Raw genomic sequence first — 230,686 nt, forward strand, 5'->3', positions numbered from 1 at the left:
TGGGTGGCGTTTCTACAAAATTAATTGAGCGTAATACAACTATTCCAACAAGTGCACAGCAAGTGTTCTCTACTGCTGCAGATAACCAAACTGCTGTAGACATTCATGTACTTCAAGGTGAGCGTGAAATGGCTCAAGATAATAAAACACTTGGTCGTTTCCAGTTAGCGGATATTCCAGCAGCACCACGTGGAGTACCACAAATTGAAGTATCATTTGACATTGATGCGAATGGTATTGTAAATGTTCGTGCCAAAGATTTAGGTACAAATAAAGAACAGTCTATTACTATTAAATCTTCTTCAGGTCTTTCTGATGAAGAAGTAGAAAAAATGGTTCACGAAGCAGAAGAAAATGCGGATGCTGATAAGAAACGTCGTGAAGCAGTAGAACTTCGTAATGAAGCTGACCAATTAGTATTCCAAACAGATAAAACATTGAAAGACCTTGCTGACAATGTTTCTGAAGAGGAAAAACAAAAAGCTGAAGCGGCAAAAGAAGAATTGAAAAAAGCGCTTGAAGGTGAAGATCTAGACGACATTAAAGCGAAGAAAGAAGCGCTAGAGCAAGAAGTTCAAACACTTACAATGAAACTGTATGAACAAGCGCAACAACAAGCACAAGCTAATGGTGCAGAAGGTGAAGATGCACAACAGACAAACGATGATGTTGTAGATGCAGACTACGAAGAAGTAGACGACGAAGATAAAAAATAAACTGCATATAAAATAATGTCTAGAAAAAGTCAAAGTCAGTATTACATGACTTTGACTTTTTCCATGAATAAGACAGAAATGAACGTTCTGTCGTTGAAATGAATAGTAGTAATATTAGTTGCTTATCGTTAACAATCAATGTTATGATAATGTTTATGCAATAATTGAGCGGGAGTGTGATCAGTCAGTGAGTAAACGAGATTATTATGAGGTATTAGGTGTATCGAAAAGTGCTTCAAAAGAAGAAATAAAGAAAGCATACCGTAAGCTTGCGAGAAAATATCACCCAGACGTTAATCAAGAAGAGGGAACCGACCAAAAGTTTAAAGAAGTAAAAGAAGCGTACGAAGTGTTAGGAAATGAACAAAAACGTGCTCAATATGATCAGTTTGGTCATGCAGGTCCACAAAGCCAAGGTGGATTTGGAGGAGCTGAAGACTTCGGTGGCTTTGGTGATATATTTGATATGTTCTTTGGTGGTGGCGGTCGTAGAAGAGATCCAAATGCCCCACGTCAAGGAAATGACTTGCAATATACAATGACTTTAGACTTTGAGGAAGCTATTTTCGGTAAAGAAACAGATATTACGATTCCAAAAGAAGAAGATTGTTCAACATGTAATGGTTCTGGGGCTAAGCCTGGAACAAAACCAGAAACATGTAGTCATTGTAATGGATCAGGTCAAATTAATGTAGAGCAAAATACGCCATTTGGTCGAGTGGTGAATCGCCGCGTATGTAACCATTGTCAAGGTACAGGGAAACATGTAAAAGAAAAATGTACAACTTGTCATGGTCAAGGAAAAGTAAAAACAAACAAGAAAATCCATGTTAGTATCCCTGCTGGTATTGATAATGGTCAACAAATCCGTGTAGCTGGTCACGGTGAGCCAGGTGTAAATGGTGGTCCTGCTGGAGATTTATATGTTATTATCCAAGTGAAAGAGCACGAATTCTATGAGCGTGAAGGGGATCATATTTATTGTGAAATGCCAGTTACGTTTGCTCAAGCAGCACTTGGGGATGAGATAGAAGTCCCTACATTACATGGAAAAGTGAAATTGAAGGTTCCTGCTGGTACGCAAACAGGTAAAACATTCCGTCTGAAAGGAAAAGGCGCACCAAATGTAAGAGGCTATGGACAAGGTGATCAACATATTAAGATTCGTGTGATAACACCAACTAATCTTTCAGACCGTCAAAAAGAATTGTTACGAGAATTTAATGAAATTAGTGGTAACCAGCCTACTGATGAACATGAGGACTCGTTCTTCCAACGTGTAAAACGTGCATTCAAAGGTGAGTAATAAACTTTATATGCAAAAAAGCAAAAAGTTATGTACAAAGTATAAAGTGAGACTTCAATCGGTGGGAGTTTTTAACTTCCACTGATTGTTAGCGAAACTTATCAGGGAGTTAGCGTCCGTTTATCCCCCATCTTCGCTTCCTCGTTTTCACTCGAACCTTGAAGTGGGGGTTTTACGGACGTTTGCACCGTGATAAGCGAAACGACGACACTTACCTTAAAGTAGTAAAGGTGGAGTGGAGTTTTTCTCATGAGGATAGTAAGTGCATTAGGGTTAGATAGCGATCTAGCCCTAAGCACTTTTCGCTTTTTATAAAAAATATCTTGCAAAGTGAGTTGATCTGTGTGAAGTGGACAGAGCTGAGTATCTATACGACTAATGAGGCGATTGAACCTATCTCAAACATTATTCATGAAGCGGGTGCTAGTGGTGTTGTTATTGAAGATCGTGAGGATTTAGAAAGAGATTGGCAAGGCTTATATGGGGAGATTTTCGACTTGAATCCTGATGACTATCCTGAAGAAGGGGTTCGTTTAAAGGCCTATCTTCCTGTAAATAGTTTTTTAGGAGAAACAGTTTCAGAAATCAAACAAGCCATTAACAATTTGCTTTTATATGACATTGATATCGGGCTAAATAAAATTACATTAAGTGAAGTGAATGAAGAAGAGTGGGCTACTGCTTGGAAAAAGTATTATAAACCTGCTAAAATTTCGGAACGTGTAACCATTACACCTACATGGGAAGATTACCAGCCAGTCTCCACAGATGAACTTATCATTGAACTTGATCCTGGTATGGCTTTTGGAACAGGGACACACCCTACAACCGTTTTAAGTATTCAAGCACTAGAGCGTTTTATTCAAGACGGTGATACAGTGTTAGATGTAGGCTGTGGTTCAGGTGTTTTAAGTATTGCTTCTGTATTATTAGGTGCGGATCGTGTTTTTGCCTATGATTTAGATGAAGTAGCCACTCAAAGCACAAAATTAAATGTGAAAGTGAACAAGGTTGATAGTAAGGTAGAAGTGAAGCAAAATAATTTACTAGAAAATGTGGAGCATGAAGCAGATATCATTGTTGCTAATATTCTAGCAGAGATTATTCTACGCTTTGAAAAAGCTGCCTTTGACAAAATGAAGCCTGGTGGATACTTTATTACTTCAGGTATTATTCAAAAGAAAAAACAAGATGTTAAAGATGGCCTCGAAGAAGCTGGATTCAACATAGTAGAAATAAATCAAATGGAAGATTGGATTTCTATCATAGCCCAAAAGCCTGAAGAAAGTAGGTAATGGGATGCAGCGATATTTTATTGAAAAAGACAACTGGTCTGATATAGACATAAAAATTGTCGGTGACGATGTTCATCATATTGTACGTGTGATGCGGATGGAACAAGGTGATGCATTTATCGCAAATCGATATGATGGAAAATCTGCGCTAGCCATTATTGATTCGCTAGATGATGACTTAGTAACAGCTAAAGTAGATAGTTGGCTTGATGAAGAGTCTGAATCACCAGTCGATATTACGATTGTTCAAGGTTTGCCTAAAGGCGATAAATGGGAATATATTTTACAAAAAGGAACAGAACTAGGAGCATCCCATTTTGTCCCTTTTCAAGCAACAAGATCTGTAACAAAGTGGGATAGCAAAAAATTAAAGAAAAAGCTACCTAGATGGCAAAAAATCGTAAAAGAAGCTAGTGAACAGTCTCATCGTACGAAAATTCCGACAGTTGAGTCAGTCATATCCGTTAAAACATTACTGGATAATAGTTATTTATATGATTGGAAGTTTTTCGCTTATGAAGAAGAGGCGAAAGAACACCAATCAGTTAAGTTACACCATTATTTCTCCAAAATAAAAGAAGGTGATTCTGTCCTAATTTGTATTGGCCCAGAGGGTGGATTTAGTGAAGAAGAAGCACGTCAATTACGTGAGGCGGACTTCCAAGCCATTCGCCTCGGGCCACGTATATTACGAACAGAAACAGCTCCTTTATATGTGTTAACAGGTCTATCTTATTGTTTGGAAGAGATGTGATAGAAATCTAGGGATTGTAACTAGTTTTTTCTATTTAAAACAGTTGACCTATTATGAATGGTATATTATAATTGCAAAGAGACATATGTATGCTTACATATGTTTGATTAATTTTGTTGTATGCTTCGGAGGGAGGGAAATTAGCATGTCTAACACAACTCGCGTTCGTAAAAACGAGTCACTTGAAGATGCTCTTCGTCGCTTTAAACGTAGTGTATCAAAATCTGGTACATTATCTGAATATCGTAAGCGTGAATTTTATGAGAAACCTAGTGTTCGCCGTAAGAAAAAATCGGAGGCAGCTAGAAAGCGTAAATTTTAAAGAGGGTGTAATGAAATAATGGCAATCGTTGAACTTTTGAACCAGGATATGAAACAGGCGATGAAGAACAAAGATAAAGTCAAATTAAGTGTAATTAGAATGGTTAAAGCATCGATACAAAATGAAGCCATTAAATTGCAAAAAGATGCATTGTCTGAAGAAGAAGAGTTAACGGTTTTAGCCAGAGAGCTAAAACAACGAAAAGATTCCCTCCACGAATTTAAAGAAGCTGGACGCGAAGATCTTGTAAGCAAGTTAGATGATGAGATAAATATAATACAAGCTTATATGCCTGAACAGCTTTCTGATGAAGAATTAGAGGAAATAGTTGTTCAGACGATCGAGGAAGTTCAAGCTGGATCCAAAAAAGATATGGGGAAAGTAATGAGCGCGCTTATGCCGAAAGTTAAAGGAAAAGCAGAAGGCTCACGAGTGAATCAATTGGTTCAAAAGAACTTATCATAAACGAACATAATGTATTCATTCACAAGAAAAGACTCTTGACTTAGTGAAAAGTCAAGAGTCTTTTTTAAAACCTAAAGCTATATGGGGAATTGCTTTTCCAGCGATTATAAATATGGTACACTGTATCCGTTGACATAAAAAATGTTACATAAGTGAAACCTTTTATACATAACAATCGTATAAATTTTATATGTCATAGAAAAGGTGAAAGGAGGTCGGGATTTGAAAAAGCACGCAATATTATTGGTGCTCTTCTTATCGATTGTAGCCACAGTTGTTTCTATCACCGCTGATTTCCATTCTCAAGTTTATGCTGAAGAAGATGGTACTGGTAAGCTAGTATACGTTATACCTATTGAAAATGAGGTAGAGCGTGGTTTAGAAGCTTTCATTAAACGAACAACATCAGAAGCGGCTGAAGCCAATGCAGACCATATTATTTTTGAAATTAATACGCCGGGTGGTCGAGTTGATGCGGCGGAGAATATTGGTGAAATATTACAAGACTTAGAAATAGAAACTACGTCCTTTATTACAGTTAAAGCCCTTTCAGCTGGTTCTTATATTGCTTTGAACACAGATAATATTTATATGAAGCCCCAGACCAGTATGGGAGCGAGTGGAGTAATTACTTCTGATGGCAATGCTGCAGATAAAAAAGCTCAGTCAGCATGGGTTGCCAGTATGAGGGGGGCAGCCATTTCAAAAGAAAGAGATCCGTTGTATGCTGAAGCGATGGCAAATGCTTCATTAGATGTACCTGAATATGGAGCACCAGAAGGTGAATTTTTAACATTAGATGCGACTAATGCAATGGAAGTAGGTTATGCTAACGGAATTGTTAATCATCGGACAGAACTATTAAGTCAGTTGTCTCTAACACAAGCAGAAGTTGTGGAAAATGAAACGACTGTTGCAGAAGGAATAGCCCGCTTCTTAACAAATCCGATCGTCGTACCAATCTTACTATCACTTGCAAGTGTCGGTCTGATTGTCGAATTATATTCACCTGGATTCGGTATCCCTGGTTCAATTGGTTTAAGCTCTCTAGTGTTATATTTTTATGGGCATATTGTAGCGGGATTAGCTGGGTATGAATCAATTGTCCTTCTAGTACTAGGTATTGTACTCATTATTATCGAAATATTCGCGCCTGGTGGAATACTTGGATTTATCGGTATTGGTGCGATTGTTGGGTCACTGTTTACATCGTCCAATGACCCAGGACATATGGCTATGAGTATTGCTATCGCTATTATTGCAAGTATTATTGTAGCGGTTATTCTGTTTAAGACTATTGGGCTTGAAAAAGGTGCCTTTCGTCACATTATTTTGCGAGACAGAACGACAACCGAACAAGGATATGTATCAACTGTCAACCGTTTGGAATTGCTAGGAAAAGAAGGTGTAACATTGACACCGCTAAGACCATCGGGTGCTGCAGAGTTCGATAATGAGCGAGTTGATGTAGTGTCAGAAAGTGGATTTATCGATGTGAATTCAACGGTCAAAATTGTTAAAGTAGAGGGCGCGCGACATGTTGTGAGGAAAATATAAAATGAGTGCTTCAACATGTACTTGTGTCAGTGTCACACAGTATTAAGGAAACTTATCAAGATGTTAGCAATCAGCACAATTAATTGAACAGGATTGTTAACAACATGATAAAGATAAATTATTAGGAGGATATAAAATGTCTGAATATGAAACTATTATACCAATTATTATTATTGGATTAATTGTTATCGCTGTTGCTATTTTATTCACATTTATTCCAGTAATGCTATGGATTAGTGCACTTGCAGCAGGTGTAAGAGTAAGTATTTTCACATTAATTGGAATGCGTTTAAGAAGGGTTGTACCATCGCGGGTAATCAATCCGTTAATTAAAGCACATAAAGCAGGAATTGATGTAAGTACCAATCAGTTAGAGAGTCACTTTTTAGCAGGTGGTAATGTAGACCGTGTAGTAAATGCTTTAATTGCTGCACAAAGGGCAAATATTGAACTTAGCTTCGAGCGTTGTGCTGCTATTGACTTAGCTGGTCGTGACGTATTAGAAGCGGTACAGATGAGTGTAAATCCAAAAGTAATTGAGACACCTTTCATTGCGGGTATTTCAATGGATGGTATTGAAGTAAAAGCGAAAGCACGTATTACGGTAAGAGCAAATATTGACCGCCTTGTCGGTGGTGCTGGAGAAGACACTGTTATTGCTCGTGTTGGTGAAGGAGTCGTAAGTACAATCGGTAGTGCTGAAGCACACAAAGAAGTACTAGAGAATCCAGATTCCATTTCTCATAACGTATTAAATCGTGGTTTAGATGCAGGGACTGCCTTTGAAATTCTATCGATTGATATTGCAGATGTAGATATCGGGAAAAATATTGGTGCGATCTTGCAAACAGACCAAGCGGAAGCAGATAAAAATATCGCACAAGCAAAAGCAGAAGAACGTCGTGCAATGGCCGTTGCACAAGAGCAAGAAATGGTTGCGAAAGTTCAAGAAATGCGCGCGAAAGTTGTGGAAGCAGAAGCAGAAGTACCACAAGCACTTGCAGAAGCATTGCGTTCAGGTAACATGGGTGTAATGGATTATATGAATTATAAAAACATTGATGCTGACACTGATATGCGTGATTCAATTGGTAAATTAACAGAAACAGATAATGATGAGGACGACATGAATAAATAATAATCCTCAGAGGGACCTTTAGGTAGTTTATCAAAGCTACCTAAAGAGTGCCTGAAAGGAAGATGGTAATGGATAATTTGTTTAGTTTTATTGTTCCGATTATAGCTATCGTTGTTTGGTTTTTAGGGTTAACTAAGTCTAAAGAGGAACAGGATAAACAACAAACCCCTCCAAGGCCGAAACAAGCACCTCAGCAAACACATACTCAGACAGAGAACCAAACTACTGAGGTAGCAGAGGATCCTGTTCCTAATTACCAGAGTAGTACAACAACTGCTCCATCAATGGAACAAACCTTTACACAACAAAAAGAAAAGCAAATGAAAAAACTGAAAGATAAAATTAAACTTGCAGAAGATATTCGTAGTGGTACTAAATCCCCAGGAATAGGACAATTTGATGGAATTAAGGATGGAGTACCTAAAAGACGCCAATCTACTGTAACTGATAAAGATATTACCTTATCAGTTGAAAGTAATTTGAATTCTAAAGGAATTGCACAAGGTATTATTATGGCTGAAGTATTAGGGCCACCCCGTGCATACCAAAAAAGAAAATATAGTCATCGTTATCGCTAAGATAATGGGAAGAACAAAAACCGAGTGGAATTCCACTCGGTTTTTTACTGGTCTAGAATAATATATCTCCATTTTATCACGGTGTATGAGTCGTAATACGTCCACTTCAAGATTCGAGTACCACAACGAACCTAGAACTTTCTTGAAAGCTGTTCTTAAATCTTTCTTTTTTCATAGAATGAATTTGAGGGGAGGCATATGTTCAATGAAAAAATTAAAAGAAAAAATCCTATCAGCTATGACCCGAACTTTTGATTTGCCTTCTGAAGTAACGATGCAATTGCCACGAATTACAACAATTGGTTCGATTCATGCCTACATAGAAAATCATCAAGGTCTTGTCGTCTTTTCTTCAAACGAACTACTATTAAAGGTACATCAAGGTCACGTTCGGATAAAAGGGGAAGACTTTGTACTAAAAACAATGATAGAAAAAGATATTTTATTAGAAGGCAGTATAACCGCTATAACTTATGAAAAATCGTAGCATCGGATTTGGAGGGAGTTTTATGTATGTTCAGCGGAAAAATTGGTTGTCAGGCCATATAACGATTGCAGTAAGAGGCCAATCACCAGAACGCTTTTTTGATTTATGTGCCCGTTATGATATTTCTGTTTGGGATATGAAAAAAAAGAGTGAAACAGAAGCAACAGGTAAAATAAAATTATCCGATTTGTCTAAACTAAGAGTGGTAAAGAGAAAGACCATATATAAGATATATTTTCAAAGGAGAGAAGGTTTCCCTTTTCTCCTTCGAGAACTACTTCTACAAAAGCCATTAATCATTGGTTTTCTTCTATCCATTGTTATGATTTTTGTATTGTCAAACATAGTATGGAGAATTGATGTTTCTGGCTTAGATGAAGAAATGAAAAGAAAAGTAACAGTGCAATTAGAAGAGTATGGCTTGGAAGAAGGTGCTTTTCAATGGAATGTTGATTCACCGGCAACTATTCAAAAAAATTTATTAGCAGATGTACCAGAATTACTCTGGATAGGAGTTAAAAAGAACGGATCTGCCTTTCATTTAGAAGGGGTAGAAAAAACGATTGTCGAGAAAGCAGAAGAAGAGAAGCCAGGCCATTTAATTGCTAAGAAAGAAGGAGTTATTACTGATTTATTTGTTGAAAAAGGACAACCTCTTGTTAAACCTAATGATGTAGTTTATGAGGGAGATGTCTTGGTATCGGGATATCTAGAACAGATGGATGAGGAGGAAGAAGAAGAAGAACAAGATAGTAAAAAGCCTGTAGCTGCTGTTGGAGAAGTAATAGCAAAGGTATGGTACAAAAGTGAACTAGTGGTTCCTCTTACAAATGAATATCAAGTGTTAAATGGTGTAAGTGAGCAAAAACATTATCTAAATGCGGGAGCATTTTTACTTCCTATTTGGAATTTTAAAAACCCTGATTATCAGCATTATCAGTTAGATGTAGAAGAAACAGAGTTTTATTTTTTGAAATGGAAGCTTCCATTTAGTTACGTTCGTCAAACTATTTATGAAGCAGAACGAAAAATAGAAGAAAGAACAGAAGAAGAAGCGAAGAATATGGCGATAGAACATGGTAAAAGACAGTTAATGAGAGAAATTGAACATGATGCAGAAATTATTGAAGAAAAAGTTTTGCACGAAAGGGAAGACAATGGTAAAGTAAAATTAACCTTATATTATACTGTGTTAGAAAATATTGCAAAGAAACAACCTATTAGCCAAGGAGATTGATTATGTCAGAAGATCTAAAAATGGTAGATTTACAATTAGAAAATCCAAATGAAGCTTTAACGTTATTCGGTACAGAAGACCGACATTTAAAGCAATTGGAAGAAAAACTACAAGTATCGATTACATCAAGAGGTGAGCAAATAAGTGTATCTGGTGATTCTTCGGATATTCGCATCATTCAAGATGTATTAAATGGATTGTTAACGGTTATACGAAAAGGAATAATCATAACAGAGAGAGATGTCATTTATGCTGTAGACCTTGCGAAAAAAAATAAAATCGATCAATTAGAAGCTTTATTTGAAGATGAAATCACTAAAAATGCTAAAGGGAAATCGATTCGTGTGAAAACTTTAGGTCAGCGTCATTATCTACAAGCGATGAAGCAGAATGATCTGGTGTTTGGAATTGGTCCTGCGGGTACAGGTAAAACTTATCTTGCTGTTGTAATGGCTATTCGTGCTTTAAAAAATGGAAAAGTAAAGCGAATTATTTTAACAAGGCCTGCCGTAGAAGCGGGAGAAAGTTTAGGTTTTTTACCAGGTGACTTGAAGGAAAAAGTTGATCCCTATTTACGTCCTTTATATGATGCGTTACATGATGTGCTAGGCACAGAGCATACGATGCGTTTGATTGAAAGAGGGACAATTGAAATAGCACCACTTGCATATATGCGAGGAAGAACACTAGATGATGCATATGTTATTCTAGATGAGGCACAAAATACGACAAACGCACAGATGAAAATGTTTTTGACTCGTTTAGGCTTTGGCTCGAAGATGATCATAACAGGTGATGTAACACAGATTGATTTACCTAATGGTGTACAATCTGGTTTGAGTGAGGCACAAGAAAAGTTGAAAAATTTGAAAGGTATCGGTATGGTTCGGTTATCGGAATCTGATGTAGTACGTCACCCGATTGTGCAAAAGGTTATTCAGGCATACGAAAAGTAATTGGTATAAATAGTAATAAAGAAATGGGGGGATGAAATGAATAAGCTATCTTGGATAAAAGAGAAAATAGTTTTGCTTTTTAAACTTCATATGATTCAATTAGTAACAGCTTGTTTAGTCATTGTTGGTGTTTTCTTTGCTGTTAGCTATCAAAACGTGCATACTGAAACATATGAAATTGAAAAATTCTCTGCAGCAAAAGAAACGATTCGTTCCCCTATAACGATTGAAAATGTGAAGGAAACAGAAAAAAATATACGAGAGATTGTCCAGTCAGTTGATGACCATTTCGAGATAGCTGAAGAAGTGGTTGATGAACAAATTACATATATTAATGAATTATTTGAGGCAATCAATAAGATTGATAAGGAACAAGCTGAGTTAGATGACGAGGAAGAAGAGCTATCTACTATTTCCGATAAAATCGCCTATCTTAGAAATCTAATACCAAGTAATTCTTTATCAGAAATGGATAAAGAGACATTTCGTTCATTATTTGAAGCAACAGACAGTCAAGTAAGGTTGGCAAAAGAACTAATTACAACAACTATTTATGATGCATACCATGATGGAATTAAGGTAGAAGAAGTGGAACAAGCAATCAAAGATGCACAGCAAAGGTTAACCTATTCTACGTTGGATGATACGTTTGTTGAGGCCCTACTGCCCATAGTGGAAGCAAGTATTCAGCCTAATGCATTCTTCTCTGCAGAGCAGACGAATGAGGCACAAGAACAGGCAAGGGATAGTGTAGAACCTGTTATGATTAGGGCAGGGGAAGTAATTGTAGAAGAAGGGCAACTTATCACAAATGAAATTTATGATGAATTAGAGGTTGCTGGATTATTAAATGATGAGCGTAATCTATATCCAACCATCGGCTTATTTTTATTAATATTCTTAATCGGCTTATTTTTATTTTTTGAAATGCATCATCATCTAAGTAGAGCGCGTCTAGATTTAAGTAAAATAATCGCGATTTGTTTACTAAGCATCTGCCTTGTCTTAATGTTAAAAGTTGTTAGTTTTTATACAACAGCGACAAATCCATTATATTTTTGTGCGCCAGTAGCAACTGTATCTATGTTATTGAAAGTTTTAGTGAATGAACGAATCGCTATTGTGATGTCCTTGTTTTATGCTGTAATAGGAAGTGTTATTTTTAATGCAAATATTGCTGGAATGTTGAACATGGAAGCGGGTATCTTTATACTGTTTTCTCAGCTCGCTAGTATTTTCTTTTTATCTGTTATAAAAGATAGGGGCGCTATTATCAAAAGCGGTTTAGCAACATCTATTGTTAATATACTTACTATCTGTTTATTTTTATTCTTATCGTTTGAAAAATATTCATGGATCGATTATTTGGTTTTTAGTGGTTATGGATTTTTATCTGCAATTATCGCAAATGTATTGACACTAGGCATGTTACCGTTTTTTGAATCAGGTCTAGGCATTTTATCAGATACGAAGCTTTTATCGTTATCGAGTCCTAATCATCCATTATTACGAAAATTATTAATAGAAGCACCAGGCACATATCATCATAGTATTATGGTAGCTAATTTAAGTGAAGTTGCCTGTGAAGTTATTGGTGCCAATGGGTTACTAGCAAGAGTTGCAGCTTATTATCACGATCTTGGTAAAACGGTTAGGCCACATTATTTTATCGAAAATCAAATGGGCATGAAAAACCCTCATGACCATCTTGATCCGTACCAAAGTGCAGAAATTATTTTACAACATCCAATAGACAGTGCAAAGTTATTAAAAAAAGAAAAACTACCGAAAGAAATTATTGATATTGCGCTACAACACCATGGTACTACCTTGTTGAAATATTTTTATTATAAGGCGAAAGAGCGGAACGATAAGGTAACAGAAGAGAAATTCCGTTATACTGGACCTAAACCTAAAACGAAGGAAGCAGCAGTAGTGTCTATTTGTGATTCTATTGAAGCTGCTTCTCGTTCACTAGCTAATCCTACACAAGAAGAAATTGAAAAAATTGTTTCATCTATTTTTGAAACACGGTTACTTGACGGTCAGTTAAATGATAGCTCGTTGACATTTAACGAGTTAGAGCAAATGAAATTAGCTATATGTGAGACATTAAAAGGTATTTATCATTCACGAATACAATATCCAAAAGAAACTAACATGAAAGAGGCGAAATAATGATGGAAATAGATTTTCATGATGAAACAGAAAAGGTATCTGAAGAGCATATTGCATTAATTACGAATTTATTAACGTATGCTGCAGAACAGGAAAACATTGCTGAAGGGGCAGAATTATCAATATCTTTTGTTGATAATGATGACATTCAACAATTAAATAGCCAATATCGCGGATTAGACAAACCTACTGATGTACTGTCCTTTGCTTTAGAAGAAACAGCAGAAGATGAAGTAACGATTTCTGGAGTGGAATTACCAGTTGCATTAGGAGATATTATTATATCTGTTGATAAAGCAGTGGAACAAGCTGAAGAATATAATCATTCATTTTCCCGGGAACTTGGCTTTTTAGCATTACATGGCTTGCTTCATTTATTAGGGTATGATCATATGGAAGAAGCCGATGAGAAGAAGATGTTTGGGAGACAAGAGGAGATTTTAAATGGCTTCGGACTATCGCGGGAAAAATAAACTCCATTTTGGCTTGAGATATGCACTAAACGGTATCAAGCTAGCGGTTATGTCTGAACGAAATATTAAAATTCATTTTATCGCAGCCTTATTAGTTGTTATCCTTGGCGTGGTTCTTTCGGTTTCACCAATTGAATGGGCCGTTTTAGCGTTAACAATTGGAGCTGTTATTAGTATGGAAATGATGAATACAGCTTTAGAAAAAGCGTTAGACTATGTAGAACCAAACCATCAACCCAAAATAGGAATTGCAAAGGATATGGCTGCAGGAGCTGTTCTAATTACAGCTATTATTGCACTTTTTATCGCAACAATTATTTTTGTTCCAAAAATCATAACGTGGCTTTCGTAGTCTAAAAGCGATAGTGTTGCTGATTCATGTTCGTTACTCAACGAAATGCGCTCACTCATTCTCTTTTTAGTGAATGGTAAGCACTCGCTACGGCAGAACGCTTGCTTTCCGCAGGCTTGTCTTCAACTAACTTTTCAACAACCTCGGTTGAAAAGTGGATTTTCAGACTGCGCTTTTCCTGCAGGAGTCTACGCATTCTGCCTTCGCTTTTATTATTTTCTTTATTGAATGAGAGAGGAGTATGCTGGTTATATGTCCGATGATTTAGCCTTTTCTTTCGGTAATAAGTCTTCGTATTCCCACTCATAAACAGTAGAACACATTATGTAGCGAAGGAAAAACACGGAGACTCCTGTGGAAACAGTACGAGCTGAAGATCCATTTTCTTGAAGTGATCTTCTTCAAGAAAATTAGCTGAAGCCGTACCCACGGAAAGCGTAGTGTTTTTCCGCAGCGAATTGCCAGTACTCATCATCATTAGAATGGGAGAAAGCTAACTAAACGGAAACTAACGTTTTTAGACAGCGTGGGGGTTGGGATGTATGGTGCAAGTTCGTCACTAGTTTTGTCGAATGTATGAAATTTTTTAAAAGTTATAGTATTATTAGGTTATAGAAAAGCAACAGGATGTAAAGCGGAGGAAAAATTATGAATAACAACCATTTTAAATCAGGATTTGTAGCTATTATTGGGAGACCGAATGTAGGAAAATCAACATTTATGAATCATGTTATTGGTCAAAAAATTGCTATAATGAGTGATAAAGCACAAACAACGAGAAATAAAATACAAGGTGTATATACAGATGAAGCGAAGCAGATTATCTTTATTGACACACCTGGAATTCATAAGCCTAAGCATAAACTCGGAGATTTTATGGTGAAGATTGCGGAAAATACGTTAAATGAAGTAGATGCAATCATGTTTATGATTAACGCTGATGAAGATTATGGTAAGGGAGATCAATTTATTATTGATCGATTACAGTCAATTAAGAAGCCTGTATTTTTAGTTATCAATAAAATCGATCTAGTGCATCCTGATGAACTTCTACCAATTATAGAGCAATACAAGGACAAGTATCCATTTAAAGAGATTGTACCGATTTCCGCACTTGAAGGTAATAATGTCAGTCGTTTAATGGATGTTTTCGCCGAGTATTTACCGGAAGGACCACAATTTTATCCGGAAGATCAAATAACAGATCATCCTGAGCGGTTTATTATTAGTGAATTAATCCGAGAAAAAGCATTACAATTAACAAGAGAAGAAGTACCACATTCGGTTGCTGTTGTGATTGATCAAATTGATAATCGTGGTGATGAGGAAAAAGTTCTTGTACAGGCAACCATTGTGATCGAAAGAAAATCACAAAAAGGAATTATTATTGGTAAACAAGGCCAAATGCTCAAACAAATTGGCAAGCGAGCAAGACAAGATATCGAGCGCTTATTAGGTTCAAAAGTATATTTGGAATTATGGGTGAAAGTGCAAGAAAATTGGAGAAATAAAGAGCAACAATTACATGAATTCGGCTTTAAGCAAGATGAGTATTAAGGCAGTGATGGTCATTTAATACTTGGTAAATATTTTTACTAATTTTTATAACATTTCCGGAAAGTCTAATATTGAACACAATGAAAGATTACCATAAAGGAAAGGTGAGGTTTATTGTGATCGATGTACCTTGGAAAATATTTAGTCAAACAGGCAATATTGAGGCATACTTGTGGATGAAGCAAGTGGAATTAGATGAATTTCAGGAATTGGATGATGAGCCAGATATTTCATTAATTGAAGATACACACTTTTAAGATAACAAAGGATAGGTGAAGCTTGTGTTTGAAAAAGTTGAAGGTTTCATTTTGAAAACACAGGACTATGGAGAAACACATAAAATTGTGACACTCCTGACACCGACTTTTGGAAAAGTCGGTGCGATTGCGAGGGGTGCAAAAAAAACAAAGAGTAGAATGGCTGCTATTACGCAGCCTTTTATTCATGGTTCTTACTTAATTCAACCGGGATCTAGCCTTGCTACGATTCAGCAAGGGGAAGTAATTACATCATTTCGTAAAATTAGAGAAGATATAGTTAAAACGGCTTATACAAGTTACTTAGCTGAACTTACTGATAAGTTAATTGATCCGAAAAAATATAATCCATTTATTTATAAACAACTTCTACATACTGTTGAGCGTATCGATGAAGGGATGGATCCAGAAATTTTATCCATGATCTACGAGTGGAAAATGTATAAAGAAGCTGGTTTTGCTCCTGTAGTTACTAAATGTGTTTCGTGTGGAAATCCACATGATTTAAAAGCTTTTTCTGTGTCAAATGGTGGTCTACTATGTAGAAATTGCCTTTATATTGATGAGCATGCTATTTCCGTTCCTGAAAAAGTCGCCAAGCTTATGGCAATATTTGCGTGGGTAGAATTGGAGCAAATCGGAAATATATCAGTAAAAAGTGAAAATAAGCTATTACTCTCAAGAATTATGGAGCAATACTATGAAGAACACGGTGGCTTTTATTTGAAATCGAAGCGATTCTTACAACAAATGAATAAGCTAAATGAGAAATTATAATTGACAAGTGACGTAATGTTGCGTATGATGTAAAAATAGATGAATAGCGGATTGCAAGGACGGAGAGTAGTATTAGCTAGCTGACTTTCAAGCGAGTTCAGGATGGTGGAAGCTGAACAAGATCAAAGTTAAGAAGGCGCTCCTGAGCAAATTGTGTGAAAGTGGTCATCATATTTCCGATGACAAATAGGGTGGAACCGCGGGCAAACCCGTCCCTATGCCTTATCAGTTGATAAAGCATAGGGACGGGTTTTTTCTTATTTTGACGACTTAATGGAAGTAGATAATCCCAAAAGTAAGTAGTAGCCACTAATTGCAATTGCGCTTGGTAAAAAAATAAAAAGTTCTTTACATAGGAGGATGAAGTACTGATGAATATTCAAGAAATGATCTTAACTTTACAAAAGCATTGGTCAGATCAAAACTGTATTTTAATGCAAGCATATGATGTGGAAAAAGGGGCAGGTACGATGTCACCGATGACCCTTTTACGTAGCTTAGGTCCAGAGCCTTGGAATGTTGCTTATGTAGAACCATCTCGTCGACCGGCAGATGGGCGTTATGGTCAGAATCCAAATAGACTATACCAGCACCACCAATTCCAAGTTATTATGAAACCATCACCAGATAATATTCAAGAGCTATATTTAGAGTCATTGAAAAAGCTAGGAATTGATCCTGCATATCATGATATACGATTTGTTGAAGATAACTGGGAGAATCCTACCTTAGGAGCAGCAGGTCTAGGTTGGGAAGTATGGCTGGACGGAATGGAAATTACCCAATTTACTTACTTCCAACAAATTGGTGGTTTAGAGGCAAAACCAGTAGCAGTAGAAATCACATATGGTATTGAGCGTTTAGCTTCATATATTCAAGATAAGGAAAATGTATTTGATTTAGAATGGACAACAGGAGTTACAGTAGGAGACATCTTCTATCAACCAGAGTATGAGCATTCTAAATACACTTTTGAAGAGTCTAATACAGAGATGCTATTTAACTTATTTTCAACTTATGAAGAGGAAGCAAAAAGTGCCATGGATAAAGGACTTGTCTTCCCAGCGTATGATTACGTATTGAAATGTTCACATACATTTAATTTGCTAGATGCAAAAGGAGTTATTTCTGTTACAGAACGAACTGGTTACATTGGGCGTGTTCGTAATCTTGCCAGAAAAATTGCAAAATTGTATGTAGAAGAAAGAGAAAGATTAGGATTTCCGATGTTGAAAGGAGAAGAGGATCATCATGAAAACAAGTAATGTTTTGTTTGAAGTAGGATTAGAAGAGATGCCTGCGCGTTTTATGGATGACACAGAAAAACAATTGCGCGAAAACACAGTGAAATGGTTAAAAGATATCAGATTAGCTTATAGCAATCTGACAACATACATTACACCAAGAAGATTTGCAGTTCTAATTGAAGGGCTGGATGAAAAGCAAGCTGATCAAGAAGAAGAAGCAAAAGGTCCAGCTGTAAAAATTGCGAAAGATGATGATGGTAATTGGACAAAAGCAGCAATAGGTTTTTCAAAAGGACAAGGAAAATCTGTTGAAGATTTATATGTAAAAGAAGTTAAAGGGATTGAATATGTTTTTGTGAATAAGTTTATCGAAGGGAAAACACGAGATGAACTATTACCAAGTTTTAAAGACATTATTTTAAGCCTTAACTTCCCGAAAAATATGCGTTGGGCTGATCAAACATTGCGTTATATTCGTCCGATTAAGTGGCTAGTGGCATTGCTAGATGAACAGGTTATTCCATTTGAAATAACAGGTGTTCATACTAGCAATGTAAGCTACGGTCACCGTTTCTTAGGAGAAAAAGTGGTGATTACGGATCCTACAGCATATGTACAGATTCTAAATGATCAATATGTAGTAGCAGAAACACAGAAACGTCGAGAACTGATTCTTGCTGGTATCCAACAGTTGGAGCAAGAACATAACTGGACAATTCCAGTAGATGAAGAATTACTTACAGAAGTAACAAATCTTGTAGAGTATCCATCAGTCTTTTCTGGTCAATTTAGCGAAGACTTCTTGCATATTCCAAAAGAAGTACTGATCACATCAATGAAGGAGCATCAACGTTATTTCCCTGTTGAAAACGAGAAACATGAATTGATGCCATTCTTTATCGGTGTTCGTAATGGTACAACAGAACATATTGATACGGTAGCAAGAGGAAACGAAAAAGTTTTACGTGCAAGACTACAAGATGCACAATTCTTCTATGATGAAGACCAAAAATTATCGATTGCAGATAATGTGAAACAGTTAGATCGAATGGTATTCCAAGAGCAATTAGGTACGATTGGTGATAAAGTGAAGCGAGTTGTAGAAATTAGTAAGCTAATAGCAACAGAACTACAACTTACTGACGGACAAGTACAGCAAATTGAACGAGCTGCAACGATTAGTAAGTTTGATTTGGTTACGAATATGGTAAATGAATTTACAGAATTGCAAGGTGTTATGGGACGAAAATATGCAACAATTTTCGGAGAAGATCCGGTTGTAGCACAAGCAATCGAGGAACATTACATGCCAAGAAATGCTAATGGAGAATTGCCATCTAGTGCAGTAGGTTCTGTCGTAAGTATTGCAGATAAATTAGATACAATTGTTGGTTGCTTTGCAGTTGGCTTAATTCCTAGTGGTTCACAAGATCCGTATGCATTAAGAAGGCAGGTACTAGGTATTTTACAAATTAACCAACATAATAATTGGGATTTAAGTTTAGCAGATCTAACAGATAAAGTGCTTGATTTGTTTGTTCAACGAAACATTGCTACTGGAGAAAAAACGGACGTATTCGAACAAATAGAATCATTTTTCAAACAACGTGCTGCATATATTATGAAAGAGGCTGACATTGAGGGAGACATCGTCGATGCAGTGTTAGTAAATGCTATAACAGACATTTCATTCTTAATGGAAAAAGCATTGCTATTAAAAGAAAAACGTGCAGATGCTAATTTTAAAGATAAACAAGAATCACTTGTACGAGTAATGAATCTAGCATTGAAAGCAAAGGAAATACATGCGGTAGAGGAACGTTTATTTGAAAAAGAACAAGAAAATAATCTGTATCAAGCATACGTAACTATGAAAGAGCCGTACCAGGAAGCTTTAAGAGATAAAAATGCTCAAAAAGCGCTTGAAGAGCTATCACCATTAGTAGAGCCAATCCACCAGTTCTTCGACAACACAATGGTAATGGATAAAGATGATAGTATTCGTAATAATCGATTAGCATTATTAAAACTTATTGCAGATCAAGTATTACAATTTGCAGACTTAACTAAAGTCCAATGGAAGCAAACGAAAAGCTAAGCCGAGCTGAGGAGGACAAAACATCTATGGAAAAAGCAATCATATATGTTATATCAGATTCAGTAGGAGAAACAGCTGAGTTTGTTACAAAAGCAGCTCTGAGCCAATTTATGAATGAGAATGACTATGAAATATATCGTATACCATATGTAGAGAACACAGAAGTTTTGCGTGGTGCTGTTTACCACGCAAAACAACTCGGTGCAATGATTGGTTTTACATTAGTGAATCCATTATTTAGAAACTTCCTGCTAGAAGAAGCAGCTAATAAAAAAGTGGAATGTGTAGACATTATGGGGCCAATGCTACAAGCGATGGAACGAAAATATCATAAAAAACCAATACAAAAACCTGGCTTAATTCATAAACTTGATGAAGATTATTTTAGGAAAGTGGAAGCAATTGAATTTGCCGTTCGCTTTGATGACGGGAGAGATCCTCGAGGAGTGGACCAAGCAGATATTGTACTTATCGGTGTTTCTAGAACATCAAAAACACCACTTTCTCAATATTTAGCTCATAAACAATTAAAGGTTGCAAATATTCCAATTGTCCCAGAAGTAGAGCCGCCAAGTTCTTTATTTGAAATTCCATCACACAAATGTATAGGATTGAGGATTAGTCCAGAGAAGTTGAATGATATAAGAAAAGAACGTCTGAAAAGTCTTGGTCTTGATGATCAAGCTATATATGCTAATATGAGCAGAATAGAAGCGGAATTAGATTACTTTGACAGCATTATTCACCAGCTTGGTTGTCCTGTTATTGATGTATCTAATAAAGCGGTAGAAGAAACAGCTAATATTGTCTTAAGTATGATCAATCAACCATATTGGGATTTACACGGAAATCAAGTGAATGAATAAAAAGTAAAGATGTTGGCAATTAAGTAGAATATATATTATAATTAATTTTTGTCTTAATGTTTATATCATAAGTAAAGTGTATATTACTGATTACTATACGAAACTTCGAAATAAAATTCCATTTGTTATAGAAAAAAAGCTTGTTTTATCAAAAAAATAATTTCAATAAGCAGGAATTTGTGGTTTTGTGTAGAATTATGTATTTGTACAGTTATTTTATCATGACTGAAACTTGTTTATAAACGACAAATTAGAGGTATAAAGATAGTATAGGCTGCTAATTGCAACATATACTTTTTATATCAATAACGAGAAAATTGTCGAAGCTTTAATTTGAGTATGGGTAGAAATGGTGATATATAATGGCCAATCAGGTGTCAGATGAAACGATTGAATCACTTCGTCAAGCGAATGATGTTGTCGATGTTGTAGGTGAATATGTACAACTTAAAAAGCAAGGTCGCAATTATTTCGGACTTTGCCCTTTTCATTCAGAGAATACACCTTCGTTTTCTGTTAATCAAGACAAACAGATTTATCATTGTTTTGGCTGTGGAAAAGGTGGTAATGTTATCACCTTTATTATGGAGATGGAGGGTTATTCATTCCAGCAAGCTATTCAGCACTTAGCTGAAAAGTCTGGTCAATCGATTCCAGAGATCAAAGAATCATTTAATGAAAAGGTGAATACGGAAGAACAGACCGTTCTAGATGCTTATCAGTGGCTAGTAAAGCTTTATCACCACTTATTACGTCATTCAAAAGATGGTAAACAAGCATTACAGTACCTATATGATAGAGGTTTCTCAGATGAAGCCATCGATTTATTTCAAATTGGGTATTCGCCAACATCTAAAGATTTTATCGTGCAGTTTTTATCAAACAAAGGTTTTCACAAACAAATAATGGCGAATGCAGGACTATTAAATGCAACTAATGATGGAAACTATTATGATCGATTTCAGGGTAGGGTTATTTTCCCGATTCGAAATCATCTAGGAAAAGCAGTAGGATTTGTAGGAAGAACGGTTTCTGATCAGGAGCCAAAATATTTAAACAGTCCAGAATCATCTTTGTTTAAGAAAAGTAAGTTACTCTACAATTTCGATCTAGCAAGAAGTGAAATTAGAAAAAAAGGTGAAGTCGTACTTTTTGAAGGATCGGCTGATGTGATATCTGCCCATCAAGCAGGTGTGACAAATGGAGTAGCGTCATTAGGAACATCTTTAACGGAATCACATGCCAGTCTATTAAGACGATATGTTGATACAGTACTTATTTGCTATGATGGTGATAATGCAGGCTTAAACGCAACATATAAAGCTATTCAGTTGTTAAAGAAAACTGGTTGTACAGTAAAAGTAGCAGCATTGCCGTATAAGTACGATCCAGATCAATACATTCAAGAATATGGAAAAAATAAATTTCAAGAACAGGTTATTGATGCGGCAGATACCGAGATGGTTTTCTTAATGAAATACCTCAAAAAGAATTTTAATTTAAAGCTTGAAGGAGATCGTCTGCAATATGTAGAAAGAGTGATTGAGGAGATTGCCAGTTTAGAAAGTTCGATTGAAAGAGATCATTATTTAAGAGCATTGTCAGAAGAATTCAATCTTACTTATGATGCTTTGTCGCAAGAATTAAATGCGCGTTTATTAAATGGCAAAAAAAATGATGATAACCGAGCTATGTTTGGTAATACTAATGGTGGAAATCAACCACAATATATACCTAAATCTGCCAATGTTCTATCTCCCGCATACCAAAATGCTGAGCGACGGTTACTTGCTTTTATGTTGCAAAATGGGCAAATTGCAGAAAAAGTAAAAGAAACGATAGGATCTAGGTTTAACCTCGAGCAACACCAAATTATTGTAACCCATTTATACGGATATTATGAAGAAGGGAATCCCCCTGATCCGAGTCATTTTATATCCTATCTAAATGATGCAAGTCTCCAACAAACTGTTGTAGAGCTGTCCATGATGGATTATTCATGGGAGATGTCTGAAAAGGAGCTGCAAGATTATATTCATCTTATTCAATCAGAACAGACAGATAAAGAAAGAATTAATCAATTGCAAAGGAAAATGAAGCAGTTAGAGAAAACAGATCCTAAAGAAGCAGCTAAAATAGCGATGGAGATAATACAGATAAAACAACAATCGAAAAATGGAAGTTAGTTTTGGAAGGAGGGGCACTCATGGCAGAAAACAAGCCGTCACGTTCAAAAGAAGCAGATTTAACAGTGGATCAAGTGAAAGAACAATTGTTAGAATTAGGAAAAAAACGTGGTGTAATAGCATATGAGGAAGTAGCAGAAAGGTTAGGAAATTTTGAATTAGAATCCGAACAAATGGATGAATTCTATGAGTACCTAGGTGAACAAGGTGTTGAGGTAGTAGGAGATTCTGATGAAGATCCAACAGTACAACAGCTTTCTAAAGAAGAGGAATTTGATCTTAATGATTTAAGTGTACCATTGGGGATTAAAATAAATGACCCGGTTCGAATGTATTTAAAAGAAATAGGGCGAGTAGACTTATTATCCGCTTCGGAAGAAATTGATTTAGCTAAAAAAATTGAAGAAGGCGATGAATACGCCAAAAAACGTTTAGCAGAAGCTAACCTACGTTTAGTTGTAAGTATTGCGAAGCGTTATGTTGGGCGTGGAATGTTATTCTTAGACCTTATTCAAGAAGGAAATATGGGACTGATTAAGGCGGTTGAAAAATTCGACTTCCGTAAAGGGTTTAAATTTAGTACGTATGCAACATGGTGGATCCGTCAGGCTATTACAAGAGCAATCGCTGACCAAGCTAGAACAATCAGAATTCCCGTTCACATGGTAGAGACAATTAATAAATTAATTCGTGTACAACGTCAACTATTGCAGGATTTAGGTAGAGAACCAACTCCGGAAGAAATTGCTAAAGATATGGACTTAACTCCTGACAAAGTGCGAGAAATCTTGAAGATTGCTCAAGAGCCAGTCTCATTAGAAACACCAATTGGTGAAGAAGATGATTCACACTTAGGTGATTTCATTGAGGACCAAGAAGCAACATCACCATCTGATCATGCAGCCTATGAGTTATTAAAAGAGCAATTAGAAGATGTGTTAGACACATTAACGGATCGTGAAGAAAATGTACTAAGGTTACGTTTTGGTTTAGACGACGGTAGAACAAGAACACTTGAAGAAGTTGGAAAAGTATTTGGGGTAACCCGTGAAAGAATTCGTCAAATCGAAGCTAAAGCCTTACGTAAACTGCGCCATCCTAGTCGTAGCAAACGTTTGAAAGATTTCTTAGAGTAAAATAATATGCGTCAAAATGGGCTATCTTCTTTAAGAAAGGGAAGATAGTTCATTTTGAATAATGATTGATATTTAATTTCTAACAGATTCATCCGATATAATATAATGAATAAAGGTGAGTCAGACTTGGAGATGGTATCAACATGGAAGATGAACGAAAAAAAATCATCATTAATGAAATAAAACATTGGAGAGCACACCAATTACTACCACAACAATATTGTGATTTTCTACTAGCTCTCTATACGGAAGGGCAGGAAGAAGAGGAGAATAAAAAACAAAAGACACCATATTATTTATTTTTTTATTTTCTAGATACTTTACTTCTTTTATTACCTATTGTACTATTTCTGTTAACAGAAAATGTTTTTATGCAAATAACTGGTATCGTTATCACGTTAGTTATAGCTTTTAGTATGATTAAATTTTTCTCTGGACATCCTGTATTACGGGCATCTTATGCGGTTATGATCTTTTTTAGTATCTTTTTGTTTGCTACAACATTTTGGTTTAATCATTCTATTGGTATGACATGGATTACTTTTTTATGGGTATTAATCAATAGTGTTTCGTGGATTGCATTTGGAAAATTAAAGAAACAATTTTTCTTGCAAGCTGGAGGAGTGTTTGTATTGATCGCTCTAATCATAATGGTTGGATTTAACTATTTTTAGGCATATCCTTGAATTTTTGTTAGTTATGCTTTTAATATTCACCATTTTGAAGTAAAATAGAATTGAATTTCTATTTATACATAAGAGTAAGAAGTTGTCAGCAACCTAATATGATGTGTTTAATCGAAGGAGGAAAAGCGATGAAAAAAAATCCACTTATTCCTTTTGCACTTATTGCTATTCTTGGAATCCTAGCAGTAATTATTTTATCTGTAGTAGGAATGAATGAAAAACAAGACAGAATGGCGACTGGCGATGAAGGAGAAACGACGGAAGCAGATCCAGAAGCATTGATTCAAAGTTGTATTGGTTGTCATGGTGGTGATTTGGAAGGTGCTAGTGGTCCATCATTAAATGATGTAGATGAGCGATTAGATATGACAGAAATTGAAAACATCATCATTAATGGTACGGATGGCGGTATGCCAGGAGGCTTAGTGAATAATGAAGAAGCTGAAGTATTGGCAGAATGGCTATCAGAAGGTCAAGAATAAGAGAGAGGTTGAAAAGCTTTCTGTATAAACAGAAGGCTTTTTTCCGTTATAGTATGTAGATGAAGAAAGGATGGAAAGAATGCTATCAAAAAGGTTAGAGCAACTAGCTAAATACTTAAAACAGCCGATTCAGTTTGCGGATATCGGCTCAGATCATGCCTTTTTACCTTGTTATGTGTGTTTGGAGAATCCAACTGCAACTGCCATTGCAGGGGAGGTTAATCAAGGACCGTTTGAGCGAGCAAAGCAAACGGTTGTAGAGCATGAATTAACAGATCGAATTGAAGTGAGAAAAGGGAACGGATTGGATGTATTGACTAAAGATGAGGTAAATCAGATAACCATTGCAGGTATGGGTGGTAAATTGATTTGTACTATTTTAGATGAAGGAAAAGAAAAATTATCTAGCGTTAAAAGACTGATTCTGCAGCCTAATATAGATGCACAATTAGTACGAAAATGGTTGAACGATCATCAATATGAAGTCGTAGCTGAGGAGATTATTTCAGAAGATGGCTATACGTATGAAATTATTGTTGGCGATCATCAAGCAAACACAACCAACCTTTCAGAAAAAGAGTTATTATTCGGCCCGTTTTTATTACAAGAACAAAGTACGGTATTTATGGATAAATGGACAAGCGAAAAAGAAAAGCGAATAAAGTTAATTGACCAAATGAAAAAGGCAACAAGTATACCAGAAGAAAAAATAGATAGATTGAAAGAGGAAATTACATGGATTGAGGAGGTCATTCAACATGACAACCGTTAAAGACGTTATTCGTTTATTGGAGCAATGGGTACCAACAAATTTAGCAGAGTCATGGGATAATGTTGGTTTACAACTTGGCGATAAACAACAACAAGTAAAAAAAATAATGATTACACTAGATGTGATCGATAAAGTAGTTGATGAAGCGATTGAAAAGAATGTAGATTTAATCATTGCACATCATCCTTTGTTGTTTAACGGACTCAAACAAATTGATTTCCAAGATCCTAAAGGTCATGTAGTAAAAAAATTAATACAACATAATATTTCTGTCTATACAGCACACACAAACTTGGATGTTGTAAGCGGTGGTGTGAATGATATGTTAGCCGAAAAATTACAATTAAAAGATACGAAAGTATTAGTGACGACAGAAACAGAACAATTAATGAAATTTATTGTTTATGTTCCCAAAACTCATACAGACAAATTAATTGAAGCAATTGGTAATGCTGGGGCAGGTCATATTGGCAACTATAGTCATTCGACATTTCGTTCACCAGGAACAGGAGCGTTCAAGCCTTTAGAAGGAACGAATCCATATCTAGGTAGACAAGGTGAGATAGAAGAGGTAGAGGAATACAAAGTAGAAACTGTAATGAAGAAAAAGCAATTATCACAAGTGCTAGCAGCAGCACAAAAAGTACATCCATATGAAGAGATGGCCTATGACATCATTCCACTTCATAATAAAGGAGAAAAAATAGGTCTCGGACGAATCGGTAAACTGTCTGAGCAACTCAAACTGTCAGAATATGTAGAAGTCGTTAAGCAACAGTTACATGTTCCAGCTGTCCGTTATGTTGGTAATGGTGACCAGCTGATTCGAAAAGTAGCGGTGCTAGGTGGAAGTGGTAAAGGTTACATAAAAGCTGCACAAAATGCTGGAGCAGATCTCTATATTACCGGTGATTTAACATTTCATGAAGCACAAGACGCAGAAGAAGCGGGGCTTAACTTGATCGATCCAGGACATCATGTAGAAAAAATAATGAAAGAAGGCGTACAAGCTTACTTTATTAAAAACATAGATGCATTACCAAATAAGGTAGACATAGTAATATCTGAGTTATCGACAGATCCGTTCCGTTACCAATAGCTAAAAAATAAGAAGCAAGCACCATTTTAGGGTGCTTGCTTCTTATTTTTTAGCTTTTACTTTTGGTAAAATTTTATCTTGTTGTACTTTAGATGTGCGATCCCATGTTTCAGGATTGTTTGAATCATATTGCTCGATAAATTTAATTACTTCTTTTGCAATTGGTGTTGGAGTAGAAGCTCCGGCAGTCACAGCAACTGTTTGTGCACCTTCTAACCATTCATATTGAATTTCTGATACGTCAGCAATACGGTATGCCTGCGTACCTGCTTTTTCAATTGAAACTTGTGCTAAGCGGTTAGAGTTATTACTACGAGGGTCTCCGACTACTAATGTTAAGTCCGCATCTTTCGCTTGCTCTGCTACTGCTTCTTGACGTACTTGCGTAGCCATACATATTTCTTGTTCCATTTCTGTTTGCGGATATTTTTCCTGGACTTTTAACATAACATCATGAACATCCCATTGACTCATTGTCGTTTGATTCGTTACTAATATATGTTCTGCATCTAAATCAAGGTTTTCGACGTCTTCTTCATGTTGGATTAAGTGAACATGATCTGGAGCTACCCCAACAGCTCCCTCGGGTTCTGGGTGTCCTTTTTTGCCGATATAAACGATCTCATAATTGTTTTTCACTTTCTCACGAATTAAATCATGTGTTCGTGTAACATCAGGGCAAGTGGCATCAAGTACTGTTAAACCTTTTGCCTCAGCACGTTCTTTTACTTCAGGTGATACACCATGAGCGGTAAAAATAACGGTACCTTCGTTAATTTCTTCTAATAGTTCTAAACGATTCTTTCCATCTAATGTATAAACACCTTGTTCTTTAAAGGCATTGTTAACATGCGAATTATGAACAATCATACCAAGTATATAGATAGGTCGAGGTAGATTAGGGTCTTTCACTGCATTTTGAGCAATAACCATTGCATCGACAACTCCGTAGCAATATCCTCTCGGAGCAATCTTAATTACTTCCATTTATGGTCCCCCTCTGTACTTTCTACTAGAGATAAAGTAAAATATTTAATAACGGACATTCTTTTGTCCAATACTTACATTATAAAGGTATTTGCTACAATTGACAAAGATATTATAGTTCGTTCAGAAGGAGAATAACATGAAGAAGCATTTATTTAAACAATATGCATTAAATGATTGGATGAATGACGTGATAGGTCAGCTAGGATTTTATGAACCAACAGCGATTCAAGCGAAGGTTGTCCCAGAGGCATTGAAAGGGAAAGATATAATCGGCCAATCGGAAACAGGATCAGGTAAAACACATGCTTTCTTGATTCCATTATTGAATAAGATTGATAGCACTCAGTCAGAAACACAAGTAGTTTTAACAGCGCCGACTAGAGAACTTGCTATTCAAATATATGATGAAGTAAAAAAGATTATGCAGTTTTCTAATAATGAAGATAATTGGCGCGCAAAGCTGATTATTGGTGGAACAGATAAAAAGCGAATGATTGGTAAAATGAAACAAGCCCCACATATTGTGGTTGGAACACCAGGACGTATTTTAGATCTTGTTCAGGAAGGCGCATTAGACATTTATTCGGCAAAATCTTTTGTTATGGATGAAACGGACTTGATGTTAGAATTAGGCTTAATTGAAGAAATTGACCGTATTCTAACAAATGCGAATCCAGATATACAATTGATGGTTTTTTCTGCAACGATTCCTGAAAAGTTACAGCCATTTTTGAAAAAGTACTTACATGATCCATTATATGTGAAAATTGATGATCGCTTAGCTCCGGAAAAATTAGAGCATCGTTTAATTGATTTAAAACATCGTGATCAAGCAGCTGTAATTGCCGATATTTCTAAGGTGATTCATCCGTATTTAGCGATTATTTTTACAAATGGTAAGGAAAATGCGAATAAATTGGCCGGTGATTTGCAGCAAAAAGGATTAAATGTAGGGTTAATTCATGGTGGATTAAATCAACGTGAGCGTAAAAGAGTATTAAAAGAAATTCAACAACTAAAATATCAGTATATTGTTGCAACTGATTTAGCTGCGCGTGGTATTGATATTAAAGGTGTTAGCCATGTCATTAATGCGGAGCTACCGAAAGAAGAGCCGTTCTATTTACACCGAGTAGGGAGAACAGCAAGAGCAGGGATGGAAGGTACAGCAATAAGTCTTTATAAAGAAGCTGATATTGCGCTTATTAAGAAGCTAGAAAAACAAGGTTTAACATTTACTTATTACGATGTGATAAAAGGTGAGTGGCGTGAGGCAAAAGCTTGGGACATTAGACAGAAGCGTGAAAAAGGTGAAAATGAAATAGAAAAACAAGCCTGGAGACAAGTGAGAAAGCCGAAAAAAGTTAAGCCAGGTTATAAACGTAAAATGAAAAATCAACAACAAAAAGCGAAAAGAAAGCTAAAAAGAAACCAGATGAATAAAAAATAGACAAAAAGGTGAGAGGAAATATGTTAAAAATAGGATCACATGTATCAATGAGTGGTAAAAAAATGTTACTAGGTTCAAGTGAAGAAGCAGCATCTTATGGATCTACAGCATTAATGATTTATACAGGAGCACCACAAAACACCAGAAGAAAACCGATTGAGGAATTAAATATAGAAGCAGGAACAGAACATATGAAGGAAAATGGTATCCTTGATGTAGTTGTCCATGCTCCCTATATCATTAATATTGGTAATGCGAAGAAGAAGGAAACATTTGAACTTGGTGTAAACTTTCTAAAGAGTGAAATCGATCGTACAGAAGCGATAGGAGCTAAACAAATTGTGTTACACCCTGGTGCCCATGTTGGTGAAGGTGCTGAAATTGGTATAGCTAAAATTATTGAAGGCTTAAACGAGGTCCTTGATCCAAAACAAGACGTGCAAATTGCATTAGAAACAATGGCGGGTAAAGGGTCAGAGATAGGACGTAGCTTCGATGAATTAGCAAAAATTATCGACGGGGTTACGCATAATGAAAAGCTATCTGTTTGCTTTGATACTTGTCATGTACATGATGCAGGGTATTCTGTTGTAAATGATTTTGATGGAGTGTTAAATGAATTTGATAAAATCGTTGGAATGGATCGTATAAAAGTGGTCCATGTAAATGATAGTAAAAATGTCCAAGGCGCTGGGAAAGACCGTCATGAAAATATTGGATTTGGTCATATCGGTTTTGATGCACTTCATAAAATTGTTCATCATGAACAATTAAAAGAACTTCCCAAGATATTAGAAACACCATATGTTGGAGAAGATAAGAAAAATAAAAAGCCGCCATATAAATTTGAAATCGAAATGTTAAAAGACGGTTTATTCGTTCCAAATTTGAAGGAACAAATTATGAATCAATAATAACTCAAGAATATAAGAGCCGAACAATCGTGATTGTTCGGCTCTTTCTCTTAAGGTATTAACGAAAATAATGTTCTACGCCGTATTCTTTAATCAGCTTATTAAAAAGCTGTTGACAAGATTTTGCTGTTTTTGCATCTGTAATCTGAGCAAGTTTTCGTAACATTTGCATACGATCGTCTGCATTTGTTGGATCATACTTGCTTTTTTTTAAATGATCAGCTATCTGGTTTGCTTGGTTATCTGATATGGAAATATTATATTGGTGAGCATATTCTACGATATCAGAAGCATTTAAACTCCTCAATTTTCCTTTAATAAAATGTTTTGCTATACCGTTCATCAAAAAACTCCTTTCTAAGTATATTCAAACGAATAAAAGTTGGCATAGAAGAAGTATTTAAATAGTAAACTAATGAAAGTTAGAAAAAGGTAACGATGTTGTTGTTTGAACATAGTGCTTCTTCCCATTTTAATGTTCAAGTTAAAACACGGACGATAACTTCCTGATACGTTTCGCTAACAAACAATAAAAATTCAAAATCTCTATTGATTGCACCCTCACTTTATACTGCATTCATTATATCTTATGCACAAATGTTTAACATTTGTGCATTTGGGTAATACAAATAAAGTGTTTATTATTTGCAATAATCGACATTTTTCGCTATTATAGACCGCTGTGAGTCAAATCACGATGTTGATCAATGCTTTTGGCAGCAAAAAAGGAGTGTAGATTACATGTCAAAACGAATACAATGGCTAAATATTGTTTTAGTTACTGTGCTTGTATGTTGGAGCTATTATCAAATAAATTCATATAAATCAGAAGTGCAAGCACTAGAAAAAGACAATGCGGAGTTAGAACAAGCGTTACAAAGTATAGAAACGCAAACTCAATATATAATAAGTAAGTGGAATAAAAACAATACCGAAATTAATCATGAAACATGGCCAAAATATTTTGAAATAGCTGAAGTGATGGTGGAAGAGAGCGATGGACAGTTTTTGCGACCATGGGCCATTTATTTAGTGAAAGAAGCAGAAAATTATGGTATTGATCCATTTATCGTTTATGAGCTACTAAAAATAGAAACAGGAAAAACTTTTGATACTGAACTAGTTGGTCCTGAGACGAAATATGGCCATGCATATGGAATGGCGCAGTTTATGAAAAACACTGCACCTTGGATAGCTGATATGGCAGAATTACCGTACAAAGATGAATTGTTATTTGATCCATACTACTCGATCAAATTATCTCTAGTCTATCTAGATTATTTATACGACCAATATGATAATTGGGATGAGACGTTAACGGCTTATAATAGAGGAATGTCTGGATTAGAACAATTTAAAATGGAGAATGGTCATGCTAGTAGTGAATATGCCATGAGGATTCAACGAAATGCAAGGAAATACGAAAAGCACGTTGCATTAGCTAATTAAAAGGGAAGTAGAAATTACCATGCAAACCGATTGATAAACAAGACATACTATATATGTACCTCTAAAAGAAAAGGAGGGTATAGTATGACAGAGCACCAAAATAATAAAAATATTGAGGATGCACCGAAAATCGATAATGGTCAAATCGATGAAACACCACAAACGAAACAATTTGCTTCGATAGATGAGTTATATGCTGCAGATGAAGCATATAAAAGAGAAGCAGAAACGTCTGCAGAATTGTCTGCCAATGAATTTAATCGTCCTATAGAAGCTGATGAGCAAGAAACAGAAATGAAATCAAGTGTCAATACAGCTTGGGGCTGGGCAGGTTTGGTATTAGCGTTAGCATCTTTCTTTGTTTGGCCGCTAATTTTAGCAATCGGTGGTATCGTCTTAGGATTTATTTCAAGGCAACAAGGGGCTAACACTCTTGGTAATGCCGCAATTGCAGTGTCTGTTATTTCAATTTTAGTATCGCTCATTTTTATACCTTTGTCATAGGTTTAATAAAAAAGCAAGCCTCTTATCATGAGGCTTGCTTTTACTATTTTATGCTTCTTGTTCTTCTTTTTGTTTTTGATGATATTCTTCAGCTATTTTATCTACTTCTTTTTTCAATTCTTCTACCATTGTTTCTTCTGGTACTTTTCGAATGATTTCACCATGGCGGAATAATAATCCTTCACCACGAGCACCAGCAATTCCAATATCTGCTTCTCTTGCTTCTCCTGGTCCGTTTACTGCACAGCCAAGGACGGCTACTTTAATTGGTGCTTTAATGGTTGAGATATATTCTTCTACTTCATTTGCAATTTTGATAAGGTCAATTTCAATACGTCCACAAGTTGGGCAAGAAATTAATGTAGCAGCATTAGAAGCCAATCCAAATGATTTAAGTAACTCTCTAGCTACTTTTACCTCTTGTACAGGATCGGCACTTAACGATATACGCATTGTATTACCGATTCCCTTACTCAAGATCGCTCCCATACCAGCAGCACTTTTAATACTACCTGCAAAAAGTGTTCCTGATTCTGTAATACCTAAGTGTAATGGATATGGGATAACCTCCGCTGCTTTTTCGTATGCTTCTGTTGCTAAACCAACATCAGAAGCTTTCAAAGAAACAACGATATCATGGAAGTCAAGGTCTTCTAATATTTTGATATGATGAAGTGCACTTTCTACCATACCATCAGCAGTCGGATAACCATATTTCTCTAAAATATGACGCTCTAATGAACCAGCATTTACACCGATTCGAATGGGAATACCTTTTTCTTTTGCAGCATTCACTACTGCTTCTACTTTGTCTCTCTTACCAATATTACCTGGATTGATTCGGATTTTATCTGCGCCACCTTCAATTGCTTTTAGCGCAAGTTTATAATTAAAGTGAATATCAACAACGAGCGGAATATTGATTCTTTTTTTGATTTCAGGAATTGCGTTTGCTGCACGTTCATCAGGACAAGCAACACGAACAATTTGGCAACCTGCATCTTCAAGACGCTGAATTTCATTAACTGTTGCTTCGACATCGTGCGTTTTAGTAGTTGTCATCGATTGGATAACTACTTCATTTTTTCCTCCAACCATCACATTTCCAACTTTAACAGGTCGCGTATCCTTTCGATGTATTAAAGCCATAAATAAAATCGCTCCTTCATTTCTTTTTCCAATAAAATTATAAATAGTAATGCTTTCTTACTATTATTATTTTTCATTCATAGTTATTGGTGGTAAATTTCATACCATTGTTCATTATAAGGGTTTATATAAGAAAAGAGAAGTATCAAATCTTATTCTTAAAGAAAAAATAATAAATTGAAACTAATCGATAACGGAATACGTATGTTATGATATAGAGAAAAAAGCTGAATGAGGTTGAGGTGAGCATATGTTTTCAATAGTGACAACAGCTGATTGGATGAGCTTTGTTATAGTTGCATTAGCAACATTATTTTTAATAGGAGAGTTACTTGTTAATGCAAGAGGGATTTTTAGTATTTTAGGTTTAGGATTTATAACGGTATATTTTGCATCATTTTTAGAACCAAATATGTTTTGGATGATGATGGTTATTTATTTCTTTGGTTTGTTGTTAATGATTATTGATGGAAAAATATTAAATGATGGGACATTAGCCGTAATTGGTTTAGTTTGTATGTTTGTCTCAGTAGGATTTACTGCTCCTAATTGGGCGGCGGGTCTTTACGCAGTAATTGGCGTATTTATTGGTGGAATGAGTTCTTTCGCTTTTCTAAAAGTATTTAAAAAACGTAAAATGTGGACGAAAATTACGTTGTTTGATCAATTAACCGATGAAGAAGGTTATTCTAGTATTAATCAATCCTATAAAGAGTTATTGGGGAAATCTGGTCAAACGACAACAGATATGCGACCAATTGGTTCCATAATGGTGGATGATAAGGAATATAGTGCTATTACAGAAGGAAAATGGCTGGAGAAAGGAACACCAGTAAATATTATTGAAGTGGATGGAACAAGAATATTAGTAAAAGAACAAAAAAATAAAAATGAGTAGTCTGCTAATAAATAGCGGGCTTTTTTTATGAAAAAAACGTGTTTTATGTCATGTCAGTTTTTTGTAGAAAGTTAGTATTGTGAGTGATCAGACCTATAGAACTAATTATATTTTACCAAAAGGCAGGTATAGGGCGAATGTTTGTAAAGGGTTTGTAAAATTTGTAGAAAATACTTTACAAATGTGAAACAAATCATTAATAATGAATGGGTGCATAGAAAGATTGTCTATTATTGTCGTAAGCTTGAGTGGGCGAATAATAAAATGATGAGTACTAGGCAATAGTTTCGACACAATGGTAATACTAAAAGAAAGACTAAGTTTTGTGAGAAGGGATGAACACTGTTGGATGTAAACGTACAAGCTATGATTTTTCAGTTTATCGGTGGGTTGGGGATATTTCTTCTAGGGATTAAATCGATGGGAGAAGGACTTCAAAGAACTGCTGGTGATCGTTTGCAGGAGATTTTGGATAAGACTACAAGTAATCCATTTATGGGTGTGCTTGCAGGTATTTTTGTAACGGTTCTGTTACAAACGAGTACTGGAACAACGGTACTAACGGTTGGGCTAGTTAATGCAGGATTCATGACGTTAAGACAGTCAATCGGAGTAATTATGGGGGCAAATATTGGAACAACGATGACTGCCTTTATTATCGGAATTGAGATTAAGGAGTATGCACTACCAATCCTTGCTATTGGTGCACTTATGTTATTTTTCTTGAAAAATGAGCGGTTAGCTAATATTGGTTTAACTATTTTCGGTTTCGGTTCATTATTCTTTGGATTGGATCTAATGGGAGAAGGGCTTAGTCCGTTACGAGACTTCGATGTATTTCATGATTTAACTGTGAGTATGTCTAATACACCTATTCTTGGTGTTGTAATAGGAACAGTGTTCACAATGGCTGTACAAAGTTCCAGTGCTACAATCGGAATTTTACAGAGCCTAATGGGGGAAGGAGCAATTGAATTACAAGCTGCATTACCAGTACTCTTTGGTGATAACTTAGGGACAACGATTACGGCTGTTATCGCAGCTGCAGGTGCAACTATAGCGGCAAGACGAGCAGCTTTAACTCATGTTATATTCAACCTAATAGGAACAATAGTTATTTTAATTTTATTGGTACCTTATACAAATTTCATTGAACATTTACAAGGGTGGCTTGATTTGAAACCACCTATGACGATTGCCTTTGCACATGGTATTTTTAATGTTTCTAATACCATTATTCAATTCCCGTTTATTGCATTTTTGGCGTATTTAGTAACGAAAATCATTCCGGGTGAAGATGCAATGGTTCAATATAAACCTCAGCATTTAGACCCAATATTTATTGAACAATCTCCATCTGTTGCGTTAGAACAAGCAAAAATGGAAGTAATTCATATGGGTAAATATGCGATAAAAGGTATGGAAGAAACGAGTTCGTACTTAAATAATCATGTTTCTAAGCATGCAGAAATAGGCGTGCAAATTGAAGGTGCAATTAATAATTTAGATCGAGAGATAACGTCTTATCTAGTTAAGTTATCAGGAACTAATTTTTCAGAATTGGAACGTAATAATCATTCATCACTCATTAATTCTGTTCGAGATATTGAAAGAATGGGTGATCATTTTGAGAATATTATTGAATTGATTAATTACAAAATCTCAAACAAAGTGGATATTACAGAACAAGGTATGATTGATTTAAATGAAATGTTTGAATTAACTATTAGTACAGTAAAAGAGACTGTTCATGCATTAGAACATACAGATAGAGAAGCTGCGTTAAATGTTGTTCAAAAAGAAAATGAAATAGACAGAATGGAAAGAAATTATCGTAAGAAACATATTATTCGTTTAAATGAAGGTGCATGTACAGGTGCAGCAGGTATTGTTTTTGCTGACATTTTAAGCAACCTTGAAAGAATCGGAGATCATGCTGTCAACATTGCAGATGAAGTCTTAGGGGAAAGACAAAAACATTAAATTTTATGTATGTGGAAACAGCGGAAAATAGCTGTTTCCACCACATTTTTTTTCAAAAAATATAAAAAAACAAAAAAAGTTTTGAAAAACTGTTGACGAATCTCTATATCCATGATAAATTATTATATGTCGCTTCGGTGATTACATAAAACATTCCACAGTAGCTCAGCGGTAGAGCAATCGGCTGTTAACCGATCGGTCGTAGGTTCGAGTCCTACCTGTGGAGCCATTATTAGGCGGTGTAGCTCAGCTGGCTAGAGCGTACGGTTCATACCCGTGAGGTCGTGGGTTCGATTCCCTCCGCCGCTATTATAAAATAATGATGGCGATTGTGGTGAAGTGGTTAACACATCGGATTGTGGTTCCGACATGCGTGGGTTCGATCCCCATCAATCGCCCCATCAATATTTTAGGACCCTTAGCTCAGTTGGTTAGAGCTATCGGCTCATAACCGATCGGTCGCAGGTTCGAATCCTGCAGGGTCCACCATATATGTAACGGAGGAGTACCCAAGTCTGGCTGAAGGGACCGGTCTTGAAAACCGACAGGGGCTTCACGGCTCGCGGGGGTTCGAATCCCTCCTCCTCCGCCATACATAATAAGTAAATAAACTTGGCTCGGTAGCTCAGTCGGTAGAGCAACGGACTGAAAATCCGTGTGTCGGCGGTTCGATTCCGTCCCGAGCCACCATTTTTGAACAAGCTAGCAGAAGGCTTGTTTTTTTTGTATGTCATTTTATTTACTATTTTTTATACATAATGGTTGCAATTAAATTTTGTTTTTTGTTACTATTTTTTGTAGAGAGGTTTTTATACTTTCTCATTAAAAAATAGGAGGAATGGAAATGGCAAACTTTACATTACCAGAATTACCTTATGCATATGATGCATTGGAGCCCCACATTGATAAGGAAACAATGAACATTCACCATACGAAGCATCATAATACGTATGTAACAAAATTAAATGCTGCGTTAGATGGGCATGATGAGCTTGCTAGTAAATCTATTGAAGAGATTTTAGCAAATCTAGATGCAGTACCTGAAAATATTCGTACAGCAGTCCGAAACAATGGTGGTGGACATGCCAACCATAGTTTATTTTGGACATTGTTATCCGCAGATGGTGGTGGAGAACCAACTGGTGAGCTAAAAGACGCTATCGAATCTGCTTTTGGAAGCTTTGACAAGTTTAAAGATGAATTTGCTGCAGCTGGTGCTGGCCGATTTGGTTCAGGATGGGCATGGCTTGTAGTAAATAATGGTAAGCTTGAAATTACTAGTACTCCAAATCAAGATACTCCTATTTCAGAAGGTAAAACACCTATTTTAGGATTAGATGTTTGGGAACATGCGTATTATCTTAAATATCAAAATAAACGTCCTGATTACATTGCAGCATTTTGGAATGTAGTGGATTGGGATAAAGTAGCAAGTTTATATGAAGAAGCAAAATAATTAAATATGTAGAATAGAAGGCTATAGCAATTGCTATAGCCTTTTTAATGTAGACAGTAGAAATTTCCTCTATTATATAACCCTGTTGTTATGTATATCTCGCATTTTCTAGACCAAAATAAAGGTTAGATTCTAGTGAGGTGTTAATAATGGGTGAAATAACCAATGATACAAAAATAAAATTACCGAACGGAAAAGATCTTAAATTATTATTAGCAATTGGAGGTTTATATTCTTTAGCCACTTTTTTATCTAATACATTTGTCAATATTTTTTTATGGAAGCATTCTGGAGAATATACCGATATTGCGGTTTATAATTTGTTTATTTATATCTTTCAATCGATTTCTTTTGTAATTGCTGGCAGGTTTGCTAAAAAGGTAGATAGAACGATTGTTATTAGGATAGGAGTGGTTTTTCTTTCTCTTTTCTACATAACGGTTCTATTGACAGGGGAAGATGCCACCCGATTTCCATATCTGCTCGGAGCAATTTTAGGAATTGGTTATGGATTTTATTGGTTAGCTTTTAATGTTCTAACATTTGAAGTAACTGAACCAGAGTCAAGAGATTTCTTTAATGGGATTTTAGGAACGTTACAGTCATTAGGTGGGATGATCGGACCTTTTTCAGCTGGCTACATTATAACGAAGTTTGATCAATTTCAAGGATATCGTTTTATTTTCTTTCTCTCCTTTTTTTTATTTTTAGTAGCTGTAGTTTGCTCCTTTTTCTTAACTAAGAGAAAAGCAACAGGCAAGTTTTTATTTAAAAAAGTGGTTCTTGAACGAAAAGAGAATAAAAATTGGCGTCATATTTTGTATGCACACGTGTTTCAAGGCTGGCGCGAAGGGTTATTTATCTTTATTGTTGCTATATGGGTATTTATTGCGACAGGCAGTGAATTCGCTTTAGGTAGCTATAATTTGACTGTTTCATTATGTTCGTTTATTGCATATTTTGTTATTACCAAAGTATTAAAGAATCAGTATAGAAAACAAGCAATTTTAGTTGGAGGCATCTTACTCTATGCGGCTGTTTTACTCTTAGTATTCCATACGAATTATTGGATGCTTCTTGTATATGGAATAATAGTTGGTTTTGCTTTCCCTATCTACAATGTACCGTTTATTTCATTAACTTATGATATCATTGGCAAAGCAAGAGGGGCAAGAAAGTTAAGAATTGAATATATCATTATTAGGGAGTTATTTGTAAATATCGGAAGAATTGCGGCGATTCTCCTTTTTATTATGAGTGTTAAGTTAGCAAATCCAGAAGTAATGATCCCGCTCCTTTTCTTAACGATTGGTGGTGGTAATTTTATTGCTTACTACTTCGTTCGAAAAACAGAGACATCGTTTTACTATTAAATAGATAGTAAAGCAGTAGTCAGCATGCTATAATATATGGGTGTTTTTCGTTAAGGGGGAATAGCAATTGAACCAGTATAGAGGTTTTACAGAGAAAAACAAAGCAAAAAAGAAAAAAGGACAAGTTCCTATTCGATTAAATATATTGTTTATTAGTGTGTTTCTAATTTTTTCACTGTTAATTGTGCAACTTGGTGTCGTACAAATTCTAAATGGACAAGAAGCACAACATCAAATTAATCAGGCAGAAAATACACCGACAGAAAAGGCGGTACCACGCGGTAAAATGTATGACAGTAACCATCAGCTTATTTTAGATAATCAAGCGGTTAAGTCAATTACGTATACACCACCCAAAAATGGTGATACAGCACAAAAAAGGCTAGAGATTGCTGAGCAATTAGCAGATTATATTACGATTATAAAAGATGAAAAGAAATTAGATAAAACCATTCGCGAGCGTGATAAAAAAGAATACTGGTATTTACAAAAACAAGATAGGGTGCATGATTTACTTACGGCTGAAGAACGAGAAGAATTAAGTAAAAGTGAGGAGTATCAAGCAGAACTTGATGCAATTACAGTAGATAATCTGGCTGAAATTGATTGGACACCTGACTTGAAAAATGTGATAGCTATTAAGAAGGAATTGGATAGTGCTAAGGAGTTATCTCCTCATATTGTCGTCAATGATGGTTTAACAGAGGAAGAATATGCACTTGTAGCTGAGCATCTGAATGATCTTCCTGGAATTGATGCAGTCATTGATTGGGATCGGAAAGAAATATTCGGAGAGACGTTAAGCTCATTCTTTGGAAAACTTACAACTTCGGAACAAGGAATCCCAAGTGAAAATAGTCAGTACTATTTGAGCCACGGTTATACATGGAACGACCGCGTTGGAACTAGTGGACTTGAACAAGAATATGAACATATACTTCGCGGACGAAAAGAGAAAGTTAAATATTCCACTGATTCGAATGGTAATGTCATTAGTTCTGATATCATAGTTCCTGGAGAGAGAGGGAAAGATTTAGTCCTTAGCGTTGATATGGATTTTCAAACAGAAGTTGACAAAATAGTAGAAGAAGAACTGAAAACAGCCATTAACAACCCAGCAAGTAATTCTGGTTACTTAGAAGATGCGTTAGCAGTTGTGATGAACCCACAAACTGGTGATGTTTTAGCGTTATCTGGTATTCATTATGATAAGGAGAAAAAAGAATACTTAAATCAAGCGTACAAAACGATTTATGATGCACATGAGCCAGGTTCTGCTGTAAAGGGGGCAACATTGTTAGCAGGCTATCAAGAAGGTGTCGTGGATATTGGTTCACGGCTAAGTGATAGAGCGATAAAAATACAATCAACACCTAAGTTTAGTTCGCATAAATACTTAGGGAATAGCATCTCGGATTTATATGCACTAGAAGAGTCTTCTAACGTATATATGGCGAGAATTGCGATTGCTATAGCAGGTGCGACGTATCAAGAAAATAAACCGTTGTATAATTTTGATTATAGTGCATTTAATACAATGCGTAACTATTATAGCCAGTTTGGTTTGGGCATAAAAACTGGTATTGATTTGCCGTTTGAAGCAACCGGTGTTACTGGGGCTAATCCAGCGCAAGGTAACTTAATGCACCTAGCGATTGGTCAGTATGATACTTATACTACGTTGCAATTAGCGCAATATGTATCAACCATCGCCAATGGTGGTTATCGTATGAAGCCAAGATTAGTAAAAGAAATAAGAGAGCCGGGTAATGGTGAAGGACAGCCTGGAAACATATTAGAAGCCTTTAGTCCTGAGGTATTAAATCGTGTGGATATGGATGAAAAGTATATTGACCAGGTACAAGAAGGTTTCAGAAGAGTGTTTACAAACGGAACTGCAGCTAACCAATGGAGAGGGTTTCCATATGAAGTCGCTGGGAAAACAGGAACAGCACAGCGAACTAAATATAAGACGGACGAAGATGGAGAGCCTGTAAAAGTAGCTGAAACGGAAAACTTATCGTTAGTTGGTTATAGTCCCCTTAAGGATCCAGAGATAGCTTTTGCTATTATTGTTCCGGAAAATGGTACAGGAATTGGTCGACATCAAGTTCACCATGCGATAGGGAAACGCATTGTAGAAGCATATTATAAAATGAAAAACAACCTTGATAGTCAAAAAGAGGAAGACTAAAGAAGGAACTAGATTTCTAGTTCCTTCTTTTTTTCATAATATATACATAAGAAATGAAGTGTGTAGTTTAATTTCTTTATTATGTTGAAACGTTGGCGTATAGGAAGCAAATCGGAATCGGGTGATAGATGATGGAGTATGAATTTCTTCGTTAACTACATTTAGTAGATAAGCTCGACAGAATCTATTTTTATATTACAAAAAGTCAGAATTTACAATCTCTTTACAATCACTTAATAGTAGTTTAATAGTTCTAGGTTAATATGTAAAAGAAGCTTCCAAGGGAGCTTCCAATCACATAGTTTGTATAGGGGGAAATAGAAAAATGAGCAAGTTTAAAATCTTGTTATTAGCCTTAATCGCTGTTCTTACAATCGGCGTTTTGGCTGCATGTGGAAATGATTCAGATGACAACAGTGATGATGCAGATGCAAACGAAACAGAAGAAACAGACGCAACAGATGACGCTGCTGATACAGATGATAGTGCGGAAGAAAGTGAAGAAGCATCAGGTGATTTATCTGGATCAGTTGAAGTAGATGGATCTGGAACAGTTTATCCATTGATGTCAGTGTTAGCAGAAAATTATATGGTAGACGAACAGCCTGAGGTATCTGTTCAAGTAGCTCGTGCTGGTACTAGTGCAGGCTTTGAAAAATTTTTAGCTGAAGATGGAACAGATTTCAATGATGCTTCTCGTGAAATTAAAGATGAAGAGCAAGAAAAAGCTGATGAGCTTGGAATTGACGTAATGGAATTGAAAGTTGCATTAGATGGTTTAACAATCGTTACAAGCCCTGACAATGATTGGGCAACAGAACTTACAGCTGAACAAGTAAATGATATTTTCTTAGGCAATGTAACAAAATGGTCTGAAATTGATTCTAGTTGGCCAGATGAAGAAATTCAACCATACGGTCCAAATGAAAACCATGGTACTTATGAATTTTTCCATGATGAAATCTTAGATGAGCAAGATCTTGTTGATGGAATCGATTTACAACAAGAATATTCTACACTAGTAACATTAGTATCTGAAGATGAAAATGGAATTGGATTCTTCGGATTTGGTTACTATGATAGCAATCAAGATCAACTTAATGCTGTAGCTATTGACTTTGGAGATGGTGGAGTAAGTCCATCACTCGATACAATCGGTGAAGATGGTCCATATGCAGATTACACTCGTCCAGTATTCACATACTTAAATGTAGGTAATGCGGAAGAAAAACCAGAAGTGTATGATTATGCAGTGTATGTTGCAAGTCATATCAATGATTTTGCAGGGGAAACTGGATTTGCACCACTTCCAGATGAAGAGTTACAAGCACAATTAGAAGAAGTTCAAGCTATCCAATAATAAAGATAAGTAATACAATATCCTAATATTAATATTATTTGCTTCAATAAGATGGGGGCGATTATGCTCTCATCTTATTGTAAGTTTGAGAAGGAGTGCACCAACAAATGGCAATGAACAGCGAATCAACTGAATCCAAGGCTGTGAATGTCAGTAAATTGATAGCAGAAAACAAGAAAAAGAAAAGTATAAACAATTATACGGAAAAGTTAATACCTACCATTCTTTTCTTGCTAGCATCAATTACGGTTCTGACTACTATTGGAATTTTATATACCTTAATAAGTCAAGCAGTACATTTCTTTATGGAAGTTTCGATATGGGACTTCTTTACAGGGACTGAATTAAAGCCGTTAGGCCAAGACCCTCAATTTGGTATACTACCATTGATTAATGGGACAATTATTTCATCCATCATTGCAATACTTGTGGCAGGGCCAATTGGTTTAATGTCAGCAATTTATTTGAGTGAATATGCATCAGATAAAGTAAGGAGAGTACTCAAGCCGTTATTAGAAGTATTAGCTGGTATTCCGACAATTGTTTATGGTTTTTTTGCGTTTACTTTTGTAACACCATTAATTCGGAGTTTTTGGCCTGAGCTAGGTGCTACTAACATTTTGAGCCCTGGTCTTGTAATGGGTGTAATGATTATACCAATGATCGCATCACTTTCAGAAGATGCGATGAATTCTGTTCCTAATGCAATGCGTGAAGGATCGCTAGCCATGGGAACCACAAAATTAGAAACAACTATTAAAGTAGTTATTCCTGCTGCTTTTTCAGGGATTATTGCTTCATTTGTATTAGCGATATCTCGAGCGATTGGTGAAACAATGATCGTTACAATTGCGAGTGGGAGCTCCAAAAACTTTACATTTGATTTAACAGAATCAATGCAGACAATGACTGCATATATCGTAGAAGTATCTGGTGGAGAAGCACCAGCTGGCTCTACTCTACATTATAGTTTATATGCTGTTGCGTTATCCTTGTTTGTATTTACTTTAATAATGAATCTACTTGCGAAATATATCTCTCGTAAATTTAGGGAGGAGTATTAATGGAAAAGTTAGAAGCGTTACATGAAAATAACAAAATGGAATCAAGAGTACGCAAAGATACAATTTGGAAATCCGTCTTCTTTCTTTCGACACTCTTCGGTTTAGTCGTGCTAGCTGTATTGATTGCTAGAGTAGTCATAGACGGTGCTTCATGGATAAACATGGACTTTATAACAGGTAGACTTTCTACAAATGCTGATAAGGCAGGGATAATGGGAGCTATACTTGGGACAGTGTGGGTAATGATTGTTGTTATTCCGGTAACATTAATTGTAGGTGTAGGAACAGCTATTTATTTAGAATTGTATGCTAAGAAAGGGAAGTTCCATTCCTTTATTACTACAAATATTTCTAATCTAGCTGGTGTACCATCTATCGTATACGGTTTGTTAGGTTTAACGGTGTTTGTACGATTAATGAAATTTGGAAATGTAGTACTAGCTGGTGGACTTACTCTCGCGTTATTAGTTTTACCTATCTTGATCGTTTCTGCACAGGAAGCATTAAGAGCTATTCCAGGTCATTTAGCAGAAGCGTCTTACGGTATGGGTGCAACGAAATGGCAGACGATAAAACGGATTATATTACCTGCAGCAATACCGAGTATTTTAACAGGTGCAATTTTATCTTTATCACGTGCGATCGGAGAGACAGCCCCGTTAACAGTGCTTGGAATTCCAGCATTATTATTACCATTCCCGAACGGATTATTTGATACGTTCACTGCGCTACCTATGCAGATATACTATTGGACAATCGATGCTTCTTTAGTTGCTGAATATGCGAATCTAGCTGCTGCAACCATTATTGTCTTGCTTGTAATATTGTTCGTATTAAATTCTATTGCGGTAATTATTCGAAATAAGTTTCAGCATAGATATTGATATCTAGTGTTTATTTTTTTATCAGGATCATTGATTGCTAAGGAGTGAAAAAAATGAGTATGGCTGCTGAAAAAGACAGTAAAAAAGTACAAATAGAAATTGCATATAATGATGAAGAAAAAGTGAAGGATAACAAACCGAAACGTGTTGTTTACGATACGAAAAATTTAAATTTATGGTATTCACAAACACATGCATTGAAAGATATGAATTTACAAATGTTAGAGAATGAAGTTACGGCTATTATTGGCCCGTCTGGATGTGGTAAGTCAACTTATATTAAGACGTTGAATCGTATGGTAGAGCTTGTACCTGGAGTAAATACGACTGGTACGATTACGTATAATGGTAAAAATATTTTAGATGACAATGCGATGAGGGTAGAGGACTTACGTACACAAGTTGGGATGGTATTTCAAAAGCCTAATCCATTCCCAAAATCAATTTACGAAAATGTCGCATATGGTCCTAAAATTCATGGTATTAAAAAGAAGGCAATACTAGACGAAATTGTTGAAAAAAGTTTACGTGGTGCAGCAATTTGGGATGAAGTAAAAGATCGTTTGAACGAAAATGCATATGGACTTTCAGGTGGCCAACAGCAAAGAATTTGTATTGCTCGTTGTTTGGCTGTTGAACCTGATGTTATTTTAATGGATGAGCCAACTTCTGCTTTAGATCCAATATCAACATTAAAAGTGGAAGAATTAATTAAAGAGCTAAAGAAAAATTATACCATTATTATTGTAACGCATAATATGCAACAAGCAGCACGTATTTCCGATAAAACGGTGTTTATGCTAAATGGTGAAGTAGTAGAGTTTACTGAAACCGATCAGCTCTTCTCCAATCCAACTGATAAACGGACAGAAGACTATATTACAGGTCGATTTGGTTAAAGAAATCTCTACATTAAATAGTGTGACGGAATATGTGTCTCAATTTTGAACGAGATTTGTCATGGTGCAGGAGTTCGTAATTTCCCAACTTGAAGTCTCCAGTTAGAATAAGTGTGTAGGTGATAAACGGGCTCCTCTTGATAAGTCTTACTTTATAGGTATCCCTTGTTTCTTGTATAGATGACAAGGGATATTTTAACAATAACAAAAAAATAATGAAGTAGTTTTTACACGATATAATTGAAGGGAGATGTTCTTATGGTAGGAAGAGAGGCCTTTCAAGATGAACTACGACATCTTGAAGAATTGATCGTTGAGCTTGCAAAAAAAACAAAAGAACAATTGTTATTAGCAGTTGATAGCTTGTATCTTGCAGATGTTGCTCAAGCTGAACAAGTTGTTCAAAATGATGTTGAACTAGATAAAATGGATATGAAAATTAACGATGAAGCAATTGTTTTAATTGCAAGACAGCAACCAGTAGCTAGAGATTTGAGACGATTAGTTGTTGCGCTTCGTATATCAAATGACCTAGAAAGAATGGCTGACAATGCAAAAAATGTAGCTCGTGCAGCGATTCGCTTAGGTGATGACCATGGTTTACCTATTCATCCATCTATTAAGGAAATGTCGAAAATAGCAATGGAAATGATAGATTTGGCTATTACGTCATATAAAAATGAAGATATTACCTTAGCCCGTAAATTATCTGAGCTAGATGATATGGTTGATAACATGTATTCAACGATGTTACGAGAAATTTTAGAAGAAACAGCTAATAATCCTCAAAAGGTTCAGTATTTAATGCAAATGGCTTTTAGTGGAAGGTTCGTGGAAAGAATTGGAGATCATGCGACAAATATTGGTGAAGATGTAATGTATTTAGTGAAAGGCGAATCATTAGATTTAAACGGTTAAACTACAAACAAAGGAGTAGACGTTAACGTCTACTCCTCTGTTTGTTGTCGAGTTATAGCACTTGCAATTTCTTCTATAGTCATACTTGAATTAAGTGTAAATTCGCCGATTTGAATGTATCTCGTTAAATCATTTGATTCTAAGTATGTAACAAACTGTTCTGTATCTGAAATTAATTGATGATCAACTAAAAAGTCGGTAATATCTGGCATTGTCATACCTTCTTCTATAGCAATAGTAACTTCCTCGTGAGCAGCATTCTCATCAGTAACTTCACGATTATCTTCTACTTCTTGTAAACTTTCTATCTCTTGCTCTAACTCATCTACTTTTACTTCTAGATCGTTATCATATACGAAATAACCGTTGTCTTGAAGGGTTTGAATAGATTCATCTATAGAAGGTGATGTTGTAGGTGTTTCTTGTTCAGGCTTATCTAAGTAATAGGTAGCTCCTATTATAACGGAAGCTGTTAACAAGCCTAGAGAAAATGCTCTAATAATTACTTTCAAAGGTATCATCCTTACTTCTCATTATTTTACATTGTTAATGATGGACACAACATCATATTCATTTACATTAACTTGTGCTGCGATATATGCGGTATCATGTCCTTGTTGATATAATTCCTTTACACGCTCTATCATTTGTGTAGATGAGTTTGTTGTAGGTCTTATTGACTGTTCTACAGATAAATCATCCATTAGCAATTCTTCTTCTAATACTTGAATTTTCTTTTTTAATTGATACGTTTCTTGTAAGGAAGAAATAGAGAATTGTTCGAATTGATCCTCTAGTTGTTTAAATTTATCTTGCATAAAAAATGATAGTATTAAAAGTACAATAGCAATAATGATTATAGTACTTATTATGTATAGCATGACTTTCCTCCTCCATTTAACCAATATTTACATATACAGTTATATCATATTTTGCTTTACAATAAAACATTTACTTGAAATTATCTGCGTTTTTTGCTAATATATTTTAGGTAATGATTCGATATTGAACGAATGATGTATTGATTTTAGTTTGGAGGGATAAATATGCGCGTTAACATTACATTAGCTTGTACTGAAACAGGTGACCGTAATTATATTACGACTAAAAATAAACGTACAAATCCTGAGCGTTTGGAACTTAAAAAATATTGCCCACGCTTGAAACGACACACGTTACACCGTGAAACAAAATAATGAAACAAAGAAAAGCTCTTACCATGTTTATAGTGGTAAGAGCTTTTCTGTACATTTTATTGATATAGGGCAGATGTTGTTCATTATGCTTATTTGATTCTATCTATACGATATTTCTTTTTAAGTTATTCATTTGTAAACATTCTGTTACTTTATATTGTAGGTGATATAAGTGAGCCTTCAATCAAAGAGCGATTTAGATTTTCACTGTTTATTAGCGAAACTTACAGGAAAGTTACCGTGTGTATACACCGATATGAAAGGAGAGAGGCTAGAATGAATAAAAAAACAACACAGAGAAATGAAGTCATATCTCATTGGCAGGAGCTTGAAAATAGAGAACAGTTGGAAGAAAAACTGCAACAAAGATTGTTTGATTTAGCTGAATGGAAAGAAGCTAATGTTATAGCGACTACAATAGCCAAGGGAGTGGAATGGAACACAGAACAAATTATTTATCATGCTTGGCAAGAAGGGAAAAAAGTAGCGATTCCGAAAAGTAATCCAATTGATCATACGATGAAGTTTTATCTGTATAGTGAAGATGATCAGTTAGAAAAGGTATGGAAAGATATTTTAGAGCCTATTGAAGCGAGCAGTACTTATATTTCAGAAGACGGGATCGATCTGCTTATAGTGCCAGGGATAGTATTTAACAAGCAAGGATTCCGGATTGGCTTTGGTGGAGGTTTTTATGATCGTTTTTTGAAAGGGTATACAGGAGTTACTGTATCATTAGTAGCTAACTTTCAACTTATGAAAAACATGCTAATAGAAGAACATGATCAATCTGTTGATATATTATTAACTAATTTCGGAAAAGTTTACTGCAAACATACATAATTATGAGAGGAAAAGAAAAAACTGTTGATAACAACTTTTTATGAGGAGTAATGATGAATGAAAATATCAAAAGTATTTTTCTTTTTAACAGCAATAACCACGATTATTTACTTATTTCGTAACAATCTAATGAAGATCATTACTACTGTTCCATTGCTAAGAAAATATGCCGTTAGAATGACGATGAGTATTCCGTTTGTCAGGCGCAAAATGATTGGTTCACTATTTAAATAAACATCTTTCCTTATTGTTATTCTAATTATTAGGAAACATGATATGATAAGAATAGTAATAAGGTAGGTGTCAAGATGTTTATTAAAAATCAATTTATCCAGAATAAACTGGTCCTTCATTTAATGGAAAAAGAAAAATTTGAACTACTAACAACATCTTCAAATCAAACAGAATATTTACTATGGAGAACGAACAAAAGAGTAACCGATATTGTAAGAGTATCCTTAACATCGTATGATTGGAAACGCGATCTGGATAGAGATGTAGATCAACTTGAAAAAAGAGTTGCAGATAATATTCAGTTACCATTTTTCCAACAAAGAATAGCCTTTCATCATGTTTTTATTGTAAATGATGAACCTGTTGATGATTGGGATGCTCTACAATCTAGAAAATCTAATGTCAAAAAAATTGATCATTCTTATGTTTATATGATAACGGAGCATACTGATGATGAATTTCCTCGTTTTGTTCAGAAGGTCAAACTAGAACTTTCATTAGATTGGGAGCCTATAACAGATGTATTTCAAATAGAGTACAACACGTCTTTATTTAAGAGGCGAATCCAGCAGATATATCATAATAAACAGAAGGAAATGCAGTCTGTATTTAGTCATGGTAAACCTCGGCTGTCTTATCTTTTAATTGGTATCAATATCATTATATTTTTCTTGTTGGAGTTAAGCGGTGGTTCAACCAACATCGAGACTTTGGTTAAATTTGGCGCAAAATATAATGTCGCTATAATAGATGGTGAGTGGTGGCGAATCATTACTTCGATGTTTTTGCATATAGGTATTATTCACTTAGCACTAAATATGCTAGCTATTTATTTTATTGGCACATTGGTAGAAAGAATCTATGGAAGTACACGCTTTATTATTATTTATTTTTTAGCTGGTATTGCTGGAGGAGTAACAAGTTTTGCGTGGAATCCAAGTATTGCTGCTGGTGCATCTGGAGCAATATTTGGTCTTTTTGGTGCACTTTTGTTTTTTGGTTTAAAAAATCCAAGAATCTTCTTCCGAACAATGGGGATGAATGTTCTAGTAATGGTAGCAATTAATGTCGTGTTTGGTTTTAGTGTAGAGCAAATTGACAATGGAGCACATATTGGTGGATTAATTGGAGGATTTATCGCTTCAGGAATTGTTATGTTACCTAACACTAAAGTCTTTATGCAACAGCTAATGGCAATCGTAGTTTATCTGTTTTACATTGTTGGGATACTAACGTATGGGGTATAAAATGAACAAGTATATTATGACAGAGCATTGCAATTGAACAGATTACAACACCTTGTTCAAGAGCAATAATATAGTGAAATACCAACTATAGTAGATAAAACATTGCCATGTTTAGAGGTTTTAGCGAAATTAAGTGGAGAAAATCAAAAGTAATAGATTGATAACGGAACAAAGAAAATAGGAAAACTAGCAAGATTTGAACGTTTAAAATGGTACCTGTAGTTAGACGACTAAAAATAAGTGTTTTATCTACTACAGGTACCATTTTAATGACCACTCCTCTTTTTCATCATACCAGTCTAATCAATAGATAATTGCTGACTAAGTATTTTAACTTTATTATTGTCCTCGTTAAACAATACAATTAGATGATCGTTTTGTTTGTCTATTAATATTAGTGGCATGAATTGCTTGTCTGTAATTAATCCATCTGCTATTGGTATAATGTAATTTCTATATAATCCTTCCCACAGTTGTCCGATGATCCGATTTGTTTCTTCTTGAGTTAAGTCGTTAAGTGGTTTGTCTTGAAACTGAATGATATCAATAAGTGGATACATTTCATACCGTTCTACCTCGATATTAGCGTCATTGATCCAATCATTCCATACTAGTTGCTTTTGTTGTTCCATTAATGCATCGTGTTTTTCCTTCCATTTCAGCTGTGTTGGTGAACTAGGCTGTTCAAAAGATAGGAACCCTTTTTGAGGAGAATTCATTATATATAAGTTGTCCGTAGACATTTGTTGAATACTTCTAATGTCATCATTTTCGTAATGATTTTCACCATGATGAAAACTGATAGCTTGATAAAAATGACTTTCGTCTTCTTCAAAGCTAGCGTCTAATATAATTTCTTTTGCTGATTCTTTCCATAAACCTTTTATCCCTTTTAAATAACCATCCATATAGATGAGAGATACATCCTGTCTTAAAAATATTTCTTCTTCAAGGCTACTATTGGCTATCCAGTTCACGAAATATTTGTTGTTATCCATATCGAAAAGTTCTATATCTGTATTTGCTTCTGCAAAAGTAATAGACGAATCTGGTGGGAAATACGTAATTGCTTCTTCTGTAGTTTTTTTTGTTAAAACTAAAAGTAGTAAAACAACCATCATTAATAAACAAGTAACAATTTGAATTTTTCTAGATTTAATCATATCATCCCTCATTTTAATTTATCACGGTGCAAACGTCCGTCAAATCCCCACTTCAAGTTTCAAGTAAAACGAGGAAGATAAGTGAGGGATAAACGGACGCTCCTCCCTGATAAGTTTCGCTAACAATCAGTAGGAGTCACAAACTCCCACTGATTGAAGTCTCACTTTATCGCGCACAACCATCTGTGTAGGTTGATGTTTCATCTTATTCGTATGATTTCCTCTATTTAGCATAAAATAAGGCTACTATTTGTTTAAGAAAAGAGGATGTGTATATGCAAGAAGAAAAGCATTTGTCTCATAACTATGAACAAGATGTCCAATATATTCATGATTACTTGGAAGTAGATAAAAGTTTTGATTTGATTCATTTAGATGTAGAGTATGCGGGAAAAAAGATGGCATTATTTTTGATTGATGGTTTAGTAAAAGATGAAATGTTGCATCGTATTATGCAATTTTTAGCGGAATTGAAAGAAGGTGACTTAGGGAACAATCCGTTAGAAAAATTAATTAAGCATGATATTCCATATGTTGAAGTTGATGTGGAAAAAGATATACATAAGGCTGCAGAGCAAGTATTGTCAGGTCCAACGGCATTAGTTGTAGAAGGATTAGATCATATTATTATGATCGATGCAAGGACATATCCGGTAAGAGGCCCAGAAGAACCGGATTTAGAAAGAGTTGTAAGAGGAGCTAGAGATGGTTATGTTGAAACCATTGTATTCAATACGGCACTTACGAGACGTAAGGTTAGAGATAAGTCATTAAGAATGGAATATATGTCAATTGGCAGGAGATCCAAGACAGATGTTTGTCTCTGCTATTTAGAAGATATAGTAGATAGGAAACGGGTAGAAATATTAAGAAAGCATTTAGAGGAAATTGATATAGATGGTCTACCGATGGCAGAGAAGACGATTGAAGAGTATCTGAGTGGAAAAACATGGAACCCGTATCCGACGATTAGATATACAGAACGTCCTGATACAGCTTCTGAGCATTTGTTCGAGGGTCATATTCTCGTTATGATTGATGGGTCACCAAGTGTCATGATAACACCAGCAACCTTTTGGCACCATCTACAACATGCTGAAGAATATCGGCAAAAGCCATTTGTTGGTGTTTATTTACGGACTGTTCGTTTTATAGCAGTGTTTGCTTCCCTTTTTTTATTACCCCTTTATTATTTACTATCAACAGAGTTAGGTTTATTACCTGAAGAATTGTCTTTTATCGGTCCCCGTGAAGTAGGTCTGATACCACTTATTGTTCAATTCTTATTAGCAGAAATCGGCATCGATGTCTTGCGGATGGCTGCTATCCATACACCCTCTGCACTTGCAACAGCATTAGGGTTAGTCTCCGCAATTATTATCGGACAGGTGGCTGTGGAAGTAGGATGGTTTTCAAATGAAGTAGTGTTGTATCTAGCTGCAGTTGTAATGGGAACTTTCGCAACACCGAGTTATGAACTTAGTCTTGCGAATCGAGTAATGAGAATTATGTTATTATTAGTGACGGCATTGTTCGGGCTAAAAGGTTTTGTCATAGGAGTAACATGTTTTATTTTATATTTAACACATCTAAAAACATTTTATATTGGCTATTTTTGGCCTTTTATACCGTTTGATTTAAAAGCTTTTGTTAATGTACTTGTTCGAAAACCCGTTCCCAAGAATGACAACCGTCCGTCTTTTTTAAATCCACAAGACCCAGATCGACAATAATATTAATTATTCCTTTTTAGTACGCTATTTGGTATAATATCCTAGGTGATAAATCGTGAAAAATCTCTATGAATTAAGAAAATTTTTATTAAAATTTGGGACGATCATCTATATAGGTGATCCTCTAGCCGATCTTGAACTAATGGAAGAGGAAATGAATGAGCTTTATCAAGTGAATTTGATCACACAAGATCAATTCATTCAAGCAAAGTTAATCATTACAAGAGAAAAAGAAAAATTAGTTAAAGGGTGAGGGAAATGGAGAAGGATTTACTAATTGGCATTGATATTGGTGGAACAACGGTAAAGCATGCGCTTATTTCTAGAACAGGTGAAATGATTACTAAATGGGAAATTCAAACGAACAAGGCAAATAAAGGGGAAAGTATTCCTAAAGACATCTGGTTATCTGTTGAAGATAAACTAAATGAATTACAAATAAAAACAGAACGTTGTTTAGGGATTGGTGTTGGTGCACCTGGTTTTATTGATCCAGAAACAGGGATGATTGCTATTGCGGTTAATATCGGTTGGAAAGATTTTCATCTAAAAGAAAGTTTGGAACAATTATCAGGTTTACCAGTTTATGTGGATAATGATGCAAATATTGCGGCTTTAGGAGAAAATTGGAAAGGGTCAGGTAGACAAGTAGATAATATGCTTGCTGTAACATTAGGAACTGGTGTTGGCGGTGGTATTATTGCTAATGGAAAAATTGTTACTGGTGCAAATGGTACAGGTGCAGAAATTGGACATATTACAGTAGAAAAAGAAGGTGCACCATGTAATTGTGGAAGAAATGGTTGTCTAGAGACGGTAACTTCAGCAACAGGGATTGTTCGTCAAGCAGAGGAATATATTGTAGCAGGTAGAGCTGCCGCATTAAAAGAACGAAAAGACGCAAATGGTTCTGTCTCAACGAAAGATGTTTTCGATCTGGCAGCGGAAGGGGATGAAGCTTCTCATCAAATATTGAATCATGTATTTGATGTGTTAGGATTTGCACTTTCTAATATTGCTGTCACATTAAATCCATCCAAGATTGTTATTGGTGGAGGGGTTTCAAAAGCTGGAAGATCACTACTAGAACCTATCCAACATGCATTTAAGAAATATGCGTTACCACGGACACATGAAGTATGTGAATTTGCTCTAGCTGAATTAGGTAATGATGCGGGAGTTTATGGAGGCGCATATTTAGTATTACAAAATCTTAAAAAATAGTGTATAATAACATTTTGTAAATCAAATGTAACTTTTTTTAAGATTTATGAAACTTTTGTGTGAACTGTATCGTCTATAATAAAGAGATAGAAATTATAAAAAAAGAAAAAGGTTGTTTCATTTTGAGGAGGATTTAATAGATGTTTAAAAAGAAGCTGCAAATGCCTTTGTATATTATTGCAGCATTACTATTTGGATTGAAAACGTACATCGTATATCGATTCTTATTTAATATTTCATTGGAAAACGGTATGCAGGAATTTATTCTGTTTATCAACCCATTTGTAACTGCATATTTCTTCTTTGTACTAAGTATTTTCTTTAAACAAAGAAGACAAATCAAATATATCAAATATAGTATGTTAATAGGTTCATTGATTGTTTACTTCAATATTGTGTTTTATCGTAATTTTACTGACTTTATTACGATACCATTACTTTTCCAAGGTAGTAATGCTGCAGACTTAGGTAGTAGTGTACTAGGTTTGATTAAGTATTGGGATATTGCATTATTCCTTGATGTTATCATTGTATGGATTTTAGCGAAGAAATATGGTGAACAACTTACAACATCATTCACAAAACGCTATAAGCGAATCGCTTTTGCATTATCACTTGCACTTTTAGTTGGTAATTACGCATTAGCAGAGGCAGAACGCCCTCAGTTATTACAACGTACTTTCGATAGAGAGTACTTAGTAAAAAATATAGGACTCTTCTATTATCACATTTATGATGCGGTCTTACATTCTAAATCAAAAGCACAAAGAGTGCTTGCTGATGGAAATGAACTTGCAGAGATTGCTGATTATATGAAAGAGGAGACTACGACAAAAGGAAGTGAAGAATTCCATGGAATTGCGGAAGGAAAAAATGTTATTTTTGTTTCGCTAGAATCTTTACAAAGTTTTGTCATAGATAATACGATGAATGGAGAAGAAGTAACACCATTCTTAAATAGCTTGATTGATGAAAGCTATTATTTTGAGAATTTCTATCATCAAACAGAACAAGGAAAAACATCCGACTCTGAATTTATTATAGAAAACTCTCTGTACCCTTCACCACGTGGGGCAGTTTACTTTACACACGCACAAAATGATTTTCACTCTTTACCAGAGATTTTAGGAGAGAATGATTATTATACATCCGTGTTACATCCTAATAATAAGAGTTTCTGGAACCGTGATGTTATGTATGACAACATCGGATATGACCATTTCTATGATGATACAGCTTATGATGTTACAGATGAAAATTCTGTAGGTTGGGGTCTGAAAGATAAAGATTTCTTTGAACAATCAATACCATATTTAGAAGAGATGCCACAGCCATACTATGCGAAATTTATTACATTAACGAATCATTATCCGTTTGATTTAGATGAAGAAGATGCAACAATTGATCAATATGATTCTAATTCAAATACGTTAAACAAATATTTCCAAACAGTTAGATACATGGATGAAGCTGTGGAAGATTTCTTCGATTACTTGAAAGAAACAGGTATTTATGATGATTCCATTATTATCTTAATGGGGGATCATTATGGTATCAGTGATTTTCATAAGAAAGCGATGAAAATGTATTTAGATGAGGATGAATATACAGATTACTTGCATGTTCAATTGCAGCGAGTGCCATTTATCGTCCATATTCCAGGTCAAGAAGGAAAAGTAATTTCCAAGATTGCTGGACAAGTAGATGTGAAACCGACAATTTTAAATCTATTAGGAATCGATAGTGATACAGATTTATCATTTGGTACTGACTTATTTGATGATGAGCGAAAAGACTATGTTGCATTGAGAGATGGTAGCTTCATAACAGATGATTACGTATATACGAAGGATCAATGTTATGACCGTGAAACAGGTGAACTATTAGGCCTTATTAATACAGCAACAGATGATGAAGACGAAGCAGCTGCTTGTAAGCCGTATATTGAAAAAGTGGAAAACGAATTGAATTACTCTGATCAGATTATTTTTGGAGACTTATTCCGTTTCTATGACTTCGATAAGAAATAAATAAAGATGAGTGCACTGTGCACTCATCTTTATTTGTGTACGTCAAAACATATAAAGCGAGACTTCAATCAGTAGGAGTTTTTGACTCCCGCTGATTGTTAGCGAAACTGCGTCCGTTTCCCCCCACTTAGCTTCCTCATTTTCACTTGAACCTTGAAGTGGGGGGTTTACAGACGTTTACACGTGATAAATAAAAAACGCCTGATTAGGCGTTTTTTAACTTTGGAATAGTGGGTGAATAAGCTCCCAATATAGAGTAGCGACAGAGAAGAATCCAAACACTAATGCAGAGATAGCAGCGAAGGCTACTCCAAACATGTTTTGCGCTTTTAATTCTCGTACAACTGCAATTACACATAGTATGGCTACCACTAGAATAATAAATCCTAATTCCATTGTCATCCTCCTTGCAAATAGCTTATTCGTTTTTCATTATTCGTCATTTTGTTTATAATATGTATATGTAAGTGAATTCATTTTTATTTTATAGCAAAATCTGCTATTTGTCTATGAAAACCATAACAATAAATTAAAGGAGTTATAAATATTATGAGAATAGAGCGAATGAGTTTAGGGAAACTGTCTACAAATTGTTATATACTATCAAGAGGTAAGGAAGCTATTATCATTGACCCAGCAGGTGAAAGTGATAAGATCCTAACGAAAATAAATGATCTTAATGTCACACCTACTGCCATTTTGTTAACACATGCACACTTTGACCATATTGGAGCTTTAGAAGACATTAGAAATTATTATGATATATCTGTTTATTTACACGAATTAGAAGCAGACTGGTTAGGCGATCCAAGTTTAAATGGTTCTAGTTTATTCGGACTGGGACAAGTGAAAGCAAGAAAAGCAGAACACTTCTTAAGAAATGGTGAAATGCAAATAGGCAATGTGACGTTAGAAATTAGACATACACCTGGCCATTCACCAGGAGGGGTTGCATTTATTTTCCATCAAGGTCAATTTGTTGTAGGAGGAGACAGTTTATTTGCTGGAGGTATTGGTCGAACGGATTTACCAGGAGGGGACAGTCAACAATTACAACAGAGTATTAAAAAGCAATTTTATTCATTGCCTAAACACTATACTGTATATCCTGGACATGGACCGGAAACAACGATTAAGTATGAAAAAGAAAACAATCCATTTGTAAGATAGTAAAAAAGAGCTAAGTAAATAAAAACGCTCTGATTGATTACAAATCAGAGCGTTTCCATTTTAGTGTCCGAAGCCTGGTTGAAGAATGAAGTTTGTGTAAAAAGTGAATCCAACAAAGAAGACTGTACAGTACGTTGCAAATAAATAAATATACATTCTTTCAGAGAGCTTCAAATATCCGACACCAAGGAAAAAGATAGTTTGCGCAAGGAATAGAAATGCCATTGTCTCCATATGTCCAACATAAAACATAACAGTAAAGATTCCAGTCCAAAAAGCAAGCATACGGAAAACGCGATCCATTGTTCCTCCTCCTTTACTAGACACTTGATATCACCCATATTATATACGAGTATAGATAAAATGTAAATTATTCTAAAAAAATGTAAGGCAGAAATTCTTGTTATTTTTATCACGCTGCAAAAGTAACCCAAATCTCCACTCGAGATTTGATCTATAACAGGGAAGTAAAATGTGGGATCAACGGCTGCTAACTTCCTGTTAAGTATCGTTATCAGTCAGTAGGAACCTTACAATATTATGTTCAAGAATAGATTGCTCTATACCATTATGAAGGAATATCAACAAAAATTTGTCTAAAACCTCCTGTATTAGTTTCCAGCTGGATTCTATATACCATTTTATTGTTCTCCTCACTTGAAAGGGAAATATCAATTGTTCCATCAGGAAATGTGTACTGGTAAGGAGGAGGGCTATCCTCTATTAGAATCGACCTATAAGCTTTTTGATATAGCATTTCCAGCTTAAATTGTTCTTCATTAAGCTGTTGGACTTGTTTTTGCATATAAATCTGTTGTATTTGATGAAATGTGAATAGTAACAGTAATAAAATACCCAAACTAGTCAAAGGAAAAATATGTCCATTTTCATTTTGGAGTGATTTTAGACATTTTTTTTTCAATTTGTTCACCACCAATAGTCACCAGTTGTATAACGATATCTTTTTCCTGGTTGCTTAAGTTAAAATCAGTAATTTGCCTTAGTATTTCCTCATGACCAGAACCATTTACTTGTCTTCGTATTTTATTATTATGAAAAGAGATTACGACATGATCATCATTTGTTTGGATAAAGTGTAATTGATTGTCTTCAACATAAATAGACGTTGCTGTTTGCGCTTCTAACTCAACTATATGATGAAAATGATAAAACATCGGCAATTCTTCTTTATCATGATGCAGCCATAGGGATAGGATTTGGCTGAACCATGTGATAAGCATAATTAAAAATAATAGAGATAACAAAGCCTCTACTAATAAGTAACCTTGCTCATTCTTGCAACGCATAATGACATTTTTTTGTTTGTTTTTCTTTGGCATTATTCCAAGTTACACATCCTTCTATTAAGGAATCTTGGTAGGTAATAGTTAGTGTGAGTGTCGTACTAATAATATTATCGTATTCCAGCGTTTCTTGTGCGATGTTACCTAATAATACTTCATGCATTTGTTGAGATAAGAAATAGATAGCTTTCTCCTCATCATTAATTATTTTTTTCTCTATTAATAATTGTTGTTGAATAGGTAACAATGTTAAACAAGAACTGAAGAAAAGCATAATGGATAGTAATGTTTCTAACATGTAAAATCCAAGTTGGTGTTTACGCTGAATCATAGCATCTGCCTTTGCCGAAAGGACAAGTTATGAAAAAAGAATGGAACTTTGTTTGTATTCTCATTGTTCCAGGCCGTTTTATATTCCCTTTTTGTGAAAATTCGATTGGCATCTTCAGTGTATGGGGGTGAACGTTCCATTCTTCAGGATAAACACGCATTAAAACACTAATACCGTTGCCACCGCGACGAATATGATAACGGTTCTTGCTCCTTTCAAATTGTAAAAAATAATGCTCTCGTTCTGAAATAGCTAATTGCTGTAAATAGAGAAGGTCCTGATGGAATTGCTTAGTGAACTGCTTGTACTGTATAGTGTCGTGGGTGCGTACAGCAATCGTTCCAAAAAGAGTAAGGATGATTGTACTTATTGTGAAGAGAATTAGTAATTCGATAAAGGTGAAGCCTTTTTTATTATTGAACATTTTTTTGTTCCAGTCCATTCTTCGCAGGATTATAAACAATTTTTGTATTACCACCGTTACAAGTTAAGCTTTCTACATAGTCATTTTCTTCTAATTCGTCTAGCGTATCAGGTTTTTGTCCCTCATCCAGTTCATAAGAAATTAATTGATTCTCCACTAATTGCATAAGAGCATCACATCCTTGTTCATTAAGATTTTTGCTTTTATTTGCTAAATTAGGAATAAAGAGAAGTAGTAAAATACTGATTACAGCTAGCACTATTAACATTTCAATTAGTGTAAATCCTTTATTATTTTTCATTATTTTTCTCCTCTACAAAGAATTCATATAATCAAACATCGGTAACATTAAAGCTAAATAGACAAATACAATAAATAGCGCTAAGACACTAAGTAATATTGGTTGTAATAGACCTATCCATTTCTTTAAAAAGCTTTCAATTGTTCCAAGTAAATAATCGGCATAAATTGTTAGTTCTTTTTGAAGTTGTTCCTGGTTACGGTCTTTCGACATTATTTGTGTTAATTCATCTCGTAATAGTGGACATTGGGGTAAAATAGTGGCATAGTCATAACCTTTGGCTAAATGCTCGCTAATTGTTGTTGCATAATAATGGGTAAAACCAGACGCTTGTTCTGTTTTTATTACGTCGAAACTTTCTTTAATCGTAAGCCCGCTAGCTAATAAACTTGCTGTATGAGTCACTAACAGGTAAGTGTTCTGTAATTCCTTATACGTTCTATACAACGGAATTTTGGAAATAAACCAAACTTTCGTTGTTATAGAAAGTTGCTGTTTCATGATAATACTAATAAAGAAACTGAGAAAAATACTGAATAGGCTAGTAATGGTCCCATAATAAATAAAGTTGATAGCTATGTCGGCATATTGAAAAACGGTATTAATATTCTTATTTGTTCCTAATAACTGAGAAAAAGCAGGGAAGATGGAGTGCTTCATGAAATATAAAATTACTAAGAAAAATAGGAAAAGAAATAGTGGATAACGTGACAAAGTATTCAGTTTAGCTAAAAAGTTTTTTCGTTGTCGCAACATTTGACAACAATGCTGTAACCCTTCTGCTAAATTACCTTGTTGCATAGCGACTGATAAAAAGCTAGTAATTTCTCTATTGAATTTCACCGTCTCTAGGGTTTCTATGAAGGTTTGACCACGTTGTAATGATGTTTTCATGGTGTGAACTATGGGTTTATATTGCTTTTTCCACATGAGTACATCTAATGCGTCGTTTAAGCTATAACCATAAAGGAACAGTTGCTGAAACTGATATAGTATTTGGTATTGATCATTCATGGAAAGCCGTTTTTTTGCATTATAAATCTTTACTAAATCCATAGGCATACGCTTTTCTCCTTAATTGCTTAAAACGAATTGCATTAGTAAATGTTTTATTTTTCAGTATTTGGTGTATTTGTTGTTCGTTTAAAAATTCAAAAATTGCTGCTCGATGATGTCTTTGTTTCTGTAAATGAAGGGATAATAGTTGTATAGATGCAACTGCTCGTAAGCTGTGTTCTATGTCAATTGATTTAATCCCCATTTCAAGCAACCGTTGGATTGTTCCTTGGGCGTTATTAGCGTGTAATGTTGATAATACTATGTGCCCCGTGTTAGCAGCACGTATGGCGAATTGTGCAGTTTGTTGATCTCTCATTTCTCCAACCATAATAATATCTGGATCATGTCTTAAGGCTGCTTTTAAACCGAGGTCATAGGTCATACCTGCTTTTTCATTAATCTGAACTTGTAGTACATTTTTAATTGGTTTTTCAATTGGGTCCTCTAAGGTGATAATTTGATAATGATTTGTTTCTGTAAATGCTTTAAGTAATGCATATAGAGTAGTGGTTTTACCGGATCCTGTCGCGCCAGTGAGCAATAAGAGACCTGACTGGTATTGCAACCAACTTTTGAGAGTTTGAAGTTGTTCTGGAAATAAGCATAACTGATGTAAAGAATGGATATTTTGTTGAGGTAAGATGCGAATTGCCAGACTTTCAAGGTTGTTGGCAGGTAAGGTGGAAAGACGTAAAGAATAGTTTAGATCATGGTATTGGTAATGAATAGAACCTTGTTGTGGTATTCTGTTTTCACCGATATCCATCTTTCCCGTAAATTTATAATAAGCAAGCATCATCATATATTGTTTTTTTGAAAGAGTAGTATGTAATGTTCGCTTACCATTACTTCGGAAGAATAGTTGGATATCTTGTGAATGGGGGATGAAGTGTAAATCTGATGCATTTGCATCAATTGCAGCTTGCAAAAGGTTATTAGACAAGGATGAGACTTGGTTCAAATAATCGTTCACCTCCGTTTTTGATCATGGTACAATTACTATATTCGACATTAACCGTTTGATTCCTGCATGATAATGTATTTTCTTAAAATAAATTTGGAGGATTTTGTATGAATAGTATTTACTTAGTTGGTTTTATGGGAAGTGGAAAGACAAGTATTGCCCTTAGATTGGAATCCCTTTTAGGGTTGCCTGTGGAAGATACTGATCAAATGATTGAGGCTTATTATAAGCAAGACATTCCGACAATTTTTCAAATCAATGGAGAAGAGACGTTTAGAGAATACGAAACAAATATATTAAAACAAACGAGCAAAGTAAATACCATTGTTGCTACGGGGGGAGGTATTATCGAAAAAGAAGTAAATCGTGCATGGTTACGACAAAATGGTACAGTATTTTTCCTTCATACATCATGGGAAGAAACAGAGCGTCGTCTCATAAATGATAAGTCTCGTCCCATTTGGAATAATCAAGCAAGAGATAAACAAAAACTCTTAGAAGAGCGCTTACCGAAATATGAAGAAGTAGCAGATTATATTATACATACGGATGGAAAAGATGTAGAAGAGATAGCTGCTGAAATTGTATCTTTACTCAAGTAGTTGATGTATAAAAATATAGTTATTGGTAAAAATGACACTAAAACAATAAAGGTGTGAGATTAGTGGCCAATAATGATTATGTGAAATACATGACACAACGAATCGTGAAGTATATGGATACTCCTAAAGCTGAGCGCCAAAAACAAAGAGAAGCAAGGAAAAATGAAGAAGCGCCAATTGTCTATTCGAATAAATGGTTTGGTGTTTTACCTTTTGCTTTTCGTTTGTTGGTTCAAAAAAGAAAAGATCAATGATAAGCAAGCTTCCCTGTGAAAAATAAACTAGGGAAGCTTGCTTGTTATGAGAAGTTTTCTGTTAAATAAAATATCCCCGCATTCACTACTTCTATATCAATTCTAGGTTCTAGCCTTTCAGTCAGCTGTTCCTTTTCTTTTGCAAAAATCTCTTGGTTACCTTCTTGTTGTTTGAAGAAGTGATCAAGTAAGGATAACTCTTCGTTTAAGGCTGTCATGGCGTCTTTCACCCATTCTTTAGATTCGCTCGAAATCAATTGTTCTATATACATAAAAATCCGATAAAATCCACTCAACGGCTTGATAAGAGGTGAAATTGTAAAGCTATAATCACTCATTTTAGATTCTAATGGTAATCTATCTATTTCATTCATCATATTTGATTTCATCATACCATTGATTAAATGTAGACCGATGGAATGGATAGCCTCTTTTTTTTGCTTTCCGTGATAATGCACAACAATATTTGCTACCAACCAAGGGTGTAAAGCCGTTTTATCGTTACCAGTTGTTTGTTCATATAACATGGTAAATCGTGCACTTTGCTTTATATGATGAAAGATTTGTTGTAGCCTGGGACTACCATAATGAATCCATTCTTTTTTATTATCCTTCTTTGCTGTACTTGTATCTAAAAATAATGACATTGGTTCACCATTTCTTCCGATCTTATCCATATAATGCCAGTAAAATGGTCGGTTCATAAGTACTTGATCCAATTCACGGGTAAGTCTTATCGTCATTTCCGTTTCATTTTCTAATATTACATCACATTCATGTATGGAGAAGTATTCATATAAAAAATCGTGCAAATTGGAGATCATCGTATATTCTCCTTTGTTTGATTATGATGATGATGAGAATTAATAACGGCTGTTAAGTTATCTAATTTAATCTTGGATTCACCAATTGATTGTGACTCAGCGAATATTTTTTCTACCTCTTTTTCAATAGCGGGTAGGTTTAAATCACTTAGTATTTGCTCTAAGTCACCAATAACATTTTCGAACAGCTGTATTTTTTTGTAGAGTAAATTCATTACATGCTCATCAACTGTGTCTTTCAAAGCAAAATTATAAATTTTCACATCATTTTCTTGGCCAAAACGGTGAATCCTTCCTATTCGCTGTTCTAGCCTCATTGGATTCCATGGTAAGTCATAGTTGACTAAGTGATGACAAAATTGAAGGTTAATCCCTTCACCAGCTGCTTCTGTTGCGATCATCACTTGGGCATGATTTTGAAAAAGCTGACGCATCCAATCCTTTTTTCCTTTCTTAAATCCACCGCGATAAATGACCGTTGCGATATTCTCTTTGTTTAATAACCATTGTAAATAAATCTGTGTAGCACGGTACTCTGTAAAAACGATAAATTTTTCGTCTGATTCTTTAATTAATTCAACTAATTTTAATGCTTTCGCATGATGCGGTAATTGTTCAATTGATGTTAAAACTTCTTTTAAAGCAGGAATATCAACATTTTCTTTTTGTTCAAAAGCCTTCTTTATTGAAAGGTAACAAGCCTCTCTAGAACTACAAAACTCCCTGATATAGGTAATAGACGATATAGCTGTTTGATATTGAAAGAATTGTTCTACTTGCTGATAAGTGGCCAATTCTTCTTCTGAAAAAGCTACCCAAACTGTTTCGATGTTCCGTTTTGTCCAATCTATTCCTGTATCGGCACGACGATTTCTGACCATAACCTTGCTAATGAGCTGTTTTAAATAGGGATCTTTGTCAATATCACGTTTTTCTTTTCGATATTGTTGTGTAAAATCATTATACGTACCTAGATAACCAGGCTTTAGAAGACTGACTAAATTAAAGATATCCGTTAATTTATTTTGTACCGGTGTAGCAGTTAATAGTAAACAGTATTTTTTGGAAAGTTGCTGAACAAATTGAAAGTTTTTTGTTTTATGATTCTTTAATTTATGCGCTTCATCTACGATAACAAAATCATAATCTTGTTCTAGTATTTGTTCTCGATGTTTGGCAGATTTGGCAGTATCTAGTGTTGTGATAAGAATATTAGTATGTTGCCAATCTACTCGTTTGCCTGATGTTACAGCTGGAATTAGTAATTTTTGATTTAGCTCGATTGCCCACTGATTGACGAGTGATGCGGGTACTAGAATTAATACCTTTTGTACCAATCCACGTAACATATATTCTTTTAATATCAACCCTGCTTCAATTGTTTTTCCAAGTCCGACCTCATCAGCTAATAAAGCGCGTCCATTCATGTCTTGAATGACATTTTCAGCACATTGTAGTTGGTGAGGCAAAAAGTTTATATGTGGTAAAAATTTGGGAGCAACAAGTTCTTTGAAACTAGTCACTTTCATTGTCTCTGCAACTTGATAAGCTTGTTTAAATAATTGCCAATTTGCCCAATGTGTTGGGCTTTCGATTGCTTGCTCGAATTCAGTTAAAAATGATTCATCTCTTGAAATGGGAATCTGCATGATAGGCCACCTAACATTGATACAGTTTATGTATTGTTAGTGTGGTCAAAAATAGTGGAAGTATACAATAGATATTTATCATCACTCGACTTTTGTGGTTGTCAAAGTAACATCGTGCAAGTATTCATCCAGTTGCAAAAGGTGAGAAGGTTGTAAAAAAAGTCGAGTAGAAGTACTCGACTTTTAATAAGGTATTTTAATAATCTAATTTTTTTGTTTTCTTAATTTTTCCTGTCCACTTTTTGAATCCGCCTTGTAATTGATACAGATCTTTATAGCCTTCTTTGTTAAGGATTAGTGCTGCACGAATTGAACGTGAACCATTTTGATCATATAAATAAACAGGTTGATCTTTTCTAAGTTCGATCAGACGTTGTTTTAATTGTGTTAAAGGAATATTTCGGGCGCCTAAAATATGGCCTGCATCATATTCTTTTGGTTCCCTTACGTCGATTAATTGAGCTTTTCGGTAACCTTCTCGAAATTCTGATTCGATAAGTGGTTTTAAGATTTTTTTCTGTTTGAAATAGCGGTATACTGTAAATAGAATAAAGATTACTAATATACCTATCAGAATGTACCATTGTGTCATTTTGAATCCCCCAGTGTTTTTTCTTTTAAATCCTCTAAAAAGGATTATACCATTTAACAGCATGAAATAAAGAAAAAAATGCTGAATAAGGAAGAAGTCTTGTCTCACCCGCCATTCTATTGTATGCTTTTATTTACATAATATTTTTAAGTAATGGAGGATACCTTATGCCTACACCTTCAATGGAAGATTACATAGAGCAAATATATATACTGATGGAAACGAAGGGATATGCTAGAGTTTCGGCAATTGCAGAAGCATTGCAAGTCCAACCTTCATCCGTAACAAAAATGGTGCAAAAATTAGATAAAGATGATTATTTAAATTACGAAAAATATCAAGGATTAGTCTTAACCCCAAAAGGAAAAAAAGTAGGAGAAAGATTAGTTTATCGCCATGAACTATTGGAGAAATTTTTGCGTATTATCGGTGTTGATGAGGAAAATATCTATACTGATGTAGAAGGAATTGAACATCACTTGAGTTGGAATTCAATTGATCGAATAGGGGATGTTGTTCAATTTCTTGAAGATAAAGCTGAACAATTAAAAGAATTACAGTCGAAAAAGGATTAGTTTTATCCGTTCTATCTACAGATTCTATTGTATATATATAGAGCATATTTGGTAGATAGGGTGATAAGATGAAAATTGATGGTGTGTTTTCTGGCGGAGGTGTAAAAGCATTTGTCTTTATCGGTGCTCTGGAAGCCTTTGAGGAGAAAAACTTGCAATTTGAAAGAGTGGGTGGAACATCAGCTGGTGCTCTTCTAGCTACATTTATTGCTGCAGGTTATAAAGCGAAGGAAATGAAAGAGCTTTTTTTAGACTTACCACTCGAGTTTTTTCTTGACCAATCTAAGTGGAGTAGTATGTTCCCTTTCTTAAAATGGCTTACATTATATCATACGATGGGATTTTATCGAGGGAATAATTTTGAAAATTGGTTATATCAAAAGCTCAGCGAAAAAGGGATTACTTCTTTTGCTGATTTACCTTCCGCTACTTTGAAAATTGTAGCAGCGGATATTACGTATAATAGAATTATTGTTTTTCCGGATGATTTGAAGAAATATTATCATATTGAACCAGATTATTTTCCTGTTGCGACAGCCGTTCGAAGTAGTATTTCAATCCCTTACTTCTTTCGTCCTTCAAAATTAATTAACCCTCGCACAAGACAAAGAAGCTTCGTTGTTGATGGAATGATTCTTAGTAATTTTCCGCTATGGATTTTTGATCATAACAACAAAAAACGAGAACGACCCTTATTGGGAATGCAATTAACAGATCCGAAGGAATACTATCATAATAAAGAAATGAGAAATTCTATAGACATGTTAAGAGCGGTATTAGGTACGATGAGAAAAGCGTATGATACAAAGTATGTCTCAGAAAGTATTGCAAAAGATATTTTGTTTTTTCCAGTAGACGATATCAGCCCGATTGATTTTTCTCTATCGCTCGAAAAGAAAGAAGCGTTGATTGACTTTGGTTACCACCGTACCAAGAAGTTTCTAAAGAAGTGGCCATAAGAAAAAGAACAGAGCATCTTATAAAGATGCTCTGTTCTTTTTCTTATGTTTATTTCCTTCAATTACTCGAAGATGTGAAGCATCTCTTTTCGTAGGTTTTAATGGTCGTGTTACGGCTTTTTTTGCGCTAGTAGTATGTCTAATGACAGTAGAAGAATTAGTGCCATTATTACTCTGCTGATTTTTATATTTTTGTTTCGATTGTTTCACCGCTTTTCTATACTTCCTTAACTCATTTGGCGTGCGTCTGCGTAAAAAGAAGAAGTACACTAAACCAAAAATGGCCGCCCCAATTAATAGGGTTATAAATAAGGATTTTAGTAAACCGATTGTGTCAGTAAATAAAGAAGTGACTAAACCGAACACAGCCAAACCAATTAATCCGTAAACAACGATAGAACCTATACTTCGATTCATATAATCTTCCTCCTTTAAAGTAAAGTATACACGAATTAAAGTTCTTACTATAGTTATACCCGTTATTTGTTGGATTTTATACACAATTTTATCTAAAATAAGATAGAAAACTCTCTCTTCAAGCGTGCGTGTGGCGTTGACGGGCGGTAAGAGGGAGATGAATCGCCTTTGGATAACTGTCCGAAAGCGATTGTCCGACTATTCGAGTCCGCTTGCCATAAATAAAAACTAGCTTGTGTACAAATGTTGTATGTGTCTCCACCTAAAATGAGCAATGATACATGTTAAATATGGTATAATCGGTGTATCACCATACAGAATGAGGTGCAAGCAGTGCTCGTCAACAAAGCCTATCAAATCCGTATCTACCCAAATAAAAAACAAGAAATACGGATTGCCAAAACAATCGGTTGTTCTCGATTTGTCTTCAATCACTTTTTAGTTAAGTGGAACGATACCTACAAAGAAACGGGTAAAGGACTGACGTATCACGCTCGCTCTGCGCAACTACCCCGGCTAAAAAAAGAGTTAAGATGGCTAAAAGAAATAGACAGCATTAATCCTCCCTTCAAAACCTTGCGGATGCCTATCATCGTTTTTTTTCAAAAAGCAGCATGACAAACCTCGTTTTCAATCGAAGAAACATAACGTTCAATCCTATCCAACTAAGTATACAAACGGAAATATCTCGATTGTAGATAATAAGATCAAGCTGCCTAAACTTGTCTTTGTTACATTTGGCAAAAGCCTAAAAGTGGTAGGACGTATTCTTCGTGTGACTGTTAGACGTAATGCTAGTGGGAAGTACTTTATTTCGATTCTAACCGTAACCATTGGAAAAAACAGAATCAGCTATTGGCATAGACCTAGGCATCACAGGTTTTACGATTCTGTCTAATGGTCAAAAGGTGGATAATCATCAGTTCAGGTTAAAAATGGAAAAGAAGTTAAAACGTGAACAACGAAAACTATCCAAACGTGCATTAATAGCTAAAGCAAATAGTATCAATCTTTTGGATACCAAAAACTATCTGAAACAAAAACGAAAAGTCGCTCGATTACACGAAAAAGTAATGAATCAACGAGACAATTTCTTAAACAAGTTAAGTACAGCCATCATCAAAAACTACGATATGGTCTGTATCAAAGACTTACACACAAAAGGTATGTTGCGTAATCATAAACTAGCAAAACATATTTTAGCCGTATTATGTTAAGCTTTGTGACCAAATTACAGTACAAAGCCGATTGATATGGCAAAACGATTGTAAAAGTAGATAAATGGTTTCCCTCTAGTCAAATTTGTTCTAATTGTGGACATCAAGACGGGAAGAAACCACTCGACACTTGAGAATGGGCGTGCCCAGCTTGTCACACCCAACATGATCGGATGTAAATGCAAGTAAAAATATCTTAGCAGAAAGTCTTCGTCTATGCCCTTCCACCTAGATCAGATACGAAAAGAACCATAGGGACTAGGGGGATAGCTTGGTAAAAAAAGAGAAACCGCTGTGACGGGAGACATACGTTTACAAGTAAGCTCTGTTCCCAAGAATCCCCTACTTCCAACAACTTGAAAGGGGGGTAAGTGGGGGGAATTCAATTGTCAGGATAAAGGAAATAATGGATTGTATAATCTCAAATAGCATGAAATAAAGAATTTTGGTTAGTCTAACTTTGAGGTGATCAATTTGAGACGTATTCGTTATAAAAAAACTCAACAAAAGAAAGTTTCGTTAATTCCTAAAGCGATTAGCGCAGGGTTCTTTGGTGCGTTAATATGGGCTACGATTGCAGCAGTAGCAGGTTATTTCCATTTTACCGAGGTTACGCCAAAAAGTTTTATATTAAGACCATGGTTACAAACTGCATGGTCAGATGGATGGTTAGGAGAAATAGTTTCTATTTTCGTTTTATGCTGTCTTTCTATTGGATTAGCGCTGTTATATTATTTGTTTTTAAGAAAGATTCCAGGTATGCTACCAGGGATTTTGACAGGTATTGTACTTTGGTTTATGTTTTTTTGGTTGTTATCACCAATATTCCCTAATATTGCACCGTTTTGGGAATTAAGTAGTGATACAGTAGTAACAACTATATGTATATTCATTTTATATGGTGTGTTTATTGGTTATTCCATTTCTTTCAGCTATGAACAACATAAAGATGAAAAAAAATAACTAATTATGTTACTATAATAATGAGGTTTTAATTGGAGATGGAGTGAGCAAATGGCTAAACTATTATTACTTAATGGGCCAAACTTAAATCGTTTGGGGAAAAGAGAGCCAGAAGTGTATGGCAGTGAAACACTAGATGATATTGAGCATAATGTACGAGAGGTCGTTGAAGCGGTGCAATATCAATTAGATGCTAAACAATCAAATCATGAAGGGGAATTGATTGATTGGATTCATGAAGCTGAAGGTGTTTATAAAGGTATTATATTTAATCCAGGTGCATATACACATACAAGTATAGCACTTAGAGATGCAATCAGCTCTATTACAGTTCCTGTTATTGAGGTACATATATCTAACGTACATCAACGGGAAGAATTTAGGCATACTTCATTGTTAGCACCTGTTTGTCGCGGACAAATAGTTGGTTTAGGTACTGCAGGCTATCAATTAGCAGCAAAGTATTTTACGTTAAATGATTAGAAGTAGAAAGGGAGAAGTGAGATGAACCGATTAGAACGATTAAGAATAGCCTTGAAAGAACAAAATCTGGAAGGTTTACTTATTACAAGTCCCATTAATAGACGTTACATAACTGGATTTACAGGTAGTGCAGGGGTAGTACTTGTCACAAGTAATGATGCATTTTTCATCACTGATTTCCGATATTTGGAGCAAGCGAGTGATCAGGTGAAAGGGTTTGATATAAAAGAACATAGAGGACCGATTCAAGAGAAAGTAGCGGAGCTTGTTGCTTCCCTTCAGATTAATACATTAGGTTTTGAAAAAAATGATTTAACTTATGGTCTTTATGAAACATATAATAATGCAATCAATGCGGATTTAATCCCTTCAGATGGTATAATTGAAAAATTACGCTTGATTAAAGATGAAGATGAGATTAATATTATAAAAGATGCTTGTAAGATTGCCGATGATGCATTTAACCATGTGTTAGAGTACATAAAGCCTGGTGTTAAAGAGATCGATATTTCAAACGAATTAGAATTTTTCATGAGAAAACAAGGTGCGACAGAATCCAGTTTTGATACGATTGTTGCTTCTGGTTTTCGATCTGCTTTACCTCACGGTGTTGCATCATCAAAAGAAATTCAATCTGGCGAATTAGTAACACTAGATTTTGGTGCATTGTATAAAGGTTATGCTTCTGATATTACACGAACAGTTGCTGTTGGTGATATTTCAGAGGAGCTAGAAACAATCTACAATACCGTTCTAGAAGCACAATTAAAAGGTGTAGAAGGAATAAAAGCAGGTATTACAGGTACAGAAGCAGATGCATTAACAAGAGACCATATTGATTATAAAGGCTATGGTAAATACTTTGGTCATTCTACAGGTCATGGATTAGGATTAGATGTTCATGAAATGCCTAGGCTATCATTGAAGTCTGATGACGTGCTTGAACCAGGAATGATTGTAACGGTCGAACCGGGTATCTATGTTCCTAATGTCGGTGGATGCCGTATCGAGGATGATATCTTGATTACGGAAAATGGTAATGAGCGATTAACACATTCACCAAAAGAATTAATTCGCTTATCAGTATCGTAAACAATTTTTAGGAGGATTTATATGATTTCAGTAAACGATTTTAAAACAGGATTAACAATTGAAGTGGATGGGGGAATTTGGCAAGTTGTTGAATTCCAACACGTAAAACCAGGTAAAGGTGCTGCGTTTGTTCGTTCGAAACTACGTAACCTTCGTAATGGTAATATTCAAGAAAAAACGTTCCGTGGTGGAGAGAAAGTTAGCAGAGCGCATATTGAAAATCGTAAAATGCAGTATCTATATGCTTCTGGAGATGCACACACATTCATGGATACACATTCATACGAACAAACAGAATTATCTTCTGATCAAATTGAAAGAGAATTACAATTTATTAAAGAAAACATGGAAGTAAATATTTTAACATACGAGGGCGAAACAATTGGTGTAGACTTACCAAATAATGTGGAGCTTACTGTAACAGAAACAGAACCAGGAATTAAAGGTGATACAGCTAGTGGTGGTACAAAACCAGCAACACTTGAAACAGGCTTAAGTGTACAAGTACCATTCTTCGTTAATGAAGGAGACGTACTAGTTATCTCGACAACAGACGGAAAATACGTTTCACGTGCATAACGCATACAAAAAACTACTAAGCGATATATTCATCGCTTAGTAGTTTTTTGTTAAAAGAAGAGCGGTCTAGTTATATAGACCATGATCAGTTATTCAAGCAATTAATTGATACGTTTTTTGAAGATTTTCTCACAGCCGCTAACACCCTGATAAGTTTCGCTAGCAATCAGAGGAAGTCAAAAACTCCCACTGATTGAAGTCTCACTTTATTGTATACTAAGTATAAGAAACCCTTTATACCTATTGCTGTATTTAGTTATGACCACATTCGCGATGAGCCAGATACGTTTACGATGTCATTGCCCTTCCATGATACGCTTGCCTTTCAATATATCAAACTACAATTAAAAACATTAAACTGGCGCACTTTTTTTAAAAGGATGATAATCCTGTTGCTGCGGCTTTATTAAGTAAAATGAATTATAATGCTTCTGAAAAATTAGAAGTGAAAAAAGCATTTTTGCGAATGCTAGCAACTCAATCACTAAATCGCGAAGAAGTGAAGTTACTATTTGGCTTTTTTGAAACGTATCATCATTTAACTAATGAAGAGGAGGAAACCCTTATGGCCGAACTAAAAAACACAGGTGAAGAAAGTTTAGCAGAATTCGTAAAAATTGCCCAATTCATTTTTTGACAGAGGATTGCGTGAAGGAAGAAAAGAACGAGAACGAGAAGGAAAAATGGTAGAAAAGCGAAAGATAGCCGCAAATTTATTAACTAAAGGAATGAATAAAGCGGAAGTGATGGAGGTTACCGGACTGACAAAAAAAGAAATAGAGTCATTAGCATAAAGTGAGGAGAAGCCTTAGTGCTTCTTCTCTTTTTTTGGATGTAAATGTGCTAGTAAAAGAGGTTCTATATACAAATATAAAAACACTCCCGCTTATACCCTCCTCCATATAATGCGAAGCTTCCATCAGAGGGGATTTTGCACTGTGCTAATCAACTTTTACCTGTTTTATCTAACATTTGTTATCAATACTCCCCGTTTTCTAATGAATAATTTTTTCCGTCTCATAAGATTTGTATTGGGAATTGTTCACAATATTGTAATGCGACTGTATATTGAATAGAATTTACAAGGATACGCAGATAAAATAGGCTCATTCTTCTCACATGCAATTACATATTCAAACTACTTATCAGGGTGCATGAGTCCGTAATACTCTCTGATTGAAGTCTCACTTTATGTCACAGGCTACTTTCATATCTTTGGTTATATCTACTAGTGATTCGCATAGAATGTTTATAGAAATTGCTTATAGAAAAGAGGCCTTGTTGATGGATAGTGTTTTACAGATACTACCTGACCACATTTCTAAACAAATTAGTGTATTTCAGAAAAAAGAGAAGCTAGATATTCAAGAGATTCGTTTAAGGGTCAATCGACCTGTTGAATTAAATGATGGAAAGCGTGTTTTTTGGTTAAGGGAAAGAAGTTTTACTGAAGCAGATGCAAAAATGTTTTTAAATAAAATTAGTAATTTTTCCTTATATCGATTAGAAGAAGAGTTAAGACATGGATTTATTACTATTCAAGGAGGCCATCGCATCGGTATTTCAGGAGATGTGATTGTCGATAACAAACAGGTAAAGGCTATTCATCATGTTAGTTCTTTCAATATTAGGATCGCGAAGCCGCATTTTGGAATGGTACAACCCTTTTTACATTATTTAAAAGATGAAACCATTCACAACACATTGATAATCGGGCCTCCACAAGCAGGTAAGACTACCTTTTTAAGAGATATAGCTAATTATTGTGCAAGCTCTAAATTAGAACTAAAAACAGCTATTGTGGATGAACGTTCTGAAATATGTGCATCGATTAATGGTGTGCCACAGCATTTATTAGCACCGAGGATTGATGTATTAGATCGTTGTCCAAAGGCTGAAGGAATGATGATGCTTATTCGCTCGATGTCTCCTGATGTCATTGTTGTCGATGAAATCGGAAATAATCGGGATGTTGAAGCAATTGATGAAGTGATTCATGCAGGAGTGCAGTTAATTTGTACTGTACACGGGAGATCATTTCGAGATATTACTAGACGTCCAACCATTCAACAGCTTATGCAAAAAAGTATCTTTCAACGATTTATTATTCTATCGAACCATGAAGTAGTAGAAATATTAAATGAAAAAGGTGAATCGCTTTATCACGGTGAAAACGTTCGTACAACCCCCGTTTCAAAGTTCGAGTTATAACAAGAAGGCTTAATGGAGGGGAAAGAATGCTAACTTCCTGATAAGTCTCACTTTATAAAAGAAGGGTTGCGCTATGATAAAACTGCTTGCAAGTTTATTCATTATTGGAGCTTCTGTTTTACTTGGCAATGAGTATGCAAATAATTTAGTAAATAGACCAAGATATATTCGATTTTTTAAAAATGCTTTACAAATATTAGAGGCAGAAATTGTATACAGTCAAGAAACGATTAAAGAATCTTTACACGCTGTTTCTAATCAAATACCAGAACCACTGGCGACATTGTTTCAACATATTGCAGACGATATTCAGCATGATCAAGATGAACTTTATCCTATTTGGGAAAAGCATATTCATGTCTTTTATAGGAGTAATCCAATTCAAGTAGATGATAAAGAAATATTACTTCAATTTGGTAGAACATTAGGACAACATGACGTGATTCAACAACAAAAATATATACGGTTAGCTATAAATCATTTAGAAAGAACACTGAAAGAAGCAGATGATAAACATCATCGATACGGCAAAATGGCAAGAAGTGTAGGTGTTTTAATTGGTATTTTTATTGTTTTACTCTTGCTATAGAGAGGGGATATGGCGTGACTTTAGATACAAGTGTTTTATTTCAAATTGCAGGAATTGGCATCATTGTTGCGATGATTCATACCATTTTAAAACAAATGGGGAAAGAAGAATATGCACAGTTTGTTAGCTTGATTGGATTTATTATCGTTTTGTTATTTGTATTAGATAGTATCTCTGATTTATTCCAGCAAATTAGATCTGTATTCTTTTTGCAAGGATAATGGTATATGGAATTATTTGAAGTGATCAGTATAGGGGTTATTGCATCGGTTTTGTTTTTATTAATCAAGGACAAGCAACCTACTATAGCTTTTCTCGTTGTTCTGTTTACTGTCATTTATTTTTTTCTTTTTATCATGCAATATGTGCAGGAAATATTAAGATTGATTGCATATTTAGGAGAGCGAGCGAACATTAACAGTGTGTATATAAAAACAATCTTACAAATTATTGGCATATCCTATATTACGGAAATTGGTGCGAATATTGTGCGGGATGCAGGTTTAAAATCAGTAGCAGTAAAAATAGAGATGGTAGGAAAAGTGTTTATTCTTATATTGGCTATTCCGATCTTTCAATCTTTGATAGAAACCATTATAAATATTTTTCCAATCACATAGTAGGGAAGGATATCTATGCATTTTACCAAAAAGTTCATTCTCATGTTTGCACTATTATTTTTGTTTATTCCATTATCAATGAAAGCAACAGATATGAATCAATCAGATGCCTATCAACAAATGATTGAAGGAAGTGAATTGCAAGATTATTGGAACTACCTTGGTGATGAGTATAAAGACACGTTGCCGAAACTTGATAAAGATAGTCTCTGGTCTATGATTAAAGGGGAACAAAGTCTAACAATAAACGATTGGTTAGTCGGCTTCTTACGTTATTTATTACATGAAATTGTAGAGAATGGAAAGCTTTTAGGAACACTTATGCTCTTAACATTGTTCTGTATTGTTTTGCAGACGATTCAAAATTCATTTGAAAAGCAAATGGTTAGTAAGGTAGCTTATGCAATCGTTTATACAATACTTATTATCATTGCCTTATCTAGTTTTCAATTAGTGATTAGTTATGTGATGGACACGGTTCAATTAGCGCAAAATTTTATCGTTGGTCTTATTCCTCTTTTACTTGGGATATTAGCGTCACTTGGACACTTAGTCACCATATCATTTTTTCATCCGATTATTATTTTCCTTATTCATACAAGTGTATTAGTTATATCAAAAGTAGTTATTCCACTTATCTTAATTTCAGCGATTTTACAAATAGTCAGTACGATTAGTACAGAATATAAAGCAACAAAATTAGCAAATTTAATTAAAAATATAGCGATTAGTATTATGGGAATTTTGTTGACTGTGTTTTTGGGTGTTATTTCTGTGCAAGGAGCAGCAAGTGCAATTCAAGATGGGATTGCAATGAAAACAGCAAAATTTGTGACAGGTAATTTTATTCCGGTTATTGGTCGGATCTTTACTGATGCGACAGATACTGTTTTAAGTGCAACTATATTAATTAAAAATGGTATAGGAATGGTTGGTGTAGTTATCTTAATTGCTATTGTACTATTTCCAGCAATCAAGATCTTTGCAATTGCCTTGATGTATAAAGTGACAACAGCTATTTTGCAACCTATTGGGGATGGGCCAGTAATAGAATGTTTAGACATTATTGGAAAGCATATTCTTTATTTATTTGCAGCATTATTATTAGTTACTTTTATGTTCTTTTTTACGATTGTCATTCTTATTATATCTAGTAATGTAACGATGATGGTGAGATAGGAGGGGTTGAATATTGAATATTTATCTAGTTGGATATTGCAGATAGTAGTGTTTATTATATTGGCTATGATCGTTGATATGATTCTTCCCAGCTCTACGTTAAAACAGTACGTGAAATTAGTTATCGGGCTATTATTGATGTTAGTTATCTTACAACCTTTATTATCCGTTTTTAATGTGGATGCCCATAAATTAGTTAATCAATTCATTACTACTGGCAGTGATCCATCCATGGAAGCAAAAATAGAAAATCAACTAAATCAACAAAAAAGTGAAATAGAACAGATACAAGATGCATATGTATTAGAAGAGATGGTTGTCCAAATGAAAAATATGGTAGAGAAGGAGTTGGCCGAAGCGTATAATTATCAGATTACAGAAATGGACGTTAACTGGACAGAAAGTGAAACATTGGAAGACAGTGAGATAGACCAAGTACATGTTCAACTGACCCATGTTGAAGATGCTTTTGTTGAAGTGGAAGAGGTGAACATCCAAGTTGGAGATCCTTTACCTCATACTTCCGAATCTGAAATGGAACAAGAGGAAGAAGTAAAACAACTTTTAGCAGATAAGTGGGAAGTAGAAAAAGATACTATTCATATACGATGGAAGGAGGAATAAGGTGCCTAAGTGGATTGAGAAGATTCTTTCAAGCTTAAAGTCAAAGGACAAAAAAATAACGAAAGTTCAATACATTGCCTTGTTCGCTTTAATAGCTGTTTTTATTCTACTGGTCAGTAACATGTTTAGCTCAAATCAATCAGATAATCAAGTACCTAATCCGTCCATTACACCAGAGGCAGCATTGGATGACATGGAAAATGAAACTTGGAACCAAGCAGAAATGGCTGAAACAACTTCTAAAATAGGGGATTTAGAGGTTGCGTATGAACAAGATTTAGTCAAGTTATTAGAAAAAATCACTGATGTTTCAGATGTAGAAGTAATGGTCAATCTTGATGCAACAAACGAACAAGTATATGAAAAAAACCTAGTGATAGGGTCACAAGTAACAAATGAATCTGATCAAAATGGTGGTTCCAGGAAAGTGGATGATGAGACGAGAGAGCAAAGTGTAGTCATTATTCGGCAAGGTGAACAAGAAATTCCGTTATTAGTGCAAACAAAAAAACCACAAGTAAGAGGAGTACTAGTAGTGGCGAATGGCGTGGACAACCTAGAGGTAAAAAAATGGGTGCTAGAAGCCGTTTCCAAAGTATTGGATGTACCGGCTCATAGAGTTTCGGTTATGCCGAAATAAATGATGTAAACTTAGGAGGGAAAATAATGTTAAAGAAACAAACAGTGTGGTTATTAACGATGTTGAGTTTAATGGTTGTACTAAGTGTCTATTATTTAAATGCACCTTCTGAAGGAGACTTAGCCTATATGGACAACAATCAAGAGGAGGGCCAAGAAACATCTTTATCTAATTTAGAGCAACCTGCAAATAATGATGAGACACCGGATGAGAGTGGAGACGTTGATGTGGAAGAAGGAGAAGAATTAGGTGATCAAGAAGGAACGTCAGTAAATGCAGATGAATTCTTTACTGCAGTACGTTTAGAGATTACCAATCAAAGAAGTATGGAAAGAGAAAGATTACAATCGATCGTAGCTTCAAGCGAAAGTTCTTCTGATGAGAAGAATGAAGCGTATGAGGCAATGAAAGAGATGGAAACACTAAGCTCCAAAGAGAGCATTTTAGAAGATACCATTAAATCCGTTAATGGATATGACGAAGTTCTTGTGCGAAATGTATCAGACAATAATCTTGTTATCACGGTACAAACAGACAGCCTTACCAAAGCAGAAGCAAATGAAATTATGCAGCATGCTAAGGACGAATTTGGCGAGATTAAAGTAGATGTTAGCTATCAACCAAGCTAAAAGAGAATGTATAACAATCAACAATGTCCTTAAGACACCTTAAGGGCATTGCTCTATTTTGCACAAAAAACCGCTGTCTAAAAGCGATAGCTTCACGGTGGACTAGACTTTCTTCCATTCTAGTTGATGATGAATGCTGACATAAGCTCCGACAAAACACTACGCTTTCTGCGGGTACGGCTTCAGCTAACTTTGTGAAGAAAACCACTTCACAAAGTGGATCTTCAGCTCGTACTATTACCGCAAGAGTCTCCGTGTTTTGTCTCCGCTATATGATGCGTTTTCCTGTTTGTGAGTGGAAATATGTTAGAATCACTTCCCGAGTAGGAACTTGCTATTTAGATGAGGCATGGATATCTCTACCCTTAGTGTATGCGACCATCGTGTTCTATGGACATGGAAACTTCGTTGTTTTCTCTCAAACATCAGAACGCGTCAATCTAGCGAAGGCAGAATACGGAGACTCCTATGGGAACAGCGCGAGCTGAAAATCCACTTTTCAACCGCTCTTGTTGAAAAGTTAGTTGAAGCCGTGCCCATGGAAAGCGGAGTGTTCTGCCGTAGCGATAAGCTTTCCGCTAGCCGTTAATCAGAATGGGTGAGCGCATTTCACGGAGTCGGAGTAGCAAACATGGAGTAACGTCCACTATCGCTTTTAGACAGTGGAGAATTGCTATGTATTGTGTTTGAAGGAATGATTTCATCATGGGTCAAATGAACGAAATATAAACAATAGTTGCAGTTTTCGTATCGATTGCGTAAAATATTATATGGAGATATTAGTACCTGTTATTAATTGTAACAAAGTGAAGGGGTGCAGAAAGATATGTTAACAATACAAGAAATCAACCAATTAATTGAGAAATTAGATCAGTCTACAATTGATGAATTCTCGTACGAAGCACAAGGTGCGAAAATCAAATTAAAGAAAAATAAAGGTATTACTCAAGCGGCAGCTGTTGCGCAACCAGTTGTACAACTACAAGAAACTGCTCCACAAAAAGCAGAGCCTGTTAAACAAGAGGTAGCTACAGAAGAAGTAGCAGAACAAGAAGTACAACAAACGGCAAATTACGACCACGAGATTGTATCACCTATGGTTGGTACGTTTTATAGTTCACCATCACCAGACCAACCAGCATTTGTTCAGGTTGGTGACCAAGTAACTAATGATTCGATCGTATGTATCGTTGAAGCAATGAAATTATTTAATGAAATCGAAGCAGATGTAAATGGAACAATTACAGAAATCTTAGTTGAGAATGGTGAATTAGTGGAATATGGACAACCATTATTCAGAATCAAGAAGGCATAAGGGGATGACGTTGTGATTAAGAAACTGTTAATTGCTAACCGTGGAGAAATAGCTGTCAGAATTATTCGTTCAGCTAAAGAGATGGGAATAGAAACGGTAGCAGTATACTCTGAAGCGGATAGTGACGCACTTCATGTACAGTTAGCGGATGAAGCGTACTGTATTGGACCGAAATCAAGTACAGATAGTTATTTGAATTTTACTAACATTATGAGTGTCGCAACACTAACTGACACAGATGCTATTCATCCTGGTTATGGGTTTTTATCAGAGAATGCTGACTTTGCTGAGATTTGTGCGGCTTGTAACATAACGTTTGTTGGGCCAAGTGCATATGCAATTCAAAAAATGGGAACGAAAGATGTTGCCAGAGAGACAATGCGTGATGCTGGAGTTCCAGTTGTTCCAGGTTCAAACGGAATCATTGAAGATGAAGAAGAAGGGTTAAAAGTAGCGAAAGAAATTGGATTCCCTGTTATCATCAAAGCAACTGCCGGTGGTGGTGGTAAAGGTATACGTGTAGCTCGTACAGAAGAAGAGTTAGTAAAAGGTATCCGCGTCACACAAAATGAAGCAGAAAAAGCCTTTGGTAATCCGGGGGTTTACTTAGAGAAGTTTATTGAGGACTTCCGCCATGTAGAAATTCAAGTTTTAGCAGATAATCATGGCAATGTTATTCACCTAGGTGAACGAGATTGTACAATTCAAAGAAGGTTGCAAAAACTAATTGAAGAAACACCGTCTCCTGCAGTTAACGAAGAGACACGTAGTAAAATGGGTGAAGCAGCAGTGAAAGCAGCAAAAGCTGTTAATTATTCTGGTGCTGGTACAATTGAATTTATTTATGACCAAAAAGAAAATAAATTTTACTTTATGGAAATGAATACACGTATTCAGGTAGAACACCCAGTTACGGAACTAGTTACAGGTGTTGATTTAATTAAAGAACAAATTAAAATTGCTAATAACGAAGAGCTAAGTAATAAGCAGGAAGATATCACGTTTGATGGATGGGCAATTGAATGTCGTATCAATGCGGAAAATCCTGAAAAAGATTTTATGCCATCTCCGGGTAAAATTGATATGTACTTAACTCCAGGTGGTTTAGGGGTGCGAATTGATTCAGCTGCATACCCTGGTTATCAAATACCTCCATATTACGATTCCATGATTTCAAAGTTAATTGTTCACGGTAGAACACGTGATGAAGCAATTAATCGTATGAAACGTGCATTAGATGAATTTGTAGTAGAGGGAGTTCATACAACGATTCCGTTTCACCGTAAAATGATGGTACATCCAGTGTTTGCTGGTGGCGATTTTAACACTAGATTCCTTGAAAATTATAGTATAATGGAAGAGGAACAAGACTAAATTTACTCAAAGGGGCGTGCGTCATGGCAGAAAATCAATTATTGAATGTTAGTGAAGCGACACCTTTAGGTAAAATCGAAATTGCACCAGATGTGCTAGAAGTAATTGCGGGAATTGCTACTACAGAAGTGCCTGGTGTATCTAGTATGAGAGGCAATTTTGCTACAGGATTTGCGGAGCGATTGGGAAAGAAAACGCATGGCAAAGGGATTAAAGTGGAACTTTTCAATGATGCTGTATCGATTGATGTATATATTGTCATTGAATATGGACATTCGATTCCAACTGTTGCAGAAAAGATTCAATCAAATATTAGGCAAGCAATTGAAAATATGACAGCTATTATGATGAAAGAAATTAATGTACATATAGTAGGTGTTCATATGGAGCAAAACGAAGAAAAAGAAGAGTGAACCTTATCACGGTGCAAATGTTCCTAAAACATGCACTTCAAGGTTTGAATCGGCCAGAGGGAAGGGCTAAATGGACATTAGCTTCCTGATAAGTCTCACTTTATTAAACGAAAGGTAGAAAGCGAATGCTTGAACCTTTCGTTTTTTTTATAGTGGAATGAATATTTTTTGTCGAGGAATGATAAGATTTAATGGTAATCGAGCTAATATCATGTTATCATTTGAAAGTGAGAATATGACGGCACTACGTAATAAGGAGCAGGAAAAGTAAATGAAACGAAGAAATGCACGAGAAAAAGCATTACAAATTTTATTTTCGTTAGACGCGGAAGAGTATGATTTAGCAACAACTATTGATCATACATTAGATGAAGAGGAACACGATTCTTTTTTGTTAAACTTGGTAAATGGAGTTATTGAAAATAAAGAAGAGATTGATGAAAAAATTAAAACATATTTAGAAAAGTGGTCACTGGATCGAGTCGCTTTAGTTGAGCGAACTTTGTTAAGATTGGCCACGTATGAATTAGTCTATTTACAGGATGCACCCGAAAGTGTTGTAATTAACGAGGCGGTCGAAATTGCACATGTTTTCGGTGATGATAAATCAGGAAAGTTCATCAATGGTGTATTATCAAAAATGATAAAATAAGGGGGATTTATTTTGTCTGCAGAAGTAATTTATGGCAGTGAGTTAGCACAATCTTTAAGAGATGAGATGAAAAAAGAGGTTCTAACTCTTCGTGAGAAAGGCATTGTTCCAGGATTAACCGTTGTATTAATTGGTGATGATCCAGCATCTAAATCATATGTGAAAGGGAAACAGAAAGCATCTGATTATGTTGGGGTTGATTCAGAATTAATTGAATTACCGGATACAACAAGTCAAGAAGAATTACTAGATTTAATTGATACACTCAATCATAAGGATTCCGTTAATGGAATTTTAGTGCAATTGCCATTACCTGCACATATTGATGAGCAAGTAATTATAGAAGCAATTTCTCCAGAGAAAGATGTTGATGGTTTCCATCCGATTAGCATCGGTCGTATGATGACTGGTAAAGATACGTTCTATCCATGTACACCATATGGGATTATTCAAATGATGAAATCAAAAAACATTTCATTAGAAGGTAAACATGCGGTTATTATTGGTAGAAGTAATATCGTTGGAAAACCTGTAGGTCAGTTGCTTTTAAGTGAAAATGCGACGGTCACTTACTGTCATTCACGTACAAAGAACATGGAAGAGTACATAGCGAAAGCGGATATCTTAATTGTAGCAGTCGGTAGAGCTCATTTTATCAATGGTGATCATATTAAAGATGGGGCAATTGTTATCGATGTAGGTGTGAATAGAATTGAAGATGGTTCCTTAACAGGTGATGTGGAATTTGATTCCGCAAAAGAAAAGGCAAGCTATATTACGCCTGTTCCAAAAGGGGTAGGTCCAATGACTATTACAATGCTTATGCATAACACGATAAAATCTGCTAAAAAAGCAAATGGACTTCTGTAAAACTTGAGAAACTACCTCAGATAATTTAATATGAGAGAAAAAGGTCATTCTTAATATTAGAATGACCTTTTCTTAAAGTGTAAAATAGAAAAAAGACGATAGAGGGTTGATGATGTGGAGGATAAATATTTATCTGTGACCGCTTTAACAAAATATATAAAAAAGAAGTTTGATGTCGATCACCACCTGAACCATATTTTACTTAGAGGTGAAATATCTAATTTTAAACATCATTCTAGAGGTCATATGTATATGACAATTAAAGATGATAACGCCAGCATTCGAGCGGTAATGTTTCATAAACAAAATCAGCATATTAAGTTTCAACCAGAGAATGGAATGAAGGTGTTGATCACCGGCTATATTAGTGTATTTGAATCTCAGGGGCAATATCAGCTGTACATACAAGAACTACAGCCGGATGGAATTGGCGCACTTCATTTAGCTTTTGAACAATTAAAAGAAAAGTTAATGAAAGAAGGGTTATTTGATCCAGTACATAAAAAAGAGTTACCGAAATATCCTCAACAAATAGCCGTCCTTACTTCCCCTACAGGTGCAGCCATTAGAGATATTTTAACGACAATGGAAAGGCGATATCCGGTAGCGAACGTATTAATCATCCCTGTTTTGGTGCAAGGGAAGTCATCTGCGGCATCGATTGCAGAAGCTATCAAAAAAGCAAATAAACTGGAGAAACTGGATCTTATTATCGTAGGACGTGGTGGCGGTTCTTTAGAAGAGTTATGGAGTTTTAATGAAGAAGTTGTTGCTAGAGCGATTTTTGAATCAGCATTACCTGTAATATCTGCTGTAGGTCATGAAACGGATATTACGATTAGTGATATGGTTGCAGATTTACGTGCACCAACTCCAACAGCTGCAGCAGAGTTAGCGGTGCCTTCACAGCTAGATTTATTAGAAAAAATAAAGAAACTAGATCAATTCATCGAAAGTAATATACTTCATCGATTGGAACGATCACGTGAAAAGTTATCAGCAGTTGAAAGTTCCTATGTCTTTAAGTATCCACAGCGCTTGGTGGAAGATAAGGAACAAAGACTGGATCGGGCCGTGGAACAACTCGGAAAGCAATTAGTTTATATAGTGCGTGGGAAGCAAGAAGCATACCAGTATATAGATCAGCGATATCAACGTATTAATTATGAAAGACAAATTGAAGAACGTGGCAAGCGAGTCGAAGAGCTTATGAGTAGGTTAGAACGAGTAAGCAACCAACAGTTGCAACAGAAAAAGCAATTGTTTGGTAATCGTTTAGCACAGTTAGATTTACTAAATCCTACTCGAATAATGAAGCGAGGCTATGCGATTGCCTATACCAATGAACAGGAAATTGTGCGTAGCGTAGATCAAATGAACAAGGATGAGAATTTTACTATTCAGTTTGCGGATGGATTTATACAAGCAAGCGTACAAGAAATTAGAAAGGAAGATAATCATGAGTGAAACAAACAAAGAATTATCATTTGAGGAAGCACTTGAACAATTAGAAATAATCGTAGGCAAAATGGAAGACGGAGAAATTCCACTAGAAAAAGCGATGGAATATTATGCAGAAGGTTCAAAACTCTCTAAAATATGTCATGAAAAGTTAGTGAAGGCGGAAAAACAAATGAAAGAAATTTTAGGAAAAGACGATGAGCGAACAAGCTTTGAGATTCAGGAGGACAATTAAGTGAATCGATCATTACAATCATTTTTAGCACAAGAGCAGCAAGAAGTAAATGCTGCACTTAATAAATATATTAAACAATTGAATATCCCGGATAGATTACGTGAATCTGTTTTATATTCCATTGAAGCGGGTGGAAAAAGATTACGTCCAATATTGATGAAGTTAACTTGTGAAGGTTTTGGTGGTGATGTAAAAAAAATCTATCCGGCTGCTATTGCTTTAGAAATGATCCATACATATTCTTTGATTCATGATGACTTACCTGCAATGGATGATGATACCTACCGTCGAGGCAAATTAACTAATCATAAAAAGTTCGATGAAGCAACAGCTATTTTGGCTGGTGATGGTTTACTAACGAATAGTTTTCACGTTATTACTTCTTCCGATTTATATACAGATAGTGAAAAACTCTTCATTATAGACAAATTAGCTAAGGCTAGTGGTTTAGAAGGAATGGTTGCTGGTCAATATATGGATATGATGGCAGAAAATCAACAGATTACTATTGAAGAATTAGAAAGCATTCACCGATTGAAAACGGGAAGATTGATTTCTTTTGCTATTGAAATAGGTGGATTTTTAGCTAATGTATCAGAAGAAATGTTATGTAAGTTAAAAGAATTTGCTGAATATCAAGGAATTATCTTTCAGATTCAAGATGATATTCTTGATGTAGAAGGTGAACAGGAATTAATAGGTAAACAAGTTGGTAGTGATATTAATAATGATAAGAGTACTTATCCAAGTATATTAGGATTACAAGGCGCAAAACATTATAAACAGCAATACGTTAATCAGTCTAATGAATGTTTAACAGCACTCGACTTAATCAATGCTAACATAGCGATTTTAGCTCAATATTTAGCAGACCGTAACCAGTAATGATATTGTGTAAATACGCGAAACATGTTATATTTAAGATAAGCAAATGGAATGGTGCAGTATTCTAGTCAATCCTCCGTTTCTGAAGGCGGGCCTAAAAATCCGCCAAAGGGCACATCGATGAAGTTCCTTGTGTTGGCTTGAGGCGCCCAGCCTTGGGTTGATGCTGGGAGTTAAGGTTGAAGGGCGATCCACAAAGGCATGTGGGCGACGACCCTTCTTCCGCGGAGGCCCATCTCTGTACTTAACTCTTAGCCAAGAGCGAGTATGGACTGGGGTATGAACCTACGGCAATAAGAATAACTATTCTTATTCGTAGCGTAGCCTGCCTTGAGTGGTGTGAAGGGGATTATAGCTTACAAAGTGTTCGAAATTGGATGGCCACTAATTTCGTTCATGTATTCTCTATATGAAATTCGCACTGCAAAAGAGGCTAGGAAACGGTTAAAGATTGTTGAGGAAATCTCCTAGACTGTTCCAATTCTCAGGACATTTAGAAGGGATTATAGTGCGGACTAAGTGGCAATCCAGTCTAGTGGATGGTGACATCGCTAAGGTGGGTTTAAAGGGGAACCGCCAGAGTGGCAACACTCGGTACCTGCTTGGGAAAACCTACTGGACCTAAGCCGCAGTTTTTACCTTTTGAGTGACCATTCCATTCTTAGATTTACATAACGTAAACAGATAACGAGGTTATATGTATGAATAAAAAAGAATTACAAAAGTCGATGAAATTCAGTTTAAGTATTGCCGTTATCACGTTTGTGTTAGCGGCTATTTTTTCCGTTGTGTCGTCGTCTATACTAAGTGGTGTAATGTCGATTGTTGGATTAGTGATCGTTTTTATTATCGTTTTCATTGGTGTAGTGTTCGATATGTTAGGAATAGCGGCGACAGCTGCTGATGAGGTTCCTTTTCATGCAATGGCAGCAGAGAAGGTAACCGGTTCCAAACAGGCGATTAAAATCGTGCGAAACGCGGATCGGTTTGCGAGTTTTTGTAATGATGTTATAGGAGATATTTCGGGTATAATAAGTGGAACAGCTTCTGCTATTGTAGTGTTACAAATAGCTAATGGTTTTGGTTATGGGGAAGGAACGACATTTCATTTAGTGATAAATGTCGTCCTAACAAGTTTAGTAGCTGCGTTAACGGTTGGTGGAAAGGCGTTGGGTAAGTTTTTGGGTATTAACTCATCAACCAATATCATTTTTTTTGTTGCTAAAATAATTGCATTTTTAGAAGAAAAATTTAAAATAAGAGTATTGCCAAATAAATAATAGTAAAATCATGAATAAAAAGTAGGGAGGATTCCTTTATGGATCTAACCAAGATAAAAAATCCAGCATTTCTGAAAAAATTAACAAACGAAGAACTAACATTTCTAGCTGGAGAAATTCGTCAGTTTTTAATTGAACAATTATCTGTCACAGGTGGACACCTTGGTGCTAATTTGGGTGTAGTGGAGTTAACGCTTGCTCTGCATAAACATTTCAACAGTCCGAAAGACAAGCTGATTTTTGATGTCGGTCATCAGTCATACATTCACAAAATCTTAACAGGTCGCACAGATCAATTTGATACGTTACGACAGTATCAGGGGCTTAGTGGATTCCCTAAAATGACGGAAAGTAAGCATGATGTTTGGGAAACTGGACATAGCTCTACTTCTTTATCAGCTGCGATGGGTATGGCTATTGCACGCGATATGAAAAAAGAAGATAACTATGTTGTGCCAATCATTGGTGATGGTGCTTTAACGGGTGGTATGGCGCTTGAAGCATTGAATCATATTGGGCATGAAAAAAAGAACATTACCGTTATATTAAATGATAATGAAATGTCTATTGCAGGAAACGTAGGTGCTTTGCATAATGCGTTAGGTCGAATGAGAAGTGCTGGCAAGTATAATCGTGTCAAAGATGAACTAGAAGGACTGTTTAGAAAGATACCTGCAGTCGGTGGAAGAATTGCTCAAACAGCAGAGCGTATGAAGGATAGTATGAAGTATTTTATGGTTCCTGGTATGTTGTTTGAAGAATTTGGGTTTACTTACTTCGGACCTGTTGATGGGCATGATTTTAAAGATTTACAAGAGCATCTGGAATACGCTAAGAAAACAGAAGGACCAGTGCTTGTGCATGTTATTACACAGAAAGGAAAAGGCTATTATCCTGCTGAATCTGATAAAAAGGACAAGTGGCATGGTGTAGGTCCATATAAAATTGATTCAGGTGAAAAAATTAAACCTGCCGATGCTGCACCGGCATGGAGCCAGGTTGTTAGTGATACATTAGGGCTAGTAGCAGCAAATGATGAACGATTAGCTGTTATTACACCTGCTATGGTATTAGGATCTAAATTAGAAAAATTTAAGGATAAGTATCCTGATCGTTTATTTGATGTAGGAATAGCAGAACAGCATGCTACAACATTAGCGGCTGGACTAGCGACACAGGGAATGAAACCGTTCCTAGCCATTTATTCAACGTTTTTACAAAGGGCGTATGACCAAGTTGTACATGATGTGGCTAGACAAAATCTAAATGTCGTATTTGGTATTGATCGCGCTGGCTTAGTTGGAGCTGATGGTGAGACACATCAAGGTGTATTTGATATACCGTTTTTAAGACATTTACCAAATATGGTGATTATGATGCCGAAAGATGAAAATGAAGGTCAACATATGATTCATACAGCAGCTATGTATAGTGACGGCCCGATAGCTGTTCGTTATCCGAGAGGAAATGGTTTAGGTGTTGAGATGGATAAAGAATTAACCACTTTGCCTATCGGTAAATGGGAAGTATTAAAAGAAGGTAAAGATGCTGTTATATTAACGTTCGGTACAACGATTGAAATGTCGTTAGCAGCTAGTGATTACTTACTGAAGCAAGGTGTTAATGTAGAAGTAGTTAATGCGAGATTTATTAAACCATTAGATGATGATATGCTACATGACATCATGAAAAAGAACCTTCCGATTATAACGGTGGAAGAGTCGGTGTTAAAAGGTGGATTTGGATCGGCTATTTTAGAGTTTGCAGAAGAACATGGTTATCACCCACAAGTGAAGCGAATGGGAATTCCTGATCGTTTTATTGAGCATGGAAGTGTAAAAGAACTATTAGAAGAAATTAATTTGACAAAAGAACAAATTGTTCATGAAACGAAAAAATTATTAGCCGTAACTAATAGTGAACAAAAAAGGGCATGGTAGTAGATGAGTAAAAAAGTACGATTAGATCAATTAATTGTCGATCGAGGATTAATCGAGTCAAGAGAAAAGGCGAAAAGAACCATAATGGCTGGATTGGTCTTCTCTGATGGGCAAAGACTAGATAAGGCTGGAACAAAAGTGGATGATGACATTCCGATTGAAATAAAAGGTAAAGCTATACCTTATGTTGGTCGAGGGGGATTAAAATTAGAAAAGGCAATTTACTTTTTTAATTTAGATTTGACAGGACAAGTAATGGTCGACGTTGGTTCGTCAACAGGTGGTTTTACAGACTGTGGTTTACAAAATGGCGTAAAACAAAGTTATGCTATTGATGTAGGATATAATCAGTTAGACTGGAAATTGCGAAATGATCCGAGAGTTGTCGTGATGGAAAGGACAAACTTTCGCTATGTAACACCAGACAATTTAATAGGTGAAGTACCTAATTTTGCGTCTGTTGATGTTTCCTTCATATCGTTAAAGCTCATTTTACCGCCTTTATATGAGTTATTAGAGAAAGGTAGTAAAGCAGTAATTTTAATTAAACCTCAATTTGAAGCCGGAAGAGAGCAAGTAGGTAAGAAAGGAATTGTCAGAGATCCTGCTGTTCACTTGCAAGTGTTACAAGACATCATTACCTTCGCGAAGGAGACAGGTTTTCAGTTACTCGATCTGACTTTCTCCCCGATTACAGGTGGAGATGGTAATATTGAATATCTAGCGTTGTTAGGAAAAGATGAAAAAGAAAGAGAAGAAGTGGTTGATTATCTAACCTTAACGGAAAAAGTAGTAGATGAATCACACCAAACATTAGATCGTTAATTGAAATTAATGATTGTACCTGAGTAAATATGCGGGAGGAAAAACCGATGAATAAAGCGCAGCGGCATATTAAAATTCGAGAGATCATTGCCGAGAGTGAAATTGAAACACAGGATGATTTAGTAGCTGAATTAAGAAGCCAAGGCTATGGCATTACGCAAGCGACGATTTCAAGAGATATAAAAGAATTACATTTAGTGAAGGTCCCAACGGCGGACGGCAGGTATAAATACAGTTTACCAGCAGATCAAAAATTTAATCCGTTAAACAAGTTGAAACGTTTTATTATGGATGCTTTTATTAGTATTGATACTGCGACTCATTTTATCATAATGAAAACTTTACCGGGAAATGCGCAAGCAATGGGTGCCTTGCTTGATAATTTAGGTTGGGAAGAAATTGTCGGATGCATTTGCGGTGATGATACGATTCTGATTATATGTAAAACGACAGAAGAAGCTGAAGAGCTTAAAGAGAAATTCTTAGATATGTTATAGAGGTGAAGTGCATATGTTAGCCGAATTATCGATTAAAAATTTTGCCATCATGGATGAACTTCATATTTCCTTTCAAAAAGGATTGACTGTTTTGACTGGTGAAACGGGTGCTGGTAAATCAATTATTATTGATGCGATTGGTTTATTAGTAGGTGGACGTGGTTCGGTTGAGTATGTTCGCCATGGAGAAAAGAAAGCAGAGTTAGAAGGTTTGTTTATTATTGATGATACAGACCATCCTGTTTATCATAAAGCGAAAGAGCTGGGGATGGAAATAATGGATGACCATATGCTCGTTCTGCATCGTACTATTTCTCAATCTGGTAAGAGTATTTGTCGTATAAACGGAAAGTTAACAACCTTAGGGATTTTAAAGGAAATTGGACAAACCGTTTTAGATATACATAGTCAACATGAAACACAAGCGCTACTAAATCAAGACAAACATATTGAACTGTTGGATTATTTTCGTATGTCTAGCCAACAGGATTTCAAAACCGATTATCAAAAATTGTATGCTGAATGGAAAGAATTAAAAGCTAAGCATGAATCAAATACAAAAAATGAACAAGAATTAGCACAACGAATAGATTTGTTGGAATTTCAGTTAAATGAAATTGGACAAGCCAATTTGCAACCGAATGAAGATGAGTTGTTAACGAATGAGCGAAATGAATTACATCATTTTGAAACAATCCATAAGAATTTAAATGATGCCTATAATGCTTTACATGGAGAGCAACGAGGCTTAGATTGGCTATCTCACGCAGCTAATAACTTGGAAGAAGCTGGAGAGCATCAGCAAGATATTAAGAAAATTCATCAGCAATATGTAGATCATTATTATTTAATCGAAGAACTATCCTATCAGATTCGTCAGCATCTTGATAACATGGACTATGAACCTGGTCGATTAGGAATGATTGAAGCGCGGCTACATGAAATTGATCAATTAAAGAGAAAGTATGGTCAAACAGTCGAAGAGATTATGACATATAGCGCTAAAATTGAAGAAGAATTAGATGAAATTAAAAATCGTGATCAACACTTGGCTAATTTAGCATCAATGCTAGAAGAAGTCACCCATGATTTGTTATTAGAAGCGAAAGAAATACATAATATTAGACAAAACACTGCAAGGCAATTAGAAGAAGCTGTGTTATCAGAATTGAAAGATCTATATTTAGAAAAAACAGACTTCAAAGTCGATGTAGCCATTCTTAATAGAGAAAAAGGTATAAGCTTTGAAGGAAAAAAAGTTATGCCTAATGAAAATGGACTTGATCATGTAAGGTTCTTAATTTCCACCAATCCTGGTGAACCAGTCAAAGAACTAGAACGGATTGCCTCTGGTGGTGAAATGTCACGGATTATGTTGGCGCTAAAGAACATTTTTTCACAACATCAAGGTGTAACAAGTGTTATTTTTGATGAGGTTGATACTGGTGTAAGTGGACGTGTTGCACAGTCAATGGCTGAAAAAATTTATAATATTTCCAATGGGTCACAAGTTATTTGTATTTCTCATTTACCTCAGGTAGCTTCAATTGCTGACACACACTTGAGAATTGAAAAAGTGGTTCATGATAATCGTACACATACTACAATTCAGGAATTGTCATTTGATGAACGAATTGATGAGATTGGAAAAATGATTACTGGAGAAGAATTAACAGAAACATCTCGTACGCATGCTAAAGAATTAATTGAAATGAATTTGAAAAAATAATGGCTCGAAAAAACATTTCGATACATGGAAATGTTTTTTCGAGTTAGTTACATTTCGGAACATATAATACCAGTTCAATGTATTATTTTGACGTAATATATATGCAAATTGTACAAAGCATACATACAACTATGGCATTTGCTAAATGATCTGGCGAATGCCAATTTTTCTAATGTTTTACGGGTTTAAAAAGCTCTCTGAAAGGTCAAATTAATGGTACAGATCAAAAACAGTCTGTATTACAAGGAGGGCTTTTATTGTGAAGAAAGATTATGTAAGAAAAAGTATAGGATTAATACTCCTTGTCATTTTGTTTATGCTTCCGTGGTACACACCATTTCAAATATATCTTTCCATTCCAAACCATATAAAAACATTTTCACAGTCTGAACCATTATCACTGCCAAAACTAAATGGAGATGTAACGGTCTCTTCACAAAATGATGGCACAATTCAATACGCAACAGATTTAATGAATTATTCCATCGAAGAAAGTGGTTCTGACGAAGTAATCTATACAATGGGACAGGTTCCTTTAAAGAAGGTAGATGTAGATGTATATGATGATTTTCGTGTTATACCAGGCGGGCAATCTGTGGGAATAAACCTAGAAACGCAAGGTGTTTTAGTTGTTGGTCACCATCTAGTTACAACTGATGATGGTACGCTTTCACCAGGGGAAGAAGCGGATATTAAAGTTGGTGATAGTATTATTTCGATTAATGAACAGCCTATTACAAGTATGGAAGAAGTAGCACCGATAGTTAAACAAGCTGGAGAAAATAAGGAAACGCTACAAGTAGAAATAAAACGTGGAAATAGTACAGTTGATGCTGAGTTAATTCCGCATTATGATGTGAAGGAAGAGGATTATCGTATTGGATTATATATTCGGGACTCTGCTGCTGGGATAGGAACGATGACTTTTTATGACCCTGATTCGAAAAAATATGGTGCATTAGGCCATATCATTTCAGATATGGATACGAAAAAACCAGTTGAAATTGATAATGGCTCAATTGTTCGTTCTAAGATTACTGATATCAAAAAAGGGGAACACGGCATACCGGGGGAAAAGAAAGCGGATTTTCAATTTAGTAATAATCAGTTAGGAAACATCACCAAAAATTCACCATTCGGTATTTTTGGAAGTTTAAATGAACCTTTGCAAAATGAAAGATGGTCTCAACCAATGCAAATTGCATTACCGAACGAAGTCAAAGAAGGACCTGCACAAATTTTAACTGTTATTGATGATGAGAAGGTTGAAGCATTTGATGTGGAAATTGTAAATAGTGTCGAGCAGACAGCACCTGCAACGAAAGGCATCATATTAGAAATAACCGACCAACGTTTATTAGATGCAACTGGTGGGATTGTACAAGGAATGAGCGGAAGTCCAATTATTCAAGATGATAAGTTAATTGGTGCCGTTACACATGTATTCGTTAATGATCCTACTAGTGGATACGGTGTTCATATTGAGTGGATGTTGAATGAAGCAGGTATTAACATTTATGAACAGGAAAAAGAAAGAGCTAGTTAACAGTAATACCCGTTTCGTGTAAACAGAAACGGGTATTACTGTTTGATATTCTAAACTAAATAGACTGATCATTTTAAAACAACATATTGCCGAATGTTGAAATATTTGCTATAATTTTAGTAAAGATTTTTCGACAAATGAAATTTTTATATTTTATTTTAATTTTTTTAATTGTTTAGGAAGGATTTCCCTTTCATTTGTCGAATGTATTATTAGTAGCGGCAAATACATTGTTAGCATAAGAATTGAAGGAGGAACTTGTGTGAAAAAGACGAAAGTTATGTTGGTGGATGACAATCATGAGCTTGTGAATCTAATGGACGAATACTTAGGAGAACAAGACGACATTGAGGTGAGCGGTAAGGCTTATAATGGAAAAGAATGTCTTGATAAGGTGGAAGAGTTAAATCCGGATGTTGTTGTATTAGATATAATCATGCCTCATATAGATGGTTTAGCTGTTTTGTCAAAACTAAAACAAAATGATCAGACTAAGCATATTAATGTTATTATGCTTACAGCTTTCGGACAAGAAGATGTTACCAAAAAAGCTGTTGGTTTAGGTGCGTCTTACTTCATCTTAAAACCGTTTGATTTAGAACACCTTGCAGAACAGATTAGACAAGTCCATGGTATAGAGACGACTGTACATAATGAGCAAAATGCATCCAGTGGCAGTCAAACGAAAAAATTTGATTTAGAAGCTAGTATCACACACATTATTCATGAAATTGGCGTTCCTGCTCATATTAAAGGTTATATGTATCTGCGTGAAGCAATTACGATGGTCTATAATGATATTGAGCTACTAGGTTCTATTACAAAAGTTTTATACCCAGATATTGCTTCCCAATTCAATACAACTGCATCACGAGTTGAAAGAGCGATTCGCCATGCGATTGAAGTAGCGTGGAGCAGAGGAAATATGGACTCTATTTCTTCGTTATTTGGTTATACTGTAAGTGTATCTAAAGCAAAACCTACCAATTCTGAATTTATTGCGATGGTTGCCGACCGATTAAGATTAGAAAACCGTGCAAGTTAACGTTGTAGAAATGCTTGCTATGAAAGACTTTATAACGTTTTAACATATTTTTTCACATAATGTACAAATGCCTATAAACTTCTTTTTGTACCTACAAATAAAAAGTTTGTTTACCGAAAGACATCATTTTTATTGGTTTGAAAAAATCAGTAAAGTGTGGTGTCTTTTTTTGTTGTTATCAGATATGGAATTACAAATGGACAGTTTTATCATGACTTATGTGTGCAAAAAAAGTCAATAAAAACATCACTCATTACGTAATAAATGAGTGATGTTTTTGCTTAGATAATCGTTCAAATGGCGTTATTCCTTTTGTGTTTGCACTGTCTTAATTGTTTCTTGGTTGTCCTGATCCATGTATATCGTACGAGACGGAAAGGCCACGGATACATTTTCTTCTTCTAAAATCTCCATAATTTTAAAATTAACATCTTCTTTTACTTTTAAATGTTCATCGAAATCAATGGTGTTAGTAAAGAAGTACAACATTATATCAAGGCTACTATCGTTATAGTCAGAAAAACGGACGAAAATAGTTTCAGGATGTATATCTTCGCTGTTTTCCAAGTATTCTCTGATACGGCGAATAACTATTTCCAATTGCTCTTTTGTCGTACTATATTCTACGCCAAGGTTGAATGTAATTCTACGTTTCCCCATTTTACTCCAATTAGTGATTGGTTCATTCGATAATGTGGAGTTAGGAATCGTTATAAGTGAATCAGCAAAAGTACGCACAATCGTACTTCGGAAATTAATATCCTCAACAACTCCTTCAATGGTTGGTGTTTCAATCCAGTCCCCAATGGAAAAAGGTTTTTCCGTGATAATAACAACTCCACCGAAGAGGTTTTTAATCACTTCTTGTGCTGCAAGTGCGAAGGCAAGTCCACCGAGGCCAAGACCAGCTACAAACCCGCTCACATCATAATCAAACTCTTGGGCGATAATACTTAAACTAATAGCGATAATGATTACTCTGACAGCTTTTGATAAAAAGGGAATCAAAATTTCATCTATTTCAAAATTAAACGCATCGCTGATTTTCATAAATAAAAGCGAAGAGCTTGAAGATAAGTTATATAGCCCCCATGTAATCATTAAAATAACACTCACTCTAATTAAGTGTCCAAAAATATCATTATCCTGGTTTATATATGGGAAATATCCCATTGACACATATACCCCTATGATAATAATCAGAACTTGTAATGGTTTTTCAAATGCACTTAACATATAGTTAAAAAAGTCATTTTTCCCTTTTCTGGCTACCTTCACTAATAAATAATAAATATATTTAATAAAAATCTTTCGAAGTAAAAAACTAAATAAGATAATCCCTACACTAATGGCGATATGTATGTAGTCTTCAGAAGATATACTCTCCCAAAATTTCCACTTCCAATTCAAGTTAAACCCTCCCCAGCAAAACATATTTATACTTTATCATGAACTATTTTTATTTGTCACTTTTTTTCTAATTGTCGATGAATGTACAGATAATTGCATATTCCCTAATATTTTAACTTTCTAGTTGTTTTGTGCACCTAAGCTTATGAATGCTTACAAATTTTGCGGTTTTAGCATCATTTTTGTGTAACAATTTTGTGAAAAGTGTGATAATATTTTTATTGATATAAAAATTATTATTGGAGAGATTAGACATGAAGGTAGCGAAATTTGGAGGGAGTTCCGTAGCTAGTGCTGAGCAATTACGGAAAGTGGCATCTATCATTCAGGATGATAAGGAGAGAAAAGCAATTGTTGTTTCAGCACCTGGGAAGAGATTCTCAGATGACATTAAAGTAACGGATCTCCTTATTGAATTAGGGGAAGCGTATTTTAACAAACAAGCATATGAACAACAGTTACAAGCAGTATTAGAACGCTTTCGAGAGATTACAGCCGAATTACATATTTCAAATGACGTAATTACTGAAATAAAAGCTAGTGTAGAAAGTATTCTAGAATCAAATCAGACAGATGCAATAAAAATGGATGCATTAAAAGCAACAGGGGAAGACTCGCTTGCTAAAGTTTTAAGTGCATATCTTCAGTCTTTAGGATTGAAAGCAAGCTACTTAAATCCAAAAGAAGCAGGTATTATCGTGACAGATAACCCTGGTAATGCACAAATTCTAGAAGAAAGCTATGCGGAATTATATAAGTTGCGAGAACGAGAAGAGATCTTCGTTATTCCTGGTTTCTTTGGGTATACAAATGACGGTACATTAAATACGTTCTCTCGAGGTGGGTCTGATATAACGGGTTCGATTATTGCTGCAGGTGTACAAGCAGACTTATATGAAAACTTTACAGATGTAGACTCTGTATATTCTGTCAATCCAACAATTGTAGAAAATCCAAAAGAGATCACTTCATTGACATATAAAGAAATGCGTGAGTTATCTTATGCTGGATTCTCGGTATTTCACGATGAAGCATTGATTCCGGCGTTTAAAGCAGATATACCTGTCTGTATTAAAAACACAAATAATCCTAATGGAATAGGAACGATCATCGTATCTAAAAAGGAACCTCAACCTAACCCTGTTGTTGGTATTGCAAGTGATACAGGATTCGTCAGTATTTATGTAAGTAAATATTTAATGAATAGAGAATTAGGTTTTGGTCGTAAGTTATTAACGATTTTAGAGGATGAAGATATTTCGTTTGAGCATACACCGTCTGGTATTGATGATTTATCTGTTATTATTCGTGAATCGCATTTACCAAAAGAAAAGGAAGAACGTGTAGTAGCTCGTATTAAAGAAGTGTTAAACCCGGATACGATTCATATCGATCGAGATCTTGCCTTAATAATGGTAGTTGGAGAAGGTATGGATAGTACAATTGGTTTAGCGGATAAAGCTACAAATGCTTTTGCTAAAGCAAATGTTAACATTGAAATGATGAATCAAGGTTCATCAGAAGTGTCCATGATGTTCGGTATTAAAACCGGAGAAGTAAAAGAAGCAGTTAAATCTTTATACGAAACATTCTTCACAGAATAAAAAATAACAGGTAGCCCTATTGGGTATACCTGTTATTTTTTTCTCCTTTTGTTAGGTGACGCTTTTTATCTCTGTGTAAAATAAATCCTCCGATAAAATATAGACCTCCAGCAAGGAATCCAAATCCTACAATGAATTGTAGGATGATATGCATGAAAATGGGAGTAAGTTCACCAAAAAAAGCATCTCTCATTAATTTAATCCCGTATGTAGCTAGTATAGCAGGTAAAACTAATAAACATAAAGCAACAATTCGCAAAACGCTTCCTCCTACAATCCGAATAATACATTTATTATAACAAATAGTTACCAAAAATAAAGCGCAACCACTAGCATTTCGTTTAAGCGGTCTACAAATGAAAAGATACTTCGGAAGATAAACTTTCTTTCGTTCTGATGTTTGTGAGCGGGAATACATTAATTCATTGCTGAGAGAAAAGCCCTAAACTTAGCGAAGATAGAAGACGAAGACATACTCTTACAGGAATAGCACAAGCCGAAAATCCACTTCACCAAGTTTTTTTCTTGGTAAAGTTAGTTGAGGCTGTGCTTGTTGAAAGTGGGATATTCTATCGTAGCGGTAAGGCTTCCAATACCCATCAAAAAGTATGGGTGAGCGTCTTTCAACGGATAATTAAATGGATGCTATCGCTTGAAGACATCGTTAGTAAATTTCTTCAGATAAGAAAATTTAGTTATTGCAAAATATTGCAAGGATATTTATAATATAAGTATGAAAAAACGTGCAGGATGTGATGAAAATAGCTGCAAATATACTTGTTGAAAATATGCATTTCTTTGATAGCTTGCCGATAGGTTTAATTATCGTCAATAATAAAGGCGATGTTTCGTTTATGAATAAATTTGCTGAAGAGACAATCGATATAAATGATGAAATTACTCAGATGCCTATAAAGTCCCTGTTAGAAGACGACTGTATAAATGAGGTGAAACAGTCGTTTCAATCGATGGAAAAGACGGACAGGTTAATTAATAACGATAAAGAAGTGGTAACAAGGTACTTTCCTTATACAAATAATGATGGACAGTTGCTTGGCACAGTAATATTGCTCGAACCACTTACTACGTTCGAACAGCGAGTCAGTCAATTAACCGATATGGATACGTTGAAAGCGGTGATCCATGAGTTAACTTTCGGAAGTAATACAGAATTTCGTGTTGTTCTCAAGGATGGGGGTGAATGGTTAACTAGTCGAGTATGGTGGGAAGAAGTGAAGCGAATAAGTCCGTTTGCGGTTGAATGGGTACATAAATTAGCAACAACGGCAATTGATACACGTCGCGAAATAAGAGAATCTTATCAAGATGATACTTTCATATCTCATCATGTTGAGTTAGTTAGTAAACCTATTCAAGTTCAAGGGAAATTAGTTGGTTGTATACAATTTTTACATGTTGATAATTTGAATGAACAGGAAGAAGAGCTTAAACTTGTGCAAAGTATGATAAGAAAATTAGAAAAAACGCATGTGTTAGAGGATATTATCGGTCATTCTCCCGCGATCAACATCGTCCGTGAACAAGTTAAGCTATATGCCAAACTAGATACGCCTATATTAATAAAAGGTGAAAAAGGAACTGGTAAAAACATGGTTGCTAAAGTGGTGCATAGTTTGAGTGAGCGAAAGTCACATCCGTTTGTTACTTGTTATTTTTCAGAATTGTTAGAGGTTAGTTTGTTTGAAGAAAAGCTAGAATATGTGCGTGACAAAGGCGAAAATGGTACGATATATTTTTGTATAAATGCAGTTATTCCATTTGAGAGGCAAAAACAATTACTGATGTTTATCGAAGAAGTGTCGTCGTCAATTGTATTTAGTACATCTCTAGATTTAGTGCCTACTGATTGGTTTATGCCATTATATGAAGCGATTCAGCGCTATCCAATTATCGTACCAGCATTAAAAGATAGAAGAGAAGATATACCAGTGTTAGCAAATGTCTTTTTAATCAATTTAAACAAATTTTATCATACCAATATTGAAAAAATTGACCAAGAAGTATTAGATTATTGGCAAACACTTGATTGGCCTGGAAATATAGCACAGTTAGAGCGAGAAATGGATGACGTTGTAAAAAAAATAGATGTTTTTACGAAAGTTATTACAAAACAGCATATTACTCTAGAAGAGCAACCAAATTTATTAAGTCGAGACATGCCACTACAAGAAGCGATGGATCAGTACGAAAAAGAGTACATTTATCAATCATTGCTAAGAAATAATTTTAACAAAACAAAAACAGCTAAGCTCTTAGGAGTCTCCGTTCGTAATTTGTACTATAAAATGGATAAATATAAAATTGATCGAGGTGCGCCATGAGCCAAACAAATTACCGGATATTAGTAATTAATCCTATGGTAGAAGGAACGAAGTTATCCCTTTTTGAAAATGATCAATGTTTGTATGAACAAATGTTAGCAATAGATGATGTCCATTTAAAAAAAGAGGTAATGGAGCAACGTACTTATCGAAAAAGAGCGATTATGGACAGGATTCAAGCAATTGGAATCGATGTGGCTTCCATTGATGCAGTTTGTGGTAGAGGTGGCCTACTTCGTCCAATCGAAGGCGGAACGTATTTAGTTAATCAACGAATGGTAGAGGATCTCCAGAATAATATTAATGGCATTCACGTTTCCAACCTAGGTGCTATGTTGGCCTATGATATTGCGAAAGATTGGAATATACAAGCATATATTGTCGATCCTGTTGTAGTAGATGAAATGATGGAAATTGCTAAACGAACAGGATTACCAAACGTGAAAAGAAAAAGTATTTTTCATGCGTTAAATCAAAAATCTGTCGCTCGCTCATTAGCAAAACAACTGCATGCAAATTATGAAGACCTTACATTAGTAGTAGCACATATGGGTGGGGGTCTGACAGTTGGTATTCATCAATATGGAAAAGTGGTAGATGTGAACAACGGATTTGATGGAGATGGGCCGTTTTCTTTTGAGCGAGCAGGCTCACTGCCAAATGAAGCATTAGTGCAGTTAGGATATCATTCAGGGATGTCTATGGAAGAACTTCAATATAAATTAATCAACGAAAGTGGTATCAAAGCTTATTTAGGTATTGAACGGAATACAGATCTTCACCTACTCTTCAAGTCACAACGAGAGAGGGTCGAAGAGGTGTTTGAAATTTTAGCTTATCAAGTCGCAAAAGAGATCGGAAAGATAAGTACAGTTGCAGCTGGTAAAGTGAATGCTATTGCGTTAACAGGTGAATTAGCTAAATTTGATTACCTTACGCAGAAGATAATAGAGCAAGTAAGTTGGATAGCAGATACATATGTGTATCCTGGTGAAAACGTCATGCTAGCCCTTGCCCAAGGAACGTTACGAGTATTACAAGGTATCGAAAAGGTAAAACAGTATAAATAAAGAAAGGAATGGCTTAGATGGCATTAAATTATGATGTAGTCATATTAGGTGGTGGAACAGGAGGATATGTTACCGCTATTCGCGCAACACAGTTAGGATTAAAAACAGCAATTGTTGAGAAATTTAATCTTGGTGGAACTTGTTTACATAAAGGTTGTATTCCTACAAAAGCATTGTTAAAAAGTGCTAGTGTATATCAGCAAGTAAAACATGCGGCAGATTACGGCGTTGATGCTTCACCACCATCTTTTAGTATAGAGCAAGCAATGAAAAGAAAAGATGGAGTTGTTCAATCTTTGCATCAAGGAGTGAAGCATTTAATAAACACTAATCAAATAGATGTGTATCAAGGCTATGGTCGTATCATGGGTCCGTCTATTTTTTCACCAATGGCGGGATCTATTTCAGTAGAGTATGAAGATGAGAGAGAAAATGATCTGTTAGTACCGAAAAATGTGATCATTGCGACAGGTTCATCACCGAGTGTATTACCCAATATAGAGATCGATCATCAACAAATAGTAACATCCGATGACTTGGTGGAGATGAAGCAATTGCCAGAGTCAATGATAATTGTTGGTGGTGGAGTAATTGGTATAGAATGGGCGTCATTTTTACGTGATGTAGGTGTAGAAGTTACCATCCTAGAGGCGCAAGACCAGATTCTTACATCTTTTGATCAGGATATTGTGAAAGAGTTAAAACGTAACTTAAAGAAAAAAGGTATTACCATTCTAGAAAAAGCAGTATTAGATACAAGTTCTATTGAAAAGGGAGAGCAAGTCAAAGTAGGGTATCAGCAAAACGGTAAGATAGAAAGCCTAGTTGCTGACAAACTATTAATGGCGGTTGGTCGCAAGCCGAATACACATAAAATAGGAATTGAAAATACGGATATTGGCCTAGATGCTAAAGGATTTATTCAAGTAAACGAACATTTTCAAACAAAGGAAAGTCATATATATGCAATAGGTGATGTTATCGGAGGTATGCAACTGGCACATGTGGCCACGTATGAAGGAAAAAAAGCGGTAGAACATATTGCCGGAATCAGTAGTAGTCCATTAACAGAACAAGAAATTCCGGCATGTATATACGGGGATCCGGAAATCGCAACGATTGGTTATACGGAAGGAGAAGTAGAAGAACAAGGATTCGATTATCGCACAGAGAAAGTATCGCTTCAAGCAATTGGTAAAGCTCACGTAAATGGTCATACAAAAGGGTTTACTAAGATCATTATTGATACAAAAACAGATGATATTTTGGGTGTTCACATGATTGGTGAGCATGTTACAGAATTAATTGGACAAGCAAGTATAGCGAAGTATTTTGATGGCTCAGCATTAGAGTTATCAGAAGTAGTCTATCCACATCCATCATTAAGTGAAATTATTGGCGAGGCTGCATTAGCAGTCGAGGGGAGGAAATTACATGGCTAATCAAACATATTCATTAGCAGAAGATAAAGAAACATTACTTGAGATGTACAGAGAAATGTTACTTGCGAGAAGAGTAGACGAAAGAATGTGGTTACTTAATCGTTCTGGTAGTATTCCGTTCGTTGTATCATGTCAAGGGCAAGAAGTTATGCAAGTGGCAGCAGCCTTTGCGTTAAATAAAGAGGAAGACTATGTTTTACCATATTATCGTGATTTAGGTGTTATTATTCATTTTGGTATGACAACACGTGAACTGTTCTTACAAGCATATGCAAAAGCGGAAGATCCGAATTCAGGTGGGCGTCAAATGCCAGGTCACTTTGGTAAAAAGAAAAGTCGTATTGTCACAGGCTCTTCGCCGGTAACGACACAAGTTCCTCATGCTACAGGTTTTGCCTTAGCAGCTAAAATGGAGAAAAAACCTACTGTTGCCTTTGTTACGCTAGGAGAAGGTTCTTCCAACCAAGGAGATTTTCATGAAGGATTAAATTTTGCTGGTGTACACAAATTACCTGTTATTACAATGGTAGAAAATAATCAGTATGCGATTAGTGTTCCAGTAAACAAACAAGTGGCATGTGATAACATTGCAGACCGTGCAATCGGTTATGGTATGAAAGGTGTAAAAGTTGATGGTAATGACCCAATTGCTGTGTATGAAGCAGTAAAAGACGCACATAATCGTGCAGTAAATGGTGAAGGACCAACATTAATTGAGGCTGTTTCCTATCGCTTAACACCACATTCAAGTGATGATGATGACATGACGTATCGTACGAAAGATGAAGTGACAAGTGAGAAAGAAAAAGACGGTTTAGAACAGTTTAAGAAGTTCTTATTTGAAAAAGGCTATTTAACAGAAGAAATTAATAATGAATTAGAAGCAACCATTAAACAAGAAATCAATGAAGCGACAGACTATGCAGAAAATGCACCATATGCAGAAGTTTCAACAATCGCTGATCATGTGTACGGTGAAAAGGGGGATCAATAATGGCGGTATTAACGTATATCCAAGCAGTTAACCAAGCATTAAAAGAAGAAATGGAAAAGGATGAGAAAGTATTCGTTCTTGGTGAGGATGTCGGTAAACGTGGAGGAGTTTTCCTTGCTACCGCTGGTCTTTATGAACAATTTGGAGAAGAAAGAGTCATGGATACCCCTCTTGCTGAATCAGCAATTGCTGGAGTTGGGATTGGAGCGGCAATGTACGGTATGCGTCCAGTAGCAGAAATGCAATTTGCAGACTTTATTATGCCTGCAGTAAACCAAATTATTTCTGAAGCTGCTCGTATTCGATATCGTTCTAATAATGATTGGAATAGCCCAATCACCATTAGGGCCCCGTATGGTGGTGGAGTACATGGGGCGTTATATCATTCCCAATCTATTGAAGCGATTTTTGCTAATCAACCAGGCTTGAAAGTTGTCATGCCTTCAAGTCCATATGACGTAAAAGGATTGTTGAAAGCAGCGATTAGAGATGATGATCCGGTATTATTTTTAGAACATAAAAAAGCTTACCGTTTATTAAAAGAAGAGGTGCCAGAGGAAGATTACGTTCTTCCAATTGGTAAAGCAAATACGGTTCGCGATGGTGATGATGTAACAGTTATTACGTATGGATTATGCGTTCACTTTGCTAAGCAAGCAGCTGAAAAATTAGAGCAAGAAGGAATTAATACGGAGATTCTTGACTTGCGAACTGTTTATCCTTTAGATAAAGAAGCCATCATCAAAGCTGCCTCTAAAACAGGTAAAGTATTACTAGTAACAGAAGATAATAAAGAGGGAAGTATTATTGGTGAAGTAGCTGCCATTATAAGTGAAAATTGTATGTTTGACTTAGATGCGCCAATCCGTCGATTAGCAGGACCAGATGTACCTGCTATGCCATATGCTCCAACTTTAGAGAAAGAGTTTATGATGAACCCTGAAAAAATCGAACAAGCAATTCGCGATTTAGCAGAATTTTAAGAAGGAGTGAAATGTGTGACTGTCCAAAGAATTAATATGCCCCAGCTTGGTGAGAGTGTTACAGAAGGTACTGTTAGTAATTGGCTCGTCAAAGTGGGAGATTATGTAGAAAAATATGATGCAATAGCAGAAGTAATGACTGATAAAGTGAATGCGGAAGTACCATCCTCTTTCTCTGGTGTAATTAAAGAGTTAGTAGCAGAGGAGGGTGAAGCGATTGAAGTCGGCCAATTGATGTGTTATATCGAGGTTGAAGGAGAAGATCCAGCTGAACATGCTTCATCAACAACACCTGTGACAAACGAGAAGGAACAACAACAAGCTGGAGAACTAACGATGAAAACACGTTATTCGCCAGTAGTAATGCGATTAGCACAGGAACATCAGATAGATTTGGCTACTGTATCAGGCTCAGGTAAAGGTGGACGGATAACTAGAAAAGATATCGAAAAGGTGATCGCTGGTGAAAAATCAGTGACAAAGTCAAAACAAACCGAAGAAAAAGACGAAAAGACATCTCAACAAGATATGCAAGTGGAAGAGCAAGACTTTACACCGCCAATTATTCGTCGTCAACCTGTTCAAACACGTCAAGGTGATCGAGAAATTCCTGTAACAGGTATACGAAAAACAATTGCACAAAATATGGTTCGATCCAAAACCGAAATTCCACATGCATGGATGATGATCGAGGTAGATGTAACGAACTTAGTAGCATATCGTAATGCTGAAAAAGATAAATTTAAAGAAACAGAAGGATATAATTTATCTTATTTTGCATTCTTCCTAAATGCAGTTGCGAAGGCGTTGAAAAAATTCCCTGAGTTAAACAGTTGTTGGGCGGGGGATAAGATTATCCAACGTAAAGAAATTAACTTATCTATAGCTGTAGCACATGGACATGAATTATATGTACCAGTAATCAAAAATGTAGATGAGAAAAGTATTAAAGGGATAGCAAAAGAAGTAGCGGAGCTTTCTAACAAAGCAAGAACAGGAACACTAACGCAGGAAGATATGGAAGGCGGCACATTCACTGTCAATAACACAGGTTCTTTCGGATCTGTTCAATCTATGGGAGTGATTAACTATCCGCAGGCAGCAATTTTACAAGTTGAATCGATTGTCAAACGACCTGTAATCATTGATGATATGTTTGCGGCACGTGATATGGTTAACCTTTGTTTATCACTGGATCACCGTGTGTTAGATGGTGTAATCTGTGGAGATTTTATGTCGCATGTTAAAGCGATTCTTGAAAATATTTCAAGTGACACAACTCCTATTTACTAAAAAACAGTTTCATTTTGTAAGTAAAAACAGTATACTAAAAAAGCAAGGGAAACCTCGGGTGAACAATAAAAGGTTTCCCTTTGTTTATGTTAATGGGAATAGCCGTAATCTTGTAAAAGAATGGTGATACTAATGCAGCAAATAGCTAGAGTAGTATATGATGTAATCATGATTTTATTAGTAGTCGCAACTATATTGACTTTATGGGTAGATCATACCGTTAACTCCACCATTAATACCGTTGTTTGGTTAGTTTTTTTGATTGATTATGTCATCCGTATCATTTTAGCTAAGAACAAATGGCAATTTATTAAAAAGAATCCGTTTCTATTATTAGCGGTTATACCTTTTGATCAATTTTTTCAAATTGCTAGAATAGTTCGGATTATTTATCTGTTTCGAATAAAGACAATAACTAAATACTATATTACCCCTTACATGAAACAATTAAGTAACATGAAGAAGTTGTTATTGATTTTGTCTGTTCCAGTGCTGTTGTTGGTTGAAACAATAGCTATTTGGCAAATGGGAAATAAGCTAACAACATGGTATGATGCTTTTATCGTTGTCTTTCAACATTTATTTATATTTGCGAATAGTTTGGAGAGTGTTAGTCATTTTCCAACAATTGTGTTATTGACCGTAACATCGATATTTGGGGTTATCATTCAAGGGTTAGTTCTGCAATGGTTGTTTGGCAAATTAGAACAGCTATGGCAAAGAAAAAAACACTTATTTTTAACAGAATAATGAATAAGTAGACGATGGTTAAACACTCACATACTTTGTTATATATCATCTAGAAATGAGGAATTACGATGTTTTTAATTGAAGCATTTGTTTATCTTGGGACGATTGCCTTTGCCATATCTGGCTCTTTGGTGGGGATAAAAAAAGATTTAGATATATTTGGTGTTATATTGTTAGGTTTGACTACTGCGCTTGGTGGTGGCGTTATAAGAGATTTGATGATTGGAAATATTCCACCTACGAACCTAGCAGATCCACAATATTTTTTAGTTAGTTTAGTAGCTAGCTTGGCAACGATTAAATTTCACGATTTTATCAATAAATTATCGTATCCAATTAATTTTTCCGATGCTATCGGTTTAGGCGTGTTTACTGCTGTTGGTGCTAATGCTGCCATTAATTCAGGTTATACTCAACCGTTTATTATCGTTGCGATGGGGCTTGTAACAGGAATTGGTGGTGGAGTACTTCGGGATGTATTTGTCCGTGAGATTCCCTTTGTTTTTCGTAAAGAAATCTACGGAATTGCATCAATTGCTGGTTCCATTACACTTATATTGACATATTATTTGTTCACGCCAACGATCAGTTTATATACCTGTTTGTTTGTAACGTTAACTATTCGGATACTTGCGATTAAAAAGAAATGGAATGTTCCAATCGTACAACGAAAACCAAACGTACATAAAAAAACAGCTAATTTTTAATAATGTAGTGAACATGTTGAATCTATAGCGATATACTGGGCATAAGTCAATAACTACTGATGGCTAGGTGCTTCCAATTATACGTCAATTAATAGAATGCTATGCATGATGTTGTTTGTTTGTCATATAGCCAGAGACAATCACACCGATAGTGGTAATGACACTTAATATAATGGTGATGAATCCTTCATTTAGACGGAAAAATTGAAAAACAAATGGTTCATGTACAATCATTTTTACACCGGTATAGACTAGTACTCCGCAACCAAGATACAAAAGAATTGGATACTTGGCAATCAGCATAGCGATGAATTTTGCTCCGAATAAGATTAAAGGAATGCTTATTACAACACCAAAAGTTAGTAATGCAAGGTTACCTTCGGAAGCTCCTACAAGTGCTACCACATTATCTAAACTCATAATTAAATCAGCTGAAATGATTGTCATAACAACTTTTCTTAGGGACACATGCGAAGTAATTGCTTGTGTCTCTTCATCTTTTAGGAGTAACTTGTATCCAATCCAGATTAGGAGGAGTCCTCCAACCATATAAATCAATGGGAAATGCAACAAGTAGACAACACCTGTTGCGAAAATAATTCGTAAGATGATAGCGCCTAACACACCAATAAGTATAGCTTTATTTTGATCCACCTTCGACAATTTTTTAGTTGCCATTGCGATGATAAGAGCATTATCAGCTGATAGAACAATATCAATAGAAATAATCTGCATTAAACTTAACCAATCAATGTTCAACATATGATTCTCCTTTTATATCATTATTGGATAATTCACTATATGCTTGTCTACATGGTAGATATGCATGAGCAGGCTAATTTCGAAAGAAGTTATTTCTATATACCCAAATAAAAAATCGAATATTGTCGAAAAAGAAAGTAATTTGTAAAAGTATGTTCAAACTATGTCTTTTTATGTATAATAGAATGGAACTATAATATAAGGAGTAAGGCTTATGGAGGCAAAAAGACAAGTTAGATATATATTAGGAATTACATTGTTTGTTGTCTCGATTTTGGTTATCTTGCTAATATTCAAGTCGAATCAAATTTTGGAAAGTATGAATACTTCCAAGATAGAGTCTACTAAGACACTTGTTCTAACTTCTGATAAGTTAGATGATCAAAGTTGGGGAAGTCTTGCATATAAAGGGAAACTTCGGATTGAAGATCAATACAATGTTGCGGTAGAAGTGTTGGGTAATGTCGATATAGAGAAGGACATATCAACACTTGTCGAAAAATATGTTAATGATGGATTTGAACTTATTATTGGACATGGTCGAGAATTTTCTGAGCCTTTTATTGAAGAAAGTGATCAATTTCAAGGTGTTCAATTTGTGACAATACATGGAGACAACTTTTCTAATAATCTAGCAGTATATACATTTGATCAAAATGAAGTAGAAAAAGCAGCAGGAATAGCAGCTGCCTTAAAGACGAAAACACACAAAATTGGGTTGATTGATCCTTCTAGTAATGGGGTCCAAGAAACGGTTTTTTTAAGTGGAATTAATTTAGTTGATGAAAATATTGAACTTTTGTATGAAGTAGTACCGGAAAGAACAAGTAAATCTTATGCAAGAGAAATAGCAGCTAGCTTAATTGAACAAGGGGTGGATGTCATTTATACGAAAGGGAATGGTTATAACCCTGAAGTGATTAATTATGCAAAACAACATGATGTATATACAATAGGTTATTTAGACGATCAATCATATATGGCAAAAGATAGTGTGTTAACGAGCGTGATGAATAATGTTCCAATGGCATACGATGCAATCGTACGAGATTATTTGAGTGAAGCTGGAATCCAACCAGGAAAGAAAATATTAGATGAACATGATGGTGTATATGGGCTAGCGCCATTAGGTCCAATGTTTTCTCAGGAAGAAATTCATACACTTAAACAATTAACGGAAGTCGAGATAGCTTATTAAACGTTAGTAAGCTAACATGATGGGAGAAATGTCGAATGTTATCTTTTTTTAATCAGTTTTCATTAAGAAATAAATTACTATGCATTCTCCTAGCATTTATGATCATATTTAGTGGTTTTTCACTTTTCTTGATTCGATATATTGAGGATGTAAGTTCATTAACAAATACAATAAAAGATGAAAATATTCCAGAAATTATTTGGTTGAACCATTGGGAGAAAAAATTAGAAATTAAGGGGCAAATAGTCCGAAATCAAGTCGAACATGATTTTGAACGGGATTTTCATCAACGTTTTGAACTGGATGATCGTATTAATAATACAGAAACGTTGGAAGAAGAAATTCCTGTACCAAGTAGTCTTGAAAGCCTTGAGAAGCAAATTATGTTATTAGACTTTACTATTACGAATAAAGTGTTCGGTTTACTGCAATATAATAATATTGAGGCTGCGAAAAATGTAGTGGAAACAGAATATCTACCTGAGTTAGAATCGTTAAAACAATCTATTGAGACAAAGACTCATGAAGAAATGCAATTATTACAACAAAATACCGATACATATCCGGAAATTATTGAACAGTCATTATACTTTTTACTTATTATAACGATTTTAGGTATTATCATTTCATTAACTTCATCATTTAAGTTAAGTAAAAGTATTACCAACCCTATTGAATCAATGGTTACGAAAGTAGATAATATTGCTAATGGTGATTATGGGGAAAAGGTAACAGGAACACAACAATTAGAACTGCAAAGTCTTGTTCGGTCCATTAATCAAATGTCCGCTAGTTTGCAGCAATCATTTCACCGTATCCTGGAAGAAAAAATGAGGCATGAACAAATTTTGAATTCATTGCCTGTTGGAATCATTACGTATGATAATGATGATGAGGCTTATTTAACTAATTCATTTGCACGAGAGTTGTTAGGATTATCAAATGAACTAATTTCTGATAGTGATATTATTGCGAAAGAAACAGAATACCCAATTTTAAAATTGCTCATATCGAATGAGTCCTTTCATAATAAAAAAATTAAGGTGTCAATTCGTAATAAAGAATATGTGTTGCTCGTTTCGCAAAGTAATTTACTTGATTATGATCAAGTAAAAACAGGAAAAATTTTCTTCTTTGTCGATGTCACAGAATCAACTAATTTAGAGAATCGTATTGTTCAATCTGAAAAACTAGCATTAGTAGGCGAAATGGCAGCGAGCTCTGCGCATGAAATTAGAAACCCTCTTACAGTTGTTAATGGATTTCTAAGTTTAATGAAAGAATCCATGACGAAAGAAGAAATGGAAAAATATAATTTTCATTTAATTATGAAAGAATTAGATCGTATCTATTCAGTTGTTGAGCAAATGTTATTAATGTCCAAACATAAAAAACCAGAAAAAGAAATGATATTATTAAGAGATCTATTAGATGAATTTTTACCACTTGTACACTGCACACTAGAAGCAAAGGATATTAAGATTCAAATAGATGTTATAGATGAATATATCTTAGTGGATGTAAAGCAATTCAAACAGGTGTTGTTAAATCTTATGCGTAATAGTCGAGAAGCAATTGGTCATAATGGAGTAATTAACATTACTAGTCGTATCGAGAACGGAAACTATATCATTTATTTCCGTGATACGGGGACTGGTATTCCTGAATCGATTAAAAATGTTTTGTTTGAACCTTTTTCTACTTCTAAGGAGAACGGTACGGGCTTAGGATTGAACGTTGTTGCAAGAATTATTGAGAATCACGTGGGTAATATTACTGTAGACTCCAGTGACGAGAACGGAACGACGTTTAAAATCTCCTTACCGATTATTGGAAAAGAGAAACCGGATAATTGAAAATAATTGTAGAAATTGATACTATTTAAGAAGAGTATAAAAAATGAGAGAGGGTCGAATAAAATGGAATTTAACTTGTACATGGGAGATATCGTAGAGTCTGCGAGAAATGAAATGACGAAAGCAGGTTACGAACATTTAAGAACACCAGAGGAAGTAAATGAAGTATTACCGAAAAGTGGTACAACATTAGTGATGATAAATTCTACATGTGGTTGTGCTGGTGGGGTTGCTCGTCCAGCAGCAGCAAGTGCTATTCATTATGATAAACGACCAGATCAGTTTGTAACGGTGTTTGCTGGCCAAGATCGTGAAGCAACAGAAGTAGCTCGTCAATACTTCAAAGGTTACCAACCATCTTCCCCGTCATTTGCATTACTAAAAGATGGTGAGATTTTAAAAATGGTGGAACGTCATGAAATTGAAGGACATAGTCCAGTAGATGTAGTGAACAAGTTACAAGGAATGTTTGATGAGTATTGTGAAGAAGTTTAAACGAACCTATTGATATGGTTTCTTACGTTTCAAACCCGTTTCCTTCTAGTGAAACGGGTTTGAATTTCTTATTTTATCACGATGTTGATGGAGCGAGTGAATAGTACGTATGATATTAAATGAAATATGCCAATCCTGCTGTAAAGACCGATAGTATCATAGTAGCAATCATAATGTATATAACGACTTTCATTCGTTTTTCACGTTTAGATGCCATGTTCATTTCCCCCTTTATGCGCGATGCTAAACTTTATTTTACAACTAATTAAAAATTTGGACAAGTAAATTTATAGAAAAGAGGAATTAAAAGTGATTAATCAAGAACGCATAATCAACCAATTTATTGAACTAGTACAAATTGATTCAGAAACAGGAAGAGAAAGAAAAATTGCCGATTATTTAGTTAACCTGTTTCAGGAGTTAGGGCTTGAAGTTCACGAAGATAATACATACGAAGTAACAGGCCATGAGGCAGGTAATATTGTTGCTAAGCTTCCAGGAACGAAGAATGATGCAACAGCTATTTATTTCACGGCACATATGGATACTGTTGTTCCAGGAGAAGGTATTAAACCAGAAATTACTGATGATGTGATCCATTCAGATGGTACGACGATTTTAGGTGCAGATGATAAAGCAGGAATATCTTCTATTATTGAATTAATTCACCTTTTAAAAGACAACAATCTGGAGCATGGTGATATCTATTTTGCTATTATGAGTGGAGAGGAATCTGGGTTAGTTGGATCTGAACAATTTGATGCAGCTAAACTTCCTGTTGAGTATGGTTTTGCACTTGATAGTGATGGAGAAATTGGCACGGTGATTACTGCAGCACCTGCTCAAGCTAAATTATACGCAACCATTTATGGTAAAGCAGCACATGCTGGTGTTAGTCCAGAAAAAGGTATTTCGGCGATTAGTTTAACAGCAAAGGCTATTACTCAAATGCCATTAGGACGTATTGATGAAGAAACAACAGCTAATATTGGTAGCTTTGAAGGTAAAGGTCCGACGAATGTAGTATGTGAACAAGTATTATTAATAGCAGAAGCAAGATCATTAGTGAAAGATAAATTAGATAACCAAGTGAAAGCTATGTGTGATGCGTTAGAGCAGACTGCAGAGCAAATGGGTGGTTCCGTAGATATTGATGTGCAACAAACATATCCGAACTATAAGTTTTCTGAAAAAGATCAAGTAGTGCAAATAGCACAAAATGCAGTAAAAGCATTAGGTAAGACTCCTACACTTGCAGTTAGTGGCGGAGGTAGTGATGCGAACCATTTATCTGGAAAAGGAATTCCAACGGTAAATCTAGCAGTTGGATACGAAAATATCCATACGAAAGATGAAAAGATAAACGTTGCGAACTTATTGGAAGTGCCAGCTTTATTAGTGGAAATCGTCAAAGAATCAGCTAAATGAGTGTGAACATATGAAATCATGGTACCCGAAAAATGGCCGAGTCATTCTTCATATTGATATGAATAGCTTTTATGCCTCGGTCGAAATTGCGGATAACCCGCAATTAAAAGGGAAGCCACTTGCTATTGCAGGTAATCCAGATGAACGGAAAGGAATCATTGTGACTAGTAGTTATGAGGCTCGCAGTAAAGGTGTTAAAACAACCATGTCTTTATGGGAAGCTAAAAAATTATGCCCGGATTTGATTGTGAAACGCCCTAATTTTGATCGTTATCGCGAAGTCTCAAGCCAAATTTTTCGTATTTTTGAGGACTATACTCCATATGTAGAACCAGTATCAATTGATGAAGCATTTTTGGATATTACTGATAGTTATGATTTAGGTAATCCAGTTAATATTGCCAGTGCTATTCAACAACATGTAGCAGCTGACTTGGATTTGCCTTGTAGCATTGGGATTGCGCCGAACAAGTTTTTAGCAAAAATGGCGTCAGATATGAAAAAGCCGAACGGAATGACCATTTTAAGAAAAAGAGATGTTCAAACGATGCTTTGGCCTTTACCGATTGAAGAAATGTATGGGATCGGAAAGAAGACAGCTGAAAAATTGAAGAACTATCAGATTGAAACGATTGAAGATTTAGTGGAAGCAGATACCGTTTTTTTGAAGGGGTTATTAGGCGTAAATGGTGAGAGGCTAAAATTGCGGGCGCTGGGAGAAGATGCTAGACCCGTCGATCCTGAAAGGGCGAATAGCTTTAAAAGTATCGGTAGTTCACAAACATTTCCTGTAGATGTCTCTGATTATGAGCAATTATTATCACACTTGCGATCGTTATCTGAAAATGTTGAAAAACGGTTGAAACGAAAACAAGCAGTAGGTGATACGATTCAATTAACTATTCGTTACAGTGATCGAAAAACAATTACAAGAAGAATGAAGTTAGCGAATTATGTGGATTCACGAGCAGACATTTTATTCTTTAGTGAGCGATTGTTAGAAGATCATTGGAATCAAGAACCTATCCGATTATTAGGAATTACTGTTCAAAATGCAGTAAAGAAACAGGACATCAGTTATCAATTGGACATGTATCAATATATGAAAGAATATAAGAAAGAATATAAGAAAGAATAGAGGGCTAGGTAATCTAAAAGCCCTCTATTTTAATATAATGTAAATTCTCACTTGATGGGATATGAGTCAAAGTCTATCGCGATTTGTGTGTTAGGAAACACTTCTTTTGCTTCTAAAAGTAGTTGATCCACTTCTTCTAGTTGAAAACGTGAAGAAATATGTGTAAGAATCAACTGTTTTACATTGGCCCTTTTGGCAATAGTTGCAGCCTGTGTTGTAGTGGAGTGGAAGTAATCGTGTGCTAGTTCTGCTTGTTCTTGATTAAAAGTCGCTTCATGGACTAATAGATTAACTTGATGACAGAAGGTAATATGCTCTTCTATATAGCGTGTATCTCCAAATATAGCAATACTTTTACCTTTTTTGGCTTCGCCTATAAAGTCTTTTGACAATACAGTACGTCCATCAGGTAGCTCAACGGTATCATTTGTTTTGAATTGTTGATAAATTGGTCCAGGTGCTATTCCTTCTTCTTTAAGTTTCTCAACAAGTAATGGACCAGGGCTATCTTGTTCATCTATTCGAAAGCCAAAACTTTCAATACCATGTTCTAATTTCTTCGCTGAGACAGAAAATTGTTCGTCTTGAAAAATAATACCTTCGTCTATTTCTTCTACATTAATTGGATAAGATAGTTTAGACTGACTAACAGATAATGTTGTTTCAATAAATTGTTTGATACCTTTGGGCCCATAGATTGTAACGGGATTTTCGCCCCCTTGAAAAGACCTACTACTTAATAAGCCTGGAAGTCCAAAGATATGGTCACCGTGTAAATGAGTAATAAATATTTTATCGATCTTTCTAGGTTTAATCGACGTATGTAAGATTTGATGTTGTGTAGCCTCGCCGCAGTCAAACATCCAAAGTTCATTTCGTTCTTGTAATAAGTCAAGAATAATAGAGGTTACGTTTCGTTTTTTACTTGGTAATCCTGCTCCAGTTCCTAAAAAGTGTACTTGCATAGAATAATTCCTTTCTATTATTAACGCTAAAATTCTACTAACTGTTTCTATATTTCAACAGAACGTTTCAGTATGTCAGTGAAAATGGCATTACACCCTAAGCGAATTGTTCGTTTGGATAAAAAGCGGAAGTTAATATGGTCCCCTTTTGCGCCCAGCTGATTACTAGTCATGATGCGCTTCTTCCTACGTTTACCACTCAGCAATGCATAGTTGACCGCTTATGCCTCATCACTTTGTCTTTTTTAATGCTTTGGTGATTGAAGCTAGAAATACTGTATGATCTACCATACCATATGTACGGAACTTCTCAAAGACAATTTTCACTATATCTGTATAATCGCTCGTTTTAATTTTAAATTCTAGATTTAACTTTAATTGTTTATCTATGTTCTAAGTAAGTAGATCATCTAGTGTGGGAATAATAGTACCTTTATATTGTGGTGATTTCCAGGCTCCAGTATCTAGTTTCCTCCGTTCATTATAGATAAAATCTCGCACAAAATCTATACGGTTTGTTGTTCGTTTTATCACGGACGCTAACTTCCTGTTAAGTTTCGCTAACAATCAGTAGGAGTCAAAATCTCCCACTGATTGAAGTCTCACTTTATCATAATCAGTAAGGAAACGGACAAATTTTTTCCATATCGTTATAATTCATAAGAGTATTCTAGCAATTGATAAATATGGTATGATTGAAGAGGAGTTGATCAAATGAACAAACTGAATGGTAGACATGTGCTTATCACTGGTGCTTCAAGTGGTATTGGACGTGCCCTTGCTTTTTCGTTAGCCAAACAAGGTGCTATCCCTATATTGGTAGCTAGAACAGAAAGTAAATTGATGGAACTAAAGACGGAAATAGAGAATAGATATGCAGTACATCCGATTGTTTATGCTGTAGATATTACAGATTATCCAAAATGGCAACAAACAATAGAGCGAATCATTGATGAAGCAGGTAAGATAGATATTTTAATTAATAATGCTGGAATAGGCTATTTCGATATGTTTGAGCAAGCGAATTGGCAAACAATCGAGAACATGGTTAACTTAAACTTGAATGCAATGTTTTTGACGACGTCCAGGTTATTGCCGACTCTTCTCACACAACAACAAGCACATATTATTAATATCGGTTCACAGGCAGGCAAGATGGCAACACCTAAATCTGCTGTATACAGCGCGACAAAAGCAGGGGTAATTAGTTACTCGAATGCTTTAAGGATGGAGCTACAAGGAAGGGTATTTGTTACATCTGTCAACATAGGACCGGTAAAAACGGCATTTTTTGAGACGGCTGACCCAGAAGGTACCTACCAAAAAAGTGTGGAGCGATATATGTTAGAGCCAATGAATGTTGCAAATAAAGTGACGAAGGTTATTTTTACCAATAAAAGAGAAATAAATTTACCTTATTGGATGCATGTTGGAAGTAAAATCTATCAATCTTTCCCTCGGACAATGGAAAAATTGCTAGGGCCTGCTTTTAAAAAGAAATAACGGAGGTTATATGATGAAATTAACAATTACAGAACAAGCATTAGAGCAAATAAAAGTAGTTAATGTAGCAAATAAACGTTTACTTGCTTTAACATATGATATAGACGGATGTGGTTGTGGGGTTAATGGTATGCCTACAGTTACATTAATCGAAAATCGTGAGAAAAGTCATCAAGATGTAGAATGTGGAGAGATGGATGTTGTGGTAGATATACAACAAGCTACTTTCTTTAGCAATGAAATGACATTAGATTATAATGGTGCAACATTTCGTTTAACAAGTCCAAATGAAATGTTAAATCCATTTATACATGTAAATACTATTGCCTAGACTCCATAATTGTTAGCGGAATTTGGTATCGTATAATCCAATTTAGCTTCTTGAACTAGGTATATTTTGGACATTTTTACCGTGGTAAAACAAGGACTCGGGCTATTCCGAGTCCTTGTTTGTTTAACGGTGCTGTGCGTATAAATTTGCCTTTGTTAATTGTTTTGCCTTTTCAAATTGTTCAGGGGAAAAATGCTGATTTAGTGCTTCGGCATTTTCTTTTAGTTGCTCGATAGAACTTGCACCGGCAACTATTGATGTAACTGCCTGTTGATTTAATACATATTGGAGTGCTAAGCCAGTTAATGTTTGCCCATCATGTAATAAATCTTGTAATTGAGTTAGTGTGTTAGTGATAGTTGCAGCGTCGTAATCAAGATAGCCTTGTTCTCCTTTGTTAGTAGCAATTTGTAATCCATTCGTGCTAAGCATTCCTTTAGCTAACGATCCTCTTGTTACGACACTTATGTCATGATTGTTCAAATGCTGAAGAGCTTCTTCTTCAGGACGTCGATCTAGCAGACTATATTGCATCATTACACTTACCATATTTGATTTTTTCGCGAATTCTCGAATAACATTTGGTCGAATAGAAGAAATACCGTAATAACGGATTACCCCTTCTTGCACTAATTCGTCAAAAGCTTCAATCGTTTCATCAACGGGATCTTCTATGGTTCCGCCATGTAATTGATATAAGTCTATGTAATCTGTTTGAAGTCTTTTTAGACTAGTTTTTACTTGTTCTTTAATGTATGCTTTTCGTGGATCCCAAAACCAGCTGCCATCCTTATTCAAATGATTCCCTACTTTTGTTGCTAGAATAAGCTGATCTCGTTTATGTTTAATTGCTTGGCCCAGGATTTCTTCGTTCTGACCCTTGTCATACAAATCCGCTGTATCAAGATAATTGATTCCAAGATCTAATGCTTGATCAATAATGTTTGTTGCCTGGTCAGCATTCGTACCTAGAGACATACAACCGAGTGCAACTTGTGATACTTCCAAATTTGATTTTCCGAGTTTCGTTTTCTTCATTATATTCATCCTTTTAAAATATGATATGAAATAATTGTACAAATCATTAGAAAGAAATACAATAGAAGAGATTGATACATAACAACTTTGATTTTAGATAGAAGTACTATGACAACGTTGAATAAGAGAGGATGATGATAGTGGCTCAGTTTAAAGAGACTACGGTTCAGACAAAACCCATTTATGATGGGAAAGTAATTAGTTTACAAGTTGATGATGTAACATTACCAAATGGAAAAACTTCTAAGCGAGAAATTGTTAAGCATCCAGGTGCGGTATCTGTTATTCCAATTACAGAGAATAATAAAATCATTTTTGTGAAACAATATCGTAAACCGCTTGAAAAAACGTTGGTGGAAATTCCGGCAGGTAAATTAGAAATGGGAGAAAAACCAGAAGTTACTGCCTTAAGAGAACTAGAAGAAGAAACGGGCTATACAACGGAAAGTTTAACTTATGTGACTTCATTCTATACTTCGCCTGGATTTGCAGATGAAATCATGTATATATATAAAACAAACACATTGAAAAAAGTAGAGCAACCTAAGCCACTAGATGAAGATGAATTTGTTGAATTAATGGAATTAACATTAGAAGAAGCGGAACAATTAATCGTGGAGCAAGAAATTCATGATGCGAAAACGATTTACGCTATACTTTATTTAAAATACAAAGGTCTGAGGTAAAATGTTAAAGAACTACTTTGCTGATTTACATATTCATATAGGACGTAACATCAAGAACAAGCCAGTAAAAATAACGGCATCGAAAGATTTAACGTTAACAAAAATAATGAAAGAAGCAAGTGAACGAAAAGGAATTGACATCGTAGGGATTATTGATTGTCATGCGCCTACGGTATGCAAAGAATTAGAGAAAGCGTTAGAAGAAGGAATTGCCTATGAGCTTGATGATGGAGGTATCCAATTTAATCAAACGACGCTTATTTTAGGTAGTGAGATTGAAATATATGATAAGCACTGTAAAGGTCCAATCCATGTGTTATGTTATTTTCCGTATCTTCAGAATATGAAGGAATTTTCTAAATGGCTTACCTCACGAATGAAAAATGTAGAGTTAAGTTCTCAACGTTACTATGGAGAGGCAGTTGACCTTCAAGCGAAAACAGCTGAGCTTGAAGGACTTTTTATTCCTGCCCATGTCTTTACACCTTTTAAAAGTCTGTACGGTAAAGGGGTATCGCGCTCATTAACAGAAGTGTTAAATAGGAATTTAATTGATGCAGTTGAACTTGGTTTAAGCTCGGATACAGAAATGGCCGACCAAATTGATGAGTTACGTTCATTTACCTATTTAACCAATTCTGATGCCCATTCATTAGCGAAAATAGCAAGAGAGTATCAACAAGTACTGTTGCAATCTCCGAGTTTTCTGGAATTAAAGAAGGCTTTAAAAAATGAGCAAGGTCGAAAGATTGTTGCTAATTATGGGATGAATCCGAAATTAGGCAAGTATTACAGAACCGTTTGTGCTAGCTGTTTGTCACCGTATAGTGGTGAACAATGTGATCAATGTGGTTCTGTAAAATTTATTAAAGGTGTTTCTGAGCGGATTGGTGAATTAGCTAGTGAATCAAATAGAAAGCTCGATAGACCTGCATATACTTATCAAGTACCACTAGAATTTTTACCAAAGTTAGGTCCTAAGACATTAGATAAGCTGTTAGATCATTTTGGCACGGAGATGAATGTGATTCATCGGGTACCTTTAGACGAATTAGAAAAGGTAGTAGGTGCAAAACTGGCTAATATGATTATACAAATGAGAGAAGGATCTTTGTTGTTGAACGAAGGTGGCGGTGGTCGTTACGGTACAATCAAAGATTGATGATTTGATCTCTAGTTATGTTCTATTTCTATCAATTCTTTCATAGATTGAAGGGAGAACATAATTGGAGGATGTGAATGAATTGAAATTATCTAATCGAAAACCGCTCTTTAGCCATTTTTCCAAATACCATACGATTTATATATTCACAGTTATTCTATTCATCACTGGTATTATATTTGGAGCAGTCATTGTAAATAGTATGACATTCGTACAAAAGCAAGACTTATTCTTTTATTTAGACCGATTTTTTTCTGGCTACCTTCAAGAGGACAATATTTCTAAACAAGCACTATTTACTAATGCTATTTTCTATCATATTCAATTTTTGGCGTTATTGTTTTTCTTAGGGTTAGCCGTCATAGGGCTTCCTATTATATGGGTATTGTTGTTTGTAAAAGGGGTAGCTATTGGATTTACAGTAGGCTTTTTCGTTAATCAATTAGGTTTTAATGGATTACTTTTCTCATTTACGTCAATAGCACCGCAAAATTTGATTATCATTCCTATTTACATTATTGCGAGTAGCATGGCAATGGTATTCTCATTAACACTTTTACAGAGTATTTTTTCTAAACGTTATAAACAACCTATCCTTCAAATTTTTTATCGCTACACATTAGTGTTCATTTGCTTAATGGCAGTGATGAGCCTTGCGGCTGTATTAGAATCAGTCGTGTCATTTGAAACGATGAAAATTCTTTCGAGAAATATAATTAATTAATAATTATTATAAAATGATAGTTCATTTGAAACCTTTTTTAGAATAATTTTAATTGACACCTTACATACTACTATTTATAATAAAACTATGTAAGGAGGTCTTCATTATTATGGAACACCGTTTAGACCGTATTAAGAAGGAATTGCATACGCAACGTTATAAATTAACACCACAACGTGAAGCGACTGTTCGGGTGCTATTAGAAAGGGAAGAAGATCATCTAAGTGCGGAAGATGTATACTTATTAGTAAGAGATAAAGCACCTGAAATTGGATTAGCAACTGTTTATAGAACATTAGAATTATTAACTGAATTAGAGATTGTCGATAAGATAAATTTTGGTGATGGTGTATCACGCTATGATCTTAGAAAAGAAGGAGCGAAGCATTTCCATCATCATTTAGTTTGTACAGAATGTGGTTCGGTTGAAGAAATTGAGGACGATTTGCTGGAAGAAGTAGAAAATTTTGTTCAAAGTGATTGGGGATTTATTGTTAAAGACCATCGTTTAACATTTCATGGTATATGTAAAAAATGTCAGGATCGCATTTGCTCTAACTGTGAAGCAAAAAGATTAGTGGCAAGATAGGTATATTTTTCATTATTATCGGTATAAATGCTAATAGAGTTTAATCTATTCTATTTAGGAGAATGCCGAATGATATCTATGCTAAAAGTTACTTTTGAAATGATGAAAATCTTTATTATTTTTGTTCTCTGTACGATGCTGTTTTACTATGTGATTAAAGCATTACATCAAGAGTATGAGAAGTTGGATCGGTATGACTATCCACAAGGTAAAGCTGTCAAAGTATTTCAGCAAGAAGAGCCAGATACTTGGCAACGTTTAAGTATTTTTTTTCGATTGGGAGAATGAACAATGGATGAATTGCAGTATCCTATAGAAGAATTTTTTCACTTTATACAAATTGAACGAGGGTTATCTGATAACACATTACAAGCCTACAAAAGAGATCTGTTGAAATATCATCAATTTCTTCAAGATAAAAGGCAGATTTCGAAATGGGATCAAGTAGGACGTCAGGATATTATGCAATTTTTGTATCAATTGAATGACACAGGGAAATCTTCAGCTACAATCGCTAGAATGTTATCAACGTTGCGATTATTTCACCAGTTCTTAATAAGAGAATATGGGCTGAAAGAAGACCCTAGTTTACATATTGAGACGCCAAAGGCAAAACGCAAATTACCGAAAGTATTATCTACATCAGATATTGATAAACTGTTAGATATTCCTGCAGCGGATAAATATGCAATTAGAAACAAAGCGATGCTAGAGACGATGTATGCAACTGGCTTACGTGTTTCAGAGTTGATTCGTTTACATACAAATGATCTGCATCTTGCGATGGGATTTGTACGTTGCTTTGGGAAAGGTTCAAAAGAACGAATTGTACCTTTAGGTGATGTAGCAAAAGATGCATTACAAGTATATATTCAATCAGCTAGAAATGAACTTGTGAAAAATAAACAGACAGATACAGTATTTGTCAACCATCATGGTAATCCACTATCAAGACAAGGTTTTTGGAAGATTATAAAAGAAATCGCAAAAACAGCAGGGATAGAAAAAGAACTATCACCACATACTTTGCGCCATTCTTTTGCGACACATCTACTAGAAAATGGTGCTGACTTACGAGCTGTACAAGAAATGCTAGGTCATGCAGATATATCTACTACACAAATTTATACGCATGTTTCTAAAACAAGATTAAAAGATATTTATAAAACAAGTCATCCGCGAGCATAAAAACCTGAACAAAAGCTTCGAGCTTTTGTTCAGGTTTTTTTATCCCTCTAATACTATCCCTCCAATATCGTATGAACAAAATTCATTTTCGTTGTCAAAAAGCGAGAGTCTCTTGAGCTAGACTTTTCTTTCATTCTATTGATAATGGGTGCTGGCATAAAGCTCCGACAAAACACTACGCTTTCCGCGGGTACGGCTTCAGCTAACTTTGTGAAGAAAACCACTTCACAAAGTGGATCTTCAGCTCGTACTTTCCCGCAGGAGTCTTCGTGTTTTGTCTCCGCTATATGAAGCGTTCTAATGTTTGCAAGTGGAAATACGATGATTCATTTCCCGAAGAGACGTACTCAATCAAAGGACATGAAATGTAAGTATTCCTCTCTTATCTAATAGAGAATATAAGCAAAGCGAAGGCAGAATACGGGGACTCCTATGGAAACAGCGCGAGCTGAAAATCCACTTTTCAACCGCTCTTGTTGAAAAGTTAGTTGAAACCGTGCCCATGGAAAGCGGAGTATTCTGACGTAGCGATAAGATATCCACTATCCATCAATCAGAATGAGTGAGCGCATTTCGTTGAGTAACTAACATGAGTCACCATCGACTCTCGCTTTTTGACTTCGTAAGTGTTGTCTCTTTTTTTATGTGGTTTGTTATATAATTAGTTGATTTTGGCAAAAATAGAGATGTTATTAATCGGAGGTGAATGTATTGAAAAAAATAGGTTTGACTGTATTAGTGATCATCAGTGTCGTGTTAGGTAGTCCAAGTACTCTACTTGCTCATCATGAGTCCAATCATGACGTAGTAGAAGCTAGTGAAAGTGAGTCACTAGATCTAGCACCAAATTCGGCATCAGCTATTCTTATCGAACGTGATACAGGTAATATTTTATATGATAAAAATTCAACGGAAAAATTACCCCCTGCAAGTATGACAAAGATTATGACATTACTATTGATAATGGAAGCTTTAGAGAAGAATGAATTAACACTCGAAGAAGAAGTGAGAATAAGCGAAAACGCAGCGTCTATGGGTGGCTCACAAATATTTTTAGAAGCTGGAGAAGAAATGTCTGTAAATGATCTTCTAAAGGGTGTAGCAATTGCTTCTGCAAATGATGCGAGTGTGGCATTAGCGGAGAGAATTGCAGGTAGTGAGCAAGTATTTGTTGAAATGATGAATGATAAATTAGAGGAACTAGGCCTAACATCTACTAAGTTCCAAAATGCTACTGGTCTACCTGCAGACGATCATTATAGTACGGCACATGATATGGCAGTAATGGCTAAGGCTTTATTAAAGTATGATGATATAACAAACTATACAAGCGTTTATGAGGATTATTTGCGAAAAGGTAGTGAAAACGAGTTTTGGCTAGTAAATACAAATAAGCTTGTTCGCTTCTATGATGGAGTGGATGGATTAAAAACAGGTTACACAAAAGAAGCGAAATACTGTTTGACTGCAACTGCAGAAAAAAATGGGATGAGAACGATTGCGGTTGTAATGGGTGCTGAAAATACAAAAAAACGAAATAGCGATGTGAGCGGGCTGTTAGATTATGCATATGCCAAGTTTGAGACGAAACCGTTATTTGATAAAAATCAGACGATAACAACATTTGAATGGTTAAAAGCAGATAAACAAAAGGTAGATGTAGTGACAAGTGATTCTGTATCTGTACTTTATTCAAAAGGGACAGACTCTAGTCAATTTGATACAAAAATAACGATTAATAAAGATGTAACACTTCCTTTAGAGAAAGGTACAATGGTAGGAAAACTTCAAGTAGTGGATGGAGAAGAAGTTGTAAGTGAAACCGATTTGATCGTACTAGACGATATTGAGCATGCTAATATTATGCAACTTTTTAAGAGAACGTTTCAATCTTTCTTTTAAAGGCGGAGTCGAAAAGAAGTTTTTTTTACCGATTTTTTTCTAGTTTTGTCATTGCGCAGGATTTTCATTTTTCAAAATAGAAAACGTAGTATAGAAACTAACTGGGAGGGATCGATATGCAATTACAAACACAATTTACTGTTATTCAAGATGTTCTTATCGTTCGATTGGATGGAGAATTAGACCATCATTCAGCCGCTCGACTTAAAATAGAATGGCAGGAACAATTGCGGCATCAAGGAGTGAAGCATGTTATCTTAAATCTTGATTCACTACAATTTATGGATAGTTCTGGTCTTGGGGTTGTGCTAGGTAGATATAAAGAAGTGAAACAATTAGGGGGAGAAATGATTGTTTGTTCAGTAAACCCTGCGGTTAAACGATTGTTTAATATGTCCGGTTTGTTTAAAATCGTGCGCTTAGAGATGAATGAAGATTATGCGCTTTCTAGTTTGGGGGTAGCATCATGAATAATCATGTAGAATTAACATTTAAGAGTGTAAGTGAAAATGAAGCATTTGCGAGAGTAGCTGTTGCAGCTTTTGTAGCACAGATAGATCCTAATATGGATGAGTTAACGGAAATTAAAACGGTTGTTTCTGAAGCTGTAACAAATGCGATTATTCATGGTTATGAGGAAGATTCTAATCAAGATGTATATATATCATGTACATTAACGGATAACTCCTTATCTGTTTTGATTGAAGATAAAGGCATGGGCATTGATAATATTGACTTAGCTAAAGAACCACTTTATACATCAAAGCCAGAACTTGAACGATCGGGTATGGGGTTTACAATTATGGAAAATTTCATGGATAAAGTAGAAATTATTTCTTATCCAGGTGAAGGTACAAAAGTAAAGATGACAAAAGATCTTCAAACTAGTCAAACGATGTGTAAATAGGTGATGGCTATGAACACTAAAATATCTAATGCATCACCTTTAGATGATAAAGATGTAAAACGATATATTCGCTTAAGTCAAGAAGGAGATGAAGAAGCAAGATCACTTTTAGTAGAAAAAAATGTTCGCCTGGTTTGGTCCGTTGTCCAAAGATTTCTAAATCGAGGCTATGATCAGGATGACTTGTTTCAAATAGGATGTATCGGATTATTAAAATCAATTGATAAGTTTGATTTAGAGTATGATGTAAAGTTTTCAACTTATGCTGTCCCCATGATTATTGGCGAGATTCAACGTTTTATTAGGGACGATGGTACAGTTAAGGTTAGTAGATCATTAAAGGAAATTGGAAATAAAATAAGGCGAGTAAGTGATGAGTTAACGAAAGAACTTGCTAGAGCGCCAACTGTGCAAGAGATTGCAGAAAAACTCGATTTGACACCAGAAGATATCATCCATGCCCAAGAAGCGACGAAAAAGCCACAATCCATTCATGAAACGGTATATGAAAATGATGGCGACCCGATTACATTACTTGATCAAATTGCAGATAAAGGTGACAATTGGTTTGATAGATTAACAATGGAACAGGTCATAAAGGAGCTTGATGAACGTGAGCGGCTGATTGTCTACTTACGATATTACAAAGATAAAACCCAAACAGAGGTAGCCAACAGATTAGGTATATCCCAAGTTCAAGTATCACGAATAGAAAAGAAAATACTTGCGCAAATAAAAGATGAAATTACTAATTAAGCTTTTTAACAAGATGAAAGTTGACGATGAAAAATTCCGAATGTTTGCTGGAGGTGCGATCCTGCAGTTTTAATATTCGGTTTTTTCTATGCGATAAATTCTCTCGTTTCACTTATTAAGGAGGGAAGAGCCGTTAATTGTCTGATGAGTTTCCCGGTTGCCTCTGTACTAATAAACGTATATAATCTAATTATGTAATCGTTAACAAAAATCTACGAGTTAAACATTAGGAGGCACAAAAGGTGAGTAAAACGAGAAAATTTACGATTATTGCTTTACTCTGTAATTTTTTGTTGTTTATAGTAGCTATCATAATGTTAGTCTATCTTATATTGCTGGGCAACCAAGTAATGGATAAAACGCTACTTTTTCTTGCGTTTGGTATATTGGCACTTGGTTTTGGTTCTAGAGCCATATTTTATACGATAAAAATTTGCAAAAAAAGTCATAGTGAGACTAATGCTGTATCGTAAAGTACATAATCGTCTGTTATAGAGAAATAATACAAAGAAGCAAGTACCACGAAAAGGTGCTCGCTTCTTTTTGTATTTGTATGAATGAATATGACATCTTTACTTATACTAAGAACACTATTTTCCTCACGAGTAATAATAAAGGAATGATGTAATATGCGGGAAGACAAGGTGTACATTCGGCTTAAAAAAAAGATTGCGGTAGCAAACGACTACCTTATCACGATTAAAGATATAGCGTACGTTACTGGCAATATCAACTACCTAGAACAAATTGAGGCATTAAAAATATACCAAATTACCGAAGAGGACAACAATGTATCAGTCATTGATGGTTTTCAGCTACTGAACAAATTAATAGACGCCTATCCGTTTTTAACGGTTGAATTACTTGGTGCCAATCAAGTGATTGTTGAAGTGAAAAAAAACGAAAAAAAAGCGAATATTGTCCTGATCTCACTGATCTGGCTGTTACTTTGTATCGGTTCGGCAATGGCGATAATGAATTTTCATTATGACGTAAGTATGAAGGAAGTACATCAAGGTCTGTACTATTTATTAACTGGAACTGAGGTAGATAAACCATTATGGATACAAATTCCCTACTCAATTGGTTTAGGGTTAGGGATGATTTTGTTCTTTAATCATATTTTCAAGAAGAGATTTAATGAAGAACCTAGTCCGTTAGAAGTGGAAATGTTTAATTATCAGCAGGACCTTGATCAGTACTTAATTTATCACGAAAATGTGTTGAATAAGCGCAATGATTGATGACATTGTTTATATAACGATACAACTATTACTTGGATTTGGATCAGGATTGATGGTTGGGGCTGGCTTTGTTGCATTCTTAACGGTGTTAGGTATAATTCCTCGTTTAGTTCAGTTAAGTAAATCAATTGACCGGATGAATCAATATCAAGCAAGTGTTATTGTGGGAGCTTTATTAGGAACTTATTTCACCTTTACAGATTGGACTCTGCAAATTCCTAACATATTGCTAGGCTTCTGGGGATTATTACATGGAATATTTATCGGTATGTTAGCTGCAGCCTTAACAGAAGTATTGAATGTTTTTCCAATATTAATGAAACGATTAGGTATCGATAAAGAAATACTATGGTTATTAATGGCAATTGTTATTGGTAAAATAGTTGGCTCACTATTTCATTGGATTATCTTTGCTTAAAGTCATGGCAATTACAGATATTTAAATTAAGAAGGAGTTCATTATGGCTAAAAAAAAGCAAAAAAAGACACCTGTTAATCGGGTAATTATGAAAAATGAAGAATATATGAAAACGAAGCTAGGCCTAGATGTCTCTTTTGATGTAGGTTTTCGTGAGTTCACCATTTTTAATAAAAAAATGCAATTATACTATGTGACAGGCTTAGTGGATACAGAATTTATCGTAGAAATCATGAAAAAATTAATATCGATTAATGATGAAGAAGAAGCAGATGAACACATTTATGAGGTTATTAATAATCGTATTGTGCATCAACAGGTAGAAACTGCTAAGACGATGGATGAAGCTGTTGACCAAATGTTATCAGGTCTACTCGTTATGTTTGTTGATGGTAAAGAAGAGTGCTTTATCATAGATGTACGCAGTTATCCTGGGAGGTCTCCTGAAGAACCAGATACTGAGAAGGTTATTCGTGGTTCAAGGGATGGTTTTACAGAAAACATTATTGAAAATACTGCTTTAACACGAAGAAGAATTAGAGATGAAAGATTACGTCATGAAATGTTGCAAGTTGGAGAGCGCTCTAAGACAGATGTTTGTATTTCCTATTTGCAAGATGTAGCAGATAAAGACTTGGTTGATTTGATAAAAAGAGAGCTCGATCAAATCGAGGTAGATGGTCTATCTATGGCAGATAAAACGATTGAGGAGTATATCGTTCATCAAGGATTTAATCCATATCCTCTTGTCCGATACACGGAACGACCAGATGTAGCAGCAGCACACTTGTTTGAAGGTCATGTCATTATTATGGTTGATACCTCTCCTAGTATGATTATTATGCCAACTACTTACTTTCATCATGTTCAGCATGCTGAGGAATATCGAGAATCACCGGCAGTTGGAACATTCGTTAGATGGGTCAGGTTTGTCGGAATTATAGCGTCTCTGTTTTTGTTACCATTATGGTTGCTTTTTGTTATTGAGCCAGCCCTTTTACCAGATAAGTTACAATTTATTGGTCCTAATGAAACGGGGAATGTGCCAATCATTGTACAGATATTAATTGCAGATATTGGGATTGAATTTTTAAGAATGGCAGCCATTCATACGCCAACGCCACTTTCGACCGCAATGGGTTTAATTGCAGCAGTATTGATCGGTGATATTGCGATTGATGTTGGACTCTTTAGTTCAGAAGTTATCCTTTATGTCGCGATAAGTGCAGTTGGAACATTCGCTACGCCAAGTTATGAGTTGAGTGTAGCAAATAAAATGGCAAGAATTGTATTACTCTTGCTTACGTTTTTCTTTCAGGTACATGGTTATGTAATAGGTGTGACCATTTTACTATTATTTCTTGCGGCAACAAAGTCGATGCAAACACCTTATTTATGGCCATTACTACCATTCAATGATAAGGCATTATGGCAAGTGTTATTCCGTTTGTCGATGCCATTATCTAAGACAAGACCAAGTATTGTACAACCTCGAAATACACAAAAGCAAGAATAACAAATTTTTATCACTTGAACTAGTACATTGCCTGTGATAAATTTACTTTATACTTTGTTGGATTTTGTAGGAGTGAGTAACAATTATCCCTTGTCAGTCCTTCTTAAAAAAGAAGGGGGATAAGGGATTTTTGTATGATGGGTTTTTAAGTTTGAGGGAGAAGGTGAGGGGCAACAAATGTTACATCCGTATGAAATAAATCAGGATGGCCATTTAACGATTGGTGGTTTGGATACGGTAGAATTAGCGAAAAAATACGGTACCCCATTATTCGTTTATGATGTCAATAAAATACGTGAGAATGCAAGAGCGTTTGTCCGTACTTTTAAGGAACAAAACGTGAAAGCGCAAGTAGCTTATGCTAGCAAAGCATTTTCTTCGATAGCAATGATACAAGTTGCTAAGCAAGAAGGCCTAAGTTTAGATGTTGTATCGCAAGGTGAATTATATACAGCACTAGAAGCGGGTTTTCCGGTTGAAAAGATTCATATGCATGGCAATAATAAAAGTTTAGAAGAAATATCTATGGCAGTTGAGCATAATATTGGCTGTATTGTGGTAGATAATTTTTACGAAATCGATTTGCTAGCACATGTATTAAAAGAACACGGAAAAGAAATGGATGTCTTAATTCGTGTAACACCTGGAGTAGAAGCACATACACATGACTACATTTTAACAGGAAATGAAGATTCTAAATTTGGCTTTGACTTAGCAAACGGTCAAGCAGATCAAGCTTTACAAAAACTTTTGCAGATCGATGAGATCCATGTCAAAGGGTTACATTGTCATATTGGTTCGCAAATTTTTGAAACAGATGGCTTTACAATGGCTATTGAAAAATTATTTAGTGCACTGAAAAGCTTGAAAGAACGTCATGGATTTGAGTCAGAAGTACTGAATGTTGGTGGTGGTTTTGGAATTAAGTACATAGAGGAAGACAAGCCTTTACCACTAGAGGATTATGTAACATCATTAATTGATACAATCCGTAACCAAGTGAAAGTTTATGATATGACATTCCCAGAAATTTGGATTGAACCTGGTCGTTCTATTGTGGGAGATGCAGGAATTACTTTATATTCAGTAGGATCTATTAAGGAGATACCGAATGTTCGTAAATACGTATCAATTGATGGTGGAATGACGGATAACTTACGTCCGGCACTTTACGATGCTAAATATCATGCAGTCGTGGCTAATAATGTCAACGGTAGCGAGAAAGAAGAAATATCACTTGCTGGAAAATGTTGTGAATCAGGTGATATGCTAATTTGGGATATAGAGTTGCCAAAAGTTGATCAAAACGATATGATAGCTGTATTGTCCACTGGTGCTTACGGTTATTCAATGTCTAATCATTATAATCGTTTTCCAAAGGCTGCAGTTGTTTTTGTCGAAGATGGCAAAGATAAATTAGTAATAAAAAGAGAGTCATTTGAAGACATGGTCAAAAATGACCTATCATATGAGGAGGAATAAGAAAATGAAACAAGCAGTAATTGAATTTGAAAATGGAGAAAAAATTGTCATTGAATTATATGAGGAGGCTGCTCCAAATACAGTAGCAAACTTCGAAAAATTAGCAAACGATGAGTTCTATGATGGTGTTGTTTTCCACCGTGTAATCCCAGGATTCGTAGCACAAGGTGGAGACCCAACAGGTACTGGAATGGGTGGACCAGGATACACAATTAAATGTGAAACAGAAGGAAATCCTCACAAACATGTTGCTGGTTCGTTATCAATGGCACACGCTGGAAAAGATACAGGTGGTAGTCAATTCTTCTTAGTTCACGAACCACAACCACATCTAGATGGTGTTCACACAGTATTTGGTCAAGTAACGGAAGGAATGGATACTGTACTGCGCATTCGCCAAGGTGATGCAATGAAAAGCATTCGTGTAACAGAAGTTTAATTAATGATTATTTTTTAGTTAACTTGGCATTCGCTTTTTTGTTTTAGCGGATGCCTCCGTTTTCTATTGGGTTACACTATTAATTTAGTCGACAAAATGACTTTATCGTTAAGGTTTTATACTTCCCTAACGTATAAAAAAGATTGACATCCAAAAGGGAATATAATAAGGTAATTGAAGGGAAGCCTCGCTTTATGGGGTTGTTATTATTAGCTTGAATTTGTATTTTATTCCTTTAAAAAGGAAATAATGAAATAGTAACGACTTTTGGATGAAAACATAACATACTCTATAGATAATTGTTATGAATAATGAGGGGTTCAATATGTTAATTCGCTTTAAGAAAAGATTTGAAAAAATAGCTATGGGTTTACTTTCCTTTATGCCTGATGAGAAAGAAGTAACAAAGCTTCAAGATACAATTAAAGAGTATGAAACGAATGAAGATTGGCAACTGTTTCTCTGGAAAGAAACAGAAGATGTGTTAGGAGCAATTGGTGTAATATTGGATAATGAAACGAACATTGCTGTTGTGCAGCATATTACAGTTAATCCTTCACACCGAAACTTAGGGATTGGAAAGAAAATGGTTAATGCTCTTAAAGATTATTACGGTACTTCTTACAAGGTAATTGCAAATAAACAGACAGAAAGATTTCTAGAAAAATGTACTGAAAATCTAGAAAATTGCAATGAAGATACGGAAGCATAAAATCGTAAAGAACCTTTGCTAAAGACAGAGTAGCAAAGGTTCTTTTCAATAATAAATAAAGCTTATCGCCAATAATGACGATAAGCAGATTTTTCATTTTACAACCAAGTAGCACCAACAATTATTAAAAGAATGAACAAAACAACGATTAAGCTAAAACCACCGCCGTGTGAGTATCCCATTTTTCAACCTCCTAAAGTTAATTATCAATTATAAAAATTGATTTCTCAACATTAATGTATGCATTTTTCATCATATCGTATAGGCGCTTATACCGATAAGCCTATAAAACTGTTATTTTTATTGTAGGAGGAATGGAAATGCCTGATCACTATCAAGTGAAGTTAGATACTTTTGAAGGCCCGTTAGATTTGTTATTACACTTGATTAATAAGTATGAAATCGATATTTATGACATTCCTGTAAAAGAAATTACTGCTCAGTATATGGTGTATATACATACGATGCAGCAATTAGAACTTAATATTGCTAGTGAATATTTAGTAATGGCTGCCACGTTATTAGAAATCAAAAGTAAGCTATTATTACCTAATCCAACGGTAGAGATAGAAGAGGAGTATGAGGAAGATCCGAGGGAAGAGTTGATGCGACGTCTTATCGAATATCGTAAATATAAGGATGCTGCCGAACATCTGAAAGCAAGAGAAGTAGAGCAGAGCCAAGTACATACAAGGCCACCATTATTGATTGACCAAGAAGAAAGCCATCAGTTACCTGAAGGGTCGGCAAATATATATGATATGATTGAAGCGATAGGTAAGGTAATGGAAAGACAAAAATGGAATCGTCCAATAGAGACGTCTGTACAGAGACAAGAAATACCGATTGAGCAACGTATGGATGAGATTATGGATACAGTGAATGAAGTGAATCAGCCAATTTCCTTTTACCAACTCTTTCCTAATACAACGAGAACATATATTGTCGCAACATTTATCGCAATCTTAGAATTAATGAAGCAGAAGAAAATTGACTGTAAGCAGGAAAAACAGCTGGATGACTTAATTGTATTCCGCTACCAGTCTTCATGATTGATGGAGGTTTTAAAGTTGGATATTAATGAGATTAAGGCGATCATGGAAGGATTAATATTTGCAGCAGGGGATGAAGGTATCCAAAAGAAAGAACTACGTAAAGTCCTTGATTTAGATAAGGATATGGCAGAACATGTAATTAATGAATTAAAGTTCGAATATGAACATGCTAAGCGTGGCATTATGTTAATGGAATCACAACAAGTGCTATTTCTTACGACAAAACCTGAACATAGTGAATATTTCGCTAAATTTAAAGAAGCTAAAGTACAGTCTAAATTGTCTCAAGCTGCTTTAGAAACATTAGCAATCATCGCTTATTTACAGCCGATTACAAGGGCTGAAATTGAACAAATACGTGGAGTCAAAAGTGAACGTCCAGTACAAACACTTGTTTCAAGAGCGCTAATTGAAGAAGTTGGGCGTAAAGAAGGAGTAGGTAGACCAATATTATTCGGAACAACAGTAGAATTCCTAACTTATTTTGGTTTAAGCTCAATCGATGATTTACCACCATTACCCGAAGATATAAACGAAATCGATGTAGAACAAGAAGCAGACTTATTCTTTGATCGATTGCAAAATATAGAAGACTAAGGACTGCCTGCACAATCAGATACCTGATTATGCAGGCAGTTTTTTTATTTTCCTTTTTCACAGCCCAAAAGCGAGAGTCGTCATTGGGCAAGACTTTCTCCCGTTCTATTGAGGATAAGTGCTGGCATAAGCTCCGACAAAACACTACGCTTTCCGCGGGTACGGCTTCAGCTAACTTTGGAAAGAAAACCATTTTCCAAAGTGGATCTTCAGCTCGTACTTTCCCGCAGGAGTCTTCGTGTTTTGTCTCCGCTATATGATGTATTCTACTGTTCGTTAGTGGAAATATGTTAGAATCATTTCCCGAGTAGGAACTTGCTATTTAGATGCGGCATGGATATCTCTTCCCTTAGTACATGCGATCATCTTGTTCTATGGGCATAGAAAACACTATGAAAGCGGTCTTTGCTTGAATAGATGTTGCACTTGTGCCCCGAGGGTGAACGTGGAGTATTCTAACGTATCTACTATCCATCCATCAGAATAAGTGAGCGTATTTCATCGAGTAGCTAACATGAGTCACCATCGACTCTCGCTTTTGGACTGCGTAAATAAGTGTATAGTCTCCTTTATTTTAAATTTTATGGCTATCTTGTGTTTTTTAACGATCATTCTAGTCATATGCACTGCTTGTCTGCATACAATGTTACAAACGTATTTGTAAAGTGAGATGAGGTGTATAATGCGACAGGTTATTTGTAGTATATGTGCGATACTAGTCTTCTTTTTGTTTCAACAACCCACTATTAAAGCGAATATGGAAGTATCAGCAGAAAGCGCTATTTTGATGGACCAAAGTTCAGGGAGAGTTTTATATGAGAAAAATGCAGATAATCCTACATTAATTGCTAGTATTACGAAAATATTAACGGCGATTATTGCTATTGAATCAAAGAAATTAGATGAATATGTATCGATTTCTAATAATGCTGTATCCGTAGAAGGCTCATCCATTTACTTACAAACAACAGATAAAATAACCTTAGAAGACCTAGTGTATGGGCTTATGTTAAGATCAGGGAATGATGCTGCTGTTGCAATTAGTGAACATGTTGCTGGTAGTGAAGAAGGTTTTGCTTATTTGATGAATGAGAAAGCAAGGTGGATTGGCATGACAAATAGCTATTTTGACAATCCGCATGGGCTAGATTCTAAGACACATTATTCAACTGCTTATGATATGGCGCTTTTAACAAAGTATGCAATGGAAAATGAAATATTTAGAGAAATATCATCGACTTCTTCTTATCAGTCAAGTGCAAGAGATTATCCGTGGGTGAATAAAAACAAATTGCTGACACAATTATATCAATATAGTACTGGCGGTAAAACTGGATATACAAAAGCAGCCGGTAGAACACTTGTCTCAACGGCTGAAAAAGATGGACAAACATTAATTGTAGTGACATTAAATGCACCTAATGATTGGCAGGATCATATGAATTTATTTGAATGGGGTTTTGAACAGTTTCCATTAAAAAAATTACAAGATAGCCAGCAATTAACGTTAAAAATAAATGAGGAAACATCCATTACTGCTGAAATGAACGAAGCGGTCTATTATCCATTAGCAGAAACAGAAGTAGCCCATGTCAGCTACAAAAATTATGTAGATGCCTCTACATCAGATTCTATGATCGGAAAGCGTGTTTTTTATTTAGAAGATGAGCCAATCTCTCATGCCTCACTATACCGTGTTTCTGCAGAAAATGTAGAGCAAGATAATTTTTGGTCATCGGTCGAACAGAGCTGGAAGAGATTGTTTGGTGATACACGTGATTAATATCATTTGGGCCTTGATGGCAATTATAGGAATTATATATGCTATGTTTAATGGAACAATGGAGCAAGTAAATGAAGCGTTGTTCAGTGGAGCGAGCGAAGCAGTTACACTAGTGATTAGTTTATCAAGTGTGTTAATTTTCTGGTTAGGAATGATGAGAATAGCAGAAAGAGCGGGAATCTTGAAGGGGTTTGCGCGGATTTGTAGACCAGTTGTCAAACGATTGTTTCCAGAAATACCTGATGGTCATCCAGCGATGGGATATATATTGGCGAACTTTTCGGCAAATTTATTCGGATTGGGTAATGCAGCAACACCAATGGGGATTAAAGCAATGGAAGAAATGAAGAAAATTAGTCAATCTGATCGCGCAACAAATTCGATGATTACTTTTCTAGTCATTAATACTTCGAGTATCACCCTTGTACCAACGACAGTTATTGCAATTCGAATGCAATACGGTTCAGCTGCTCCGACAGAAATTGTTGCAAGTACCATTCTAGCGACAATGATTACGACTATTACTGCCATTACAATTGATCGGTTACTGCAAAAAAGTAGATGAATAGTAATCATTGTCACATTTATCATGGTGCAAAAGTCCATAACTTCCTGCTTCAAGGTTCTCGTTGTAACAAGGAAGTTGTGGACGCTAACACCCTGAAAAGCGTAGGTAACAATTAGCGGAAAGGAGTTTCATAATGATAGAAGCAATGACGGTGATCAGTATTTGGTTAATTCCTATAACAGTAATGTTTATTTTGATCGTCGCTATTATTAAGAAGGTACCTGCATATGAAGTATTTGTGGAAGGTGGGAAAGAAGGCTTAAAAATGTCGATTTCTCTTCTTCCTTTTTTGTTAGGCATGCTTGTCGCCATTGCGATCTTAAGAAGTTCGGGTGCATTAGATGCTTTTATAGGATTGATTCAACCACTTTTATTGAAAGTCGGATTTCCCGCAGAGATTGCACCATTAGCTATACTACGTCCTATTTCAGGTACTGCAGCTTTAAGTGTTACCACTGAAATGATTCAAACGTATGGCCCAGACTCATTTTTAGGTAGGCTGGCTTCTACAATGCAAGGTAGCACCGACACAACACTCTATATATTGACCGTGTATTTTGGTGCAGTAGGGATAAAAAAAATGGGAGCTGCTTTAAAAGTTGGACTGATAGCAGATTTTATTGGTATAATAGTTTCAGTAATCATTGTTTCCTGGTTATTTTTGTAGTAGTACTTTATGAAAGGTGCTACTTGTTTTCTTGTGTATCAACAATGCACAAACGATAAGAGAAACTGTTGCAATCAAATAAAAACTAGGTGAATGCTAAAGTTTTCTAATGAACAATAAAAATGATAGGCTAAACAAGAACAATACAAACTTTGAAAAGAAAGTGTGAGGAATACAAAATGGAACGACTGCAGAAAGTAATTGCTAAAAGTGGTATCACATCCCGAAGGAAAGCAGAAAAATTAATAGTAGATGGACTTGTCGAAGTAAATGGAAAAGTAGTGACAGAATTAGGCACGAAAGTATCGGAGCAAGACGAAGTGAAAGTAGAAGGAGTTCCGATTGAAAAGGAAAAATTATTATATTTTGTACTATATAAACCACGTGGCGTTATTACTACTGTTTCAGATGAGAAAGATCGGAAGACTGTAGTAGATTTCTTTGAAGATTATAATGAAAGGTTATATCCGGTAGGAAGACTCGACTATGATACGTCTGGTTTAGTAATTATGACAAATGATGGTGAGTTCACCAACTTATTATTACATCCAAGTCATCAAATTAATAAAGAATATGTCGTTAAAATAGAAGGAATACCGAGTAAAGAGAAATTACAATTATTCAAGAAAGGAATTCGTTCAGACGGTGATATTCTAAAAGCGAAATATGTGAAGGTAATGTCAACAGATCGTAAAAAAAATACGGCGATCGTCAGAGTGGTGTTACACCAAGGTAAAAACCGTCAAATAAGAAGAATGTTTGAAGCTATCGGTACACCAGTACAAAAGTTGAAACGAGAAAAATTTGGTTTTCTAACATTAGATGGATTAACCGCTGGAGAACATCGTCAACTAACACCTGAAGAAGTAGCAGAACTTAAAAAGCTAGCAAGGTAATTGTTAAAGTTTTGTCACAATTAGATGTGTCAAAGATGGTACAATGATCGAAGGGAAAGGGTATCTATGAATAAGATTGAACACGCTAAACAAATGAAGCAATCTAAAAAGAGAAATCGCTTTATTTTTCGATCTGTTATATTACTAATTCTTTTTGGTGCATTAGTTTTTGCTGTCGTTTCTAATATAACAGCAGAAGAGAATGCGAAGATTGATATACATGATAGGGCACCGGATTTTCAGCTAGAACGAATTGCAAATATGGATGATACAAATGATTCTACATTACGCCTTTCTGACTTAGAGGGGAAAGGTGTAATGCTAAACTTTTGGGCAACATATTGCGAGCCTTGTAAAAAAGAAATGCCTTATATGGAACAGTTATACCCAATCTATCAAGAGCAGGGCGTAGAGATGGTGGCTGTCAGTGTAGATTTAACAGAATTAGTTGTAGACAGGTTTGTAGACCAGTATCAATTAACGTTCCCTATATTGCATGATAAGAAAAGTCAAGTGTTAGATGCATATGGCATCAAACCTTTACCGACTACCTATTTTATTGACGAAAACGGTATCGTCGTTGAGCGCGTATTAGGTGAACTTTCATTAGATCGTTTGGAAGGTTATTTACAACAGATTGTACCTGAGGAAACGTGAGGGATTTCTTATGAACACAATAAAATGTACGACATGTGGTCACGAGAACGAAAAGGGGACCACTATTTGCAAAAAATGTGGAAAGCCGTTAGATAATGACAAACAAGGAACTCTATTAAACATGCGCTATGATGGTAGCGCTATACGCTCTAAAACTAGAAATCGCTCTATTGTAGATAAGATTTGGCGATTCTTTTCATCTGTTAAAGTAGGAGTAATACTAATTGCGATAGCTTTAGTCGCTTCGGCAATTGGCACAATTTATCCGCAAGAGATGTATATACCAAGCAACGTTGATCCTGCCGATCATTACCGCGAACAGTATGGAATAACTGGTCAAATATATTATCAGCTTGGGTTCCATAACTTATATAGCTCATGGTGGTATATGATTTTAATAGCATTGATTGGTATATCTATATTTATTGTGAGTATTGATCGAGGTGTTCCGTTATATAGAGCACTCAAGAATCAGCCGATTAAGCGTCATTCAAATTTTTTGAAAAGACAAAAACTTTATAATGAATACAAGGCATATTCGGAAGATGATAAGGTTAGATTGCTAGATAACCTAAAAAAACGAAGGTACAAACTAACTGAAAAGGATGGTCATATACTAGCGGAAAAAGGTAGATTCTCTAGATGGGGGCCATACGTCAATCATTTAGGGTTAATTATATTTTTAGTTGGTACATTACTAAGGTTTATTCCGCTTATGTATGTCGATGATTTCGTTTGGGTACGTGAAGGGGAGACGACTGTTATCCCTAGTACAAACCAGCAATTTTACATAAAAAATGAAGAGTTTATTTTAGATATATATGGTGATGAAGAGGAAGACGAAATCTTTGTGGATGCACTGCAGAATACGGAAGCACCAGTGCCTAAACATTTTGAAACAAGAGCGATTATCTACGAAGACGTATCAAAAGATGTTATAGGAGCAGAACCTGAGTTAAAAGAAGTACAACGCGGTGAAATTATTGTTAATGCTCCAGTGGAAATAAATGGTTTATCTCTTTACCAAAATAGCTATCAATTGAATGAGTTTCAGACAATGTCTTTTACCCTTCGAGATATAGAGGATGACGATACAGATATTGTCGAGTTTACGGTTGATTTGACTGAGCCTGAAAGTGATTATCGTTTTGATAATGGATTTCACATAGAGTTACATAGATATTATCCTGAATATGAGTTAGTGGATGGTGAGCCTACATCTATTTCTAATTACCCTCGTAATCCAGGTTTTGTCTTTTTCGTCACACCACCTGAGAGTGAAGAAAGTGAAGCGAGCTTTCTGGCAATAGGTCAAAATATACCATCAGGGGACAATCAATACAAGCTACATTTAGCTGATTTTACTGTTCGCGATGTAAGTGGCTTAAAAATTAGAAAAGACTTAACATTACCGGTTATAGGTTTAGGTGCATTTATTTTTATGATCGGGGTTATTCAAGGGATGTATTGGCAACATCGTCGAATTTGGATTCATCCAAATGAACAAAGTCTATTAATAGCAGGTCATACTAATAAAAATTGGTATGGCATGACAAAGGAATTTGAGAAAGCGATAGACGGTACACAATTTACTATATTACAAGATCAAGAACAAAAGAAGGATGAATAACAACGGACTATTTTCGCGAATCCGGGGAGGAGAAAGTTGATGGATTTACTGACAGTAAGTAATGGATTGTTATATACAGCTTTTATTATTTATCTAATAGCAGTAGTACTTTTTGCGGCCACGATTAAAGATAAACAAGAAGAAAAAAAGTTTACTTTGTTAAACAAAGTAGCAATTAGTGTTACTATATTAGGATTCATTGCTCAAGCTGGCTATTTTATTACACGGTGGTTAGTGAGTGGACATGCTCCTGTAAGTAATATGTTTGAGTTTGTAACCTTTTTTGGTATGATGCTTGTGCTGGCATTTATTATTCTTTACTTTATGTATCGCATTGAATTGTTGGGATTGTTTGCTTTACCAATTGCGTTACTTGTCATTGGTTATGCAAGTATGTTTCCAACAGAACTGTCGCCACTAGTGCCTTCACTAAAAAGTCACTGGCTATATATTCATGTTACAACCGTTGCGCTTGGTGAAGCGATATTAGCAGTAAGTTTTGTTGCTGGAATCATTTATTTAATTCATCAAATTGATCAAAAGACATCTTCTGCTAAAACGATGTGGCTGGAATTAGTTATGTATTCGGTGTTTGCGACAATCGGTTTTGTACTAGTGACATCTGTTTTCTCCGTATTGGACTATCACGCAAGTTTTTCTTACGAAGTCAATGGTGAAGAAGCGATACTAGATTATCATTTACCTCCATTGTTTGGCCCGGCAGATGGTGAGCTATTAACGGAAGATAGTATGGATGCTGTAATGGTAACTCCTGGTTGGATGCATGGAGCTGAGGCTCCGCGTAAATTAAATACATTAGTTTGGTCACTTGCTGTAGGGTTTGTTTTGTATCAATTGACAAGACTTGCTTTAAGGAAACGAGTGGCAGCGGCTATCCAACCATTACTGAAAAAAGCGAATCCAGAATTACTCGATGAAGTCTGTTATCGAGCGGTCGCTATCGGTTTTCCGGTATTTTCATTAGGTGGGTTGATTTTTGCAGCTATTTGGGCTCAAGAAGCATGGGATCGATACTGGGGATGGGATCCGAAAGAAGTTTGGGCATTGATTACATTTTTTTTCTATGCTATTTTCTTGCATCTCCGTCTTTCAAGAGGTTGGCACGGAGAGCGTTCGGCTTGGCTTGCAGTAGTAGGCTTTGCTATTATTATGTTTAATTTAATTGTAGTAAACCTAGTTTTAGCAGGCTTACATTCCTATGCATAATGGAAAAGAAGATACGCTATTTGTTTCTTAAGCATTTTCCTTATATACTTATAGTGAGAACGGGGGGAATATGATGGAGCAAGAGATAAAGAAAATTCTTGTCGTCGACGATGAAGAGAGAATTCGAAGGTTGCTGAAAATGTATTTGGAACGTGAAGGTTTTGAAATTGAAGAAGCAGAAAATGGTGACGAGGCATTAGCACTAGCGTTAAATGAAGATTATGAAATGATTCTATTAGATGTTATGATGCCTGGAAAAGATGGAGTAGAAGTGTGTAAGGAACTTAGAGAGAAAAAGTCGACACCAGTTATTATGCTTACTGCTAAAGGTGAAGAATTAAATAGAATTCAAGGCTTTGAAGCAGGGACAGACGATTATATCGTAAAACCGTTTAGCCCTCGCGAAGTGGTATTACGAGTGAAGGCTCTTTTACGCAGGTCTACTAATGTCCAATCAGCTAACACATCAGCACATTCAAAGGATCAACTAGAATTTCCTCACTTATTGATTGATAATGATGCACATCGTGTTCTAGCAGATAATGTGGAAGTAAATTTAACACCGAAGGAATATGAGCTTTTGTTATTTCTCGCTAAATCACCAGATAAAGTATTTGAACGAGAAGAATTACTAAAAGAAGTATGGAAGTATGAGTTCTTTGGTGACTTAAGGACAGTTGACACACATGTAAAACGATTGAGAGAAAAGCTAAGTAAAGTATCTCCAGAGGCATCGAAATTAATCGTCACCGTATGGGGAGTCGGTTACAAATTTGAAGTAACCCAAAGTTAATCAGACCAAGCATATATTATTGAGAAGCTTAGAAATGAATGGTATGTGTATGTAAAGTGCTATCAAAGACAGAATATGTCTAACCTACAAGGGAAAGACGATGATATTCTGTCTTTGTGTTATACTCTCATAGTATAGTACATAAGGAGGAATATCAGAGATGAAGAAGTTAACTACAATTTTTATCGTGACAATTGTAGCGATTGTATTGTCTGCTTGTAGTAATGACCAAGCAGGGGCAAGCGAAATAACAATTACATTAGAAATTAATGATTTAACGAGTGAAACAGTTATTAGTGATGAAGAATTACAGGTAGTAGAAAACACAACGGTTTTATCTATTTTGGAAGAACATCATGATGTTGAAGTCCAAGATGGTGGGCTCCTCACGGCTATTGATGGCTATGAACGAGACACTACTAAAAATATTCATTGGTTATATGAAGTGAATGGTGAGATGGTAAGCGTCGGTGCTAATGAGTATCAAGTAAAAGATAATGATCATATTACATTTGATTTGCAAAAACTAGATTGAAATCATGAATACGAATAAGCTTACACGTATAGCGTTGTTAGCAGCAATATGTGTTGTTGGTCGACTAACATTTCAATTTATCCCGAATATTCAGCCGGTAACTGCGATTATCATTATTACTGCGTCGATAATGGGGATATTTCCTGCTATTTGCCTTGCTATCATTACAACGTATATAACGAATCTCTTTTTAGGGATGGGAATATGGACCATTTGGCAGATGATTGCTTGGTCAGTAGTTGGTATTATTGCTGCGCTAATAGGGAAACTAGCAATGAAACATCCGTTTTCATGGTTAATTGTATTTGCGTTTATATCAGCTTTTCTTTACGGACTGATTGTTAATATTGGGACGTTTACATTTGCGGGTAATTTTTTGGCTTATTATCTAGCAGGCCTATCATTTGACTTTGCCCATGCAGTAGGTAATGTCATTTTTATGGCTATTTTATATCCAGTTCTGACAAAAGTATTTAAAAATCATTAGTTATCAGTCCCGATAACTAATGATTTTTATTACGGTCGCTAAGCTTACTGATTGAAGTCTCGCTTTATTACTTTCACTGATTCCGTTGGACAGCTTTCATGAGCATCTAATACATCTTCCTCTAATTCTTCTGGTACAATCATTTCCCCTTTGTTATCATCTAGTATGCTATAGGCAACACCTTCATCATCATAATCAAAAACTTCAGGGGCTGTTGCTCCACATACACCGCATGCAATACACGTTTCTTTATCTATCCATGTATATAATGGCATGAGTTGCCACATCCTTTTCGTTAATTCTTGTATTAATAAGATTATCAAATAGAAAAGTAAGTTACAATTATCCTGTATTCAAATCTGACAATAATTGATAAAATAGAAGAATAAATAGAGGTGTTTTATATGTTTGAATTTATTTTATTGGATAGTATCGTGAAATTAAATGGTGAAAGAACTATTTATAATATATTTCACCTACTAACGGCAAAAAAATCAACGCAAACGGTACAAGATAGTAACTTGTTTGACTTAACAAAGTATTTTGGTGTTTATAAGTCATTAGCTAGAGCAGAATTTAATCAAAAGATTCAACAGTTTATGGAGCAAGATATTATTCAGCTTAATAAAGAGAAACAGACTGCAGATGTAACGGAAAATGGTAAAGTATTTTACCAACAGCTTAAAGCGGAATATGAAGAGGCTATCTACTTAAATGGCGCTAAATACCAAGATGTAGCAGCTAGATATTCCTTGCATTTGTTGTTATTTATCCAAACAATCACACACCTTCATGTTAACAAACATCGTTTTATACCGATTATAGAAGATATAGAGACGCAAAAGTTTATAAAAAGGCTATGGAAATTAGAACAAAAAAAAGGGACAGAACGTTTGCTACACGACCTTTATCAAGATTTAAATGATTTGCTAATCGGGTTACCTGATACGCACGCAGGTGTCTTCGTGGATAGTTTAACTTCACAAAGAAAGGTCGGTTTAAGCAAATATCAAGTGGCAAATAAATACCAGCTTACACATCATGATGTCCAACTAATGTTCACCAATGTTATTCATGCTATATGTACAGCTATTGAGAACGGAAAAGACTTCGCCTTTCTGCATCAGTTATATGTTATAAAAAAAGAAAAACCGCTTTTAAGTAATTCAGCAAATCAAACTTTATACTATATGGAACACGGTTTATCTGTTGAGGAAATCGCTCATTTAAGACATTTGAAGCAAAATACGATCATGGACCATATTGTGGAAATTGCTTATGTGAATAAAACATTTAACTGGTCGACATACATTACAAAGGAACAAATTGCGTTAATTAAAGAAGCTTTATCGGAGATACAATCAAAAAAATTAAAAGAAATCAAAAGTAAGCTACCAGAATCCATTAGTTACTTTCACATTAAACTGGTAATGGCATTAGGGTATAAAGAAACGATAGAGGAACGTGATTATGTCTGAAATAAAATTAGAAAATTATTTAGAACATTACTTTGGTTACACTACTTTTAGGCAAGGTCAAAAAGAGATTATCACAGCAATATTAAATGAACAAAATGTATTTGCAGTGTTACCAACAGGTACGGGTAAATCGATTTGTTACCAATTACCCGCAATGATGTCATCAGGGACTGTCATTGTTGTTTCACCATTATTATCACTAATGACAGACCAAGTGAAACAATTAAAAGCAATGGGTTTTAAGAAGGTAGCTGCCTTAAATAGTATGTTAACATATCAAGAAAGAGAAGGATTAATAGACAACTTACATGCCTATCAGTTGATTTATTTATCACCTGAGATGCTGCAAAGTAAGCGTATTTTAGGTCGATTGAAAACATTGAAAATTAGTTTATTTGTTGTAGATGAAGCACATTGTATTTCGCAATGGGGACATGAGTTTCGACCAGATTATTTGCGGATAAAAGAAGCGCATCAACTGTTAAATAAACCAACTCTATTAGCTTTGACAGCTACAGCTACACCTGATGTACAAGAAGATATTATACAAGCTTTACAATTGAATGCCGTAGAGAAATTTATCTATCCAATGGATAAACCAAATATCGCTTTAGTTGTAGAAGCGATGTATGACCAAAAAGGTAAAGATAAGCGTGTTACAGAGCTTATTACTGATTATCGTGTACCGACACTAATTTATTTTTCAAGTAGAGACGAAGCGGCAAGGGTCGCATCTGTTCTGCAAGCTCGAGTGAAAAATAGAGCTATCGCTTATTATCACGGTGGACTAGATAATCAAGATAGGTTGCTTATCCAACAACAATTTATGAATAAGCAACTAGATGTTATTTGTTGTACAAATGCGTTTGGGATGGGAATTAATAAAAAGGATATCCAATTAATTATCCACTACCATTTTCCGTCACAAATTGAATCTTATATTCAAGAGATCGGACGTGCTGGTAGAGATGGTCAGGATTCAGTTAGTGTTATATTGTATCATGAATATGATCGCTTCATTCCACAACGTTTATTAGAAGCGGAATTACCAGATATACAAGTAATTAAACAAATGCTGTCTTATATATATAATGGCGAAAAAACGTTGGATGAAATAAAAGATGCATTTTTAATCACGTCGAATGGCATGGAAGCACATTGGCGATTTTTCGCCTATCAGTTAGAACGATTAGGAATGACTAAAAATAACACGATAGATATTAGTTATGAGGATGCAGTTAGTAGTATAGAAGAGGTTATCGAGAGGCGTCAAAGGTATAAATATACTAAATTAAATGAAATGGTAGATTGGCTACATACAAAAACATGTAGGAGAGAAGCATTGTTTTTACATTTTCAAGACCATATTCAAGACCCGACATTTATGTGTTGTGATAGGTGTGGATTCAATTGGGATGAATGGCAACCAAGTGTGAAAATAAGTCAAGTAAGTGAGCATAACTGGCGAATAAACTTACGAGAGATATTGTATCAAGGAGAAACAGATGAATAATAAACAAGCAGCAATCATTAACCATCTTTCAAGTCAACAGTTGAAACAGCAAGTATGGCTCACCCAGTTTATACTAAATGTTTTGATGATAACCCTTGCTGTTCTCTTATTTGATAATTGGCAAACTTTCCTTTCTATGTTTACGTGGAACGGGTATCATCTAGTTGTATTTGGTGTTGTTTCAGCAATAGTTATTGTGTTTATCGATCTAGTTCTTATGAAGTTCCTTCCTAAAAAGTGGTGGGATGATGGGGGAATTAACTACAAATTATTTAAAGAAGGTTCTTATGCAGAAATTATAGTACTTTGTTTTGTTATTGCATGTACGGAAGAATTGCTATTTAGAGGTGTTCTACAAAGTCATTTTGGATTAATGGTTGCAAGTCTTTTGTTTGCAGTTGTACACGTACGATACTTATCGAAAATAGTGCTATTCGTTACAGTTATTGGATTGAGTTTCTGGATAGGACTTGTCTTTGATTGGACAGGAAGTCTTGTTGTTGTTATCACACTTCATTTTTTAGTCGATGTTATGTTGGCCTTATTAATAAGAACGAGGAGGATAACAAATGAAGGATGATAAAAAAATGGATCAAGCAGCAGCATTAAGAAATAAAATGAAGCGGAAGGTAGAACATCACGTACATTCCTTACCTCCTAGAAGTGAGTTACATCGTGGACGGAATGGGAAAATGAAATGGAGAATACCTTTGACATATGTCCGATTCGTCGTTCTTATCGTTCTAATTTTAGCTGTTTTATTTGTCGTTATATATATATAGATTGCTGTATCATGTAAACAGGTGCTGACTTACCTAGTAAGTTTAGCTAACAATCAGTGAGAGTTCAAAACTCCTAATGTATGTTTTATCCCTCTATATTTTTAATTGTAAAAATGTTACTATATAATAGGTTATCCATTTTTCTGTATGATAAATAGGAAGAGTGATTCAAATAACGTAAATATGTAAAGTATTAAAGGAGTGTCTTGTTTATGGAACAAGAAAAAGCAATTATTATAGGTGCAGGTCCTTGTGGAATGTCTGCGGCTATCGAATTACAAAATATCGGAATCGATCCGTTGTTAATAGAAAAAGGTAATATCGTAGATGCTATTTACCAATATCCAACACATCAAACGTTTTTCAGTTCGAGTGATAAATTAGAAATTGGCGACGTAGCATTTGTTACCGAAAAAAATAAACCTGTACGAAATCAAGCGTTAGCATATTACCGTACAGTTGCACAACGAAAAAAGTTGCGTATTAACAGCTTTGAAGAAGTTATAAAAGTGGAAAAAACAGAAGATGGTTTCATCGTTGAAACTAAAAACCAATGGAATGAAGAACGTACATATCAAACAACTTATTGTATTATTGCAACAGGTTACTATGGACAACCAAATTATATGGGCATTAAAGGTGAAAAGTTAGCGAAAGTTTCTCACTACTTTAAAGAGGCACACCCATATTATGAACAAGATGTTGTTGTTATTGGTGGTAAGAACTCTGCAGTAGATGCTGCGATTGAACTGCATAAAGCAGGCGCAAATGTCACAGTAATTTATCGTGGTAGTGAATATTCTGCAAGTGTTAAGCCGTGGATATTACCTGAGTTTGCTTCGCTTGTGAAGCATGGTAAGGTCAAAATGGCTTTTAATGCAACGGTAGAAGAAATAACAAAAGAGGAAGTTGTCTATAAAGAAAATGGTGAAACATTTACTATAAAAAATGATTTTGTTTTTGCGATGACAGGCTATCAACCAGATCAAAGCTTTTTAACACAAACAGGTATTACTATCGAAAAAGAAACAGGTAGACCTACTTTTGACAAAGAGACAATGGAAACCAATATCTCTAATCTCTACATAGCAGGTGTGATTGCAGCAGGATATGATAATAATGAAATTTTTATAGAGAATGGTAGATTCCATGGAGGCTTAATTGCAAGTTCTGTTCAAAATAAAGAGAATTAATTCTTTTCGTAATAATTCCCCACTTATTTTTTCTTAAGTGGGGAATATCGATGTTAACAGCTTAACCCATCAGGGTATATATGATAAACAAAGATTTATAGACTCATACACCGTAATAAAAGTGTGTTAATTACTAAATGCCACGGATAATTCTTCATGTGAAGCATTGTTTTCTAATAACATCATAAGTTTTAAGCGAGCTTTTGGACCAGTTAAATGATTGGCAAAAATAACGCCCTCTTTTAGTAATGTGCGACCACCGCCTTCGTATTGATAGGTCGGTTGGACAATGCCCTTATAACTTCGGGATACGAACAAAATGATTACCCCATTTTTAATGAGGTTTTTAATAACTGGAACGATAGCAGGAGGAACATTCCCTTGTCCAAGAGCTTCCACAATAACGCCATCAACTTTGTTTGGTTGAATATTTTCTAATAAGTCAGCCGACATTCCGGCGTATGCTTTCAGTAGTAATACATTTTTTGTGAGATTTTGCATATAGATTGTCTCATGATGATATGTTTTTTGATAATAGTAAACATCTTGCTTTGTTACCATACCTACAGGCCCAAATTGAGGGCTTTGGAATGTCGCGACATTGCTCGTTGATGTTTTGGTTACGTATTTTGCAGTATGTATTTCGTCATTCATTACAACTAATACACCTCGATCAGCTGACTTAGGGTTCGCTGCAACGCGGATTGCACAAAGTAGGTTGTACAAACCATCAGAACCAATTTCATTACTTGAACGCATTGCACCAGTAAAAACAATTGGTATGTCAGCTTTTATACAGAGATCGACAAAATAAGCAGTCTCTTCGAGTGTGTCTGTACCATGTGTAACAACTATTCCATTATATGTGCCAATATGAATTTTTTCTGTTATGAATGAAGATAGTTGAAACATATGTTCTGGTGTGATGTGTGGTGATGGCAAATGAAATAGATTTACCTCTTCTATCTTAAATGGATCTAAAGCTTTCAAATGAGATAAAGGATGTATATCCGTTTCAACAACTGCTCCATCTTGATTTTCTTTCATTGATATTGTACCACCAGTGTGGATAATTAATGTCTTTTTCATCAGGCTACCAACTTTCTTTTTAATGTTTCATTTTGTATCACGGTGCAAATCCCTGAATGGAGTGTCTCTTTAACATTATATCACGTAAACGGTCATGATAGATAATGCTATAGAGTGATTTTTGGTTAATTTGATATTATGCGATAATTTTGTAGAGATAGAAAGTAGGTGATCTCCGTTGTTTTCACTCATAACCGTATCTATTGCTCCTGCTTTTGCACTACTTTCTTTTTTTTATTTAAAAGATGAGTATGAGTTAGAGCCAATCTTTGCTATTTTTAGGACATTTTTATACGGCGCGTTACTTGTATTTCCGATCATGTTTATTCAATTTGCGTTTCAAGAAGAAGGAATTGCCCAAAGTCCTTTTATGCAGTCATATTTTGTTTATGGGTTATTTGAAGAGTTTTTTAAATGGTTTATTTTCATTTTCACTACATATAAATATTCAAGATTTAACACTGTCTATGATGGTATTGTGTATGGGGTATCTATTAGTTTGGGCTTTGCAACTGTAGAGAACATCCTTTACTTATTTGCACATGGCATTGAATTTGCTTTTAGTAGAGCGATTTTTCCGGTTTCCTCACATGCGTTATTTGGAGTAATAATGGGGTATTATTTAGGTAGGGCTAAATTTTCTCCTAACAACGGATTTATACCGATCTTGCTAGCTCTAATCTTACCTACAGTATTGCATGGGACATATGACTTTATTTTAGAATTAATTAAGAAACAATGGGTGTATGCGCTGATACCTTTTATGTTCTTTTTATGGTTACTTTGCTTACGAAAAGTAAAAGTTGCAAATGAGATGAGCAAGCAACAGGCATAAGTGACCAAATAAAAAAAGTGGAGGTATTATGAATTCATGTCCTGTGATAAATGAATTACGTCATTAGTAAAGAGAGGCTGTCCAATAGGGCAGTCTCTTTTCGTTTCATTATTTGATGAATAAAATTCATTTTTTATTAAAAGCTATCTTTAACAATATATTACTTAGTATTTTTTTGGAGGTAGCTTTCATGAAAAAAAGGATGATAGTCTGTTTAGTACTCTTCATGATAGGTGTATTTAGCTTTATAGATGGAAGAGGACAAGTAGTATATGGGTTTTCTGATCAAGTAGTTCAACATGGTGCAACTGGTGATGATGTGGTGGAATTACAAGCACGGCTTCAATATTTGGGATTTTATAATGGGAATATTGATGGTGTCTTTGGTTGGGGAACTTATTGGGCGCTAAGGAATTTTCAATATGAATTTGGTATGGACATTGACGGTTTACTAGGTGAACAAGCGAAACAAAAGCTCGTGAAGGCAAGTGAATTTGATCGTTCCTTTGTTCATGAGCAGATTGATCAAGGTAAGAAGTTTACTTACTATGGTGGAGTTGATAAAAACAAGCAATCAGAAGAAACGCCTAGTAAATCAGAGGATGGCAGTGGTAAACAACAAGAAGGACAAACTCCAGAGCAGGAACAACAGCCTGATGGTGAGCAGCAACCAGCAGAGCAACCGGAAGCAGCAGAAGAGGATTTAGAACCAGCCGCTGTTAATATGCCACAAGGATTCTCGCAAAATGATATACAAATCATGGCCAATGCTGTTTATGGTGAGGCAAGGGGTGAGCCATATGAAGGGCAGGTGGCAGTGGCAGCAGTTATATTAAATCGTGTTGAAAGCTCCACTTTCCCCAATACAGTATCTGGCGTTATCTTTGAACCACGAGCGTTTACGGCAGTAAGTGACGGACAAATTTGGTTAACCCCAAATGATAGGGCAAAAAGCGCTGTATTAGATGCGATAAATGGTTGGGATCCAACAGGAGAAGCTCTCTATTACTTTAATCCAGATACCGCGACATCTGGATGGATTTGGTCACGGCCACAAATTAAACGAATCGGTAAACACATATTCTGTATGTAATTATTTGGAGGTGGAAAAATGGTTCGTTGGATATTAATAACATTGTTAAGTTTAGGGATTATAGGAGTGTCTGTATGGGGATATCAAGAGCATCAAGAGAAAAATGCGATTTTAATCCAAGCTGAAAATAGTTATCAACGCTCATTTCATGATTTAACATATAATATTGACCTTTTGCATGATAAGATTGGTTCGACTTTAGCAATGAATACGAAAAAACAACTGTCGCCACAGTTGGCAGAAATTTGGCGATTAACATCAATGGCACATAACGATGTTGGTCAATTACCACTAACATTATTACCATTTAATAAAACAGAGGAATTTTTGCAACAAATGGGTGATTTCAGTTATAGAACAGCAGTTAGAGATCTGGATACGGAACCACTATCTGATGATGAGCTTGATGCGTTAGAGTCACTCTACGAAATGTCAGGTGATATTGAACATGAATTGCGCAAAGTACAAAATATGGTGCTGAATGATAATTTACGATGGATGGATGTACAGTTAGCGTTAGTCAATAATGATGAGCAGGCAGATAATACTATAATTGATGGTTTTCAGACAGTAGAAAAGACGGTAGAAGGATATGCAGAAGGAAAGCTACAATCAGGTATACTAGGTACATCTAGTAAGAAAGACGGCTATACGATGTTAGGCAATAACAAAATATCAGAAGAAGATGCAATGAAGAAAATGCGTTCTCTGTTAAATATAGATAAGGATACGGATTTGGTTGTTGCATCAACTGGCGATGGTGCAAAGGTACCGTTATTCAGTGGTTCTTTTGAACAAGACGAAAAAACTGGGTATATAGATATAACGCAAAACGGTGGCTATCCTATTACTGTTATGATTAATCGTGAGGTCGCTGATTCTGATATAAGTCTTCATCATGCTATGCAAAAAGCAGAGGAATACGTTAAACAATTAGATTTTGGCGAAAATCTTGTGTTAGTTGAGAGTAATCAATATGACAATGTCGGTGTGTTTCAATTTGTTCCAGAATATGATGATGTATGGATTTACCCAGATGCTATTCAAGTCAAGGTAGCCTTAGATAATGGTGAAGTATTAGGGTTTGTAGCTAAAGATTATTTAGAAAATACACATGAGCGAGACATACCTGAACCTGAATTATCAGATGAAGAAGCACGGGAAAACGTTAATCCTAATTTAGAAATTCAAGAACATCATCTTGCTATCATGGAAGATGATATGGGTGAAGAGGTGCTAACATATGTGCATTTAGGCACATTGAACCATGACACGTATAAAATATTTATCGATGCAGCAGACGGAAAAGAAGTGAGAGTGGATAAATTAAAACAAGCTGAGATAAAATATTAATAAATGGAGAAAGAAGGACTTTTCCTTCTTTCTTTTTTTTGCGATAATAGGTCTTGAGAGCGATTCTGTTTTTGTTGATGAGTAATTTGCACTAATAATAAATGATAAAAGAAAGAGGATGCACATTGATTAAAATCGGCACATTATTACAATTGGAACAAATGGATGTTGAACACGACATATATAAATCAAAAGTAGTTGATGCAAAAGATGGGAGAATTTATATCGATTATCCTGCAAATGATGGACTAACTAGTTTTACTATGGGCACAGTATTTCAAGTCCATTTTATTGAGATGAATTCAGTGTATAGCTTCCCAACTGAGGTAATTGGTAAGACGAAGCTAAATAATGTACCAGTACTGATACTCTCTTTCCAACTTGATAATTTGACAAAGATCCAACGACGTGAGTTTGTTCGAGTAAAGGCATTTTTAGATGTTTCGATTCAAAGTGTGGAAGAAAAATTTGATCCATTTACAACTGTTACATACGATATTAGTGGAGGCGGATTAGGAGTCTTGCTAGATAACAATTTTTCGATAAGTCAGGGTGAGTTGCTTGATATTATGTTAGTATTACCTGTAGATAAAAAACTGGAGTATATACATACTATTGGTGAGGCTGTAAGGATTGATGAAAGTACGGAAGAAAAAAATCTTTTGTCTGTTAAATTTAATGAAATTGATCAAAAAGATCAACAATTTATCGTACAATACTGTTATACTAAACAATTGGAGGAAAGAAGAAGAGGTTTTTCGTAAAAGAGAAAGGTAGGAATTAGAATGAACGAAAGAAAGTTAGCTGTTGCTATTGATGGACCAGCAGCAGCCGGTAAAAGTACAGTGGCAAAAATAGTAGCAAAAAAATTAGGTTATGTATACATTGACACGGGTGCGATGTATCGCTCTTTAACATATTCGGTGATAAATAACCAAATAGATATTAATGATGTAGATGTCATCATGAATCACTTACATGAAATACAAATTGATATTGATGCTGATCAACAAGTATTTATTGACGGTGAAAATGTTACTGACGCGATCAGAAAAGATGAAGTGTCTAAGAATGTTTCGGCTATTGCTTCTATCGCGGAAGTGAGAGAAGAAATGGTGAAAAGACAACAAAAACTTGCAGAAAAAAGAGCAGTAGTTATGGATGGTCGAGATATTGGTACACATGTTATACCAGATGCAGAGGTAAAAGTCTTTTTAATTGCCAGTGTAGAGGAACGAGCTGAGCGACGTCATGCAGAAAACGTCAATAAAGGATTCGCATCGGATCTTGAACAAATAAAGCGTGATATTAAAAAACGTGATAAAATGGATTCAGAAAGAGAAGTGTCACCGTTGAAAAAAGCGGATGATGCTAAAGAGATCGATACGACTTCATTATCTATTGATGAAGTGGCAGATACCATATTATCTTTAGTTAATAATGAAATGAGGAGTTAATGGTATGAGTTTTTATAATTTTGCAAAATTTGTGGTAAAATCTTATTTAAAGCCTAAATATAAAGTGCAAGCGATAGGTACAGAGAACATTCCTAAGAAAGGATCAGTTATTATTTGTTCTAACCATATTTCAAATTATGATCCCCCTATTGTTGGTATTACCTGTCCACGCCCTATTCATTTCCTTGCTAAAGAGGAATTGTTTAACAATAAATTATTTGGTTTTATTTTGAAACATGTTAATGCCATTATTTTAAAACGTGGTACGAGTGATCGAAACGCGTTAAGACAAGGATTAGAAGTATTAAAAGAAGATAACGTACTAGGTCTTTTTCCTGAAGGAACTCGAAGTAAAACGGGAGATCTCAAGAAAGGGATGCCTGGTGCTGGTTTCTTTGCTCTTCGTTCTAAAGCTGCAATTGTTCCTTGTGCAGTTGTTGGCGATTATCATAGTAAACAACCATTGAAGGTTGTATATGGTCAACCAATTGATATGAATTCATTAAGAGAGCAAAAAGCTTCTGCACAAGAAGTGACAGATGTCATTATGGATGAAATCAGAAAATTGAAAGAAAATCATTAAGTTTCAGATATATAACTTGACAAATCACGCTAAATGTTAGAAGTTAGAAAAAAGCACATTTTATGTTTTGTGTTGGAAATCGAAGGAGGTCTATGTCATGGATGAAATGAATCAAGAAATTTCCGAGATTAAAGAGCTTTCAGTAGGTGATATCGTACAAGGTAAGGTAGTGAAGGTAGAAGATAAACATATTCTTGTTGATATCGGATATAAAGTTGAGGGGATTGTTCCGATTAGTGAGCTATCTGCGCTTCGCATAGAAACTGCAAGTGATGTAGTAAGTGAAGGTGATCAGCTTGAACTACAAGTAAAGAAGGTAGATGACGAAGAAGTAGTCTTATCGAAAAAAGCAGTTATTGCGGAACAAGCATGGGAAGACTTACAGGCTAAGTTCGAAAACAACGAAATTATTGAGGCAACTGTCCGTGATGTTGTAAAAGGTGGTCTTGTAGTAGATGTTGGTGTAAGAGGATTTATTCCAGCTTCACTAGTAGAAACTCACTTTGTAGAAGATTTCGCTGATTACCAAGATAAATTACTGACTTTAAAAATCGTAGAGCTTGATAAAGAACAAAATAGAATTATTCTTTCACATCGTGCAGTTGTAGAAGAAGAAGAACGTAATAAAAAGAATGTACTACTTGACTCGCTTAAAGAAGGTCAGGAAATTGAAGGAACTGTGCAGCGTATCACGGATTTTGGTGTGTTTGTAGATATTGGTGGTTTAGATGGTTTAGTACATATCTCGCAATTAGCACATACGCATGTAGAAAAAGCTTCGGACGTTGTATCTGAAGGTGATACACTGAATGTAAAAGTATTATCTGTTGATCAAGAAAGTGAAAAAGTATCTCTTTCTCATAAAGCAACATTACCTGGACCTTGGGACAATATCGAGGAAAAAGTTGCAATAGGTAGTGTCGTAGAAGGTACGGTAAAACGTTTAGTTAACTTCGGTGCATTTGTAGAAGTGTTGCCAGGTGTAGAAGGTCTTGTGCATATTTCGCAAATTTCTACTGAACATATCGGTATTCCAGGTGAAGTATTAGAAGTTGGACAGCAGGTTAATGTGAAGGTACTAGATGTAAGTGAAGCAGAAAAACGTATTTCCTTAAGTATCAAAGAAATAGAAGAAGAAAAAAGTCAAGAAGAGATTAAACAATATGAATCAGATGACGACCAATCTGGTTTCCAATTAGGTGATATGATTGGTGACAAATTAAAAAAATATACAGAAGATTAATCTTTCAGAAAGCATGCTATTTATACAAGTAGCATGCTTTTTTGTGCAATGAATTACGGGTAAAGTGTTCATAATGCTTTAATATAAAATTCAACTATTAACAAAGAGATAATCGGTCGCTAATTGCCTGATGACTATCGTATGATCAGCAACTATATAAAGTTATTCTCCCTTAGAACTCTTTCGATTAATCTTATTTATACACCCTTTTTTAATATAGCTTCTATTCTTTTCTTTCAAGTTTTGTAATTCCGTTAAAAGTAGCATATCCATCGTTTAGAGCGCGGTGTTTGAATGCTCCCATAATCAGATGTTTAAATTCTATACTTATTGCCTATACTTGTTAAAGGTGATGCTAATGTATCAATTGCTAACAATCTATTTATGTTGGATTATATGGTGTTTTATTACGTTTTTTATGGCAAATTCCAAGGAAAGATATATATATTCGTTTGGAATTTTATTATTTTTAATATTTATGCCTTATGAGGTAATAATAATGGATATTCCATTCCATTTATCTTTTCTGTTTCTTTTGTTATATAGTATGTTTTTTGCCATTAGAAGCAGATTTACGATAAAAAAGTATCTGTATATTCTATTGATTAGTTATGCTTATTCTATTTATTTTATTTGGCGAATGACAAGTCCAATATGGAATGGTGCATATTTTACGATTATTGCAATAGCTGTTCTTTTTCTGTTAATTCGCAAGTTAACTAAGCGATTAAATGGTCAGATTGCGATATTACTAACTGCTATATCGTTTGGACACTTGCTATACTGTACCATTTGTCGAAGTTACCACCTGCAATATACGATTGATGAAACACAGTATTATCTTATTTTATTTGCTGTTATATTAGTGCTCGCCATTCAGCATAGTTGGCATTATTGTGTTAGGAAATTAGAGCATTATATTAATTTAATTGAGCTTAAAAAGAGGTGGAATACATGAATGAATATGTTTATGCTATTTTATTCGGTATTATTGTTGGAACCATTGCACGTTTACTTATGTTAAAAACAGATTATCGGCAATATCCAACTTATCTTCATGGGAAAATTATTCATCTAGCATTAGGATTTATTGCGGCTAGTCTTGGAGCGGTTGCAGTGCCCGCTTTATTAGAGCAAGAATATACGGCTGTCACATTTCTGACCATTGCTGCTTCACAATTTAGGGAAGTTCGTAACATGGAAAGAGAAACGCTTACGGGGATGGATAGTTACGAGCTGGTTTCTAGAGGGAATACATATATAGAAGGTATTGCAATAGCCTTTGAAAGTAGAAATTACTTAGTAATCTTTACTTCTTTATTTAGCACATTAAGTTTTATTGTATGGAATATATATGTTGGTATTGCAGTAGCAATTATTTGTTACTTGCTGATTCGAAAATATATGAGTGGATCAAGCCTTGGTAAGATTGTGGATATCGAACATTCAGATATTACCTTTGATGGTGCTGGTTTGTACGTGGATAATATATATATCATGAATATCGGTTTGAAGGAGCGTCAAGAAGAAATCTTAAAGTATGGTATGGGTTTTGTTTTGAAACCAAAAACGTTTGATGCAAGGTCCTCGATTGCTAATTTAGGTCAAAGACAAGCAATTTTACATGATATTTCTGTTTCGTTAGGAGTATTTCGAGACTCGGGCACACCAGCTTTAGTACCACTTATAAAGCGAGATTTAGATGATGGACGAATCGGTGTGTTTATACTACCGCAAGATAAAGATGTGCAAAAAGCGATAAATGTGATTCAATCTGTTCCAGTCTTAGAAAACGCAGTTCGAATGCCATCTGAATCTAAAGTAATGAATAAGGGGTGATGGAGTTGGTAATAGAAAAAGCGATACTGGCGACGATTACGACAAATCCTAATAAAGTAACTGCAGGTGCATCCATTTTTATTTGTGATGATAAAGAGGAGATGGACAAAGTAGCAGCAAATTTAGAGGCGATTCTTGATGGAATTAACCATGCGTTGAGTGATGAATTATATATCATTGTGAAACATTAAACAGTAAACGTTAAGAATATTGGGCGTCCTTATGTAAATTAACTTGTTTTATTTAACGCAATTGTGTTAATTTAATAAAGTGAGAATTCAATTAATAGAAGTGTTGGAGTTCTATTGGTTGTTAGCGAAACGAATCAGGCAGTGAGCGTCCGTTTAGCCTCTACTTAGTTTTTTGTACTATTTGAATTTAAGTGGGTTATTACGGACGTTTACACCATGATAAAGTATCGACATTCAGGAACATATTGAAAATTATTTGTGGGAAGGAAGTGCCTTCATGAGAAGTTCAATTGTAGCAATAGTTGGAAGGCCAAATGTAGGAAAATCAACTATTTTTAATCGTCTCGTTGGGGAAAGAATATCAATTGTGGAAGATATTCCAGGTGTAACTAGAGACCGAATTTATGCAGAGGCGGAATGGTTAAATACTAATTTTCGCTTAATAGATACTGGTGGTATTGAAATCGGTGATGAGCCACTATTAGTTCAAATGCGAGAACAAGCAGAAGTTGCCATTAGAGAAGCTGATGTCATTATTTTTATGGCCAATGGTAGAGAAGGAATAACAGCAGCAGATGAGGAAGTTGCGAAATTATTATTTAAATCGAATAAACCAATCGTGTTAGCTGTTAATAAAGTGGATAACCCCGAAATGCGTGATGATATTTATGAGTTTTATTCCTTAGGTTTCGGTGAGCCACATCCCATCTCAGGTACTCATGGCCTTGGATTAGGGGATTTATTAGACAGTGTTGTCGATTTATTCCCTGAAAGAGAGACAGAGCAAGTAGATGAAGATGTTATTCATTTTAGCTTGATTGGTCGTCCAAACGTCGGGAAATCATCGTTAGTTAACGCGATATTAAATGAAGAAAGAGTCATTGTTAGTGATATAGCTGGTACAACACGTGATGCCATTGACACGAACTTTACGAAAGATGGACAAGATTATGTCATTATCGATACGGCAGGTATGAGAAAAAGAGGTAAAATCTATGAAACTACCGAGAAGTACAGTATCTTACGTGCGTTGAAGGCGATTGAACGATCGGATGTCGTTTTAACATTAATTGACGCAGAAACAGGTATTATTGAGCAGGATAAAAAGATCGCAGGTTACGCACACGATGCAGGAAAAGCGGTTGTTATTGTAGTAAATAAATGGGATACGATTGCGCAGCACGATTCTGCAATCAAGGAATTCGAGGATAATGTGCGAGCTCATTTCCAATTTTTAGATTACGCACCAATTGTATATTTATCTGCAAAAACGAAAAAACGTATTCATACATTATTACCAAAGATTAAACAAGCCAGCGAAAATCATACTAAACGTGTAGAAACAAATGTTTTAAATGATGTTATTATGGATGCTTTAGCAGTAAATCCAGCACCATCTAAGCACGGAAATAAATTAAAAGTGTTATATGCTACACAAGTAGCGGTACAACCACCTACGTTTGTTATCTTTGTGAATGACCCTGAATTAATGCACTTTTCATATGAGCGATTTTTAGAAAACAAAATACGTGAGGCGTTCGGTTTTGAAGGAACACCTATAAAAATTTATGCTCGTAAAAGAAGTTAGAGGTGATCGTATGTCTAAGGTAGCAGTTCTTGGGGCAGGGAGCTGGGGAACAGCACTTGCGATGGTGTTATGTGATAATGGTCATGATGTGAGACTATGGACACATAATAAGGAACAGAAACATGTGATGGAAGTAGAAAGAAAAAATCAAAAGTATTTACCAGACATTGCTCTTCCAGCGTCATTAGCGATTTATAATGACCTCAGTCAGGCGATTAAAGAAGTCGAAGCAATTGTTATGGTTGTACCGACAAAAGCAATTAGAGAGCTTTGTTTAAAACTAAATGATGTTTTAACTAATAAAGTGGTAATTATTCACGGAAGTAAAGGGATTGAGCCTAATAGTCATTATCGAATTTCTGAGATGATCAAAGAAGAACTTGATCCAGTGTTCTATGATAATGTTGTTGCTTTATCTGGACCTAGCCATGCTGAAGAAGTAAGTGTAAAGCACCCAACAACAGTAACAGCAGCTTCTGAGGATGAACAATCAGCAGTGTATACACAAGATTTGTTTATTAATCCATATTTTCGTGTTTACACAAGTCAGGATATAATTGGCGTTGAGTTAGGTGGTGCCCTGAAGAATATCATTGCCTTAGGTGCAGGTATTTCTGACGGGTTAGGCTATGGCGATAACGCTAAAGCTGCACTCATAACAAGAGGTTTAACAGAAATATCTCGAATGGCCACAAAAAAAGGGGCAAATCCGTTAACTTTTATCGGGCTTTCAGGGGTAGGAGATCTGATTGTTACTTGTACAAGTGTACATAGCCGAAATTGGCGTGCTGGAAATATGTTAGGTAAAGGCCTTCCGTTACAAGAAGTATTGGATAATATGGGAATGACGGTTGAAGGTATTCGAACGACAGAAGCGGTATACCAATTAGCACAGGAAGAAAAGATTGAAATGCCGATTACAACAGGAATTCATGATGTTATTTATGAACGAAGGACACCAAAAGAAGTAGTGGATGCACTCATGACTAGAACAAAAACAACAGAAGTTGATGATATTTCATCATAGGTATTTGCATTAACTGTTTACCTCCTCCATGCATACTATAATCATAACTATAGTAGTTAGGAGGAGTTCATTTGGCTGATTTTAAACAAAATATGTTTGATCAAATTCAAAAAAAATCAAATGTACAACCAGACGATATTATGAAAGTAGCTCAATCTGTACAAAATGCAGATTTTTCGGATGAAAAAACAGTGAGAAAACTAGTTAAACAACTATCTAGTCTTGCTGGTAAACCTGTTTCTAAGCAAAAAGAAGAAAAAATAGTGAAAGCGATTATAGGTAATCAGATGCCTAAAGATATGAACACATTAAGTAAATTGTTTAAAAATTAATATTTTAGGCACTTGAGGATGCAAAGCAATTGAAACCAGCATAATATAAATCGCACAAGCATTCACTTTTAGGGTGATGATGGGTTTTTATTTAGTCAAAAACCGGAGTAGATGTTGCCCCTACTACTTCGGTCTTTTTCTTTGTTTTTATGGTAGCGATAACAAAAAAGGGAGTTGTATTCTGCGTTTACAGAAACCGTTTTATCACGTGTATACGTTCGTAATAGAATAGACTAAGTTTCGAGTTGGATGCTAAGTGGGGAACAAGGGCCAATTTCCTGAGAAGTTTCAATTTATGATATAATATGTAGCAGAATATTGTCAGAATTATTTGAAAGGGTGGATAGCAATTGACTGATCCGTTAATGAAAATGTGGATATCCTTCGGTGGTATGGGTGCGCTTATACTTGCAATGGTACTAATTTTATTTAGTAGATATAAACTAAAAGGGATCATTTCTGGAATTGTTGCATTTATAGCCTACGTTTTTTTAGTAATAGGAGGGCTTATTATTGCTTTAGTAGTTATTAGTGGCCCGTCAGCAGCGTAAGAAGGAGGAAAGAATATCGCAATGATACATAAAATTTTACTAGGCATTATGACTCTTTTTTTACTTGCTGGTTGCATGTATCCAGCAGAGCAACGAAATCAAGAACAAGTTAATCCAGATGTTCAATTAGAAGTAGTACAACATGCTGTCGATCTGTATCGAGAGCAATATAATGGTGCATTGCCTATTGTAACAAAAGACAATGATACACCGTTATATCAAAAATACATCATAGACTTCGCTGAGCTAAGAGAATCAGGTTTTATTCAAATGATTCCAGCAACTGCTTTTGAAAATGGAGGCACTTATCAATATGTTTTAGTTGATGTAGAGACAAATCCCACAGTTAAAGTGCTAGATTTGCATTTAGCTGATGAGTTAAGAGGGTATGAACAAAGGTTAATCATTTATCGTGATGAGCATACATACCCACCGTTTGGAGAGAAAATAGAAAATAACATTTATGCGCTTGACCATGAAAAGTTACATTTAGATGCACCACCAACTGTAACAAGTCCATATTCAAATGAGATGTTACCTGTTTATATAACTAGTAATGGTGATTTGTTGGTTGATTATCGAATGGATTTATATCAAGTATTGCAAGAAGAGGATGTCTCCTATCAAGAAGGAGAAGATATTCGCTCCATTCTTGTCAAGAACCACCCGGTAGTACCAGCCTATAGCATCCCTTTTACAATAAAGGCTGATGAACCAGTTTTTGCCCCTGAGATTGAAGAGGAATGGTAATTAATAAAAAAGAAAATTTAGAACGGCAGAATGAGAGGTAACGTTACATTTCTGCTCGTTCTATTTTTCTATGCAGGCGAAGTATAAAATGAGATTCCCTTTGATTGTTAGCGTTCGCCCATCCCTAAATTAACTTGCTTGTTTGAACTCAAAGATAGAAGAAGGGACTATGGATGCATGCAGTCTTAATGTTGAAATGGCCTCTTATTATGTTGATGAAAACAGTTAACAAAGGTAGCTAGTTTGATTAATCCTAATTTTTGTGAATAAACGCACGGATTCTTTCATATGTTGTTCATAGAACGACGCTAGGAAGGATAAGAAAGGATGATTATGCGAATTATTTGCATAAAATAATAGGACAACATCATAGAATAGAATTGTCAAAGATTCGAAGCTATGATGAGGTCGAATAGATCGGGAGGGGATCGTTTGGAAAGGGTAGATATCTTCAAAGATATTTCAAAACGAACGAATGGTGATATTTATTTAGGTGTAGTTGGAGCAGTTCGGACTGGTAAATCAACTTTTATTAAAAAATTCATGGAGAAAACAGTTTTACCTAATATGGCGAATGAAAGTGACAGATTACGAGCTCAAGATGAATTACCACAGAGTGCAGCAGGCAAAACAATTATGACAACAGAGCCAAAGTTTGTGCCAAACCAAGCAGTATCGCTGACTGTTGAAGAAGGCTTAGATGTTAATGTGCGGTTAGTAGATTGTGTTGGTTATACAGTAAACGGTGCACAAGGATTTGAGGATGAAAATGGACCTCGAATGATTCATACTCCGTGGTATGAAGAACCAATTCCTTTTCATGATGCAGCGGAAATTGGAACGAGAAAGGTAATTCAAGAGCATTCGACAATGGGAATAGTTGTGACTACAGATGGCTCAATTGGCGAAATACCTCGCTCAGATTATATCGAAGCAGAGGCTCGTATAGTAGAGGAGTTAAAAGAAGTAGGTAAACCTTTTATTATGATCGTTAATTCTGTACAGCCATATAACCAAGAAACAGAGTTGTTAAGACAAGATCTAACGGAAAAGTATGATATACCGGTATTATCTATGAGTGTTGAGGGGATGACAGAGCACGATATTAATAATGTCCTAAGAGAAGTGTTGTATGAATTTCCGGTATTAGAAGTCAATGTAAATTTACCTAGTTGGGTATTAGTTTTAGATGAAAAACATTGGTTGAGAAAAAACTATCAAGTAGCGATTGAAGAAACTGTAAAAGATATTCGTAGATTGAGAGATGTAGATCACGTTATAGGACAATTTGATCAATTTGATTATATTGATCAAGCGTCTCTAGCCGGAATTGAAATGGGAGAAGGAATAGCAGATATTGACCTGCATGCCCCTGATGAATTATACGACCAAGTATTAAAAGAGATTGTAGGAGAAGAGATTAGAGGCAAAGATCATCTACTCGAATTAATGCAGGAATTCACGAATGCCAAAAAAGAATATGATCAATTTGCAGATGCTTTGAAAATGGTAAAACAAACCGGTTACGGAGTAGCTGCGCCTGCTTTAGTTGATATGAAGTTAGAGGAGCCGGAGATTATTAGACAAGGACCACGATTTGGCGTGCGGTTAAAAGCTGTGGCACCATCTATTCATATGATAAAAGTAGATGTAGAGTCAGAATTTGCGCCAATTATCGGTACGGAAAAACAAAGTGAAGAACTAGTAAGGTATTTGATGCAAGATTTTGAGGAAGATCCATTATCTATATGGCAATCAGATATCTTCGGTAGATCGTTAAGCTCAATCGTTAGAGAGGGAATTCAAGCGAAATTATCACTTATGCCTGAAAATGCAAGATTTAAATTAAAAGAAACATTAGAGCGGATCATTAACGAAGGATCTGGCGGATTAATCGCGATAATTTTGTGAAAACAGTGACCGATGAAGAATGTTGTGTTCATTTCTCACGGTGTAAAAGTCCGTAATACCCCACTTATCAAGCTTGGAGTTTAAACAAGGAAGCTAAGTGGGGATAAATGGACGCTAACTCTTTGATTGAAGTCTCACTTCATACAATAGTTTTAGATAGTTTTAGCGAAAAAGCGTTAATGTAAATCATTGCGCTTTTTTATTTTGCATTAAACTTTGTTATATTTTTATTTTGTTTGGGAATAATCGGTAATAAGAGAATCACGTATATGCTCATTTCGTAAAAATATTGCTAAATCAACGTTTGAAAACTCTTGCATGACGATTTAACATGTGATAACATTCGAGGTAACTTGTAGTAAGTTAGCGAAAGAAAATAATTTTTTCTGTGTGAAATGCTAATAATTGTTGAATTATCTTTCATTCTCAGTTATTATAAGCGTTGTCCACATTTTGATGGACGGTAAATAGCTATATCGAGTTCTCTTTGAAGAATGATAGCTTTTATCGGGAGGAGGTGAATATCATGAACAAAACAGATCTAATCAATTCAGTTGCTGAGAAAAGTGAAATTTCTAAAAAAGATGCTACTAAAGCTGTAGATGCAGTTTTCGAATCTATCATGGATTCACTTAAAGATGGTGACAAAGTACAATTAATTGGTTTTGGTAATTTTGAGGTACGCGAACGTGCTGCACGTAAAGGGCGTAATCCACAAACAGGGGATGAAATCGAAATTCCAGCAAGCAAAGTGCCTGCTTTCAAACCAGGTAAAGCCCTTAAAGATATCGTAAAATAATATGGTATTACATATGGGCAAAAAAGGGTGCAATGTGCACCCTTTTTTCATATCATCTATTCAACATACCCCTCAATGAAATATCCATTCACAACCTAGTCGCTATGGTGTAAACTTATGCTATACTATGTTAAAATAAAGTAGTATCTAGAAGAATTGCGGTGAGTTTGATGACATACATAAAAACAATCAATTTTTATACAAATTTATTAACACAGACAATTAAACAGGATTTTCTGGACGAGCGTCTTGATGAACAAGCATTAGATATACATAAAATGGTTGCTCTTGATTATTTGTTACAAGGAGAACCTGATGAGACAACATTAGTTCAAACGACTATGCTTGTACAACTTGCTCTGAACACGCATGACAAAATTGGCTTTCCCTTTTCAGACAAAAAAATCAAAAAACAACAGTTAACAGTCCTTGCTGGTGATTACTATTCTGGCATCTATTATTTTCTGCTAGCTAAACATAATAACTTACCGTTTATCCGTGTCCTTGCAGATGGGATTAATGAAATGACTCAAAGAAAAATGGATCTATATTATACGAAATATGAGACATTAAATGAGTTTTTAGATGAGTTCAAAGATATTGAAGGAAAATTAATCGAAAAAGCTGGTGACTACGCTAAGAAATCGAATCAATTACCATATGTACTCACATGGATTTTAATCAAACGATTAGAATTTGAATTAGTGCAAGCGTACCATCACGAGGATACTTTCTTACGTAAAGTCATAATGGAAAATGTAGAAACAATCCAAAATGAACAAGAATTCATTCAACAAGTACAAGAATCGGTAGTTCTCTTTAAGTTAGAATTAGACAATTATACAACAGAAAATAATGAAAATACGTTATTACCAAAGGATTTAGATGTGTTTCAATATCAAACATTAAAAGAAAAATGGAATATAGCGTTGGAAGAAGGATTATCATAATGACGAAACAATCAAAAGAAGAAAAAGTACATCAAGTATTTGAGAAAATCTCGAACAATTACGATTATATGAATTCCATTATTTCGTTTCAAAGGCATAAAAAATGGCGAAAAGATGTGATGAAACGAATGCAAGTAACGAATGGAGCAAAAGCGTTGGATGTATGCTGTGGTACAGGAGATTGGACTTTTGCGCTATCAGAGGCTGCAGGCCAAGACGGTGAAGTGGTTGGTTTAGATTTTAGCCAAAATATGTTATCCGTAGCGAAAGAAAGACAAAAAGATCATCCATTATCCAACCTTCAGTTCATTCATGGGAATGCGATGGAGTTACCATTTGAGGATAATTATTTTGATTATGTAACGATAGGTTTTGGACTTAGAAATGTACCTGACTATTTACAAGCCTTGAAAGAAATGCATCGTGTTGTAAAACCAGGTGGCGTTGTCGTATGTTTGGAAACGTCACAACCAACTGGATTTATTTTTCGTAAATTGTATTATTTTTATTTCAAACACATTATGCCTTTGTTTGGAAGATTGTTTGCTAAAAGTTATAAGGAATATGTTTGGTTACATGACTCAGCAAAGGATTTTCCAGGCAAAGAAGCATTAAAGCAGTTATTTGAAGATGCTGGACTAACAAATGTTCAATACAAAAGCTATACAGGTGGAGTAGCAGCTATGCATCTTGGTGAAAAACAAGAGAAGAAATAAAGGTGAACTAAATGAAGCTTGCAAAAACATATACATTTTTAAAAAAGGATTTATCTCTAATTGAAAAAACATTGGAAGAAACCGTATATGCTGAGCAACCAGTCTTGCATGATGCATCTACCCAACTACTGAAAGCTGGAGGGAAAAGACTGAGACCAGTCTTTGCCTTATTAGCGTCCAAATTTGGTGATTATCAACTGGATAAAATAAAGAATGTTGCAAGTTCCTTAGAATTAATCCATATGGCGTCACTTGTTCATGATGATGTCATCGATGATTCTGATTTGAGACGTGGTAAACCTACGGTAAAAGCTAAATGGGATGACCAAGTAGCTATGTTGACTGGAGATTATATTTTTGCCAAAGCATTACAACAATTCACAGAAATTGATGATCCAAGAGCACATCAAATTTTATCTAAGACGATGATAGAATTAACAGTTGGAGAAATTGAACAAATTAAAGATAAGTATAATCTGGATCAAAATCTAAAAATATATTTGCGTAGAATTAAAAGAAAGACCGCACTACTGATATCATCTAGTTGTCAATTAGGGGCCATAGTTGCCAGGACTGATAGAACAACAGAAAAAGCATTATTCAAGTATGGCTATTATATGGGGATGTCTTATCAAATAATTGATGATATTCTCGATTTTACCGCGTCAGAGAAAGAATTAGGTAAACCAGCTGGAAGTGATTTAGTGCAAGGTAATATTACACTACCCGTTCTGTACGCGCTGGAAAATGAAGAAATTAGATCTGATCTTAAAAAGGCATTCAGCAAACCTAATGAAGTTACACAAGCTGACTTACAGCCTATTATTACGAAGATAGCTGAATCATCTGCTATTGAGAAAGCACGAAAAGTTAGTGATAGGTATCTTCAAAAGGCGTATCATTCATTGCATTTGTTACCTGAGAATCAAGCGAAAGAAGCACTAGCCAACATCGCAAATTACATAGGAAACAGAAAAATATAATGAGGTGAAAATGGTGGAACAGACATTCTTAATGGTAAAACCTGATGCTGTACAACGTAATCTAATCGGTGAAATTGTTACAAGGTTTGAACGAAAAGGCTTTAAGTTAGTAGCGGCGAAACTAATGACTATTTCAGAACCATTAGCTAAACAGCATTACCAAGAACATGACGGCAAACCTTTCTTCGATAGTTTAGTTTCTTTTATAACATCTGGCCCAGTATTTGCCATGGTATGGGAAGGTGAACAAGTTATTAGCGTATCAAGAAAAATGATGGGAAAAACAAATCCACAAGATGCGGAAATAGGCTCGATTAGAGGAGACTTCGGCATCGTGACACATCGAAATATCATTCATGGGTCTGATTCACCAGAAAGTGCAGAAAGAGAGATTAGCTTATTTTTTGAAAAGGATGAAATTCTAACCTATGAAAAAAATATAGATATCTGGTTAACATAACCATTAGCTAATACCTATTAAAAGGGAGTAGGGAAATGACGGATTATCCAACATTTATAGAGAAAATACATAAAAAAACGGGACTTGATTTATCTTTATATAAAGAAGTGCAGATGAAAAGAAGATTAACTTCTTTGCGAAATAAACGAGGCTTTCATTCATTTAATGATTATTTTCAGGCTATTAATAATGATCTAGAGCTCCTGCAGGAATTTTTAGATAAGGTTACTATTAATGTGTCAGAATTTTATCGAAATCCTGTTAGGTGGCGTGTGCTTGAAGATAAGTTGTTGCCTCCTTTTAAAAAATCTAAGAAGAAGATAAAAATTTGGAGTGCTGCCTGTTCGACAGGAGAAGAGCCTTATACACTAGCTATTATTGCGAACCAATTTTGGGATCTAAGTGATATTGAAATAACAGCTACAGATATTGATCCGAATGTACTAGCGAGAGCAAAACAAGGAATTTATAATAGCCGCGCATTACAAGAAGTGCCAGAACCTATTAAACAGAAGTATTTTCATCAAGAAGGAGATACATATCGAATTGATGAACGGTTAAAACAAACGATTACCTTTAAGGAGCATAATTTACTTGCTGATCAATATCCTAAAGAGGTCGATTTAATTGTTTGTCGAAATGTATTGATTTACTTTACTGAAGAAGCTAAAACAAGGATTTATCATCAATTCAGTGATGCACTAACAAATGATGGAATCTTTTTTGTTGGTAGCACGGAACAAATTTTCTCACCAGAGCGATATGGACTGAAAGCTTTGGATACTTTCTTTTACGAAAAGAATAAAAATTAAGCGAATTTTTAAAAAAGTTACACAATTGTTACATGCTGTGTTATAGTATTAAAAATATAAAAGATTAAGGGGGATAACAATGCGTTATTTAACAGCAGGTGAATCGCATGGTAAACAGCAAACAACAATCATTGAAGGCTTACCAGCGAATATGCCAATTGCACAAACAGATATAAATGACTCGCTCCTACGTCGCCAAAAAGGGCACGGTAGAGGGAAGCGAATGCAAATAGAGAAAGATTTAGTAGATATAGTAGGTGGTGTTCGCCACGGTTACACATTGGGATCTCCTATCGCTTTAGTTGTTCACAATGATGATTTTAAACACTGGATCGATGTTATGGGCGAAGATCCTGTTCCAGAGGATCAACATATTCGTCGTGTTGTCACACGTCCACGTCCAGGACATGCTGATTTAAATGGAGCAATAAAATACGGTCATCGTGACATGCGTAATATTTTAGAGCGTTCATCAGCTAGAGAGACAACAGCAAGAGTAGCAGCGGGTGCTGTAGCGAAGACTTTATTGAAAAATTTAGATATTAATATTGTTGGCTATGTAAAAGAAATTGCTGGTATTAAAGCAGAAGAAAAACCAGATTTATCAATAGAAGATAAGATTCGTATTTCTGAAGAATCTCCTGTACGATCTTTAGACGAAGTGGCAGGGAAACAAATGATGGATGCTATTGACCAAGCGAAAAAAGATGGTGATTCTATCGGCGGTGTATGTGAAGTAGTAGTGGAAGGTTTACCGGCAGGCCTTGGTTCTTATGTTCATTATGATCGAAAATTAGATGGACGTATTGCAGGTGCAGTTCAAAGCATTAATGCTTTTAAAGGTGTAGAATTCGGACTTGGTTTCGAAGCAGCCCGAAATAATGGTAGTGATGTACATGATGAAATATTATGGTCGGAAGAAAGAGGTTATTACCGCAGAACAAATCGCTTAGGTGGTTTTGAGGGTGGTATGACGACAGGTATGCCAGTCGTTGTAAAAGGTGTAATGAAACCTATCCCTACATTGTATAAGCCATTACAAAGTGTTGATATCGAGACAAAAGAACCATTTAACGCAAGCATTGAACGTTCTGATTCATGCGCAGTTCCAGCAGCTGCTGTAGTAATGGAGCATGTTGTTGCGTTTGAAATTGCTAAAGCAATCTTAGAACAATTCCCAAATGATCAATTTCCTAAATTGAAGGAAGCAATGGAACAATACCGTGAGGAAATAAGGAGCTTCTAAATGCATAAACAGACGATAACTACTAGTACTAATCAATATGATGTTGTGGTAGGTGATGACTTATTAAGTACGTTATATACGTATTTACCCAAAGCATATCAACACATATTAGTAGTAACAGACTCTGTTGTAAATGAGTTATATACGGAAAAAGTATTAACTCATTTACCTGATAGTGCAAAAGTTTCTGTTCATGTTGTTCCAGCGGGAGAAGCATCAAAAAGCATGGAGCAATACAGTGAACTATTGACAGAGGCGATTGTTCAACAGTTAGACCGTAAATCACTAATTATTGCGCTTGGTGGCGGAATGATTGGTGATTTAGCTGGTTTTGTTGCATCTACCTATATGCGTGGTATTGATTATATTCAAGTGCCAACAACTATTTTAGCTCATGATAGTAGTGTCGGTGGAAAAGTAGCAATCAATCATCCTGAAGGAAAAAATTTGATTGGGAGCTTTTATCCACCACAAGCTGTTATCTATGATGTATCAACATTGCAATCATTACCTGATAAAGAGATTCGTTCAGGCTATGCAGAAGTAGTAAAGCATGGTTTTATTAGTAATCGAGCTTATTTGGATGATGTGTTGAAGACAGATTTAACTACCCAAATTGACCCTATAGTAACGACAGAGCATTTGCAAAAAGGCATTGCCGTAAAAGCTAGTGTTGTGGAGAGGGATGAGAAAGAATCCAATATAAGAAAATATTTAAACTTTGGTCATACGTTAGGTCATGCAATTGAATCTGAGTTAGGATACGGGCAGATAACGCATGGAGAAGCAGTAGCAATCGGGATGTTATTTGCTATAAGAGTTAGCGAATATAAATTCAAGATCAGCTTGCCATATGATGCATTTTATCGTTGGTTGTCAGCAAATAATTATCCTTTACAGCTACCTGCAATACCACTAGAAAAACTAGTAGAGCGAATGAAAATAGATAAGAAATCTGAAAATAGTACGGTACAATTAGTACTACTTAAAGAAATAGGTGAACCTACATCAGAAAACATTTCAGATGAGGAGCTTACCGATCTTTTGGAAAAATTCATGGGAGAGTTGGGTTCAGAATGATAAGAGGTATACGGGGAGCAACAACAGTTAATAGCAATGATGCGGACGAAATCGTTGCAGCAACGAAGGAAATGATCGAAACAATGGCAGCGAAGAATGAAGTAGATCCAGAAACGATCGCTTCCGTCATCATTTCTGTCACGCCAGATTTAAACGCTACATTTCCAGCAAAAGCTTTACGCTTGATTGATGGATGGAAATACGTCCCTGTTATGTGTATGCCAGAAATAAATGTTCCTGGTAGCTTACCGAAGTGTATTCGCGTTATGATGACTGTTAACACACCCAAATCTCAAAAAGAAATAGAACATGTATATGTAAATGACGCGATAAAATTACGACCTGATTTAATAGAGGAACAGGAATAAATAGAGGGGGTTATATCTGTGCAGGCTAAACAAGTATTGAAGGGAATGACTCCCTATACACCGGGAAAACAAATTGAAGATGTAAAAAAAGAATTTGGATTAACGAAAATTGTTAAATTAGCTTCTAATGAAAACCCGTACGGTTATTCTGGTAAAGTAAAAGAAGCAATTCCAACGATGATTGACCATCTTGAAATTTATCCAGATGGTTATGCGGCACAATTACGTGATAAATTAGCAACTACATTAGGGGTAGACGAGAAACAATTAGTTTTCGGTTGTGGTTCAGATGAAATCATTGATTTTATTTGCCGTTCTTATTTAGAAAAAGGAACAAATACGGTAATGGCAACACCTACTTTTCCTCAGTATAAGCACAATGCATTAATTCAAGGTGCTGATATTGTGGAAGTTCCTTTATTAGAGAGTGGTTATCATGATCTAGAAGCGATGCTAGAAAAAGTGAATAAACAAACACGAGTAGTGTGGTTGTGCTCTCCGAACAATCCAACTGGTTCTTTAATAAGCTGTGAGCAGTTAGTTCATTTTCTCGATACATGTCCAAGCGATGTATTAGTTGTATTAGATGAGGCTTATTATGAATACATTGAACGAGAGAAAGATCCAGATAGTATTAGCTTAGTATCGACTTACAATAATTTAGTAGTATTACGCACATTCTCAAAAGCATATGGCTTAGCTAATTTGCGTGTTGGATATGGCGTTGCCTCAGAAGAAGTAGCGACCTACTTAAACATAACTCGTGGACCTTTTAATACGACTTCTATTTCTCAATTATCTGCTAGTATAGCTTTAGATGACGAAGCGTTTATTCAACATAGCTATGAAGAAAACGTAAAAAATAAACAAACATTCATGGATGAATGTAAAGCATTAGGATTAGATTATTATGATTCAGAAGGAAACTTCTTATTCGTAAAACTACCTACGTCAGGTGATGCTCTGTTTGAGTATCTAATGACAAAAGGATTTATTGTTCGTTCTGGAGAAGCTTTAGGCCATCCGAATGGTGTTCGTATTACCATTGGTTCAGCTGAGCAAATGAAGGAATTAGCAGCTCATATGAAAGAATTTTTAGCAGCAAACTAAAAGGAGAGTAAGTCGTGGAACAAACGGTTTTAGTGGCAGGTCTCGGATTAATAGGAGGCTCACTTGCTTTAAATATAAGAGAAAACAAACAAGTGCGATTAATTGGGTATGATTCTAGTTACAGCACGCTAGAATATGCCAAAATGAATAGAATAGTGGATGAAGCGTACAGTGATTTCGCTGAAGCAGTTATACAAGCTGATGTTTGTATATTAGCTGCACCAGTATCTGTCACTGTAGAACTTATCCATCAATTAAACAGCCTCACGTTAAATAAAAAAATCATTGTGACAGATGTAGGCTCTGTTAAAGGACCGATTATGGAGGCAGCGAATGAGTTAGATTCACCATCTATCGCGTATATTGGCGGGCATCCAATGGCTGGTTCACATAAGAAAGGTATACAAGCAGCTAAGAAGCATTTATTAGAGAATGCCATTTATGTTCTTTCACCAACAGATAGTGCATCAACGGAAGACGTACAAAGGTTACAAGCGCTTTTAATTCCAACAAATTGTAAGTTTGTCCTATTAGATCCAGAAGAGCATGATGAAATGACAAGTGTTATTTCACATTTTCCCCATCTAATCGCTTCATCTCTTGTGCATCAGGCAAGAAGTTGGCAAAAGACACATCCATATATTCACAAACTTGCTGCAGGAGGTTTTCGCGATATTACGAGGATTGCGTCTAGTAACCCATTAATGTGGAGAGATATTTTCTTTCAGAATCGTTCTAAAATGAGTAGACTGTTGGAAGACTGGATTCAAGAAATGAAACACTTGAAAGAATTAATTGATACGGGTGAAAAGACACAGATCCAGCAATATCTAGAGCAAGCTCGAGAGTATCGAGATGGATTGGACACAAGAAAGCAAGGGGCCATTCCTTCCTATTATGACCTGTATGTAGATATATTTGACCAACCTGGTGCTATTTTGAAAGTTATTGAGATTTTAGCCAACCATGATATCAGTATTAAAAATATTGAGATTTTGGAAATTAGAGAAGGTATTACAGGTGTCTTGCGTTTAAGTTTTCAGAACAAGAATGATCAAGAACTTAGCCAAGCAATCTTGAAGAAAAATCACTATGATACAGTGATAGAAGAATAGGAGATGGATATTTTGTCGCAAAAAGTACTTGCATATGGCAATAAGCCGCTTACTGGACAAATGTCAGTTCCAGGTGATAAATCGATTTCACATAGGGCAGTTATGTTTGGTTCGTTAGCTAAAGGAGAAACAAATATAACGAATTTTTTGGCCGGTGAGGATTGTTTATCGACTATCGCTGCTTTCCAAGCGATGGGAGTTCAGATAGACCGAAATGAACATACCGTGTCGATTAAGTCCAACGGAATAAGTGGGTTAACGGAGCCGTCTCAACCAATTGATTTAGGCAATTCAGGCACAACAGCCCGTCTTTTAATGGGAATCTTGGCAGGCTTACCGTTTCATTTTACGCTGTTTGGTGATGCTTCTTTATCTAAACGACCAATGGATCGAATTGCCAATCCTTTACGTGAAATGGGAGCAACAATTGATGGACGTGATAACGGCAGACTGTTACCGATGTCAGTAAGGGGAGGGAAATTATCTCCGATTGACTTTAAACCGCCTGTGAAAAGTGCTCAAGTAAAATCAGGTGTGCTATTAGCAGGTCTATTAACGGATGGTGTTACAACGGTCGAGGAAGTGATCAAAACACGTGATCATACGGAAAATATGTTGAAAGCCTTTGGTGCTAATATTGAGGTAGAAGGTACAAAAGTTACAATTGAAGGTAATCAACCTTTAACAGGTTGTGATATCGAAGTACCTGGTGATATATCTTCTGCTGCCTTTTTCTTAGTAGCCGCCGCTATTTCAGAAGCTAGTAATATAACAATCGAAAATGTTGGCTTGAATCCTACAAGAACAGGGATTATTGATGTATTAGAGCTGATGGGTGTTACAATTACTGTTGAAGAAAAAAGAACAGTTGGTGGTGAGCCAATCGGTGATATTACAGTAAAAGCTTCTAATGTGAAAGGTGCCGAAATTGAAGGGGACATTATTCCAAGAATTATTGATGAAATTCCGATTATCGCTTTACTTGCCACTCAAGCAACGGGACAAACAGTGATTAAAGATGCAGAAGAATTGCGTTTTAAGGAAACCGATAGAATAGCATCTGTTGTACAAACGTTAACTACATTAGGTGCGACAATTACTGGTACGAAAGATGGCATGATTATTGAAGGAAATACAAACCTACATGGTGGTGTGACGCAATCATTTGGAGATCACCGGATTGGTATGATGATCGCTGTTGCATCCTTACTAACAGATGAAGAAATCGAATTGCATGACCCAGAATGTATTGCTGTTTCACACCCAACATTTTTCGAAGATTTAGATTCATTATTAGACAACTAAATAATAGTCAGTGGTTAGGATGTTACGATGGCTGGATAGAGTTTGGTGGTTAACTGTACTCGCTCCAGCCATTTTTTTATCACGCTGCAAACTTCGGTAGAAATCCCTCTTAGTTGCTGGATTTAATGTTATCATTTAAGATGGTACATATAGATGTAGATGTGAAAAGAAAGGTTGAAAATATTGAATACTATAGAACAAGCAATTGAATTAATCCATGCTGGTGAAGTAGAAGAAGCATTAAGTTTACTTAATAGAATAGCTAAGACAGCAGATATAGATACTAAATTAGAAATCTCCCAAATTTTTATGGAGCTAGGTAACCAAGACCTAGCAGAGGTTCTTTTAAAAGAAATATTAGAGTTAGAACCAGGTAATAGTGATGTGAAGTTATTTTTAGCAGACATCCGAATAGATGATAATAAAGATGAAGAAGCAATTGAATTGTTAAATGAGATTGAAGAAGGAGACGAAAACTATCTTCAAGCATTAGTACAACTAGCAGACTTATATCAAGCGCAAGGGTTGTTTGAGGTAGCAGAAAGAAAATTACTAGTCGCAAAGAATCTGGCTCCAGAAGAAATGATTATTGATTTTGCCCTTGCAGAATTATCCTTCTCATCTGGTGAATATCATAAATCGATTATCTATTATGAAAAAATAAAAGAGAAACAAGATGAAGTTGCAGGTGTTAATATAGCCAGTAGACTAGCGGAAGCCTATGCATTAAATGGGGAGTTCGAAGCATCCCTTGACTACTATCAAAATCTAGATACAACAGACCCTGAAACACTTTTCCGTTATGGCTTTCTTGCTTTTAAATCAGAACGTTATGAAATAGCGATTCATGCGTGGGAAAATTTATTGGAAGAAGAGTTAGAATATCCTTCTGTTTATTTATATTTAGCGAAGGCGTATGAAGAAGAAGGACTAATAAATGAAGCATATGAGACGGGAAATAAAGGGGTAGAAATGGACCCATTTAATAAAGAGATGTGGTTAACAGCTGGTAAAATATCACTGAAGGCTGGCGCAACGGAAAGGGCCTTTGAACAAGTAGAAAAAGCTATTTCGTTAGATAATGAATACCAAGAAGCATTGTTATTCTTAGTGGAAACATATAAAAAACAAGGTGATTATGATCAAATCATCGATTTATTAACAAAACAAATTAATATTGAGCAATTAGATGGTATATTCTTCTGGGAACTTGCGAAAGCATATAATGAGGAAGAAGACTACAAACAGGCATTAAATGCCTACCAAAATGCATACAATAAAATTAAGCAAGATACTGATTTCTTGAAGGATTACGGGTACTTTCTAGTTGAAGAAGGGAGGATAAATACGGCACTACAAGTATTGGAAGAATATCTGATTTTAGAACCATCTGATTTTGATATTAGACAATATACGGAGCGGTTAAAGGATCAAAATAATGATACTCTCTTGTAGATGGAGGGGAAGTGAATTTGGAAACGTCAATTCGTGTAGAGGATAAAAAATCGTTTATTCAGTGGTTTCTAGACAATTATCAAATGAAAAAGAGAGAAAGTGTTTGGATTTTAAATTATTTAATAAACCATGAACAACTATTGAAGCATGTTCATTTTGTATTGGAAGCTCGTTTTTGCCCTCGAGCAATGATTATATCCACTCATTGCTCGAAGGAAATTGCTTTTCGATTCTATAAGAAACATATTGTAACCACTGACGCTGATAAATCATTTCATGATATCCGACTACATGCAAAAGAACCTATATATATTCAGCTAAACTTTAAGGATTCTAAACAAAGCATTCCATATATGAAAGTATTAGAGGATAATCCATTTATTCCAGATGACTACTTTTTAACGAAAAGCGAAAAAAAATTAGCGGAGGAATGGCTGGAATACTCCTTGTATGAATATAAAAAGGAAATGCTACTTAAAAATATCAACCAAGCGCTAGATGAAAAGAATCAAGAATTATTCGAGAAATATTCTGAACAATTGAAGAAATTAGAAGCATCCTATATTATTAAGAGTGAATAGAAAACGGAAGCCCTACTACTGGGAGTTTCCGTTTCTTTTTTCTAGTTTACTTAACATTATTAGTCCTAAAAACATATGAAACCGTTGTATACCTAGTTTGAGGATCAAAAAAGTGGTGTGAACCAAACAAGGAACATATAGAGAAAACTATTACTACATTATAAATAGCATTGGAGGATGGATATAGATGAAGTGGAAAAAAGATGATGTGAAGCTATTCTTTCAAGAGAAGGAATATATTGATACACTTTGTATCCCGCTTGTACCAATTGATTTATCAAGCGAGCACGAAGCAACTAAGTTAGCGGACCAAGCTACAACATTACAGATCATGACAGATGAATTAGAACGTAATTTTACGGGTAGAATAATGATAAGTCCGGCTTATACATATGTACGAACTGGCGATTATGAGAAGGAAAGTATTCATCTCAATCAATGGACAAGCCTTTTTTCTAATCAACATTTTAAACATGTTTTCTTACTTACTTATGATGTTAATTGGAAAAAAAATGAGCAATTACTTGACCAACAGTTATTGTGGTTAACACATACTACGATAGACGATTATCAATCTAGCGAGACGAAAAAATGGGTAAATAACCAAGTTGCACAAATAAGTGAACTAATTAGAAGTTATTGGTGATTGGTAATCTTTACAGAAAATAGATATTATAGATGACATTTTATTGACCGTAACTTTAGTTTGCGCTATCATTAAATTGTCCTAGTAATATTATTGAGAGTTTTTAATCCATGAAGTCGGAGTATGTGTAGAGGGGGGTAAGTGATGTCAGACAAAAAACAGCAAGTTTCCCGTCGTCAATTTCTTAATTATTCACTAACAGGTGTTGGCGGTTTCATGGCTGCTAGTGTGCTAGCACCTATGATTCGTTTTGCAGTGGACCCTGTATTGCAAGCGAGTACAGATGGTGATATGCAACCAGTTGTTGATGTGTCAGAAATTACGGAAGAACCACAACGATTTGATTGGACTTTCGAACAAGTTGATGGCTGGTATACGTCTAACGCGACACATAGTGCTTGGGTTTATAAAGATGAAAACGGCGACATAGTAGCGCTCTCACCAACTTGTAAACACTTAGGTTGTGCCGTAAACTGGGCGGGTAATCCAGATTATCCGGATCAGTTTTTCTGTCCGTGTCATGATGGACGTTACTACAAAAATGGTTTAAACGTTCCAAACACGCCACCAAGTGCTGCACTAGATTTATATGAATTCGAAGTGAGAGAAGGAACGTTATATCTAGGAAGCCCTGTTGAAAATCCAGTTGAGAAGGGAGGAGCATAATAGATGTTACAAAAGGTATATGACTGGATTGATGATCGAGTGGATATTACACCACTTTGGAGAGATATTGCTGACCATGAAGTACCAGAACATGTGAATCCCGCACATCATTTTTCTGCATTTGTTTATTGTTTTGGTGGCTTAACGTTCTTTGTAACCGTCATCCAAATCTTATCAGGGATGTTTTTAATGATGTACTATGTACCTGATATTGAAAATGCTTGGCGCTCTGTCTATTATCTACAAACACAAGTAGCACATGGGCAAATAGTTAGAGGAATGCACCATTGGGGAGCTAGTGTCGTCATAGTAATGTTGTTTTTACATACGTTGCGCGTGTTCTTCCAAGGGGCTTATAAGAAACCTCGTGAGTTAAACTGGATGGTAGGTGTACTGCTATTTTTTGTTATGCTTGCTCTAGGATTAACTGGTTACTTATTACCGTGGGATAATAAAGCATACTTTGCAACCGTTGTAACACTTGAAATTGCAGAAGGAGTTCCTTTCATTGGAGAAATGGCCAAAACACTATTAAATGGTGATCCATCGATTGTAGGAGCCCAAACTTTAGCTAGATTCTTTGCGATTCATGTGTTCTTCTTACCAGCAGCATTATTCGTGTTGATGGCTATTCACTTTATCATGATTCGTAAACAAGGTATTTCTGGTCCGCTATAGAATATAGCTAACGAAGGAGGGATAGCAGTGAAACGAGGTAAAGGAATGAAGTTTGTTGGTGATTCGCGTGTTACCGCTGACAAACAGAAGTTTATTCCGAAAGATTATTCGGAATACCCTGGTCGAACAGAAGCGTTTTGGCCAAACTATTTACTAAAAGAATGGTTAGTAGGTGCTGTGTTCTTAGTAGGCTTTTTATGTTTAACTATCGCACACCCTGCTCCACTTGAAAAAATGGCCGATCCGACAGATACTAGTTACTTACCATTACCAGACTGGTACTTCTTATTCTTATATCAATTATTAAAGTATAAGTTTGCGAGTGCTGAGTTTTTTGTTTTAGGTGCTATTGTTATACCTGGTCTAGCATTTGGAGCACTTTTCCTAGCTCCTTTCTTAGACAGAGGAGAAGAAAGGCGCCCACATAAAAGACCGATTGCGACTGGTTTAATGCTTTTAGCTTTCGTTGCAGTTTTTTGGTTAACATATGAAGCGGCAGCCCATGTTGATTGGGAAGAAAAAGCAGAAAATAATCAACCAGAGTGGCCAGATGACCAAGTTGCCATTGATATTGATGAATCTGATCCAGCGTTTGCCTTATATGAGGAAAACAGTTGTCTGAATTGCCATGGTGGAGATCTAAGTGGTGGGGCAGCTGCGCCAAGTTTAATAGGTATTGATTTGGATGCTGAAGAGATTAAAGATATTGCAGTTAATGGTATTGGTGAGATGCCAGCTGATCAATTCCAAGGTAGTGACGAAGAGTTAGATCAATTAGCAGAATTTATTGTTTCGGTAAACGAACAAGCTGAAGCAGAAGAATAAATGAAAGCCTCGCTTACTTTTTATAAGTATAAGCGAGGCTTTTTATCAATCTGTTAAATGAGCAAAATATGAGAAAGATTACAGTTGAGACTTTATTCTCTGTTTTGTTTTGCTATATAATAGCTAGTATGTTATTGGTTGTAAAAAAACATACAGTGTTGTTGTAGAAAGGGGAAACGAGTTGCATAAATTATTGTTTCATCCATATTTTATGGTCTTTTTATTTATTGTTAATTTTTTAGGAACTATTTATGGTTACGTGTGGTATGGTGGTCAGTTAAGTCAAACACCAATGCAGTTCCTACTATTTGTTCCTGATAGCCCAACAGCAAGTTTATTTTTTACCATTTTCCTATATTTTAATTTAAGAGGAAAACAAGTACCGTTAATAGAAGCGTTGGCATTCACCTCTCTTGTAAAATATGGGGTTTGGGCGGTTGTGATGAATCTTTTAACACTATACATAAATGGAGACTTAAGCTGGCAAGGCTATATGCTGATTGCTTCACACGGTGCAATGGCTATTCAGGCTTTTTTATATGCGCCACTTTACCAGATAAAACTCAAGCATTTAGCAATTGCAGCAGTTTGGTTATTACATAATGAAATAATTGATTACGTATATGGAATGATGCCTATTTATGGTAGTTTGACGGATTACCAGGATCATATTGGTTACTTTACATTTTGGCTTTCCGTTATGACTATTTTTACGGTTTATATGGTGTCTGTTAAGAAAAATATACGAGAATTATAAGTTGTATAAAGTGGGACTTCCATCTTGAAATGTGGATATTACGGATGTTTGCGCCGTGATAAAGGGAAGAATAATGCATAACTACACCGTTTTTTTCATACATTTTAGAAAAGAAAGATGGAAGAAGGGGTAGTTGTGCGAACTTTATATAAATTCTTTCTTATGTTCATTTTCATAATCATACAAGCTTTTTTTGTGATGAATGTGTCGGCAAACAGTGATGAGCATTATATGTACACGATTGAACGATTAGTACAGGAAGAGCGCTACCATGTTGCTGAGCAATTAATGAAACAACATCAAACAAGTATTATCCAACAAGCTGGAGAAGAAAAAGATACGTATGCGCCGATTTTAGAGGAATATTTATTAAATAGCTTGAACATGTTGGCAGACCCAAATGCAACACATGCAGAAAAACAATTAGTAGTACAACAAACCGTCATTTTATGGGATGCTATGACAACAAAAACAGCCCCGCTTTGGACGACATGGAAGACTGAATTGGAAAGAAAAATGGAAGGTATGCTAGGTAAATCAGAAATCAGTCAAGCAGAGATGGATGAGCTTATTTATTATGTAGAAGTTATTTCTCCTGTAGTTAAATTACACTTAACAAGTGAAAAGTACAAACAATACGAAGAGAGCATACAAGTTATAACAAACACTCATCCGACTAATGATCAGGCGGAGTTAGAAGAGACTTTTTCACAAATAGCTAAACTTTCGATAGATTCCATGACAAACGCTAATGCTCATTACACAAAATGGTTAATCGGTATAGTCTTTACATTTATTTTCCTGAGTTTATCGTACGTTGCTTGGGCAAAATATCGTGCAGAATATTCACGATCATAAAAATTGACACCATGTTGTTTTTTGACTAAAATTGACCTTGGATAGATGTTTGATTTGGAGGTATGAAAGATGCTTACTTATTTAATTTACATTGCGATTTTGCTTATTGTTCCATTTTGGGCACAATCAAAAGTGAAAAGCACGTACAAAAAATATTCGCAAGTAATGAATGCAAATATGGTTACAGGTGCACAAGTAGCTAGAAAAATATTAGATGATAACGGTTTATACCATGTTAGAATCGAAGAAGTAAATGGTATGCTCTCTGATCACTACGATCCACGCAGTAAAGTAGTACGTTTATCCAGTAATAACTATCACGGTTATTCTGCTGCAGCTGCCGCAATTGCGGCACATGAGGTAGGTCATGCGATTCAAGATGCTGAGTCCTATGCGTTCTTACGTTTTCGTCATGCATTAGTGCCGATTGCTGGTTTAGGTGATAAAATGTCGTTTATCTTCATTATTGGAGGTATCGTGCTTAATGCAATGGGATTAGTGCTTGTTGGGGTAATCTTTATGTCATTTGCTGTATTGTTCCAACTTGTTACATTGCCTGTCGAATTCGATGCGTCCAACCGGGCTATGACTCAATTAGTCTCCAGTGGCATTATACGTAATGATGAAGAACGTCAAACGAAAAAAGTATTAAATGCTGCAGCATTAACATATGTTGCGGCGGCATTAGTAGCAGTTGCAGAGTTAATTCGATTCGCTTCCATCTTTTTACTTGCAAATGATGATTAAGATTCAATAAGATGAAAGACAGATGTATAAATACATCTGTCTTTTTAGTTTAATAATGGAGGTACTTAGATGTATAATAAAGATACTATGCAAGATATGCAGAAGAGAGTAGAGCAGTACATATCACAATTTAAAGAAGGCTACTTTTCACCATTAAGTATGATGGCTCGTTTTACAGAAGAAATTGGTGAACTAGCACGTGAGGTTAATCATCAATATGGCGAAAAACCGAAAAAGTCTACAGAAGATGAAAACACGATAGAGGCTGAATTAGGTGACTTACTATTTGTGATGATATGCTTTGCTAACTCACAAAACATTAGTTTAAGTGAAGCTTTTGAGAAAACGATGTCGAAAATTGAAACAAGAGATAAAGATCGTTGGACAAGAATAGAAGAGCAGGAGGAAAACAATGAATAAAATAAAAGTAATTGTGGCAGGACCGAGAGGGAAAATGGGAAGTGAAGCATTACGAATGATTGAAAAACAAGAGGACTTAGAATTAGTTGCTTGTTTAGATCATAAATATGAAGGTAAACAAGTGAAAGAATTTGAGGAACTACCTAATTTAGATGCAACGATTTATACGGACGTTGAAGCATGTTTTCAAGCGGTAGAGGCTGACGTATTAGTGGATCTAACGACACCTGAATACGGATATTTACATACTAAAACAGCGATCAACTATGGAATAAGACCAGTGGTTGGTACTACAGGATTTACAGATGAACAGTTAACAGAATTAACCGATTTAGCAGAAGAGAAGGGAATCGGAGTAATTATCGCTCCTAACTTTGCGTTAGGCGCGGTATTGATGATGCAGTTCGCGAAGTGGGCAGCAAAATACTTCCCAGATGTAGAAATTATCGAAAAGCATCATGATAACAAGTTAGATGCACCCTCTGGAACAGCGATAAAAACAGCCGCACTTATTAAAGAAGTAAGGGAAACCAAAGTACAAGGGCATCCAGATGAAGAAGAAACAATAGCTGGTGCAAGAGGTGCTGATGTTGACGGTATGAAGATTCACAGTATGCGTTTACCAGGTTTAGTTGCACACCAAGAGGTAGTTTTTGGCTCAATTGGTGAGAATTTAACGATTAAGCACGATTCGTTTCATCGACAATCGTTTATGACAGGGGTTAAATTGGCAATTGATCAAGTAATGAAACTAGATATTCTAGTTTACGGATTAGAAAATATATTAGAATAGGGAGAGAGTCTAATGAACATCGCACTCATTGCACATGATAAGAAAAAGGACGATATGGTGAATTTTACTACTGCGTATACAGCTATATTAAAAAAACATACGCTTTATGCAACGGGAACGACTGGAAAAAGAATCAATGAAGCTACTGGACTAGATATTCAACGTTTTGAATCAGGACCACTTGGTGGAGATCAACAAATAGGGGCTAAAATTGCCACAAATGAAATGGATCTGATTATCTTTTTCCGTGATCCATTAACTGCACAACCACATGAGCCTGATATTAGTGCACTGATGCGCTTGTGTGACGTATATCAAATACCACTTGTAACCAATGTAGGTGGTGCAGAAGTATTGATAAGAGCGCTTGATGCAGGATTTTTTGAATGGCGTAGTTTACAAGGATAAAATGAGACTTCAATCAGTGGGAGTGTTAGTGCCCACTGATTGTTAGCGAAACTTATCAGAAAGCTAGCCTCCGTTTATCTCCATCTGTTTTAAATGAAACCTTGAAGTGTGGAGTTTTATGGACGTTTGCACAATGATAAATTAGAGATTGGGGCTTTACCACATGCTTAAAATAGGAATTATTTGTTATCCATCTGTTGGTGGATCAGGAATCATTGCCACAGAGCTTGGCAAAATGCTAGCTAAACAAGGACATGAAATACATTTCATTACATCGAGTATCCCTTTTCGGTTGAACTCGTTAGAGCCAAATATTTATTTCCATGAAGTGGAGTTTACGCATTATCCAGTATTTCAATACCCACCATATGATTTAGCTTTAGCAACAAAAGTAGCGGAAGTAATTGATGCAGAGGAACTAGATATTATTCATGCTCATTACGCTGTACCACATGCGATCTGCGCTATATTAGCTAAACAGATGGCGAAACATTCTGTGAAAATTGTCACAACTCTACACGGAACAGATATTACTGTGCTAGGGATTGATCTTAGTTTGAAGAAAATGATTCAATTCGGCATAGAACAATCAGATGCAGTAACAGCAGTATCTAACAGCTTAGCAAACCAAACAAAGGATATGCTACAGATAGAACGTCCGATTCAAACCGTTTATAATTTCGTGAACGAATCAGAGTACAAAAGAGCGGACAATACTGAATTAAAAAGAAAATTTGGGATAAAAGAAGAAGAGAAAGTACTCATACATATATCTAATTTCCGTAAAGTGAAAAGGCTAGAAGATGTTGTACGAACATTTGCAGGAGTCTATAAAGAGATTCCTTCTAGACTTTTACTAGTTGGAGATGGACCTGAGTATAATCGCATTTATGAACTTGTCCGAGAATTGCAATTAGAAAATGTTGTACATTTTTTAGGCAAGCAAAAAAATATACCGTCATTACTGTCAATGGCTGATATAAAACTATTACCTTCCGAAAAGGAAAGCTTCGGATTAGTATTGTTAGAAGCAATGGCTTGTGGTGTACCGTGTATCGGATCCAATATTGGTGGTATACCTGAAGTAATAGAAGATGGCGTGACAGGCTATATTGAAGAACTAGGTGATGTAGAACGGTTTGTAGCGCGAGCGATAGAGTTATTGCGTGATACATCTAAATGGCAACAATTTTCTATTCATGCAAAAGAAAGAGCAATGCAACGTTTCTCTTCTGATCAAATTAGAAAAGAATATGAAGCAATTTACACAGAAGTGTTAGGTGAATAAAAATGAGTAGGCAGTTATTTCGGTTAGCTCAGCAAGTTGTTCAACAAATCAAAGACCATGGATTTCAAGCATATATTGTTGGTGGGGCAGTTCGAGATTTGATTCTAGACAGAGCTGTAGATGATATTGATATTGCCACATCAGCACATCCAGACGATATAATGAATATTTTTTCGAAGGTTATTCCTACTGGGATTGAGCATGGAACGGTTATGGTAAGGCATCAACATGAATCTTTTGAAGTAACAACATTTCGAACGGAATCAAATTATAGTGATTTTAGGCGACCAGATAAGGTTGATTTTGTTACTAATTTAAATGAAGACTTGGCACGAAGAGATTTTACGATGAATGCTATTGCTATGGATCAATCACTACAATTAGTTGATCCCTATCAAGGTAGACAAGCAATTGAAGAAAAAATAATACGAACTGTTGGTGATCCACGTGACCGCTTTTTGGAAGATCCATTAAGAATGATGCGTGCTATTCGCTTCCAAGCACAATTAGGATTTTCGATCGATAGTCAGGCACTTACTGCAATTACAGAGAATGGTTCATTGTTAGCGAAGATTGCAGTAGAGCGTGTCGCAATGGAATGGGAGAAAATGTTGAAGGGGAGCTTCTTTGAACAAGCACAGAAATCGTTACTGACTACAAAACTTATCAACCATCTCCCGCTATTTTCGAAAGATTTAAAAACAGTTGATATATTTAGGGATATAGATAAACGATTCTCTTCTTTTGCAGAATTCGTGGCTTATATGTCATTGAAATCCGCTGAGCAATCAGTAGCAAGCTGGGTAAAAGAATGGAAGCTATCTAATCGCATTAAAAAGGACAGTAAATTATTAGAACAGCTTATTGTGACATATCGTCAAGAGTCAGTTGAGTGGGTTGTATACCAACTACCTGCACATCTTATTGTGCCGTTTTCTAATTTATGTTGCACAATTGAAAATGAAACGGTAACAGAAAAGGCGATAGATCAGACAAAAGCTAATTTAAGTATACAAACTAGAAAAGAGTTAGCGATTAATGGTACAGATATTATTTCTTGGTTCCCTAATAAAGAAAAAGGCGCATGGCTACAAGAATCACTACTTCAAGTAGAAAAAGCTGTTGTAGAAGGAAAACTGTCGAACACAAAAAATGAAATAAGAGAGTGGTTAACAAATGACAACAAATAAACGCCACGAATTGATTACTATTTTAGCTGAACAAGAAAATCAGTACATATCTGGCCAGGCTTTATCGGACATGTTACATGTTTCTCGTACTGCTATTTGGAAGCATATTAACGAATTAAAGAAAGATGGATATCAGTTTGAGTCGGTACCAAACAAAGGGTACCGATTAATTGCTAAATCGAACATATTAAATGAAAGTACGATAAAATGGGGGCTAAATACGAATTGGTTAGGACAGGCAATTGAATATAGGAAAGAAGTTCCCTCTACACAAGATCTTGCTCATGAATTAGCTAGAAAAGGAGCGGCACATGGTACAGTTGTGACAGCTGAACGACAAGTTGCAGGACGTGGTAGAATGGATCGGCGATTTGTTTCGGACCATGATGGTGGTATTTGGATGAGTCTTATTCTTAGACCTAATATTCCTCCATATCAAGCTTCACAAATGACATTATTTGTGGCAGTGACATTAGTAGATGTGCTAGAAAGAATAACTAACCAATCGATTAAGATTAAATGGCCGAATGATTTATTTATTAACGGTAAAAAACTGGCAGGTATTCTAACGGAAATGCAAGCTGAATTAGAAACAATTCAATATTTAGTGATTGGCTTTGGTATAAATGTTAATCAAGGTAAACAGGATTTTCCAAAGGACTTACAAGAAAAGACAACGTCACTTGGAATGGAAGCAGATTACAAGTGGGATAAGCTTATGCTCATCCAGGAAATATTACAAGAGTTTGAACTAGCATATGATCATTATCTGCAATCTGGCTTTGCCAACGTGAAAGAAAAATGGTTAAAGCATGCGTATAAATTAAATGAAACCATTCAGATTGCTACACCAAAAGAAGAATATACGGCTATTGTCAAGGGAATAACCGATGACGGAGCACTAATTGTTGAAAACAGTGAGCAGGAGAGGAAAACGATTTATAGTGCAGAAATCAAATGGTAGAAAAGGCTTAGACTTAAAAAGCAAACAATTGACGGCATTATAAATCCTGCTATGATTAAAGGAGAAAGCAAGACAAAAACATATCAACATTTACTGTCTAAAAGCGATAGTCTCACGTGAATGTAGACTTTCTGCCATTCTATTGATGATAAGTGCTGGCATAAGCTCCGACAAAACACTACGCTTTCTGCGGGTACGGCTTCAGCTAACTTTGTGAAGAAAACCACTTCACAAAGTGGATCTTCAGCTCGTACTGTTCCCGCAAGAGTCTTCGTGTTTTGTCTCCGCTATAGGATGCGTTCTACTGTTTGTAAGTGGAGATGCGATGATTCATTTCCAAAAGGAATGCGTTTAGTCAAAGGACATGTAACGTAAGTATTCCTCTCTCTTCTAATAGAGAATATAAACAAAGCGGAGTATTCTGACGTAGCGCCTGCCTACCACTCACTGGAACTAGAATGAGTGAGCGCATTTCATCGAATAGTTAACATGAATCAACGCAAACTCTCGCTTTTAGACATTGAAAGTAAAGATATGGAACCACATGGTAATTTTTTAGAATCGGGGATGATCCTTTTGCAAAAATATGTTGTAATCGATGTGGAAACGACTGGGCAATCCGCGTCAAAAGGTGACCGTATTATCGAAATAGCCTTAGTAGTTATTGAAAATAATCAAATAGTGAAAGAATATAGTCAGTTTGTCAATCCAGAAAAATCAATTCCACCGTTCATCACACAATTAACTTCTATAACAGATGAAGATGTGGAATCACAGCCTGTGTTTGCAGATATTGTGTCTGACTTTCGAGAGTTATTAACAGATGCGATCCTGGTAGCACATAATATTTCATTTGACATGACGTTTCTGAACGAAGAGCTCGAACGAGTGGGAGAAGAAAAGATTCAACCATATGTGGTGGATACGGTTGAATTATCAAGAATATTACTGCCCAAAGCACCAAGTTATAAATTAAACGAATTGGCTGAATATCTGAATATTAGCCATGATAATCCCCATCGAGCTATTTCGGATGCATTAGTAACGGCTGATTTGCTTATTTTGTTATTCAATAAATTGCAATCATTACCTGCTAATGTGATCGATCAATTATTAATGATAGCTAAGCCATTAAGAACTGATTTTGCTATATTATGTGATCAACTTACATTTCAGAATAGACGTCAAGATTTAGAGCAATTTAAAGGTTTATCAATCAAGAAAAGAGTAGATGATAGTACTCCAGATACAGAAATGGATATTGATTATTCTCAATTCTTAGAGAAAATGTATGGTGATACAGGAACATTGAGCAAAGCCTTTTCTCAATATGAAAAACGTGATGCACAAGTAATGATAAGCGAGAAAATATATGATCATTTTAAAATGAATAAACATATGTTGATCGAAGCAGAGACGGGATTAGGAAAGACAATTAGTTACTTGATACCGGCAATATATGAAGCATTACATGACCGTAATAGAGTAGTTATAAGCACAACTAATACGAACTTACAATCGCAGCTAATCGATCAAGATTTACAAAAGCTAGACATTCCTGTTAAGGTAGCTATCATGAAAGGGAAAAGTCATTATTTAAGCCTGCAAAATTTTGAACAATTCTACCATGATCCTCACTACCGTTCGTATCAAGATACGTTGTTAAAGGCAATGATTCTTGTCTGGTTAACAGAAACGACCACAGGAGATTTGGATGAAATTCAGTTTCCAATTGAAAAGCATCCGATTTTTTATCAAATTGTTGTGCAGAATGAGAGAATCAGTAAAGAATGGAAAGATTATTGCTTCTATCATCGCATGGTTCACAAAGCAAAAAATGCTTCTATCATCGTAACTAATCACTCGCTGCTAGCAATAGATATGCTAGCAGAAAAAGCTATTCTACCTGAATATAATCGACTTATTATTGATGAAGCACATCAATTAGAGCATATGGCAACCAATTATTTAGGCGATTCTTTAAGCTATTTTGAATTGACTGCTTTTTATCATCAATTAGAAAAAAATAACGCTAGCTATCAACCATTTCAGAGGCAACTTGATACAGTTAAGTTTGAAACAGATACAGTGTTTCGTCAATTATACCAGGCTGTGAAAGTAGAAAGTAAAGGACAGAAATCTGTTACTGATATTGGACGATTGAAATCTGTCTGGAAAAATGAACAAAGAGAAATCAATGATAGTATTTTCCGATTGCTTATGATGCTTCAGGATTTAGCAAAGTTATTACCTAATAATGAGTTAGAAGAACAACATCAAATAATGGAAATTAAAGATCTACTACGCCATTTATTAATTGAAGAAAATACGGAAGCAGTTACTTGGTTGGAGATTGACCAACAAGGTGCAGAAAATGCTGTATTTATTCAACAAGAACCTTTTTCAGTCAAAGAAACATTGCAGGAGCACCTATTTGCTAAAAGAGAGTCGATTATTTTAATTAGTGCAACGTTAACGATGAATCAATCCTTTCAGTACATGAAAGAAAGATTAGGACTTGATGCTGCAAAAACGAATGAATTGATTGTTGAAGAGTATTTTGATTATCGCAACAACGCAGAGTTATTAATACCAAATGATTTACCAGCTATTCAATACCCTAATAATGATCAATTCATTTATGCTGTTAATGAATCGATCATTTCATTGGCGGAGCAAACAGGTGGTAGGATGTTAGTGCTATTCACTTCATATGATATGTTGCGCAAGAGTTATTATATATTAAAAGAAACAGATTTATTATCAGAATATCGAATTATTGGTCAAGGAGTTACTACAGGTAGCAGGAATCGTCTAATTAAGCAATTTCAGGCTTTTGATAAATCCATTTTGCTAGGAACAAATGCGTATTGGCAAGGTATCGATATTCCAGGGAATGATTTAGCGTGCTTAGTAATTGTGAAATTGCCATTTCAATCACCACAGGATCCGGTTTATTTAAGAAAATCTGAGTATGTAAAACAACAAGGAAAAAACCCTTTTATGGAGCTTGCTTTACCACAGGCAGTGTTACAATTTAAACAAGGATTCGGTAGGTTGATGCGAAAAGATACAGATCGTGGTATGATATTTGTTTTTGATGATCGTATTATGACAAAGAAGTACGGTAAAACGTTCATTCAATCCATTCCAGAAATCCCTGTACACTACGAAAGCATGCAACAATTGCTAGGTCGTGTAAGTAAATGGTTCTGATAAACATGATATAATTGTGGCAACCTAACCTATATCTGATTATTAAATAGGAAGAGGTTGGTTCACATGATCAAACGTACAGGTAGCTTATTTTTCGTATTGTTGCTTTGGTGTTCACCATTGATGGCGATTACCAATGTTCCACCGCTCAATGAGAATGAATTAGATATGGTTTTTTTTAATGTTCCACACGGTGAAGCAAGCTTAATGACGAATCACCAAGGTAAACATATACTTGTAAACACAGCCTCTGAACGTAGCCAAAAACAATTATTTGAGCAATTAAGTAGTCTGCAAGTGGATAAAATTGAAACGATCATTATTACCAATCAATCTGAAGAATATACAGGTAACTTAGAATATTTTTTGGAACATTACCAAGTAGAAAGAGTAATTATCCCGGAAAATATGGTAATGAATAGACGTCATGTAGAAGTGGATAGTTGGAAACCAGAGAAACCATTCACCATATGGAATCAGCTTGATATTCAACCATTAGATGTGACGACTACTGGTGATATTTCTTTTTTAATGCGGTTTGGTGATGAATCGATTTTGTTTTTAAATGATGAAGATACAAAGGTCGAAGAAAGACTAATTCAACAAACTGGTGATATTGATATATTGAAAGTTGCTGCTTTTGGCAGTGGTAGTTCGCCTTCACAACGTTTTTTAGAACAAATTGATCCATATATGAGCATCATTTTTCCTAGTCAAACACATAAAATTAATGCTTCATTGATTGAACGCTTAAATGCAACATGGATAGATGTTTACTTTTTAAAACAGACTGGCACTGTATTTGTGCGACTTAATGAGGACGATTATGAAATTCTAAGCGAAAATAGCTCTGTTAGTTGATTTAATTATCGTTATTAGATAAAATTTATCATGTTCTAGTTGAAAAAATGCTGAAAGTCAATCAAAATGGGTACAAGAGTGTTTTTTTCATACTAAGGGAACAATGATGGTGATTTTTTATAAGTAAATGGCCGTTAGCCGGAGGTGTTTAAAATAAGCGAACCAAAAATTACAACATTGTCTACTGTACAATTGACGTATACGGATGATTTGTACAAAGTAGTCGATAGTCTAAATCGTACATTAAAGGAAGACAATCTTATGTTTGGACTAACATTAAGTGAGGAAAATAATGAAAAAGCTATATTCACCATTTATCGGACTTAATAAGTTGTTAGTGACTGTAACGATAGCGATTATTGTGCTCTTGGCTGCAATCACTTATTTTATTATTGTTTATCAAGATGCAATAAATAGTAAGACAGAATACTTTGATGAAATAACAGAATTAGTAAAGGAAAATACTTCTCTAAATGTTATACATAGCATTGAACGTTATCATGGTGACCAGTTATACTATGTAGTAGATGGTGAAACAGATGATAACGAAGCAGTTTTCACATTTGTTTACCAACCTGATAAAGATGAAGATAATAATGAAGACGAATGGGATTTTAAAGTCTTTAAAAAGGATGCGTTTTATTCAGAAGATACATTATTAGCTGAGTGGCAAAACAGATGTAGTGGTTGTGAATACTTGGGCTCTGAAATTGGTATTGATAATGACATACCAATTTTGGAAATTAAATATTTTGATAATCAGGACAGACTTGTCTATGAAAATGTAGTATTAAAAGATAAATCGCATTACCGTTTAACATTAAATCCATCATTTCAATAATAGAAAGGTGATTCAGACGTATGGAACTAGCAAATAGAGTGCAAACATTAACACCATCATCAACCTTAGCAATCACAGCGAAAGCGAAGGAATTAAAACAAGCTGGACACGATGTAATTGGTTTAGGTGCAGGTGAACCTGATTTCAATACACCTGAGCATATTTTAGCAGCTGCTTCTAAAGCAATGTATGATGGTTTTACTAAATATACACCTGCAGGCGGAACAGTGGAGTTAAAACAAGCTATCCAGACAAAAATGAAGCAAGACCAAGGCCTAGATTACGGATTAGATCAAATTATCGTAACAATTGGGGCAAAACATGGTCTATATACGTTATTCCAAGTTCTTTTAAATAAAGGCGACGAAGTTATTGTTCCTGCACCTTACTGGGTAAGTTACCCAGAGCAAATCAAGCTTGCTGAAGGAAATCCAGTAATTGTGGAGGCAAAGGAAGCTAATGAATTTAAATTAACACCCGATCAATTAGAACACGCAATTACTGACAAAACGAGGGCAGTTATTATTAATTCGCCAAGCAATCCTACAGGTGTTATGTATGAAAAAGAAGAATTAGAAGCTCTTGGCGAAATATGTTTAAAACATAACGTACTAATTGTTTCTGATGAAATTTATGAAAAATTAATCTATACATCAACTAAACATGTATCAATTGCTGAAATTTCACCAGAATTAAAAGAACAGACAGTTATTATTAATGGTGTGTCAAAGTCACATTCTATGACTGGATGGAGAATAGGTTATGCGGTAGGGAATCAACAAATAATTAAAGCAATGTCTAATTTAGCATCACATTCAACATCTAACCCAACATCGATCGCTCAGGTTGCAGCACAAGCTGCTTATGAAGGTTCTGCAGAGCCTGTAGAGGAAATGCGTCAAGCATTTAGTGAACGATTAGAGAAGTTATATGAATGGCTTGTTGCTATACCAGGAATCGAATGTGTGAAGCCGAAAGGTGCATTTTATCTTTTCCCTAATGTAAAAAAAGCTGTTGAAATGAACGGATTCAATACAGTAGATGAATGGGTAACAGCACTATTAGAAGAAGAAAAAGTTGCGGTAGTACCAGGTTCTGGATTTGGTGCGCCGAATAATATTCGCCTCTCCTATGCTATTTCATTAGAGCAATTAGAAGAAGCAGCGAAAAGAATGAAACGATTTGTTGAAAATCATCAATAAGTACGAAGGATTGTGGAGGAAATAGAATGAAAACAACGATTAATCAAGTAGCAAAATATCTTAATCAGGAGGTAACATTAGGAGTATGGGTTGCTAATAAAAGGTCAAGTGGAAAAATTGCTTTCTTACAGCTTCGCGATGGTACAGGGTTTATCCAAGGTGTTGTCGTAAAAGCTGATGTGTCAGAGGAAGCTTTCCAATTAGCAAAATCTGTTACGCAAGAGTCCTCTCTTTATGTAACTGGTACGATTGTAGAAGATACTCGATCACCATTCGGTTATGAAATGCAAGTGAAAAACATGGAAGTGATTCATGAAGCAACAGACTATCCGATTACACCGAAAGAGCATGGTACAGAGTTTTTAATGGATCACCGTCATTTATGGTTACGTTCTAAAAAACAACATGCTATTATGAAGATTCGTAATCAAATTATCCAAGCAACGTATAAGTTCTTTGAAAAAGAAGACTTTATTAAAGTGGATCCACCTATCTTAACAGGCTCAGCTCCAGAAGGAACAACAGAATTATTCCATACGCAATACTTTGATGAAGAGGCGTATTTATCACAAAGTGGACAATTGTATATGGAAGCAGCTGCTATGGCTCTTGGACGTGTGTTCTCATTTGGACCTACTTTTAGAGCGGAAAAATCTAAAACGAGAAGACATTTAATTGAATTCTGGATGATTGAACCCGAAATGGCTTTCGTTACGCATGAAGAAAGTCTAGAAATTCAAGAAAATTATGTACAGTACATTGTTGAATCGGTACTTGAAAATTGTCAATTAGAGTTGAAGACATTAGGTAGAAATGTAGAAACTTTAGAAAAAATTAAAGCACCATTCCCACGCATAACTTATGATAAGGCAATTGAATTACTAAAAGAAAAGGGCTTTACTGATATTGAATGGGGAGAAGATTTCGGTGCTCCGCATGAAACAGCTATTGCAGAAAGTTTTGATCAGCCAGTATTCATTACACATTATCCAAAAGACATTAAAGCATTTTATATGAAACCAGATCCAGAACGTGATGATGTCGTATTATGTGCAGACTTAATAGCTCCTGAAGGATACGGAGAGATTATTGGTGGCTCAGCTCGTATTGACGATTTAGCATTAATGGAGCAACGTTATGAGGAACATAGTCTTTCAGGTGACGCATATCAGTGGTATTTAGAACTAAGAAAATATGGTAGTGTACCACATGCCGGGTTTGGTTTAGGATTAGAACGTACTGTGGCATGGATTAGTGGTGCAGAGCACGTACGAGAAACAATTCCATTCCCAAGACTATTAAATCGTTTATATCCTTAATAAGCATGGAAGGGTTAAAAAGTGAGTCTAACTAAATAATAAGTAAAGGAATCCGAACGATCTATACTCAGATAGTTCGGATTTTCCTATCTGAATTCCTCAACATACGCAGTCTAAAAACGTGAGTCTCCTGTGGGCTAGACTTTCTCCCATTCTATTGATGATGAGTGCTGGCATAAGCTCCGACAAAACACTACGCTTTCACCCTCTGGGTACAAGTGCAACATCTACTCAAGCAAAGAACGCTCTCATAGTGTTTTCTATGCTGCATGGTACGGCGGTCTGCTAACTTTGGGAAGAAAACCACTTCCCAAAGTGGATCTTCAGCTCGTACTGTTCCCGCAAGAGTCTTCGTGTTTTGTCTCCGCTATGTGATGCGATCTAATGTTTGCAAGTAGAAACATGTTAAAATCACATCTCGGGTAGGAGATTGCTTTTTATATGTGGCACGGATATCTCTACCCTTAGCACATGCGACCATCGTGTTCTAACCTTCGTTGTTTTCTCTCAAACATCAGAACGTGTAAATCTAGCGAAGGCAGAATACGGAGACTCCTATGGGAACAGCGTGAGCTGAAAATCCACTTTGCCAAACGTTTTTGTTGGCAAAGTTAGTTGAAGCCGCGCCCATGGCATAGAAAACACTATGAAAGCGATCTGCGCTTGAATAGATGTTGCGCTTGTGCCCAGAGGGTGAAAGCGGAGTATTCTGACGTAGCGATAAGTTACCCACTATCAATCCATCAGAAAGAGTGAGCGCATTTCATGAAGTATCAAACACGGAGTAACGTGTACTCTCGCTTTTAGACTGCGTAAGTTTTTTTATATAAGTAGGAAAGAAAGTTATGTTTGATACATGTAGTTTACGGAGGTTCGTGGTATTATATAGTTTGAAGGTGGTATTAACAGTGAAAAGAAATATACAGTTTATTATGCAAGATCAGATTAATATTCCTGCCTTATTAATAGAAAGGTTTAGTACTTTCGGCTTAAGCGAAACACAGTTAGCAATCATATTGCAAATATATGCGGCACAAATAAAAGGAATTGATTTTCTTACACCAGAGGAAATAGCACAACATTTAACGATTTCTACAGAAGATTGTACGAATCAAATGCGGCAGTTAATGCAAAAGGATTTTTTATCTATTGAAGAAGCGCAAGAGGACAGTCAAGTAATGAGGGAAGTATACTCTCTTGAGCCATTATGGACAAAATTATATACTATGAATGAACAGAAACCTGCTAAAACCGAAAACAAAGTGGGTGAGGTTTTTCAAAAATTTGAAAGAGAATTTGGCAGACCTTTGTCACCTTTTGAAATAGAAATGATTAATAATTGGATTGATGAAGATAATTATGATCTATCCCTTATCTATGCAGCATTAAGAGAAGCCGTTTTAATGGGGAAAATTAATTTCAAATATATCGATAGGATTTTAATCGAATGGCAAAAGAAAGGGATCAAAACATCACAAGAGGCACAACAAACAAGCAAATCCTTTCACACAAATCAGCAAAACCAGACCGCAAAAAAAGAACATCCATATGATAAAACGCTATATTATAATTGGTTGGAGGATTAAGGAGAAATTATGTTAACAAAAAAAGATATTAATTTTGCTTTAGAGAAAATTGAAGAAATGTTTCCTGATGCAGAGTGCGAGTTAGTTCATGATAATCCATTTGAGTTGTTAATTGCTGTAGTTTTATCCGCACAATGTACAGATGCGTTAGTCAATAAAGTGACAAAAGATCTATTTAAAAAGTATAAAACCCCAGAAGATTATTTAGCTGTTTCATTAGAAGAGCTACAGCACGATATTCGTTCTATTGGTTTATACCGCAATAAATCAAAAAACATTCGTAAGTTGTGTGAAATGCTGATAGAGGAATATGATGGTGTGGTTCCTAATACAAAAGAAGAACTAGAAAAATTAGCTGGTGTTGGCCGGAAAACAGCAAATGTAGTTGCATCGGTGGCATTTGGGGTTCCGGCAATTGCAGTAGATACCCATGTGGAGAGAGTAGCTAAACGTTTAGGTATTTGCCGTTGGAAAGATAGTGTGTTAGAAGTCGAAAAGACTTTAATGAGAAAAGTTCCAAAAGAAGAATGGAGCAATACCCATCATCGTCTTATATTCTTCGGTCGATATCACTGTAAAGCAAAAAGCCCACAATGTGATACTTGTCCACTTCTAGAAATATGTCGTGAAGGTCAAAAACGAATGAAACAAATGGAAAAAGCAGTAGAGTAGCGATTGACTACTTCTACTGTTTTTTTGCGTCGTTTTGAGCATATGCATAAATATTAGAGTCCAAATTTCCTAACTGATGAAGGTGTATCCAAGCGTTTGCTAATAAGTGTAGTATATGGCCTTTTTAAGCCCACTTGTTATTTAAAGAAATTTGTCTCGTGTTTTAGTATGCCAAAATAAATAAGATCTAAGTATCCTCCATCTTTTTTTACATGTTCTCTTAGGGTACCTTCTTTCTTCATACCTATTTTCTCTATAACTCTACCTGAAGCTGGATTTGAATGAAAGTAGCGTGCAAACACTTTATTGTATCCCTTTTCAACAAAGCCAAATTCAAGTATAGCTTTAGCTGCCTCTGTAGCATAGCCATGTCCCCAATATTCTTCTCCAATCCAATAAGCGATCTCTCCATTATTAAACTGTTGATGATTTGACAATGCTATTGCTCCGTATAACTTTCCAGTAGTCTTATCTGTAATAGCAAATTCAAAATACTTATCATCATTAAAATTATCAAGGTGATGTTTTATCCAAACGAGAGCGTCTTCTATTGAATACGGATACGGCAAATATAAAGTGTTCTTATAAAGATTGTAATTATTACATAACATAGCAACCTCTGGAGCATCTGTTTCATTAAATAACCGAAGAAGTAACCTATTTGTTTCTATTGTTTTCGCCGTTTTACTATAACTCATTATTTCACCCCATTTTGTCTACTTATTACAAAGCAACTGGACATATCTTAACCTATTTTTTAATTTTATTCCAGCAAAGTTCGCTTGAAAGACAATTGAACTTTTGATCATGGTGCAAATGTCCGTAAAACCCCCACTTCAAGGTTCGAGTTAAAACAAGGTCGCTAAAGTGTAGGAGAAACGGAGCTAAATACCTGATACGTTTCGCTAACAATCAGCAATCAGTTTAAAAGTCCCACTAATTAAAGCCTAGCTTTATAGGCAATTCCTAATCGTTGTGCAGGAGCAAGCTCTTTTCTATGGTTTAAAAAAATTAAATATGAAACAGTCTATTTTACCTAGCTAAGAATGATGAATCGTTCCTTTTGATTAGATAAAATGAATTTGATAGCCAATTAACGCCAAAGAAGACATTGAAACTCGAAAAAGTGGTGAGATGTCGGAATTCGCCCAAAATATAAATGTGCTAGAAGTAGAGAAGGTTACACATGACGGGGAAGAAATCGAGTTTCCATTGGATCAAGATATTTTGATCGAATCTGAAGGTGAAGTTTATATAAACGCTGATTTTATTACTACAGTGGCTGACTATGAATTGACTTATGATCAGGATAATCAATATGTTGAAGTAATCGAAGGAAAAGCAGATTACCAATTTGAACCGCAGTTTGATGAGAATGATGGAGGAATCATTGAGGTTAATGAATTTTATATTGATGCGAATGATGAGTATATTAACCGTTCTGATTATGATGCAGAATCACAAAAATTATATAACTTGATAGAATATAAAACCATGTATATCTTTCTTATGTATTAGCAAGCGATTTCCTAAAGGAAACAGTTAATTATAATCGAAGTGAAAATACAGTTGAAATAGGAGAGAATTCTAAAAGTATACAAGTATCAGAAATTTTTCGTGAATCGGGAGGAGCGAAACCGAAGGAAAATGTTACTATTCAAGGCGAAAAATATGATAGTGCAATAGATTTTGATCGTCTTAACAGTTTTACGCAATATGTTTGGTTAAATGGGGAACATAAATATTCACATTTTGATGGTAGTCTATATTACAAATCAGATGGTGATTTGACTCTTACCGTTTCGTTTGTCAAAATGATAACAATCAGACTGTGATAAAAGATTTAGAATTAGAACCAGGTGAGATGAAAGATGTGGACATTGATTTTAGCGGTGAGCAATTCATAGGTATTTTGGCTAAACAGCAAGTTGGTAATAACACCGGTGGTCAATTGTTAGTAGTTGGTGAAGTTAAATAAGTCTTTAATTTTTCAGCAGTTAATAAATATCAAGTATAACTAAAAACAGAATTTATATGTAGGCTTGTAGAAGGATAGAACTTCTACAAGCTTTTTTGTGATTGTATATGTGGATGAAGGTGAGCATGATGAGCTATATAATGAGATAAAGGTAATTTGTGGGTGGTTTAGTAGTACTTCATCAACTTTGTTTTTGTGAGAACAGGATTTTCCTTAGTTCTATTTTACAAAAAGCCCCTGGCAACCGATACTAGGGAAGCCAAGGGCTAGAAAACTTGTTAATTCGTTATTTATAATTTTACGTTTTTACTGAAATGAAATCGTCGTATAGAGAATCGTACGTATGATGACCGGAGAGGGACGGAAGTTAGTCAACTCCCACGATCATTGATTATACTTTAGTTCTCACCATCTTCCTGAGTCTGAGTGTTTTGTTCTTCATCATTACTTGGCTGGTTTTCATCAGCGGGATCTTCAGCTTCTTGTTCTTGCTCAGCTTGATCTTGATTGTCATTATCTTGCTCAGACTGTTCAGGCTCTTCTTCTTCTGGTTGTTCACTATTATCTTCACTATCAGTAGTAACCTGAACACTTGCTGATGGTCCACTTCCATCACCATCTGTTGATTTCGGTGTAACATGTATCGTATATGTTTTATTTGGTTCTAACTGCGTGATATTGATTGAAGTGTTATTCGTAGTAAATTGATCTACTGTAGAACCTTCATCCTGCACAGTGATTTCAAATTCTATTTGTTCATTCACATCATATTCCCAACTAATTAAGGCTGATCGATTAGCTGGATCGTAGCTTTGTGTTAATTGACTAACCTGTGAAAGCTCTTCTGCTTCATCTTCAGGAACTTCGACTGTTACCGTTACAGGATCACTAGTCATGTCATCATTTAGAGCAATTACTTCAATCGTATATGTGCTACCTTTATCAACATTAGAAATCTCGATTTCCTTATTATCGGTTGTTGTTAATTCTTTCATATCGTCATCTGTTCCTGCTGAAACTTTAAACTGTGTTTCATTGTTATCATAATCCCATTGAACATTGATTGATTCTGCTTCTTCATCATAATCACCTGTCAAATTAGAAACAGGATCAAGTTCATCAAACTTTTCAGAAACAGCATTAGGTTCTGTGCCTTTCACAAATAACTCTGTAACAATTTGTGAAGAAGGCGTATATTCGCTTGGTCGTTTTGCAGGGTTCGAACCTTTTTCGATATCAACTTCTACAACCGAATCTGGTTTTTCAAAATCTTGCGTTTCTAATCCATTAGAAATATAGGACATCGTTTCTTTAAATAGTGTTTTCGCTGTATTTCTATTGGAAATGGTGCTATGGTCGTCATAACCAGTCCAAACAGAAACAGTATAATTAGTCGTATAACCGACAAACCATGAATCAGAATAGTCATTTGTTGTACCTGTTTTACCTGCTAATGGTAAACCGCTAATATTAGCATCTGTAGCTGTACCTGTTTGTACAACAGATTTTAGCATGTCTGTCACCATGTATGCAGTACTGTCTGACATAGCGACCTCTGCTTCAGATTTTAATTCATCCGAGCGACGATCTGGATAGTCTACTTTTATTACGGAATATGGTTCATGATAGATTCCTTTATTACCAAATGCAGCATATGCTCCAGCTATATCTAATGATGTTACACCGTTCGCTGTTCCACCTATCGCATCTCGAATAGTTAAATTCTCTTTAAAATGAATCCCTAAACCTTCTGCAAATGATTTTGCATCACCCATGCCAACTTCTTCAAACGTTTTTAAAGTTGGTACATTTAAAGATTGATTAAGTGCATATCGAATGCTCATCCAGCCTTGATATTGATCGTTCCAGTTTGTAACATCTGAGCTTCCAGAAACAGGATATGGCTTGTCATCATTTAATTGATGGTATGTCGACCATTTTAAGTATTCTATTGCTGGACCAAATGCAAGGATAGGTTTCATTACGGAACCACCTTGGCGACCATCGCCATCAATAGCATAGTTCCAGCCATCATTTTCGCGGTGACGACCTCCACCGATAGCTCGAATAGCTCCAGTTGGTGTATCAACAATCGTTAGTCCTGCTTGTATCTCATCATTTTCAAATTGAATTGGATTCTCATCATCATCACTTAGAAGAAATTCAACATGTTCTTGAGCTTGTGGATCAAGTGTCGTATAGACTTCTAAGCTATCTTGGTAAATATCATTTCCTGTTTTTTCTTGTACTTCGTCACGAACTTGTTGAATAAATCCTTCATATTTAACAAAGTCAGGTTTCTTTTCAGTTAATAGTTCTTCAATATTAACGTCTCTAGCCTCATCCGCTTCTTCTTCCGTAATCTTGTTGTGCTGTACCATTAAGTCAAGTACGGTATTCATCCTCTGTTTCGTTAAGTCTGGATTAACAAAAGGATCATATGCTGACGGACGTTGCGGAAGACCAGCGAGTATGGCTGACTCAGCAAGCGTTAAATCATTCAAATCTGTTTTACCGAAATATACTTCGGCTGCCATTGCAGCTCCGTAGGCACCTGCACCGTAATAAATTTTATTCAAGTACATCGCCATAATCTCTTCTTTTGTATATTCCCGATCTAACTTCAATGCTAGCCATTGCTCTTGCACTTTTCTTTTTAACTTTTTATCGTTAGTTAAAAAGGAGTCTTTTACTACTTGTTGTGTAATAGTGCTGGCACCTTGCGAACCAAAACCACTGGAGATATTAGCTAATATAGCACCACCAATTCGTTTAAAATCGATCCCTATATGATCAAAGAAACGAACATCCTCTGTTGCAAGAACAGCGTCTAACAATGTAGGTGGTATATCATCGAAGGCTATCTTTGTTCTTTTTTGGGAACCTAGTTTAGCAAATACATCGCCATTTATATCATAAAGGTTAGTAGATGCAGGGTCAGCTAACAAGTCAGAGTCTAAGCTTGGTGCTGTAGCAATGTAATAAGTAAATAAACCACCAACTGCCAAAGCAATCACTAATACGGCGATTAGAGCATATCTCATTATTTTTTTCCAAATAGGTTTTTTGATATCTTTTTTTTGTTTTTGTTGTTTTCTTCTTTCCATTCTTGATTGATTATTTTCTGTCATGAGTTGTTCCTCCGTTCTCCATATAATACTTATCGATAACGGCTAAATAATCCACTTTTGCCTGATACCTAATCGGTATTATATATCCCTTCTGTTTCACAGTTTCATAACGAATGGATTTCCTGCCACCATTAAACTGGGAGTTCCAATATTTAAATAATGCTTGAGCAGGGAAAAGGAATGTCTCTTGCGTTACACTAAAACGAATCAATAGAAAACAAATCCCTCCGTGTTCAACAACTTGTTTCATGTGATCAATTTGGTGCTGATGAATATTTTGTAGAGGAAATGACTGTTTATTTTTCGTTTCCTTTGCTTCAAAATCGATATATTTCCCTTTATATACACCATTATAATCTGTAGTAGAAGCTTGTTTAAAGTATGCTTCTTTAATTACAGCTGCACTTCTTCTTGGATAATCCACATTGACAATCTGTACGGGTGTTGGCTTTTTATGAACAATTGCTAAATTCTGAGTTAAATAATATTGATTCGTATCATTAATATCGTCTTCTAGCGACATCCCCCTGTTACTGTATACTGTTTTAGAAGTATGATTTGTTTGTCGAAAAGCTGATGATTTTTTTCCGTTCGGATATTGCATAATTTCCCTCCTATATCATCAACACATCCATCATTTATGGATAGATACATCATACGCTAAGAAACGGAAATCTTCAATAAAAATGTATAAGGAAAGCTTATTTTAACAGTATAAAATGAAAATAAATTCAGTGAGTGTCTCTAGTTTTTTAGTCAAAATTTATCTACAAAAGTCGACATTACATAACATAATGCCGACTTTTGTGTTAGGTTGATGGACGATTTGGGCCATTTAATTTTTTATCGTGTGTCGTTGGGACCTGCTTGTTCTGTTGTTTCTCTCGTACATTGTTCATTTTTCTTTTCTTATTTACGCGCATCATAATCCCTCCTTTTTTTTATAGTATGACTCTTTTTGTATAAAAAATACCTATAATGACAGGCTGGTGTCATGTTATTTCTAGTTTTGTCATCAACAAGGGATTCCATGACTACAAAACGAATACATTACACAATGAGAAAAGAAGGAGGAGAAGAATATATGTCTGCGAATCATGTTTTCTTCAGTAAGGAAGTTTGTGAGAAAAAGTTATCGAGGCTAATTGATACAATGGAGCGCGTCGAGCATCAATTAGAAGTAGCAAATACGGAAGAAGATCCAAAATTGAAGCATATGTATGAGCGGGAGGGGGCATAATAGCTTAATTTAATCAATCATGTTACAGTAATGATGATAGAAAGAAAGAGGAGGTCAATCATTGTTACTTTTAACATATATAGAAGATTTAGAAAAAGAATTAGCACATTTAAAACAATATTACCTTACACATGAACGTCCTGAGAATAAACGTGACCCTGAATTTTTTTCTTTTGTAAAGGAACATACTGAACCTGTATTCAAGAAAATTGAAATATGGCTAGAAGAAGCATTGCAATTCGTAAAATCACGGTCTGTTAAAGTACATCCGCAACAAATTCAGTCTACAGAAGAAAACTTTAAATTATTATTACTTCACAGCTATTATGTAGATGTGAAAAGAAAAAGGTATATGGAATTACATCAGTCGATTAACTATGTGTTTGATTTATTAAAAAATGATATAGCTAATCAGAAAAAAATATAATTCGTTTAGGTTGATGCCTTAGACAAACCCCACGTAAGTAACATACCCTAGTATAGAAATAATAATTAGTGAGGTGACTAAAAATGAGACATCGAAAACCTTATGGGTGTGGAATGCCAAAACAAACGATTGTTTATCCAACTAAGTACAATGAAGTTCATACTTGTAGTGAGAGTGAAGTAGCACATATTTATCCTTCACATACAACTAACATCAATCATCATTTAGTAAAGAATGTTAATTATTATCCACACAGTACTTCTACTCAAACAACAGTAGACGAAGTTAATGTATATGGTGGCTCTATGCAAGTACCTTCAGGGCCAATGGGTCAAATGGGGCAGCCAGGGCAAATGCCATATCAAGGACCATGGAATCAACAACAACCTAATTGGCGAAGAAGATAATCGTATAGCTTCACGTAGAATAACCGTTTTAAAAAACTGCCGTGTCATTCATGGCAGTTTTTTTGTGCATAATAGGCGATGTACGTAACATACTATTGCTGACCACATTTACAAAACGATAATATAATTATGTAAACTAAAATGAAAAGGATGGACACAAATGTATCAAATTGATTGGATAACCTATGTAATGATCATTTTGGCAAGTTATCGACTGACTCATTTAATTGTGTTTGATAAAATAACGGAATTTATTCGAAGGCCTTTTTTACGGAAGGAGAAACAAGTTGATGAGGATGGCCATACACGTACGAAAAATGTACCAACGTCTAAGTTCGGTTATCTTGTTAATTGCTATTGGTGTGCAGGTATTTGGAGTGCTGTCATTATAGCTATTTGTTATATCTATATTCCAACCGTCGCATGGCCATTTATATTTATTCTTTCCATTGCAGGAGCACAAGCTATTATCGAAACATTTGTAGGAATAGGGACAAAAGTAACGAAGTGGTTTAGTGAACATGAATGAGCCATCATTATGTTAGTAATGGGAAGTGACACTTTTTTGCTTAATGAAGTGTACATAACCCTTCTATTGTTTAATAAGTATAAGGTGTCTTGTTCTGCTAGTATTGCTACAGCGAAAATGGGGCCTATAGAATGTGCATAATCATGTTGAACAAAGACACAATAGTATTGTTATAACTTTATGAAAGGACAAAAGGTATGAAAATTAAGTTATATCTACTGTCGTTTTGGTCCATCATTGACCCTATCTATTATGTGTTTACTCGACTGACGTATCTTGATAATGGTAAAGAAACAGAAAAAAATATTTTTCGCGTACGTTTAACAAGATACAAAGGAAGAGACTATGTATTATCTGATGGAACAGTCGTTCATAAAAATGATTTATTCATCAAAATCCATCTTCATAATGCCCAGTTAATAAGTCATGTAAAAAACATCGACAGTGAAATTAGAAGAGCACTTATCATTCATCAAATGGTGGAAAAATCATTACCCAAGCTTGCAGAATATTTGCATGATCATGCGGAATTCAATGAAATCAAAGGAATTATCGGAATAACGATGTTAAATCGCGGTACAAGAAGATTAGGATTTGACACAATGGAAATAGAAAACCGTTATTATAAAGGCTTTAAATCTATGGCATTATTCCCAATTTATTGGTTGTCAGTCTCTTCTATAACCGTTAATAGTTTAAAAAAACATGATCCGTGCTATTTATTTATGTCCAAAGAAAAATTATTGGATAAATACTATTGCTACTCATCATAAACAACATGGAGGCTTTACTTAATAACACGGTAAGCCTCCATATCTATCATGTATAGTCATGCTTCTTATGAATCATACTAAGTGTACTATTCCATTTGCTTAACTGACTGAATGAGTATGAGCTTTCTCGTTTTGAAGAGCGAATTGATGAAGCGTTATTTCAGGTAAACTACCGATTCGGATGTTGACACCTGTTTGTCCCATACCTTCGCTAATATAAAATCGACGTCCATCATGTGTATGAAGTCCTTTAATCATATTCATTTTTACCAATTTACCCATTTTAGCAAGGTGGTATGCTTTGGGATAACAAATTTGTCCGCCATGAAAATGTCCAGCTAATAAATAGTCAAAATCAAATTGTTTCATTTCTAGTACGATATTAGGATCATGAGTGAGTACTAAATTTGTACCATGGTGAAGATTGGAAAAGGATTGCGTTAAATCACTCCGGTTTGTACTAAAGTCATCAACACCGATAATATTTACAGGATGTTTATCTACATAGATTGTTTCATGATTGTTTTGTAAAACATGACAATTATAGGTTGTCAGTGTATTCACTAGTGTTTGTAAGTCTTTCCCTTTCAAGACATAATCATGATTTCCAAGCACAGCATATATACCATACGTAGGGTTTAGCTTGTCCAATACTTGTAAATAAGGTATAAGTTTAGGAATTGTTCGCTTTCGATCTAGAAAATCACCCGTTAATGCAATTAGATCTATCTTTTCATTACTTAGCTTTTGGTAAAGTTGCTCAGCAGAGATAGATATATTCTCCAAATGCAAATCAGACAAATGTAAAATAGTTAACAACGATTGATTTGTTGAAGCATTATTGTTTATGTTAATTCGTCTGATCATAACGTTTTTCGTGTTATTGTATGCTTTGACTAAAAAGGTTGTAAGGAAGAAAATGAAAAGAATTAGTAATAATAGATACATGGTATCCCTCCTCTTCTTTTCATTATACAGGCTATTCTTCAAAATAGTGACGGTAATTAATGGGGAAATAACCAAACGATTAATGTAGAGGTGTATTATGAAAAAAGTTTTAGTGCTTCCATTCTTAACAATACCTTCTGGTCATCATCATGTAGCAGATGCAATGATTGATCAGCTTCAATTATCAGATCCGACGATCCAATGTGAGAAGGAGGAGATCTTTTCCTATAGTTACGGAAAAATAGAAAAGATCGTCTCCAACATCTATTTACAATGGATTCACTTATTTCCCCAAGTATATAACTGGCTATATCAAATCAGCGTATATAAAAAGGTAGAAAAACCGAAAAAATTTCGAATCTATCAACTATTATTTTTAACTCATATGAAGAAACTGATCAAAGAAAAGCGGCCTGACTGTATAATCTGTACGCATGCACTACCATCATTTATGCTTAATGTGTTGAAAGAACAAGGTGAAGTGCAAATTCCTGTCGTTAATGTATATACTGATTTTTTTATTCACCGTTTTTGGGGAGTCAACCAGATTGATCTTCATTTCGTATCTTCTATAGAAATGAAGGAATTACTTTTAAAAAGAGGAATTGCTGCAGAGAAACTAAGATTTACTGGAATTCCAGTTCATCGGCAAATTACATTGAATCAATCGGCAATTAATGGGGGGAACGATTCTTTATCTATTATGGTCACTGGTGGGAATTTAGGGGTGGGTTCCCTTGATAAATTGATTAGCAATTTACAACCGGCTGGCCAAATTACTTATTACGTTTTGTGCGGTAAAAATAAGCAGTTATTACAACAATTAAAAAGAAGAAACAATAGCCATATCATCCCATTAGATTACATTGCATCGAGAAAAGAAATGAACGATTTGTATGATGCAATGGACGGTATTTTAACAAAACCTGGTGGTGTAACGATTAGTGAATGTATTACAAAGAGAAAACCAACATTTATTTATGATGCCCTACCAGGACAAGAAGTGATCAATTTAGAACAATTGCAACAGTTAGGTGTGGTTATTAATCTGAAAAGCTGTAAGGATGTGGAACAGCAGGTTCTTCAATTTTTTCATCATAATGAAAAATTAAACAATACATTTTCTAAACTTGACAACTATCACAAGCAGTTAACAAATGAAACCATATCCGATATCTTGAAAACAATTATGTAACGTTTCGCAACTACTTGTGCGAAGCGTTTTTGACTCATAAGTAGAGATTATTGTTCTAATGCTAGAATATAATACTTATTTGTTTTATACTACAAAGTACAGAACCTTTTACTAAATGACTATTCTCGAATAAAGGTAGTGTGAATGTTGCGAGTTATAACAGTTACAGGTAACAAACCGTCCGAATTAACCATCCGAAATGAAAAAGATCCGCGGATAAAGTATATTAAAGTTGCCTTAAGAGGGCGGTTAGTTTCACTGATTGATGATGGATTAGAATGGGTTATTATGTCTGGCCAAATGGGAATTGAACTATGGGCTGCACAGGTTATTTTGGAATTAAAAGAAGAGTATCCGATTAAGTTAGGTATATTTCCGCCATTTTTAGAATATGAATCTAGATGGCCGGATATTTATCAAGAATCATTTTTACAAGTGATTGAACAAGCTGATTTTTATCAACCTCTATATAATGAACCATATAAAGCACCTTATCAGTTTATTAATAGGGATAAATGGTTAATTGACAAGACAGAGGGTTGTCTTATGCTTGTAGATGAAGAATATCCAGGTAGTGCAGGTTATTTACTTGATAAGATGAAAAAGAAAGCAGATCAAGAAGATTATCCAATTGTATACATTACACCAAACGATTTAGAAGAAGTTGTTAGAGAAGAACAGGAGAATAACCTATACTAATGGAATAGAAATTGACAATTTCTATCTTTTTTGAAAAAATAATAAGTACTATTAAATGGGGTGGAAATAATGGCAAATCAGCTAATTGGCAAAGATATTTTAGAGAAAAATTTCAAAACAGCAATGAGAGGTTACAACCAAGAAGAAGTAGATGAGTATTTAGATGTTATTATCCAAGATTATGAATATTTTTTAGAAGAGATTACGCGTTTACAACAAGAGAATGATCGACTGAAGAAGCAATCTGATCATAATCGTGCTCGTCCGAATCCATCTAATCACCAAGTGAATTATGATATATTAAAACGACTATCCAATTTAGAAAAGGCGGTATTCGGAAATAAATATGAGGAATAATCTCTCATATTATCTCAAGTTATCCATTGACTATTAAAAAAATCATGATACAATAATGTAGGCTTAAATATTTGAGGATGAATGTTGAAGTAATCGCTGCGCATGTTTAAATGTGTAGAGGAAAGTCCATGCTCACACAAGCTGAGATGCTTGTAGTGTTCGTGCTTGACGAATTCATAAGTCAAGGTAGCCTTATGTGGGTTAACGGCAGGGAAAGCATCTACGTCTTTGATATGATGTTAATACCTTGAAAGTGCCACAGTGACGTAGCTAAATGGGAAACTATTTAGGTGGAACGCGGTAAACCCCTCGAGTGAGCAACCCAAATATTGGTAGGGGCATCTTCCTTTAGGGAATTCAACCGAACGAAGGACAAGCATATCTATTGATTTGCTTGTAGACAGATGATTACACCTTTGGTACGAGGCTGACCACCGTTTGTAGTACGACAAGGACAGAACATGGCTTACGGACATTCATTCAGGTCGCAACTAAACATGTTAACCCCTTTTTTCATAAAAGGGGTTTTGTTATACATATAAGAGGTAAAGATAGAATAGAGTATCTTTCATACAGAAGGAAATAGGAAGGATTTGACATATGAAAAATAATGTTACCTTAATTGCAACAGCAGCAATGGGGTTAGAATCAATTGTAGCAAATGAAGTACGCCAATTAGGATATGAGGATGTAACCGTTGAAAATGGTAAAGTAATCTTCGAAGCAGATCATCAAGCAATTGCACGTTGTAATTTATGGTTAAGAACAGCGGACCGTGTAAAGCTCTTAGTTGGTGAATTTGAAGCGAGAACATATGATGAATTATTCGAAGGAACAAAGGCCTTACCATGGGAACAGTTTATTCCTGAAGACGGAAAATTTCCTGTGACAGGAAAATCACATAAATCAAAGCTCTACAGTGTACCTGATTGTCAAGCTATTGTAAAAAAAGCAATTGTAGAAAAGTTAAAACGTAAGCACGGTGTAGCTAGTTGGTTACAGGAATCAGGATCAGAATACAAAATTGAAGTGGCACTTTTAAAAGATAAAGTAACATTAACATTGGATACATCCGGTGCAGGTCTACATAAACGAGGGTATCGTGTTGGACAAGGTGATGCACCACTTAAAGAAACTTTAGCGGCAGCATTAGTGCAATTAACCAATTGGCGTGTTGATGAACCATTTTATGATCTATTCTGTGGCTCAGGTACCATTCCCATTGAAGCAGCATTAATTGGCCAAAATATTGCACCGGGCTTTAATCGTGCATTTGCGGCTGAAGAATGGGATTTTATTAACTCAACGGTTTGGGATAAAGCGTTAGAAGAAGCAGAAGACTTAGCTAATTACGATCAACCACTAGCAATATATGGATCAGATCTTAATCCTAAAATGGTGGAAGTAGCACGTGCAAATGCAATGGAAGCGGGCTTAGCAGACTTAGTTGATTGGAAACAAATGCAAGCAACAGATTTCCATTCTAAAGAAGAAAGAGGCTATATTGTTAGTAATCCACCATACGGAGAACGTTTAGGTGATAAAGAGCAAGTAGAGGCGATGTATAAAGACCTTGGAGCTACGCTAAGAGATTATCCAACATGGAGTATCTATATTCTTACCGCAAATGAAAAGTTTGAAGAGCTGTTTGGTCAACAAGCTTCTAAAAAAAGAAAGCTATTTAATGCGTTTATTAGAACCGATTATTATCAATACTTCGGCAAGAAAATAAAATAATAAACAAATAACCTCGCTTCGTAGTATGAAAGCGAGGTTATTTTTACATCTTTTTATTTAGCTATTACTGTATTATTGCTTTTACCTACGACAGACCTCCAAGTAAAGATGGCTAATAGGATAAAACTAAGTGAACCTATCCATCCTACTGAGCGTATAGAAGTTAATTCGGCAGACAAACCGATTACAGCTGTTAACAGAATAATAAAAACTGCTTCCACGATACTAAATAAACTCCCAAATCTCCCCATCATTGTTACAGGTACATGATTTTGATAAAACGTTAAGTAGCCAGTATTGGCAAATGTTAAGGCGAATCCAATAATAAAAGTACTAATGGAAGCACTGATAAACCCTTGTGAGCTGTACAGCATAAGATAACCAATCGATGTAATAGCAGTCCCGAAACGAATAAGCAGGTTGATTTGTAACTGGTCAGCGAAGAAGGTGTTGATCATTGACCCTAATATAATACCAATTCCAAAGATGCTTAATAAAAAACCGTAGTTGGTATCAGACAAGCTAATCACTTCTTTAGCAAAAGCTGCTTCTAATGAATCTATTGCAGTCATGAATATTGTCATACCACAAAATAATAGATAGATTTTTGTGATAAATAGATTCGATTTGCTAAATTGATAAACGGAGTGGAAATCACGTTTAATCATTTGCCAAGAGAGCTTTTGTTTGTCAGCAGATTTGACTGTCGAATCTACATTGGGAAGAAACGTTATCAGTAATGCTGATAGGAACAGTGCAAGTGCATTTACGTATATAGCAGTATATGGAGTCCCAAGCCAAAATAGAAATCCAGCTATCGTAGGTCCTAGCAATGTACCACAAGAATTGATAAAACTTCGTAATGCATTAAATCTTTGGCGATTTTCCTTAGGAATTAACTTTGTCATATAAACCATTGAAGTTGGTTCAAACATTGCACTACCTATGTTTATCATAAAAGCTAGCAGATAAATGGCCAACATAGAAGGTGAAATAGGGATAATAGCAATACATACAGCTCTAGCCATATCTAAACAGAGCATTAACCTTCTAGAATTAATCCGATCTACAAGGCTCCCTGCCCACAGGTTCGAAAAAATAGTAGCAATAGGGGATAACATATAAAGTAAAGCTACTGCAAATGGAGAGCCTGTTTCTTTAAGTATAATCAAATTTAAAGCAATCAAATAAACCCAACCGCCTATATTAGAGATACCTATTCCGCCTAGTAATAATAAGCTGTATTTGTAATGATTCATCTTGCATTCACTCCTATACTCTTTTTTAGTTAAATAAAAAAACGCCCCCAAGATATTAGAATCTTGGGGGCGTTTTTCGCGGTGCCACCCCAGTTTATTTTCACCTTTTAGGTAAAAATCTCACTCAGTGAAAGTAAACAAATCTTTACACTGTACTTGATAACGAAAGAATTCGATATATTATCATTATGAGGTTACATAAATCCAATATATAGCTCCAAGTCTTGTTTCGACATATATTATATCCCTCATTTTCAGCGGACAGAGGTCTCTGTTGATATAATGGTATATGTGTACTTTTCTCTTCATTGCTTTATAGTGATTAAATTTGTTCTTTATTCTATAATATGTATAACAGAAAGTAAACAAGAAATTTCCATTGTTCTGATTAAATATTCTGAATTAATAGAACTGCTAGACTTCTTGTCGAAAAGAATCTATACTAATCGGTAAGTATCAATTTTCTTTTCACAGAAAAAAAAGGATGGTTAGTAGTGAGAGACAACGAAAACTTGGCTTATTTCTTAGAGCATTTATGGTCAAAAGGGTTTAAGCTATCAGACGAAGAAGTTCATTTTGTATATTTTGGTCATAAATATACGAATACCTCTGTAAAACATGTCAAGTTGGCATTATCTTTTACATTGCAATTACAAATGACATTTGACCGAAGTTTTTATATTAGTTTACTAGAATTGTTTAATCGGCATAATATTGAGGATAAAAAAGAGGCCATCCTGCTGCTTGAGCAAAATGGCTTAATGGGTTAATTACCTATTTGCTTGGAGGGCTTTACGTGCTAAGTTATCAGCATGCTTATTTTGCTTTTCAGGAATCCACTTCATAAAAAAGTAAGGAAAAGAGTTGGATAGTTCATTTATTTGGTATAAATATGGTTGAAATATCTCGTTCTTCGTATAATTCTTTTCTACCGTATCAACAACTACTTTTGCATCTGTTCGGCAAGAGATGATTTCGTTAGGAAATCGTTCTTGGCATATGTTCAAAGCTTTGATAACTGCAATAAATTCAGCTTCGTGATTGGAATATTTTCCAATCAATTGATGCTCTTCGATGTAGTCTTGTCCGGCTTTTATAAAGATTCCAATTGCACTCGGGCCGGGATTACCTTGGCTAGCTGCATCAGTATATACTTCAATCATCGTATTCCCCCTACGATTTTTTATTTATGTTCTATTTTAGGTTTCATTTTCTTCGCAATATAGAAGAATGGTGTGTCTAAAGCAGATACGGCAAACTTAATAACATAAGTCGTAAATAGAATACTTAGCCATACATTAAATTCATGCACATTATAAAATGCGATAGAGCAGAAAATAAGCGTATCAATGAATTGACTAATCATCGTACTACCGTTGTTACGAAGCCACAAATATTTATCGGAAGGAAACCATTGCTTAATCTTTCCAAATATCCAGACATCGACATATTGACTAAAAATAAATGCAAGCATACTTCCTAGCGCGATGTTAGGGATAAGGCCAAAAATCGTGTCTAATGACGCTTGAGAAATATCATCTGCATGCGGGGTGAAGCGTAAGACGAATTGCATGAAAACGGTCATAATCAACAGGGAAGCAAATCCCATCCACACCGCTTTTTTAGCTTCTTTTTTGCCATGGTTTTCATTTAATATATCTGTCGCTAAAAAGATAGTACCGTACGTAATGTTACCTAATGTGGCAACCAGTCCTACCATTTCTACTGTTTTGATGACTTGTATATTGGCAATTACCGTTGACATACCAATCCATACAAACAATCCAGCCTTTCCAAATATGCGATACATCATTAATAATATCGCAAAGTTAACAATTGCGAATATAATCCATAATAATTCGTTTGGCATTATAAGTGCCTACCTTTCTTTCATAAATACTATTTTGCAGTCAATAAATAAAATTACCATAAGTGCAGTATTTATGTAAACATTAAAGCATCTATAACCACATATAAAGGCGATGATTATTAATAATCATCGCCTTAGCTCATTTTACAATTATTTTTTTTCCACATTTGCAGCTTGTGGGCCTCTTTCACCTTCCACAATTTCAAATGTTACTTCTTGCCCTTCTTCAAGCGTTTTAAAACCTTCTTGTTGGATGGCGGAGTAATGTACGAATACATCATTTCCTTCCTCCAATTGGATAAAACCATACCCTTTCTCTGCGTTGAACCATTTTACTACACCGTTTTCCATGCTATCGTTCCTCCTAAGACCTTTCACGCAAAAAACGTGTTAATAATAGAATACAAACAAGATGATGGCTAAATAAATAATGAAAAAGGTAGCAACTATAGAAGTATAGGATCACTATCTCCCTTACTTCTTTATAGAAGCTACCTGATAATAATGAATCCCAAACATCTTCTTTGCTTGGTACTAATATAGCTTATTTTACCAATTTCGTCAAGATTTACAGTAGGTGTAAATCCTTTAAACACGCGTAGTTAACCCTTTTCAGAAATGTGTCAACATGGTATGGTAGTTGTAGTGTTTTTTAGCAAGTATAGACTTGCTATGCTTGCTGAGAAAACTAGATTCGAATTAGTTACTAGAGGTGTTATGATTGTCTATATTAATTGGATTAACTGGTTGGGGTGATCACTCTACACTTTATCAAACGAATAAAGATAGACAAAACAAATTAGCTGCTTATAGCGGACACTTTCCGGTTGTAGAAATTGATAGCTCGTTTTATGCGATCCAGTCTGCTGATAATTATCAAAAATGGGTAGATGAGACACCAAGCTCCTTTTCTTTTGTTATTAAAGCATACCAAACGATAACAGGTCATGACCGAAAAGCCTTAACAAACCGCGAAGCGAAAGAATTAGTAGATGCGTTTGTCGAGTCTATTCAACCGGTATTGAAGGCCAATAAGCTAAATACGGTTTTGCTTCAATTTCCACCATGGTTTGATCTGAAGCAGCGTAATATTGCTAAAATAAAAAAAATCAAGCAGTGGATGGGTGATATTCCAATAGCTATTGAATTTCGGAATCGAACATGGTTTGAGGAGAATGAACCGTTAACGTTACGTTTTCTTCATGAGTTAGGTGTAACACATGTGATCTGTGATGAACCACAAGCAGGTATTGGATCGATTCCGACTGTAGTGGCCACAACGAATGACCGTGTATTAATTCGATTCCATGGTAGAAATGTCCACGGTTGGAATAATCACGGTCAAGAAAATTGGCGTGAGGTTCGCTTTTTGTACCGTTATAATGAGGCGGAATTACAAGAGTGGGTGAAAGAAATCCAACAGCTTGAAAAACAAGGGAAAGAAGTAACCATTTTATTTAATAATAATTCAGGCGGAGATGCAGCAGATAATGCTAAACAACTAATCGATCTTTTACACATTACTTATCAAGGGTTACATCCAAAGCAAATCGATTTTTTTGATTTACTTTAAGGAAACACGTTTAGCTCCTAAGTATCGCTCAGACCAGTAACTAACACTCAATTCTGTTATTTCTACTCCATTTGATGCGCCGGCATGAATGAATTTTCCGTCACCTAGATAAATGCCGGCGTGTGATGGACCTGGTTTATATGTTTCAAAAAAAACTAAATCACCTACAGAAGGTTGATCAATCGGTATTGTTGCATTCCAGATTTCACTTACTGTTCGAGGTAAGCTAACACCTAGCTCTTGAAAGACGTATTGTAAGTAGCCACTACAATCAAAACCAGATGTCGTTGTTCCACCCCACACATATGGAACACCAATATGTGACTGAGCAGACGAGATGATTTGATTAGTTGATAGGTCCGTGTTCGTTTGTTCCGCATTCTTTTCCTCTTCATTTGGTTTATTTTCTGGTTGTGATGATTCTGCTTGTATCTCTTGCTCCTCTAATTCATGGACTTCTTCTACTGTGTTCTCCATTTCTGTTGCTGCCACTTCCACTTCCACTTCAGGTGTTTCTACTGTTACTTGTTGTACCTCTGTCTCTATATGATGTATTTCTACACCAATATCTTGTTTATACGCTTGTAATGCTTTTTCTGACTTACCACCAAAAATACCGTCAATTTCAGCACGATAGTACCCATAGTAAAATAATGCTTCTTGTACTTTCTTAATATCTTCACCTGTATCTCCAAGTGAAAAGTCTAGTTCCTGTTCTTTTAATATTTTTTCATGATATGATTCTTCTCTGTCAATAATAGTTTTAACAGTTTCTTTATCAGCTTTTCCAGTCTCTTCGAGCAGATGCTCTTTTTGGAATTTCTTCAGTGCATATTCCGTCAAAATGCCAAACTCGCCATCAACGGAAGTATCATAATAGGATAGTTTTTGTAGTTTGTGCTGCAACATGCTTACCGATTCATGCTGCATGCCGAATTCTAGCATGTCAGATTGCTCTAATATTTCATTTTGCATGAGCGGGTAAACATCGACATAAAAAGAAAAGGGCTGACTAAAGGCAAAGCCGTATGCTACGGAGTGTTTTACTACTCTAGTTAATTGGTCTTCTAACAACATACAACAACCCCTCCTTGAAATAATTACTTACAGAAAAATTTATGTTAAAATGGGGGAAATATGATTTAATATTTTATTTGTTACGCATTTGTAACAAATGTTTTAGGAAGGAAGTAAAAAGATGTCATTAAGTGAAGAAAATTATTTAGCGTTATGTAGAAAAGTGCTTGTAGAAGGTACAAAGAAAGAGGATCGCACCAATACAGGTACTTTATCTATTTTTGGTCATCAAATGCGTTTTGATTTACAGGAAGGATTTCCGCTACTAACAACAAAGAAAGTTCCGTTCCGCTTAATTGTTAGTGAATTATTATGGATTATGAAAGGTGATACTAATATCCGTTATCTACTACAACATAATAATAATATCTGGAACGAATGGGCATTCAAAAATTGGGTGGAAAGCGATGAATACGATGGTCCTGACATGACAGACTTTGGTAATCGTTCTTTAACGGATGCTACATTTAAAGAAGCATATGATAAACAAATGGACCGTTTTAAGCAAAGCATATTAGAAGATGAGGATTTTGCTAGTAAATTCGGAGACTTAGGTTCTGTTTATGGTAAACAATGGCGTTCTTGGCAAACAACTCGAGGTGATATGATTGATCAGTTAAAAGAGGTTGTAGAAGCGATTAAGAATAATCCTTATTCAAGAAGGCATATTGTTTCTGCTTGGAATCCTGAAGATGTACCAAGCATGGCGTTACCTCCATGTCATACATTATTCCAATTTTATGTAGCGGATGGCAAGCTTAGTTGTCAACTGTATCAACGAAGTGGTGATATTTTCTTAGGTGTGCCATTTAATATTGCCAGTTATGCATTATTAACATTATTAATTGCCAATGAATGTGGCTTAGAGCCAGGTGAATTTGTCCATACATTCGGTGATGCACATATTTATACGAATCATACCGAACAGGTAAAAACACAATTAGAACGAGAACCAAAAGCATTACCGACTGTTTCGATTAAAGAAGGAGTATCATTATTTGATGTGGAATTAGAAGATATTACACTGGAACATTATGATCCACATCCAGCTATAAAAGCGCCAGTAGCTGTATAAAAGGAGGGGTACGATGATTTCATTATTATTTGCAATGGACAAAAATCGTGTTATTGGTAAAGACAATCGATTGCCTTGGCGTCTGCCAAATGATTTAAAGTTTTTCAAAGAATTAACTACCTCTCATTCAATTATTATGGGACGGAAAACATTCGATTCAATGAAAGGCCCATTGTCAAACCGAGAGAATATTATTTTAACTACTAATAAGGATTTTGCATATGAAGGCTGCAAGGTTATTCATTCTATTGATGAGTTGAAAACAATGTGTACACAAGAACCAGATAAAGAATGGTTTGTGATAGGTGGCGAAGTTCTATTTAAACAAGTATTAGATTTTGCTGATCGTATTTATATGACCTATATTGATGAAGCGTTTGAAGGGGACACGTTCTTCCCTGAATTTGATGAGAATGAATGGCATTTAACAAAGAATGAAAAAGGTATAAAGGACGAGAAGAACGTTTATGATTATTACTTTCTACAGTATGATCGGAAAACAAAATAATTTTTCTTCGATATAAAAGACAACCATAGAAAATCATGGTAAGATAACAGATAGTGATAGGATGATTCTATATAAAGGGGAGTTCAACTATGCCATCAGCTATTGGTTTTCCTGGCTTAATTTTAATCTTAATTATTGCACTAGTCATTTTTGGTCCAAAGAAATTACCGGAGATCGGTAAAGCTGCAGGACAAACATTACGTGAGTTCAAGAAATCGACACGTGACTTAACAGATGAAGACAAGGTTAAAGAAGATAAATAAAATGTAAAGTTGGCTCAATAGACTGAGTGAGGTGAATGTCATGTTTTCTAATATCGGGTTTCCAGGCCTAATTCTCATTTTAATTATTGCATTAGTTATTTTTGGCCCTTCTAAATTGCCAGAGATCGGTAAAGCGATTGGTAGTTCTTTGCGCGAATTTAAGAAAGCTACTAATGACATAATGGACGAGGATAAGGACAAATCTGATAAATAAGAAAGAAACGTACAAAGGCTGGACCAAAATGAGATGGAAGAATGAACATTTGGGTAATATTCACAACATCTGTTGTGATCCAATTATTTTTTCCATACTTTTGTGTTCCAACCTTTTTTCTTGCATCAGCTATAGGGATGAAGGGGCGTTAAATATGGAGCAAGATAAATCGTTACCAAATGAGAAAGAAATGGCTTTTCTGGATCATTTTGCAGAATTACGCAAGCGTTTATTGTGGACTGTACTAGTATTTGTGTTGTTTTTTGCTGCAGGTCTTTATTTTGTAGAAGAGATTAGAAATTTCTTTCTTCGCGACATCGATCTGACATTAAATTTAATTTCTCCAGAGGAAATTATCTGGATTATTTTTATGATTGCGTTTGTTGTTGCCTTTGCGGCAACTTTACCTTTCTTGTGTATACAATTATGGTTATTCGTTCGTCCTGGTCTAACTAAAAAAGAACAACGGGTATCGTTAATATACATACCAGTTATTTTTATGTTGTTTTTATCTGGTTTAGCATTCGGGTATTTTATCTTTATTCAATTAATTTTACCGTTCGTTTTATCATTGAATGATGGCATATTTGACACGATGTTTACGGTAGAAAACTATTTCCGCTTTATATTCCGTGTTACATTCCCATTTGCGATATTTTTTGAGGTGCCCGTTATTACCATGTTCTTAACTAGTTTAGGGATTGTTACCCCTCAATTTTTAAGTAAAACAAGAAAATATGGTTATTTTATATTAGTAATAATCGGTACGATGATCTCACCACCTGATTTTATTTTGCAAATCGTTGTAGCGATACCGTTAATTATTTTATATGAAATCAGTATTGTTTTATCACGGACTGTTTATCGTAAGAAACAGGCAAAACATGAAAACTTTATGGAAACCTAATACAAAGGATTTGAGCATAGATATGAAGTCTTTTTATCAATTTATGATGCGTTATCGAGGAAATAAGCAAATCGATCATGCCCGAAAGTTAGCGGATTGGATGTTTTATGACCATGACTTTCCTAAGCATTCTCATGATTATTATGAAATTAGTAGCTATTTGGAATGGCATGCTCCATTTCCGGAGGCTATTGCGACATATGATGAAGTATGGGAAGAATATAAGGAAGAAGCAAAGCCATGAGTGTATGATTTACTCATGGCTTTTCCTAATCACTGAATCACTGATTATTTCAATTGCTGTCACGTCCTGAAAGTAAAGCTGAAGCGTTATAGAATCTTGCCTAATTGCTATCTTTTTTTCTAATGGCAGTAATGCATGAATAGTACCGATACTTTCATATAATGTGTCATTTTTATAATAAGTAATGACTACTTGTTGTTTCGTTATTACAGCTTGTTGTAAAGTTTGTTCCAGATCATTTATATCATCTTCGCTTAAAATGGGCTTTTGTTTTTTGGTATCGTTCGTATAAAATTGCTGTAGCATTTCCACATGTTCTGGCAACATTAACGAAGACCATTTTCGTTTACCTCGATCATGGATCAACTGAATCACCTCATCATGATTATACACGAATATACGTTCTGTTTCAATAGACTTCGATCGTTTGTTCGTGTATAATGAATATAAGGAAAATAGAAAGGGTGGAGATTAACATGAAAATATTACATACAGCAGATTGGCATTTAGGCAAGATTGTTCATGGGTTACACATGACGGAAGATCAACGAGTGATATTAGACCATTTGATTGACAAGATTAAAGAGGAGCAACCAGATGTTATTATTATAGCGGGTGATTTGTATGACAGAGCGGTACCACCTAGAGAAGCCGTAGAGGTGCTGAATTCCTTTTTCACAACTGTTTCAGTAGAGATGAATATTCCTATTGTCGCGATTTCTGGTAATCATGATAGTGCAGATAGACTAGGATTTGGAGCGAGCTTATTTCGATCAAGACAACTGTACTTAGCAACAACAATAGAAGAAGTGTTTGAGCCTATTCATTTTAATGATGGAGATGCAGATGTATACTTCCATCTAGTACCTTATATGGAACCTGAAGAAGTGAGCAATTACTTTGGTGACACGGAAATAAAAACTCATCAAGATGCTATGGATCGTATCGTGAAAGAAATCGAAGTTAATATGGATAAAAGCGCCAAACATATATTAGTTGGACATGCTTTTATTGCGGGTGGAATGGAATCTGAATCGGAAGAAAGACTGACAATGATCGGCGGTACTCCATATATTGATGCATCCTTGTTCGAATCATTTGATTATGTTGCCTTAGGACACCTACATCAACCTCAGAAAATAACTAGCGACTACATTAGATATAGTGGCTCCATTATGAAATACTCCTTTTCAGAAGCAAATCATAAGAAATCTGTTACCATCCTAGACATAACAGAAAGTGATAAAACTATCCGAACTATTCCTTTACAAGCGGCACGTGATTTACGAATTATTGAAGGATATTTCACTGATTTATTAGAAGGAAAAATAGCAGAACCAACAGATGACTATCTACAAATCAGCTTATTAGATGATGGACAAATTATGGATCCTGTAACAAAGCTTCGTAAATTATTTCCGAATATCCTAAGATTAGAACGGAAACATCATTTTGTTCACCAATCATTAAAGGAAATTAACGCTGTTAAAGAAAAACAAGAAATGACACACGAGCAATTGTTCGCTTCTTTCTATCAACAAATAAAAGGAACAGAATTACCAAAAGAACGAGAAAAATATGTAAAGGATGTTATTCAAAAAGTACTGAAAGAAGAGAGGGAAAAATAAGATGCGAGCTTTAAAACTTGAATTAACTGCATTTGGACCATATCGAGAAAAACAGCTAATCGATTTTACGAAATTAGGAAGTGAGCCGATCTTTCTAGTGACAGGCCCTACAGGTGCTGGAAAAACAACGATATTTGATGCGATTTGTTATAGCCTATATGGCAGAGCAAGTGGTAATGATCGAGATCAGGACGGTTTTCGAAGTCATTTTGCTAATGCCTCTGAACAAACCACTGTTTCGTTTACATTTACACTTCATCATAAAGAATACCAAGTAGTTCGTAGTCCAAAACAGCAAAAACCAAAAGCTCGTGGAGAGGGGTATACAGAAGAAGCAGCAAGTGCTAGTTTTTATCTGATCAAGGATGAGGGTAAGAAAGAACTGATCGTATCTAAAATTAAAGAAGTGAATGAAACAATAGAAGAAATGATTGGTTTAGACTATGAACAATTTAAAAAGATGATTATGATACCTCAAGGTGAATTTCGAAAGTTAATCTCAGAAAACAGTAAAGAACGGGAAGAAGTTTTACAAAAAATCTTTCGCACCTACTTCTATAAAAATATGACCGATAAATTAAAAGAAGAAGCGAAAGTATTAGAAGAAGACATAAATAAAGTGAAGTGGCGATATGAAGAAGAATTGAATAAACTTCCTGAAGGATCGTTTGATAGAGAAGCAGAAACAAAAATAAAAGAGCAGTTAGATGATCGTTATGTAGCATTAGAAGCAGAAAAAGAGAAAGAGAAACAAGCATTAGAGCAAGTTAACATTGAACTAACCAAACTACAAGAACAATATTATGAACAAAAGAAATTATGTGAGCAATTTGAGGAATACGAACAATTAACAAGTAAACAGATAGAGCTGGATAAAAAAGAACAAGAAATCGGACAAATACAAACCCAACTTGAACTTAGTAAAACAGCTGAAAAAATAAAACCAATCGAACAATTAATGCAAACAAGAAAGCAAGAATGGGAAACGGAAAAATCCAAACTAGATAAGTTGCGTATTGCTCAAGAGCAAAAAGAGGCGGATTATCAAAGAGTACGTGCACAATACGAAGAAGAAGCACAGAAAGAAGCGGAGCGGAATGCATTACAGTTAAAATGGAAAGAACAGCAACAATTACTAGAGAAAATCGATGAATATGAAACAGTTACCAAACAGCGTAATCAACTTCATGCCAAACTAAAGGAAAAAGAAAATGAAGAAGCTACATTATTGAAAAGTATTAATCAGGCTGAAGAACAGAAAGAAGCTTATTACAAACTGAAGGATAAAATCTATGAATCAACTACCCTTTTACAGCAAAAACAAGTAGAACAAGATAAATTACAACGAAACGCAAAAGATATGAAGGATTTAAACGGGGCATTCAATGAACTCCTTGTATTGAGGAAGGATTATCAACAATATAAAAGCGTAGTAAAAAAATTAGAAAGAAAAGTAAAAGAACAACAAAACAAGTGTGAGCAATTAGAGAAGGAAAGAAAAAGACATTATGCCAGTCAATTAGCAGGCTCGTTAATGGATGGCGATCCATGTCCTGTTTGTGGATCCGTTCACCATCCAAATCCAAATACGACGGAAGACGGCCTCGTGTCAGATGATAAGATCGAAAAAGAGACAAATATATTAACAGCCTTACAAGACGAAAGCAAAGAGATGCAAATGAAACTTTTGCAGATTAAAGAGCAAGGCGAAGGCAAAAAACAAATCGTTACCCATTTAGCTCATTCGTTAGCTATAAACGAACAGCAATTAACCCGTAAGGACTTGCAGCAACAAGAAATGAATTTGAAAGAAGAAAGAGAACGAAACGAGCAATCGGTTCATACGTATCATAAAGAGCTTCAAGTTCTGAAAGAGCAGTCAAAACAAATAGAACAAACGCTTAAAGCCTATGAAAGCTTAAAAGAACAATTAAAACAAGTGCAAGAAGTATATCAAAACGTAAAAGAACAGTATCATCAATTACAAGCTAAACACGAACAACTAGCAGGACAGTTACCTGAGGATGCAGAAACTCCAGAATTATTTAAACAAAAACTCGCACAGTTAGAAACACAATTAAACCATATATTAGAACAGTGGAAACAGCTACAAACAAGTTATGAGAAAACCATGGCAGAAAGAAATAGAGCTGTTACAATCTATCAAGAGGCTAAACAATTTACCGAACAATTGCAGCAAAAATATGCCGAACAAGAAGCAGAAATGAAACAAGCATTAGACAATTATCAATTTGCTTCATTATCGGATTATAAAAACGCGTTATTACCACTTGATAGACAACGAGAATTAGAAAGTGTTTTAACACATCATGCAGAGGAGAAACATGTTGTACAAAATCGTTTAAGTCAATTAAAAGAATGGATAGAAGGAAAAGAAAAGCCAGACTTAACAACATTACAACAAACAATCGATGATGTGGAAAAACAAAAAGAAGAAAAAAATAAAATTATTCAAGCTATTACATTCCAAATTGAACAGCTTGTGACGACAATACGCAAAACAAATGAGTTAGAAGAACAAATGAATAAAATTAATGATGATTATTACCATATCGGAGAATTGGCTAATTTAGCAAGAGGGGATAATACTGCGAGATTATCTTTTGAGCGGTTTGTCTTATCTACATTTTTAGATGAAATACTTTTGCAAGCTAATATACGTCTCGGCCAAATGTCTGATCATAGATATCAATTAATTCGAAGTGAGGAATTGGCAAAACGAGGAGCACAGAGTGGATTAGATCTCGAAGTATTAGATCATTACACAGGAAAGAAACGATCTGTAAAAACATTATCTGGTGGTGAAGGATTTAAAGCGGCTTTAAGCCTTGCATTAGGTATGTCTGATATTGTTCAAGCACATGCCGGAGGTGTACAGCTAGATACATTATTTATCGATGAAGGGTTCGGTACGCTAGATGATGTATCGTTAGAGCAAGCTATAAAATGTTTGAAGGACTTACAACAAGATCATCGCATTATCGGTGTAATTTCCCACGTAGCTCAATTAAAAGACGAGATAAAAGCCAAGTTAGTTGTAGAATCTTCACCGAATGGTTCTACTGCAAAATTCAAGATCGGATAAAATAACAGAAAACTAAACAAAATATAACAAGCAAACGAAAAACATACTGTCAAAACGTGCGCTTGCCCAGGAAATAATACGGTTGATTCCGTGTTATTTCCTAACTATATCTAAGCAATACGATTCTGCCTATACGATTCAGGTCAAACGAACATATAGTATCTTAGTATGTATTTAAAAAGGAGAGTGCCTATATGTTTGGTCAGCCAAGTCGCCCACCGATGCTTCCGCCACAAACTCCCACACAAGGGAACTTTTTTACGCAAGGACCTATGCCAAATCAAATGCCAAATCAAACTGGATTAAGAGGTATTATACAACGTTTTTTGCCATCGCAGTCTGCAACAGCACCTTTATCACAAGCAAGTAATGCAGCAACAACTGGTGGAGTTAACCTAACTAGCACGTTAAACAATGTCCAACAAGTGTTAAAAGTTGCACAACAAGCTACACCTTTAATAAAAGAATACGGTCCAATGATTAAGAATGCACCAAAATTAATAAGTATGGTGAAAGCACTAAATGAAATTAATGAGGAAGATGAAGAGGAAGAGGAAATAGAACAAGAAGTATCCAGTGAGATGCAATTAAGTGAAGAAGACTCGATTGAATCCATTTCTAGTGAAGAACGGCCGAGTCAATCTATGCCCAAATTGTTTATTTAAATGTAATGATTAGTGAGAGTTACGCTTGCTTGTTGCGTATCTGCTTACTCTATTAGAAAACAGACCACTTGCATTTTTTCCATACTAAGAGCAAAATAAAAGTAATCAAGTTTAGTAAGGAGGCTTATCGATGACAAACCCTATCGAAAAAGCGATATTTGCAGGTGGCTGTTTCTGGTGTATGGTGGAGCCATTTGATGAACAACCAGGTATAGAGAAAATAGTTTCTGGTTATACAGGAGGAGACAAGCCTAATCCAACATATGAGGAAGTATGTACAAATACAACAGGACACCGTGAAGCGGTTGAAATCACTTATAATCCAGATGTTTTTCCTTATAAAAAACTATTAGAGCTTTATTGGCAGCAAATTGATCCAACAGATGCTGGAGGTCAATTCCATGACCGTGGCGAGTCATACAAAACTGCTATTTACTATACAAACGAAGAACAGAAGCACTTAGCGGAGCAATCTAAGCAAGCATTAGCAGATAGCGGAAAATTCAAAGATCCGATTGTAACTGATATACTTCCAGCTAAACCTTTTTATCCTGCTGAAGAAAATCACCAAGACTATTATAAAAAACAAAGCTTTCACTATCGTATGTATAAGAAAGGTTCAGGAAGGGCTGACTTTATTAAAATGAACTGGGGCAAAAAATATCAAAAAGAAGAACTAAGAGAGAAGCTTACACCGATACAATACCATGTGACTCAAGAGAATGGAACAGAGCGACCTTTTGATAATGAGTATTGGAATAATAATAAAGAAGGTATATACGTTGATATTGTTAGTGGAGAACCATTGTTTTCTACCACCGATCAATATGATGCTGGTTGTGGTTGGCCAAGCTTTACTGAACCGTTAAATAGAAACTCTATACAAGAGCAATTAGATACGTCACACGGAATGCGAAGAATTGAGGTAAGAAGTGAAGAGGCAGATTCACACCTAGGTCACGTATTTGATGATGGACCACTTGAGCAAGGTGGTATGAGATACTGTATTAATTCGGCTGCGATGAGATTTATTCCGAAAGATAAATTAAAAGAAGAAGGATTGGAACAATATTTAGTGCTTTTTGAATAATAGCATGTTAAAAAAAAGAGATATAATAGAGGAAGTGCATTTATGATGAAGCAGGCTAGTTATCTTTTATTAATGTACACTACATCCTTATTAATGGTTGGATTCTTTCTATTAGTAAATATTCCGCTACCATGGATATTAGGTCCATTGGTAGCTGTCTTTTTGTTAAACTGGTTTATAAAACAAAGGTTAGAACAAAATAAAACGATTTTACATATTAGTTTTTTCATAACTGGTGCACAAATCGGGACAACCTTTACTTCCAGTACTATAGATAAAGTATTGCCGTACTTTCTTCCCTTTTTGATCATTACTGTACTTCTTATATTCGTTTGTATCAAAAGCGGAGAGTGGCTAGCAAAAGCAGCTAATATGGATAAAGCAACAGGCGTGTTAGGAAGTATACCTGGTGGTTTATCGGTTATGGTACCCATGAGTGACTCATTGAAAGCTAATACTGGTTTAGTTGCTATTTTTCATACGATCAGATTGATGGCTGTTTTATTTGTAGTACCATTGTTAGCTTCTTTATTATTCATACATACAGAAGGACAAGTCACACTAAATGAAAATGTCATTGGTATGAATGGTTGGACGGTTCTGTTATACATCATGTTATTCGGAGTAGCTTATTTATTGAAAAATAGGATCCCAGCTCCATACGTATTAATTCCTATGCTAGTAATAGCAACACTAAAGTTATTATCGATACAAGTAAGTGATGTACCAGTTAGTGTATACCACGCGGCGCAGCTATCGATTGGTATACATCTCGGATTATCGATTACTGTAGCAGATATCAAAAAAGCCGGTAAATATGCGTGGATTTATCTATTATTCACCTGTGTTATCATTTTACTTTCTACTATACTAGGCTTTTTCTTTGCTAAAGTGACAGAGCTTAATTTTGCAACAGCGATGTTAAGCCTTGCACCAGGTGGTTTAGTAGAGATGGCTATTACTGCAGGAGAAGTAGGCGCTGATCCAGCTATAGTAGGATCCTTGCAGTTAATAAGACTGTTATTTATTATGTTAGTTTTGCCAATGCTTATTAGAAAGATATCAGCAAAATTAAATAGACAATAATTTTATTATGTAAACAGTGTGGAATTTGCTTGTATATCTGTCCATATATGTTTATGATAGAAGGGAAGGAGGGAATAGATATGATTCATCATAATTGGGAAAACAATGAAACGACAAAAAGAATAAAATGCGTTCATACGAATGCCAAAAAATATAAGGTAGATTCTGTACTTACAGAAGGAAAAACGTACGAAGTAAAAAATGAAACAGAAGAATTCTATTTCGTTATCGATAATACGAACAGAATTGGCGGATTTAAAAAGGATTACTTCGAAGTTGTTTAATAATGTTTAATATAGCTTACTTTTGGGAAAATATAATTAATAGTCCATCTTAACTATACGATGCTTTTCAAAGATTCTCCATAGGAGCTGATAATATGAAAAGAATTCTTTTAATCCGTCATTGTCATGCTACAGGACAACATCGTGATTCTCCACTATCAAGACAAGGATTACAACAAGCACATGATTTAATTAGCAAAATAGAAGCGCTTAGTTTTCCGATTGATCGCATTATTACAAGTCCGTATTTGCGAGCGCAGGAAACTATTAAGCCATTTGCTATTAGTCATCAAATTGCTGTGGAAGTAGATGAGAGATTAAAGGAACGATTGCTTAGCGAGGAACCAATAGATGACTGGATGGATATTTTAGAGGAGTCTTTTCTGAATTTACACTTTAAATTACCAGGTGGAGAATCATCAAATGAAGCTTATAAACGAGCGGAAGAAGTACTTGATGAGTGTATGGAAGATGAGATGAATGAAAATATTATTATTGTCACACATGGAAACTTGCTTGCCTTAATGCTACAAAAGTTTTATGTGGATTTTGGTTTTCATGAATGGAAATCACTATCTAACCCAGATATGTTTTTAATTAGCCATAACGAGGATGATGAGCGAGTCGAAAGAATTTGGGAAGAAAATCCCCCACATGATATATAATATTGTTTGAAAACTCTATAAAATAAGCTATAATGGTATTTGTGCTCGAATTTTGTGTGTGAAAATATATGTAGTATGCATTACATAAGAATTAAATGTAAAAAGGAGGGGACGATCTTGGCATTTGTAATTACGTCACCATGTGAACAAGAAAAAGCAGGCGAATGCGTAGAAGTTTGCCCTGTAGATTGTATAGAAGAAGGAAAAGATATGTTCTATATCGATCCTGATATTTGTATTGATTGTGGTGCTTGTGAGGCTGTATGTCCAGTTGAAGCTATCTTCATGGAAGATGAAGTACCTGAAGGTGAACATGAGTACATCGCATTAAACCGTAAATTCTTCCAAGAAAACTAAAAGGTACAAAAAACCGCTATCCTGTTATAGCGGTTTTTTTACACATATAAAGTGAGACTTCAATCAGTAGGAGTTTTGGACTCCCACTGATTGTTAGCAAAACTTATCAGATCGTTAGCGTCCGTTTATCCCCCGCTTGGCTTCTTTGTTTTAACTCGAACCATGAAGTGGGGCTTTTACGGACTCATGCACCGTGATAAATTGGAGTAATTAAAAGTTTTTAATAAATAATATCAAATGCTTTATAAAGGTTTGTTGGCTCCTTTTCTGTTACATGTATTTGCTTTACTCTAGCAAAGATAGTTGGGCCTCTTTTGATTTTAGCTAAAAATTGTTCCATTTCGCTATGATCACCCTGCGCTTCTATCTCTACAGTTCCATTATCAAGATTTTTCACCCAACCAGTAATATGATGATCTACTGCGGTACTCAGTGTGAAATAGCGAAAACCAACACCTTGTACGGTTCCTTCAACAATAACTTGAACATGTCTCATTACGATCACCTCTTAGTCAAATCATACCATGCTATACATAGTAAATAAAGTAGAGAGGAAGAAAACAATGAAATCGCTTCATATACAAAACTTACAAGATTATAAAATTGGACATCAACAAAATAAAGATGCACTTACTGGCTGTACAGTTGTCATTGCAGAGGAAGGAGCAGTTACAGGTGTTGATGTTCGAGGTGGTGCGCCAGGTACGAGAGAAACGGATCTATTAGCTTCGGAAAATACGGTATCAAAAGCACACGCTATATTTTTATCAGGAGGAAGTGCCTACGGGTTAGATGTTGGCGGAGGTGTTATGCAATATCTTGAAGAAAAAGGAATTGGTTTTGACACAAAGGCTGCTAAAGTACCGATTGTACCAGGGGCGATTCTCTATGACCTTGGAATCGGCAATAGCGCTATTCGTCCCGACAAAAAGATGGGCTACCAAGCTGCTGCAAATGCTTATCAAACGGTTCCTACATTCGGTAATGTTGGAGCTGGAACTGGCGCATCAGTAGGCAAAGTACTAGGTGAGGCGTTTAGTATGAAATCCGGAATTGGTTATGCCGGTTATCAAATAGGACCTTTACAAGTAGCTGCTATCGTAGCTGTAAATGCGGTAGGGGATATTATCGATCCTACAACAGGAAAGCAAATAGCAGGCGTGTATGATAGAAATAAACAGCAATTATTACATACTTCAGATATATTGCTATCACAATTAGAACAAAAATTCGATGATGATGGTTATGCTGGAAATACGACGATTGGTACGATTATAACGAATGCTAAATTAACTAAAGCACAGGCTAATAAAATTGCTTCTATTGCTCATGACGGGCTAGCTAAAACAACTAGCCCGTCGCATACATTTATGGATGGTGACACACTTTTTGCTATGGCAAGTGGCAAAGTGGAGATAGACCCGAATATAGTGGCAGTACTTGCCACAAGTGTAGTAGCAGAAGCGATTGTAAATGGTGTTAAATCAGCAGAATCTGTTGCTGATTTTCCAGCTTTTCAAGATATGAATAAATAGTTCATAATCCCTTTCATTTTGGTTAAACTAACGATAGTTTATTTCCTAAAGAGAGGGATTTTTAGATGTCTAAATCAATTTGGTTAACTGATGAAATGAAGAGTTTTAGTCCTATACAAGATAATTTAGAGAGTGATGTAGTTATTATTGGAGGAGGTATAACAGGTATATTATCTGCTTACCTGTTATCCAACGAAGGGATGCGAGTAGTATTAGTGGAAAGAGATAGGCTATTTCATCATACTACAGGCCATACGACTGCAAAGCTAACAGCACAACATGCTTTAATATACAATGAGTTAATTGGCCATTTTGGCTTAGAAAATGCTCAGAAGTACTATCAGAGTCAGGTAGAAGCTATTCAATTTGTACGGGAATTAACAAACAAACTGCAAATCTCCTGTCAATTAGAGCAACAAGATGCTATTTTATATACTAATGACGATAAAAACAAACAAAAATTTGAACAGGAAGCTACAGCATATCAACAACTAAATATTAAAGGCGAAATGCAGAACAGTATACCATTTGAAATACCACATAAATGTGGATTGAGCATGGCTCAGCAAGCACAATTTCATCCTGTTGAGTTCTTACGTACAATAGTGGAGAAATTAATAGAAAATAATGTGAAAATATATGAAGAAACAACTGCAGTAGATATTGATTATGGTAATAAGACAATCGTAAGAACTGCTCATAACTTAGATATCTCAGCTGATCATGTTATTGTTGCCACTCAATTTCCGTTTTATGAAGGACAAGCATTTTATAGTACTAGAATGTATCCATCTAGATCGTACGTTCTAGGCATAACAACGAATCAACCGTATCCTGGTGGAATGTATTTAGATATAGATCAACCAAAGCGATCTATTCGTACTGTGCAACACGAAAATGAAACAATCTGGCTAGTTGGTGGTGAAGCACATAAAACAGGGCAATATGATAAGGAAAATACTACACCATATCATGACTTAGAGAATTTCTGCTCGCAATATTTACACGTAAAGGATTGGAAGTATCAATGGTCTGCACAAGATTTTTCTACATTAGACAAAGTGCCGTATATCGGTTCTATAAATAAGCAACATCCCAATGTGTATGTAGCAACAGGATACCGAAAATGGGGAATGACGAATAGTATCGTAGCAGCACATATACTATCAGATTCGATCATGCAGCGTGATAATCCATATAAAGAGTTATTTAAGCCACAACGTTTTCACGCGGATCCAGATATAAAGAAATTTATTAGTTATAATTCGAATGTGACCAAGGAGTTTGTTACAGGTAAATTAAATGTAGATGAAAATAACAAGTTAGAACCGGAAACAGCAACAAAAATGAAAGTCGATGGACAAATTGTTGGCGTTTTTAAAGATAAGGATCATAAAATTCATGCAGTTGATACAACGTGTACACATTTAGGATGTGAATGTAACTGGAATAACGCGGAGAAAACATGGGATTGTCCATGTCATGGTTCACGATTTAATTATGATGGTAAAATTATTGAAGGTCCGGCAACAAAAAATCTAAAGCAAGTAGATATATAAATTTAAATCTCATCTCACTGTCTAGAGTATACTTAATATTTGAGATGGTGAGATTGATTTAATGCTTAACTTCCTATAATATATATTATGTAAACTAATAATAAAAATACACTTTAAGGTCTACTATGTGCAAATGATGTTCAAGGACAAAAAGCTATGTACAAATAAGACAAGAAAGTTTGTACATTCTCTTTTG

General features: G+C 35.4%; 253 protein-coding genes, 6 tRNA genes, 1 other RNA gene, 2 pseudogenes and 2 other annotated features (1 of these 264 running past the window's edge). Of the genes and pseudogenes, 221 read left to right on the forward strand and 41 right to left on the reverse strand.

What is annotated here, in order from left to right; all coding sequences use genetic code 11:
• From dnaK to SH601_RS08150, 27 genes are all read left to right on the forward strand, one after another.
• Positions 1-716: the end of a molecular chaperone DnaK gene (gene dnaK / locus SH601_RS08020; RefSeq protein ID WP_319957775.1), read on the forward strand. The gene continues 1,120 nt to the left of window position 1, outside the view; only the last 716 of its 1,836 coding nucleotides appear in the window; its start codon lies beyond the left edge, outside the window; the stop codon is at positions 714-716.
• Positions 717-903: 187 nt separating this feature from the next.
• Positions 904-2,022 (forward strand): molecular chaperone DnaJ, encoded by a 1,119-nt coding sequence (gene dnaJ, locus SH601_RS08025; protein ID WP_319957776.1) that lies wholly within the window; start codon positions 904-906, stop codon positions 2,020-2,022.
• 344 nt (positions 2,023-2,366) lie between these two features.
• The gene (prmA, locus tag SH601_RS08030) at positions 2,367-3,317 is read left to right on the forward strand and encodes a 50S ribosomal protein L11 methyltransferase (RefSeq protein ID WP_319957777.1); all 951 of its coding nucleotides are present in this window, start codon (positions 2,367-2,369) and stop codon (positions 3,315-3,317) included.
• A 4-nt stretch (positions 3,318-3,321) separates the two neighbouring features.
• Entirely contained in the window at positions 3,322-4,071 is a 750-nt protein-coding gene (locus tag SH601_RS08035) for a 16S rRNA (uracil(1498)-N(3))-methyltransferase (protein WP_319957778.1), read from the forward strand.
• Positions 4,072-4,216: 145 nt separating this feature from the next.
• On the forward strand, positions 4,217-4,393 hold the full coding sequence (rpsU, locus tag SH601_RS08040; protein ID WP_018931586.1) for a 30S ribosomal protein S21: 177 nt from the start codon (positions 4,217-4,219) through the stop codon (positions 4,391-4,393).
• An 18-nt stretch (positions 4,394-4,411) separates the two neighbouring features.
• Entirely contained in the window at positions 4,412-4,858 is a 447-nt protein-coding gene (locus tag SH601_RS08045) for a GatB/YqeY domain-containing protein (RefSeq protein ID WP_319957779.1), read from the forward strand.
• Between the two features lie 261 nt (positions 4,859-5,119).
• Positions 5,120-6,415 (forward strand): NfeD family protein, encoded by a 1,296-nt coding sequence (locus tag SH601_RS08050; protein WP_413775108.1) that lies wholly within the window; start codon positions 5,120-5,122, stop codon positions 6,413-6,415.
• Between the two features lie 136 nt (positions 6,416-6,551).
• Positions 6,552-7,553, forward strand: a complete 1,002-nt coding sequence (gene floA, locus SH601_RS08055) for a flotillin-like protein FloA (protein WP_319957781.1) — start codon at positions 6,552-6,554, stop codon at positions 7,551-7,553.
• A 68-nt stretch (positions 7,554-7,621) separates the two neighbouring features.
• On the forward strand, positions 7,622-8,131 hold the full coding sequence (locus tag SH601_RS08060; RefSeq protein ID WP_319957782.1) for a hypothetical protein: 510 nt from the start codon (positions 7,622-7,624) through the stop codon (positions 8,129-8,131).
• 205 nt (positions 8,132-8,336) lie between these two features.
• Entirely contained in the window at positions 8,337-8,618 is a 282-nt protein-coding gene (yqfC, locus tag SH601_RS08065) for a sporulation protein YqfC (RefSeq protein WP_319957783.1), read from the forward strand.
• A 22-nt stretch (positions 8,619-8,640) separates the two neighbouring features.
• On the forward strand, positions 8,641-9,855 hold the full coding sequence (yqfD, locus tag SH601_RS08070; protein WP_319957784.1) for a sporulation protein YqfD: 1,215 nt from the start codon (positions 8,641-8,643) through the stop codon (positions 9,853-9,855).
• 2 nt (positions 9,856-9,857) lie between these two features.
• Entirely contained in the window at positions 9,858-10,811 is a 954-nt protein-coding gene (locus SH601_RS08075) for a PhoH family protein (protein WP_319957785.1), read from the forward strand.
• 36 nt (positions 10,812-10,847) lie between these two features.
• A complete protein-coding gene (locus SH601_RS08080) occupies positions 10,848-12,989 on the forward strand; it encodes an HD family phosphohydrolase (protein WP_319957786.1) in 2,142 nt (713 codons plus the stop codon).
• Between the two features lie 2 nt (positions 12,990-12,991).
• Entirely contained in the window at positions 12,992-13,462 is a 471-nt protein-coding gene (gene ybeY, locus SH601_RS08085; RefSeq protein ID WP_319958127.1) for an rRNA maturation RNase YbeY, read from the forward strand.
• Positions 13,434-13,814, forward strand: a complete 381-nt coding sequence (locus SH601_RS08090) for a diacylglycerol kinase family protein (protein WP_319957787.1) — start codon at positions 13,434-13,436, stop codon at positions 13,812-13,814. The genes ybeY and SH601_RS08090 overlap by 29 nt, the downstream gene beginning before the upstream one ends.
• Before the next feature lie 648 nt (positions 13,815-14,462).
• Entirely contained in the window at positions 14,463-15,371 is a 909-nt protein-coding gene (gene era, locus SH601_RS08095; protein ID WP_319957788.1) for a GTPase Era, read from the forward strand.
• A 116-nt stretch (positions 15,372-15,487) separates the two neighbouring features.
• Positions 15,488-15,628, forward strand: coding sequence for a YqzL family protein (locus tag SH601_RS08100; RefSeq protein ID WP_319957789.1), 141 nt, complete (start codon positions 15,488-15,490; stop codon positions 15,626-15,628).
• A 24-nt stretch (positions 15,629-15,652) separates the two neighbouring features.
• Positions 15,653-16,405 carry a DNA repair protein RecO gene (gene recO, locus SH601_RS08105; RefSeq protein ID WP_319957790.1) on the forward strand — a complete coding sequence of 251 codons (753 nt, stop codon included), beginning with the start codon at positions 15,653-15,655 and terminating at the stop codon, positions 16,403-16,405.
• A gap of 47 nt (positions 16,406-16,452) precedes the next feature.
• Positions 16,453-16,625: a binding site (T-box leader), on the forward strand.
• A gap of 151 nt (positions 16,626-16,776) precedes the next feature.
• Entirely contained in the window at positions 16,777-17,670 is an 894-nt protein-coding gene (glyQ, locus tag SH601_RS08110) for a glycine--tRNA ligase subunit alpha (protein ID WP_319957791.1), read from the forward strand.
• Complete coding sequence (gene glyS / locus SH601_RS08115) at positions 17,657-19,750, forward strand: glycine--tRNA ligase subunit beta (protein WP_319957792.1); 2,094 nt, start codon at positions 17,657-17,659, stop codon at positions 19,748-19,750. Before glyQ ends, glyS begins: the two co-directional genes overlap by 14 nt.
• A 26-nt stretch (positions 19,751-19,776) precedes the next feature.
• Entirely contained in the window at positions 19,777-20,616 is an 840-nt protein-coding gene (locus SH601_RS08120; protein WP_319957793.1) for a pyruvate, water dikinase regulatory protein, read from the forward strand.
• A 362-nt stretch (positions 20,617-20,978) separates the two neighbouring features.
• Positions 20,979-22,802: a DNA primase gene (dnaG, locus tag SH601_RS08125; protein ID WP_319957794.1), complete on the forward strand. Its 1,824-nt coding sequence runs from the start codon at positions 20,979-20,981 to the stop codon at positions 22,800-22,802.
• Between the two features lie 20 nt (positions 22,803-22,822).
• Positions 22,823-23,938 (forward strand): RNA polymerase sigma factor RpoD, encoded by a 1,116-nt coding sequence (gene rpoD, locus SH601_RS08130; RefSeq protein ID WP_319957795.1) that lies wholly within the window; start codon positions 22,823-22,825, stop codon positions 23,936-23,938.
• Positions 23,939-24,081: 143 nt separating this feature from the next.
• Positions 24,082-24,612 carry a hypothetical protein gene (locus tag SH601_RS08135; protein WP_319957796.1) on the forward strand — a complete coding sequence of 177 codons (531 nt, stop codon included), beginning with the start codon at positions 24,082-24,084 and terminating at the stop codon, positions 24,610-24,612.
• A gap of 140 nt (positions 24,613-24,752) precedes the next feature.
• A complete protein-coding gene (cccA, locus tag SH601_RS08140) occupies positions 24,753-25,106 on the forward strand; it encodes a cytochrome c550 (RefSeq protein ID WP_319957797.1) in 354 nt (117 codons plus the stop codon).
• A gap of 79 nt (positions 25,107-25,185) precedes the next feature.
• Positions 25,186-25,878 carry a tRNA (adenine(22)-N(1))-methyltransferase gene (locus SH601_RS08145; protein WP_319957798.1) on the forward strand — a complete coding sequence of 231 codons (693 nt, stop codon included), beginning with the start codon at positions 25,186-25,188 and terminating at the stop codon, positions 25,876-25,878.
• Positions 25,865-26,977, forward strand: coding sequence for a Nif3-like dinuclear metal center hexameric protein (locus tag SH601_RS08150; RefSeq protein WP_319957799.1), 1,113 nt, complete (start codon positions 25,865-25,867; stop codon positions 26,975-26,977). Before SH601_RS08145 ends, SH601_RS08150 begins: the two co-directional genes overlap by 14 nt.
• A gap of 42 nt (positions 26,978-27,019) precedes the next feature.
• Here the strand turns inward: SH601_RS08150 and SH601_RS08155 are convergent, their stop codons facing one another.
• Positions 27,020-27,964 carry a 4-hydroxy-3-methylbut-2-enyl diphosphate reductase gene (locus SH601_RS08155; RefSeq protein ID WP_319957800.1) on the reverse strand — a complete coding sequence of 315 codons (945 nt, stop codon included), beginning with the start codon at positions 27,962-27,964 and terminating at the stop codon, positions 27,020-27,022.
• A gap of 139 nt (positions 27,965-28,103) precedes the next feature.
• Between SH601_RS08155 and SH601_RS08160 the strand changes: the two genes are divergently transcribed.
• On the forward strand, positions 28,104-29,417 hold the full coding sequence (locus SH601_RS08160) for a DEAD/DEAH box helicase (protein WP_319957801.1): 1,314 nt from the start codon (positions 28,104-28,106) through the stop codon (positions 29,415-29,417).
• Positions 29,418-29,437: 20 nt separating this feature from the next.
• Positions 29,438-30,331, forward strand: coding sequence for a deoxyribonuclease IV (locus SH601_RS08165; RefSeq protein ID WP_319957802.1), 894 nt, complete (start codon positions 29,438-29,440; stop codon positions 30,329-30,331).
• Between the two features lie 58 nt (positions 30,332-30,389).
• On the opposite strand, the gene SH601_RS08170 is transcribed toward SH601_RS08165, so the two are convergent.
• Complete coding sequence (locus SH601_RS08170; RefSeq protein ID WP_319957803.1) at positions 30,390-30,674, reverse strand: DUF2624 family protein; 285 nt, start codon at positions 30,672-30,674, stop codon at positions 30,390-30,392.
• A gap of 398 nt (positions 30,675-31,072) precedes the next feature.
• On the opposite strand from SH601_RS08170, the gene SH601_RS08175 reads away from it, so the two are divergent.
• Together SH601_RS08175 and SH601_RS08180 are read left to right on the forward strand one after the other, a co-directional pair.
• A complete protein-coding gene (locus SH601_RS08175; protein ID WP_319957804.1) occupies positions 31,073-31,780 on the forward strand; it encodes a lytic transglycosylase domain-containing protein in 708 nt (235 codons plus the stop codon).
• Between the two features lie 84 nt (positions 31,781-31,864).
• A complete protein-coding gene (locus tag SH601_RS08180; RefSeq protein ID WP_319957805.1) occupies positions 31,865-32,284 on the forward strand; it encodes a DUF4190 domain-containing protein in 420 nt (139 codons plus the stop codon).
• A gap of 48 nt (positions 32,285-32,332) precedes the next feature.
• Here the strand turns inward: SH601_RS08180 and ispG are convergent, their stop codons facing one another.
• Complete coding sequence (gene ispG, locus SH601_RS08185) at positions 32,333-33,433, reverse strand: flavodoxin-dependent (E)-4-hydroxy-3-methylbut-2-enyl-diphosphate synthase (RefSeq protein WP_319957806.1); 1,101 nt, start codon at positions 33,431-33,433, stop codon at positions 32,333-32,335.
• Positions 33,434-33,683: 250 nt separating this feature from the next.
• Here ispG and SH601_RS08190 point away from each other — a divergent pair, with 250 nt between their 5' ends.
• The 16 genes from SH601_RS08190 to phoU all read left to right on the forward strand — a co-directional run bounded on the left by SH601_RS08190 (position 33,684) and on the right by phoU (position 46,462).
• The gene (locus tag SH601_RS08190; RefSeq protein WP_319957807.1) at positions 33,684-34,331 is read left to right on the forward strand and encodes an NfeD family protein; all 648 of its coding nucleotides are present in this window, start codon (positions 33,684-33,686) and stop codon (positions 34,329-34,331) included.
• A gap of 345 nt (positions 34,332-34,676) precedes the next feature.
• Positions 34,677-36,314 (forward strand): Na/Pi cotransporter family protein, encoded by a 1,638-nt coding sequence (locus SH601_RS08195; protein ID WP_319957808.1) that lies wholly within the window; start codon positions 34,677-34,679, stop codon positions 36,312-36,314.
• Positions 36,315-36,468: 154 nt separating this feature from the next.
• Positions 36,469-36,543: transfer RNA gene (locus SH601_RS08200), tRNA-Asn, on the forward strand.
• Positions 36,544-36,549: 6 nt separating this feature from the next.
• Positions 36,550-36,623 (forward strand) — tRNA-Met (locus tag SH601_RS08205).
• 16 nt (positions 36,624-36,639) lie between these two features.
• Positions 36,640-36,715, forward strand: a tRNA-His gene (locus tag SH601_RS08210).
• 11 nt (positions 36,716-36,726) lie between these two features.
• Positions 36,727-36,803 (forward strand) — tRNA-Ile (locus SH601_RS08215).
• 10 nt (positions 36,804-36,813) lie between these two features.
• Positions 36,814-36,906, forward strand: a tRNA-Ser gene (locus SH601_RS08220).
• Positions 36,907-36,928: 22 nt separating this feature from the next.
• Positions 36,929-37,004, forward strand: a tRNA-Phe gene (locus tag SH601_RS08225).
• A gap of 154 nt (positions 37,005-37,158) precedes the next feature.
• The gene (gene sodA, locus SH601_RS08230; protein WP_319957809.1) at positions 37,159-37,770 is read left to right on the forward strand and encodes a superoxide dismutase SodA; all 612 of its coding nucleotides are present in this window, start codon (positions 37,159-37,161) and stop codon (positions 37,768-37,770) included.
• A gap of 149 nt (positions 37,771-37,919) precedes the next feature.
• Positions 37,920-39,143 carry an MFS transporter gene (locus SH601_RS08235; protein WP_319957810.1) on the forward strand — a complete coding sequence of 408 codons (1,224 nt, stop codon included), beginning with the start codon at positions 37,920-37,922 and terminating at the stop codon, positions 39,141-39,143.
• 67 nt (positions 39,144-39,210) lie between these two features.
• The gene (locus SH601_RS08240; protein WP_319957811.1) at positions 39,211-41,337 is read left to right on the forward strand and encodes a peptidoglycan D,D-transpeptidase FtsI family protein; all 2,127 of its coding nucleotides are present in this window, start codon (positions 39,211-39,213) and stop codon (positions 41,335-41,337) included.
• Positions 41,338-41,662: 325 nt separating this feature from the next.
• Positions 41,663-42,697 (forward strand): PstS family phosphate ABC transporter substrate-binding protein, encoded by a 1,035-nt coding sequence (locus tag SH601_RS08245; protein WP_319957812.1) that lies wholly within the window; start codon positions 41,663-41,665, stop codon positions 42,695-42,697.
• A gap of 107 nt (positions 42,698-42,804) precedes the next feature.
• Positions 42,805-43,761 carry a phosphate ABC transporter permease subunit PstC gene (gene pstC, locus SH601_RS08250; RefSeq protein WP_319957813.1) on the forward strand — a complete coding sequence of 319 codons (957 nt, stop codon included), beginning with the start codon at positions 42,805-42,807 and terminating at the stop codon, positions 43,759-43,761.
• A complete protein-coding gene (gene pstA, locus SH601_RS08255; RefSeq protein ID WP_319957814.1) occupies positions 43,761-44,645 on the forward strand; it encodes a phosphate ABC transporter permease PstA in 885 nt (294 codons plus the stop codon). The genes pstC and pstA overlap by 1 nt, the downstream gene beginning before the upstream one ends.
• Before the next feature lie 59 nt (positions 44,646-44,704).
• Positions 44,705-45,544: a phosphate ABC transporter ATP-binding protein PstB gene (pstB, locus tag SH601_RS08260; RefSeq protein ID WP_319958128.1), complete on the forward strand. Its 840-nt coding sequence runs from the start codon at positions 44,705-44,707 to the stop codon at positions 45,542-45,544.
• A gap of 258 nt (positions 45,545-45,802) precedes the next feature.
• Positions 45,803-46,462 (forward strand): phosphate signaling complex protein PhoU, encoded by a 660-nt coding sequence (gene phoU, locus SH601_RS08265; RefSeq protein ID WP_319957815.1) that lies wholly within the window; start codon positions 45,803-45,805, stop codon positions 46,460-46,462.
• Positions 46,463-46,491: 29 nt separating this feature from the next.
• Here the strand turns inward: phoU and SH601_RS08270 are convergent, their stop codons facing one another.
• Both SH601_RS08270 and SH601_RS08275 read right to left on the reverse strand, forming a co-directional pair.
• Positions 46,492-46,974, reverse strand: coding sequence for a hypothetical protein (locus SH601_RS08270; RefSeq protein ID WP_319957816.1), 483 nt, complete (start codon positions 46,972-46,974; stop codon positions 46,492-46,494).
• A 21-nt stretch (positions 46,975-46,995) separates the two neighbouring features.
• Positions 46,996-47,343 (reverse strand): hypothetical protein, encoded by a 348-nt coding sequence (locus SH601_RS08275; protein ID WP_319957817.1) that lies wholly within the window; start codon positions 47,341-47,343, stop codon positions 46,996-46,998.
• A 165-nt stretch (positions 47,344-47,508) separates the two neighbouring features.
• Here SH601_RS08275 and rpmG point away from each other — a divergent pair, with 165 nt between their 5' ends.
• The 4 genes from rpmG (at position 47,509) to SH601_RS08295 (ending at position 49,982) form a co-directional block, all read left to right on the forward strand.
• Entirely contained in the window at positions 47,509-47,658 is a 150-nt protein-coding gene (rpmG, locus tag SH601_RS08280) for a 50S ribosomal protein L33 (protein ID WP_152149170.1), read from the forward strand.
• A 276-nt stretch (positions 47,659-47,934) separates the two neighbouring features.
• Positions 47,935-48,501: a 5-formyltetrahydrofolate cyclo-ligase gene (locus SH601_RS08285; protein ID WP_319957818.1), complete on the forward strand. Its 567-nt coding sequence runs from the start codon at positions 47,935-47,937 to the stop codon at positions 48,499-48,501.
• Positions 48,502-48,558: 57 nt separating this feature from the next.
• Positions 48,559-48,735, forward strand: a complete 177-nt coding sequence (locus tag SH601_RS08290) for a hypothetical protein (protein ID WP_319957819.1) — start codon at positions 48,559-48,561, stop codon at positions 48,733-48,735.
• A gap of 74 nt (positions 48,736-48,809) precedes the next feature.
• Entirely contained in the window at positions 48,810-49,982 is a 1,173-nt protein-coding gene (locus tag SH601_RS08295) for a rhomboid family intramembrane serine protease (protein ID WP_319957820.1), read from the forward strand.
• Positions 49,983-50,281: 299 nt separating this feature from the next.
• Here SH601_RS08295 and SH601_RS08300 read toward each other — a convergent pair whose 3' ends face one another.
• The gene (locus SH601_RS08300) at positions 50,282-51,145 is read right to left on the reverse strand and encodes a hypothetical protein (protein WP_319957821.1); all 864 of its coding nucleotides are present in this window, start codon (positions 51,143-51,145) and stop codon (positions 50,282-50,284) included.
• A gap of 275 nt (positions 51,146-51,420) precedes the next feature.
• On the opposite strand from SH601_RS08300, the gene SH601_RS08305 reads away from it, so the two are divergent.
• From SH601_RS08305 to SH601_RS08320, 4 genes are all read left to right on the forward strand, one after another.
• On the forward strand, positions 51,421-52,878 hold the full coding sequence (locus SH601_RS08305) for a spore germination protein (RefSeq protein WP_319957822.1): 1,458 nt from the start codon (positions 51,421-51,423) through the stop codon (positions 52,876-52,878).
• A 55-nt stretch (positions 52,879-52,933) separates the two neighbouring features.
• Positions 52,934-53,131, forward strand: coding sequence for a YqgQ family protein (locus SH601_RS08310; protein ID WP_319957823.1), 198 nt, complete (start codon positions 52,934-52,936; stop codon positions 53,129-53,131).
• Positions 53,132-53,136: 5 nt separating this feature from the next.
• Complete coding sequence (locus SH601_RS08315; protein ID WP_319957824.1) at positions 53,137-54,102, forward strand: ROK family glucokinase; 966 nt, start codon at positions 53,137-53,139, stop codon at positions 54,100-54,102.
• Between the two features lie 140 nt (positions 54,103-54,242).
• Positions 54,243-56,132: an LTA synthase family protein gene (locus SH601_RS08320; protein ID WP_319957825.1), complete on the forward strand. Its 1,890-nt coding sequence runs from the start codon at positions 54,243-54,245 to the stop codon at positions 56,130-56,132.
• A 216-nt stretch (positions 56,133-56,348) separates the two neighbouring features.
• Here SH601_RS08320 and SH601_RS08325 read toward each other — a convergent pair whose 3' ends face one another.
• On the reverse strand, positions 56,349-56,528 hold the full coding sequence (locus tag SH601_RS08325; protein WP_319957826.1) for a DUF2759 family protein: 180 nt from the start codon (positions 56,526-56,528) through the stop codon (positions 56,349-56,351).
• Positions 56,529-56,681: 153 nt separating this feature from the next.
• Here SH601_RS08325 and SH601_RS08330 point away from each other — a divergent pair, with 153 nt between their 5' ends.
• The gene (locus SH601_RS08330) at positions 56,682-57,302 is read left to right on the forward strand and encodes an MBL fold metallo-hydrolase (RefSeq protein WP_319957827.1); all 621 of its coding nucleotides are present in this window, start codon (positions 56,682-56,684) and stop codon (positions 57,300-57,302) included.
• Between the two features lie 60 nt (positions 57,303-57,362).
• Here SH601_RS08330 and SH601_RS08335 read toward each other — a convergent pair whose 3' ends face one another.
• The 8 genes from SH601_RS08335 to comGA all read right to left on the reverse strand — a co-directional run bounded on the left by SH601_RS08335 (position 57,363) and on the right by comGA (position 61,682).
• Positions 57,363-57,605 carry a DUF2626 domain-containing protein gene (locus SH601_RS08335; protein ID WP_319957828.1) on the reverse strand — a complete coding sequence of 81 codons (243 nt, stop codon included), beginning with the start codon at positions 57,603-57,605 and terminating at the stop codon, positions 57,363-57,365.
• Between the two features lie 265 nt (positions 57,606-57,870).
• Positions 57,871-58,224 (reverse strand): hypothetical protein, encoded by a 354-nt coding sequence (locus SH601_RS08340; RefSeq protein ID WP_319957829.1) that lies wholly within the window; start codon positions 58,222-58,224, stop codon positions 57,871-57,873.
• Positions 58,190-58,642, reverse strand: coding sequence for a ComGF family competence protein (locus SH601_RS08345; protein ID WP_319957830.1), 453 nt, complete (start codon positions 58,640-58,642; stop codon positions 58,190-58,192). Before SH601_RS08345 ends, SH601_RS08340 begins: the two co-directional genes overlap by 35 nt.
• Positions 58,593-58,937, reverse strand: a complete 345-nt coding sequence (locus tag SH601_RS08350; RefSeq protein WP_319957831.1) for a hypothetical protein — start codon at positions 58,935-58,937, stop codon at positions 58,593-58,595. Before SH601_RS08350 ends, SH601_RS08345 begins: the two co-directional genes overlap by 50 nt.
• Entirely contained in the window at positions 58,924-59,361 is a 438-nt protein-coding gene (comGD, locus tag SH601_RS08355) for a competence type IV pilus minor pilin ComGD (RefSeq protein WP_319957832.1), read from the reverse strand. Before comGD ends, SH601_RS08350 begins: the two co-directional genes overlap by 14 nt.
• A complete protein-coding gene (comGC, locus tag SH601_RS08360) occupies positions 59,351-59,662 on the reverse strand; it encodes a competence type IV pilus major pilin ComGC (protein ID WP_319957833.1) in 312 nt (103 codons plus the stop codon). The genes comGD and comGC overlap by 11 nt, the downstream gene beginning before the upstream one ends.
• Before the next feature lie 12 nt (positions 59,663-59,674).
• Positions 59,675-60,724, reverse strand: coding sequence for a type II secretion system F family protein (locus SH601_RS08365; RefSeq protein ID WP_319957834.1), 1,050 nt, complete (start codon positions 60,722-60,724; stop codon positions 59,675-59,677).
• Positions 60,696-61,682, reverse strand: coding sequence for a competence type IV pilus ATPase ComGA (gene comGA / locus SH601_RS08370; protein ID WP_319957835.1), 987 nt, complete (start codon positions 61,680-61,682; stop codon positions 60,696-60,698). Before comGA ends, SH601_RS08365 begins: the two co-directional genes overlap by 29 nt.
• A gap of 110 nt (positions 61,683-61,792) precedes the next feature.
• On the opposite strand from comGA, the gene SH601_RS08375 reads away from it, so the two are divergent.
• Both SH601_RS08375 and SH601_RS08380 read left to right on the forward strand, forming a co-directional pair.
• A complete protein-coding gene (locus SH601_RS08375) occupies positions 61,793-62,287 on the forward strand; it encodes a shikimate kinase (protein ID WP_319957836.1) in 495 nt (164 codons plus the stop codon).
• Positions 62,288-62,349: 62 nt separating this feature from the next.
• Entirely contained in the window at positions 62,350-62,541 is a 192-nt protein-coding gene (locus SH601_RS08380; protein ID WP_319957837.1) for a YqzE family protein, read from the forward strand.
• Positions 62,542-62,585: 44 nt separating this feature from the next.
• On the opposite strand, the gene SH601_RS08385 is transcribed toward SH601_RS08380, so the two are convergent.
• The 3 genes from SH601_RS08385 to SH601_RS08395 form a co-directional block, all read right to left on the reverse strand.
• Positions 62,586-63,365, reverse strand: coding sequence for a YqhG family protein (locus SH601_RS08385; protein ID WP_319957838.1), 780 nt, complete (start codon positions 63,363-63,365; stop codon positions 62,586-62,588).
• On the reverse strand, positions 63,362-65,014 hold the full coding sequence (locus SH601_RS08390; RefSeq protein WP_319957839.1) for a DEAD/DEAH box helicase: 1,653 nt from the start codon (positions 65,012-65,014) through the stop codon (positions 63,362-63,364). Before SH601_RS08390 ends, SH601_RS08385 begins: the two co-directional genes overlap by 4 nt.
• A 196-nt stretch (positions 65,015-65,210) precedes the next feature.
• Positions 65,211-65,606: a rhodanese-like domain-containing protein gene (locus SH601_RS08395; RefSeq protein ID WP_319957840.1), complete on the reverse strand. Its 396-nt coding sequence runs from the start codon at positions 65,604-65,606 to the stop codon at positions 65,211-65,213.
• A gap of 167 nt (positions 65,607-65,773) precedes the next feature.
• Here SH601_RS08395 and mntR point away from each other — a divergent pair, with 167 nt between their 5' ends.
• Complete coding sequence (gene mntR, locus SH601_RS08400) at positions 65,774-66,181, forward strand: transcriptional regulator MntR (RefSeq protein WP_319957841.1); 408 nt, start codon at positions 65,774-65,776, stop codon at positions 66,179-66,181.
• A gap of 68 nt (positions 66,182-66,249) precedes the next feature.
• On the forward strand, positions 66,250-67,140 hold the full coding sequence (locus tag SH601_RS08405; RefSeq protein ID WP_319957842.1) for a patatin-like phospholipase family protein: 891 nt from the start codon (positions 66,250-66,252) through the stop codon (positions 67,138-67,140).
• Between the two features lie 18 nt (positions 67,141-67,158).
• On the opposite strand, the gene SH601_RS08410 is transcribed toward SH601_RS08405, so the two are convergent.
• Positions 67,159-67,557 (reverse strand): SA1362 family protein, encoded by a 399-nt coding sequence (locus SH601_RS08410; protein ID WP_319957843.1) that lies wholly within the window; start codon positions 67,555-67,557, stop codon positions 67,159-67,161.
• A 333-nt stretch (positions 67,558-67,890) separates the two neighbouring features.
• Between SH601_RS08410 and tnpB the strand changes: the two are divergent.
• The 30 genes and pseudogenes from tnpB (at position 67,891) to spo0A (ending at position 94,450) form a co-directional block, all read left to right on the forward strand.
• Positions 67,891-69,006 (forward strand): annotated as a pseudogene (tnpB, locus tag SH601_RS08415) (IS200/IS605 family element RNA-guided endonuclease TnpB).
• A gap of 242 nt (positions 69,007-69,248) precedes the next feature.
• Positions 69,249-69,737 (forward strand): YqhR family membrane protein, encoded by a 489-nt coding sequence (locus SH601_RS08420; protein WP_319957844.1) that lies wholly within the window; start codon positions 69,249-69,251, stop codon positions 69,735-69,737.
• Between the two features lie 51 nt (positions 69,738-69,788).
• The gene (gene aroQ, locus SH601_RS08425) at positions 69,789-70,220 is read left to right on the forward strand and encodes a type II 3-dehydroquinate dehydratase (protein ID WP_319957845.1); all 432 of its coding nucleotides are present in this window, start codon (positions 69,789-69,791) and stop codon (positions 70,218-70,220) included.
• A gap of 21 nt (positions 70,221-70,241) precedes the next feature.
• Positions 70,242-71,312, forward strand: coding sequence for a M24 family metallopeptidase (locus tag SH601_RS08430; RefSeq protein ID WP_319957846.1), 1,071 nt, complete (start codon positions 70,242-70,244; stop codon positions 71,310-71,312).
• A gap of 21 nt (positions 71,313-71,333) precedes the next feature.
• The gene (gene efp, locus SH601_RS08435) at positions 71,334-71,891 is read left to right on the forward strand and encodes an elongation factor P (protein WP_319957847.1); all 558 of its coding nucleotides are present in this window, start codon (positions 71,334-71,336) and stop codon (positions 71,889-71,891) included.
• Between the two features lie 415 nt (positions 71,892-72,306).
• Positions 72,307-72,528 (forward strand): hypothetical protein, encoded by a 222-nt coding sequence (locus SH601_RS08440; protein WP_319957848.1) that lies wholly within the window; start codon positions 72,307-72,309, stop codon positions 72,526-72,528.
• A gap of 7 nt (positions 72,529-72,535) precedes the next feature.
• Positions 72,536-72,685 carry a hypothetical protein gene (locus SH601_RS08445; RefSeq protein ID WP_319957849.1) on the forward strand — a complete coding sequence of 50 codons (150 nt, stop codon included), beginning with the start codon at positions 72,536-72,538 and terminating at the stop codon, positions 72,683-72,685.
• Between the two features lie 490 nt (positions 72,686-73,175).
• Positions 73,176-74,102 (forward strand): stage III sporulation protein AA, encoded by a 927-nt coding sequence (gene spoIIIAA / locus SH601_RS08450; protein WP_319957850.1) that lies wholly within the window; start codon positions 73,176-73,178, stop codon positions 74,100-74,102.
• Between the two features lie 73 nt (positions 74,103-74,175).
• On the forward strand, positions 74,176-74,691 hold the full coding sequence (gene spoIIIAB, locus SH601_RS08455) for a stage III sporulation protein SpoIIIAB (protein WP_319957851.1): 516 nt from the start codon (positions 74,176-74,178) through the stop codon (positions 74,689-74,691).
• Positions 74,692-74,705: 14 nt separating this feature from the next.
• Positions 74,706-74,912: a stage III sporulation protein AC gene (gene spoIIIAC, locus SH601_RS08460; protein WP_319957852.1), complete on the forward strand. Its 207-nt coding sequence runs from the start codon at positions 74,706-74,708 to the stop codon at positions 74,910-74,912.
• Positions 74,913-74,918: 6 nt separating this feature from the next.
• A complete protein-coding gene (spoIIIAD, locus tag SH601_RS08465; protein ID WP_319957853.1) occupies positions 74,919-75,311 on the forward strand; it encodes a stage III sporulation protein AD in 393 nt (130 codons plus the stop codon).
• A gap of 15 nt (positions 75,312-75,326) precedes the next feature.
• Entirely contained in the window at positions 75,327-76,490 is a 1,164-nt protein-coding gene (gene spoIIIAE, locus SH601_RS08470) for a stage III sporulation protein AE (RefSeq protein WP_319957854.1), read from the forward strand.
• 6 nt (positions 76,491-76,496) lie between these two features.
• Positions 76,497-77,114: a stage III sporulation protein AF gene (gene spoIIIAF / locus SH601_RS08475; protein ID WP_319957855.1), complete on the forward strand. Its 618-nt coding sequence runs from the start codon at positions 76,497-76,499 to the stop codon at positions 77,112-77,114.
• Between the two features lies 1 nt (position 77,115).
• Positions 77,116-77,754 carry a stage III sporulation protein AG gene (gene spoIIIAG, locus SH601_RS08480; protein WP_319957856.1) on the forward strand — a complete coding sequence of 213 codons (639 nt, stop codon included), beginning with the start codon at positions 77,116-77,118 and terminating at the stop codon, positions 77,752-77,754.
• 26 nt (positions 77,755-77,780) lie between these two features.
• Complete coding sequence (locus tag SH601_RS08485; RefSeq protein ID WP_319957857.1) at positions 77,781-78,383, forward strand: SpoIIIAH-like family protein; 603 nt, start codon at positions 77,781-77,783, stop codon at positions 78,381-78,383.
• Positions 78,384-79,209: 826 nt separating this feature from the next.
• A complete protein-coding gene (gene accB, locus SH601_RS08490; protein ID WP_319957858.1) occupies positions 79,210-79,698 on the forward strand; it encodes an acetyl-CoA carboxylase biotin carboxyl carrier protein in 489 nt (162 codons plus the stop codon).
• Between the two features lie 12 nt (positions 79,699-79,710).
• Positions 79,711-81,072 (forward strand): acetyl-CoA carboxylase biotin carboxylase subunit, encoded by a 1,362-nt coding sequence (gene accC, locus SH601_RS08495; RefSeq protein WP_319957859.1) that lies wholly within the window; start codon positions 79,711-79,713, stop codon positions 81,070-81,072.
• 23 nt (positions 81,073-81,095) lie between these two features.
• Complete coding sequence (locus tag SH601_RS08500; RefSeq protein ID WP_319957860.1) at positions 81,096-81,485, forward strand: Asp23/Gls24 family envelope stress response protein; 390 nt, start codon at positions 81,096-81,098, stop codon at positions 81,483-81,485.
• A gap of 271 nt (positions 81,486-81,756) precedes the next feature.
• On the forward strand, positions 81,757-82,137 hold the full coding sequence (gene nusB / locus SH601_RS08505; protein ID WP_319957861.1) for a transcription antitermination factor NusB: 381 nt from the start codon (positions 81,757-81,759) through the stop codon (positions 82,135-82,137).
• Between the two features lie 12 nt (positions 82,138-82,149).
• Entirely contained in the window at positions 82,150-83,007 is an 858-nt protein-coding gene (folD, locus tag SH601_RS08510) for a bifunctional methylenetetrahydrofolate dehydrogenase/methenyltetrahydrofolate cyclohydrolase FolD (RefSeq protein WP_319957862.1), read from the forward strand.
• Between the two features lie 114 nt (positions 83,008-83,121).
• Positions 83,122-84,474 (forward strand): exodeoxyribonuclease VII large subunit, encoded by a 1,353-nt coding sequence (gene xseA / locus SH601_RS08515; RefSeq protein ID WP_319957863.1) that lies wholly within the window; start codon positions 83,122-83,124, stop codon positions 84,472-84,474.
• Positions 84,467-84,703, forward strand: coding sequence for an exodeoxyribonuclease VII small subunit (xseB, locus tag SH601_RS08520; protein WP_319957864.1), 237 nt, complete (start codon positions 84,467-84,469; stop codon positions 84,701-84,703). Before xseA ends, xseB begins: the two co-directional genes overlap by 8 nt.
• On the forward strand, positions 84,704-85,588 hold the full coding sequence (locus SH601_RS08525; RefSeq protein WP_319957865.1) for a polyprenyl synthetase family protein: 885 nt from the start codon (positions 84,704-84,706) through the stop codon (positions 85,586-85,588).
• 701 nt (positions 85,589-86,289) lie between these two features.
• Positions 86,290-86,868: a hypothetical protein gene (locus tag SH601_RS08530; protein WP_319957866.1), complete on the forward strand. Its 579-nt coding sequence runs from the start codon at positions 86,290-86,292 to the stop codon at positions 86,866-86,868.
• A gap of 38 nt (positions 86,869-86,906) precedes the next feature.
• Positions 86,907-88,808 carry a 1-deoxy-D-xylulose-5-phosphate synthase gene (gene dxs, locus SH601_RS08535; RefSeq protein ID WP_319957867.1) on the forward strand — a complete coding sequence of 634 codons (1,902 nt, stop codon included), beginning with the start codon at positions 86,907-86,909 and terminating at the stop codon, positions 88,806-88,808.
• Positions 88,809-88,811: 3 nt separating this feature from the next.
• Positions 88,812-89,633, forward strand: a complete 822-nt coding sequence (locus SH601_RS08540) for a TlyA family RNA methyltransferase (RefSeq protein ID WP_319957868.1) — start codon at positions 88,812-88,814, stop codon at positions 89,631-89,633.
• Positions 89,634-89,680: 47 nt separating this feature from the next.
• Positions 89,681-90,130 (forward strand): transcriptional regulator AhrC/ArgR, encoded by a 450-nt coding sequence (gene ahrC, locus SH601_RS08545; protein ID WP_319957869.1) that lies wholly within the window; start codon positions 89,681-89,683, stop codon positions 90,128-90,130.
• A 13-nt stretch (positions 90,131-90,143) separates the two neighbouring features.
• Positions 90,144-91,859 carry a DNA repair protein RecN gene (gene recN, locus SH601_RS08550; RefSeq protein WP_319957870.1) on the forward strand — a complete coding sequence of 572 codons (1,716 nt, stop codon included), beginning with the start codon at positions 90,144-90,146 and terminating at the stop codon, positions 91,857-91,859.
• A 259-nt stretch (positions 91,860-92,118) separates the two neighbouring features.
• Complete coding sequence (gene spoIVB, locus SH601_RS08555) at positions 92,119-93,405, forward strand: SpoIVB peptidase (protein WP_319957871.1); 1,287 nt, start codon at positions 92,119-92,121, stop codon at positions 93,403-93,405.
• Between the two features lie 262 nt (positions 93,406-93,667).
• Positions 93,668-94,450 (forward strand): sporulation transcription factor Spo0A, encoded by a 783-nt coding sequence (spo0A, locus tag SH601_RS08560; RefSeq protein ID WP_319957872.1) that lies wholly within the window; start codon positions 93,668-93,670, stop codon positions 94,448-94,450.
• Between the two features lie 303 nt (positions 94,451-94,753).
• Here the strand turns inward: spo0A and SH601_RS08565 are convergent, their stop codons facing one another.
• Positions 94,754-95,860, reverse strand: a complete 1,107-nt coding sequence (locus SH601_RS08565; RefSeq protein WP_319957873.1) for a mechanosensitive ion channel family protein — start codon at positions 95,858-95,860, stop codon at positions 94,754-94,756.
• Positions 95,861-96,114: 254 nt separating this feature from the next.
• On the opposite strand from SH601_RS08565, the gene SH601_RS08570 reads away from it, so the two are divergent.
• On the forward strand, positions 96,115-97,464 hold the full coding sequence (locus tag SH601_RS08570; protein WP_319957874.1) for an aspartate kinase: 1,350 nt from the start codon (positions 96,115-96,117) through the stop codon (positions 97,462-97,464).
• 16 nt (positions 97,465-97,480) lie between these two features.
• Here the strand turns inward: SH601_RS08570 and SH601_RS08575 are convergent, their stop codons facing one another.
• Positions 97,481-97,723 carry a DUF2627 domain-containing protein gene (locus tag SH601_RS08575; RefSeq protein WP_319957875.1) on the reverse strand — a complete coding sequence of 81 codons (243 nt, stop codon included), beginning with the start codon at positions 97,721-97,723 and terminating at the stop codon, positions 97,481-97,483.
• Positions 97,724-98,219: 496 nt separating this feature from the next.
• Here SH601_RS08575 and SH601_RS08580 point away from each other — a divergent pair, with 496 nt between their 5' ends.
• The 8 genes from SH601_RS08580 (at position 98,220) to SH601_RS08615 (ending at position 107,045) form a co-directional block, all read left to right on the forward strand.
• On the forward strand, positions 98,220-99,806 hold the full coding sequence (locus SH601_RS08580; RefSeq protein ID WP_319957876.1) for a sigma 54-interacting transcriptional regulator: 1,587 nt from the start codon (positions 98,220-98,222) through the stop codon (positions 99,804-99,806).
• Positions 99,803-100,876, forward strand: a complete 1,074-nt coding sequence (buk, locus tag SH601_RS08585) for a butyrate kinase (protein WP_319957877.1) — start codon at positions 99,803-99,805, stop codon at positions 100,874-100,876. The genes SH601_RS08580 and buk overlap by 4 nt, the downstream gene beginning before the upstream one ends.
• A 17-nt stretch (positions 100,877-100,893) precedes the next feature.
• Positions 100,894-102,318, forward strand: a complete 1,425-nt coding sequence (gene lpdA / locus SH601_RS08590) for a dihydrolipoyl dehydrogenase (protein WP_319957878.1) — start codon at positions 100,894-100,896, stop codon at positions 102,316-102,318.
• Positions 102,311-103,312, forward strand: a complete 1,002-nt coding sequence (locus SH601_RS08595) for a thiamine pyrophosphate-dependent dehydrogenase E1 component subunit alpha (RefSeq protein WP_319957879.1) — start codon at positions 102,311-102,313, stop codon at positions 103,310-103,312. The genes lpdA and SH601_RS08595 overlap by 8 nt, the downstream gene beginning before the upstream one ends.
• On the forward strand, positions 103,312-104,295 hold the full coding sequence (locus tag SH601_RS08600) for an alpha-ketoacid dehydrogenase subunit beta (protein WP_319957880.1): 984 nt from the start codon (positions 103,312-103,314) through the stop codon (positions 104,293-104,295). The genes SH601_RS08595 and SH601_RS08600 overlap by 1 nt, the downstream gene beginning before the upstream one ends.
• Positions 104,296-104,310: 15 nt before the next feature.
• The gene (locus SH601_RS08605) at positions 104,311-105,588 is read left to right on the forward strand and encodes a dihydrolipoamide acetyltransferase family protein (RefSeq protein WP_319957882.1); all 1,278 of its coding nucleotides are present in this window, start codon (positions 104,311-104,313) and stop codon (positions 105,586-105,588) included.
• Between the two features lie 132 nt (positions 105,589-105,720).
• The gene (locus tag SH601_RS08610; protein WP_319957883.1) at positions 105,721-106,338 is read left to right on the forward strand and encodes a transporter; all 618 of its coding nucleotides are present in this window, start codon (positions 105,721-105,723) and stop codon (positions 106,336-106,338) included.
• Between the two features lie 68 nt (positions 106,339-106,406).
• Positions 106,407-107,045 carry a trimeric intracellular cation channel family protein gene (locus SH601_RS08615; RefSeq protein ID WP_319957884.1) on the forward strand — a complete coding sequence of 213 codons (639 nt, stop codon included), beginning with the start codon at positions 106,407-106,409 and terminating at the stop codon, positions 107,043-107,045.
• 99 nt (positions 107,046-107,144) lie between these two features.
• Here the strand turns inward: SH601_RS08615 and SH601_RS08620 are convergent, their stop codons facing one another.
• Positions 107,145-107,807 (reverse strand): TerC family protein, encoded by a 663-nt coding sequence (locus tag SH601_RS08620; protein WP_319957885.1) that lies wholly within the window; start codon positions 107,805-107,807, stop codon positions 107,145-107,147.
• Between the two features lie 214 nt (positions 107,808-108,021).
• Here SH601_RS08620 and SH601_RS08625 point away from each other — a divergent pair, with 214 nt between their 5' ends.
• From SH601_RS08625 to SH601_RS08635, 3 genes are all read left to right on the forward strand, one after another.
• The gene (locus tag SH601_RS08625) at positions 108,022-109,005 is read left to right on the forward strand and encodes a BMP family ABC transporter substrate-binding protein (RefSeq protein ID WP_319957886.1); all 984 of its coding nucleotides are present in this window, start codon (positions 108,022-108,024) and stop codon (positions 109,003-109,005) included.
• A gap of 35 nt (positions 109,006-109,040) precedes the next feature.
• Positions 109,041-110,861 carry a sensor histidine kinase gene (locus tag SH601_RS08630; RefSeq protein WP_319957887.1) on the forward strand — a complete coding sequence of 607 codons (1,821 nt, stop codon included), beginning with the start codon at positions 109,041-109,043 and terminating at the stop codon, positions 110,859-110,861.
• 63 nt (positions 110,862-110,924) lie between these two features.
• Positions 110,925-111,356 (forward strand): BrxA/BrxB family bacilliredoxin, encoded by a 432-nt coding sequence (locus tag SH601_RS08635; RefSeq protein WP_319957889.1) that lies wholly within the window; start codon positions 110,925-110,927, stop codon positions 111,354-111,356.
• Positions 111,357-111,471: 115 nt separating this feature from the next.
• Here the strand turns inward: SH601_RS08635 and prli42 are convergent, their stop codons facing one another.
• Entirely contained in the window at positions 111,472-111,573 is a 102-nt protein-coding gene (gene prli42, locus SH601_RS08640) for a stressosome-associated protein Prli42 (RefSeq protein ID WP_319957890.1), read from the reverse strand.
• A 92-nt stretch (positions 111,574-111,665) separates the two neighbouring features.
• On the opposite strand from prli42, the gene SH601_RS08645 reads away from it, so the two are divergent.
• A complete protein-coding gene (locus tag SH601_RS08645; RefSeq protein WP_319957891.1) occupies positions 111,666-112,784 on the forward strand; it encodes a M20/M25/M40 family metallo-hydrolase in 1,119 nt (372 codons plus the stop codon).
• A gap of 10 nt (positions 112,785-112,794) precedes the next feature.
• A pseudogene (locus tag SH601_RS08650) lies at positions 112,795-113,916 on the forward strand (DNA polymerase IV); the annotation flags it as partial.
• A gap of 53 nt (positions 113,917-113,969) precedes the next feature.
• On the opposite strand, the gene rnz reads toward SH601_RS08650, so the two are convergent.
• Together rnz and SH601_RS08660 are read right to left on the reverse strand one after the other, a co-directional pair.
• Positions 113,970-114,887: a ribonuclease Z gene (rnz, locus tag SH601_RS08655; protein ID WP_319957892.1), complete on the reverse strand. Its 918-nt coding sequence runs from the start codon at positions 114,885-114,887 to the stop codon at positions 113,970-113,972.
• 47 nt (positions 114,888-114,934) lie between these two features.
• Entirely contained in the window at positions 114,935-115,060 is a 126-nt protein-coding gene (locus SH601_RS08660) for a hypothetical protein (RefSeq protein ID WP_319957893.1), read from the reverse strand.
• A gap of 541 nt (positions 115,061-115,601) precedes the next feature.
• On the opposite strand from SH601_RS08660, the gene SH601_RS08665 reads away from it, so the two are divergent.
• Both SH601_RS08665 and SH601_RS08670 read left to right on the forward strand, forming a co-directional pair.
• Positions 115,602-116,390 (forward strand): SDR family NAD(P)-dependent oxidoreductase, encoded by a 789-nt coding sequence (locus SH601_RS08665; RefSeq protein ID WP_319957894.1) that lies wholly within the window; start codon positions 115,602-115,604, stop codon positions 116,388-116,390.
• 13 nt (positions 116,391-116,403) lie between these two features.
• A complete protein-coding gene (locus SH601_RS08670) occupies positions 116,404-116,721 on the forward strand; it encodes an iron-sulfur cluster biosynthesis family protein (protein WP_319957895.1) in 318 nt (105 codons plus the stop codon).
• 123 nt (positions 116,722-116,844) lie between these two features.
• Here SH601_RS08670 and SH601_RS08675 read toward each other — a convergent pair whose 3' ends face one another.
• On the reverse strand, positions 116,845-117,759 hold the full coding sequence (locus SH601_RS08675; RefSeq protein WP_319957896.1) for an aldo/keto reductase: 915 nt from the start codon (positions 117,757-117,759) through the stop codon (positions 116,845-116,847).
• 140 nt (positions 117,760-117,899) lie between these two features.
• Between SH601_RS08675 and SH601_RS08680 the strand changes: the two genes are divergently transcribed.
• The 17 genes from SH601_RS08680 to SH601_RS08760 all read left to right on the forward strand — a co-directional run bounded on the left by SH601_RS08680 (position 117,900) and on the right by SH601_RS08760 (position 131,484).
• Positions 117,900-118,445: an NUDIX hydrolase gene (locus SH601_RS08680; protein WP_319957897.1), complete on the forward strand. Its 546-nt coding sequence runs from the start codon at positions 117,900-117,902 to the stop codon at positions 118,443-118,445.
• A gap of 1 nt (position 118,446) precedes the next feature.
• Positions 118,447-119,607 carry an endonuclease Q family protein gene (locus SH601_RS08685; RefSeq protein WP_319957898.1) on the forward strand — a complete coding sequence of 387 codons (1,161 nt, stop codon included), beginning with the start codon at positions 118,447-118,449 and terminating at the stop codon, positions 119,605-119,607.
• A gap of 73 nt (positions 119,608-119,680) precedes the next feature.
• Complete coding sequence (spoIIM, locus tag SH601_RS08690; protein ID WP_319958129.1) at positions 119,681-120,331, forward strand: stage II sporulation protein M; 651 nt, start codon at positions 119,681-119,683, stop codon at positions 120,329-120,331.
• Positions 120,332-120,440: 109 nt separating this feature from the next.
• On the forward strand, positions 120,441-120,920 hold the full coding sequence (gene fur, locus SH601_RS08695) for a ferric iron uptake transcriptional regulator (protein ID WP_319957899.1): 480 nt from the start codon (positions 120,441-120,443) through the stop codon (positions 120,918-120,920).
• A gap of 69 nt (positions 120,921-120,989) precedes the next feature.
• Positions 120,990-121,208: a DUF4227 family protein gene (locus SH601_RS08700; protein WP_319957900.1), complete on the forward strand. Its 219-nt coding sequence runs from the start codon at positions 120,990-120,992 to the stop codon at positions 121,206-121,208.
• A gap of 3 nt (positions 121,209-121,211) precedes the next feature.
• Positions 121,212-122,108, forward strand: coding sequence for a site-specific tyrosine recombinase XerD (gene xerD / locus SH601_RS08705; protein WP_319957901.1), 897 nt, complete (start codon positions 121,212-121,214; stop codon positions 122,106-122,108).
• 711 nt (positions 122,109-122,819) lie between these two features.
• Positions 122,820-124,010, forward strand: coding sequence for a D-alanyl-D-alanine carboxypeptidase family protein (locus tag SH601_RS08710; RefSeq protein WP_319957902.1), 1,191 nt, complete (start codon positions 122,820-122,822; stop codon positions 124,008-124,010).
• A gap of 116 nt (positions 124,011-124,126) precedes the next feature.
• Positions 124,127-124,480 (forward strand): anti-sigma F factor antagonist, encoded by a 354-nt coding sequence (spoIIAA, locus tag SH601_RS08715; protein WP_319957903.1) that lies wholly within the window; start codon positions 124,127-124,129, stop codon positions 124,478-124,480.
• On the forward strand, positions 124,477-124,917 hold the full coding sequence (gene spoIIAB, locus SH601_RS08720; RefSeq protein ID WP_319957904.1) for an anti-sigma F factor: 441 nt from the start codon (positions 124,477-124,479) through the stop codon (positions 124,915-124,917). The genes spoIIAA and spoIIAB overlap by 4 nt, the downstream gene beginning before the upstream one ends.
• A gap of 9 nt (positions 124,918-124,926) precedes the next feature.
• A complete protein-coding gene (gene sigF / locus SH601_RS08725) occupies positions 124,927-125,673 on the forward strand; it encodes an RNA polymerase sporulation sigma factor SigF (RefSeq protein WP_319957905.1) in 747 nt (248 codons plus the stop codon).
• A 242-nt stretch (positions 125,674-125,915) separates the two neighbouring features.
• On the forward strand, positions 125,916-126,146 hold the full coding sequence (locus tag SH601_RS08730) for a hypothetical protein (RefSeq protein ID WP_319957906.1): 231 nt from the start codon (positions 125,916-125,918) through the stop codon (positions 126,144-126,146).
• 156 nt (positions 126,147-126,302) lie between these two features.
• Positions 126,303-126,917: a stage V sporulation protein AA gene (locus SH601_RS08735; RefSeq protein ID WP_319957907.1), complete on the forward strand. Its 615-nt coding sequence runs from the start codon at positions 126,303-126,305 to the stop codon at positions 126,915-126,917.
• On the forward strand, positions 126,910-127,335 hold the full coding sequence (locus tag SH601_RS08740) for a stage V sporulation protein AB (protein WP_319957908.1): 426 nt from the start codon (positions 126,910-126,912) through the stop codon (positions 127,333-127,335). Before SH601_RS08735 ends, SH601_RS08740 begins: the two co-directional genes overlap by 8 nt.
• A 43-nt stretch (positions 127,336-127,378) precedes the next feature.
• Positions 127,379-128,851 carry a spore germination protein gene (locus SH601_RS08745; protein WP_319957909.1) on the forward strand — a complete coding sequence of 491 codons (1,473 nt, stop codon included), beginning with the start codon at positions 127,379-127,381 and terminating at the stop codon, positions 128,849-128,851.
• 177 nt (positions 128,852-129,028) lie between these two features.
• Positions 129,029-130,333, forward strand: a complete 1,305-nt coding sequence (gene lysA / locus SH601_RS08750; protein ID WP_319957910.1) for a diaminopimelate decarboxylase — start codon at positions 129,029-129,031, stop codon at positions 130,331-130,333.
• 4 nt (positions 130,334-130,337) lie between these two features.
• Positions 130,338-130,772, forward strand: a complete 435-nt coding sequence (locus tag SH601_RS08755; RefSeq protein WP_319957911.1) for a peptidylprolyl isomerase — start codon at positions 130,338-130,340, stop codon at positions 130,770-130,772.
• 325 nt (positions 130,773-131,097) lie between these two features.
• Complete coding sequence (locus SH601_RS08760) at positions 131,098-131,484, forward strand: GNAT family N-acetyltransferase (protein WP_319957912.1); 387 nt, start codon at positions 131,098-131,100, stop codon at positions 131,482-131,484.
• A gap of 98 nt (positions 131,485-131,582) precedes the next feature.
• Here SH601_RS08760 and SH601_RS08765 read toward each other — a convergent pair whose 3' ends face one another.
• A complete protein-coding gene (locus SH601_RS08765) occupies positions 131,583-131,666 on the reverse strand; it encodes a YjcZ family sporulation protein (RefSeq protein ID WP_319958130.1) in 84 nt (27 codons plus the stop codon).
• Between the two features lie 138 nt (positions 131,667-131,804).
• Between SH601_RS08765 and SH601_RS08770 the strand changes: the two genes are divergently transcribed.
• From SH601_RS08770 to SH601_RS08825, 12 genes are all read left to right on the forward strand, one after another.
• Positions 131,805-132,536 (forward strand): segregation/condensation protein A, encoded by a 732-nt coding sequence (locus tag SH601_RS08770; RefSeq protein ID WP_319957913.1) that lies wholly within the window; start codon positions 131,805-131,807, stop codon positions 132,534-132,536.
• 18 nt (positions 132,537-132,554) lie between these two features.
• The gene (gene scpB / locus SH601_RS08775) at positions 132,555-133,136 is read left to right on the forward strand and encodes an SMC-Scp complex subunit ScpB (RefSeq protein WP_319957914.1); all 582 of its coding nucleotides are present in this window, start codon (positions 132,555-132,557) and stop codon (positions 133,134-133,136) included.
• A 682-nt stretch (positions 133,137-133,818) separates the two neighbouring features.
• A complete protein-coding gene (locus tag SH601_RS08780) occupies positions 133,819-134,919 on the forward strand; it encodes a D-alanyl-D-alanine carboxypeptidase family protein (protein ID WP_319957915.1) in 1,101 nt (366 codons plus the stop codon).
• Positions 134,912-135,484 (forward strand): nucleoside recognition domain-containing protein, encoded by a 573-nt coding sequence (locus tag SH601_RS08785; protein WP_319958131.1) that lies wholly within the window; start codon positions 134,912-134,914, stop codon positions 135,482-135,484. Before SH601_RS08780 ends, SH601_RS08785 begins: the two co-directional genes overlap by 8 nt.
• Positions 135,485-135,620: 136 nt before the next feature.
• Positions 135,621-136,154 carry a spore maturation protein gene (locus tag SH601_RS08790; protein WP_319957916.1) on the forward strand — a complete coding sequence of 178 codons (534 nt, stop codon included), beginning with the start codon at positions 135,621-135,623 and terminating at the stop codon, positions 136,152-136,154.
• Positions 136,155-136,333: 179 nt separating this feature from the next.
• Entirely contained in the window at positions 136,334-137,050 is a 717-nt protein-coding gene (locus SH601_RS08795; RefSeq protein WP_319957917.1) for a pseudouridine synthase, read from the forward strand.
• Between the two features lie 66 nt (positions 137,051-137,116).
• Positions 137,117-137,707, forward strand: a complete 591-nt coding sequence (gene resA / locus SH601_RS08800) for a thiol-disulfide oxidoreductase ResA (RefSeq protein ID WP_319957918.1) — start codon at positions 137,117-137,119, stop codon at positions 137,705-137,707.
• A gap of 10 nt (positions 137,708-137,717) precedes the next feature.
• Positions 137,718-139,337 (forward strand): cytochrome c biogenesis protein, encoded by a 1,620-nt coding sequence (locus SH601_RS08805; RefSeq protein ID WP_319957919.1) that lies wholly within the window; start codon positions 137,718-137,720, stop codon positions 139,335-139,337.
• 39 nt (positions 139,338-139,376) lie between these two features.
• Entirely contained in the window at positions 139,377-140,564 is a 1,188-nt protein-coding gene (ccsB, locus tag SH601_RS08810) for a c-type cytochrome biogenesis protein CcsB (RefSeq protein WP_319957920.1), read from the forward strand.
• A gap of 73 nt (positions 140,565-140,637) precedes the next feature.
• The gene (locus SH601_RS08815) at positions 140,638-141,357 is read left to right on the forward strand and encodes a response regulator transcription factor (RefSeq protein ID WP_319957921.1); all 720 of its coding nucleotides are present in this window, start codon (positions 140,638-140,640) and stop codon (positions 141,355-141,357) included.
• A gap of 160 nt (positions 141,358-141,517) precedes the next feature.
• The gene (locus SH601_RS08820) at positions 141,518-141,892 is read left to right on the forward strand and encodes a DUF4430 domain-containing protein (RefSeq protein WP_319957922.1); all 375 of its coding nucleotides are present in this window, start codon (positions 141,518-141,520) and stop codon (positions 141,890-141,892) included.
• A gap of 4 nt (positions 141,893-141,896) precedes the next feature.
• On the forward strand, positions 141,897-142,379 hold the full coding sequence (locus SH601_RS08825; RefSeq protein ID WP_319957923.1) for an ECF transporter S component: 483 nt from the start codon (positions 141,897-141,899) through the stop codon (positions 142,377-142,379).
• Between the two features lie 44 nt (positions 142,380-142,423).
• Here SH601_RS08825 and SH601_RS08830 read toward each other — a convergent pair whose 3' ends face one another.
• Complete coding sequence (locus SH601_RS08830) at positions 142,424-142,654, reverse strand: ferredoxin (protein ID WP_319957924.1); 231 nt, start codon at positions 142,652-142,654, stop codon at positions 142,424-142,426.
• 129 nt (positions 142,655-142,783) lie between these two features.
• Here SH601_RS08830 and SH601_RS08835 point away from each other — a divergent pair, with 129 nt between their 5' ends.
• The 5 genes from SH601_RS08835 to SH601_RS08855 all read left to right on the forward strand — a co-directional run bounded on the left by SH601_RS08835 (position 142,784) and on the right by SH601_RS08855 (position 147,345).
• Positions 142,784-143,857, forward strand: coding sequence for a YpbB family protein (locus tag SH601_RS08835; RefSeq protein ID WP_319957925.1), 1,074 nt, complete (start codon positions 142,784-142,786; stop codon positions 143,855-143,857).
• Positions 143,850-145,370 (forward strand): RecQ family ATP-dependent DNA helicase, encoded by a 1,521-nt coding sequence (locus SH601_RS08840; RefSeq protein ID WP_319957926.1) that lies wholly within the window; start codon positions 143,850-143,852, stop codon positions 145,368-145,370. Before SH601_RS08835 ends, SH601_RS08840 begins: the two co-directional genes overlap by 8 nt.
• Positions 145,363-145,950, forward strand: coding sequence for a CPBP family intramembrane glutamic endopeptidase (locus tag SH601_RS08845; RefSeq protein ID WP_319957927.1), 588 nt, complete (start codon positions 145,363-145,365; stop codon positions 145,948-145,950). The genes SH601_RS08840 and SH601_RS08845 overlap by 8 nt, the downstream gene beginning before the upstream one ends.
• A complete protein-coding gene (locus SH601_RS08850; RefSeq protein WP_319957928.1) occupies positions 145,940-146,152 on the forward strand; it encodes a hypothetical protein in 213 nt (70 codons plus the stop codon). The genes SH601_RS08845 and SH601_RS08850 overlap by 11 nt, the downstream gene beginning before the upstream one ends.
• A gap of 212 nt (positions 146,153-146,364) precedes the next feature.
• Complete coding sequence (locus tag SH601_RS08855; RefSeq protein ID WP_319957929.1) at positions 146,365-147,345, forward strand: YpdA family putative bacillithiol disulfide reductase; 981 nt, start codon at positions 146,365-146,367, stop codon at positions 147,343-147,345.
• A gap of 126 nt (positions 147,346-147,471) precedes the next feature.
• On the opposite strand, the gene SH601_RS08860 is transcribed toward SH601_RS08855, so the two are convergent.
• Complete coding sequence (locus tag SH601_RS08860) at positions 147,472-148,434, reverse strand: asparaginase (RefSeq protein ID WP_319957930.1); 963 nt, start codon at positions 148,432-148,434, stop codon at positions 147,472-147,474.
• Positions 148,435-148,612: 178 nt separating this feature from the next.
• Here SH601_RS08860 and prsW point away from each other — a divergent pair, with 178 nt between their 5' ends.
• The 51 genes from prsW (at position 148,613) to nth (ending at position 196,104) form a co-directional block, all read left to right on the forward strand.
• Entirely contained in the window at positions 148,613-149,269 is a 657-nt protein-coding gene (gene prsW / locus SH601_RS08865; protein ID WP_319957931.1) for a glutamic-type intramembrane protease PrsW, read from the forward strand.
• A 190-nt stretch (positions 149,270-149,459) separates the two neighbouring features.
• A complete protein-coding gene (gene sleB, locus SH601_RS08870) occupies positions 149,460-150,362 on the forward strand; it encodes a spore cortex-lytic enzyme (protein ID WP_319957932.1) in 903 nt (300 codons plus the stop codon).
• 18 nt (positions 150,363-150,380) lie between these two features.
• Complete coding sequence (gene ypeB / locus SH601_RS08875; protein ID WP_319957933.1) at positions 150,381-151,715, forward strand: germination protein YpeB; 1,335 nt, start codon at positions 150,381-150,383, stop codon at positions 151,713-151,715.
• 125 nt (positions 151,716-151,840) lie between these two features.
• Positions 151,841-152,479 carry a flagellar brake protein gene (locus tag SH601_RS08880; RefSeq protein WP_319957934.1) on the forward strand — a complete coding sequence of 213 codons (639 nt, stop codon included), beginning with the start codon at positions 151,841-151,843 and terminating at the stop codon, positions 152,477-152,479.
• 21 nt (positions 152,480-152,500) lie between these two features.
• Entirely contained in the window at positions 152,501-153,172 is a 672-nt protein-coding gene (gene cmk / locus SH601_RS08885; RefSeq protein WP_319957935.1) for a (d)CMP kinase, read from the forward strand.
• Between the two features lie 4 nt (positions 153,173-153,176).
• Positions 153,177-153,755 carry a lysophospholipid acyltransferase family protein gene (locus SH601_RS08890; protein ID WP_319957936.1) on the forward strand — a complete coding sequence of 193 codons (579 nt, stop codon included), beginning with the start codon at positions 153,177-153,179 and terminating at the stop codon, positions 153,753-153,755.
• A gap of 97 nt (positions 153,756-153,852) precedes the next feature.
• Positions 153,853-154,998 (forward strand): 30S ribosomal protein S1, encoded by a 1,146-nt coding sequence (rpsA, locus tag SH601_RS08895; RefSeq protein WP_319957937.1) that lies wholly within the window; start codon positions 153,853-153,855, stop codon positions 154,996-154,998.
• Between the two features lie 358 nt (positions 154,999-155,356).
• A complete protein-coding gene (locus SH601_RS08900; protein WP_425323694.1) occupies positions 155,357-155,956 on the forward strand; it encodes a YphA family membrane protein in 600 nt (199 codons plus the stop codon).
• Positions 155,953-156,837, forward strand: a complete 885-nt coding sequence (locus SH601_RS08905) for a YIEGIA family protein (RefSeq protein WP_319957939.1) — start codon at positions 155,953-155,955, stop codon at positions 156,835-156,837. The genes SH601_RS08900 and SH601_RS08905 overlap by 4 nt, the downstream gene beginning before the upstream one ends.
• A gap of 5 nt (positions 156,838-156,842) precedes the next feature.
• Positions 156,843-157,028 carry a capping complex subunit for YIEGIA gene (locus SH601_RS08910; protein ID WP_319957940.1) on the forward strand — a complete coding sequence of 62 codons (186 nt, stop codon included), beginning with the start codon at positions 156,843-156,845 and terminating at the stop codon, positions 157,026-157,028.
• 277 nt (positions 157,029-157,305) lie between these two features.
• Entirely contained in the window at positions 157,306-158,616 is a 1,311-nt protein-coding gene (der, locus tag SH601_RS08915) for a ribosome biogenesis GTPase Der (RefSeq protein WP_319957941.1), read from the forward strand.
• A gap of 10 nt (positions 158,617-158,626) precedes the next feature.
• Positions 158,627-159,643 (forward strand): NAD(P)H-dependent glycerol-3-phosphate dehydrogenase, encoded by a 1,017-nt coding sequence (locus tag SH601_RS08920; protein WP_319957942.1) that lies wholly within the window; start codon positions 158,627-158,629, stop codon positions 159,641-159,643.
• Positions 159,644-159,714: 71 nt separating this feature from the next.
• Positions 159,715-159,975 carry a stage VI sporulation protein F gene (locus tag SH601_RS08925; RefSeq protein WP_319957943.1) on the forward strand — a complete coding sequence of 87 codons (261 nt, stop codon included), beginning with the start codon at positions 159,715-159,717 and terminating at the stop codon, positions 159,973-159,975.
• A gap of 350 nt (positions 159,976-160,325) precedes the next feature.
• The gene (locus SH601_RS08930; protein ID WP_319957944.1) at positions 160,326-160,526 is read left to right on the forward strand and encodes a DUF2768 domain-containing protein; all 201 of its coding nucleotides are present in this window, start codon (positions 160,326-160,328) and stop codon (positions 160,524-160,526) included.
• A gap of 21 nt (positions 160,527-160,547) precedes the next feature.
• Positions 160,548-161,276, forward strand: coding sequence for a hypothetical protein (locus tag SH601_RS08935; RefSeq protein WP_319957945.1), 729 nt, complete (start codon positions 160,548-160,550; stop codon positions 161,274-161,276).
• Between the two features lie 432 nt (positions 161,277-161,708).
• Positions 161,709-163,187: a stage IV sporulation protein A gene (gene spoIVA, locus SH601_RS08940; RefSeq protein WP_319957946.1), complete on the forward strand. Its 1,479-nt coding sequence runs from the start codon at positions 161,709-161,711 to the stop codon at positions 163,185-163,187.
• Positions 163,188-163,713: 526 nt separating this feature from the next.
• Entirely contained in the window at positions 163,714-163,986 is a 273-nt protein-coding gene (locus SH601_RS08945) for an HU family DNA-binding protein (RefSeq protein WP_319957947.1), read from the forward strand.
• A 170-nt stretch (positions 163,987-164,156) separates the two neighbouring features.
• Positions 164,157-164,936, forward strand: a complete 780-nt coding sequence (locus SH601_RS08950; RefSeq protein WP_319957948.1) for a heptaprenyl diphosphate synthase component 1 — start codon at positions 164,157-164,159, stop codon at positions 164,934-164,936.
• On the forward strand, positions 164,936-165,652 hold the full coding sequence (locus SH601_RS08955; RefSeq protein ID WP_319957949.1) for a demethylmenaquinone methyltransferase: 717 nt from the start codon (positions 164,936-164,938) through the stop codon (positions 165,650-165,652). The genes SH601_RS08950 and SH601_RS08955 overlap by 1 nt, the downstream gene beginning before the upstream one ends.
• Positions 165,653-165,663: 11 nt before the next feature.
• Positions 165,664-166,635: a heptaprenyl diphosphate synthase component II gene (gene hepT / locus SH601_RS08960; RefSeq protein ID WP_319957950.1), complete on the forward strand. Its 972-nt coding sequence runs from the start codon at positions 165,664-165,666 to the stop codon at positions 166,633-166,635.
• 10 nt (positions 166,636-166,645) lie between these two features.
• Entirely contained in the window at positions 166,646-167,095 is a 450-nt protein-coding gene (gene ndk / locus SH601_RS08965) for a nucleoside-diphosphate kinase (protein WP_319957951.1), read from the forward strand.
• A 35-nt stretch (positions 167,096-167,130) separates the two neighbouring features.
• Positions 167,131-167,907 carry a CheR family methyltransferase gene (locus tag SH601_RS08970; RefSeq protein ID WP_319957952.1) on the forward strand — a complete coding sequence of 259 codons (777 nt, stop codon included), beginning with the start codon at positions 167,131-167,133 and terminating at the stop codon, positions 167,905-167,907.
• Positions 167,908-167,986: 79 nt separating this feature from the next.
• Positions 167,987-169,153, forward strand: coding sequence for a chorismate synthase (gene aroC, locus SH601_RS08975; protein WP_319957953.1), 1,167 nt, complete (start codon positions 167,987-167,989; stop codon positions 169,151-169,153).
• Positions 169,154-170,233, forward strand: coding sequence for a 3-dehydroquinate synthase (gene aroB, locus SH601_RS08980; RefSeq protein ID WP_319957954.1), 1,080 nt, complete (start codon positions 169,154-169,156; stop codon positions 170,231-170,233).
• A complete protein-coding gene (gene aroH, locus SH601_RS08985) occupies positions 170,230-170,601 on the forward strand; it encodes a chorismate mutase (protein WP_319957955.1) in 372 nt (123 codons plus the stop codon). Before aroB ends, aroH begins: the two co-directional genes overlap by 4 nt.
• Positions 170,602-170,619: 18 nt before the next feature.
• On the forward strand, positions 170,620-171,711 hold the full coding sequence (gene hisC / locus SH601_RS08990; RefSeq protein WP_319957956.1) for a histidinol-phosphate transaminase: 1,092 nt from the start codon (positions 170,620-170,622) through the stop codon (positions 171,709-171,711).
• A gap of 14 nt (positions 171,712-171,725) precedes the next feature.
• The gene (locus SH601_RS08995) at positions 171,726-172,826 is read left to right on the forward strand and encodes a prephenate dehydrogenase (protein ID WP_319957957.1); all 1,101 of its coding nucleotides are present in this window, start codon (positions 171,726-171,728) and stop codon (positions 172,824-172,826) included.
• Positions 172,827-172,838: 12 nt separating this feature from the next.
• On the forward strand, positions 172,839-174,131 hold the full coding sequence (aroA, locus tag SH601_RS09000; RefSeq protein ID WP_413775107.1) for a 3-phosphoshikimate 1-carboxyvinyltransferase: 1,293 nt from the start codon (positions 172,839-172,841) through the stop codon (positions 174,129-174,131).
• Between the two features lie 183 nt (positions 174,132-174,314).
• Positions 174,315-175,586 carry a tetratricopeptide repeat protein gene (locus tag SH601_RS09005; RefSeq protein WP_319957959.1) on the forward strand — a complete coding sequence of 424 codons (1,272 nt, stop codon included), beginning with the start codon at positions 174,315-174,317 and terminating at the stop codon, positions 175,584-175,586.
• 17 nt (positions 175,587-175,603) lie between these two features.
• Entirely contained in the window at positions 175,604-176,167 is a 564-nt protein-coding gene (locus SH601_RS09010) for a ReoY family proteolytic degradation factor (RefSeq protein ID WP_319957960.1), read from the forward strand.
• 187 nt (positions 176,168-176,354) lie between these two features.
• Positions 176,355-176,813, forward strand: a complete 459-nt coding sequence (locus SH601_RS09015; RefSeq protein ID WP_319957961.1) for a DUF2487 family protein — start codon at positions 176,355-176,357, stop codon at positions 176,811-176,813.
• Between the two features lie 144 nt (positions 176,814-176,957).
• Entirely contained in the window at positions 176,958-177,479 is a 522-nt protein-coding gene (locus SH601_RS09020) for a QcrA and Rieske domain-containing protein (RefSeq protein WP_319957962.1), read from the forward strand.
• Positions 177,480-177,482: 3 nt separating this feature from the next.
• Positions 177,483-178,157, forward strand: coding sequence for a menaquinol-cytochrome c reductase cytochrome b subunit (gene qcrB, locus SH601_RS09025; protein ID WP_319957963.1), 675 nt, complete (start codon positions 177,483-177,485; stop codon positions 178,155-178,157).
• A 27-nt stretch (positions 178,158-178,184) separates the two neighbouring features.
• Positions 178,185-178,982 carry a menaquinol-cytochrome c reductase cytochrome b/c subunit gene (locus tag SH601_RS09030; protein WP_319957964.1) on the forward strand — a complete coding sequence of 266 codons (798 nt, stop codon included), beginning with the start codon at positions 178,185-178,187 and terminating at the stop codon, positions 178,980-178,982.
• A 181-nt stretch (positions 178,983-179,163) separates the two neighbouring features.
• Positions 179,164-179,739: a lipoprotein heptaprenylglyceryl N-acetyltransferase LhaT gene (gene lhaT, locus SH601_RS09035; protein WP_483401957.1), complete on the forward strand. Its 576-nt coding sequence runs from the start codon at positions 179,164-179,166 to the stop codon at positions 179,737-179,739.
• 135 nt (positions 179,740-179,874) lie between these two features.
• Positions 179,875-180,597, forward strand: coding sequence for a sporulation protein YpjB (locus SH601_RS09040; protein ID WP_319957965.1), 723 nt, complete (start codon positions 179,875-179,877; stop codon positions 180,595-180,597).
• Between the two features lie 69 nt (positions 180,598-180,666).
• A complete protein-coding gene (locus SH601_RS09045; RefSeq protein ID WP_319957966.1) occupies positions 180,667-181,344 on the forward strand; it encodes a zinc metallopeptidase in 678 nt (225 codons plus the stop codon).
• A 69-nt stretch (positions 181,345-181,413) separates the two neighbouring features.
• Positions 181,414-181,764 (forward strand): nucleotide pyrophosphohydrolase, encoded by a 351-nt coding sequence (locus SH601_RS09050; RefSeq protein WP_319957967.1) that lies wholly within the window; start codon positions 181,414-181,416, stop codon positions 181,762-181,764.
• On the forward strand, positions 181,757-182,557 hold the full coding sequence (gene dapB / locus SH601_RS09055; RefSeq protein ID WP_319957968.1) for a 4-hydroxy-tetrahydrodipicolinate reductase: 801 nt from the start codon (positions 181,757-181,759) through the stop codon (positions 182,555-182,557). The genes SH601_RS09050 and dapB overlap by 8 nt, the downstream gene beginning before the upstream one ends.
• A gap of 12 nt (positions 182,558-182,569) precedes the next feature.
• A complete protein-coding gene (gene mgsA / locus SH601_RS09060) occupies positions 182,570-182,965 on the forward strand; it encodes a methylglyoxal synthase (RefSeq protein WP_319957969.1) in 396 nt (131 codons plus the stop codon).
• A 163-nt stretch (positions 182,966-183,128) separates the two neighbouring features.
• The gene (gene bshA / locus SH601_RS09065) at positions 183,129-184,253 is read left to right on the forward strand and encodes an N-acetyl-alpha-D-glucosaminyl L-malate synthase BshA (protein ID WP_319957970.1); all 1,125 of its coding nucleotides are present in this window, start codon (positions 183,129-183,131) and stop codon (positions 184,251-184,253) included.
• A 2-nt stretch (positions 184,254-184,255) separates the two neighbouring features.
• Positions 184,256-185,443, forward strand: a complete 1,188-nt coding sequence (locus SH601_RS09070; protein WP_319957971.1) for a CCA tRNA nucleotidyltransferase — start codon at positions 184,256-184,258, stop codon at positions 185,441-185,443.
• Positions 185,430-186,407 carry a biotin--[acetyl-CoA-carboxylase] ligase gene (locus SH601_RS09075; RefSeq protein ID WP_319957972.1) on the forward strand — a complete coding sequence of 326 codons (978 nt, stop codon included), beginning with the start codon at positions 185,430-185,432 and terminating at the stop codon, positions 186,405-186,407. The genes SH601_RS09070 and SH601_RS09075 overlap by 14 nt, the downstream gene beginning before the upstream one ends.
• Before the next feature lie 576 nt (positions 186,408-186,983).
• Positions 186,984-189,623: an ATP-dependent DNA helicase DinG gene (dinG, locus tag SH601_RS09080; RefSeq protein ID WP_319957973.1), complete on the forward strand. Its 2,640-nt coding sequence runs from the start codon at positions 186,984-186,986 to the stop codon at positions 189,621-189,623.
• A gap of 66 nt (positions 189,624-189,689) precedes the next feature.
• A complete protein-coding gene (locus tag SH601_RS09085; protein WP_319957974.1) occupies positions 189,690-190,484 on the forward strand; it encodes a ComEC/Rec2 family competence protein in 795 nt (264 codons plus the stop codon).
• 153 nt (positions 190,485-190,637) lie between these two features.
• Positions 190,638-190,811 carry a YpmA family protein gene (locus SH601_RS09090; RefSeq protein WP_319958133.1) on the forward strand — a complete coding sequence of 58 codons (174 nt, stop codon included), beginning with the start codon at positions 190,638-190,640 and terminating at the stop codon, positions 190,809-190,811.
• Positions 190,777-191,325, forward strand: coding sequence for a cell wall elongation regulator TseB-like domain-containing protein (locus SH601_RS09095; protein WP_319957975.1), 549 nt, complete (start codon positions 190,777-190,779; stop codon positions 191,323-191,325). The genes SH601_RS09090 and SH601_RS09095 overlap by 35 nt, the downstream gene beginning before the upstream one ends.
• A 20-nt stretch (positions 191,326-191,345) precedes the next feature.
• The gene (locus SH601_RS09100; protein WP_319957976.1) at positions 191,346-192,527 is read left to right on the forward strand and encodes a pyridoxal phosphate-dependent aminotransferase; all 1,182 of its coding nucleotides are present in this window, start codon (positions 191,346-191,348) and stop codon (positions 192,525-192,527) included.
• A gap of 26 nt (positions 192,528-192,553) precedes the next feature.
• Positions 192,554-193,846 carry an asparagine--tRNA ligase gene (asnS, locus tag SH601_RS09105; RefSeq protein WP_319957977.1) on the forward strand — a complete coding sequence of 431 codons (1,293 nt, stop codon included), beginning with the start codon at positions 192,554-192,556 and terminating at the stop codon, positions 193,844-193,846.
• 908 nt (positions 193,847-194,754) lie between these two features.
• Positions 194,755-195,432: a DnaD domain-containing protein gene (locus SH601_RS09110; protein ID WP_319957978.1), complete on the forward strand. Its 678-nt coding sequence runs from the start codon at positions 194,755-194,757 to the stop codon at positions 195,430-195,432.
• A 9-nt stretch (positions 195,433-195,441) separates the two neighbouring features.
• Positions 195,442-196,104 carry an endonuclease III gene (gene nth, locus SH601_RS09115; RefSeq protein ID WP_319957979.1) on the forward strand — a complete coding sequence of 221 codons (663 nt, stop codon included), beginning with the start codon at positions 195,442-195,444 and terminating at the stop codon, positions 196,102-196,104.
• Positions 196,105-196,241: 137 nt separating this feature from the next.
• Here nth and SH601_RS09120 read toward each other — a convergent pair whose 3' ends face one another.
• Positions 196,242-196,802, reverse strand: a complete 561-nt coding sequence (locus tag SH601_RS09120) for a GNAT family N-acetyltransferase (protein ID WP_319957980.1) — start codon at positions 196,800-196,802, stop codon at positions 196,242-196,244.
• 436 nt (positions 196,803-197,238) lie between these two features.
• Between SH601_RS09120 and SH601_RS09125 the strand changes: the two genes are divergently transcribed.
• Positions 197,239-197,622, forward strand: a complete 384-nt coding sequence (locus SH601_RS09125) for a hypothetical protein (protein ID WP_319957981.1) — start codon at positions 197,239-197,241, stop codon at positions 197,620-197,622.
• Positions 197,623-197,935: 313 nt separating this feature from the next.
• Complete coding sequence (locus SH601_RS09130; RefSeq protein WP_319957982.1) at positions 197,936-198,082, forward strand: hypothetical protein; 147 nt, start codon at positions 197,936-197,938, stop codon at positions 198,080-198,082.
• A 398-nt stretch (positions 198,083-198,480) separates the two neighbouring features.
• Here SH601_RS09130 and SH601_RS09135 read toward each other — a convergent pair whose 3' ends face one another.
• The 3 genes from SH601_RS09135 to SH601_RS09145 all read right to left on the reverse strand — a co-directional run bounded on the left by SH601_RS09135 (position 198,481) and on the right by SH601_RS09145 (position 202,136).
• Entirely contained in the window at positions 198,481-201,213 is a 2,733-nt protein-coding gene (locus tag SH601_RS09135; protein ID WP_319957983.1) for a PBP1A family penicillin-binding protein, read from the reverse strand.
• Positions 201,200-201,817: a Holliday junction resolvase RecU gene (gene recU / locus SH601_RS09140; RefSeq protein WP_319957984.1), complete on the reverse strand. Its 618-nt coding sequence runs from the start codon at positions 201,815-201,817 to the stop codon at positions 201,200-201,202. Before recU ends, SH601_RS09135 begins: the two co-directional genes overlap by 14 nt.
• 205 nt (positions 201,818-202,022) lie before the next feature.
• Entirely contained in the window at positions 202,023-202,136 is a 114-nt protein-coding gene (locus SH601_RS09145) for a spore protein (RefSeq protein ID WP_319957985.1), read from the reverse strand.
• A 161-nt stretch (positions 202,137-202,297) separates the two neighbouring features.
• Here SH601_RS09145 and SH601_RS09150 point away from each other — a divergent pair, with 161 nt between their 5' ends.
• The 5 genes from SH601_RS09150 to SH601_RS09170 all read left to right on the forward strand — a co-directional run bounded on the left by SH601_RS09150 (position 202,298) and on the right by SH601_RS09170 (position 204,589).
• On the forward strand, positions 202,298-202,453 hold the full coding sequence (locus tag SH601_RS09150; RefSeq protein ID WP_319957986.1) for a hypothetical protein: 156 nt from the start codon (positions 202,298-202,300) through the stop codon (positions 202,451-202,453).
• Positions 202,454-202,514: 61 nt separating this feature from the next.
• Entirely contained in the window at positions 202,515-202,880 is a 366-nt protein-coding gene (locus tag SH601_RS09155; RefSeq protein ID WP_319957987.1) for a DUF1798 family protein, read from the forward strand.
• A gap of 83 nt (positions 202,881-202,963) precedes the next feature.
• Positions 202,964-203,287: a spore coat protein gene (locus SH601_RS09160; protein ID WP_319957988.1), complete on the forward strand. Its 324-nt coding sequence runs from the start codon at positions 202,964-202,966 to the stop codon at positions 203,285-203,287.
• Positions 203,288-203,447: 160 nt separating this feature from the next.
• The gene (locus SH601_RS09165; protein ID WP_319957989.1) at positions 203,448-203,816 is read left to right on the forward strand and encodes a DUF1360 domain-containing protein; all 369 of its coding nucleotides are present in this window, start codon (positions 203,448-203,450) and stop codon (positions 203,814-203,816) included.
• A 203-nt stretch (positions 203,817-204,019) separates the two neighbouring features.
• Positions 204,020-204,589: a YkoP family protein gene (locus SH601_RS09170; protein WP_319958134.1), complete on the forward strand. Its 570-nt coding sequence runs from the start codon at positions 204,020-204,022 to the stop codon at positions 204,587-204,589.
• A 99-nt stretch (positions 204,590-204,688) separates the two neighbouring features.
• On the opposite strand, the gene SH601_RS09175 is transcribed toward SH601_RS09170, so the two are convergent.
• Entirely contained in the window at positions 204,689-205,537 is an 849-nt protein-coding gene (locus SH601_RS09175) for a metallophosphoesterase (RefSeq protein ID WP_319957990.1), read from the reverse strand.
• Between the two features lie 97 nt (positions 205,538-205,634).
• Here SH601_RS09175 and SH601_RS09180 point away from each other — a divergent pair, with 97 nt between their 5' ends.
• From SH601_RS09180 to SH601_RS09200, 5 genes are all read left to right on the forward strand, one after another.
• Entirely contained in the window at positions 205,635-206,732 is a 1,098-nt protein-coding gene (locus SH601_RS09180) for an MGDG synthase family glycosyltransferase (RefSeq protein WP_319957991.1), read from the forward strand.
• 144 nt (positions 206,733-206,876) lie between these two features.
• Positions 206,877-207,431 carry an SLOG family protein gene (locus tag SH601_RS09185; RefSeq protein WP_319957992.1) on the forward strand — a complete coding sequence of 185 codons (555 nt, stop codon included), beginning with the start codon at positions 206,877-206,879 and terminating at the stop codon, positions 207,429-207,431.
• A 69-nt stretch (positions 207,432-207,500) separates the two neighbouring features.
• Entirely contained in the window at positions 207,501-207,788 is a 288-nt protein-coding gene (gpsB, locus tag SH601_RS09190; RefSeq protein WP_319957993.1) for a cell division regulator GpsB, read from the forward strand.
• Positions 207,789-207,868: 80 nt separating this feature from the next.
• An RNA gene (gene rnpB / locus SH601_RS09195) (RNase P RNA component class B) lies at positions 207,869-208,262 on the forward strand.
• 126 nt (positions 208,263-208,388) lie between these two features.
• On the forward strand, positions 208,389-209,525 hold the full coding sequence (locus tag SH601_RS09200; RefSeq protein WP_319957994.1) for a THUMP domain-containing class I SAM-dependent RNA methyltransferase: 1,137 nt from the start codon (positions 208,389-208,391) through the stop codon (positions 209,523-209,525).
• Between the two features lie 53 nt (positions 209,526-209,578).
• Here SH601_RS09200 and SH601_RS09205 read toward each other — a convergent pair whose 3' ends face one another.
• Positions 209,579-210,784 carry an MFS transporter gene (locus tag SH601_RS09205; RefSeq protein WP_319957995.1) on the reverse strand — a complete coding sequence of 402 codons (1,206 nt, stop codon included), beginning with the start codon at positions 210,782-210,784 and terminating at the stop codon, positions 209,579-209,581.
• Between the two features lie 62 nt (positions 210,785-210,846).
• Positions 210,847-211,102, reverse strand: a binding site (T-box leader).
• A 176-nt stretch (positions 211,103-211,278) separates the two neighbouring features.
• Between SH601_RS09205 and SH601_RS09210 the strand changes: the two genes are divergently transcribed.
• Positions 211,279-211,554 (forward strand): DUF6123 family protein, encoded by a 276-nt coding sequence (locus SH601_RS09210; RefSeq protein ID WP_319957996.1) that lies wholly within the window; start codon positions 211,279-211,281, stop codon positions 211,552-211,554.
• Here the strand turns inward: SH601_RS09210 and SH601_RS09215 are convergent, their stop codons facing one another.
• The 3 genes from SH601_RS09215 to SH601_RS09225 form a co-directional block, all read right to left on the reverse strand.
• Positions 211,555-211,947: a ribonuclease HI family protein gene (locus tag SH601_RS09215; protein WP_319957997.1), complete on the reverse strand. Its 393-nt coding sequence runs from the start codon at positions 211,945-211,947 to the stop codon at positions 211,555-211,557.
• A 20-nt stretch (positions 211,948-211,967) separates the two neighbouring features.
• Positions 211,968-212,654 carry a queuosine precursor transporter gene (locus tag SH601_RS09220; protein WP_319957998.1) on the reverse strand — a complete coding sequence of 229 codons (687 nt, stop codon included), beginning with the start codon at positions 212,652-212,654 and terminating at the stop codon, positions 211,968-211,970.
• Between the two features lie 150 nt (positions 212,655-212,804).
• A complete protein-coding gene (locus SH601_RS09225) occupies positions 212,805-213,005 on the reverse strand; it encodes a cold-shock protein (protein ID WP_058307618.1) in 201 nt (66 codons plus the stop codon).
• 370 nt (positions 213,006-213,375) lie between these two features.
• Between SH601_RS09225 and SH601_RS09230 the strand changes: the two genes are divergently transcribed.
• Complete coding sequence (locus tag SH601_RS09230; RefSeq protein ID WP_319957999.1) at positions 213,376-214,227, forward strand: DUF72 domain-containing protein; 852 nt, start codon at positions 213,376-213,378, stop codon at positions 214,225-214,227.
• On the opposite strand, the gene SH601_RS09235 is transcribed toward SH601_RS09230, so the two are convergent.
• Positions 214,219-215,304, reverse strand: a complete 1,086-nt coding sequence (locus SH601_RS09235; protein WP_319958000.1) for a C40 family peptidase — start codon at positions 215,302-215,304, stop codon at positions 214,219-214,221. The genes SH601_RS09230 and SH601_RS09235 overlap by 9 nt on opposite strands.
• 121 nt (positions 215,305-215,425) lie before the next feature.
• Between SH601_RS09235 and SH601_RS09240 the strand changes: the two genes are divergently transcribed.
• The 6 genes from SH601_RS09240 to SH601_RS09265 all read left to right on the forward strand — a co-directional run bounded on the left by SH601_RS09240 (position 215,426) and on the right by SH601_RS09265 (position 218,515).
• Complete coding sequence (locus SH601_RS09240; protein WP_319958001.1) at positions 215,426-216,379, forward strand: thymidylate synthase; 954 nt, start codon at positions 215,426-215,428, stop codon at positions 216,377-216,379.
• Between the two features lie 13 nt (positions 216,380-216,392).
• Positions 216,393-216,887, forward strand: a complete 495-nt coding sequence (locus SH601_RS09245) for a dihydrofolate reductase (RefSeq protein ID WP_319958002.1) — start codon at positions 216,393-216,395, stop codon at positions 216,885-216,887.
• A gap of 89 nt (positions 216,888-216,976) precedes the next feature.
• Positions 216,977-217,150: a twin-arginine translocase TatA/TatE family subunit gene (tatA, locus tag SH601_RS09250; RefSeq protein ID WP_319958003.1), complete on the forward strand. Its 174-nt coding sequence runs from the start codon at positions 216,977-216,979 to the stop codon at positions 217,148-217,150.
• A gap of 40 nt (positions 217,151-217,190) precedes the next feature.
• Complete coding sequence (locus tag SH601_RS09255; RefSeq protein ID WP_319958004.1) at positions 217,191-217,364, forward strand: twin-arginine translocase TatA/TatE family subunit; 174 nt, start codon at positions 217,191-217,193, stop codon at positions 217,362-217,364.
• A gap of 154 nt (positions 217,365-217,518) precedes the next feature.
• Positions 217,519-218,271, forward strand: coding sequence for a twin-arginine translocase subunit TatC (gene tatC / locus SH601_RS09260; protein WP_319958005.1), 753 nt, complete (start codon positions 217,519-217,521; stop codon positions 218,269-218,271).
• Between the two features lie 22 nt (positions 218,272-218,293).
• Entirely contained in the window at positions 218,294-218,515 is a 222-nt protein-coding gene (locus SH601_RS09265; RefSeq protein ID WP_319958006.1) for a YozE family protein, read from the forward strand.
• A 9-nt stretch (positions 218,516-218,524) separates the two neighbouring features.
• Here SH601_RS09265 and SH601_RS09270 read toward each other — a convergent pair whose 3' ends face one another.
• Positions 218,525-218,881: a YolD-like family protein gene (locus SH601_RS09270; protein WP_319958007.1), complete on the reverse strand. Its 357-nt coding sequence runs from the start codon at positions 218,879-218,881 to the stop codon at positions 218,525-218,527.
• A 110-nt stretch (positions 218,882-218,991) separates the two neighbouring features.
• On the opposite strand from SH601_RS09270, the gene SH601_RS09275 reads away from it, so the two are divergent.
• The 8 genes from SH601_RS09275 (at position 218,992) to SH601_RS09310 (ending at position 227,396) form a co-directional block, all read left to right on the forward strand.
• A complete protein-coding gene (locus tag SH601_RS09275) occupies positions 218,992-220,143 on the forward strand; it encodes an exonuclease SbcCD subunit D (protein WP_319958008.1) in 1,152 nt (383 codons plus the stop codon).
• Position 220,144: 1 nt separating this feature from the next.
• Positions 220,145-223,249 (forward strand): AAA family ATPase, encoded by a 3,105-nt coding sequence (locus tag SH601_RS09280; RefSeq protein ID WP_319958009.1) that lies wholly within the window; start codon positions 220,145-220,147, stop codon positions 223,247-223,249.
• Positions 223,250-223,443: 194 nt separating this feature from the next.
• The gene (vrrA, locus tag SH601_RS09285) at positions 223,444-223,914 is read left to right on the forward strand and encodes a VrrA/YqfQ family protein (RefSeq protein WP_319958010.1); all 471 of its coding nucleotides are present in this window, start codon (positions 223,444-223,446) and stop codon (positions 223,912-223,914) included.
• Between the two features lie 130 nt (positions 223,915-224,044).
• Positions 224,045-225,004 (forward strand): peptide-methionine (S)-S-oxide reductase MsrA, encoded by a 960-nt coding sequence (msrA, locus tag SH601_RS09290; protein WP_319958011.1) that lies wholly within the window; start codon positions 224,045-224,047, stop codon positions 225,002-225,004.
• Positions 225,005-225,046: 42 nt separating this feature from the next.
• Complete coding sequence (locus SH601_RS09295; RefSeq protein WP_319958012.1) at positions 225,047-226,090, forward strand: AbrB family transcriptional regulator; 1,044 nt, start codon at positions 225,047-225,049, stop codon at positions 226,088-226,090.
• Positions 226,091-226,170: 80 nt separating this feature from the next.
• On the forward strand, positions 226,171-226,374 hold the full coding sequence (locus SH601_RS09300; RefSeq protein ID WP_319958013.1) for a DUF6501 family protein: 204 nt from the start codon (positions 226,171-226,173) through the stop codon (positions 226,372-226,374).
• Positions 226,375-226,469: 95 nt separating this feature from the next.
• Positions 226,470-227,039 (forward strand): histidine phosphatase family protein, encoded by a 570-nt coding sequence (locus tag SH601_RS09305; protein WP_319958014.1) that lies wholly within the window; start codon positions 226,470-226,472, stop codon positions 227,037-227,039.
• A gap of 117 nt (positions 227,040-227,156) precedes the next feature.
• Entirely contained in the window at positions 227,157-227,396 is a 240-nt protein-coding gene (locus SH601_RS09310) for a ferredoxin family protein (protein ID WP_319958015.1), read from the forward strand.
• A gap of 220 nt (positions 227,397-227,616) precedes the next feature.
• Here the strand turns inward: SH601_RS09310 and SH601_RS09315 are convergent, their stop codons facing one another.
• The gene (locus SH601_RS09315; protein WP_319958016.1) at positions 227,617-227,892 is read right to left on the reverse strand and encodes an acylphosphatase; all 276 of its coding nucleotides are present in this window, start codon (positions 227,890-227,892) and stop codon (positions 227,617-227,619) included.
• Between the two features lie 67 nt (positions 227,893-227,959).
• Between SH601_RS09315 and SH601_RS09320 the strand changes: the two genes are divergently transcribed.
• Together SH601_RS09320 and SH601_RS09325 are read left to right on the forward strand one after the other, a co-directional pair.
• Positions 227,960-228,931, forward strand: coding sequence for a P1 family peptidase (locus SH601_RS09320; protein ID WP_319958017.1), 972 nt, complete (start codon positions 227,960-227,962; stop codon positions 228,929-228,931).
• Between the two features lie 65 nt (positions 228,932-228,996).
• Complete coding sequence (locus tag SH601_RS09325) at positions 228,997-230,490, forward strand: FAD-dependent oxidoreductase (RefSeq protein ID WP_319958018.1); 1,494 nt, start codon at positions 228,997-228,999, stop codon at positions 230,488-230,490.
• The last annotated feature ends 196 nt before the right edge of the window (positions 230,491-230,686 follow it).

This window comes from Gracilibacillus pellucidus (assembly GCF_033949965.1).
Lineage (GTDB): Bacteria > Bacillota > Bacilli > Bacillales > Amphibacillaceae > Gracilibacillus > Gracilibacillus pellucidus.

Excerpts from the sequence above, each read along its gene's own strand:
- SH601_RS08035 (WP_319957778.1), top strand. The coding sequence starts at position 3,322 with ATGCAGCGATATTTTATTGAAAAAGACAACTGGTCTGATATAGACATA.
- rpsU (WP_018931586.1), top strand. The coding sequence starts at position 4,217 with ATGTCTAACACAACTCGCGTTCGTAAAAACGAGTCACTTGAAGATGCT.
- SH601_RS08045 (WP_319957779.1), top strand. The coding sequence starts at position 4,412 with ATGGCAATCGTTGAACTTTTGAACCAGGATATGAAACAGGCGATGAAG.
- floA (WP_319957781.1), top strand. The coding sequence starts at position 6,552 with ATGTCTGAATATGAAACTATTATACCAATTATTATTATTGGATTAATT.
- SH601_RS08060 (WP_319957782.1), top strand. The coding sequence starts at position 7,622 with ATGGATAATTTGTTTAGTTTTATTGTTCCGATTATAGCTATCGTTGTT.
- yqfC (WP_319957783.1), top strand. The coding sequence starts at position 8,337 with ATGAAAAAATTAAAAGAAAAAATCCTATCAGCTATGACCCGAACTTTT.
- yqfD (WP_319957784.1), top strand. The coding sequence starts at position 8,641 with ATGTATGTTCAGCGGAAAAATTGGTTGTCAGGCCATATAACGATTGCA.
- SH601_RS08075 (WP_319957785.1), top strand. The coding sequence starts at position 9,858 with ATGTCAGAAGATCTAAAAATGGTAGATTTACAATTAGAAAATCCAAAT.
- SH601_RS08080 (WP_319957786.1), top strand. The coding sequence starts at position 10,848 with ATGAATAAGCTATCTTGGATAAAAGAGAAAATAGTTTTGCTTTTTAAA.
- ybeY (WP_319958127.1), top strand. The coding sequence starts at position 12,992 with ATGGAAATAGATTTTCATGATGAAACAGAAAAGGTATCTGAAGAGCAT.
- SH601_RS08090 (WP_319957787.1), top strand. The coding sequence starts at position 13,434 with ATGGCTTCGGACTATCGCGGGAAAAATAAACTCCATTTTGGCTTGAGA.
- era (WP_319957788.1), top strand. The coding sequence starts at position 14,463 with ATGAATAACAACCATTTTAAATCAGGATTTGTAGCTATTATTGGGAGA.
- glyQ (WP_319957791.1), top strand. The coding sequence starts at position 16,777 with ATGAATATTCAAGAAATGATCTTAACTTTACAAAAGCATTGGTCAGAT.
- glyS (WP_319957792.1), top strand. The coding sequence starts at position 17,657 with ATGAAAACAAGTAATGTTTTGTTTGAAGTAGGATTAGAAGAGATGCCT.
- SH601_RS08120 (WP_319957793.1), top strand. The coding sequence starts at position 19,777 with ATGGAAAAAGCAATCATATATGTTATATCAGATTCAGTAGGAGAAACA.
- dnaG (WP_319957794.1), top strand. The coding sequence starts at position 20,979 with ATGGCCAATCAGGTGTCAGATGAAACGATTGAATCACTTCGTCAAGCG.
- rpoD (WP_319957795.1), top strand. The coding sequence starts at position 22,823 with ATGGCAGAAAACAAGCCGTCACGTTCAAAAGAAGCAGATTTAACAGTG.
- SH601_RS08135 (WP_319957796.1), top strand. The coding sequence starts at position 24,082 with ATGGAAGATGAACGAAAAAAAATCATCATTAATGAAATAAAACATTGG.
- cccA (WP_319957797.1), top strand. The coding sequence starts at position 24,753 with ATGAAAAAAAATCCACTTATTCCTTTTGCACTTATTGCTATTCTTGGA.
- SH601_RS08145 (WP_319957798.1), top strand. The coding sequence starts at position 25,186 with ATGCTATCAAAAAGGTTAGAGCAACTAGCTAAATACTTAAAACAGCCG.
- SH601_RS08150 (WP_319957799.1), top strand. The coding sequence starts at position 25,865 with ATGACAACCGTTAAAGACGTTATTCGTTTATTGGAGCAATGGGTACCA.
- SH601_RS08155 (WP_319957800.1), bottom strand. The coding sequence starts at position 27,964 with ATGGAAGTAATTAAGATTGCTCCGAGAGGATATTGCTACGGAGTTGTC.
- SH601_RS08160 (WP_319957801.1), top strand. The coding sequence starts at position 28,104 with ATGAAGAAGCATTTATTTAAACAATATGCATTAAATGATTGGATGAAT.
- SH601_RS08165 (WP_319957802.1), top strand. The coding sequence starts at position 29,438 with ATGTTAAAAATAGGATCACATGTATCAATGAGTGGTAAAAAAATGTTA.
- SH601_RS08170 (WP_319957803.1), bottom strand. The coding sequence starts at position 30,674 with ATGAACGGTATAGCAAAACATTTTATTAAAGGAAAATTGAGGAGTTTA.
- SH601_RS08175 (WP_319957804.1), top strand. The coding sequence starts at position 31,073 with ATGTCAAAACGAATACAATGGCTAAATATTGTTTTAGTTACTGTGCTT.
- SH601_RS08180 (WP_319957805.1), top strand. The coding sequence starts at position 31,865 with ATGACAGAGCACCAAAATAATAAAAATATTGAGGATGCACCGAAAATC.
- ispG (WP_319957806.1), bottom strand. The coding sequence starts at position 33,433 with ATGGCTTTAATACATCGAAAGGATACGCGACCTGTTAAAGTTGGAAAT.
- SH601_RS08190 (WP_319957807.1), top strand. The coding sequence starts at position 33,684 with ATGTTTTCAATAGTGACAACAGCTGATTGGATGAGCTTTGTTATAGTT.
- sodA (WP_319957809.1), top strand. The coding sequence starts at position 37,159 with ATGGCAAACTTTACATTACCAGAATTACCTTATGCATATGATGCATTG.
- SH601_RS08235 (WP_319957810.1), top strand. The coding sequence starts at position 37,920 with ATGGGTGAAATAACCAATGATACAAAAATAAAATTACCGAACGGAAAA.
- SH601_RS08245 (WP_319957812.1), top strand. The coding sequence starts at position 41,663 with ATGAGCAAGTTTAAAATCTTGTTATTAGCCTTAATCGCTGTTCTTACA.
- pstC (WP_319957813.1), top strand. The coding sequence starts at position 42,805 with ATGGCAATGAACAGCGAATCAACTGAATCCAAGGCTGTGAATGTCAGT.
- pstA (WP_319957814.1), top strand. The coding sequence starts at position 43,761 with ATGGAAAAGTTAGAAGCGTTACATGAAAATAACAAAATGGAATCAAGA.
- pstB (WP_319958128.1), top strand. The coding sequence starts at position 44,705 with ATGGCTGCTGAAAAAGACAGTAAAAAAGTACAAATAGAAATTGCATAT.
- phoU (WP_319957815.1), top strand. The coding sequence starts at position 45,803 with ATGGTAGGAAGAGAGGCCTTTCAAGATGAACTACGACATCTTGAAGAA.
- SH601_RS08275 (WP_319957817.1), bottom strand. The coding sequence starts at position 47,343 with ATGCTATACATAATAAGTACTATAATCATTATTGCTATTGTACTTTTA.
- rpmG (WP_152149170.1), top strand. The coding sequence starts at position 47,509 with ATGCGCGTTAACATTACATTAGCTTGTACTGAAACAGGTGACCGTAAT.
- SH601_RS08285 (WP_319957818.1), top strand. The coding sequence starts at position 47,935 with ATGAATAAAAAAACAACACAGAGAAATGAAGTCATATCTCATTGGCAG.
- SH601_RS08290 (WP_319957819.1), top strand. The coding sequence starts at position 48,559 with ATGAAAATATCAAAAGTATTTTTCTTTTTAACAGCAATAACCACGATT.
- SH601_RS08295 (WP_319957820.1), top strand. The coding sequence starts at position 48,810 with ATGTTTATTAAAAATCAATTTATCCAGAATAAACTGGTCCTTCATTTA.
- SH601_RS08300 (WP_319957821.1), bottom strand. The coding sequence starts at position 51,145 with ATGATTAAATCTAGAAAAATTCAAATTGTTACTTGTTTATTAATGATG.
- SH601_RS08305 (WP_319957822.1), top strand. The coding sequence starts at position 51,421 with ATGCAAGAAGAAAAGCATTTGTCTCATAACTATGAACAAGATGTCCAA.
- SH601_RS08315 (WP_319957824.1), top strand. The coding sequence starts at position 53,137 with ATGGAGAAGGATTTACTAATTGGCATTGATATTGGTGGAACAACGGTA.
- SH601_RS08320 (WP_319957825.1), top strand. The coding sequence starts at position 54,243 with ATGTTTAAAAAGAAGCTGCAAATGCCTTTGTATATTATTGCAGCATTA.
- SH601_RS08325 (WP_319957826.1), bottom strand. The coding sequence starts at position 56,528 with ATGGAATTAGGATTTATTATTCTAGTGGTAGCCATACTATGTGTAATT.
- SH601_RS08330 (WP_319957827.1), top strand. The coding sequence starts at position 56,682 with ATGAGAATAGAGCGAATGAGTTTAGGGAAACTGTCTACAAATTGTTAT.
- SH601_RS08335 (WP_319957828.1), bottom strand. The coding sequence starts at position 57,605 with ATGGATCGCGTTTTCCGTATGCTTGCTTTTTGGACTGGAATCTTTACT.
- SH601_RS08345 (WP_319957830.1), bottom strand. The coding sequence starts at position 58,642 with ATGCCAAAGAAAAACAAACAAAAAAATGTCATTATGCGTTGCAAGAAT.
- SH601_RS08350 (WP_319957831.1), bottom strand. The coding sequence starts at position 58,937 with ATGATTCAGCGTAAACACCAACTTGGATTTTACATGTTAGAAACATTA.
- comGD (WP_319957832.1), bottom strand. The coding sequence starts at position 59,361 with ATGTTCAATAATAAAAAAGGCTTCACCTTTATCGAATTACTAATTCTC.
- comGC (WP_319957833.1), bottom strand. The coding sequence starts at position 59,662 with ATGAAAAATAATAAAGGATTTACACTAATTGAAATGTTAATAGTGCTA.
- SH601_RS08365 (WP_319957834.1), bottom strand. The coding sequence starts at position 60,724 with ATGCCTATGGATTTAGTAAAGATTTATAATGCAAAAAAACGGCTTTCC.
- SH601_RS08375 (WP_319957836.1), top strand. The coding sequence starts at position 61,793 with ATGAATAGTATTTACTTAGTTGGTTTTATGGGAAGTGGAAAGACAAGT.
- SH601_RS08385 (WP_319957838.1), bottom strand. The coding sequence starts at position 63,365 with ATGATCTCCAATTTGCACGATTTTTTATATGAATACTTCTCCATACAT.
- SH601_RS08390 (WP_319957839.1), bottom strand. The coding sequence starts at position 65,014 with ATGCAGATTCCCATTTCAAGAGATGAATCATTTTTAACTGAATTCGAG.
- SH601_RS08395 (WP_319957840.1), bottom strand. The coding sequence starts at position 65,606 with ATGACACAATGGTACATTCTGATAGGTATATTAGTAATCTTTATTCTA.
- mntR (WP_319957841.1), top strand. The coding sequence starts at position 65,774 with ATGCCTACACCTTCAATGGAAGATTACATAGAGCAAATATATATACTG.
- SH601_RS08405 (WP_319957842.1), top strand. The coding sequence starts at position 66,250 with ATGAAAATTGATGGTGTGTTTTCTGGCGGAGGTGTAAAAGCATTTGTC.
- SH601_RS08410 (WP_319957843.1), bottom strand. The coding sequence starts at position 67,557 with ATGAATCGAAGTATAGGTTCTATCGTTGTTTACGGATTAATTGGTTTG.
- aroQ (WP_319957845.1), top strand. The coding sequence starts at position 69,789 with ATGGCTAAACTATTATTACTTAATGGGCCAAACTTAAATCGTTTGGGG.
- SH601_RS08430 (WP_319957846.1), top strand. The coding sequence starts at position 70,242 with ATGAACCGATTAGAACGATTAAGAATAGCCTTGAAAGAACAAAATCTG.
- efp (WP_319957847.1), top strand. The coding sequence starts at position 71,334 with ATGATTTCAGTAAACGATTTTAAAACAGGATTAACAATTGAAGTGGAT.
- SH601_RS08440 (WP_319957848.1), top strand. The coding sequence starts at position 72,307 with ATGAATTATAATGCTTCTGAAAAATTAGAAGTGAAAAAAGCATTTTTG.
- spoIIIAA (WP_319957850.1), top strand. The coding sequence starts at position 73,176 with ATGGATAGTGTTTTACAGATACTACCTGACCACATTTCTAAACAAATT.
- spoIIIAB (WP_319957851.1), top strand. The coding sequence starts at position 74,176 with ATGATAAAACTGCTTGCAAGTTTATTCATTATTGGAGCTTCTGTTTTA.
- spoIIIAD (WP_319957853.1), top strand. The coding sequence starts at position 74,919 with ATGGAATTATTTGAAGTGATCAGTATAGGGGTTATTGCATCGGTTTTG.
- spoIIIAE (WP_319957854.1), top strand. The coding sequence starts at position 75,327 with ATGCATTTTACCAAAAAGTTCATTCTCATGTTTGCACTATTATTTTTG.
- SH601_RS08485 (WP_319957857.1), top strand. The coding sequence starts at position 77,781 with ATGTTAAAGAAACAAACAGTGTGGTTATTAACGATGTTGAGTTTAATG.
- accB (WP_319957858.1), top strand. The coding sequence starts at position 79,210 with ATGTTAACAATACAAGAAATCAACCAATTAATTGAGAAATTAGATCAG.
- SH601_RS08500 (WP_319957860.1), top strand. The coding sequence starts at position 81,096 with ATGGCAGAAAATCAATTATTGAATGTTAGTGAAGCGACACCTTTAGGT.
- nusB (WP_319957861.1), top strand. The coding sequence starts at position 81,757 with ATGAAACGAAGAAATGCACGAGAAAAAGCATTACAAATTTTATTTTCG.
- xseB (WP_319957864.1), top strand. The coding sequence starts at position 84,467 with ATGAGTGAAACAAACAAAGAATTATCATTTGAGGAAGCACTTGAACAA.
- SH601_RS08530 (WP_319957866.1), top strand. The coding sequence starts at position 86,290 with ATGAATAAAAAAGAATTACAAAAGTCGATGAAATTCAGTTTAAGTATT.
- dxs (WP_319957867.1), top strand. The coding sequence starts at position 86,907 with ATGGATCTAACCAAGATAAAAAATCCAGCATTTCTGAAAAAATTAACA.
- SH601_RS08540 (WP_319957868.1), top strand. The coding sequence starts at position 88,812 with ATGAGTAAAAAAGTACGATTAGATCAATTAATTGTCGATCGAGGATTA.
- ahrC (WP_319957869.1), top strand. The coding sequence starts at position 89,681 with ATGAATAAAGCGCAGCGGCATATTAAAATTCGAGAGATCATTGCCGAG.
- recN (WP_319957870.1), top strand. The coding sequence starts at position 90,144 with ATGTTAGCCGAATTATCGATTAAAAATTTTGCCATCATGGATGAACTT.
- SH601_RS08570 (WP_319957874.1), top strand. The coding sequence starts at position 96,115 with ATGAAGGTAGCGAAATTTGGAGGGAGTTCCGTAGCTAGTGCTGAGCAA.
- SH601_RS08580 (WP_319957876.1), top strand. The coding sequence starts at position 98,220 with ATGAAAATAGCTGCAAATATACTTGTTGAAAATATGCATTTCTTTGAT.
- buk (WP_319957877.1), top strand. The coding sequence starts at position 99,803 with ATGAGCCAAACAAATTACCGGATATTAGTAATTAATCCTATGGTAGAA.
- lpdA (WP_319957878.1), top strand. The coding sequence starts at position 100,894 with ATGGCATTAAATTATGATGTAGTCATATTAGGTGGTGGAACAGGAGGA.
- SH601_RS08595 (WP_319957879.1), top strand. The coding sequence starts at position 102,311 with ATGGCTAATCAAACATATTCATTAGCAGAAGATAAAGAAACATTACTT.
- SH601_RS08600 (WP_319957880.1), top strand. The coding sequence starts at position 103,312 with ATGGCGGTATTAACGTATATCCAAGCAGTTAACCAAGCATTAAAAGAA.
- SH601_RS08610 (WP_319957883.1), top strand. The coding sequence starts at position 105,721 with ATGCAGCAAATAGCTAGAGTAGTATATGATGTAATCATGATTTTATTA.
- SH601_RS08615 (WP_319957884.1), top strand. The coding sequence starts at position 106,407 with ATGTTTTTAATTGAAGCATTTGTTTATCTTGGGACGATTGCCTTTGCC.
- SH601_RS08620 (WP_319957885.1), bottom strand. The coding sequence starts at position 107,807 with ATGTTGAACATTGATTGGTTAAGTTTAATGCAGATTATTTCTATTGAT.
- SH601_RS08625 (WP_319957886.1), top strand. The coding sequence starts at position 108,022 with ATGGAGGCAAAAAGACAAGTTAGATATATATTAGGAATTACATTGTTT.
- SH601_RS08630 (WP_319957887.1), top strand. The coding sequence starts at position 109,041 with ATGTTATCTTTTTTTAATCAGTTTTCATTAAGAAATAAATTACTATGC.
- SH601_RS08635 (WP_319957889.1), top strand. The coding sequence starts at position 110,925 with ATGGAATTTAACTTGTACATGGGAGATATCGTAGAGTCTGCGAGAAAT.
- prli42 (WP_319957890.1), bottom strand. The coding sequence starts at position 111,573 with ATGGCATCTAAACGTGAAAAACGAATGAAAGTCGTTATATACATTATG.
- rnz (WP_319957892.1), bottom strand. The coding sequence starts at position 114,887 with ATGCAAGTACACTTTTTAGGAACTGGAGCAGGATTACCAAGTAAAAAA.
- SH601_RS08660 (WP_319957893.1), bottom strand. The coding sequence starts at position 115,060 with ATGACTAGTAATCAGCTGGGCGCAAAAGGGGACCATATTAACTTCCGC.
- SH601_RS08665 (WP_319957894.1), top strand. The coding sequence starts at position 115,602 with ATGAACAAACTGAATGGTAGACATGTGCTTATCACTGGTGCTTCAAGT.
- SH601_RS08670 (WP_319957895.1), top strand. The coding sequence starts at position 116,404 with ATGAAATTAACAATTACAGAACAAGCATTAGAGCAAATAAAAGTAGTT.
- SH601_RS08675 (WP_319957896.1), bottom strand. The coding sequence starts at position 117,759 with ATGAAGAAAACGAAACTCGGAAAATCAAATTTGGAAGTATCACAAGTT.
- SH601_RS08685 (WP_319957898.1), top strand. The coding sequence starts at position 118,447 with ATGTTAAAGAACTACTTTGCTGATTTACATATTCATATAGGACGTAAC.
- fur (WP_319957899.1), top strand. The coding sequence starts at position 120,441 with ATGGAACACCGTTTAGACCGTATTAAGAAGGAATTGCATACGCAACGT.
- SH601_RS08700 (WP_319957900.1), top strand. The coding sequence starts at position 120,990 with ATGATATCTATGCTAAAAGTTACTTTTGAAATGATGAAAATCTTTATT.
- xerD (WP_319957901.1), top strand. The coding sequence starts at position 121,212 with ATGGATGAATTGCAGTATCCTATAGAAGAATTTTTTCACTTTATACAA.
- spoIIAA (WP_319957903.1), top strand. The coding sequence starts at position 124,127 with ATGCAATTACAAACACAATTTACTGTTATTCAAGATGTTCTTATCGTT.
- spoIIAB (WP_319957904.1), top strand. The coding sequence starts at position 124,477 with ATGAATAATCATGTAGAATTAACATTTAAGAGTGTAAGTGAAAATGAA.
- sigF (WP_319957905.1), top strand. The coding sequence starts at position 124,927 with ATGAACACTAAAATATCTAATGCATCACCTTTAGATGATAAAGATGTA.
- SH601_RS08735 (WP_319957907.1), top strand. The coding sequence starts at position 126,303 with ATGCGGGAAGACAAGGTGTACATTCGGCTTAAAAAAAAGATTGCGGTA.
- SH601_RS08740 (WP_319957908.1), top strand. The coding sequence starts at position 126,910 with ATGATTGATGACATTGTTTATATAACGATACAACTATTACTTGGATTT.
- SH601_RS08745 (WP_319957909.1), top strand. The coding sequence starts at position 127,379 with ATGGCTAAAAAAAAGCAAAAAAAGACACCTGTTAATCGGGTAATTATG.
- lysA (WP_319957910.1), top strand. The coding sequence starts at position 129,029 with ATGTTACATCCGTATGAAATAAATCAGGATGGCCATTTAACGATTGGT.
- SH601_RS08755 (WP_319957911.1), top strand. The coding sequence starts at position 130,338 with ATGAAACAAGCAGTAATTGAATTTGAAAATGGAGAAAAAATTGTCATT.
- SH601_RS08760 (WP_319957912.1), top strand. The coding sequence starts at position 131,098 with ATGTTAATTCGCTTTAAGAAAAGATTTGAAAAAATAGCTATGGGTTTA.
- SH601_RS08765 (WP_319958130.1), bottom strand. The coding sequence starts at position 131,666 with ATGGGATACTCACACGGCGGTGGTTTTAGCTTAATCGTTGTTTTGTTC.
- SH601_RS08770 (WP_319957913.1), top strand. The coding sequence starts at position 131,805 with ATGCCTGATCACTATCAAGTGAAGTTAGATACTTTTGAAGGCCCGTTA.
- SH601_RS08780 (WP_319957915.1), top strand. The coding sequence starts at position 133,819 with ATGCGACAGGTTATTTGTAGTATATGTGCGATACTAGTCTTCTTTTTG.
- SH601_RS08790 (WP_319957916.1), top strand. The coding sequence starts at position 135,621 with ATGATAGAAGCAATGACGGTGATCAGTATTTGGTTAATTCCTATAACA.
- SH601_RS08795 (WP_319957917.1), top strand. The coding sequence starts at position 136,334 with ATGGAACGACTGCAGAAAGTAATTGCTAAAAGTGGTATCACATCCCGA.
- resA (WP_319957918.1), top strand. The coding sequence starts at position 137,117 with ATGAATAAGATTGAACACGCTAAACAAATGAAGCAATCTAAAAAGAGA.
- SH601_RS08805 (WP_319957919.1), top strand. The coding sequence starts at position 137,718 with ATGAACACAATAAAATGTACGACATGTGGTCACGAGAACGAAAAGGGG.
- ccsB (WP_319957920.1), top strand. The coding sequence starts at position 139,377 with ATGGATTTACTGACAGTAAGTAATGGATTGTTATATACAGCTTTTATT.
- SH601_RS08815 (WP_319957921.1), top strand. The coding sequence starts at position 140,638 with ATGGAGCAAGAGATAAAGAAAATTCTTGTCGTCGACGATGAAGAGAGA.
- SH601_RS08820 (WP_319957922.1), top strand. The coding sequence starts at position 141,518 with ATGAAGAAGTTAACTACAATTTTTATCGTGACAATTGTAGCGATTGTA.
- SH601_RS08825 (WP_319957923.1), top strand. The coding sequence starts at position 141,897 with ATGAATACGAATAAGCTTACACGTATAGCGTTGTTAGCAGCAATATGT.
- SH601_RS08830 (WP_319957924.1), bottom strand. The coding sequence starts at position 142,654 with ATGCCATTATATACATGGATAGATAAAGAAACGTGTATTGCATGCGGT.
- SH601_RS08835 (WP_319957925.1), top strand. The coding sequence starts at position 142,784 with ATGTTTGAATTTATTTTATTGGATAGTATCGTGAAATTAAATGGTGAA.
- SH601_RS08840 (WP_319957926.1), top strand. The coding sequence starts at position 143,850 with ATGTCTGAAATAAAATTAGAAAATTATTTAGAACATTACTTTGGTTAC.
- SH601_RS08845 (WP_319957927.1), top strand. The coding sequence starts at position 145,363 with ATGAATAATAAACAAGCAGCAATCATTAACCATCTTTCAAGTCAACAG.
- SH601_RS08850 (WP_319957928.1), top strand. The coding sequence starts at position 145,940 with ATGAAGGATGATAAAAAAATGGATCAAGCAGCAGCATTAAGAAATAAA.
- SH601_RS08855 (WP_319957929.1), top strand. The coding sequence starts at position 146,365 with ATGGAACAAGAAAAAGCAATTATTATAGGTGCAGGTCCTTGTGGAATG.
- SH601_RS08860 (WP_319957930.1), bottom strand. The coding sequence starts at position 148,434 with ATGAAAAAGACATTAATTATCCACACTGGTGGTACAATATCAATGAAA.
- sleB (WP_319957932.1), top strand. The coding sequence starts at position 149,460 with ATGAAAAAAAGGATGATAGTCTGTTTAGTACTCTTCATGATAGGTGTA.
- ypeB (WP_319957933.1), top strand. The coding sequence starts at position 150,381 with ATGGTTCGTTGGATATTAATAACATTGTTAAGTTTAGGGATTATAGGA.
- cmk (WP_319957935.1), top strand. The coding sequence starts at position 152,501 with ATGAACGAAAGAAAGTTAGCTGTTGCTATTGATGGACCAGCAGCAGCC.
- SH601_RS08890 (WP_319957936.1), top strand. The coding sequence starts at position 153,177 with ATGAGTTTTTATAATTTTGCAAAATTTGTGGTAAAATCTTATTTAAAG.
- rpsA (WP_319957937.1), top strand. The coding sequence starts at position 153,853 with ATGGATGAAATGAATCAAGAAATTTCCGAGATTAAAGAGCTTTCAGTA.
- SH601_RS08900 (WP_425323694.1), top strand. The coding sequence starts at position 155,357 with ATGTATCAATTGCTAACAATCTATTTATGTTGGATTATATGGTGTTTT.
- SH601_RS08905 (WP_319957939.1), top strand. The coding sequence starts at position 155,953 with ATGAATGAATATGTTTATGCTATTTTATTCGGTATTATTGTTGGAACC.
- der (WP_319957941.1), top strand. The coding sequence starts at position 157,306 with ATGAGAAGTTCAATTGTAGCAATAGTTGGAAGGCCAAATGTAGGAAAA.
- SH601_RS08920 (WP_319957942.1), top strand. The coding sequence starts at position 158,627 with ATGTCTAAGGTAGCAGTTCTTGGGGCAGGGAGCTGGGGAACAGCACTT.
- SH601_RS08935 (WP_319957945.1), top strand. The coding sequence starts at position 160,548 with ATGATACATAAAATTTTACTAGGCATTATGACTCTTTTTTTACTTGCT.
- SH601_RS08945 (WP_319957947.1), top strand. The coding sequence starts at position 163,714 with ATGAACAAAACAGATCTAATCAATTCAGTTGCTGAGAAAAGTGAAATT.
- SH601_RS08950 (WP_319957948.1), top strand. The coding sequence starts at position 164,157 with ATGACATACATAAAAACAATCAATTTTTATACAAATTTATTAACACAG.
- SH601_RS08955 (WP_319957949.1), top strand. The coding sequence starts at position 164,936 with ATGACGAAACAATCAAAAGAAGAAAAAGTACATCAAGTATTTGAGAAA.
- hepT (WP_319957950.1), top strand. The coding sequence starts at position 165,664 with ATGAAGCTTGCAAAAACATATACATTTTTAAAAAAGGATTTATCTCTA.
- ndk (WP_319957951.1), top strand. The coding sequence starts at position 166,646 with ATGGTGGAACAGACATTCTTAATGGTAAAACCTGATGCTGTACAACGT.
- SH601_RS08970 (WP_319957952.1), top strand. The coding sequence starts at position 167,131 with ATGACGGATTATCCAACATTTATAGAGAAAATACATAAAAAAACGGGA.
- aroC (WP_319957953.1), top strand. The coding sequence starts at position 167,987 with ATGCGTTATTTAACAGCAGGTGAATCGCATGGTAAACAGCAAACAACA.
- aroB (WP_319957954.1), top strand. The coding sequence starts at position 169,154 with ATGCATAAACAGACGATAACTACTAGTACTAATCAATATGATGTTGTG.
- aroH (WP_319957955.1), top strand. The coding sequence starts at position 170,230 with ATGATAAGAGGTATACGGGGAGCAACAACAGTTAATAGCAATGATGCG.
- SH601_RS09015 (WP_319957961.1), top strand. The coding sequence starts at position 176,355 with ATGAAGTGGAAAAAAGATGATGTGAAGCTATTCTTTCAAGAGAAGGAA.
- SH601_RS09020 (WP_319957962.1), top strand. The coding sequence starts at position 176,958 with ATGTCAGACAAAAAACAGCAAGTTTCCCGTCGTCAATTTCTTAATTAT.
- qcrB (WP_319957963.1), top strand. The coding sequence starts at position 177,483 with ATGTTACAAAAGGTATATGACTGGATTGATGATCGAGTGGATATTACA.
- SH601_RS09045 (WP_319957966.1), top strand. The coding sequence starts at position 180,667 with ATGCTTACTTATTTAATTTACATTGCGATTTTGCTTATTGTTCCATTT.
- SH601_RS09050 (WP_319957967.1), top strand. The coding sequence starts at position 181,414 with ATGTATAATAAAGATACTATGCAAGATATGCAGAAGAGAGTAGAGCAG.
- dapB (WP_319957968.1), top strand. The coding sequence starts at position 181,757 with ATGAATAAAATAAAAGTAATTGTGGCAGGACCGAGAGGGAAAATGGGA.
- mgsA (WP_319957969.1), top strand. The coding sequence starts at position 182,570 with ATGAACATCGCACTCATTGCACATGATAAGAAAAAGGACGATATGGTG.
- bshA (WP_319957970.1), top strand. The coding sequence starts at position 183,129 with ATGCTTAAAATAGGAATTATTTGTTATCCATCTGTTGGTGGATCAGGA.
- SH601_RS09070 (WP_319957971.1), top strand. The coding sequence starts at position 184,256 with ATGAGTAGGCAGTTATTTCGGTTAGCTCAGCAAGTTGTTCAACAAATC.
- SH601_RS09075 (WP_319957972.1), top strand. The coding sequence starts at position 185,430 with ATGACAACAAATAAACGCCACGAATTGATTACTATTTTAGCTGAACAA.
- SH601_RS09085 (WP_319957974.1), top strand. The coding sequence starts at position 189,690 with ATGATCAAACGTACAGGTAGCTTATTTTTCGTATTGTTGCTTTGGTGT.
- SH601_RS09095 (WP_319957975.1), top strand. The coding sequence starts at position 190,777 with ATGAAAAAGCTATATTCACCATTTATCGGACTTAATAAGTTGTTAGTG.
- SH601_RS09100 (WP_319957976.1), top strand. The coding sequence starts at position 191,346 with ATGGAACTAGCAAATAGAGTGCAAACATTAACACCATCATCAACCTTA.
- asnS (WP_319957977.1), top strand. The coding sequence starts at position 192,554 with ATGAAAACAACGATTAATCAAGTAGCAAAATATCTTAATCAGGAGGTA.
- nth (WP_319957979.1), top strand. The coding sequence starts at position 195,442 with ATGTTAACAAAAAAAGATATTAATTTTGCTTTAGAGAAAATTGAAGAA.
- SH601_RS09120 (WP_319957980.1), bottom strand. The coding sequence starts at position 196,802 with ATGAGTTATAGTAAAACGGCGAAAACAATAGAAACAAATAGGTTACTT.
- SH601_RS09125 (WP_319957981.1), top strand. The coding sequence starts at position 197,239 with ATGTCGGAATTCGCCCAAAATATAAATGTGCTAGAAGTAGAGAAGGTT.
- SH601_RS09135 (WP_319957983.1), bottom strand. The coding sequence starts at position 201,213 with ATGACAGAAAATAATCAATCAAGAATGGAAAGAAGAAAACAACAAAAA.
- recU (WP_319957984.1), bottom strand. The coding sequence starts at position 201,817 with ATGCAATATCCGAACGGAAAAAAATCATCAGCTTTTCGACAAACAAAT.
- SH601_RS09145 (WP_319957985.1), bottom strand. The coding sequence starts at position 202,136 with ATGCGCGTAAATAAGAAAAGAAAAATGAACAATGTACGAGAGAAACAA.
- SH601_RS09150 (WP_319957986.1), top strand. The coding sequence starts at position 202,298 with ATGTCTGCGAATCATGTTTTCTTCAGTAAGGAAGTTTGTGAGAAAAAG.
- SH601_RS09160 (WP_319957988.1), top strand. The coding sequence starts at position 202,964 with ATGAGACATCGAAAACCTTATGGGTGTGGAATGCCAAAACAAACGATT.
- SH601_RS09165 (WP_319957989.1), top strand. The coding sequence starts at position 203,448 with ATGTATCAAATTGATTGGATAACCTATGTAATGATCATTTTGGCAAGT.
- SH601_RS09175 (WP_319957990.1), bottom strand. The coding sequence starts at position 205,537 with ATGTATCTATTATTACTAATTCTTTTCATTTTCTTCCTTACAACCTTT.
- SH601_RS09180 (WP_319957991.1), top strand. The coding sequence starts at position 205,635 with ATGAAAAAAGTTTTAGTGCTTCCATTCTTAACAATACCTTCTGGTCAT.
- SH601_RS09185 (WP_319957992.1), top strand. The coding sequence starts at position 206,877 with ATGTTGCGAGTTATAACAGTTACAGGTAACAAACCGTCCGAATTAACC.
- gpsB (WP_319957993.1), top strand. The coding sequence starts at position 207,501 with ATGGCAAATCAGCTAATTGGCAAAGATATTTTAGAGAAAAATTTCAAA.
- SH601_RS09200 (WP_319957994.1), top strand. The coding sequence starts at position 208,389 with ATGAAAAATAATGTTACCTTAATTGCAACAGCAGCAATGGGGTTAGAA.
- SH601_RS09205 (WP_319957995.1), bottom strand. The coding sequence starts at position 210,784 with ATGAATCATTACAAATACAGCTTATTATTACTAGGCGGAATAGGTATC.
- SH601_RS09215 (WP_319957997.1), bottom strand. The coding sequence starts at position 211,947 with ATGATTGAAGTATATACTGATGCAGCTAGCCAAGGTAATCCCGGCCCG.
- SH601_RS09220 (WP_319957998.1), bottom strand. The coding sequence starts at position 212,654 with ATGCCAAACGAATTATTATGGATTATATTCGCAATTGTTAACTTTGCG.
- SH601_RS09225 (WP_058307618.1), bottom strand. The coding sequence starts at position 213,005 with ATGGAAAACGGTGTAGTAAAATGGTTCAACGCAGAGAAAGGGTATGGT.
- SH601_RS09235 (WP_319958000.1), bottom strand. The coding sequence starts at position 215,304 with ATGTTGTTAGAAGACCAATTAACTAGAGTAGTAAAACACTCCGTAGCA.
- SH601_RS09240 (WP_319958001.1), top strand. The coding sequence starts at position 215,426 with ATGTCATTAAGTGAAGAAAATTATTTAGCGTTATGTAGAAAAGTGCTT.
- SH601_RS09245 (WP_319958002.1), top strand. The coding sequence starts at position 216,393 with ATGATTTCATTATTATTTGCAATGGACAAAAATCGTGTTATTGGTAAA.
- tatA (WP_319958003.1), top strand. The coding sequence starts at position 216,977 with ATGCCATCAGCTATTGGTTTTCCTGGCTTAATTTTAATCTTAATTATT.
- SH601_RS09255 (WP_319958004.1), top strand. The coding sequence starts at position 217,191 with ATGTTTTCTAATATCGGGTTTCCAGGCCTAATTCTCATTTTAATTATT.
- tatC (WP_319958005.1), top strand. The coding sequence starts at position 217,519 with ATGGAGCAAGATAAATCGTTACCAAATGAGAAAGAAATGGCTTTTCTG.
- SH601_RS09265 (WP_319958006.1), top strand. The coding sequence starts at position 218,294 with ATGAAGTCTTTTTATCAATTTATGATGCGTTATCGAGGAAATAAGCAA.
- SH601_RS09275 (WP_319958008.1), top strand. The coding sequence starts at position 218,992 with ATGAAAATATTACATACAGCAGATTGGCATTTAGGCAAGATTGTTCAT.
- SH601_RS09280 (WP_319958009.1), top strand. The coding sequence starts at position 220,145 with ATGCGAGCTTTAAAACTTGAATTAACTGCATTTGGACCATATCGAGAA.
- vrrA (WP_319958010.1), top strand. The coding sequence starts at position 223,444 with ATGTTTGGTCAGCCAAGTCGCCCACCGATGCTTCCGCCACAAACTCCC.
- msrA (WP_319958011.1), top strand. The coding sequence starts at position 224,045 with ATGACAAACCCTATCGAAAAAGCGATATTTGCAGGTGGCTGTTTCTGG.
- SH601_RS09295 (WP_319958012.1), top strand. The coding sequence starts at position 225,047 with ATGATGAAGCAGGCTAGTTATCTTTTATTAATGTACACTACATCCTTA.
- SH601_RS09300 (WP_319958013.1), top strand. The coding sequence starts at position 226,171 with ATGATTCATCATAATTGGGAAAACAATGAAACGACAAAAAGAATAAAA.
- SH601_RS09305 (WP_319958014.1), top strand. The coding sequence starts at position 226,470 with ATGAAAAGAATTCTTTTAATCCGTCATTGTCATGCTACAGGACAACAT.
- SH601_RS09315 (WP_319958016.1), bottom strand. The coding sequence starts at position 227,892 with ATGAGACATGTTCAAGTTATTGTTGAAGGAACCGTACAAGGTGTTGGT.
- SH601_RS09320 (WP_319958017.1), top strand. The coding sequence starts at position 227,960 with ATGAAATCGCTTCATATACAAAACTTACAAGATTATAAAATTGGACAT.
- SH601_RS09325 (WP_319958018.1), top strand. The coding sequence starts at position 228,997 with ATGTCTAAATCAATTTGGTTAACTGATGAAATGAAGAGTTTTAGTCCT.